Below are 217,919 nucleotides of genomic sequence, written 5' to 3' on the forward strand. Positions count from 1 at the left end.
CTCGATCCTGGGCCTTCTGCTCCAGATCGGCCTCGTGGTCCTGGTGGTCTCCCTCGCCATGAAATGGTTCCGCAACAGGCGGCAGCAGCCGGCCTATGCAGGCGCCGGCCAGGGCTATGCCCGCTCCATGGGCGGCAGCGTGCCTCCGACGGGCGGGCGCCCGATGAGCGGCGGCCTCGGCGGCTTGGGCGGTGGTCTCGGCGGGGCCTTGGGTGGCGCTCTGAGCGGCAAGTCGCAGCAGGCCCAGGCTCGTCCGGGCGTACGGGACGAGATCGGCATCGGCGAGAAGGACTACGCTGCCTTCGAGCGTGGCCTTGTGGAGATGCAGGACGCCTATTCGCGGGAAGACGTCGCCAAGCTCTGGACGCTGGCTACCCCCGAGATGGCCGGCTACATCCAGGAAGAGCTCAACGACAACGCCGCCCGCGGCGTCGTGAACAAGCTTTCCAACGTGCGCCTCAACCAAGGCGACCTCTCGGAAGCCTGGCGCGAGGGCACCACCGACTACGCCACCGTCGCCATGCGCTTCGGCATCACGGATGTGATGGTCGACAGGACGACGGGCCGCGTAGTGGAAGGCGATCCGAACAAGATCGAGGAAGCGACAGAGCTCTGGACGTTCAGTCGCGATCAGGGCGGTCCCTGGAAGATCTCCGCGATCCAGCAGGCTTAAACAGCGTCTGATGCTGATACGAAAGCGGCCGGTGAGAACCGGCCGCTTTTTAAATGTCCGATGCGACAGGGGTTATTCAGCGGCGTGGCGGCGGCCTGCATGGGAGCCCTCGCGCACCTCTTCGATGATCTTGCTCACGAAGGCATCTAGATCGCCGGGGTTGCGGCTGGTGATGAGGCCATGGTCGGTCACCACCGTCTCGTCACGCCATTGGCCGCCGGCATTGATCACGTCGGTCTTGATCGAATGGTAGGACGTGCATTTCCTTCCCTTGATCACGCCGGCCTCGATGAGGAGCCAGGGCGCATGGCAGATGGCGGCGATTGTCTTGCCCGAGGAATAGAAGGCACGGATGATCTCGATCGCTTTGGGCTCCACGCGCAGCTTGTCGGGATTGATCTGGCCGCCGGGGAGCACAAGCGCGTCGTAATCCGCCGGATTCACATCCTCGATGTCTTTGTCGACGGATACGGTCTTGCCCCAATCCGCCTTGTCCCAGCCATAGATCTTGCCGGACTTCATGCGCGATTTCGGCGCGGCGACTTCGACCGTTGCGCCCGCATCCGAGAGCTTCTCCTGCGGGACCGTCAGCTCCGATTCCTCGAAGCCGTCGGTGGCCATGATGAGGATCCTGGCCTGTTTGATGTCAGGCATCGTTCTCTCTCCGTCGTTATCAGAAAAATCAAGGTGAGAACGGACGGGGCGGGGAGGGGTTCCTGCGAGAGCGAAAGCGGAACCCTGGCGGCGCGCTCCTGTTGACCTGATCAAGCATGCAAAAAACTCGAGGAAGATACGATGGTCAATCCAGGAGTGCCGACGAACGATCCCGTGCCGGGCGGCAACATCCCGAGCGAGGTGCCGCCGGGCTCCGTTCCCGACGAGGAGCCGGATATCGGCCCGACCGGACCGCGCACGCCCTATCCCGTCAACGAGCCCGGGATCACGGATCCGAAAGGGCCCGGTTCCGAGCCCGATTACCTGCCGGGCAATCCGACCGATCCGGGCACGCGTTACTGAGCCTGCAACACGCGACACATCGCGAGCCGGCAACGCTTGTGAACCGGCTCAGACCTCGATGATGGCATAGGGTTTGCCGGTCGGCTTCTCGATATGCTTGGCGACATTGTAGACTGGCTGTCCGCCGGGTGTGCGGCCCTCGAAGCGGCCGCGATGGGCGTGGCCGTGCACGATGGCGTTCACCTTGAAGCGGTCGATGGTCTCGGCGAGCCGTGACGAGCCCAGGAAGGGATAGATCTCCAGCGGCTCGCTTTCGATCGTCTCGACGATCGGCGCATAATGAAGAATGACCATGGAACGCTTGGCGCGAACGTGGCGCATGGCGTTCTCCAGCCGCAGAGTCTCGTTCATGGTCTCGTTGACGAACTGCTTCATGGCCGGCTCGCCGAAATAGCCCAGCATGCGCCGCCCGAAACCGCCGGCGAAACCTTTGACGCCCACGAAGCCGACGCCGTCGATTTCGACCGATTGCCCGTCGAGCAGCTTCATGCCGGCATCGCGCAGGATCCGTCCGACCTCTTCGTGCGCGCCGCATTCGTAGTCGTGATTGCCGAGCACACCGACGACCGGAATCGAGCAGGCTTTCAGATCCTGCGCGAGAAGCTCCGCCTCCTTCGGCTTGCCGAGATCGGTCAGGTCGCCGGCGAGCACGAGCACATCCGCTTCCCTGGAGATTTCTCCAAAGAGATCGCGGTAGGATTCCGCATTGTCTTCGCGAACGTGAAGGTCGCCCATGGCAGCAACCTTCATCATCTGCTGTGGTTCGTCACTCATTCCGCCATTCACCTTCGCCGCCGACATCGGCGAAGCCCCATTGCTTGACATCGATCTCGTAATCGATGCGGGAGAACATCCGCCCGCGGCAGACCTTCATCTGCGGCGGCGGAAGATCAAGCTGCTTGGCGAGTCTGTCGAGAAGCTCGTCCATGACCCAGCGCGGAACCTTGTCGCGCTCGGACGGGTAGATCCAGCGGAAATTGAGCAGGTGCATGAGCAGCACCTCCCAATGCACTTCCATGTAGGCGAGCAGGGCGTGCCAGTCGATCTGGTCGTGCGCCTTGAGAATGGTGTGCGCCACGTCGGCGCCGTCGTAGCGGTGGCGCAGTTGGATGAAGCATTTCGACCAGACGAGCTCCGTCGGCCCGACGATGCGCACGGGCGAGCCGAAGACCTCGATCTGGCGGGCGCGCTCGAACCATTGGTCGCCGATCGGCATGGTGCCGTTCGACGAGGCGAAGATCACGTCGAAGAAATACTGGCCCTTGAAGACCTTGCCGAGCCAGCGGTCGTCCTCGATCTCGACGGAATAGCCGATGCTTTTGAAATGCGACAGAACCCGCGTGTAGTCGCCGGCCTTGCAGAAGATGTCGAGATCCTTGGTCGGCCGCGTGATGCCCGTATAGGCGGAGAGCGCGTAGGTGCCGGCGAGCAGGAACGGCAGGCCGAGATGGTTGAGCTCCCTCAGCGCCTCGGCATAGAACGCTTCGGATTCCGGGTATTTGAGGGTCGGCTCCGCCTTGGCGTCCATCATGGGAACGCCCGGATGGGCACTGGAAACGAGATCTGGATCGTGAACTGCCATGGCCTTGTCCAAGCGCGGCCAAGAACGCCCCGCGTTCGACAACAGAATGGCCGTAATGAAGTTCCGGACCGGCCCAGCTTAAAGCGAAACGGACGCGGTTCAGCCCCGCCCGGACCTAGTGATCCCCGTGCGAGACCCGGACGTCCCTCGGAGAGTTGAGGATCTCCAGCAGGCTGTTGGCGATGTGGCGGGCTTCGTCGTCCTTCAGGCGCAGCAGGAAGGGCGGCATCAGGCCGGCCTGGAGGGCCACCACGGCCATGCCGTGTTCGTCCATGCCGACGTCGATGGTCTGGGACGTCACGTCGACCAGTTCTTCCGGCGTCTCGTCCCCGTCCTCGGCGGTCTCGCCGATGGCGGCAAGCAACTGGCTCACGGCCCTCACCAGCGAACGGGCGGCGTGGGGATCCATGACCACGGCGGTCGATTGCTCCCCCTTCTGGAATGCCAGCTGGATGTTGTCGCCTTCGAGCGTGACGGAAATTCCTGCCATAAGCGTCCTCGTCTTTCCCATCCCCATATGGGGAGTGTGTGCGTCGGGGGAAAGGCAAAGGCCTTGGTACGACAGATGCGCCCCGTGCCCAAGGGGAGAAGCGCATCCTGGTAAACCGGCGGTTGGGACGACGGTCAAATCCCGCCGCCCGAGGACCCGCCGCCGGGCCGCCGGGTCGATCCGACCGTTCCGGCGCCGGCGGTTTCCGGAAGGCCGGCGCTGCCGGCCCCTGCGGCGCCGGCACCGGACGTCATGGTGCCGGCAATGCCTGCATCCGCCTGTTGCTGGATGCGCAGGTTGTTCTGCACATGGGTGACGCCGGAGACGGACTCGGCCAGATCCTCGGCATGCCGCTTTTCGAAGCGGCTGTTCACGGTGCCGGTGAGCGTGACCTCCCGGCCCTCCACCCGCACCTCGATCTCCGAGGCGTCGAGATGCGGATCCTCCGTGAGACGATCGTTCACATCCTCCAGGATGCGGGCGTCGGAGCGCTGATAGCCCTTCGGCCCGCGACCGCGATGCTGGCCGGCTTCGCGCATGTCCCGGTCGCGGCGGCGCTCCGCGTCGTCGTCGCCGAACCAGGACCGGACCTCGTCTCCGGCCCGCTCGAGGAAGCCGCGATCCTCGTTGTAGTCCCGCGAGCCGCGCCCGAAGCTCTCCGAACTGCTGCGGTCCCGGCCGTAGCGGTCCTGCCCGAACTGATCCGGATCGCGGCGGCGGTCGGTGCCGAAGAAGGGCCGCTCGTACCCGCCCCGGTCCTCGCCGACCACGTCGCGCCAGTCGAGGGCCGAGCCGCCGGTGCCGTAGCCCGCCGAATCCCCGAAATCCCGCTCCCGGCGCCCGCCGTAATCATCGTCCGAGCGGGATCCGCGGTCGTACCCGGCGCTGCGGTTGCCGAAGCCGCGGCGGGCGATGTAGCCGTCGTCCTCGCGGTCGCGCCGGTCGAAATCTGAAGTGCCGTAGCGGCGTTCATTGGCCATGGGAGCGCTCCTCGTCGTGGTTGGTTCAGGGTCACCGAGGTGGTATCGCGCAACCAACGTGAAGGCGCAGGCGAGTGTTCCTGCGGTCCTGATCGGGCGGTGCGCGCGGTTTTTTGAACGCTGCGCTTGAACGGGCGGGCCGGCTTTGCATTGACCGGAACGGAATCGACGAGAGAACCGAGGTTGACCATGGCGGATCTGTCCGGATTGAGCGACGAGGCGCTGGCTGTTTTCGCCTTCGCGGCCTATCACGAACTGTCGAGCGGTCAGCGGGTCCGCAGCGTGGTCCAGAAGGACGGCGCCGGCCACAGGGCGAGTGACGCCGCCGTGGACGAGCTCGACGGGCGCGGCCTCATCAAGGCGGACGGTCACGAGATCGTCTTCACGCCGGCCGGCGAGGAGGCCCTGCAGCACGTCGTGTCCGGCATCCGCGGAAACCGATAGGGCGGGCCGAAACGCCTGAAATCCCAACGCGGTCCGTTTACCGTCCTTGTGGGGGCTTTGCCTTGTAATTGCCCCATCCGTGCCTTAGGTACGGGCCATCGACATTTGGCCGGACGACTGGGCTTCCCGCTTTGGCACTGCCGGGCGCACGTTCCTTCTCTCTACCATCTATCGACTAGCGGGTGACTGGCCCCAGGCCCTCATCCACGTGCAAACGACAGTGAAAGGATTTCCCATGGAACAGGGAACCGTGAAGTGGTACAACGAAACCAAGGGTTATGGTTTCATCCAGCCCGACAACGGCGGCAAGGACGTGTTCGTTCATGCCACGGCGCTTGAGCGTGCCGGCATGCGCGGCTTGCGCGAAGGCCAGAAGATCTCTTACGAGCTTCAGACCGACCAGCGCACCGGCCGCCAGTCTGCAGTGAACCTGCAGAACGCGTAAGGTTTGATGCCGGAGGACGTGCCTGCACGTCCTCTTGCATATGGCCGTTCCGGTTCAGGGGCGGCTTTTTTGTTATGAGGGAAGGCTTTGCATGGCAAAGGAAGAATTGATTACCTTTGAAGGACTTGTGACCGAAATTCTGCCCGATGCGCGCTACCGCGTGCAGCTCGACAACGGGCACGAGGTGATCGCGTACACGGCCGGCAAGATGAAGAAGAACCGCATCAAGACCCTCGCCGGCGACCGGGTGACCGTCGAGATGTCGCCCTACGACCTCGAAAAGGGCCGCCTCATCTTCCGCCACAAGGATTCGGGTGCCTCTTCCGGCCCGCGCCCGCCGCAGCGCGGCAACCAGCAGTTCCGGCGTCGCTAAAAACCACAGGCGCCCATTCCGGAGCGCCTGTCGGTCGAGAGCTTCTTGGCCGTCTCAAGGCCTGTCACGCGACCGCGTGCATCACCGAGAGGGTGACGCGGTCCGGGCCGAGATCCTCCTCCATGTCGGTGAAGTGCATCAGCTCGGCCAGCCGGTTGCGAGCCCGGTTGACGCGGCTCTTGATGGTGCCGACCGCGCAGCCGCAGATCTCCGCCGCCTGCTCGTAGGAAAAGCCGGAGGCGCCCACCAGCAACAGCGCCTCGCGCTGGTCGTGGGGCAGGCGGGCGAGAGCTTTCTGCAGATCCTCGAAATCGAGATGGGGAAGCTGGTCCGGCTGCACCGAGAGGGCGGCCGCATACTTGCCGTCCGCATCTTCCACCTCGCGGCGGCGCTTGCGGTATTCGGAATGGAACAGGTTGCGCAGGATGGTGAAGAGCCAGGCCTGCATGTTCGTCCCGGGCTGGAAGCGGTCGATATTGGCGATCGCCCGCATCAGGGTTTCCTGCACGAGGTCGTCGGCGCGGTCCACGTTGTTCGTGAGCGAGATGGCGAAGGCGCGCAGGTTCGGCGTGGCCTTGAGCATGGAGTCGCGCAAATCGGCATCGATACTCATGATTGCTGCTTCTCCACCTTCACGCCGTCGAGCCGGTTGATGATTTCGATGAAGCGGTCCGGCACCGGCTGCTCGCCCAGCGCCAGGGCATCGTAGAACTGGCGCAGCCTTTGGCCGATCTGGGTCTGGACCGAGCGGCTGAGGGCGGGGGAGTCGGAATTGCGGAGGCCAGGAATCGGCTCTGGATCGTCGTGGGGCATCACGCTCGGATTCTTCTTCTGCATTGGGCTGTCCTGGTCCATCGAGGGAAGCGACCTCCCGCAGGGGTCGCACTGAATGGCGGCACCCAATCGCCGAGGGAGTAACGTCAAGCCAGGGTGATCGTTCCGCCGTCGGGCCTACCCCCTCGGGACTCATCCACAGGGAAAACAGGCGGGAACTTTTTCTCCTACGGCCAAGTTTCCCTGGATGAATGCCGCCCCGTCGAGGCGGCGCCACTGGAGGGAGAATTCTCTATGGGACTCAGCACCATCCTGCTCATCCTCGTCATCCTGCTGCTCATCGGCGCCGTGCCGGCCTGGCCCTACAGCCGCGGCTGGGGCTATGGCCCGAGCGGCCTTCTCGGCGTGGTCCTGCTCATCCTCATCATCCTGCTGCTGATGGGACGGCTCTGACCGCCTCGGCAGCGTGAGACGGCGAGGGCGGCCTTCGGGCCGCCCTTCGCGTTTCGGGCGAGGCGGGCGCCAGGATCGTCACGACGACCGGAGCCTCGCCTGCCGGCGCTGCCTGCCCCAATAGGCCCGGTAATCGTCGAGCTCGCAGCGCACCGCATCGGCGAAGAGGTGGCGCTGCTGCAGGTAGCACGGCGGTCCGAAGCCGCCCTGGCAGCTTTCGTTCCGCCGGCAGCTGCGCTGGCGGCAGAGCCGGTGCGCCCTGAGCAGATTGGACAGGCGCTGCAGGGTGTCGTCGAAATCGGGCATGTCGAACAGGGGAATGTCGTCGTCGTCGATCATCATGGACATCTCCGGGCAATGAATGGCTTGAAAAGGCTGGGAAGAAAGGCACGGGTCTTCGCCCCCAGGGCCGGAAAGGCCCCGGGGTTGAAGCAATCGAGGGAGGCGCGATGGGCAGCTCGGCTCGATGGGTGATGGTAGGAAGCGAGAGCCGAACTGCTCGTCGCGCGCGGTTCTTTTAGGCGGACCTCCTGCGCGTTCTGCCCAGGGTCGGCCTCCCGCGATCACAGGTTTGCGAAACCTGCGGCGGGACCGCTCCCGACCCCACATCTGCGACGCCTCGCGAACGCGCCCCCGTTGGGCCGGGATAGGCAATGATATAACTCAGGTTAGGAAGCTTGTCAAGAACAAAATGAGAACATCGGCGCCGGGCTCGAGGCACCCTCCGATCCTGGCACCCTCCCCGTCATCACCCTCCCCGTCATCACCGGGCTCGTCCCGGTGATCCCGATCGGAGAAGCGCGGCGCCTTTCTGATCGAGATGGCCGGCACAAGGCTGGCCATGACGAGGAGGGTGTTGGAAGCGGGATGGCCGGAACGGATCCCCGGATCGGGCTCGGGGCCATGACGGTGGAGGAGAACCAAGGGATCGCCTCCCTAAGCCGGCCTTCCGAGCCCGTCCACCGTCTCAGCCCGGCGCGGCGCGAGGCCTGCCCGAACTGCTCAACAGGTCGTAGACCCGCAGCCAGAACCGCACGGCGGCCGGGTTCCGGTCCCGCTCCTCCAGGAACGCCCGCAGCAGCACCTCGGCCCCGGCGCCCTCGCCATAAGACCCCGCCATGACGCGGCTCGCCTCGCCGGGATCGAGCCGGCGCCAGAGATCGGCTTTGTGGGAGCGTTTCCAGGAGGTGGGCATAACCACAGCGTGTAACAGAATTAGCTAAAACAGCAAATAGCTATTTTGGCTAATTTGCTGAAACGGCATATTTCGACTGCCCGTCACTCTGGGCCGGGCATGCAGAAATCCATCCACACAAAACGCCAGGAGCGCATTCGCGCCCTGCTGAAGGCCGCACGCAAGAAGGCGGGCCTGACGCAGGACGAACTCGCCGAGCGGATCGGAGCCTACAAGACCTTCGTCAGCAAGTACGAGCGCGGCGAACGACAGGTCGACGTGGTCGAGTTCATCGCTTTAGCCGAGGCGTTGGGGTTGGATCCGAAGGCGCTGATTGATCAGGTGATGGGGGAGTAGGGCGGGCCATCTTTCGCTTTCACCATTCCTAATGATCCCCATCACCTTGTTTCTGCTGAGACAACATTGAAGAGCTAAGGCTCATAGGAAACGTCAAAAGGGCCACCCTCAGGTCGCCCATCTGATATCACAATGGTGCGAAAGCTTAAGGAATGTTGTCGTAGCTGAGTTTCATTGTACAGACTAATCCATCTAGTGGAGAAGAGCCCGTTTCAATTCACAAGCCCAAGACGATTCGTCTATTCCTTCTCAGAACTTACAGGAAAGTTCCTTCCACGAACGTATCCTGTCTTATTCAGCGGTCTGTCAGGTATACGTTCAATCAAGCCAGCATCCATCATTTTCTGAAAAATCCGCTTCATTGTGTTTTCAGAGCCAATAAAGCAAATATTTCGGGCAGTTGAGTTGTTGATTTCATCATTTTTTCGAAGATACCCGACAATAATTTGTTCAGGTGTTCCAAGTTTTTCGTGTCTTAGGGAGACGAGAACAGAGTTCTCCCTTTGTACAATGACCGGATCTCGGAATTTCAGCTTCCTCATTGCTTCGAAGGTTGTATTTAGACCTTCGCCAACATCTTTATTCGGCGGGTTTTTAAACTTATTAAGAAGTCTTACAATTTTCGGATTTCTCGCAAAGCGTTCGTCTAAGATATTAGCAACAGTAACGTGTCCTGGTAGCCCCCCTGGACTTTGCACTTCTATCCTATTGTCGAAGATCCGAACGTGAATGTCATCGTTAATGCTGTAGTCGCGATGAATTACAGCATTTGTAATCACTTCATGTATCGCTTCCGTTGGGTATTGAAACTCCTCAAGCCCGCTTTCGCCTAAGACTGGTATGTTCTCTGTGAGTTCCTTTGTTTTCTGGACCGCAGTGTAAATCTGAGAGTAGAGGTGACCCTCGATCGTAATTGGGTCTTCAGCAAGTGTGTCTCGTGTTCCCGCTGGATCACGCGTCTTATAACGATAAATTTTGATTGCTGCCTTCGGCAAGTCTGTTTGAGGTTCCTCTGAGAATAGAAGAACACCACCAACTGTAGGTCGGCTATTGACAATCAACCTTTGCTTTCGAAGCCATGCTTCTGGCTGCGCAGCAGGTACAATGTCCGCAGCAAACTCCATAAGTGGAGCAGAGTCAGTGATCAGATCTATATCATTATTAACTAGATGATCTTCATAACTCACGATGCCCTTGCTGAACTTCAAACGCTCAAGTTGCGATGGGTCCGTCTGAGGTAGGTTTTGTGCGCCTCGCCTAAGATAGGCCACTCCATCAGAAGCAGATCTCACATCAGCTGTCTTATCGATTTCACAAAACAGCACTAGGCCTGTTTCATTTTCGTTAGTTAGAAACTCATACCTGAAATTCGTCCCAAGCGGGAAATAATTCTCAATAACCTGAAGGTGGCCATTAGCGTCTTCTACCCTTTCAAAGCCACTCCATGCATAGCTTCCCTTAGAAATCTCTGCGATTCCTATGTATAGCTCTCCGCCATCTGCGTTTGCGAATGCGGAAAGTGATTTTGTTATCTTTGCGGGTTTAATTTCTTTCGCTTTGAAATCGGAAAAGTGCCCTTCTCCCTTCTCGTAAACCCTTTGTAATTGCTGGCGAGTGATAGGTGAGATAGCAATCGTCATGTAGGCTCTATTCAAACGTTATAACAGTAATTAGCTACTATAGATTACGCAATGTCACAGCGCTATTGCAACTTCAAGTGAGCCTCATCCACAACAATCCTTCTGGACCGACAGCTTTCGGGTCTTAGGGTCGCGCGCTCCGCTCGGAAACCCAGGCGAAACCTCCTCGTCAACTAACCATCACTTCTGAGTCCGCCGCCCGTACTCCTCATTCACCCGGCTCCCCGCCAGATGACCCGCCCATGACCCAGCCCGCCTGCCGCCGCGCCAGACCCATCGCCCCGCGCCGCCTTTTCCCCTACCCTCCGGCGTTGGCCTGGAGACCCGCATGACCCGTCCGCTTCCCCCTGCTCACGCCGCCTTCCTCGACCGCGCTCGCGGCATCCTGTCGGCCGATCCCCGCATCCAGGCCCTGCTGGCCGGCGGGTCCCTGGTGCATGGCGGCATGGATGCGTTCTCGGATCTCGACTTCGTGGTCGTGGTCGAGGAGGGCGCCTATGCGGAGGTGATGGCGTCCCGGATGGAGGTCGCCCGCCGTCTCGGGCCGCTGCTCAGCGCCTTCACGGGCGAGCATGTGGGGGAGCCCCGTCTCCTGATCTGCCTCTATGGGCCCGGGCTGCTCCACATCGACCTGAAGTTCGTCACGGTGGCGGACCTGGACCGGCTCGTCGAGCGTCCGGTCGTTCTCTGGGCGCGGGACGAGCGGGCCGTCGCGGAACGGCTGGACCGGGCGGAGATTTCCTGGCCGAACCGGGATCCGGACTGGTTCGAGGCCCGGGCCTGGATCTGGCTCCATTACGGGGCGGCCCGCGCCCTGCGGGGAGAGCTCTTCGAGGCGCTCGGCATGCTGGCCTTCTTCCGGGACCAGGTTCTGGGGCCCATGCTCCACCGCCGCGCGGGGCGCCCGCAGCGGGGCGTGAGGCGCATCGAGGCGTATGGGCTCGACGGCACGGGGCTGCTGGCAGCGTCCGTGGCGCGCCACGATCTCGGCTCGGTGAAGGCGGGCCTCGTTGCCGCCATCGAGCTTTATCTCGCGCTCCGGGCCGACGAGCCGCCGCGCACGGAGGTGAAAGGCATGCCCCAGGCCCTCTTCGAATTCTTAGGCTACGAGGCCGACACCGCAGCCCGGTCGTAGGCCGGGCGCCCAGCCCGCTCAATCCCGCTCGATCGGCTGATCCACGTGGAGGTAATCGGGCTTGTACTGCGCCTGGTGGCGGAGGCGCTCCAAGTCGTTGATGATCAGGGTCCTGCCGTGTGAGGTGATCAGCCCGTCCGTCCTGAGATCCTGGAGCATCCGGTTCACGTGGACGGTGCTGATGCCGAAGGCGTCGCCCAGCTCCTCCTGGGTGATCGGCAGCTCGAATTCGCCGTCCTTCGCCATGCCCACGGAGGCGAGCCGGTCGTGCAGCTCGCACATGAAATGCGCCAGGCGCTGGCGCGCTTCCATGCGCCCGAGGGTCGTGATCCACGCCCGGTGCACGGCCGCATCGATCAAGGTGCTGAACCAGAGGACCCGCGTCAGGTACGGGTAAGTCTTGGTGATCTCCTTCAGGTCGATGTGCTGCACGGTGGCCACCGTGCAGGTGGTGAGCGCCGCGACGCCGTCGTCGATCGGCCTGAGCAGGAAGCTGTGCAGGTCGGCAAAGTCGCCGGGGATGTGGAACGCCGTGATCTGCCGCCGGCCGTCCGGAGAATGATTGTTGCGGATGGCGAAGCCCGACAGGATCAGGCTGCTGTGGGAGGGCGTGCTGCCCTCCGGCACGATGTCCTCATGCGGCTGAAAGATCACCGTCCGGGCGGTGATCTGCCGGATGACCCGTTTTTCCTCCTCCGAGAGCGGGCCATGACGCTCCAGCTTCGTCAGCAGAGGGTTGAACATGGCGCCTCCCGACAGGCCTGCCGTTCCCGTGATCGCCCGTCCTCGGAAGAGATCATGGTTGGCCGTTCTTGTACAGGACGGCGCCAACCGTTGCGGGGACGGCGAACAAACCACGTCGGAGCAAGTTGACAGGCATCCTCGACGGGAGACGGATGTGCCTCAGTTCTATTTCGACGTGCGGGAAGGCGCACGCTTCACCCCGGACGAGGAGGGGCTCGAGCTCGACAGCCTGGACGCGGCCGAGCGCGAAGCCGCGGTGGCGGCGGCCGAGATCGGGCGTGATCGCCTGCCCAAGGGCGACAGCCGCGAGATCGCAATCGAGGTGCGTGACGAACACCGTCAGTGGGTGCTCACCGTCAGGGTTTCCCTCGAGGTCGACCGGGTGAGCCGCCCCCCCCCCCGAGGCCCTGAGGGCAGCGCTCCGCCCGGCTGAACCGGGCGGAGCCTTCTCGTCACGTTCACCTCACTCCGGAATCCGCCGCGCGTATTCCTCCTTCAGCCGGCTCCAGTTGTTCCAGAACGGCTCCGGTCCCGGCACCTGGCCGGCCGCGCGGGCGGCCAGGATGTCGAGATGGGCGTGCCAGCCGGCGCTGACGTTGAGCAGCATCGCGCGGTCGGGCACGCGGCGGTGGACCAGGGTGAGCAGCACCTCGGAGCCCTTCCGTTCCAGCTCGAAGGACACGCCGCCGGTGGAGCCCCAGGTGATGGCGAGCCGATGGGGCGGGTCAAGTTCGGTGATCCGGCTGTCCATCCGGTGCTCCTCGGAAAAGCCCGGCGGGCGCTCGCCGGGCGGGTCGGTGAGCTCGCTGTTGCGCCAGACGAATTCCACGGGCGCGCCGAGTTTCAGCTCCATCTGGCCCGCCGCGAGCCACTGGCGCCGCAGGTCGCTTTCGGTGAGATAGGCCCAGATGCGCTCGATGGGGCCGGGCAGCAGGCGCTGGATCGTCAGCGTGGCCGGATCGGTCAGCACGCCGTAGGGGCTGCGGGCCGCCAAGTCTGTGGTCGTCTGATCTGTGGTCGTCTGATCGGTGGTGGCAAGGTCGCTCATGCGTCGTCTCCTTCGGGGGTTTGGGACTTCCTGGCGTCCTCCTCGCGAAGGAGCCGTTCCAGCACATCCAGACGGTCGGTCCAGAAGCGTTCGTAGACGCCGAGCCACTCATGGGCGGTAGCCAACGGCCCGGGGTCGAGGCGGCAGACATGGGTGCGGCCGCGGATCTCGCGCCGCAGGAGGCCGGCATGCTCCAGCACCTTGATGTGCTTCGAGGCGGCCGCCAGCGAGATCGCGAAGGGTTCGGCCAGCTGGGTTACCGTGCGCTCGCCCTCCGCCAGATCGCGCAGCATCCGCCGCCGGGTGGAATCCCCGAGGGCGTGGAAGATGGTGTCGAGCTGGGGCGTGTGTAATTCAACCATGCGGTTGAATATAGGCGCAGGCGTTCAGATAGTCAACCGATTGGTTGAATGATTGTCGTTTTGCCCTCGACGTCATCACGGGCGCAAGGCAGGCCATGATGTCGAGGGTGCAGGACGATGTCCGGCTTCCAGCCGGGCCCTATACCTTACGTAAGGGAAGCAGGAGGACGCGATGCCGATATACCTGGACCGGCACGACCTGAAGGGCCTGACCGCCGCCGACATCGCCGAGGCGCACCGCAAGGATCTGGAGGTGCAGGGGCAATACGGGGTGCGGTTCCTGACCTATTGGTTCGACGACACCCGCGGCACCGCCTTCTGCCTGATCGAGGCGTCCGACATCGAGACCGCCATGCGGGTGCACGACGAGGCCCATGGAGAGATCGCCCGCGACGTGATCGAGGTCGATCTCTCGGCCGTCGAGGCCTTCCTCGGCCGCGTCTCCGATCCGGTGCCGGTGGGGGCGGGCGGGGGAGCGATCGATCCGGCCCTGCGCACCATCATGTTCACGGACATCGTCGATTCCACCGCCATGACCGAGCGCCTCGGCGATGCCCGCGCGGTCGAGATGGTGCGGGCTCACGACGCCATGGTCCGCCGCGCGCTGCACGACAAGGGCGGGCGCGAGGTCAAGCATACCGGCGACGGGATCATGGCGGCCTTCGACGACGCGGTCGCCGCCGTCGATGCGGCGCGCGCCATCCAGCGGGCCTTCGAGGCCTTCAACCTGGCGAGCCGCGAGAAGCTCAGGGTGCGCATCGGCCTCGACGCGGGCGAGCCGGTGGCCGACCACAACGACCTGTTCGGCGCGACCGTGCAGCTGGCCGCCCGCCTGTGCCAGAGCGCCGAGCCCGACACGATCCTGGTGTCGGAGGCGGTCTCCGGCGCGCTCCCCGGCCGCTTCTCGCTCGTGGACCTCGGGAGCCGGAACCTCAAAGGGTTCGGGCGGCCGGTGGAGACCTTCGCGGTCAGCTGGCGGTGACTTCCGCTCTTATTATTTCATGAAAATATGTTATGAGATATCATCCATGATCGACGTTGCCGTCTTGCACCGTCGCCATGCCCACTACCGTGTCGATGAAAACCGAGATCATGAAATCCATCAATCTTGCTGTCGCTGCCGCCATCTTCCTGCTGGGCGGTTGCGTGAGCGCTGCGCGAATTCCGGACGAGAAGAACCCCGCAATGTTCTATGGGGAAGCCTCGTATTTCGCATCGCGCTGTCCCAGGCTCCAGCAGCATAGATTCCTGGACACCGCATTCACCTACTGTCTTTCCAACAAGATCTACGCAGGCGGGTGCGATAAGAGCATGACCGAGAACTTCTTTGCCGACCAGGCGAGAGGCGAGGCACGCGCCAGGGGGGAATTCGCCAGCACAAGCGATGAGCAGGTCTGTCGTGTCGCGCAGGAGCGCTTCGGTCCGAATGGCTCCCGCTTCGCCAAGGTTTTGCTGCCGAGAAAGAAGTAGCAGGAACTTTCAAGCCCTGAACACAGACCCTCTCCCATATGTGAGAGAGGATACGTAATGCGCTGCGTCATCTCCGGCGCTGGGACGACAGGGGCGCGGTTCCAGGAGATCCACTCTTCCGGCGATCATGCAGAAATGCCCGGCGCGCGGTCGAGCATGACATGCGTTCGATCAAAGCAAGGGGGCTTACCGCCCTTTCCGTCCCTTGTATTTCGGCTTCTGCCCGGCGAAGCCTTGGGTCGAGCGCGCGGCCGGGCGTTCGCGGTAGTTCAGCGGGACCTCGCGGTCCGTGCCCGGGCCCATCTCGTCGAGGCCGGGCTTGCGGATGCGGGTGCCCTCGTCGGAGCGGCCCTTGCCGGTCGGGCCGTAGGCGTCGGAATCCTCGTCGCCTTTGCTCGCGCCTTCTGCCGATGGCGGCAGGCCCTTCGGCGGCAGGTTGGCGCTGCGGCCGTATTTGCGCGAGCCGCCGTACCGGCCGGCCTCGCGCTCCACGTCGCTCTGGCGCGCCATCGGATCGTCGCTGATGGCAAGCTCGGTGGCCTGCAGGCGCTTGAGCTCGTCGCGCAGGCGGGCGGCCTCCTCGAACTCCAGGTTCGCGGCGGCTTCGCGCATGCGCTTTTCCATGTCGGCGATGACGGCCTTGAGGTTGTGGCCCACCGTCCGGTCGGCGAGGCCCGTATCGACGGACACGTGGTCGCGCTCGTAGACGCTCTCCAGGATGTCGGCGATGTTCTTCTTCACCGATTGCGGCGTGATGCCGTGCTCGGCGTTGTAGGCGAGTTGCTTCTCGCGGCGGCGGTTGGTCTCGGCGATCGCGCGCTCCATGGAGCCGGTGATCTTGTCGGCGTAGAGGATAGCCTTGCCTTCCACGTTACGCGCCGCGCGGCCGATGGTCTGCACCAGCGAGGTCTCGGAGCGCAGGAAGCCTTCCTTGTCCGCATCGAGAATGGCGACGAGCGCGCATTCCGGAATGTCGAGGCCCTCGCGCAGCAGGTTGATGCCGATGAGCACGTCGAAGGCACCGAGCCTGAGATCCCGAATGATCTCGATGCGTTCCAGGGTGTCGATGTCCGAGTGCATGTAGCGCACGCGGATGCCGTTCTCGTGCATGTATTCCGTGAGATCCTCGGCCATGCGCTTGGTGAGCGTGGTCACGAGGGTGCGGTAGCCCTGGGCTGCAAGCTCCTTCACCTCGTGCACGAGATCGTCCACCTGGGAGCGCGCCGGGCGGATCTCCACGATGGGATCCACGAGGCCCGTGGGGCGGATGACCTGCTCGACGAACACGCCGCCGGTCTGCTCCATCTCCCACTTGGCGGGCGTCGCCGACACGTGGATCGATTGCGGGCGCATGGCGTCCCATTCCTCGAAGCGCAGGGGCCGGTTGTCGAGGCAGGAGGGGAGGCGGAAGCCGTATTCAGCGAGCGTCGCCTTGCGGCGGAAGTCGCCGCGATACATGCCGCCGATCTGCGGCACGGTCACGTGGCTCTCGTCGGTGAACACGAGGGCGTTGTCGGGCAGGTATTCGAACAGGGTCGGCGGCGGCTCGCCGGGCTTGCGGCCGGTGAGATAGCGTGAATAATTCTCGATGCCGTTGCACACGCCGGTGGCCTCGATCATCTCGAGATCGAACTGCGTGCGCTGCTCCAGGCGCTGTGCTTCGAGCAGCCGGCCCATGCGGGCGAGTTCCTGCAGGCGGTGCTGCAGCTCGTCCTGGATGCCTTTCACGGCCTGCTGCAGGGTCGGACGCGGCGTCACGTAGTGCGAGTTCGCGTAGACCTTCACGAATTGCAGGTCGTTGGTCTTCTTGCCGGTGAGCGGATCGAACTCGACGATGCTCTCGATCTCGTCACCGAACAGGCCGATGCGCCAGGCGCGGTCCTCCAAGTGGGCGGGGAAGAGCTCGATCACGTCGCCGCGCACGCGAAACGTGCCGCGGGCGAAGTCGCTCTGGATGCGCTTGTACTGCAGGGCCACGAGATCCGCGATGAGCTGGCGTTGCTCGATCTTCTCGCCGACCTTCACCGAGAACGTCATGGCCGTATAGGTCTCGACCGAGCCGATGCCGTAGATGCACGACACGGACGCCACGATGATCACGTCGTCGCGTTCGAGCAGCGCGCGGGTCGCCGAGTGGCGCATGCGGTCGATCTGCTCGTTGATGGAGCTTTCCTTCTCGATGAAGGTGTCCGAGCGCGGCACGTAGGCCTCGGGCTGGTAATAGTCGTAATACGAGACGAAATACTCGACCGCGTTGTCCGGGAAGAACGACTTGAACTCCCCGTAGAGCTGCGCAGCCAGCGTCTTGTTCGGCGCGAGGATGAGGGCGGGGCGTTGCGTCTCCTCGATCACCTTGGCCATGGTGAAGGTTTTGCCGGAGCCGGTGACGCCGAGCAGCACCTGGTCACGCTCATTGCGCCGCACGCCGTCCACCAGCTCGCGGATGGCGGTGGGCTGGTCGCCCGAGGGGGTGAAATCGGACTTGATCTTGAACGGGATGCCGCCTTCCGACTTCTCGGGTCGGGGCGGGCGGTGCGGCACCCAGGCCTTGCCGTCCTTGAAGCGCGGATCGCCCTCGGTCAGAAGCCTCGACAGGGCATCGACCGTGGCCGACACGCCGGAGCCCGGGGAGAGATCGCCCAGCTCCTCGGCCACGTCCGGTCCGTCGTCGGGTCCTTTCAGGCCGAGCTTCTTGGCCAGAGCCGGGTCGACATCGGTGATGTCCCCATGGATGAAGGTTTCCTGCGCCCGCTCGGCGAAACCCTCGGCCGCCTCCCGCTCCCGGTTGACCGCGGGATTGAGGAGATCGGCCAGATAGGGATCCAGCGGCTTGAGCTCAGGCTTGGACGCCTTCCCGGTGGAAAGCTTGGGCTTCTTGGGTGATTTGGCCATAGAACGAATATGGTACGAACGGCCGGGGAATGGAAGGGCGAAGGTGGTTATACCGTATGCTTCTCGGCCTTCCGGCCTCCGCCCCGCAGCGCCTTGATCAGCGGCACGGCGACGAAATGGATGAGCGGGATCAGGAGAGCGCCCAGCACCAGTCCGAAGATGCCGGAGGCCGCTGCGGAGACGAGCCACTCGAGGAAGCCGCCGAGTGCCGGAACGGCATGGGCGGCCGCCACAGCCACATCGTGGATGGCATGCCCCAGCCAGTCTAAGCCGTAGCCCTCCATCCCGTGAATGATGATGCCGCCGCCCACCCATACCATGGCAGCAGTGCCAATGATGGCAAGAAGCTTGAGCAGGACCGGCATGCCCTTCACGAGCCCCCGTCCGAGGGCCTGCGTCAGGGGGGCCATGGCCCGGTCGCCGCCGGAGGGGGACACGCCCGGCGCGGCACGACCCAGGAGGCGGGAGAGGGGGCGTCTGCTGGCCGCCATGGCGACGCCGGCATCGTCGGCCTTCACGATCAGGGCCACGGTGCCATAGACCGCTGCCGTGATGCCGATGCCGACGACCGCGAGCACCACGGCCTGCATCCAGATCGATCCCACCGGGATGCTCGCCAGCGTGATGGCCATGATCTCGGCCGAGAGGATGAAGTCGGTCTTGATCGCGCCGCTCACCTTCTCGTTCTCAAGGCTCTGCGCCGTCTGCGTGGCTTCGCTGACGGCAGCCTCGTGCTCGTGCGCCTTGTGCGGAAACAGCGCCTCGAACACCTTCTCCGAGCCCTCGTAGCAGAGATAGGCGCCGCCGATCATGAGCAGGGGCGTGATCGCCCAGGGGGCGAAGAGGCTCAGCAGCAGGGCCGCCGGCAGCAGGAAGATGAGCTTGTTCTTGAGGGAGCCCAGGGCGATCCTGCCGACGATGGGCAGTTCGCGCGCGGCGGAAAAGCCTACCACGTAGCGCGGGGTCACGGCGGCATCGTCGATCACCACGCCGGCCGCCTTCGCGCCCGCTTTTGCGGCCTGCAGCCCCACATCGTCGAGCGAGGCGGCGGCCACCTTGGCGAGTCCCGCAATGTCGTCCAGCAAGGCGATGAGGCCGATGCTCATGAAGGCTCCTGTCGAAAGTGTCCAAGCGTGACTGCCGCTCGATGGGCAACAGCTATCGTTCGCATTCGGTTTCGACAACGCCCGACGGAGGGATTTGGTGCAAAAGGGCTCAGTTTCCCCATCGGCCCCAATTGTCATCGGCCTGTCATGGGCGGAGCGCATGAGGATCCGGCTAACCTTGACCGTCTTGCGGGGGATCCCATGCACCGTTCCTTCATCATCGGCTCGCTCGCAGCCGCACTCCTGTCCGGCACGGCGCTCGGCGCCTCCGCGGCGGAGTATTTCGACCGCATCGCGAGCTTCCCCATCACGGCGAATCTGCCGAAGGACGCCGATCAGAAGGCCGACACCGTGGCCGAGATCATTGCGGCGAGCGAGGACGGCAAGCTGCTGATCTACACCGACAGCCCGCGCAAGGCGCTCGGCTTCATCGACATCACCGATCCGGCCAATCCCAAGGCCGGCGGATCGCTCGCCGTCGGCGGCGAGCCCACCTCCGTGAAGGTCGTGGGCGGCAAGGCCTATGTGGCCGTCAACACCTCCGAGAGCTTCACCAGCCCGAGCGGCAAACTCGTCACCGTGACCCTCGCCGACCGCAAGATCACGGCGGAATGCACGCTGCCGGGCCAGCCCGACTCCGTGGCCGCCAATGCCGGCGTTCTCGCCATCGCCATCGAGAACGAGCGCAACGAGGAAGTCAACGAGGGCGCGCTTCCGCAATTGCCGGCCGGTTCGCTTGTGGTGGCTTCCCTCAACGGCGATCAGGTCGATTGCGCGGGGCTCAAGACTGTGAGCCTGACGGGTCTCGCGGCGGTGGCCGGCGAGGATCCGGAGCCCGAATACGTGGACGTGTCCGATGAGGGCAAGGTCGTCGTGACCCTGCAGGAGAACAACCACATCGCCGTGGTCGACGGCAAGACCGGCGCGGTCGAGGCGCATTTCTCCGCCGGCAGCGTGGATCTCAAGGCCATCGACACCAAGAAGGACGGAAAGATCGAGCTCACCGGCTCCATGGAGAAGGTCGTGCGCGAGCCCGACGCCGTGCACTGGATCGATAACAATCGCTTCGTGACGGCCAACGAAGGCGACTGGAAGGGCGGCTCGCGCGGCTTCACCATCTTCAACAGGAACGGCAGCGTCGCCTATGAATCCGGCGCGAGCCTGGAGCACGAGATCGTCGCGCTCGGCCATTATCCGGACAAGCGCAACAAGAAGGGCGCCGAGATCGAAGGGGTCGAGACGGGGCGCTTCGGCAGCGACAACCTGATCTTCGTCGGCTCCGAGCGCGCGTCGGTCGTGGCCGTCTATCGCGACACCGGCACCGCGCCGGAACTCCTGCAGGTGCTGCCCACCGGCATCGGACCGGAAGGGCTGATCGCCATCCCGTCGCGCAACCTCTTCGTGGCCACCAGCGAAACGGATCTGCACGGTGAAGGCGGGGCCGCGCCGCACGTGATGATCTACCAGCGCGCCGAACGTCCCGCGCCCGCCTACCCGACAATCCGTTCTTCGAAGAACGCTGACGGCCTGCCTGTCGGCTGGGGCGCGCTCTCAGGGCTCGCGGCGGATAAAACACAGGCCGGCAGGCTCTACGCGGTGACGGACAGCGTCTATGGCGGCGCGCCGCGCATCCTCACCATCGACGCCGCGAAGAAGCCCGCGCTGATCACCGCCGAAGCGCTCGTAACGCGCAACGGCGCGGCGGCGGAAAAGCTCGATCTCGAAGGCATTGCGACGGCTGGCGACGGCTTCTGGCTCGCCTCCGAAGGCAATCTGGACAAGGGCGTGAAGAACCTGCTCGTCCGGGTCGATGCCAAGGGCGCGATCCAGGAGGAGATCGCCGTTCCGGCGGAACTCGAAAAGGGCGCGAAGAACTACGGCTTCGAGGGCGTCACGGTCACCGGCTCCGGTGCTGACGAGACCGTGTGGCTCGCGGTTCAGCGCGAATGGGCGGACGACGGCAAGAACGCCGTGAAGCTCCTCGCCTACAAGCCGTCGGACAAGAGCTGGAGCGCCGTGCGCTATCCGCTCGACAGCACCCAGGTGGGCTGGATCGGCCTGTCCGAGATCACCGCTACGGGCGATCGCGTCATCATCATCGAGCGCGACAACCAGATCGCCGAGAAGGCGACGATGAAGAAGCTCTATGCGGTGTCTCTCGCGGACATGAAGCCCGTGAAGCTCGGTGGCGAACTCCCGCTCGTGCAGAAAACCCTGGTGCGCGATCTTCTGCCCGATCTGAAAGCCGCCAAGGGCTACGTGCTCGACAAGGTCGAGGGCTTCGCCGTCGATGCGGCGGGCGATGCCTACATCGTCACCGACAACGACGGCGTCGACGATTCCTCCGGCGAGACGCAGTTCCTCAAGCTCGGCAAGCTGTGAGCGTTTGCGACGAATCTGATTGAAGGAAAGGGCCGCTCGGATGCGGCCCTTTTCGTTTCGCACAGCCCTGCGACGTGAGGGAGGTGAGGGTCCACGCGATCCTTGGCCCGATAACCATGAGCATAGTTCGGAGGAACTGTATTGAAAGGCAGTTGCTCCGAGGGCTCATTTGCGACGTCAGAGCAGCTGATGTCAGCTCATAGGAATATCGTCATGTGCGGTTCTTAAGGAAGCTTCGACCTTGATGTACGGTATGAACTGTGTCACCTAGTAGTAGATAGGTTCTATATCAATAAACTTATACGTGTATAGAGGAAAATGGAACCGTTCGGCTACCACAACCGCACGTCGCTAGACGATGAGAGTATCTTAAGTGGTCAGTTCTGGGGTGAATTGCGGGTCTTCCTCGCAGTTGCGAAGGCGAAGTCATTCAACCGTGCCGCGGAAATCCTCAACACGAGTCAGCCTACAGTCAGTCGCCAAGTCAAAAGGCTGCAGGACCAGATGGGGTCTCAGCTCTTCGTTTCGACGAAGCACGGGGTCAAGCTAACCGTAAAAGGGCAGGCATTGGCTCAGGCTTTGAGCCGGCTTGATCACTCGTTGTATGCTCTGACGACCGATCTGAAAGCCGAAACCAAGGATGCGGAGGGGATCGTCCGGATCAGCATCACGGACGGCCTGAACACCTTCTTTGTGGCGCCTGCAATCCCCTCGTTCTCCGTGGACCATCCGAAGATCCAATTGCATCTCAAGAGCCCGATGAATGTCGTCAATCTGCGCGAGAATCAGACCGACATGATGATCGGGTTCAGCCCCGTTGATGCGACGGATGTCTCGGTGCGGCAGCTTGGCTATCTGCACTTCATTCCAATCGTCGCAAAATCGTACATTCATCAATTCGGAATACCGACGGGTTCAAACCTTTCGAAACATACCTTCCTGCAGTCCGAGCTTTACAGCAATAAAGCCAGACTGTGGGAGGCATGGAACCACGTCGTGAGCCAAGGAAGGGTCGTTCACGCTTGCGACAACTCAATGGCTTACGGAATGCTCGTGAAGGCAGGCCTCGGTATCGGGCTTCTCGGAAGCTATGTGGTTCTGGAGCCCAATGCCGTTCCCCTGAGCTTGGATGTGAAGATCGACATTCCTCTGTATGCTCTGGCCCTGACGGAGCGCTTGGATTCACGGCCAGTCAAGATCGTCTTCGACTGGCTTTGCGAGATCTTCAGCGAGACCAATCCTTGGTTCAGCTCTGACTTTCGCCTGCGTCATCCGGCAAACCAATTCGACGACGGGATCAAGAAGCTCTTCAACATCTAGGTACGTCGAGAAAGGTACTCGTTGCTGATTTTTTCCGAGAAGTTCAGATAGGTATTCGCGACATCTTCGAAAAGCTCCGCGAGTTCCAAGGGTAGCTCTTGCCCTTCAAAAAGCAATTTGTCGAACATCATCGTATGAAGGGTCACAGCCTCCTGCAGCTGAGAGCGAAAATATTCAGTCGGAGTTGCCGAACTTTGGGCGGGGAAATCAGGAAATGCGGGTCGAGATTGGGGCTTCATGGTTCGATGGCCTCAAATTTCGAAGGGGTATCCCACGAGCCCTCGATGCGAGTGAGAACAGCGGCATCAGTTTCGACGGATATGGCATCGGATGGAGGGATTAGCTCTTTGATGAGCTCAATGTAGGGCGCCTCATGAGCCTCAAAGAGCAAAGGCTTCTTGCCGCTCGCGTGCTTGAAGCCCAGCATTGTTCGCCATAACCGTGCAAGCTTTGGATTGGCATGGGTAATGACATGCCGATAGCCTTTGCGTGCGATATGTTCAAAAATGAATTCTGCCGCTCTCTTGATAATTCGAGGATCTCTCCACGCCTTTCGGAAGCTCGTACGCTCCATTTTGGCGAAGTCCTTGAACCATCTGATCCGGGCTGCTCCAATCGGCTCGTCACCCGCATAAACAACGACATGAGTTGCTTGGTAGTCATTGCCATCATAAGCTTGCCTCGCAGGCATGCCGGTCTCTTCCATGAAGCAGATTGCCCGAATTGCATAGGCATGTAGAAGTTGTTCAGGAGTAGTAACGATCTCGACGCGAATCGAATTGTCATGATTGAAAGAGTAGGGGGTGGTTTCTTGCATGAACCGACCTTCTGGTGCGTACGGAGGAACGATCGCAATGAACACTGCACAGAGTGCTGCTTGAAGCCCCAAAGATGTATCGCGGTTCTACATCTATGTTGAACAGATATTGCCAATGACCAAACGCAATAGTCGTAGGCACATAAGCCTAGCCAAATTATGTCAGGAGGCAGTTGATCGCTTTGGAAGTGATTGGCCGAAGATCAACGATTACGTTGCGGAAAGAATACGGACGATGTCAGCTGCCGATCGACAGAGGGTCGCTCTTGAAATCAAGCGCACGACTAATTTTTACGTTCCGCCGTATTCGAAGGATGTGCACTGAGAGCAGACAGTGAGTAAGGCGCAGAGATCACCCAGTGACGTTGACCGGTATATCGGCTGTCAAATTCGGCTCAGGCGTATGGCAGTCGGAATGAGTCAGGAGAAGCTCGGCGAATCCATCGGAATCACGTTTCAGCAGGTGCAAAAATACGAGAGGGGGATGAACCGGGTAGGGGCGGCTCGCCTTCAGAGCATTGCTCATGTTTTAGGATTGTCCATCGATTGCTTCTACCCAAACTCCGGGACCCAGCCCCAGCCTTCCGAAAATATGAAAACGCTGTTCAAGGTTGCTGACGATGAAGACGCGACCAAACTGCTCGAGGCATTTGCGAGCATCAAAAAGAAAGGCTTGAAGAAAAATATCCTTGAACTGGTGGAACGTATAAGCAGGCTGTAACCCACCTTCCGTATTCCTTTCCGTCGTACGAGCCTGGTGCTTTCGGGACTGATCCGATGCTTCCTCTTTGAATGAGATCATCATGCGGAAAACCGGGTCCACTTTTCGCTGACGCGGCCCTCTGGGTCCGCACGATGCTCTAAAGCTCGCGGCACGAACAACACCGCAGAGGGCTGTTCGACAACAGCCCTCTGCGTGCATTCTGACGATGACGATCAACCCGGCAGCAGAACGGTATCGACCACGTGGATCACGCCGTTGGATTGCATCACGTCGGCGATGCTCACCGTGGACTTGCCGCCCTTCTTGTCGGTGATGGTGAGCGTGTTGCCGGACGGCGTGACGGTCAGCATCTCGCCCTGCACCGTCTTCAGCATGGCCTTGCCGCCGCCTTCCTTCACTTTCGCGACGAGATCCTGGGCCGTCATCTTGCCTGCCACCACGTGATAGGTGAGCACGCCCGTGAGCTGCGCCTTGTTCTCGGGCTTCAGGAGCGTATCGACCGTGCCGGCGGGCAGCTTGGAGAAGGCCGTGTTGGTCGGCGCGAAGACCGTGAACGGACCTTGGCCCTGAAGGGTCTCGACGAGCCCCGCCGCTTTGACGGCGGCCACCAGCGTCGTGTGGTCCTTCGAATTGACGGCATTCTCGACGATGTTCTTCGACGCATACATCGGGGCGCCGCCGACGGTCTTGGTCTGCTCCTGCGCCGTCACGGGCAGTGACAGCACGAGAGCCGAAGCCGAGAGCGCAAGGGCGGCGGTCATGCAGGCGATGCGAATGTTCATGGATCGTGTCCCTGAATTGGTTGGAGGAGGATCCCGGCGTCTGGGCCGGAGACCGAAGGCTCAACCTTCAGGGCGGCTACCCCGCATGATGGCGTTTGGATGCGGGATCGCGATTGTGTGAAGAGAAATTTTTCGGGGTCAGGCGGTGAACGCCGTCGGACCCCTCAGATATGCCTCGATGCGGTCGATCTCGACCTCGGTTTCATCCGAAGGCTTGGCCTGCTGCGTCTCCGTGACGGGCTGAACCTCGGCGGGATCGTTGATGGGAGTGATCTCGTTGAGAGCAGCGTTGACGGCCTGCAGAAGCTCGCTCTGCTCGTCGTCGTCCGGACTCTCCGGCGGCTGGCGCGGAATCATGGGATCCTCCTTTGGGATTAGCCGAAAGTATCAACTTGATCCGTGTCACAAATAGGGCGCCGTCACAGGGCCGTCGATGCTGTTCCCTTCATGACGACGGGGCCGGTGGGCTGTCCCGTGGGCGAGCCGGCCAGGGGTTCGACCGATATCGCAAAGAGTTGATCGGAATGCGGCTGCGGCAGGTTCTGGAGGTTCAGGAGCACCGTCTTGGCCGTGTGGACGACGCCCACCGAGACCGGTGCGCCCGCCGGGTCGGGGAAGGTCCAGACCTGGATCGAATGGTTGTGCGGGATCTGCATGTCGCCGAGCGGGGTGAGTTCCGCGCGGCCGTCGGCGAAGGTACGCAGCACCGCGCCCGGCTGGTTGGTCTCGCTCATGAGCACCGCCACCAGGACGGGCTGACGGGAGGCCTTGACGGCGAAGAAGCCCAGGCCCGCCGCAAGCAGGAGGGCCGCCATCGCGCCGGCGAGCCCGAAGCTGCGCCAGAAGCGCAGGCTGGTCCAGAGACCCTGCAGGAGACCCGGCGATTGCACGGCCCGGACGGGCGCCGGGCGACCGGCCGCGGCCGCCGGTTGCGTCTCGATCCCCGCCTCGATGCGCTGCCAGAGGGGCTCGCCCGGCGGCAGGTCGGCTGCGGTGTCGTCCCATTCGGCGAAGCGCTGGCGCCATTGCTCGACGAGGACCTGGAAGGCGACGTTCGTGGCCAGAAGGCGCTCGGCCTCACCGCGCTCTTCGCCCTCCAGGAGGCCGAGGACATGTTCGGCGGCCATGCGGTCCTGATCGTCGCGCGTCATGCCATGCACTCCCGCAGCGAGATTAGAGCACGGCGGATCCATGACTTAATCGTGCCGAGCGGCACGCCGAGACGTCCGGCGAGCTCCCCGTGGCTGAGGCCGTGGATATAGGCCAAGGTGATCGCCTGGCGCCGTGCGGGCTCCAGGCGCTCCAGGCAGCGCTTGAGGCTCCCGGTATCCGACAGGCGCAGCATCACGGCCTCGGCGTTCTCCTCTCCGCTCACGAGCCCCATGGGCTCGAAATCCTCCACCAGATCCGTTCGGTTTTCGCCGCGCAGGATGTTGAGCGCACGGTTGCGCAGGATCGCGTAGAGCCAGGAGCGCGCTTCGCCCCGGTCCGGATCGAAGCCGTCCGCCTTGCGCCAGACTTGAAGAAACGTGTCGTGCACGGCTTCCTCGGCCAAGGCCCTGCGCCGCAGCAGGCGCATGGCGACACCCAGCATCCGCGGCGCTTCGCTGTCATAGATGGCGCGCAAGGCCCGGCGGTCGCCCTTCGCACATTGGCCGAGGGCGTTGTTCAGGTCCAAGGCCGGGGAGGCCATCTCCCCCAGCACTGCCTTCACGCGAGATCTCCGTTTCCACCTGCCGGCAATACACCGGCTCCCGGCGTCTGGATGCAGAACCGCCGAAATAATTCACGCCCCCTGCATCCATAGAGGATCGCGGCGGGTATGCGCAATGCCGGTCGCGACCGACCGGCGCTCTCAGCCGGAGGAAATTCATCATGAAGTTCACACCATGGGCCGCGGCTCTCGTCGGGTCGGCTCTGCTGGCAGGTGCCGCTCACGCACAAAGCGTCGCCGCCCTTGTCGGGGACGACACGATCGCCATCGTCGATGTGGCGGGCAAGAAGGTCGACAGGTCGATCAAGATTTCCGGTCTCTCCGGCACGCTCATCGGCATCGACGTTCGCCCGGCCGACGGGATGCTCTATGGCGTCGTCGCTGACGGAACGGTGGTGACGGTCGATCCGGCGACCGGCAAGGCGACGATGAAGTCCAAGCTCGACACCATGCTGTCGCCGGGCACCATGGCCACCGTCGATTTCAACCCCGTGGCGGACAGGCTGCGGATCATCGGCTCGGACGGCATGAACCTTCGCGCCAACGTGGAGGACGGCAAGGTCACCAAGGACGGCCAGCTGAAGTTTGCCGAAACCGACATGCACAAGGGCAAGATGCCCAAGGTCGTGGCCGGGGCTTATACCAATTCCATGAAGGGAGCCAAGGAAACGACACTATACGACGTCGAGGCCAACGGCGTGCTGGTCAAGCAAGCGCCGCCCAATGACGGCGTGCTCAACTCCGTCGGCATGCTGGGAGTGGAAGCGGGCGCCATTGCCTTCGACATCGTGTCCACAGACGCCATGAACGAGGGTTGGCTGATGAACGGCAAGACCCTCTACAAAGTCGATCTCACAACCGGAAAAGCCTCTGAGGTCGGAATGATCTCCGGCGTCAACGGAACCGTTCGGGACATTGCCGCGATGCCGAAGTCCATGTGATCGAGCAGCGCCAAGGGAGCTTCAATGGGAACTTGGCGCGATCTCGGCCTCAGGCGCAGCTGCGCCCCATGGCGTTGAGGCCCTCGTCCAGCAGGTCGGCAAGGTTCGGGATGCCGATGAGCCAGTCGGCGGTCGAGAGCGAGCTCGATTCCTCGCGCTCCCGGGCGAGGCGCACGGCGGCGCCCCATTCCTCGGGCTCCATGTCGCCGCGGCCGATATAGACCAGCGCGATCAGGTCGGCGCGCTCGTCGTCGTTGAGGCCCGCGATCACGTCGCGAAGCTCGTCTTCCGTGGCGTCGTCCGGCGAGGAGGTGAGGGCGTCGATGCTGCCGTCGTCGATCGGGTTCGAGCCCGACGCCGGATCAGTGATGCCTTCCTTCACTTCAATGGCCCTGACCCGGAGAATGAGTTCGCAAACCTTGTCGAGCGCGATATCCATAAAACCCTCTTGGAATGAATCTTGACGGGACTGACAGGGAAACCCGGAAGAGGGGATTCGGTTCAGCACCGTGCGTAGGCCCCTGGCGCTGAAAGACTGTTGCGCATAGAGTAGACCGAGGTTGGGATGGTTTCATGCGTCGGTTGATCGCTTCCTGTGTGCTGGGGCTCCTCGTCGCCCTCAACGTGCCGGCCCAAACCTATGGCCAGACGGCTCGCAGGGCCGAGCCTGTCGGACTGGCGCCGCAGCGTCCGGGGCAAACCGACGTCTATGTTCTCTCCTTCGGTCTTTGGGGGCCGCAGAGCGTGTTCGAGAGCGAGGCCAAGGGGGCGGCGCGCATCCTCGAGACGCAGCTCGACGCGAAGGGACGCTCCATCGTCCGCTTCAACACGAAGCGCCGGGCCGGTGCGACGCCGCAAGCCCTGATGGCGGCCGCCACGGCTGCCGGGCAGGTTCTCGATCCGGCCGAGGACATCGTGGTGCTCGTCCTCACCTCCCATGGGGCGCCGGAGGGCATCGGTCTGGTGGCCGGGCGCGATGCCCGCCTCATGACGCCGGGCGACGTCAGGCAGCTGCTCGACCGAACCAGGGCGCAGCACCGGGTCGTGATCGTCTCGGCGTGTTATTCCGGCGTCTTCGCTCGGGAACTGGCCGATGCCCGGACCCTCGTCATCACGGCGGCAGCCGCCGACCGGCCGTCCTTCGGCTGCCGCGACGGAGCGACCTGGACCTATTTCGGCGATGCCTTCTTCAACAAGGCCCTGCGCGGGGAACGCCGCCTGGATGTGGCCTTCGAACGGGCCCGCGGTCTCGTCACCCAGCGCGAGCGGCGCGAGGGCTTCGATCCGTCCAACCCGCAGATCGCCGGAGGAGCGCAGGTGCTGGAGCGTCTCGGCGCCCGGTAGCGTCGCGCCCATCCGGCAACTTGACACTTCGGCGCGAAGGAATAGGGCAGGGCGCAGCTTTCTCCTCTTCCTGCCTCCTCTCTCCTCCGGTCCTTCCCATGAATCCCCACACCGCGCCCGTCCTGATGCTGATCGCATCGAACGTCTTCATGACCTTCGCCTGGTACGGGCATCTGAAGTTCAAGACGTCGCCCCTCTGGATCGCCGTCATCGCCAGCTGGGCCATCGCCTTCGTCGAGTACTGGTTCGCCGTTCCGGCCAACCGCATCGGCTCGGCGGTCTATTCGGCGGCGGAACTGAAGACCATGCAGGAGGTCATCACCCTGGTGGTCTTCGCGATCTTCTCGGTGCTCTACCTGAAGGAGCCGCTCGGCTGGAACCACCTCGTCGGCTTCGGCCTCATCGCCGCGGGCGCGGCCTTCATCTTCCAGGGACGTTGATCCGAGGCCATGGCGTTCCTCGTCTATGCGGGCGCGGCGCTGGCCGAGATCGCCGGGTGCTTCTCGTTCTGGGCCTGGCTGCGGCTCGACAGGTCGCCCCTGTGGCTCGTGCCCGGCATGGGAGCGCTTGCTCTCTTCGCCTTCCTGCTGACGCTGGTTCCGGCCGACGCCGCCGGCCGAGCCTATGCGGCCTATGGCGGCGTCTACATCGTCGCGTCGATCCTGTGGCTCTGGATCGCCGAAGGGGCGCGGCCCGACCGCTGGGACATCGCCGGCGCCGGGATCTGCGTCATCGGCGCGGCGCTCATCCTGTTCGGGCCGCGCGCCTGAAACCGCTCACGTCGCCGGCTTCATCCGCAGGATGCGGCCGTTACGGGAATCCGTCAGGAGATAGACGAAGCCGTCCGGTCCCTGGCGCACGTCGCGGATACGCTCGCCGAGCTGCTGCAGCATCCGCTCTTCGCCGGTGACCCGGTTGCCGTTGGTCTCGAGCCGGGACACGAGCTTGCCGGCGAGCGCCCCGACCAGGATGCTGCCGCGCCAGGCCGGGAACTTGTCGCCCGTGTAGAAGGCCATGCCCGAGGGGGCAATCGACGGGTCCCAATAATAGACCGGCTGCTCAAGGCCGGGCTTCTTCGTGCCCTCGCCGATCTTGGCGCCGGAATAATCGACCCCGTAGGAGATGACGGGCCAGCCGTAATTCCTGCCCTTCTGCGGGATGTTCACCTCGTCGCCGCCCCGCGCCCCGTGCTCCACGGTCCAGAGTTCCCCCGTCGTCGGATGGAGGGCGGCCGATTGCAGGTTGCGGTGGCCGAGGGACCAGATTTCCGGCCGGGCATCCTCCCGGTTCAGGAACGGGTTGCCCGGCGCGGCGCCGCCGTCGGGCTTGATGCGGACGATCTTGCCGATGTGGTTCGCCGGGTTCTGGGCCTGGTTTCGCAGGTCGAACCGGTCGCCCAGCGTCACGAAGAGATGGCCCTCGCGGTCGAAGACGAGGCGGGAGCCCCAGTGGTTGTTGCCCGTATGGGTCGGCTCTTGGCGGAAGACGACCTGGACGGCTTCGAGGGCCGTCCCGTCCACGTTGAGGCGCCCGCGCGCCACGCTGGTGCCGGCGCGGCCTTCGCCGCGATCCTCGGCATAGCTCAGATAGACGAGACGGTTCTGCGCGAAGTTCGGATCGACGGCGACGTCGAGAAGGCCGCCCTGGCCGCGCGCCGCAACACGCGGGACGCCCTGGACCGGTTGCGAGAGCTTGCCGTCGGCGTCGACGATGCGCAGGCGGCCGGGCCGTTCGGTCACCAGCATGCGATTGTCGGGCAGGAAGGCGAGACCCCAGGGATTTTCGAGATTGCGTGCGGCCGTCTCGACGATCACCTCGACCTTGTCGGTGCGAAAGCGCTGGGTGTCCTGGGCCAGGGCGGAAGGAATGGCGCCGAGTGCAAGGGCGCAGGCCAGGGCGATACGGGGGCTCAGCATCTGGGAATCTCTCCGTCGTTCCGATGCCGGAGAGCTAAACTTCCAGGAGAGGCGGTCAACCGTGCCGCCGTTCACTCACGCGTTATCGCGGTGAATAGACGTGGATGGCTTTCGTGTCCTGAGCCGAGAGGGTCTGTGTGGTGGCCATGACGGAGAGCGTGGCAAGGCCCAGCAGCATGACCAGGGCCAGCGAGCAGCGGCTTTCCTGGCGCGGATCGAGCCGGTGGACGCGGGAGGAAACGTGATAGGCGTTTCTTGGTCGTATGGTCTTCATGGGTCCGATCCCCTGCAACCGAAGGGTGCTTGCAGGAAAAACCTGTGTGATTCAAGAAAGTTCCCGCCCTGTCCGAAAGTGTCGCATCGGGATTTCGGGCTAAGTATCGGCGTTAACGAATCATTAACCATTGTGGCAGGCTAGACCCGCGCTTTCGGGGTGACGACCACCGACTCCGCCGACCGCTCCGCCGGCCCGTGATGGACCGCCTCGATGTTGTGCCCGTCCGGGTCGAAAGCGAACGCGGCGTAGTAGCCTGGATGATAGGACCGTTCTCCCGGCCCGCCGTTGTCGCGCCCGCCCGCGCCGAGGGCCGCCGCATGGAAGGCGTGGACCGCTTCCCTGTCCCGTGCCTGGAAGGCGATATGGACGCGCGAGCCCGGCCCGTCCGCCCGGTCCACCCACAATTCGTCGCAGGCGAAATGCTCCGGGCTCTCGGAGGTGAACGCGCGGCCGAGGGCCTCCAGGACGGCACGGTAGAAGCGCCGGCTCGCCTCGAGGTCCGAGACCCGCAGGTGAACGTGGTCGATGAGGCGGCCTTGGTGGAACGGCATGTGGTCTTCTCCAACAGGTTCGCGAGGGTGTCATCCCCGGCGATCCGCAGGATCGGGAAGGGGATCTATGGCATAGCGTGTGCGGGTGGATTCCCTTCCCCTCCGCCGCGCTCCGGCCGGGAATGACACCTGGCAGATTCACTCGGCCCTGATGCCGGCCGCCTTGATGATCTCGGCCCAGGTCTGGATTTCCTTGGCCAGATAAGGCTTGAAGGCCTCCGGGTCGCGCACGTTCAGGGTGAAGCCGAGCTTGGTGATGCGCTCCTTCACGTCGGGCCTGTTGAGGATCGCGATGATCGTGCCCGACAGCTTGTCGAGGACAGGCTTGGGCGTGTTCACCGGGGCGAAGAAGGCAGCCCAGGATTCCGCATCCGCATCGGTGATGCCCTGCTCGCGCAGGGTGGGCACGTCCGGCGCCTGCGGGTTGCGCTGCGGGCTCGCGATGCCGATGGCGCGCATCTGGCTGGCCTGGAACTGGGACAGAACGCTCGGCAGGGTGGAGTTCGACACGTCGATGCGGCCTCCCATGAGCTCCGTCACCAGGGGAGCGGCGCCCCGGAACGGCACATGGGTCATCTTGATGCCCGTGCGGGCCATGAAGAGCTCGGTCGCCAGATGCGAGCCGGAGCCGACGCCCGTCGAGCCGTAATTGAGCTTGCCTGGGTCCTTCTTGGCGATCTCGATCAGTTCGGGAATGGTCTTGGCCGGAAGGTCGTTCTTGACCACGAAGACGTGCTCGAAGGCGCCCGCACCGGCCAGCGGCGCGAAGTCCTTCACCGCGTCGTAGCCCGGCTCTTTGAGCAGGAACATGTTGTTCCCGTGGGTCTGGTTGTTGCCGAACACGATGGTGTAGCCGTCGGGCTCCGCCTTGGCGACCGTCCGGGTGCCGACCGCGCCGGAAGCGCCGGCCAGGTTCTCGACGATCACGTTCTGCCCGAGGGACTTGCCCATCTCCTCCGCCACGATGCGGGCGATCACGTCGGTCGGCCCGCCGGCCGGGTAGGGCACCACCATCTTGATGACGCGGTTCGGGAAGTCCTGCGCGGAGGCTACGCCGGCGAAGAGGGCCGCGCCGGCAACGAGGCCGAGCGCGAGGCGGCGGGTGACGGATGTGCTCATCGGAAAAGGCGTCTCCTGGAAAAACCCGTTTGAGGCAGGCTGTTTTGCTTGCTTGGGCGGCTTGGCCGCATTAGGGTCCGCCGCCGTCACGGTCCCTTTCTAACGCCCCGCTCGGAGGATTCCCATGGGCTTTTTGTCTGACGCCCTTTCCCGCATCAAGCCGTCTGCGACCATTGTCATCACGCAGAAAGCGCGGGACCTGAAAGCCCAGGGGCGGGACGTGATCAGCCTTTCCGTCGGCGAGCCGGATTTCGACACGCCCGACCACATCAAGGAAGCGGCCATTGCGGCCATCCGGCGCGGCGAGACCAAGTACACGCCGGTCTCCGGCATCGTGCCGCTGCGCGAGGCCATCGCCCGCAAGTTCAAGCGCGAGAACGGCCTCGACTACAAGCCCTCGCAGACCATCGTGTCCACCGGCGGCAAGCAGGTGATCTACAACGCGCTGCTCGCGACGCTCAATCCGGGCGACGAGGTCATCGTCCCGGCGCCCTACTGGGTGTCGTATCCCGAGATGGTGGGCCTGTGCGGCGGCACGCCGGTCTTCGTCGACTGCACCATGGAGCACAATTTCAAGCTCCAGCCCGAGCCGCTCGAGCGCGCCATCACGCCGAAGACCAAGTGGATCATCCTCAACTCGCCGTCGAACCCGACGGGCGCGGCCTATACGCGCGCCGAGATGAAGGCGATCACCGACGTGCTGATGCGCCATCCGCACGTGTGGGTGCTCACCGACGACATGTACGAGCACCTGACCTACGGCGATTTCGAGTTCGTCACCCCCGCGCAGGTCGAGCCGAACCTCTACGAGCGCACGCTCACCATGAACGGCGTGTCGAAGGCCTATGCCATGACGGGCTGGCGCATCGGCTACGCGGCGGGCCCCGAGCATCTCATCAAGGCCATGGACTTCGTGCAGGGCCAGCAGACCTCCGGCGCCACCTCGATCGCCCAATGGGCCGCCGTGGAAGCCCTCGATGGGCCGCAGGATCACCTGAAGGTCTTCAAGCAGGCGTTCCAGGAGCGCCGCGACCTCGTGGTCTCCATGCTCAATCAGTCGAAATACCTGAAGTGCCCGATGCCGGAAGGTGCCTTCTACGTCTATCCGTCCTGCGCCGAGGCCATCGGCAAGACCGCGCCGTCGGGCAAGGTGCTGGCGACGGACGAGGACTTCGTGTCCGAGCTCCTGGAAGCGGAAGGCGTCGCCGCCGTGCACGGCTCGGCCTTCGGTCTCGGCCCCAACTTCCGCATCTCCTACGCCACGTCGAACGCCGCGCTGGAAGACGCCTGCCACCGCATCCAGCGCTTCTGCGGATCGTTGCGATGATTGATCTGCCGCGGACCTTCCATCCGGATCCTGCGGCCGAGCCTTACCGGGCCAATCCCGCCTCCACGCACCGCGTGAAGTTCGACGCCCGCGTCGACTTCACCAATGGCGGCTACGTGGAGGCGAAGGACTTTCTCCTCGACATCGAGGGTGACCATGTCGCGCCCGAGCGCTTGGCCGAAATGATCGTCTCGGCTATGAATCTTCTTCGCGCCGGCCCCGTGACCATCACGGCCATGCGCATCGTGAAGCGCGGCGAGCATCAGGATGGGTGACGTTGCCCTCTCTCCAGGACGGAGAGGAGAAGGCCTGCGATCCGTTTCTCGTGAGCCACTGACGTCCATTCATCTCCCACGTCATGGCCGGCACAAGGCCGGCCATGACGTGGGAAGGATGATAGTGGCGGGCTTGTACGGGCGCGGCGCTTTCCATCAGCAGAATGGCCGACCCGTCTCCTACAGCACGAACCAGCCCTTCTGGAGGTCGAGCGCGCCCTTGAGCTTGATCACCGCTTCCGCGGACTTATCGTTGTCCGTGTTGAGATAAACGTACGTTGCGCTCTTCGTCTTCTCGACGCGCAGCTCGCCCGCCTTGCTGAAGCCCTTCGGGCCGATGAACGAGAACTTCTGGTCGCCGCTCTTTCGCGTGTTGGCATCGATCGCCTTGAGGTCGATCCGGTCGCTCTGCCGGCGCGAGAAATCGAGGATGTAGTCGGCCCGGCTCTTCGACGCGCTCGTGTCCCGGTCGTCGAAGGCGAACACGTCGCGCCCCGAGCCGCCGGTGAGATTGTCCTTGCCGAACCCGCCGATGATCCGGTCGTTGCCCACTCCGCCGGAGAGCCGGTCGGCGCCCGCATTGCCGGTGAGGATGTTGGCGAGCGCATTTCCCGTGAGCGTCACGCCGGCAGCACCGTTTGCGGCGGTGAGGTTCTCCACCTCGGCGAAGGCAGCCAGCGAGAAGCTGCTGCTTGCCAGGATGCTGTCGATGCCGCCGCCGGCGGCTTCGACGATCGTGTCCGCTCCATCGGCGACATAGGTGTCGTCGCCATTGCCGCCGTTCATCACGTCGGCGCCAGCGCCGCCGTCGAGCCTATCGTTGCCGCCTGCACCGTTGAGGATGTTGCGGAAGGCATCGCCGGTGAGGACGTCGCTGCCCTGGCCGCCCGTGAGCGTGTCGGCGAGGTTCGTGTTGCGCACGATCGTGCCAGTTGCGAGATCGACGGTGTGCGCCACGTTCCAGGTCAGGGCGCCTTCGACCAGGGTGACGACGGCATTCTTGGCGCCGGTGGTTGCATAGGCGTGGTGCAGGCTGACCTTGCCGGCGACAGGCGCCTGGGTGGTGCTGGTGCCGTCGCCCCAATTGATGCTGACGCTCGACGCGTTGCCGACGCCCAGCGTCGTCTCGATGAAGCGTCCGTCCAGGATGGCCACCGCGTTGGCCTTGTACAGCAGGTTGACCAGGAAGAGGTCCGCTTGGTTGTTGCTGTCGGCGGGAGCGAGATTGGAGGCCTCGTTGGAGAACACCACGAAGCGCCCATCCGGACTGAACTGAGCCGTATAACTAGCGGCGTTAGCCTGAGCTCCGTCTACTGCTGCGGAGAGGAGTGTGACGGAGCCGGTGGTCAGATCCTTGACGAAGATGTGGTCATTTCCGTTGGTGCCGCCGGCAACGAGATTGGAGGCGCCGCTTGTGAACACCACATAGCGCCCGTCCGGGCTGAGCCGAGCATTATTGCTGGTATCGTCTGCTTGAGTCCCATCCGCCGCGGTCGAGAGGCGGGTGATCTCGCCGGTTGTCAGGTCTTTAAGAAAGATATCGGCGCGATCGTTGGTGTCGCCGGCAACGAGATTGGAGGCGCTGCTCTCAAACACCACATACCGCCCGTCCGAGCTGACCTGAGCGTTAGTGCTACCGTTGTTCGCCTGCGTTCCATCTGCGGCAGTGGAGACTCGGGTAATAGCCTGAGTGTCCAGGTTCTTGAGGAAGATGTCGGTGCGATTGTTGGTATCGCCGGCAACTAGGTCGGACGCGGTGCTTTCAAACACCACAAAGCGCCCGTCCTGGCTGATTGCAGGGTTGGAACTATAGCCTGTTGCCTGTGCGCCATCGACTGCGGTGGACAGGCGAGTGATGGCCTGGGTGTCAAGGTTCTTGCGGAAGATGTCGCGTTGCCCGTTGGTGTCGCCAGCGACCAAGTTGGACGCGTCGCTCGAGAATATGACGTAATGTCCGTCTGGGCTGAATTGCGCCTGGTAGCTGCCGTCGTTCGCCTCTTCATCTTGCTCCGTTAGGGAGAGGCGGGTGATCTCGCCGGTTGTCAGATCCTTGCGGAGGATGTCGAAGCGATTGTTGGTGTCACCCGCAACCAGATTGGAAGCACCGGTCATGAACGTCACGTACTGTCCGTCCGGGCTGAACCGAGGGGCGTAGCTACTGTCGTTTGCCTGTGTGTTGCCTGCGGTCGAAAGGCGGGTGATCTCGCCGGTTGTCAGGTCTTTAAGAAAGATATCGGCATAATTGTTGGTGTCGCCGGCAACCAAGTTATTGGCGTCACTCTCAAACACCACATAGCGTCCATCTAGACTGAACTGGGGAGCACGACTTTCGGCATTTCCTCCCGTGCCATCGGCTTTGGTTGAGATCCAGCTCTGAATCAGGTCGCTCGTCGGCTTGAAGACGGATTGCACGGACAGGAACATGGTCGGCCTCTCAATCAACAAAAAAGCGGCCCCCCAGCCGCCTCTTAATGTTACGTTGTATAGAGGCAAGTCTTCCCTTGGGCTACTCTCCGAAAAGAGAGGCCGACAGCGTCATTGCCGTCGCAGGCCGGACGGAGGTCCGAGGCTGGCTCGTCGATCTCGCCCTCAATCTGACGGGATGGCTCAAAATGTCCTGTGCTGCTCCTCCCTCGTCATCACCGGCCTCGTGCCGGTGATCCCGATTGGAGAAGCGCGGCGCTTCAATTCATCGGGATGGCCGGGACAAGCCCGGCCATGACGGCCGAGAAGGACGACACTGAGCCACGATCCAAAGTCCCTGTCCGCCGTATGGAACGCCGCCGCGGCTTGGCCGTTGACCGCTAAGCTTGACCACGCTCCAGGAGATCCCCATGCGCCGCGCCGCTCTGTCCGTTGCCGCTCTTGCCATACTTGCTTCGCTCGGGGCCACCGAGGCCCAGGCGCAGAACCGGGGGCGGGTCGGGGTCCTGTCCTGCAGCGTGTCGGGCGGGATCGGGCTCATCGTCACCTCGCAGAGAACAACCCTGTGCACGTTCAATCCGCGGCGCGGGCCGAACGAGCGCTATGTGGGGTCGATCCGCCGGTTCGGCCTCGACATCGGGGCGACCCGTGGCGGTATCCTCACCTGGGCGGTGTTCTCCCGCGGCAGCGTGGCGCCCGGATCGCTCGCCGGCAGCTATGTGGGCGGGGCCGCCGAGGCGACCGCCGGAGCCGGCGTCGGGGCCAATGTGCTGGTCGGCGGCTCGAACCGGAGCATCTCGCTCCAGCCCGTCTCGGTGGGCGGCCAGACCGGCTTCAACTTCGCCCTCGGCGTCGCCGATTTCGAGCTGCGCCGGGCCAGGTAGGGACGGCGGGTCTCACCACCTTCATCACGGGGCCTTCTCAGACCTGCCACGTCATGGCCGGCCTTGTGCCGGCCATCCCGCTTGCTTGCGGCGCGGCGCTTCTCCAATCGGGATCACCGGCACAAGGTCGGTGATGACGTCGCGGGTATCATAACGCGAGAGGGTGCCATGCATGGTCGTGCAGAGCGGCCGAACGCAAGCGCGGCTGCTTTCGCTTGCGCGGGTGCCCCGAAATGACCTCTTGCCAACTCACCACCGGAGGCAGAGCATTCACGGTAACGCGTCCGTGAAGAGCGCGCTGAGAAGTGGGGGCAGGGAGGATACGTCCTATGGCACCCAACGGCAGACTAGGTTCGGGCCCGCGATGCATCGCAATCGTCGGCCCGTTTCAGAGCGGCAAGACCACGCTCCTGGAAGCGATCCTGGAGCGCACCGGAGCGATCTCGCGGGCAGGCCGCGTGTCCAACGGGGACAGCGTCGGCGATGCGAGCGCGGAAGCCCGCGCCCACGCCATGAGCATCGAGCCCAACGTGGCGACGGTCGATTTCCTCGGAGAAAGCATGACCTTCGTGGACTGCCCCGGCTCGACGGAATTCCTGCACGAGATGCGCAACGTCACGCCGGTCTGTGACGCGGCGATCGTCGTCTGCGAGGCGGACGAGCGCAAGATCCCGGCGCTCGAGATCATCCTTCGGGAGCTTGAGGAGGCGGACATCCCGCGCTTCCTCTTCATCAACAAGATCGACACGGCGACCCAGCGCATCCGCGACACCCTGGCGCTGCTGCAGCAGGCCTCGCGCACGCCGCTGCTCCTGCGCCAGATCCCGCTCTGGAAGGACGGCATCGCGGTCGGCTTCATCGATCTCGCGCTCGAGCGCGCCTTCATCTATCGCGAGCATGCGCCGAGCGAGATCGTGGACCTGCCCGAAGGCGAACTGCCGCGGGAGAAAGAAGCGCGCTTCGCCATGCTTGAGCGCCTGGCCGATTACGACGACGCGCTCATGGAGGAGCTGATCTCCGAGATCGAGCCGCCGCGCGACCAGATCTTCGACGATCTCTCGAAGGAGCTGAGGGAGCGGCACGTGGTGCCGGCCCTGATCGGCTCGGCCGAGCGCGGCAACGGCATCACGCGGCTGCTGAAAGCGCTCCGCCACGAGGCGCCCGGCCTGGCGCAGACCCGGGCCCGCCTGGGCCTGTCCGAGGAAGGCGCGCCGCTCGCTCAGGCCATGAAGACCCTGCACATGGGCCAGGGCGGCAAGCTCACGCTGGCCCGCGTCATGCGCGGCACCTTCCGCGAGGGCGACACGGTGGTCGGCTCCCGCGGGGCGGAGGCGCGGATCGGCAGCCTCTCCACGCTTGTGGGCAGCACGATGAACCGCCGAGGGGAGGCCGTGGCCGGCGATACGGTGGGGTTCGGGCGCCTGGAAGGAATCGCGACCGGCGATGCCTTTGCGGCAGGCAAGGCGCGGCCCGAGGCCATCGTGTCGCCCGTGCCGCCCGAGCCCGTCTACGTGCTGGCCCTCAAGGTGAAGGATCGCAAGGACGACGTGCGCCTCTCGAGCGCGCTCGCCAAGATCACCGAGGAGGATCCGTCGCTGGTGGTCGAGAACCGGCCCGAGATGGGCGAGATCCGTCTCCACGGCCAGGGCGAGATGCATCTGCGCGTCGCCGTGGAGAAGCTCGCCTCCCGGTTCCAGGTCGGCGTCGAGACGGCCAAGCCCAGGGTGGCCTATTGCGAGACGATCAAGCTGCCGGCCTCCGCCCGGGGGCGGCACCGCAAGCAGACCGGCGGCCACGGCCAGTTCGGCGACGTGATGATCGAGATCAGGCCGCTGCCGCGCGGAGAGGGGTTCGCGTTCCAGGACCAGATCACCGGCGGCGTGGTGCCGCGCCAGTATATCCCGTCCGTCGAAACCGGCGTCCGGGATGCGCTCAAGAGCGGGCCTCTCGGCTTCCCGGTGGTGGATCTGGCGGTGACGCTCACGGACGGCTCCTACCACACGGTGGATTCCTCGGATGCGGCATTCCAGGCTGCCGCCCGGCTGGCGCTCGCGGAGGCGTTGCCGAAGGCGAAGCCCGTGCTGCTGGAGCCGGTTCTGTCGGTCGAGATCACCATCCCGTCCGAGGCCTTGTCCAAGGCGACGGCCCTGGTGACCGGGCGGCGCGGGCAGATCCTGGGCTACGATGAGCGCCCCGGCTGGTCGGGCTGGCAGGTGCTCAGCGCCACCATCCCCGAATCGGAGATCGGCGATCTCATCGTCGAGCTGCGCTCGGCGACCGCCGGCGTCGGGACCTTCTCGACCCGGTTCGACCACATGGCGGAGCTGAGCGGCCGCCCGGCCGAGATGGTCCTGCAGAAGGCCCATTGAGGAGATCGAGGGGGGAGCATCGGCCGTGCCGACACCCGTTCCCGTCATGGCCGGGCTCGTCCCGGCCATCCCGATGTGGTGAGGCGCGTCGCTCCTCGGATCGGGATCACCGGCACAAGGCCGGTGATGACGGGAGGGGTGAATATTCAGACAGCATCATACGATCGTTCAGCTCTAAACTATTTCCATCGACAAATGGACCGGTCCACGCCAAGTTAAGCTTTGATGGAGACGCCATCTCCCATGAAGTATACCTCGCCGCGAAGCGGAGGATGATGATGAATGCCACGACCCAGGCGCCGGCACCGGCAGGCGCTCAGGATCTTCTGACGACCCGCCCCTGGCTCAGGTCCTACCCCGCGCAGGTTCCCCACACCATCGATGAAGCCGGCATCGGCACGCTCAACGACATGTTCCGCAGGGCCGTGGCCGATTACCCGAACCGGCCCGCGGTCGAGAGCTTCGGCAAGCGGATGACCTATGCGGCGCTCGGGCGCGAGGCCGATGCGGTGGCGTCCTGGCTGCAGGGACAAGGGCTGAGGAAGGGCGACCGGGTGGCGATCATGCTGCCGAACGTGATGGCCTTCCCGGCGATCCTGTTCGGGATCCTGCTGGCCGGCGGCACGGTGGTCAACGTCAACCCGCTCTACACCCCACGGGAGCTGACCTATCAGCTCAAGGATTCCGGCTCGCGGTTCCTGTTCGTGCTCGAAAACTTCGCCGCGACAGTCCAAGAAGCCCTGCCGGATCTGACCTTGGATCGCGTGGTTCTCGTCACGCCGGGCGACCTGCTCGGCCTGAAGGGGGCCATCGTCAACCTGGTCTCGCGCCATGTGAAGAAGGCGGTCAGGCCCTTCAGCCTGCCGCAGGCCGTCGCCTTCAAGTCCGTCGTGGCCGAGGGCGCCAAGCGGAAAGCCCAGGCTGTCGCCATTTCGTCCGACGACATCGCCTTCCTGCAATATACGGGCGGCACGACAGGTATCGCCAAGGGCGCGACCCTGCTCCATCGCAACGTGGCGGCCAACGTGCTCCAGTGCGAAGCTTGGATGCTGCCGTTCTTCGGCGACCGCGAGGATCACGTGATGGTCACGGCCCTGCCGCTCTATCACATCTTTGCCCTCACGGTCTGCGCGCTGCTGATGACGAGGATCGGCGGGTGCCAGCTTCTGATCGCCAATCCGCGCGACGTTCCGGGCTTCGTGAAGACGCTGCAGAAGAGCCGCATCACGCTCATGTCCGGCCTCAACACGCTTTACAATGCGCTCGCCAACGCGCCGGGCATCGAGAAGGTCGATTTCTCGCAGATGGTCTTCGCCGTCTCCGGCGGCATGGCGACCCAGGAGGCCGTGGCGAAGAAGTGGAAGGACGTGACCGGCCAGCCCATCGTCGAGGGCTACGGCCTGTCCGAGACCTCGCCCGTCGTCTGCGCCAACCGGCTCGACATCGAGGAGTTCACCGGCACCATCGGCTATCCGCTGCCGTCGACGGACGTCTCCGTCCGGGCCAACGACGGGACGATGCTTCCGGCCGGCGAGCGGGGAGAGCTCTGCGTGAAGGGACCGCAGGTGATGGCGGGCTACTGGCAGCGTCCGGATGAGACCGCGAAGGTCATGACACCGGACGGGTGGTTCCGCACCGGCGATGTGGCGGTGATCCTACCGGACGGTCAGGTCAAGATCGTCGACCGGATGAAGGACATGGTCCTCGTGTCCGGCTTCAACGTCTACCCGAACGAAGTGGAAGAGGTGATCGTCAAGCATCCAGGCGTGATGGAAGCCGCTGTCATCGGCCTGCCGGACGAACATTCGGGAGAGGTGGTGGTGGCCTATGTGGTCCGGAAGGATCAGGCTCTCAGCGTGGACGAGCTGCGCGAGTTCTGCCGGGAGAACCTGACCGGCTACAAGGTACCGCGCCGGATCGAGTTCCGGGACACCCTGCCGAAAACCAATGTGGGCAAGGTCCTGCGCCGCGCGCTCAAGGAGGAGGTTGAGCAGGGCCAGCCCCGCTGACGGATTCTTCAACCCTGAAAAAGAAAAAAGCCGGGCTCGAAGCCCGGCTAAAGTAGAGGTCCGACAAAAGTCAAAACCTTCCAGAGGGAACGGCCGACACGGCAGCGCCGGGAGGAAGAAAGCGGTGCCGCGTTGAAATCAGCCACAGGTGATATCGGCCGCACGGCGCTCATTTGCAATGCAGCATGCCTCATAAAAGGGCTGCGCCTGGTGCATGGCTTCCGTCATCGGGGAGACAAAATCCCAGCAGCCATCGAGCTTGGCAGAGGATTCGGCGGTTAGAACGTCCAGCGCTGCGCCTTCGAGATCAGGAAATCCCGAAAGGCCTGGACGCGGGCGACCGAGCGCATTTCCTCGGCATACACGAGATAGCTGTCGAGGGACGGCATTTCGACGTCGCGCAGGATCTGGATCAGGTCCGGATTGCCGACCACCGCATAATCCGGCAGCACCGCGATGCCGGCTCCCGTCTCGACCGCCAGCTTCAGGGCCGTGATGTTGTTGACGACGTAGTGGTATTGGCGCGGCTCGCCCCCCTCGCGTCCAGCGGTCGAGAGCCAGTGTACGGCCATGAGATAGGACGGTTGGTCGCCGCCGAACGAGACGATCCGGTGCTCGTCCAAATCCGCCAGGGTCTTGGGCTCGCCGAACCGCTTCAGGTAGTCCGCCGAGGCATAGACGTGGAAGTGCACCGTGAAGAGACGGCGCTGGATCAGGTCGGGCTGCGCGGGACGGCGCAGGCGGATGGCCACGTCGGCCTCGCGCATGGCGAGGTCCAGTTCCTCGTTGGACAGGATCAACTCGACCCGGACATCGGGATAGAGATCCAGGAACTCGGCGATGCGCTGAGCGAGCCAGATCGAGCCGAGGCCGACCGTCGTCGTCACCTTCAGGTCGCCTGAAGGCCGTTCGCTGGTCTCGACAAGGCGCGCCTTGGTGGTTTCCAGCCGCATGCGCATGTCGCGGGCGGCCCTGAACAGCAGGTCGCCCTGCTCGGTGAGGATCAGGCCGCGGGCATGCCGGTGGAAGAGGGGGGCCTTCAATTCTCGTTCGAGAGCGCTGATCTGGCGGCTCACGGCGGATTGGCTCAATCCGAGATCGTCTCCGGCTCGCGTGAAGCTTCCCGCTTCGGCGACCGTATAGAAAATCCGGATTTTATCCCAGTCCACGGCATTCCCCTCATGCCCCACATGCTCCTGACGCAAGGCAATCCTTATCTCTTATGAGCCGCGGGTTCGGCGCAACAGGAAATCGGCCTGAAGCCTAACCAATTGTGAATAAACTCTATTCAGCGGCTTCCTGGGTCGCCTCCACGGCCGCCAGATAGCGCTCCGCGTCCAGAGCCGCCATGCAGCCCATACCTGCCGAGGTGACGGCCTGCCGGTAGATGTCGTCCGTTACGTCTCCAGCTGCGAAGACGCCCGGAATGTTGGTTTCGGTGGAGCCGGGCTTCGTGACCAGATAGCCGCCGGACTTCATGTCGAGCTGACCGGTGAAGAGCTCCGTCGCGGGCTTGTGGCCGATGGCGATGAAGACGCCGTCGGTCTTGAAGTCCGACGTTTCGCCCGAAACGATGTTCTTAAGCCGCACATGGGTGACCGAGGAGGGGTTCTCGCTGCCGCAGATCTCCTCGACGGCCGAGTTCCAGATCACTTCAATCTTGGGGTGCTTGAACAGGCGGTCCTGCAGGATCCGTTCGGCCCGCAGGGAATCCCGGCGATGGACCAGTGTGACTTTGGACGCGAGATTGGCGAGGTAGAGCGCCTCCTCGACGGCGGTATTGCCGCCGCCGACCACCACGACCTCTTTTCCGCGATAGAAGAAGCCGTCGCAGGTCGCACAGGCCGAGACGCCGAAGCCCTGGAACTGGCCTTCGGACGGCAGGCCGAGCCACTTGGCCTGCGCACCGGTGGCGACGATCAGCGCGTCGCAGGTATAGGTCTGGCCGGAATCGCCCTCCAGCCGGAAGGGGCGCTGCTTCAGGTCCACCTTGGTGATGTGGTCGGAGACCATGTGGGTGCCCACATGCTCGGCCTGCATCCGCATCTGCTCCATGAGCCACGGGCCCTGGATCACGTCGGCGAAGCCCGGATAGTTCTCCACGTCCGTGGTGATCATGAGCTGCCCGCCGGGCTGGAAACCGGAGATCATCACAGGTTCGAGCAGGGCGCGCGCCGCGTAGATCGCCGCCGTGTAGCCCGCCGGCCCTGAGCCGATGATGATGAGCTTGGCGTGAGAATGGGCCATCAGGGGGTCTCCAGTGACAAGGCAATATCCGGCAGGCCAAGAGCGCGGCGGTGGCGGCTCAAACCCTCGGCTATGGCCTCCGCGACCTTGGGTGTTGAATTTAGTGGTTCATAGGGCCGTCCTTCAAGACGACCCTCGAAGGGATGCACAACTCCATGGGCTTTAAGGGCCTGCATGTAAACATCCAGTTTCGGATGGCCCCCTGAGGGCTCGAACACCAGAATCGGCCGGCCGGTCACGGCGGCCTCGCCGATCATGTTGAAGGAATCCGCTGTCGCGACGACGAAATCCGCCAGGGCGAGAAGGCCCACATAGGGGTTCTCGCCTTCGCCATCCCAAAAAAAACCCCCGTGCTCTGCGGCAAGGCCCCTCAGAGCCTCTCGCAGGGCCGGCGGCGTGCGGCGCGAGGCCGTGACCATCAGACCGGCTCCGGTCTCGGCCACGGCCGTCAGATGCTGGACGAAGCGGGAAACGTCCCTGTCGGTGAATCGATGATGACGGCTGTCGCCACCGGCCAGCACGGCGACGCGCGGATGGGAGAGATGGACCAGACGCGGATCGGGATGGGACCGCGCCTCCTCGATCCGCTTGGCCGAGACCCGGTGGGGCGGGGTCAGGGTGTTGAGAACGTTCGGCCCCCGCAGACGGTCGTAGCTCGGAGACCAGATGAAGTCGGCCGTCTCCGGACCGGTACGGGGATCCTTGAGGAAGACCGTATAAGCTCGCCCGCCGGTCGCCCGCTTCACGTGGCGGAGATAGGCCACCGCCCGGCGGCCAGAAGCGACGAGAAGGTCGGGAAAGGGGGGCGCTAGGGGACTGTTCGGGGAGCCAGGCCGCTCGCGAGGGTCGATGGGTCCCCAGGGCATGACCCAGCTGAAGGGAGGCTTCGGCTTGATCCGGCGGATCTCCGCGGCGAGGCCGAGGGCTTCGGTCACGCTCAGGGCCTGCAGCTCGTCCCCGACCTTGCCATCGGTCAGCACCCAGGTAATAAGGCCGGTATCCTTGCGCAACATTCGATCAACGAGCCTGTGGAGTTCATGAAGTTCGTTGCGACTTAATCGCCGGTCCTTCTTGTGCAGACCCTCTACACGGTCTACTCAGCCAAGACGAGATTTTTTGACCAGATGCCGCATGATCAGGGCGACCGGTCGGTTCCCATTGCCTGATCCTGCCTGAGCGGAGTTACCGTGCGCGGACGCCTCGATTCCATCGACTGGGCCATCCTGAAAGAACTGCAGGCCGACGGCAGCATCACCAATGTGGAGCTCGCCCGTCGGGTCGGCTTGTCGGCCCCGCCATGCCTGCGTCGGGTGCGGGCGCTGGAAAGCGCCGGGATCATCAAGGCCTATAGGGCCATTCTCGATCCGAAGAATCTCGGCTTCGAGATCGTCTGCTTCGCCATGGTGCAGCTCGACATCCAGGGCAAGAAGGAGCTGCAGGAATTCGAGCAGCGGGTAAAGGATTGGTCCATGGTCCGCGAGTGCTGGACCCTCTCGGGCGATATCGACTTCATCCTGAAATGCGTGGCCCCGAATCTCGCCTCCTTCCAAGGCCTCGTGTCCGAGCTCACCTCCCTGCCGAACGTGCGCAACGTCCGCACGGCGCTCACCCTCGACCTGATCAAGGACGAGCCGCTGGTGCCGATCGAGGATGTCGTAGAAGCCGAGGGCTGAGGCTGTCTGCGTCCACCCGCCGATCGGAGCCCGGTCCGCAGCGGCCATGACAGGTGTGGATGCTGATTTCATCTGCTGCGTGTGTGATGTCACAGGGCAATCCCTTGGAGCCAGCACCTTGGGGCCCGCAGCTTACGCTGCGAGCCTTGCGGTGGATCGAGGGTGGCGCGAGAGGCGGCCCGGCTCGATGCTGATGGTGGGAGATGGAAGAGCCGGACGGCACCTCGCGCACGGTTCTTTTCAGGCGGACCAGCTGGGACGACACCCAAGGTCGGCCTCCTGCGCTCCCAGGCGTGCGAGGCCTGCCGCAGGACCGTGCCGGCTCCCGTCACTGCGACGCCTCGCGAGCGCGCCCCTCGCAGGAACCGATCTGCACAAGAGTATAGCTCAGATGCAACCCTGTGTCAAGAACAAAGTGAGAACATAGCGTTGCATCACAGCAGTGCCACCCCGCTCCCACCCTCCCCGTCATCACCGGCCTTGTGCCGGTGATCCCGCTCGGAAAAGCGCGATGCTTCATAGGATCGGGATGGCCGGGACTGATCCCCGGATCAAGTCCGGGGACGACCATGACGAGGAGATTATGAGCCCGGTTGGAGCCGCCACGAGGCAACCTCGTGAACCCCGTCCTGGTCCCCCGAGCCGCTTGGTTGGTACCTGCGCTGTCTCTCCCGAGAGGCGAGCGACAGGAAAGCGCGTGCGGATCAGATCTGCCGCCTGAGCCAGCGCACGTAATGCTGTGCCACTGCTACGGCGCGGCCCTGCTCGTTCGGGGTCAGGGTGCTGGTGTTCACGTCGCGCACCGCCAGCATCGGATGGCTGGCCAGGACCTCGCCCCTGCGGCCGACGGCTAGGGCCTCGCCCTCCACGGAGTCGTGCCCGCTGCCGCCGCCCCGGCCCTTGTATCCGATCCCGCCGTCAGGCGACGTCGTGAGAAAGATGCTCGTCAGGCGCAGGACGAGACGCGGACCTCGCGGGTCGATCCGGTCGGCAAAGGAGCGCTGCAATTCGTCGAACGCGGCGGCACCGACGAGGTCGGCAAAGGGGCCGAGGCCCTTGTCCTTGAGGACGCTCACATCGACCGAGAAGGACGAGAAGGCCTGCGGGAAGCTCTGGGCGCCGGCAGGCATGGCGAAGCCTGCGCCGGCGAGACCGGCACAGGCAAAGGCTTTCAGGAGGGAGCGGCGGGAGTAAAGGGACATCATCGGATTGCTCATCGTTTCTGCCCCCTCGTTACCAATCAGGCGCTGAACTGGACGCCGACGACCTCGTAGGACTTGCCGCCCCCGGGGGTCGACACCTCCACCGTGTCGCCGATGGTCTTGCCCATCAGGGCGCGGGCGATGGGGGAGGCCACCGAAACCCGGCCCGAGCGGACATCCGCTTCGGGCTCCCCGACGATCTGGTAGGTTTTCTCTTCCTCGGTGTCCTCGTCAACGAGCTTCACCGTGGCGCCGAACTTGATCCGGTCACCGGAGAGCTTCGCAATATCGATGACTTCGGCGCGCGAGATCAGGCTTTCGAGCTCAAGGATCCGGCCTTCGTTGAGGGATTGGGCTTCCTTGGCGGCATGGTATTCGGCGTTTTCCGACAGGTCGCCAAGCGCGCGGGCTTCCGCGATCGCCTGGATGATCCGGGGGCGTTCCACCTGCTGCCGGTGCTTGAGTTCTTCCTCGAGCGCCGCAAAACCCTTGATCGTCAGAGGGACCTTGTCCATCGTTTGTCTCGTCCAAAAAGAGGTACGAGGCCGCTGTCGCCAGCGCCCTCGCATGTCAACGAAAACTTACCAGAAGCTTCGCAGTTCCAATGTGAGGCCGGATGCCTCAGGCAAAGTATTCCTGAAGTGCCCGGACTTCGAGATCGCCGCTGAGGTATGCTTTGATGCCCTCGGCTGCGGCGACCGCTCCTGCAAGAGTGGTGTAGTAAGGTATCTTATGCAAGAGGGCAGCTTGTCGTAGTGAACGGGAATCCGAGAGGGCACCCGCTCCTTCGGTGGTATTGAAGACGAGCTGGATATCGCCGTTCTTCATGGCGTCGACCACGTGGGGGCGGCCTTCCAGGACCTTGTTGATCCGCTTGGCCTTCACACCCTGCGCTTCAAGGAACTTCTGGGTTCCGGCCGTCGCCAGAACCTGGAATCCGACCTCTTCCAGCATCCGTACGGCCGGCAGAATGCGCTCCTTGTCGGAGTCGCGCACGGAGACGAACAGGGTTCCGGTCTTGGGAAGCTGGCTGCCGGCGCCGAGCTGGCTCTTGGCGAAGGCGACGCCGAAGCTGCGGTCGAGACCGATGACCTCGCCCGTCGATCGCATCTCAGGGCCGAGCAGGACGTCGACGCCTGGGAAGCGGTTGAAGGGGAACACGGCCTCCTTCACGCCGATATGCGGCAGCTCCTTCGGGGTCAGGCCGAACTTGGCCAGGCTCTCGCCCGCCATGATTCGGGCGGCGATCTTGGCGATGGGCTCGCCGATGACCTTGGCCACGAAGGGCACGGTGCGGGACGCGCGAGGGTTCACCTCCAGCACGTAGATCGTGCCGTCCTTGATGGCGTATTGCACGTTCATCAGGCCGCCGACCTCGAGCGCGAGGGCAAGAGCCCTCGTCTGACGCTCCAGTTCGGCGATGATCTCCGGCGAGAGCGACCGCGGCGGCAGCGAGCAGGCGGAATCGCCCGAATGGATGCCGGCCTCCTCGATATGCTCCATGATGCCGGCGATGAAGCTGTCCCGGCCGTCGCACAGGCAATCCACGTCCACCTCGATCGCGTCCGAGAGGTAGCGGTCGAAGAGCAGCGGGTTCTTGCCCAGGACCGTGTTGATCTGGCCCGTCTTGTCGTTGGGGTAGCGAGCCTTGATGTCGGAGGGGATCAGGCTCGGCAGGGTGCCGAGCAGGTAGTCCTCGAACTGGGCCTCGTCGCGGATGATCGCCATGGCCCGGCCACCGAGCACGTAGGACGGGCGCACCACGAAGGGCAGGCCGAGATCGGCCGCGATGAGGCGCGCCTGTTCCACCGAATAGGCAATGCCGTTCTTCGGCTGCTTCAGGTGCAGCTTGTCGAGCAGGCGCTTGAACCGGTCCCGATCCTCGGCGAGATCGATGGCGTCCGGCGAGGTGCCGAGGATCGGCACGTCGGCCTCCTCCAGGGCGCGGGCGAGCTTGAGCGGGGTCTGGCCGCCGAACTGCACGATGACGCCATGGAGCGCGCCTTTGGAGCGCTCGGTCTCGATGATCTCCAGCACGTCCTCCTGCGTCAGCGGCTCGAAATAGAGCCGGTCGGAGGTGTCGTAGTCGGTCGAGACCGTCTCCGGGTTGCAGTTGATCATGATGGTTTCATAGCCCGCGTCCTTGAGCGCGAAGCAGGCATGGCAGCAGCAATAATCGAACTCGATGCCCTGGCCGATGCGGTTCGGACCGCCGCCGAGAATGATGACCTTCTTGGCCCCGGACGGATTGGATTCGTCCGCGGGTTTGCCCGCGAAGGGAGCCGCATAGGTCGAGTACATGTAGGCGGTGGGGGAGGCGAACTCCGCCGCGCAGGTGTCGATGCGCTTGTAGACCGGACGCACGGAAAGCGAGCGGCGCAACTCGCGGACTTCCGCTTCGGACTTGTGGGCCAGTACGGCGAGGCGCGAATCCGAGAAGCCGAGGGCCTTCAACTGACGGAAGGCGCCGGGCGTCTGCGGCAGACCGTGAGCCTTCACCTTGGCCTCCATGTCGACGATGGCCTGAAGCTGCTCCAGGAACCAGCGGTCGATCTTGCAGGAGGCATAGACCTCGTCATGGCTGATGCCGAGGCGCAGGGCTTGGGCGACCTTCAGAATCCGGTCGGGAGTCGGCGTGCCGATAGCCGCCTTGATGGCGTTCTTGTCGTCGCCCTTGCCGAGGCCTTCGATCTCGATCTCGTCGAGGCCCGTGAGGCCGGTCTCAAGCGAGCGCAAGGCCTTCTGCAGCGATTCCGGGAAGGAGCGGCCGATGGCCATGGCCTCGCCTACGGACTTCATGGCGGTGGTCAGCGTCGGCTCGGCGCCGGGGAACTTCTCGAAGGCGAAGCGCGGGATCTTGGTGACCACGTAGTCGATGGTGGGCTCGAAGGAGGCGGGCGTCGCGCCGCCTGTGATGTCGTTGGCGATCTCGTCCAGGGTATAGCCGACGGCGAGCTTCGCCGCGACCTTGGCGATGGGAAAGCCCGTGGCCTTGGAGGCCAGCGCCGAGGAGCGCGATACGCGCGGGTTCATCTCGATCACGATCATGCGCCCGTTTTCCGGGTTGATCGCGAATTGCACGTTCGACCCGCCGGTCTCGACGCCGATCTCGCGCAGCACCGCCAGGGAGGCGTCGCGCATGATCTGGTATTCCTTGTCGGTGAGCGTCAGGGCCGGGGCCACGGTGATCGAGTCGCCGGTGTGCACGCCCATCGGATCGAAGTTCTCGATGGAGCAGATGATGATGCAGTTGTCCGCCTTGTCGCGGACGACCTCCATCTCGTACTCCTTCCAGCCGAGCACGCTCTCCTCGATCAGCACCTCGTTGGTGGGCGAGGCGTCGAGGCCCCGCTCCACGATGTCGAGGAACTCCTCGCGGTTGTAGGCGATGCCGCCGCCGGTGCCGCCCATGGTGAAGGAGGGGCGGATGATGGCCGGCAGGCCCACCTCGGACAGCGCGATCAGGGCCTCGCCCATGGCGTGTTCCTGGTAGCGCTTGCGCCGGTCGTTCTCGCCCGCGTCCCACTTGAGCTTGTAGCTGGCGATCACGCGCTTCTTGTCGCCCGGATGCATGTCGAGGGCTTCCAGGCGAGCCAGTTCGGCCAGATAGGCATCGCGGTCGGCCTTCTTGAGGGCCGAGGCGTTGGCAAGGCGCGATTTCGGGGTGTCGAGGCCGATCTTGGTCATGGCCTCGCGGAAGAGCTGCCGGTCCTCGGCCTTGTCGATGGCTTCCGCCGTGGCTCCGATCATCTCGACGTTGAACTTGTCGAGCACGCCCATCTTCTTCAGGGACAGGGCGCAGTTCAGCGCCGTCTGGCCGCCCATGGTGGGCAGGATCGCGTCCGGGCGCTCCTTCTCGATGATCTTGGCGACGATCTCGGGGGTGATCGGCTCCACGTAGGTGGCGTCCGCGAGATCGGGATCGGTCATGATCGTCGCGGGATTCGAATTCACCAGGACGATGCGGTAGCCTTCCTCCTTGAGGGCCTTCACGGCCTGGGTGCCCGAATAATCGAACTCCACGGCCTGACCGATGATGATCGGCCCTGCGCCGACGATGAGAATGGAGGAGATGTCTGTCCGCTTCGGCATTGGGCCACCCAGGCGTGTCCAGCCGCGCGGCCGTAAAGCTACGGCGCTTCGAGCGCAGCCGGGATGTGATCGGATTGTAGGTTGAGAGAGGCTCTTACACGGACCTTACGCAAATTCAAAGGCCTTAGAGCATCGGACCCAAAAGTGGGTCCACTTTTGGGTCCGATGCTCCAACTCATGGCTGGCGCATCGTTCTTCGCGGAAAACCGGATCCACTTTTCCGCACGATGCGCCAGCCATGATTTAGACAGCAAAGGGTCATGCGGTACGATCCCCGCGTGTCACTATGGAAGGGAGTTGGGACAGGATGGCCATGACCGAGGAGCTTCGCTGGACGTTGGTGACGGGGGCGTCCAGCGGGATCGGCGCGGAACTGGCCCGGACCTTCGCGGCGCGCGGATATCCCCTCGTCCTGACGGCCCGGCGGCATGAGCGGCTCGAGGCGCTGGGCGCCGAGATCCGCCGAACCCATGGCGTGCCGATCGAGATCATGGCAGTCGACCTCGAGGACAGGGAGGCGCCGCGGGATCTGCACGAGATGCTCCAGGAGCGGGGAATCGCCGTTCACACCCTGGTCAACAATGCCGGGTTCGGACTGCGAGGGTATTTCGCGTCCCTGCCGCACGAGAAGCAGCTCGCCATGATCGACCTCAACGTTATGGCGCTCACCTCCCTCAGCCGCCTCATGCTGCCGGGCATGATCGAGCGCAGGCGGGGAGGGATCCTGAACGTCGCCTCCCTGGCGGCCTTCCAGGCCGGGCCCTACATGGCCGTCTATTACGCGACGAAGGCCTTCGTCCTGTCCCTGTCCGAGGCCCTGCACGACGAGGCCAAGCCGCACGGGGTGACGGTCACCGCCCTGTGTCCGGGACCGACCGAGAGCGAGTTCTCCGAGACGGCCGGCTTGAAGGATTCTCGTCTCTTCCAGGCGGGCGTCATGTCCTCGGCGGAGGTCGCCCGCGTCGGGGTGGACGGCTACGAGGCCGGGCGGGCCATCGTCATTCCCGGCGCCAGGAACCGATTCGGGGCCGCTGGCTCGAAATTCGCACCCCGTTTCCTGTCCCGCAGGATCGCCGGGCTTCTGCAGGGAATGAGGTGACGGGTCCGTGGGAAGCAGCTATCGAGGAGGCGTGACCGCATCCCGTCCCTTTCATCGCCTGATCCGTCAGTTCACCGCCTTCTTCGGAGTGGGACTTGCGGCCGCCGTAGCCCATTACGGGCTCCTCGTCGCCCTCGTGGAGGGTGGCGGTATCCACCCGGTTCCGGCCACGCTGGCCGGCTACGTGGCGGGAGGGCTCATATCCTACCTGCTCAACCGCAAGCATACCTACGAGAGCGACCGGCCCCATCGCGAAGCCACGTGGCGCTTTGCCCTCGTGGCCCTCGTCGGCTTCCTCGTGACCTGGTTTTTGATGCACGCCTTCACGGTTTGGCTCGACGGACCCTACCTGCCGTCGCAGATCATCACGACCGGTGTGGTCATGCTGTGGAGCTTCATGGCGCATAAAAAGTGGACATTTGCATAAGTCTTCGGCCGCTTTGAACGGCATCGGCCATGTTCCAGTCTTCCAGTGCAGCCCTGGCCTGCGTTCCGGCAGGTCCCGCGAATCTTATTGCGATGCAATATGGACGTCATCGGAGCTGTCTGACGGCCTCCGTCGCTTCATCCATCACCGCACCGACCGACACGCTGGGGGCTTCATGTCCGATATGGCCTTGACCGAGGAAGCCTGTCCGGCGCGGGACAAGGCTCCCGCCGTTCCGCATTCCCGCCTGGCCGTCGCCCTGATCGAGCTGGCGCTCGCAGTCGGCAGCTTCGGCATCGGCACTGGCGAGTTCGCCATCATGGGGCTCCTGCCCAACGTCGCTCAGGAATTCAACGTCACGACGCCCGAGGCCGGCTACGCGATCAGCGCCTATGCCCTCGGGGTCGTGGTCGGTGCTCCCATCATCGCCGTGATGGCAGCCAAGCTTGCGCGTCAGACGCTGCTCCTTCTGCTGATGGCCATCTTCGCCGTCGGCAATGCCGTCAGTGCCGTCGCGCCGACCTTCGAATCGTTCGTGCTCCTGCGCTTTCTCACCGGTCTGCCGCACGGCGCGTATTTCGGCGTGGCCGCCCTTGTGGCGGCCTCCCTGGTTCCGCCGAGCAAGCGCACCCAGGCGGTGGCCCGTGTCATGATGGGCCTGACGGTGGCGACCCTGCTCGGCACGCCCGTCGCCACCTGGTTCGGGCAGATCCTGACTTGGCGCATCGCCTTCGGGGCCGTCGGCTTCATGGGAGCCCTGACCGTGCTGCTGATCTGGCTCTTCCTGCCGAAGGACAAGGTCCAGGAAGGGGCGAGCCCGATGCGGGAACTCGGAGCCTTCACGCGCAAGCAGGTCTGGTTCACCCTCGGCATCGGCGCCGTGGGCTTCGGCGGCCTGTTCTCGGTCTTCTCCTACATCGCATCGACGGCAACCGAGGTGGCAGGGATGCCCGAGAGCGCCGTACCGGTGATGATGGCCCTGTTCGGCTCCGGCATGATCGTCGGCAATCTGGTCGGGGCCTGGTTTGCCGACCGGAACCTGATGGCCACCATCGGCGGCGTGCTCGCCTCCAGCGCGGTGGTCATGACCGTGCTCTGGCTGACGGCGGAGAACCCCTACATGCTCTCGGCCTGCGTCTTCCTCGTCGGCTGCAGCGTCGCCATCGGACCCGCGCTCCAGACCCGCCTGATGGACGTGGCGGCCGATGCGCAGACCCTGGCGGCCGCCCTCAACCATTCGGCCTTCAACATCGCCAATGCGCTCGGCGCCTGGCTCGGCGGTCTGGCGATCGCGGCAGGCTACGGCTTTGCCTCGACGGGTTGGGTCGGCGCGGCTCTGGCCGTCGCGGGCCTTGCTGTGTTCGGGTTGTCCTTGGCGAGCGATCAGCGCTCGGCGAAGTCGTCCGTATCGCGGGCCTGAGCCGGTCGCGCCACAAAGGTCATGCGAGCTTGGTTGTGTCCGAGGTTCCGCTCGGACCGCCTGGGCTCGAATCCGGCATCTTCGAGGAGATCCAGGATTTCCTCCTCGCTGTACTGCGCCAGGCCGACCTCCTCGCGGATCCTGCGGTATTCCGAGAAGGCCGTGCGGGCGAGGCCGCTGACGGCCGATCGCAGGAAGCCACCCTGCCAGGCAAAGGAGATCAGCGCCTTCGCGTCCGTGAGGGGGCTGAGATCAGGTGGGAGAACGTCCCCCAGGACTAGCGTGCCGTCGGCCTTCAGCTTTTCGTGCATGAGCTTCAGCAAGGCGCGGAACTCGTCGAGGGAGAGATACTGGACGAGCGAGTTCACCACGATCAGATCGAGCGACGCATCCGCAAGGTCGGTGACATTGTCGGTCGACAGGATGGTGATGCGCCCGTTGTCCTGAAATCGCTCATTCAGGCGCTCCCGCACCAGCGGTGCGGCATCGCTCAAGTATAGCTGTCTGCATTTGGCCGCGACCTTGTCGGCGAACAGCGCCTCGCCGCAGCCGTAATCCAACACGACCGCCTCAGGGGAGGGGATGAGGCCGATGATATCGTTGGCAATCAGGCGGTAATGCAGCAGCTTGTGCCGCTCGCTCGTATAGATCGGCGTGTCCTGATTCCAGTAGTCGCGCCAGTTCATCGGAAAGGGTCTCTCCCCTGAATTCAGGATGTCGCCGAAGGTGCCGCCGAGTCATGGAGCCTGCCGCGCAGTTTCGCAACCTCCTGGGTCAAGGCCCTGACCTCGTCGAAGGACAGGCCCAGCACGCAGCCGACCTGCTTGGGGATTTCCTCGGCCTTCTTCCGGAGAGACCGGCCGGTCTCGGTGAGGGAAACCCTGACCTGCCGCTCGTCCTTCCTGTCGCGGGTGCGGCGGACATAGCCGGCCGATTCGAGACGCTTCAGCAGGGGGGTAAGGGTGCCGGAATCGAGAAACAGCCGATCCCCTATCTCTTTCACGGTGAGATCGTCCTGCTCCCAGAGCACCAGCAGAACCACATATTGCGGATATGTGAGGCGGAGCGGGTCTAGGAACTGACGATAGGCCCGGCTGAAGGCGTGAGAGGCGGAATAGAAGGCAAAGCACAGCTGGTTATCAAGCGCCAACATTTCCGGTTTCTTCGTCATCGTCACCTCCACCCGGGACAACCTGCGAAAAATAGGTTGCACACAATCGAATTCAGGTCTATGTCTATAAATAGATCGAGCGCAATTGAATTGCTTACATGTGATCTAGCCGTCAAGACTTCCAGTCCGGACACATCAAGGAACTCTTCCATGACCCCGCTCTACACAGCCCATGCTTCAGCCCGCGGCGGACGCGAAGGCGTCGCCGCTTCCAACGATGGCAAGTTGGAGCTTCGTCTCTCTACGCCGAAGGAGCTCGGCGGCGCGGGCGGCGAGGGGACCAATCCGGAGCAGCTCTTCGCGGCCGGCTACTCGGCCTGCTTCCTGGGCGCGCTGAAATTCGTCGCCTCGCAGAACAAGATCACGCTCCCGGCCGATGCCCATGTGGAGGCCAAGGTCGGCATCGGCAAGCGCGATGACGGCGCGGGCTTCGGCCTGGTGGTGGAGCTGAAGGCAAACTTGCCCGGTCTGTCTCAGGAGCAGGCGACCGATCTGGTGCAGAAGGCCGATGTGGTCTGCCCTTATTCCCACGCGATCCGGGGTAACGTGCAGGTCACGCTGTCGGTCTGAAGAACAGCAATAAGCCGTAGGGGCAAGGGCCTCCTGCCTTTCGAGGCAGGGGGCCTTCAATGTTTAGGTCCACAGCTTCATGAGCGCTCCGTCGGGCCCGTCGACCGGGTCGGCATCCGGCAGCGGCACTTGCGCAATGCGCTGCTGCGACATCGCGAGAGCGGTTGGATCGTCCCGGATGGTTTCGTAATCAGCGCCATTCGGATAGGCTCCGACCACGGCGAAGTCATCGCTCGCGTTGATGCGCGCATGGGCGACGCCTGCCGGGATGATCAAGACGTCACCAGCGCTCAGTGTGATGAGTTCGCCGTCCTCGCCGCCGAAGCGGACCTGGGCCGAACCCGAGACGATGCCGAGCACCTCGTGGGTGTTCGGATGGTAGTGGTGGTAGTCGTGGATGCCGTCGAGCCAAGCGTTCGTCCAGCCGTTCCTGGCGAAGGTGGCCTTGAAGGATTTGGCGGGATCCTGGGGGGAGGGCGAGATCGCCCCACGGCGGATCACCAGCGGCAGGGAAGGATTGTTGGGAACGATCCCATTGCTCTGGAAGACGACCGCTTCCGCTCCGTGAGGCGCGTCAGAACGAGCCGCGCCAGCTCCTGTCGGTTGAACCATGCGTGCCTCCTTGGGTCGGGAGAGAACGCATGGTGCCGACGAAAGGTCGAGCGCGACCGTTGATTCTGTCGCCTTACATGCCGATGAGCATGGCCGCGACGGCGCGGTCGATGGACAGGTAGAACATCGCAAAGGCCACGGCCGCCGCGACGGCGAACTCGATGATCTGGTTCTTGAAGATCCGGAACTGGGCGAAAAGGTTCTGGCCGAAGATCGAGACCAGCCAGGCCGCCGTGAGCACCACCGGGAAGATGAAGAGATAGGACCAGGTGCTCTCCACCGTACCCACATTGGTGGGATCGATCAGGGGGCGGATGTTGCGCACCCAGGGAGCGTAGAGAGCGGCATAGAGCGACGTCAGCCAGGAGAGCGTGACGGCGATGCCGAGGTGAAACGTGAACAGGTTGTGCAATCGGCCGAACTCGCCGGCATCGTCATCGAAATCCATTTGAAAACCCCCAAAACAAGGCCCGGAATCATTTTATTTTTATGGTTAATGATCGGTTACCGTGATTTGGGCGGCTGGCGCAACCGACGCGTTTGTCGCGGCGCCAGCCTTCACGAAGTCGTTAGGCCTTCGCCTTCTTCTGCTCCATCAGCTCGACGAAGCGGTCGAACAGGTAATGGCTGTCCTGCGGGCCGGGCGAGGCTTCCGGATGGTACTGCACCGAGAAGGCCGGGCGGTCGGTGAGCGAGATGCCGCAATTGGAGCCGTCGAACAGGGACACGTGGGTCTCCACGGCGTTCTGCGGCAGGGTCTCTGGATCCACCGCGAAGCCGTGGTTCATGGAGGTGATCTCGACCTTGCCGGTGGTCTTGTCCTTCACCGGATGGTTCGCCCCGTGATGGCCCTGGTGCATCTTCTTGGTCTTGGCGCCCACGGCCAGGCTCAGCATCTGGTGGCCGAGACAGATGCCGAAGGTCGGGATCTTCTCGTCGAGCACCTTGCGGATCACCGGCACGGCATATTCGCCCGTCGCCGCCGGATCGCCGGGGCCGTTGGAGAGGAACACGCCGTCCGGCTTCAGGGCGAGCACGTCCTCCGCCGAGGCGGTGGCGGGAACCACCGTCACCTTGCACCCGGCGCGGGCCAGGAGCCGCAGGATGTTGCGCTTCACGCCGTAATCGATGGCGACCACGTGGTGCTTCGGGGCGCCGTCCTGATGGCCGTAGCCTTCCCCGCGCGTCCAGGTGGTCTCGTCCCAGTCGAAGCGCTGGGCGCTGGTCACGAGGGGCACGAGGTCTTGGCCGTCCATGGAGGGCAGGGCGGCGGCCCTGGCCTTCAGAGCCTCCATGTCGAACCGGCCTTCCGGATCGTGGGCGATGACCGCGTTCGGCATGCCCTTGTCGCGGATGAGCGCGGTGAGCGCCCTCGTGTCGATGCCCGAGAGGCCGACGATGCTGCGGGCTTTCAGCCAGGCGTCCAGGTCGCGGGAGGCGCGCCAGTTGGACGGCTCGGTGATGGTCGCCGCCAGCACGACGCCGCGCACGCCCGAGGACGAGGCGGCGTTGACGCTCTCGATGTCCTCTTCGTTGGTGCCCACATTGCCGATATGCGGGAACGTGAAGGTGATGATCTGGCCCGCATAGGACGGGTCGGTCAGGATCTCCTGGTAGCCCGTCATGGCGGTGTTGAAGCAGACCTCGCCGGTCGCCTCGCCGACGGCCCCGATGCCGAAGCCTTCGAGAACCGTTCCGTCCTGGAGCACGAGAACCGCGGTCGCGCGCGGCTCGGCCCAGCCACCCGAGAGGGACCCGGTGGTGTCTTTGTCTTGCAGCATCGTCATGATCTCTTGTAAGTCCGGGGCCAACAGGCCGTGCTTGAGCAGGCCGTAACCCGGGCCGCCCTTGAACTACCCCCGTGACTTAAGGGGCCGTTCGCGTTCCGTCAACGCTCAAGCGTCTTAAAACCAAGGAGAACTCCATGCTGCGCGAACGTTTCACCACCGAAATGAAGGAGGCCATGAAGGCCGGCGACAAGGGCAGGCTTGGTGCCATCCGGCTGATCCAGGCGGCCCTCAAGGACAAGGACATCGAAGCCCGCGGCAACGGCAAGGAGCCCCTGTCCGACGAGGAGATCCTGGCTCTCCTGCAGAAGATGGTGAAGCAGCGCCAGGAATCGATCACCATGTACGAGCAGGGCGGCCGCACGGAGCTCGCCCAGCAGGAGAAGGACGAGGTCGCGGTGATCTCCTCCTACCTGCCGCAGCAGATGGACGAGGCCGAGACCAGGGCCGCCATCGAAGCCGCCATCGCCGAGACCGGCGCCGCCTCCATGAAGGACATGGGCAAGGTCGTGGGCGCTTTGCGAGCCAAGTATGCCGGCCGCATGGACTTCGCCAAGGCGAGCGGCCTCGTGAAGGACATGCTGCCCAAGGGGTGAGACGAGGCTCGTCTCGGAGGCTGCGCTTCGGGTCATCCCTCGTCGTCAGCGGTGATGGATCCCGGGCTCTGCTGCGCAGCCCCGGAATGATATCCTTTCCCGTCATCCCCGTTTCCGAGTTTGTCCCGGGGATCACGATCCGAAGAGCGCGGCGCTTTTCAGCATCGGGATGGCCGGCACAAGGCCGGCCATGACGCGAGGGTGGGCGGCAACCGTACCGGCCTGCGGCCGCCGGGTACGACATTCCGTTCGGCATTTCCAGCCGGTGTGCTAAGCATGAACCCAGCTGTTCGCATCCGACGATGCGCCCTACGAACGAGCATCGGTGCCCCATGAGCCTCGAACTCTGGCTGATCTATCTGGTCGCTGCGATCGGCCTCTCGCTGACGCCGGGGCCGAATGGCCTGCTGTCGCTGACGCATGGCGTCTGCTACGGCTTCCGTCCCACGATCTATACGGTGCTGGGCGGCGCGCTCGGATTCTTCATCCTCATCGCGGCCTCGCTCGCCGGCATGGGGGCACTGCTCGCCGCCTCGGAGCGGGCCTTCACGATCGCCAAGTGGATCGGCGCCGCTTACCTCGTCTATCTCGGCATCCGCATCTGGCGCTCGCCCGCTTCCATCATCGATGTTGCAGAGCAGGACGGGGGATCGCGCCGGGCGCGGCCGCTGTGGATGTTCAATCAGGGTTTCCTCGTGGCGGTGTCGAACCCGAAGGCGCTGATCTTCTTTGCGGCCTTCCTGCCGCAATTCATGGTCCCGGGCGTCTCCTTTCCGGTCCAGCTGGCGCTGTTCGGCGGCACCTTCGTGGTGGTGGAGATCGTCTACGAGCTTCTTCTCGCCGTCATGGCGCAGCGCGTGGCTCCGTGGCTGACCCGCCATGGGCGCTGGTTCAACCGTGCCGCAGGCACAACCTTCGTGGGCATCGGCGTCGCGCTCACGACCGCCAGCCGCTGACCGGCGCTCGCACTCCATCGCCCCGCCATTCTCTTCACGGTCGCCCGTCCGTGAACTGAACCAGATCCCACAGATTGCCGTACAGATCCTCGAACACGGCCACGATGCCGTAGGAGGCCTGCTTCGGCTCGCGGATGAAGGTGATCCCGGCCTCGACCATGGCGGCATGGTCGCGGTAGAAATCGTCGGTGCGCAGGAACAGGAAGACCCGGCCGCCGGCCTGGTTGCCGATGAAGGTTTCCTGATGGGCCGAGGATGCACGGGCCAGCAGCAGGGACGTGCTCCCGTCGCCCCGCGGCCGGACCACGACCCAACGCTTGTCCTGCTCCGCTTGGTAGGTGTCCTCGACAAGCTCGAACCGGAGCTTGTTGACGTAGAAATCGATCGCCTCGTCGTAATCGCGAACGACGAGAGCGATATGGGCGATGCTTTGATTCACGGGTGTCCACCTCTCACGCCGTGAGAATGGAGTGCCCGCGTTTCCGGAAGAAGAGCGAAGGTCGCCTTGTCCACTTGAAACGGCGCCTCGCCATGGAGCGCGACCGAGCCCTATCTTGCCCGGATCATCAGAGGCGCTCACATGTGCGGCGAGCGATCGATGCAGTCGTCGTCCAGGAGGTCGTGGAAGCTGATCCGGACCCGGCTCAAATGGTCCGCCGATCCGGCCGCCGCCCCGAGGCCCACGAGCGCGTTCATCCCGCCCACGAGGCACTCGTCGGCGCCGGCCGGCCTGATGCGGACCTGGCGATGCCGCACCCGCGCTTCGAAATCGTTGAGGAGGAACAGGGTCCCAGGATCGATGTCGATATCGACGCGGGCGTAGCGTTTCCCGTCCTCATGGGCGACCACCTGGATTCCTCCCAGAAGATGCTGGAGCTCCTTCGGCCATTCCACGATGGGATTCTGGGTGAGCGGCATCGGTTGACCCCGATTCTTGGCAATCCTTCGACGAGAACGCCTTCCATCGATTCAAGCGAAGGCCACGCTTGCTGGTTCCATTCCGAGGTCTCTCCCCTTCCGCTCCCTTAAGAATAGGGCCGTCGGAAGCGGGATGCAGCGGACCGTCCGGGTGGCCCGCTGCATCCCATTTCCTGACCGGTCAGAGGTAGAAATCCGTCGTCTTCATCGAAGCGACGCCGAGGAGGCCGATCTGGAAATCCGCCGCCTTGTCGCCGTTGACGTCGCCGGACAGGATCCCGCCGCTGAAGTTCAGCTGACCGGCCTTGCCGGTGAACGCGGTGCTCCCGATGAAGGAAAACGCCTGGTTGCCCGAGAGCCTGGTGTTGGCGTCGATGCCGCGCAGGTCGATCCTGTCGACGCCGGACGTGAAGTCCTGGATCGTGTCGCCCGCCGCAGGCCCGGTGTCGCCGGCCGCCTTGAACAGGAAGAGGTCGCCGTTCGCGCCGCCTGCCAGCATGTCGGCGCCGCCGCCGCCGTACAGGATGTCCTTGCCGCCCTGGCCGTACAGGGTATCGGCCGAGGAGCCGCCCTCGAGATAGTCGGCGCCGTCGCCCCCTTCGAGCCAGTCCGAGCCGCCACGACCGTACAGGGCGTCCGACCCGGCCCCGCCCAGGAGGGCGTTGGCCGCATCGTTGCCGCGCAGGAAATCCGCATGGCGGCTGCCGGTGAGGTTCTCGATGCCGACATAGCTGTCCCGGTAGGCGTCCCGGGTGTTCTTCGAGGCGGCCATCAGGTCGGCGACGACGCCCGCCGTTGCCGTCGCATAGCTTGCCGTGTCGGTTCCGGCTCCGCCATCCAGGACGTCCCGGCCCGATCCGCCGACGAGGACGTCGTTTCCCTCCAGGCCGTAGAGCGCATCGTTTCCGGCCCTGCCGTCGATCCGGTCGTTCCCGGCCGCTCCGTAGAGGTTGTCGGCCGCGCTCGTGCCGGTCAGAACGAGATCCTGGACGACCGGAGGCTCCTCCGTGACCGAGGGGTCGTCGGTGGCGGGCGGCTCGGGGGTGACCGGCTCCTCGACGGCGGTGAGTTCTGCCGCCGTATAGACCCGGTCGCTGAACTGATAGACTTCCGTGTTCCGGACGATGTCCGTGCCGTCCGATGCGCCCGTGCGCAGGTCCTGGACCTGCAGCGAGCCGTCGGCCAGGAGAGTCACGCCGTAATCGGAGCGCTGGCCGCCGAAGACCGCCATGTCGCTGCCGCTGCCGCCGTCGAGCAGATCGTCGCCTTGGGCGCCGGTCAGCTTGTCGTTGCCCGCATTTCCCGTGAGCGCGTTGGCCGCCTGGTTGCCGGTGATCGTGTCGGAGCCCGATCCGCCGACGGCATTCTCGATCAGGGAGCGGAGGTCGCCGTTGTGGAGCAGCGCATTGGCGATGTTGCCGGCCGCCAGGCGCCCGCCGTCGAAGCGCAGCTTGGCCAACTGGGCCGTCGCCGTCGTGGTCCAGCCGCCCGGCCGCAGATCGACCTTCAGGTTGGTGCCGTAGTTCGAAAAGTCGTAAGTATCGGTGCCGCCGCCGTCCCAGACCGTCAGCAGAATCCTGTTGCCGCCGGGGGCCGACTGGCCGATGCCGTCGATGAACATCTCGCCGGTGGCGGCACTCCAGGAATAGACGGTGTTGGAGCCGTTGGTGCCGTAATTGGCGCCGTACATGTGCTGCAGGGCGGCGATGTCGACCATCATCAGCGACTGCGCATAGCCCCAGGTCTCGTTCACGTAGCCCCAGGTGGTGGAGGCCCCGGGATACGACCGGTAGCTCATGACCGTGTATTCGAGGGAGTCGCGGTCGGACGGCATGCCGTTCGTGTGGGGATGTTCCAGGCCGAGGGCGTGCCCGATCTCGTGCAGGAAGGTCAGATGGGCGTAATTGCCCTTGACCGGGTTGCTGTAGGAGCCCCGCGATTGGTTGAACCAGGCATCGCCCCCTTCGGCCTCCGTGCTCGGGTAATAGGCCCATGCGGTCCTGGGCGCATCTGACAAGGCGAAGCGCAGGTCGGCGTGATCCGTCGCTGTTTCCGCGATCTCGCTGAAGGTGAGATCGGCCACTGAGGAATAAAGCGACAGGGCCGTGCGGACCGTCGCCTGCTGGAGCGTGTTGAGAGCACCGAAATTGGTGACGTTCTCTCCCTCGCCGTAGGACGCGCCGTAATGGGACCCGTCCGTTGGAAAGCTATAGCTGAAGCTGTCCGCCGCCCATTTGTATTCACCGAGAAGACCGTTGGTATAAGAATCGCCACTGGGATTGATTGTCGTAACAGCGGGCATGGCCCCAAACTCCAAGATTTCTTCTTGTTCTTGCAATGCTTCGACGTTGGCATGGGCCCGTTAACAAAGGTTCCCTTTGGGCAGCGGGAGCGGCGCAGGATTATGTTCCAAATCGTCGCAGGCGCGGTTTCGCGTGCCGGCGGACCCGAGCGGCGACCCTGGCCTGTGGATTGCGGGCACAGAAAAGCTTGGCTTCTGCGTTTTTAACTCGATGGAAGCCGCTCTAGTTTATGGAGCAGGTTTGGAGATCACCGCCTCGTGCGCTACCCGCCCCAAATCCTCGAAGAGATCCGCGCCCGGCTCCCGACCTCTGCGGTCGTCGGCAAGCGCGTGCGCCTGAAGAAGGCCGGGCGGGAATGGAAGGGGCTGTCGCCGTTCAACGCGGAGAAGACGCCGTCCTTCTACGTGAATGACCAGAAGCAGTTCTACCATTGCTTCTCGTCCGGTAAGCACGGCGACATCTTCACCTTCCTCATGGAAACGGAAGGGCTTTCCTTTCCCGAGGCCGTGGAGCGGCTGGCCGGCGAGGCCGGGGTGCCGTTGCCCAAGCTTTCCCGGGAGGATCGGCAGGAGGAGGTCAAGCGCAAGAACCTCCATGACATCATGGAACTGGCGGCCGAGTTCTTCGAGACTTCGCTTCAGGGACCCTCCGGCGCCAAGGCGCGGGACTATCTCGCCGGTCGTGCCTTGAGCCGGGACACGCAAGCCCGCTTCCGTATCGGCTATGCCCCGTCCGAGCGCTATGCCCTGCGCGACCACCTCGCCGGCAAGGGCGTTCCCGTCGAGATGATGGTGGAGGCGGGGCTCGTCCATGCGGGCGAGGAAGGAAAGATCCCGGCCGACCGTTTCCGCGACCGGGTCATGTTCCCGATCTGCGACGTGCGCGGCCGGGTCATCGCCTTCGGCGGCCGGGCCATGAGCGCCGACGTGCCGGCCAAGTACCTCAACTCGCCCGATACGCCGCTCTTCAACAAGGGGCGGCTCCTCTACAACTACCACCTCGCCCGCCAGCCCGCCCACGACCGGGGCACGGTGATTGCCGTGGAAGGCTATGTGGACGTGATCTCGCTCTCCGTCGCGGGCTTTCCCCATGCGGTCGCGCCGCTTGGCACGGCCCTGACGGAGGACCAGCTCGCGCTGCTCTGGCGCCTGGCGGAAGAACCGATTCTTTGCTTCGACGGCGACAAGGCCGGTCAGCGGGCGGCCTATCGGGCCCTCGACGTTGCCTTACCCAACCTGATGCCGGGCAAGTCCCTGCGTTTCGCCATGCTGCCCGAGGGGCAGGACCCGGACGATCTCGCCCGCGCGGGCGGAAGCGCCGCCGTGGAGCGGGTGCTCGCCTCAGCCAGGCCTCTCGTCGACGTGCTCTGGGCCCGGGAGCTGGAGGCCGGCCCGCTCGATACCCCCGAGCGTCGAGCCGCTCTGGAGCGGCGCCTGCGCGAATCACTGACACTGATTCGCGACGAAACACTCAAGAAATACTACCGGGAGGAGGTCGAAGGCCGCCTTGCGGCCCTCAATCCCGATTCCCGGGCCAACCGGTTCAACCGCCAGGGCGGGGGCTCGCGCCGGGACTTCCAGAAGCCCCAGCCCATGACGCCGAGCGCCCGGTTGAGCGTCTCGCCGCTGCTCGCCCGCAGCCCGCTTTTCGTCGGCGGAGCCGCCGAGAGTCCGCGCGAGGCGATGATCCTCTGCACCTTCCTGGTTCACCCGGAACTCGTTCAGAATCACGTGGAAACCCTTGCAGATCTTGAACTTGAGGGCCGGCCTGCCCAAATGGTGCGCAGTCTCCTGCTCGATGGAGCGGCGAGCGGCGAAGCTGCCGATCCGGCTGTCATGAGGGCCCGCCTCGAACGGGCCGGGCTGACCCAGGCGGCAGACAGGCTGACGGCCCTGGTCCGTCCCGGCGACCGGTGGATGCTGGATCCACATGCGGATCCCTTGCGGCTTGAGGACGCATTGAGGCAAGCCATCACCTTGCATCGCCGCGCACGCACGTTACATAGCGAACTTCGGGCTGCGGAGCGCGCCCTTGCCGAAGAGGACAACGAGGCCAATCTCGCCTGGCTGCGGGAGGTCCAGAACCAATTGTCCTCCGTCGAGGGTGCTGAGGCCGATATGGACAGCGGAGGGCTCTCGGGGAGCCACTGATGTCTCACACGATCGGGGGGCGGCAGGCGCGGCTGCGGCACTCTGGACAGGGGATGGTTAACGGTTAGTCAAGCGACTCACTGTTTAGAATTGGCAATGAATTTCAGGTGGCGGAGCCCTGGGCCTCGGCCACCCATTCGCGCATCGCAGGTCCTGTAGGGGGGACAAGCGGGGCGCTGGAGTTGAGCAAAGCATGGCGACGAAGACAACCGGCGGCGACGAAGGCGATACGACGACGACCGAGCAGCAGACCGATGGGCCCCTGCTCGACCTGAGCGATGCCGCCGTCAAGCGGATGATCAAGCTCGCGAAGAAGCGCGGGTACGTCACTTATGACGAATTGAACGAGGTCCTGCCTCCGGAGGAGTTCTCCTCGGAGCAGATCGAGGACGTTCTCGGCCAGCTCTCCGAGATGGGCATCAACGTCGTCGAGTCCGAGGAGACCGACGAGAACGCCCAGCCGGAGGCCGACGAGGAAGAGAGCGAGGGCGGCGATCTCGTCGAGGCCTCCCAGACCCGCGCGGTCGCGGTGCGCGAGACCACCAAGGAGCCGACCGACCGCACGGACGATCCGGTGCGCATGTACCTGCGCGAGATGGGCTCGGTGGAGCTTCTCTCCCGCGAGGGCGAAATCGCGATTGCCAAGCGCATCGAGGCCGGGCGCGAGGCCATGATCGCGGGCCTCTGCGAGAGCCCGCTGACCTTCCAGGCCATCATCATCTGGCGCGACGAGCTCGTCGAGGGCCGGGTGCTCCTGCGTGACATCATCGACCTCGAGGCCACCTATGCCGGCCCCGACGGCAAGGGTGCGCCCAAGGTGGATGCCCTGAGCGAGGGTGAGCCGGAGGAGGAGGCCGCCGAGACCGAAGAGGGCATGACCCCGCCCGAGGGCGAGCTCGACGACGACGACATGGAGAACAACGTGTCGCTTTCGGCCATGGAGGCCGAGCTGAAGCCGCGCGTTCTCGAGACCTTCGATTCCATCGCCGACAACTACAAGAAGCTGCGCCGTCTGCAGGTCGAGCATGTGGAACAGCGCATGCAGAACAAGCAGCTGACCCCGGCCCAGGAGCGCAAGTACAAGGAGCTCAAGGCGGATATCGTGGCGGCGGTGAAGTCCCTGTCACTGAACAATAACCGCATCGAAGCCTTGGTCGAGCAGCTCTACGACATCAACAAGCGCCTCATCTCCCATGAGGGCCGCCTGATGCGCTTGGCCGAAAGCCACGGGGTGGCCCGCGAGGAGTTCCTCAAGCACTACCAGGGCTGGGAACTCGACCCGAAATGGGTGCTGCGCGTCTCCAAGCTCGGCGGCAAGGGCTGGAAGGACTTCGTCGCCAAGGCGAAGGATAAGATCCACGACCTGCGCGAGAACATCCACACGCTCGCCAGCGAGACCGGCCTGGAGATCCAGGAGTTCCGCCGCATCGTCATGATGGTGCAGAAGGGCGAGCGCGAGGCCCGTCAGGCGAAGAAGGAAATGATCGAGGCGAACCTTCGCCTCGTGATCTCCATCGCCAAGAAGTACACGAACCGCGGCCTTCAGTTCCTGGACCTGATCCAGGAGGGCAATATCGGCCTCATGAAGGCGGTGGACAAGTTCGAGTACCGGCGCGGCTACAAGTTCTCGACCTACGCCACCTGGTGGATCCGGCAGGCGATCACCCGGTCGATCGCCGACCAGGCCCGCACGATCCGCATCCCGGTGCACATGATCGAGACGATCAACAAGATCGTCCGCACGTCGCGCCAGATGCTCCACGAGATCGGCCGCGAGCCGACCCCGGAGGAGCTGGCGGAAAAGCTCGCCATGCCGCTGGAGAAGGTGCGCAAGGTCCTTAAGATCGCCAAGGAACCGATCTCCCTCGAGACGCCCATCGGCGACGAGGAGGATTCACACCTCGGCGACTTCATCGAGGACAAGAACGCGATCCTGCCCATCGACGCGGCGATCCAGAGCAATCTTCGTGAGACCACGACGCGAGTGCTCGCGTCGTTGACCCCGCGCGAGGAAAGAGTGCTGCGCATGCGCTTCGGCATCGGCATGAACACCGACCACACCCTCGAGGAGGTCGGCCAGCAGTTCTCGGTGACCCGCGAGCGCATCCGCCAGATCGAGGCGAAGGCCCTGCGCAAGCTCAAGCATCCGAGCCGCAGCCGGAAGCTCCGGAGCTTCCTCGACAATTAAGCGAACTGACAAGGCGGGCTTCGGACCCGCCTTTTTCTTGGATCGGTCCCCATGGTCAGCCTGCCCCATGACGGATTGCGCATCCGTCCCGCGGTTCCCCACGATGTTGCGCCTCTGTGCGAGATCCTGAACGTCATCATCGGGATCGGCGGCACGACCGCCTACGAGACGCCGATGACCCATGCCGCGTTCGGCAGGATCTTCATCGATGGCGAGGACTGCATCGCCTGTCTCGTTGCCGAAGATGCGCGGACTGCGATGCCTCTGGGGTTCCAGGCGCTCAGCCGCTATCCCGGACTATCGGACGGCTGGGCGGATATCGGCACCTTCGCCCGGGCGAAGCCGAAGGTCCCTGGCGTCGGAACTGCCTTGTTCGAGCACACGAAAGCGAAAGCGGCAGAACTCGGGCTGATCGCCATCAATGCCGTGATCCGCGCGGACAACAAGGGCGGTCTGGCCTATTACGAGAAGATGGGCTTCGAGACCTACAAGGTCCATGAGGGAGTTCCCCTCCAGGATGGCACGCCCGTGGACCGCATCTTCAAGCGCTATCTTGTGAGACCAGCAACCGGCTCGCGATGATCATCAGCCTCACCGTCATTCTCCTGTGCCAGCTCCTGGGCGAGGTCGTCGCGCGTGGCCTCGGCTGGCCTTTGCCCGGCCCGGTGCTCGGCATGCTGTTCCTGCTGGCGTTCCTGATGCTGCGCGACAGGATCCAGTCAAGGGTACCGGAGTTCGGCCGCACCCTGGACACAACCGGCAAGGGGTTGCTCGCGCATCTCTCGCTGCTGTTCATCCCGGCGAGCGTCGGCGTCGTGCAAAGGCTCGACGTGCTGGCGGAATATGGCATCGGGCTCGTCGTCGCGCTCGTGGTCTCGACCTTCGTCACGCTCGTCGTGACGGTGGCGACCTTCGTCGTCGTGTCGCGCCTGAGCGGTTCGACCATGGAAGCGACGGACGATGCGCGGGCAGGGGAGAAGCCATGAGTGGCCAGGCTTTTTCGCTGTGGGTTTACCTTTCGCAGACGCCGCTGCTCTGGCTCGTGGTGACGCTCGGGGCTTACGTGATCGCCGACCGGATCTCCCAAGCCTGCAAGCGGCATCCTCTGTGCAATCCGGTCCTGATCTCCGTCTTGGCCGTCGCTCTCGTGCTGTGGGCGACGCGCACGTCCTACCCGGTCTATTTCGAGGGTGCGAAATTCGTGCACTTCCTGCTCGGGCCGGCCACCGTGGCGCTGGCTATTCCGCTCTATGAAAACAGGCGCATCGTCCTGCGCGCCATCGTGCCCATGATGGTGGCGCTGGTCGTAGGCTCCGTCACGGCGATCGTCTCGGCGGTGAGCGTCGCGCAGCTCTTCGGCATACCGATTCCGATCCTCGTCTCGCTTGCGCCGAAATCCGTCACCGCTCCCGTGGGCATGGGCATCACCGAAGCGTTAGGGGGAGATCCGGCCCTGACGGCCGTCCTGATCATGCTCACCGGCGTCGTCGGCTCGATCATGGTCACGCCGCTGATGAACGGCTTACGCATGACGGACTGGCGCGCCCGCGGCTTCGCGGTGGGGCTCGCCTCGCACGGCATCGGGACGGCCCGCGCGTTTCAGGTCAATTCGCTCGCGGGGACCTTTGCCGGCATCGCCATGGGCCTCAATGCGCTCGTCACCGCGCTGCTTCTGCCGCTGGTGCTGGGCCTGCTGCTGGATTAGGACTTGTTTACACAATAGAAGCAGGATGAAGGGCGTCAGCACGTCAGCACGTCAGCACGTCCGCACGTCAGCAATGGGGGCACCAATGACCGATCCTGCGCTCACTAGGACATCCGGGAAGCCTGCGAAGGTCGCAAAGACGACCGCGGAGCCGGCACTTCTCTCGGGCGGCAATCCTCAGATCGCGAAAGGCTACGGCGATGCTCCCGTGCAGGCCTATATCGCCGCGATGCCGGGCTGGAAGAGCGATGTGGGACGCCGCCTCGACGCGCTCATCACGCGCACCGTTCCCGGTGTGCACAAGGCCGTCAAATGGAACTCGCCGCTCTACGGCATCGAGGGACGGGGCTGGTTCCTCGGCATTCATTGCTTCGCGAAATACATCAAGATCGCCTTCTTCCGCGGCGCGCTGCTCAACCCCATTCCTCCTGAAGGGTCCAGACAAAAGGACGTGCGCTACTTCCATATCCACGAGAACGATCCCCTGGACGAAGCGCAGTTTGCAGCCTGGGTAGAGCAGGCCAGCCAACTGCCCGGCGAGACCATGTAAGCGGCAACCACAAGGACGAAAGCCATGACGACGGACGACGTGCAAGAGGCCGATGGAGAGCAATCGTCCTCTCGGCTGATCGATGCGAAGATCGAGGAACTGAGCGATTGGCGGGGCGAGATGCTCGCCCGGGTTCGCACTCTCATCAGAGAGGCCGATCCCGACGTGATCGAGGAGGTGAAGTGGCGAGGCGTCCCGGTCTGGTCGCACGACGGGATCATCTGCACGGGCGAGACCTACAAGAACGTCGTGAAGATGACCTTCGCCAAGGGGGCTTCGCTGGAGGATCCGTCACGCCTCTTCAATTCCAGCCTCGAAGGCAGTACCCGCCGTGCCATCGATCTCCGCGAGGGCGACAGGATCGACGAGGAGGCCCTGAAGGCGCTCATTCGCGCGGCTGTGGCATTGAACACGTCGAAGAAGGCGAGCGCTCGCTCGGTTCGCACGAAGAAGAGGCCGGGCATTTAGAGCCGCCTCTCGAACGACGGCCGACCGCCTGATCCCAGGCTGCCGGTCGTCTCGCCTGGCTTCGGCAGGAAGGCCGGCACGATGCCGTCCGCCACGAGGGCGTGAAGCTGTCCGATATAGTTGTCCTCGCGGGACGGTTCGGTCGCATCCGACGTCATGACGATGGACAGGCCGAGGCTGGGAATGACGTAGAGCATCTGGCCGCCGAAGCCCCAGGCGTAATGGGCCCTGTGCCCGCGCATCTCGCGCATGAACCAGCCATAGCCGTACGCATCGCCGGTGAAGGGTGATGATGTGCGCGGCGTCCAGGATTCCCTGATCCAGTTTTCCGAGACGACGCGCTTGCCGTCGATCATGCCGCCCTGGCGATACATCTCGCCGAAGCGCAGGAGCGCGCGGGGCGAGAGCGCCATCTCGTTGCCGCCGAGATAGATGCCCTGCGGATCGCGCGTCCAGGGCGCGATGGTGATGTCGAGCGGCTCCCCGAGCCAGTCGCGGGCCAGATCGAGCGTGCTGCGCTTCGAGGCCCGGGTCAGCGCCGCCGAGAGGAGATGCGTGCTGCCGGTCGAATAGAGCATGCGCCCGCCGGGCTCGTCCACGAAGGGGCGCGAGAGCGCGTAGCGGACCCAGTTGCCGCTGCTGATCCAGGCGCCGTAGTTGCGGCCCGAGGTGCGCTCCAGTCCGGCCTGCATGGAGAGCAGATGGCCGACGGTGACCTGCCGGATCCTCGGATCGGCGTCGGCGGGAATGCTCGGACCGAGGATCGACGCGACCGGCTGGTCGACGCTCTGCAGAACGCCGCGCTCGATGGCGATGCCGACCAGCGCCGACATGATGGTCTTCGACGCGGACTTGATGTTCGTCGGACGGTCGAGCCTTGCACCGCCGAAGGCCCGCTCGGTCAGGACGTTCCCGTTGTGGGACACGATCAGAGCGCGCAGGTTCGGGAGCTCCCTGCCACGCTCGACCGTGTCCTCGAACAGCTTGACATCGAGAGCCGAGGGAGGGGAGGCCGGCTGGGCGGAGGCGTTCATCGCGCCGGCGAACGTGAGGAGAAGAGCCAGTCCAGTTTGGCGTCGGTCTAGGCTTGAGAGGAGGCGCATGAATCGGTCTGGGGTCTTTTTGCTCGGACAACCCCGGAGATGGATGGCCATCCCAGAGGGGCAACAGGCTCACACGCCATTGTGAGGATGAGCCGCCCATGCGGCATCCCGCCCCCAGCCCTGCACAGGCGGCATTTGTGCTTTCTCCGGCCAGAGCTTATTTGCAGATGCATTCGTAAATACAAGGCGATCCACATGTTTAATTCGTGGTTTACACGACCGCTCTGGCAGCGCGTCGCCGTGGGCTTTGCCCTCGGCATTCTGGCGGGTGTGCTGGCCGGAGAGCAGGCGACCGCCTGGTTCAAGCCGCTCGGCGACCTCTACTTGAATCTGGTGCGGATGATCGTGATTCCGCTCGTGTTCTTCACGATCACGTCCAGTGTGGCGAAGCTCGCCGAGGCAGGCAACGTGGCGCGCTTGGGCCTGCGGACCCTGTTCTGGTTCGTCGCCACCTCGGCGATCGCCGTGCTGGTGGGCATCGCCTTCGGCCATCTCATCGATCCGGGCCTTGGCCTCTCCAACCTGCCGCTCGGCGAGGTGAAGCCGCGCACGATCCCGACGCCGCTCGAGGTGCTGATCGGCATCGTGCCGACGAACCCGATCAAGGCCATGGCCGACACCAACGTGCTGCAAGTGCTGTTCTTCGCCGGCATCGTCGGCGCGGCGCTCGTCTCGCTGGGCGAGAAGACCGCCGGCATCCGCAGCCTCGTCGATCAGGGCGCGACGCTGGTGTTCCGCATCACGCGCTGGGTGCTGCAGCTCACCCCCATCGGTACGTTCGGCCTGATCGCCTGGGTTGTCGGGCGCTACGGCCTGGCGTCGCTCTTGCCGCTCGGCAAGTTTATCGCCGCCATGTATCTCGCCTGTCTGTTCCACATCGTCGTGGTCTATGGCGGTCTCCTGAAGCTGCACGGCCTGAAGGTGGGTCGCTTCTTCCGCGGCGCCGCGCCGGCCATGCAGATGGCCTTCGCCACCTCGTCGAGCCTCGCCACGCTGCCCATGTCCCTGCGCGTGGCCGTCGAGAAGCTCGGCGTGCCGCAGAGCTATGCGAGCTTCGCCGTGCCGCTCGGCGCCAACGTGAAGATGGACGGGTGCGGGGCGATCTATCCCGCCATCGCGTCGATCTTCATCGCTCAGTATTTCGGCCTTGATCTCTCGCTGACGCAGTACGTGCTCATCGGCCTGACGGCGGTTCTGGGCTCGCTCGGCACCGCCGGCGTGCCCGGCACTTCCATCGTCATGCTCACGCTGACCTTGAGCACCGCGGGACTGCCGCTCGAAGGCATCGGCTACATCATCGCGATCGACCGCGTCGTCGACATGATGCGCACCATGACCAACGTGACGGGCCAGATCCTCGTGCCGGTGATCGTCGCCAAGGAGGAGCGCGTCCTCGACCGGGCCGTCTATGACGGCACCGTCGAGACGCATGTTCCGGCGGGAGAAACGGTCCTCGTCGCTGCCGAGTGACCGCAAGCCGCACCTGGCAAGAAAAAGGCGGGCTCTCGAGCCCGCCCTTTTGCTTTTGGAATGCGCCTGCGTCAGAACAGGAAGTCGGACGCACCGATCAGCGAGAGCTTCACGTTCAGTAGGGTGATCGACTGGCCGTCGCCCCTGATGATCACGTCGTCAGCCTTGCCGTCGCTGTCGGCATTGAACTGGCGGATGCCGAGCTCCCTGAAGCTCAGATCCGTGGCGCGCAGATCAATGCGGTCGCTGCCGTTCCTGAAATCGGTGATCTTGTCCTTGCCCCACTGACCCGAGAAGCGGAACGTGTCCGCATGCGTGCCGCCGGTCAGAATGTCGTTGCCGCTGCTGCCCGACAGGGTGTCCTTTCCGCTGTCGCCGTAAAGGCGATCGTTGCCGGCATTGCCCGTGAGGGCGTCGTTCCCGGTTCCACCATAGAGCTTGTCACTGCCGCCGTTGCCGAAGAGCTTGTCGTTGCCGCCATTGCCATTGATCGTGTCGGCCGCAGATGTGCCCCTGAGGGTGTTGCTGCCCGCGGTGCCGTCGAGGGGGCCAGTGGTCGGAGTGCCTCCGGTCGTCGGCGTGCCCGTTGCCGGGTCGATGAGGTCGAGCTTCACGTTGGCGCTGCCGATGGTCACCTGACTGGTCACGGGGGCGAAGCCGCCACCCGAGAAGGTGATTGTGTACGTGCCGGCAGCAAGCGCCAGGCTGTAGCCGCCGGCGGCATGCGTCGTGGTGCTGTACTGAGCGCCGCTCGCGCTCACGGCGGTCACGCTGAGGCCGCCGAGACCCTCGCCGATGTCGTAGAGGCGGTCGCCGTCCTTGTCGTCCATGCTGACGCCGGTGAGGAACACCGCCGTGCCGGACAGGGCGAAATTCTGCGTGACGAAGGCCCCGTCCCAGGTCTGGTACGAGCCTGTGTCGAATCCGATGCCGATTTCGCGGAAGGTTCCGTTGAGAATGTTGGCCTTGTGACCAGGGCTGTTCATCAGGTTCGCGTGCAGCAGCTCCACCTCGTCCTGGAGTCCCGCAGGAGCGCGGGCGCTGACCCAGGCGATGTTCTCCGCCGAGGTCCAAGAGCCTGCGAAGATATAGCCTGCATTGATCATTCGCTGGTGCGGAGAAGACCCGCCCGCACCCGCATGGTCGAACGTGTCGGTCGCGATCATCCAGCTGCTGTGAGAATCCGCCGATTCGTTGAGGTCGCCGTTGAGGGCAAGCGGCTGAGCGCCTGTTTTCGCCCGTTCGCGGTTCACCAGCTCGAGCATCAACTGCTCATAGGCCGTGGCTTGCGACATGAAACACCCCTTGGTCTTATCAATTCTTCAAATTGCCGAAGTCAAAGCTCGGAGCCCTGTGCATTAGAGAGGAAATGGGAAGAAGTTGTGACCTGCGTGATACCTTGTTTCTCGAAAGATCTCCGGGATTATCGGCAGGACAGGCAGGAAACTTAGCCTGCCTGCGCTGTAACCCTGCCCTGCAGGATGAGAGGGAGATCGGACGCGGATTCTGGTCTATAGCAGAGGCTGGAAACGCCTTAAGGCCGGGCTTGGCGGCAAGCTTGGCATCATCACGAAGAACAACGATGACCAACCAGACGCCTGCCCTGTCCGCTGCCCCGCAGCCCGTGCGAGTGGAGCGTGTCGCCGTTCCGATCCTGGCGGCCATCAGCGTTTCGCACATGCTGAACGACCTCATCCAGTCGCTGCTGCCGGCGATCTACCCGATCCTCAAAAGCAATTTTCACCTCGATTTCGGGCAGATCGGCCTGCTGACCCTGACGTTTCAGCTCACCGCATCGCTGCTCCAGCCCCTGATCGGCTCATTCACGGATCGCCGACCGCAGCCGTTCTCCCTCGTCGTCGGCATGGGCTTTACCCTCATCGGCCTGCTGACGCTCTCGCGGGCGGGCTCCTATCCGGTCCTGCTTCTGGCGGCGGCCCTCGTCGGCATGGGATCATCGGTCTTTCACCCGGAATCCTCCCGGGTCGCCCGTCTCGCCTCGGGCGGGCGGCACGGTTTGGCTCAGTCGGTGTTCCAGGTCGGGGGCAATGCGGGGACGGCCTTGGGCCCGCTGCTCGCCGCCTTCATCGTCGTGCCGTTCGGGCAGCCGAGCATCGCGTGGTTTTCCGCCGTGGCCCTGCTGGCGATGCTGATCCTGTTCGCCATCGGGCGCTGGTATCAGGCCAAGCTCGCGGATCTGCGCGCCAAGCCCCGTGCGCCTGAGAGCGGATCGCTGGTCTCCAAGAGGCGCATCGCCATCTCGCTCGCGATTCTGATCCTGCTGGTTTTCTCGAAGGACTTCTACGTCGCGAGCCTCACCAACTACTTCACCTTCTACCTGATCTCAAAGTTCCAGGTTTCGGTGCAGGACGCGCAGATCTATCTCTTCGTCTTCCTCGGCGCGCTTGCCGTCGGGACGGTTCTCGGCGGCGCCATCGGCGACAGGATCGGGCGGCGCTACGTGATCTGGATCTCGATTCTCGGCGTTCTGCCCTTCACGCTGGCGATGCCCTACGCCAACCTGTTCTGGACGGCGGTCCTGAGCGTCACCATCGGGCTCGTTCTGGCCTCGGCCTTCTCGTCGATTCTCGTCTACGCCACGGAACTCGTGCCCGGCCGTGTCGGCACCATCGCGGGCCTCTTCTTCGGCCTCTCCTTCGGCATGGCGGGCCTGGGTGCGGCGCTGCTGGGGCAACTGGCCGACATGACGAGCATCGAGACCGTCTACAGGGTCTGCTCGTTCCTGCCGGCCATTGGCCTCTTGGCGTACTTCCTGCCGAAGATCGAGAAGAAGCGCGCTTAAAAAAGCATCCGTCAGAGCAGGGCCGCGCGTGCGGCATCCTCAAGAGCCTTCATCGCCATGCGGTATGGGCCCGGCCCATGGCTGATGCGGGCGACGCCGAGCTCCGCGAGACGCGCGGCCGAAGGCGTCCTCGCGCCTGCCATGATGTTCACCGGAAGAGGCGAGCCTTCGACGACACGGGCGATCAGCCTCTCGTCGGCAAGGCCGGGGACGAAGAACCCGTCGGCCCCGGCATCGGCATAGGCGCGGGCCCGTTCCAGGGCGGCGGCGGCGAGGCTCTCGTGCTGATCTGCCGACGCGATCAGGAATACGTCCGTTCGCGCGTTCAGAAAGGCCGGAACCCCGAACCTGTCTGCCGCAGCCTTGGCGCCTTTGAGGCGCGCGGCTTGGTCCGATACCTCACGCAGCGTCGCTTCACGGAAGCCGTCCTCGATGTTGTAGCCGATGGCGCCGGCCTGCACCGCGCGGCCGATCGTGGCACCGACCGCCTCGGGATCGGCCCCGTAACCGCTCTCCAGATCGACGGTGACCGGCAAATGGGTTGCCGCCACGATGCGCTCCAGATTGGCGATGGCGAGATCGAATGGCATGTGCTCGCCGTCGTCGAAGCCGTGCGCGGCCGCGACCGACCAGCTCCCTGTGGCAACGGCCTTCGCGCCGCTCGCCGCAACGGCCTTGGCGCTGCCCGCATCCCAGGCGTTGAACAGGATGATCGGCCGTCCTGGAACGTGGAGATCCTTGAACGTCTTGGCTTTCGTGACTTGGTCCGTCATGCTTCTTACCCCTTGGAGAATGTCGCTGCGATGCGTCGCTCGTGTTCCAGCAGCCATTGCTTGCGCCAGATCTTGCCACCATAGCCGGTGAGCGACCCGTCGGCGCCGATCACGCGGTGACAGGGCACGATGATTGCCACCTGATTGGCGCCGTTCGCCCGTGCCACGGCACGCGGCGCATCGGGACGGTTGATGGAGCGGGCAATCTCGCCGTAGCTGCGCGTGGTGCCTGCCGGGATCTGCTGCAGGGCATTCCAGACCGTTGTCTCGAAGGGCGTCCCTTTCTGAACGACGGGCACGTCGAAGGACAGCGAGTGCCCGGCAAAGTATTGCTCCACCTGACGGGCTAATGTGTCGAGCATTGGATGTTGCCCGAAGCATATCGGCCCGACGCGGTTGCGCAAGCGTTCGATCTCGGTCGGAAGCGCCTTTCGCTCTGCGAATTCCAGCAGGTGCACGCCCGCATCGTCCGCCACGGCAAGCATGGCACCGATGGGTGTGTCGAGCCATTGCGCCGTCAGGATCTGATGCATCGGCGTGCGGATCGGAGCATCGCCGATAAGCCGGCTGATTGCATCGCGGAAGCCGCTGCCGGATTCGTAGCCAGCATCGAGCTGGGCATCCATCACGGAACCTCCCCGCTGCAATGTGTTCACCGCTAGGCCCAAACGCTGCGAGCGCGCATATTGCGCGAAGGTGATGCCGTATTCGCGCTGGAACGCTCGGCGCACGGTGGAGGGGTCGTATCCGAGAGCCTTCACGTCCTCGGCGCTCCAGCGTTTTTCCGGCTCGGACCTGATCTTGTCCCTCAAGGCATCGAGCGCGCCGCTCGCCGGTCGCTTGAGGTCGAGGGGCTTGCAGCGCAGGCAGGGGCGAAAGCCCGCATCCTGGGCCGCGTCCTTGCAGGAGAAGAACACCACGTTGTGGCGCTTCGGCTTCCTGGCCGGGCAGGTCAGGCGACAGAAGATGCCTGTCGTCTTCACGCCCACATAGGCAAATCCCTCATAGGAAGGATCGCGGGCGATGAGGGCGGCAAAAAGGGTGTCGTCGTCACGAAGCATTGGCATGACCCTGTTTTAGCGCAGCCGCCGGGGGCGTGTCGCCGGAAACGAGGCGTGTATTTTTCTTTTCCTCAGCGGGCCTGAGCGATTTCGACACTGAGGCGCATCTCCGGATGGATGCCGCAGATCACGTCGTAGTGGCCCGGCTGATCGAACCCGACGGTCACCGTGTCGCCCGGGTTCTGGGCATCGGAATTGAAGCTCTTGCCCGGCCCGTCGATGCGCACGTTATGCACGCGGGTGTCGTCGTTGAGGATCCGCAGGGCCTCGCCCACCTTCAGAATGATGGCGCCGGGCGTGAAGCGGCGGTCCTTCTGGCTGACGGTGGAGACGGGGATCGCCTGCGCATTCGTGCCCAAGACCATCGTCTTCGCCGGCAGGTTCGCGGGCCGGGGAGGATCGTCGCTCGACAGGGTGTTGAGGAACGCAACGAGCTGCGACCGCTCCTTGTCGTCGAGATCGAGCTTCCGTGGCAGGTCGGCCGAGAGGGTGGGGCGCTGCACCACCCGTTTGGCGTAGTGGTCGACGACGTCGTCGAACGTGTCCAGCGAGCCGTCATGCATATAGGGCGCCGACCAGACGCGCTCGCGCAGGCTCGGCGTCTTGAAGGCATGGTCGACCGCGCTCACCCCGAGAACGGGCCCGCGGCCCTTGTCCTGGCTCGGCAGGCCAATGTCGTGGAACGCCTCATCGGTGAAGCGCCAGCCCTGGTGGCACGCCACGCATCCGGCCTTGCCGACGAAAAGGGAGAGGCCGGCCAGCTCATCAGGCTCCAGCGCCTTGTCGTCGCCTTTCACCCAGCGGTCGAATCGACTTTCAGGTGAGACGAGCGTCCGTTGGAAGGCCGCAAGAGCCTTGGCCAGATTGGCTTGCGTGACGACAGGATCATCCGGGAAGGCGTCCGCGAATGCTTTGCGCATCTGCGCATCGGTGGACAGTGCGCGCAAGGCCGTCTGCAGGTTGCCGGCCATCTCGCGCTCGTTCTCGATGGGCACCATCGCCTGCGCTTCCAGGCTCGGAGCCCTGCCGTCCCAGAAGAAGGACAGGCCCCAGGCCAGATTCCAAAGAGGGGGCGTGCGACGGTCGAGGGGTTGTCCGTCATGGCCGACATGGCGGTCCACGCCGTCGGAGAAGGACAAGTCGGCCTGATGGCAGGTCGCGCATGCCATGTCGCCGGAACCCGAAAGGCGCGTGTCCTCGAACAGTTTCGCGCCGAGCGCCACCTTGTCCGGAGTGGCCGGATTGTCGGCGGGCGTCGGGGCATGGTCGGGACGCGCGAAGACCGTTCGCCAGTGCTCGACATCGAGCGGGGCGGGCTTGTCGGCCGCTCCGCCGACGAGGGCCGCGAGCACAAGGCTCGCGAGCACCCGGCCGGCTTTGGCGAGGCCTTCGCGCGGCATGGCGGTTACTGGAAGTTTCCGAGCTGCAGCTCGAACTTCGCGACGGTGCTCAGGAATTCGCCGGAATCCTTGACCGCCTGCTTCGGCGGCGTCACGGCCGGGAAGGTGGCCTTCAGGTCGCTGAGGCTCGCCTGCAGGGCCTTGGCCGCGTCCGCGTTCTTGGCAGAGGCTGCCGGCATGACGGTGCCGACGAGCCGATCGACCTCCAGCACGAAGCCGCGCGCATCCTGGTACTCGACCACGTTGGCGATGCGGTTCTTCTCGACGGCCTCTTCGTATTCGTCGGCGGCCTGCTGCAGGACTTCGAGAGCCGTTTCGAGGACGAAATAGGTGCCGTTCTCTTCCTTCGCCTTCACGGCCGTCTCGGCAGCGGTCAAACGCTCGTCGAGAGCCGCACGGGCGCGGACATAGGCCTCCTTGTTCTTGGCCTTCACGGTCTGGGACAGGGACTTCAGGGCCGCCTGGAAGGGGGCGATGTTGAAGCTCTTCAGCTGGTCGCGGATGCTGCCGTAGATCTCTTCCTCCGGATGCAGGAAGTGAGGCAGGGCGTCGGCCCAGCGGCCGCCCTCGATCAGCTCGGCGCCGACCAGAAGATGGCCCCGAATCATCTCGATACCACGATAGACGTGGATGGACGGCTGGAGCTGCGCGGCACCGCCGCCTTCACCCTCGCCCTCGCCGCCAGCCGTTGCGGCCGGTGCCGCATGACCCTGGTGCTGAGCGAGGTGGAGCAGGGTCTGGTCGGCCTTGGCTTCGATCCCGGCCTGAGGCTGGACGGGCAGGACCGTTCCTTGAGAAGCCGCGGGTGCCGCGACCAGGACGGCGGTGCCCAGGCCCGCCCAAATCTTCCGTTTCTTCATGATATCTCCCCTCGGCAGGAAAGGTCGCCGCGGTCAGTTTAGAAAAGATAAAAACTGCGTGCCTTTACAATGATTTAGCTACATCCTATGGGGGTTTCTGACAAGCCTGTAGGGTCTCTCCCATGCTGATCACCATCGCGGATGTCCTGCCTCGAGACGAACTTGACGAAGTCCGTGCCGTGCTGGGCTCCATGCGCTTCGAGGATGGCCGTGCGACGGCAGGATGGAGTGCCAAGCTGGTCAAGGACAACGAGCAGGCCCGCGAAGGCGCCGCGCTCACCTTGCTTCGGGAGAAGGTGTCGAAGGCCATCCTCGGCAACGAGGTCTTCGGCCTCGCCGTGCGCCCGAAGGTGCTGACGCCGCTGACCTTTGCCCGCTACGGCGAGGGCAAGGCTTATGGATCTCACGTGGACAATCCGCTGATGAACGGCGTCCGCACCGATGTGTCCTTCACGCTCTTCCTGGCCGATCCGGACTCCTATGATGGTGGAGAGCTGGTGATCGAATCAGTCTCCGGCGAAGAGGAGGTGAAGCTGCCGGCAGGGCACCTCGTCGCCTATGATTCCACGAGCCTGCACCGGGTGGCGGCGGTTACGCGGGGAGAGCGCGTCGTGGCGGTGGGCTGGGCGCAGAGCTACGTACGCGACAGCGCCAGACGCGAGCTTCTGTTCGACCTGGAGACGGCCAAGCGCACCCTGTTCGCCCGGTCCGGCAAGACGCCGGAATTCGACCTCCTGGCGAAGTCCAGCGCCAATCTCTTCCGGATGTGGGCCGAGGCTTAACGCCTGCTACTGCCAGGAGTAATTGAAGCTCACGCTGATGCGCTCGCTCTCGGCCTCGTTCAGGGGCACCTCGTGACGCAGCCAGCTTTCCCAGAGCAGCACCGTGCCGGGAACCGGCTTCATATAGGCGAATTGCCGGTTCTCTTGCCGTGCCTTGGCCTTGCGCGGCGGGGCCGCCATCATGAAGCCGAGACGCGGATCCTCGAGCTTGAGCGCACTCGCGCCTTCCGGGATAGTCACGTAATAGGTGCCGCTGATCACCGAATGCGGGTGAATGTGCGAGGTGTGGATGCCGCCGGGCGGAAGGATGTTGATCCACAGGCTGTCGAGCACGAGCTTGCGGCCCTGGAGGTCGAGTTCCAGCTCCTTGGCGAAGGCCGCCACATGCTTGTCGAGGTCCTTCAGGAGCTCGCCGAAAACGGGTACCCGCCAAGGGAGGTCGTTCAGGGAGGCATAGGACGTGTAGCCCGGATAGCCGTGCTTGGCACACCAGCGCTGGCCGGCCTCGTCGTCCTCGGCGATGGAGAGGCAGGCCGCCTCCAGCTCCCCGTTCCGGCGCTCGGCTTTGGCGCCCGTCAGCTCGGCGCGGTAGACTTTGGTGACGAAAAGCGTATCGATGCTTGCCATGGCTTGGCTCTATTCCGGCGGCCGGCTTCTGTCAAAGCCATTGCCCTTTCGAGACAGGCATCCCAGCTTTCATGATGGAAAGTTTCCCCATGGGTTGAAGGATCCATGGGGGCAACACACCTTGGCCTTATGATGTCACCCTCCCTTCCTTCGATCTCCTCGGACGATCTGTTGATCATGGCTCGCAGCCTCGATGCCGAGAGCCTCGCCCGCGTCATTGCCCTGCGTGACTGGCTGATCACGGTCGCAGGCCAGATGGAGGATTCGAACGAGGTTCTGGCAGGCTTTCTCAACCGTCTGATCGAGCTTGGCCTGCCCATCGACCGGGCCGTCTCGGCCATCGAGACGCTGCATTCGGAATATGCCGGCATCGGACGATTCTGGACCCGGGAGGAGGGGACCGTCGTGCGCTACCTTCCGCACGGGGATCGTCGCGAGACCGTTTATCAGATGAGCCCCTTCGCCCACGTGAATCGCACCGGCGAATGGCTCGTCCTCGACCTCACGAACACCCCCGACGACCTCTTCCCGATCGTTCCCGAACTGAAAGAGGCGGGCTATCGTCATTACGTCACGATTCCCATCCGCTTCACCAACGGGGCCGAGAACGCGATCTCGTTCGCGACGAGGTCGCCGCAAGGTTTCGGCACCCGCGAGCTCACGATCCTGCGCATGGTGATCCCGTCCTTCGCCCTCGTGACCGAGCTGCGCGCCACGAGCAACCGGCTCGACGAGGTGCTGCGCATCTACGTGGGGGACGATCCGCACAAGGCGATCCTGTCGGGTGCCATTCAACGCGGGCAGGTGACGCGGATCCGCTCGGCCATTCTGTTCGCCGACATGCGCGACTACACGCATATCTCCTCGACCTTGAGCCCTGAGAGCGCCGTCGATCTGTTGAACAACTATTTCGACTGCCTCGTGCCGCCCATCGAGGACGAGGGCGGCGAGGTGCTGAAATATCTCGGCGACGGACTTCTCGCCATCGTGCGCGACAAGGGCGACGACACGGGCGGTGCCGCGCAGTCGGCGCTCACCGCCGCCACGAAGGCTCTTCGGCGCATCGAGGCGGCCAACAACGAGGGCCGTTTCCCGGTGCCGATCAACGTGGGCTTCGCGCTCCATCACGGCGATGCGGCCTACGGCAATGTCGGCTCCGGCCAGCGGCTGGATTTCACGGTGATCGGGCGGGACGTGAATCTCGCAAGCCGCATCGCGGAGCTGAACAAGACACTGGGTGAGCCGCTGCTCATGTCGAAGCCCTTCGTCGAGCATCTCTGGGGCGATCCGTCGCCGCTCGGCGCTCACGAGGTCGAAGGCTTCGCCGAGGCCATCGAGGTCTACAAACCTTAGATACTGTCCCGTCCGTGAGGTGCATCGAGATCGAGCAGCGGTCCGAGCGGCACGATTCCGGTTGGATTGATGTGTCTGTGGCTCTCGTAGTAGTGCCCCTTGATATGATCCATGTCCACGGTCTCGGCGATGCCACCCGTCTGGTAGATGTCGCGCAGATAACCCGAGAGGTGCGGGTAATCCGCGATGCGGCGCAGGTTGCACTTGAAGTGGCCGACATAGACCGGATCGAAGCGCACCAGCGTGGTGAAGAGACGAATGTCGGCCTCGGTCATTCTGTCGCCGCAGAGATAGCGGCGTGAGGACAGGCTCTCGTCGAGAGAATCGAGCGTTTCGAAGAGCGGATGAACCGCCTCGTCATAAGCCTGCTGCGTGGTCGCGAAGCCTGCCTTGTAGACCCCGTTGTTGACGTTGTCGTAGATCCGCGCGTTGAGGCCGTCGATCTCGTCCTGCAGGTCCTGCGGACAGTAATCGCCGGGTCTGGCGCCGATCCCGTCGAAGGCAGCGTTCATCATGCGGATGATCTCGGCGGATTCGTTGCTCACGATGGTGCCGGTCGCCTTGTCCCAGAGCACCGGCACCGTCACACGGCCCGTGTAATCCGGCTGTGCCGCCGTGTAGATCTGATGGAGATATTGCGCCCGGTTGACAGGATCCGGGATGACGCCCGGACCGTCCTCGAAGGTCCAGCCGTGCTCCAGCATGCGCCAGTGCACGATGGAGACAGGGATCATCTCTTCGAGGCCTTTGAGCTTGCGCATGATCAGGGTGCGGTGAGCCCAGGGGCAGGCGACCGAGACATAGAGATGATACCGCCCCGGCTCCGCCTTGAAGCCGCCTTCTCCGGTGGGGCCCGGCGAGCCGTCGGCGGTGATCCAGTTCCGGAAGTCCGATGCCTTGCGGATGAAGCGCCCGCCGGTGCCCCTGGTATCGTACCATTGATCCTGCCAGACACCGTCGATCAGCAATCCCATCCCATCCTCCATGTCCGGTCTGGCCGGGAGACCCGATGCGACCGTGAATGCAGACAGATGGTCGAAGCCGGCAGGGGTCAAGAGGGGGCTTGGATCTCCGAGGCGTCGATGGCCATGCGACAGCCGGCCCGAGCGGGCAGGAGCGAAACCGGCTTGACGGATTTTGCAATGTATTACAGGAACATGACGTCCCGGCTCGCCCGGGGCCGATGCTCTCTTCCAGGTTCTGGGGCTTGGGAGGGCCGGGCCTTCCGCCATGCAAGGGGTGACGAAAGGCTTTCCTTCCGTTAGAGGTTCCCTTGCCTTCTCCGGAAGGGCCTGTAGCTCAATGGTTAGAGCCGGCCGCTCATAACGGTCTGGTTGCAGGTTCGAGTCCTGCCGGGCCCACCAATTCCCCTAACCAAGGGGCCAAATTCCTTAGCTCACAACGGTTTCAGCCCGCGCCGGGGCGTTGAACACCCCTCGATCTGATGAACATGGGCGAATTCGTGAGTGCCTCCACCAACCTGACCAAGCGCGGCTCGACCTACCAATTCGTGCTGTGCGTCCCCAAGGACCTCGTCGACGAGATCGGCAAGGCCATGATCCACTTCTCCCTCGGGGCCTCGTGGCCAAGAAGCCGGTCGCCGGCGCCCTGGACACCTCGGGCTGGACCTAGCCCGATTGGGAGTCCCTGGCCCGGGGGCTGGAGGCCGACCTGTTGCAGGCGGACTTGGAGGCCAGGCTCCAGGGCGCGACCGGGATCGCGCTCATCGATCCCTACGCAATCGAGGGGTTCGGGCCGCAGTGGCTGGCCCGGCGGTCGAGGCTCGCGCACACACTCGCCGACATGACGCTCGCCGAATTCATTGAGAGGCGCTGCGATCAGGTCCAACGCAACGTCGCGCCGCTTGGTGTCCGCATCGAAAAGGGCAGCCAATATTTCGACCGCTTCATGCGGGCGTGCTTCGCCGCGGAGCTGCGGGCCGCAGACAAGACGATTCTGCGCGAGACGAAGCGCGACGGCTTCGACCACCCGCACCCTGACGACATCCAAGGCCCGTGGCGCAAGGCCTCGCCGGCGGCGGAGCGGATCATCGTGCCGCCCGCAATGGCCTCCGTATCCCTCGCGGCGCAGCCCGCAGCAGGCCACACGCTCGCCGATTGCCTGGCGCAATGGAAGGCCAATCGCACGCTCGCGAAGAAGCCGATCAACGCCCACCTCACCGATGACATGGAGAACACGTTCGCGAGGTTCCGTGAGCACGCCGGCGTCGATGACATCGGGCAGATCACGCGCAAGCACGTCATCGCGTTCCGCGACGGCGGTAGCGGCGGATAGACTTGAGCCGTGCCTGCGTCGGCTCCCAGGATCACAACAGCAGCGAACATCAACCTGAAGCGTACCCTGAACCTCACGTGGTTCGGAAGAGCAACGCAACAGCCGCGCTCCAGTTCGGCCACTTGGCCAATGGTTGCCGACGCGGGGTGCAACGACACTGACCCGGCTGTGCCATGGTCTGCTCGCTAGGAAACTCTGCTCTCTCAGCGCTGGCCGCTGCGCTCGATCTCGACAGGCATGTCGTCACTCTCCAGCCTTCCGGTTTGTATCTTGAGCAACGATATAACTAGAAACGGCCGCGTCGATTGTGGGGAAGAACCGCGTCTCGCCGAACCAGGTCATTAGTCCGAACCTCTTCAGCTTATCCTTGACCGGATCCTTGAGCTCAGCAAAGGAAAATTGAATACCCTGTGCCTGCAAGGACTGATCGAGCTCGGTTAGAGCATCTGCCGCAGTTACGTCGATACTGGTGACAGGTGCCGCCGCGACCACGACACCCCGCACCGGAGTTGGGGATTCTGCCACTGCGGCGAGAACGCGCTCGCGAAACAGCTCCGCATTGGCGAAGAACAGCGGCGCGTCCCACCGGAACAGGACCAAGCCGGGAATCCGGCGAGCCTCGGGGTAGCGCGTGATGTCATGGTAGCCTTCGACCCCGGCAGGGCGGCCCAGGACCGTAGAGTAGGGACGCCAGCCGTCCCACAGGAATTCGATCACCGCAATCACGATTGCCAGACCGATCCCCGGAATGGCGCCGAACACCGCCACGCCGGCGAAGCAGGCGATTGACAGCCAGAATTCCCAGCGTTGGATTCGGTAGATCCGCTTGAGCTCGGTCACCTCGAATAGGCCAATGGCCGATGCAATGACGACGGCGGCCAGGGCCGCGGTTGGAAGGTTCCGCAGGAGGTTGGGGGCTACCAGCAGAAGCAGAACGATGGTGAGCGCGCCGACGATGCCGGTCAGCTGCGTACGGGCGCCCGCGGCCTCCGCGACAGGCGTGCGCGAGCTGCTGCTGCTGATCGGAAAGCCTTGGAAGAACCCGGTGGCGAGGTTGGCGGCTCCGAGGCCCACCATCTCCTGATTGGGATTGACCGTGGTGTGGGTCCGAGCAGCGTAGGCGCGCGAGAGCACACTGGTGTCGGCGAACGACACCATGGCGACAGCGCAGCCTCCGATCAGTACGGAAACAATGTCGGCAATCCCGATCCAAGGGAGCGTGAAACCGGGCAGTCCCTGGGGCAGGGAGCCGAGGGTCGAGACATCATGGCGCTCTGCCAAGTCGAACAGGCTGGCCAGGATGGTGGCACCCACAACGGCAACCAGGATGCCAGGCACGCGCTTGCTCCCCCGGAGTAAGAGGATCGCCGCCAAGGTCGCTGTCCCAACTGCGAAGGCAGCCCAGTTCATCCTGCCGGCCACAACGGCCCCGGCGATGGTCGACAGGTCGCGCAACGGTCCCGTGCTCTCGACTGAGAAGCCGAAGAGTTTGGGAAGTTGGCTGATTAGCACCGTCAAGGCGATGCCGTTCATGTAACCGTAGCGGATCGGCTTGGACAGGAGCTCGGTCACGAAGCCCAGGCGTGCCAACCCGGCCAGGATCAAGACCGCTCCCGACACGAGGGCCATCATGCCGCCCAGGGCGACGGCGCGCTGCGGATCCCCGCCAGACAAGGGGAGAACGACGCCGAGGATGACGGCCGCCAGGGCGGAATCCGGGCCGAGGACAAGAATTCGGCTCGGGCCAACCATGGCATAGACCAGCAACGGGATGATCGTGGCGTAGAGGCCGCAGATGCCCGGAAGGCCCGATGCCACGGCGTAGGCAATCCCGACTGGAACCAGCATTGTCGCCAGTACCAGTCCGGCCATGAGATCGTGGCCCAGCCATGCCGGCTCGTACTGGAGAAGAGTTCGCAACCCGGGCGCCCAGCGCAACCATGCGCCTCTATCGCTGGTCCTCCCTTGGCTTCGATGAGTGGTCGGGGCCGTCTCCCTTTGCTCCGGCAAAGTTCCTTCGTGGTCTTGTGCGGTCATCGTGTTCCACCTCCCGTGGTTCTGACCGCGCGGTGTTCAATATCGTGATGACACGATATGCGTTGCAGGCAGCCCGTCTTCGACTCCCTTAGGCCGCGGTTCCGCCTTCGGCACCTTCGGCAGCTCGACCTTGACCTTCTTGTAGGGGATCTGGCCGAGCATGTGCGCGATCAGGTTCAGCCGCGCCCGGCGCTTATCGTCCGACGGGACGATGTGCCATGGGCAGGCCGGCGTGTCGGTGGCCCGCAGCATGTCTTGATAGGCCAGCGTGTAGTCCCACCAGCGCCGCACCGACTCGGTGTCCATCGGGCTGAGCTTCCAATGCTTGATTGGTTCCTCGATCCGGTCCGCGAACCGCCGGCGCTGTTCGTCCTGGCTGACGTCGAGAAAGTACTTGAGCAGAATGATGCCATTGTCGACGATCTCCTGCTCAAACGACGGCACGAGACGCATGAAGCGCTCGTATTCGTCGTCTGTGCAGAAGCCCATTACCCGCTCGACGCCGGCTCGGTTGTACCATGAGCGGTCGAATAGGATGATCTCGCCGGCGGCCGGGAAGTGGGCGATGTAGCGCTGGATGTAGAGCTGGCTCTTCTCGCGCTCGGTGGGAGCGGGCAGGGCGACATGCCGGAACACCCTCGGGCTCACCCGCTGTGTAATGCGGCTGATCACCCCGCCTTTGCCGGCGGTGTCACGTCCTTCGAATATCACGATGATCCGGGTGCCCGTGGCCTTGACCCAGGTTTGCAGGCGTACGAGCTCGACCTGGAGTTTCCTCAGCTCGCCCTCAAACTCTTTCCGCTTCATTGGCGGAGGAGCGAAGTCCGAATGATCGTCTGCAGTCTTGTTCGTCCTCCGGACATCCTGTCGGCTCATCCTCGTGCTCCTTTCCCATTGCTCTCTACGACCATATCGACGCCCATCATTGTGCTCTCGCCTGATCATCCGGCCGCACCGCTAGCGATGGACCCCGTCGCCACCACAGGGCGAGTAGGAACGACCCGAGCAGTTGAACGAGCCCATATGCCAGCACCGCCGTCATCGCGGACGGGCCGGCGAACCCGCCGGCTGCGATCACCAAGCCAAGGCCGACGTTGCGGATCGAGGTTGTGAGGGCCACCGCCTTGCGGTCCCCGCTCCACCGACCGCCGGCACCCCACCCGACCCCAAGGCTGACGCCCAGCAGGGTCAGCATGGCCAGGATGCCACCGGGCCGGAGGTCGAGCAGCTGCGGACCATGCGTGATGAGGATCACCGCGAAGGTCGCCGCGTTGAGGACCTTGCCGGCCGCAACTGCCGGAGTGAGGAGCCTCGCGGCCAGATCGGGCCGCCAGTGATTGACGGCAAGCCCCACGCACAAGGGGAGGAGTTGGGTCGCCAATATGGCCCTGAGCATTCCGGGAGCATCCACATGCAGGTCCATACCCCGCGAGGTGAGGGGCAGAACGAGGAACAGGAGCAGGGGGGCCATCAGCACCGACGAGCCCGCCAGGATGATCATCAGCCCCACCGAGATCGCGGTTTTGCCTCTGGCGAGGGCCGTCAGGGGCGGGCCATAGGGGGCGCCCGGGCATACGGCGAGGATCAGGATCCCGGCGGCGGCCATGGGATCGGCATTCGCCAGAAGGAGGAGGATAACGGCGGCGAAGGGGACAGCCACGTAATTGGCCAAGCCGGCACCGAGGAGCAGCCGCCCGTCTCGCGCCACGCCGATGGCGTCCATGACCCGAACACCAAGACCGGTAGCAAGCATCATCTCGGTCAGCGTGACGGCAAGGAGAAGGTTGATCAGCTGGTCCAGGCTCATCGGCAGCCTTTCCGGGCTTCGCCCCTGTCCAGACCGCCATGCCGGACTGGGCGGAGCCAATCATCATTGCGCTGATCGGTCCGACGGGCTTGACGGTTTGGGACAGGCCCTTGACCGGTTCGGACATTGGAAGGGCAAGCTTCCTGAAAATAGCCCCAATCGACGGTTAAGTCGGGTGAATACCCATGACGGCTTGGTGCCGATCCAAGTCTTTGTTCCCGACGACGTGTTCGATTACGCCGACCGTGCGATTTCGCACCGTGCTGATGCGCCAGACCCTTTAGCTTTTGAATTGCGCTTCAGAACTCAGCGAGGAGGCCATGTCGATGGTCAAAAGCATCGTGCCTCCGTCCACGAGTACCGGCCGGGAGAACTCCACAGCGATCCCGCCAAGGGTTCTGGCGGGACCCGGGCGGACGCTGCCGCCCGGCCATATCCACCTCGGGGTCGCCAAGGAGATCGTTCCGACCCTTCGCGATTTCAGCATCGATCCCGATCCCGTCATCCAAGAGGCGGGTCTCGATCCGCGTCTCTTCGACGACGGGGCGAATGTCATCCCACATGCCGCTCTGGGCCGGCTGCTCACCCTGAGCGTGGCCCGTACCAACTGCCCCCACTTTGGGCTGCTGGTCGGCCGACGCGCCACGATCCTGTCGCTCGGCATGGTCGGGCGCCTGATGCAGCATTCGGAGACGGTGGGCGACGCCATGCGCGCCCTGGTGTCGAACCTGAGCATCCAGAACCGGGGCGCCGTGCCGTCGCTGACCCTCATCGGCGACACCGCGATCTTCACCTTCTCGGTCTACCAGCCGAAAGCCGAGAGCGCGGACCAGATCTCGGACGGATCCATTGCGGTTGCGGTCAACGCCCTGCGTGCCCTGTGCGGTCCCGATTGGACCCCGACCGAGGTGCTGCTGCCCCGGGTCGGCCCGGTGGAGCAGACACCGTACCGGCGCCATTTCCGGGCGCCGGTGAGGTTCGATCAGGAAAGCGCTTCCATCGTCTTCCCGACTCAAGACCTGCAGTCGCGCGTGGCCGGTGCCGATCCCATGATGCGGGCCATGCTGGAGGAGCGGATCGAGCACCTGATGGGTGCCGGGGGCTCGCAGTTCTCGGACGACATCCGGCGGTTGCTGCGCACCCGGCTGACCGGTAACCGCTGTTCGGCGGACGACATCGCCCATGTGTTGGCGATGCACCGCCGCACCCTGAGCCGCCGTCTGAAGGAAACCGGCATGGGCTACCGGGCGATTGCCAGTGAAATTAGGTTCGAGATCGCCCGGCAACTGCTGGCAGACACCCACGTGCCGCTGGCCCAGATCGCGGTGGCGCTGGGCTATTCGGAGGCCAGCGCCTTCACCCGCGCCTTCCGGCGCTGGTCGGGCCAGACACCAACGGCTTGGCGCGACGGAACCCATCAAGGGTGACGCGAAGCGTGGCGCGCCACGGCTTCAACTCAGCAGGACCTGAACGGCGATGATCTTGACGATGGTCATGCTCGGGAAGCAGATGGCATAGCCAATGTCCGTCCTCTCTGTCGGCGCAAGACGGCCTGCTGCTACGACGATTGCGGGATTGCCGGTCGAGCCGGCACAGACGCCGAGTAGGTCATCGAAGGGAATGCGCAGCAAATACCCGCCGGCGAGGACTGTCAGGACCAGGGTGAGCAGGACGGCGGCCCCGCCGAGGAGGATCTGAATGCCGTTGGATGCCACGGTCTGCACGAACGGCCCGCCGGCGCCAATCGCAACCGATCCGATGAAGATGGCTAGACCGAGGTTCCGCAGGACCAGGTTCGCCACCACCGGCATGCCCCAGCCGATGGGACCTGTGCGGCCAAGCCGGCCGAGGATCAGAGCCATGACGAGCGGGCCGCCGGCGACACCTAGGCTGAAGGTGCCTCCCCCGGGCAGGGGGACGGGCACCATCCCGAGCAGCAGTCCGAGCGCAATCCCGACGCCGATGGAGACGAACGACAGTTCGGCGTTGCCCTTGATGCTGTCGCCGAAATAGCGTTGGACCTCGGCTTTCCGGCCCGTCGGAACGGCCGCCACTAGGAGATCGCCGAACTCGATGGTCAGGTCGGAGGTCGCGATCAACTCTACGTCGCCCCGGCGCACGTGCGAAATCATGACGGGAAAGTTGGGAAGAGCGATGTCCCGAAGAGGCTTGCCAACAAAGGCTGCTTTTGAGACGTACACGCGCACGACATCAAAGTTCGCGCGATCCCGGCTCAGGCGTCCGGGGTCCTCCCGCCCGATGAAACTCTTCGCCTGATCAATGCTCCCTGGGCTGCCGACGAGCAGCAAACCGTCGCCCTCGTGCAACTTGGTCCCGGCAGCGGGCGGTGCGTTCACGTGATGCTGGCGCACTGCGACGATCTTCACATCCGCTGGCAGGATCTGGGAGATCTCGTCCACAGTCCGGTCCTCGCAGTTGGTGTCAAGGGTGAGCTCGGCAAGCCGAACGTTCTGTTTCGGTGCGTCGAACTTGGGCTTGAGCAAAGCCGCCATGAGGGTCATCAGAATGATTGGCCCCATCACCCCGAAGGGATACGAGACAGAATATCCGATGGCCGGATCCTGGTTGCCCGCCGCGGTCAGCGCCGCCTGCAGGGTCGGCGTGCTGGTGCCGGAACCTGCGAACAACCCGGCCGCGGTCGCAAGCGTGATACCAAGCGGCTCGGCAAGCAGCATCGCGACGAGAAGAGAGGCAACGACCGCAACGGTTGCAAGAGCAATGTATTTCGGGCCAGGACCGCGGATGTTGGCGAAGAACTGCGGTCCGTACTGGATGCCGACCCCGTAGACGAACATCACGAGGCCCATCGTGCCGACCAGCCCGGGGGGCGCCGCCTTCGGGGCAATGGCGCCAATGATCAAGCCGCTGAACAAGACCGCGCCGGCGCCAAACGACACGCCAGCAACCGAGATCTGTCCGAGCGCATAGCCGGCCGCTATGGCGAGAAACAGCGCCAGCAAGGGCGAGGACTCAAGCAGGGTCCGAATAAGGTTCATCATCGCCTCCGCTCATCTCGCACGGCAGCCTGCCTCACGGAACTGTCCGATCACCCGCGCCACCAGATCAGGGGAGGGTGATGGCGTATCGGGCAACTCGTAGTTCAACCCCATGGCCTTCCACTTGAAGGCGCCCATCTGATGGAACGGGAGGACCTCGACCCACTCCACGTTGCGCATCGGCGCGACGAAGCGGGCGATGCCCTCGACATTGGCAGGATCATCGGTCAGCCCCGGAACCAGCACGAACCGCACCCACACCGGTTTCTCAATCGCTGCCAAGCGCTCCGCGAATTGGATGGTCGGACGGATATCCTGCCCCACGGCGCGGCGGTAGGTCTCCGGATCCCAGGACTTGATGTCGAGCAGCACGAGATCAACCTGGCGCAGGTACTCGTCATCTGCGCGTGCGCCGAGGAAGCCCGATGTGTCCAAAGCCGTATGGAGGCCCATTCCCTTGGCGGCTGCGAAGAGACGCTTCGTGAAGTGCACCTGAACCAGTGGCTCTCCGCCCGAGATCGTCAGGCCGCCGTCCAGCGCTCGTAGCGGTGCGGCGTAAGCCTGAAGCGCGGCTCTGGCCCTCTCAAACGGAATCTGGGTGCCGTCCTTGAGATGCCAAGTGTCCGGGTTGTGGCAGTAGAGGCAGCGCAGCAGGCAGCCGCTCATGAACACGACGACCCTGATGCCCGGTCCGTCTAGGGTGGACCCGGTCTCGTAGGAGTGGATCCAGCCAAAATCGCCCCTGGGATCATTGAAGTCGGCCGTCTCAGGAGCGTCCGGGGATCGTGCCTGTTGCAGGTCGTACCGGCTGTGGGCCCAGGGTTCGTCGGCCATGCTTCTCACCCATCGCCATGGAAGGTGCGGCTGATCACATCCATCTGCTGCTCCCGCGTCAGGCGCACGAAATTGACCGCATAGCCCGAGACCCGGATCGTCAGCTGCGGGTACTTGTCCGGATGCTCCATCGCGTCGATCAGGGTGTCGCGGTTGAGGACGTTGAGATTCATGTGGAACCCGCCCTGCCCACAGTACGTGTCCATGACCTTCACGGCCTGGGCAATCTTCTCGCCCTGGTCCAGGCGATTGAGGCTTGGCGTGATCGATACGGTGTAGCTGATGCCGTCCTGCGCGTCCGCATAGGGCAGCTTGGCGACCGACAGGCACGATGCCAGCCAGCCGTGGCTGTCGCGGCCGTGCATCGGATTGGCGCCGGGAGCAAAGGGCTCGCCGCTCTTTCGTCCGTCCGGTGTGTCGCCCGTATGCTTGCCGTAGACGACGTTGCTGGTGATGGTCAGCACCGACTGCGTGTGAACGGCGTTCCGGTAGGTCGGGTGCTTGCGGATCTTCTTCATGAAGGTGGAGACGAGATCGGCCGCAATGCTGTCGACACGGTCGTCATTGTTGCCGTATTGCGGGAAGTCGCCGTTGGTCTCGTAGCCGACGATCAGGCCATCATCGCGGCGGACCGGCCTGACCTCCGCATGCTTGATGGCTGACAGGCTGTCGGCCACCACGGACAGGCCGGCAATGCCGAAGGCCATCGTGCGCAGGATCTGCTGGTCGTGCAGCGCCATTTCCAGGCGCTCGTAGTAGTACTTGTCATGCATGTAGTGAATGCAGTTCATGGCGTGGACGTAGGTCCGGGCCAGCCACTCCATCATGGCATCGAACTTCGTCATGACGTCATCGTAATCCAGGACATCGCCGATTACAGGTGTCGATGCCGGGCCGATCTGCTCGCCGCTGACCTCGTCCCGCCCGCCATTGATCGCGTAGAGCAGGCACTTGGCGAGGTTCACCCGCGCGCCGAAGAACTGCATCTGGTTGCCGATGCGCATGGCCGAGACGCAGCAGGCGATGCCGTAATCGTCGCCCCAGTAAGGGCGCATGAGGTCGTCGTTCTCGTACTGGATCGACGACGTCTCGGCCGAGACCTTGATGCAGTAGCGCTTGAACCCATCCGGAAGCTGCTTCGACCACAGCACTGTCATGTTGGGCTCCGGGGCCGGACCGAGGTTCGTCAGCGTGTGCAGCATGCGGAAGCTCGTGCGGGTGACCAGGGGCCGTCCGTTGAGATCCATGCCGCCGACGCATTCGGTTGCCCAGTAGGGGTCGCCCGAGAACAGGGCGTCGTAGTCGGGCGTGCGCAGGAAGCGGACGATGCGCAGCTTCTGGACGAGTTGGTCGATGAGCTCCTGGGCACCCGCTTCATCGAGCGCGCCGCTCTTCAAATCGCGCTCGATGTAGATGTCGAGGAAGGACGAGATGCGGCCGATGGACATGGCCGCGCCGTTGGCCTCCTTGATAGCGCCGAGATAGCCGAAATAGGTCCATTGCACGGCCTCGCGGGCATCCGCGGCGGGCTGCGTGATGTCGCAGCCGTAGCCTTTCGCCATGGTCGCGAGGTCAGCCAGAGCCCGCATCTGCTCGGCCAGTTCCTCGCGCTCGCGGATCACGTCGTCGGTCGGCCACTTGGCATCGAGCAGCGCCCGCTCGCCGCGTTTGGCCGCCAGTAATTTGTCCGTGCCGTACAGCGCGACCCGGCGATAGTCACCGATGATCCGGCCCCGGCCATAGGAGTCGGGCAGGCCGGTGACGATGTGGCTCCGCCGGCAGGCCATGATCTCCGGCGTGTAGGCATCGAAGACCCCGTCGTTGTGGGTCTTGCGATACTTGGTGAAGGCCTCGTGCACGATGGGATCCGGCTCGAAGCCTGCCGCCTTCAGCCCGGCCTCGACCATGCGCAATCCGCCATACGGCATGATGGCCCGTTTGAACGGCGCATCGGTCTGCAATCCGACGATCACCTCGTTGTCGCGGTCGATGTAGCCAGGCGCATGAGCGGTCATCGAGGAAGGCGTCTTGGCATCGACGTCCAGGACGCCCTTGCGGATCTCCTCTTGGAAGTAGGGTTGCAACTTGGCCCAGACAGCCTTCGTTCGCTCGCTCGGCTCCGCCAGAAAGGCCTCGTCGCCGTCATAGGGCGTGACGTTGCGCTGGATGAAGTCGCGGACGTCGACGGTGCTCTGCCAGCGCCCGGGCGAGAAGCCCGCCCATTCGCTCACCGAAGACGGGGCGTGGGATGCGCCAGCCCGGCGCCCCTGGGTCGGCTGCTTTCCTGGAGGTTGCTTCAGTGTATCGGCAGATCCATGCGCAGCAATGGCTTCATCGGGCATGACGGTCTCCTCCCACGACGCCTATGGGATCGTCGTTCAGTACGCTCACGGCGGCTCGCATGCGGCGGCGGTTGCCTCAGCAGAGCACCAGGTTCTGGGCCAGCCCAGCCTCGCTCGTTTCCTTGTATTTCGGGTTCATGTCCTTGGCGGTGTCCGACAGTGTCTTGATCGTCGTGTCGAGATCGACCCGGTGCCGGCTCGCGATCTCGTTGGTGGCGATCATGGCGGCGGCCCAGGCCTTCACGGCCCCGAAGGCGCAGCGCTCGATGCACGGGACCTGCACATAGCCGGCGACCGGATCGCAGGTCATGCCCAGGTGATGCTCCAGGGCTGACTCAGCTGCGTTCTCGATCACGCGCGGCGGCTGGTTCAGGACCTGCGTGATCAACGCGGCGGCCATCGCGGAGGCGACGCCGATCTCGGCCTGGCATCCGCCTTCCGCCGCGGCCAGAGTGGCGTTGTGCTTGCACAGGTAGCCGACGGCCAGGCCAGCCAGCAGCCCTTCCCGGATCTTGTCCATCGGCACCGCGCGGCCGCTCTGGGTCAGGGCGTAGACGACGGCCGGCATCACCCCCGCCGAGCCGCCCGTCGGCGCGGTGATCACCAAGTGGCCGCGGGCATTCTCCTCGGAGGCGGCGAGGGCGAAGGCCGACACCAGTCCGATGGCGCGGTCGCTCATGTAGGTGTCATCCATCGCCCGCTCATAGACCGTGGCGGCCTTGGAGTGGAGCTTGATCGGCCCAGGCAGGACGTCATCCTTGTAGGAAAGGCCGGTCTTCACCGTGGCGATCATCGCGTTGGCGATCTTGTCCAGGAACGCGTTGATCTGCTCCTCATTCTTTCCGGACACGGCCAATTCATTCGCCATCACGACATCGGCAACCGAGATGTTGTTGGCCTCCGCGTGCTGCCGCAGTTCCTTCATGGTCGCGTAGGGATATTTCGGCTGCCCCTTCTTGGGCGGCTCGTAGCCCTTCCACTCGATGAACCCGCCACCGACCGAATAGTACTCCTGCTCGTAGAGGACCTTTTCCCCGGCCATGAGGCGGGCCGTCATGGTGTTCGGATGCGGGAAATCACCCTTCGGTGCGTCGTAGACGATATCCGCCAGGGACAGATTGAACGTCTTGCTTCCGAGCTGCACCGGGTAGGTCTGCTGCGGCTTGGCGATCATCTCGTCGAGGAACCGCGGATCCACGGTGGCCGGTTCCTTGCCGACGAGGCCAGCAAGGGCGGCGCGTTCGGTGCCATGACCCTTGCCTGTCGCACTGAGGCTGCCGAAGAGGTGGACCTTGAGGCCGGTGGCCTGCGCCAGTTGGCCCGCGGGCAGCTTCGTGCAGCGCTGGTAGAAATCGTACGTTATGCGCATGGGCCCGATGGTGTGCGAGCTGGAGGGGCCGGGGCCGACCTTGTAGAACTCGTCGGCCACCGTCATGACCGGACCTTTCGATGATTTGACAACATCGAGATCGGGCGAAAGGGCCGAGCTCATCTTGAGGCCGGCATCGCCGCCCGCAGCTTCCCTCTTGGCCTGTTGCGCGGCCGCCTCCGTAGCGGCCTGCTGCGCACGGGTCTCCGCAGACCATGTCGTACCGGTCATCACTGCCGCCGCGCCGATGGCGGCGTGGCGCAAGAAGAACGTCCGCCGGTTGATGCCTGACGGAAGGCTGATCGGTTCGGGAAGTGCCGGAAACAATTCGTCGTCCTTGCTGGAGCGGGTCATGCGCGCGTCCTCCTGCTCGGGATCCGGAGGCGCGTCATGACTTCAGCGGCTCCGCCCTGCTCTCAACGGAAGAATTTCGTCTTCCCTTTGGCGTTACCTTAGATCGATTGGGAGGACGTGCTTGATCGAAGGAGACAATCTCTTGACAGTTTTGGCCGCTCCCTCCGCTTCGATTTGTGGGGCAGAAAGGCTATGGCCTGCTGGGGCATGACCTAATGGGGTGGAATGAGTGCTCCCGGCCAAGGCATACCGCTTTGGCCGGTGCTTCGCACCCGCCTTCACCTGGTGGTCCTGAGCCCACACGAACGACACAGCGAACCTCCGCGCCGACCAGAACCGTCCCCGGGATGTCGTCCACGCTCCATGAATCCTGCTCGGTGGGGCGAGCCTGTGGGGCGAAGCCCCGAAATGACACGCAGACGGCCCAAACTGTCAGAAGATTGTCCCCACCGGTCAAGCACGCCGCCGTGGCTGGCCTAAGGTGATCCCATCGGCTGTCGATCCAAGTGGGCGAAGCGCGCCTGCTCGCGCTGGTTCTCGCCGCCGGACAGTCCAGGGAGGATCACGCAATGAGACGAGGGACCTGTTCACGTTCGGGCGCGGCGCTCAGAAAGTCCGGGCTGGGCCTTCTCGCTGCCATCGCCCTCACGGGTGCGCCCGCGGCATGGGCGGCGGAGGGGGAGGCGCAGATCATCCTGAAACTCATGGCCGACTACGTCAGCCGCCAGGAGAACCTGTCACTCAAATATGATGCCGATGTCGAGGTGGTGACCCCGGCTGTCGAGAAGATCCAGTTCAGCGCCTCGGGGGACATCGCCTTGAGCCGTCCGAACAGGTTCCGGGTGAGCCGAACCGGCGGCTACGCCGATGTCGAGCTCATCTCGGATGGATCCAACGTGACGGTCTTTGACCGGGGCGGCAACCGGTTCGCCCAAGTGCCAGCCGCCAGCTCGTTCGACGAGGTCGTCGACCGGCTCCGGACCGAGGCCCCGCTTGAACTTCCGGGTGCGGATCTCCTGTTGTCGAAGCCCTACGAGGAGCTGATGGCCGGGGTGCTGGAGGCCAAGCATATCGGCCGCGGCGTCGTCGAGGGCGTCGAGTGCGAGCATCTCGCCTTCCGCAACCTCGACACCGATTGGCAGATCTGGGTTGAGGTTGGCGAGCGACCGGTGCCGCGCAAGTACGTCATCACCAGCAAGGCGGTCGGCGGCGCCCCCCAGTACACCCTGCGACTCCGGGACTGGAAGACCGGTGTCAGTCCGGCATCGGACGCGTTCGCGTTCAAGCCGCCGGTAGGCGCCAACGGCGTCGCGATCACTCTGCTCCAAGACATCGACGACATTCCCGCAGGGGTTGTCCCCGGAGGTGCGAAATGAACACGTCAGGCCTGAGAATGTTGTCCCGCACCTTGCTCGCCCTGTTGGCCGGCGGCGCGGCCCTGCTCTGGAACGGTGATGGCCCCGTCCCCCCCGGTTCGCTCGTCAGCCAGGCGGAGGCGAGGGTCGGGCGGCCGGCGACGCCCATGAGCTATGCCGGCGTTGCCCGCCGGACCACCCGCAGGTCGGTCGCCTATGGGGCGGCCGCTGGAGCTGCGGCGGCTGGGACCTACTATTACGCAGCCCCGGGCTGCCGGCAGGTCGTGAACTCCTATGGCCAGATCGTCTATCGCTGTCCGTAACCGGTCTGGACGGGAGCAGGTCGTGAATGCAAGACCTCAGGGCAAGATCCCGTACGGGCAGCTCGGGGCGGTGGAGAACATGAGCCGCGACTGGGTCATCGACAAGGTGACCATCAACGTCACCTACGACACCGATCTCGACAAAGCGAAGAAGGTTATCAAGCCGGTTGGCAAGGAGCTGGCGGCGGACCCGGTGTTCGCATCCAACCTCATCGAGCCGCTCAAGATGCAGGGCGTGGAGCAGTTCGGTGAGTTCGCCATCCAGCTGCGCATGAAGATGACGACGCGCCCGGGCGAGCAGTTCGTGATCCGGCGCAGGGCCTACGCCATGCTCAAGACGGCCTTCGACGAGAACGGGATCAGGTTCGCGTCCCCGACCGTGCAGGTGACGGGCCGCGGGGAGGCCGAGCCGGCTCCGGCCGCCCGACAGGCTCTCAAGCTCGTCAAGGGGACCCCGCCCGAGGAGGGCGCCTAGCCGGTCCCCCTGTCTGCCTAACCCAACTGTCAAGAGGAAGTCTCATGGTGTCAAGCAAGCGGATGGGGAGAGGCTAAGATGGGCTCGTCCGGCGAGCAGCGGGCCGCCAGAGAGGGGGAAGGAACCGTGGAAACGCCATTCACCCACAGGGCAGACGGGCCGACCTCACTCCATGATGCCGGCCCCCTCACCGAGGATCTGCGTCGTGTGCTGCGGACCGAGTTGCTCCGCGACTCCTGTTCCGCCGCCATGATTGCCCAGCTGTTCTCGATGCACCGCCGCACCATGAGCCGTCACCTGCGCATGGAAGGCCTCGCGTTCCGGCAGGTCGCCAACGAGGTTCGCTTCGAGATCGCGTGCGAGCTGTTGGAGAACACCGACATGGCGCTGAGCCAGGTGGCGGCTGCCCTGAAGTACTCTGAATTGAGCGCGTTCACGCGCGCCTTTCGGCGCTGGTCGGGGCAAACCCCATCGGCGTGGCGCCGCAGTCACCCTCGGATCAGGAAACCGCGGTTTCGCAAACCGCGCCGTCTCCGCCCAGGTCCCGGCGGCCGTTCAAACGGATCGAACGATCTTTCCTGACAGGGTCATCCTGCCGATGGGAGAAATGGGCCATGAGGCTTCTCCAGGACGGACTGGACGGTGCTCCCGCTCACTTCTCGCGCGGCAGTCCAAAACTGTCAATGCGATGGCCCAACAGGTCAAGCAGCCGGGGTGGAAGGGGCCATACTCGCTCCTGCAAACAAGCCGGGCGGCTGCGGACCTGGACTTGAGCCTCGCTTCCGCACGCTCCTCGCAACCCCGGCGGCTCCTCCGGGCGGTCCACTGCGGCTGTCCATCGGGAGCAGAGCATGGAGGCCAGCATGACGGTTGCGGTGAAAGCCCAAGGTGGGTCTCAGGGTGAGCGGCGACACGACAAGTACGACCGGCTGGTGTTGGCTGCGCAGTCTCTTCCGAAGTTGAAGGTGGCCGTGGCGCACCCGTGCGATGCGGCCTCCTTAAGCGCGGTGTTCGAGGCAGCCGGGCTCAGCCTGATCGAGCCGATCCTTGTCGGGCCGCAGGCCAAGATCACGGCCGCCGCGGAGGCGCTCGGCAAGGATGTCTCCACGATGCGCATCGTGGATGCCCCGCACAGCCATGCGGCGGCGGAGGCGGCCGTTGAGCTTGTGAAGTCCGGCCAGGCCGAGGCGCTGATGAAGGGGAGCCTGCACACGGACGAGCTCATGGGCGCAATCGTTCGTCGCGAGGGGGGGCTGCGCACCGCCCGCCGGATCAGCCACTGCTTCGTCATGGACGTACCCGGCCATGACACCGCGCTCATCATCACGGATGCGGCCGTGAACATCGCGCCGACGCTGGAGGACAAGGTCCACATCGTCCAGAACGCCATCGACCTTGCCCGTGCGTTGCGGGTCGATCCAGTGCGGGTGGCGATCCTGTCGGCAATGGAGACCGTCAACCCGAAGGTGCCCTCGACCATCGAGGCCGCGGCTTTGTGCAAGATGGCCGACCGCGGCCAGATCACGGGCGGCATCCTCGACGGTCCGCTTGCCCTCGATAATGCCATCGATCTCGGCGCGGCCAAGATCAAGAAGATCCATTCGCCGGTGGCCGGACAGGCCAACGTCCTCGTGGTTCCGGATCTCGAAGCTGGCAACATGCTGGCCAAGAGCCTGACCTTTCTGGCCGACGCCGATGCCGCTGGCATCGTGCTCGGGGCCCGCGTGCCGATCATCCTCACCAGCCGGGCCGACTCGACGATCACCCGGCTCGCCTCCTGCGCCGTGGCCTCGCTCGCCGCCGACGCGCAGCGCAGGCAGCTCTCTGTCCCGGAGGTCTGAGCCATGATCCCCGTCCTCATCGTCCTCAACGCGGGCTCATCGAGCCTCAAGTTCCAGGTCTTCGATATCGAGGGAGATACCGAGCCGCGGCTGGTCTGGAAGGGTCTTTACGAAGGTCTGGGGGGCGCCGCTCATTTCATCGTCAGGCACGCCGGGGGCGCGAACCTCGACGAGATGTCGTGGACGTCCGGTGAGGAGTTCGGGCACGAGGCGGCGTTGATGCACCTGATCTCCTGGTTGCGGCAGCATCAGGAGGGGCGCACGCTTGCCGCCATCGGACACCGGGTGGTTCATGGCGGACAGGCCTTCTCTGCTCCGGTGCTTGTCGACGACAACGTCGTCCAAGTGCTCGAAAAACTGGTGCCGCTCGCGCCCTTGCATCAGCCGCACAACCTGGAGCCGATCCGGATCGTGCGCCGCCGCCTGCCGGGGATCCCGCAGGTTGCCTGCTTCGACACGGGCTTCCACCACACGCAGTCCGACATCGCGACCCTGTTCGCTCTGCCGCGTGAGATGCGCGAACGCGGCGTACAGCGTTACGGCTTCCACGGGCTATCCTATGATTACGTTTCGTCCGTACTGAAGGACTACGACCCGCGCCTCGCTGAGGGGAGGGTGATTGTAGCCCATCTCGGCAACGGGGCGAGCCTATGCGCCCTCAAAGGTGGTGTTAGCGTCGCGACGACCATGGGCTTCTCCGCCCTCGACGGTCTGCCGATGGGAACCCGCTGCGGCGCCGTCGATGCGGGCGTTATCTTCTACATGCTCCGGGAAATGAAGCTTACGCCGGAGGCTGCCGAGCGCGTGCTCTACACCAAGTCTGGGCTGCTTGGGGTGTCCGGGATCTCGAACGACATGCGCGTTCTGCGCTCAAAGGCGGCGACGGATGTGGACGCCAAGCGGGCCATCGATCTGTTCGTCTATCGGATCACGCGCGAAATCGGCTCCCTCATGGCCGCTCTCGGCGGGATTGACGGGCTCGTCTTCACGGCCGGCATTGGCGAGAACGACACCGCGACGCGGGCCGAGGTGATGGCCGGCCTCGCTTGGGCGGGTCTCGCCCTCGATGACGCCGCGAACCGCACCGGCGGCCCATGCATCTCTTCCGGAACCGGGCCCACGGCGTGGGTCATCCCCACCAATGAGGAACTGGTGATCGCCCGGCAGACGCGCAGTGTGCTCGGCGCCATGCAGGCGCGGCTCGCATCCTGAACAGGAGGATTGATGTCATGGAAACGCTGAAGACCAAGCCGGACGAAAAGGCCCAACAGCAGCTCGCGGACGAGACGTTCATGTCGGCCGCCGACCTGCGCAACTACATGACCGAGATGCAGATGGCGAAAGCCATGAAGTCGGTCGATGGCATGGATCGGGCGGAAAAGGCCCGCCACGACTTGATCAAGCGGATGGCCGAGCCCATTGACCTGACGCCCGAGCGTTTGCAGGAGATCCTGCAGCCGCTTAAGTCAAAGCTTCGCTCCGCCGCAGAGCGCGGCGAGACCGAGCTGATGGTCATGCGGTTTCCCAACAGCCTGTGCTTGGACAAGGGCCGCGCCATCAACAACGCGGATCCGACGTGGCCGGACACCCTGACCGGGCGCCCGCGCCAGGCCTATGAGCTGTGGCGCGACCAGCTCCGGCCCGCGGGCTTCAGGCTGAGCGCCCAGATTATCGAGTGGCCGGGCGGCTTCCCTGGAGATGTCGGCTTCTTCCTCAAATGGGGCGAGGCCAAAAAGTGATTCCTTCTGAAACCCTCCTTTGTGAGGACGAGAGCAATGCCACGAGTCGAAGCCGGGACTGAGCAAGACAAGAATGGCGCAAGCAACAATGGTCCTGGAGCACGGCTGACGGAGGTCGCCCGCGCGCAGGCGAAGTTCACCGAGGTCTACCAGGAGCGGTGCACGGGCGCGGCTCAGCGCTACGTCGATGCGGTGAAAGCCGCGAGCGAGCCACTGCTGGAGCGGCCCGCCCGCCCGGTGACGCCTTTCGACTTCTGGCGCGATGCCAGCGACTACTGGCTCGACTTCACACAGCGCTCGATCCTGTACTGGGACACGCTGCGCCAGCGCGGCAACAACTGGATCGAGCACGAGAAAGCCGGCAAGCCGCCGCTGCTCGACTTCGACTGGGAGATGATCGCGGACGCCCGCACCTTCGAGCGGCCCGCCAACTATGCCCTTGTGCGCATCCTCCCGCCGGACGGCATCAAGACCGACCCGGAGCGCCGCCCCTTCGTCGTCATCGATCCCCGGGCCGGCCATGGACCCGGCATCGGCGGGTTCAAGCAGGACTCGCAGGTCGGGGTGGCGCTCAAGGCAGGGCACCCGGTCTACTGCGTGATCTTCTTCCCTGAGCCGATGCCCGGCCAGACCCTCGCGGATGTCTCGCGCGCCGAGGCCGAGTTCCTGCGCATTGTCGGCGAGCGCCATCCGAAGACCCGCAAGCCGGTCGTGATCGGCAACTGCCAGGGCGGCTGGGCCTCCATGCTCATCGGCGCCCTCGAACCCGATCTCGTTGGCCCCATCGTGATCAACGGCGCTCCAATGTCGTACTGGGCCGGCAACGACGGCGAGAACCCGATGCGCTACGCGGGCGGCATGCTCGGCGGCACCTGGCCTGCGCTGCTGGCGAGCGATCTCGGCGCCGGCACGTTCGACGGCGCCTACCTTGTCGACAACTTCGAGTCTCTCAACCCGGCGAACACCTATTTCGACAAGTACTACAACCTGTTCTCGAAGATCGACACCGAACCCGAGCGGTTCCTGGAATTCGAGCGCTGGTGGGGCGGCTTCTTCCTGATGGACCGGCGGGAGATCAAATGGATCGTCGAGAACCTGTTCGTCGGCAACAATCTGGCTGATGGTGACGCCGAGTGGTCCGAGGGGCGCGCCTTCGACCTGCGGGCGATCAAATCGCCGATCATCCTGTTCGCGTCGCTCGGCGACAACATCACGCCGCCGCAGCAGGCCTTCAACTGGGTCGCCGACCTCTATCCGACCACAGAGGCCCTCAAGGCGAACGGGCAGGTGATCGTCGGCCTGATGCACAAGAGCGTCGGCCATCTCGGCATCTTCGTCTCGGGCGCGGTCGCCAAGCGCGAGCACACCCAGATCGTCGACCTGATCGAGTACATCGAGCATCTGCCGCCGGGCCTCTATGGCATGCAGGTCGAGGAGCAGAAGACGAACGGGAGCGTGCGCTACGACGTGCTGCTGACCGAGCGCCGGATCGAGGACCTCCAGGTTCTGCAGAAATACGGCCGTAAGGACGAGGGGCCGTTCAAGGCGGTCGAGAAAACGTCGGAGGCACTCGCTTCCGCTTATGAGTCCTTCGTGCATCCATTTGTGGCCCCGATGGTCACCCCGGCGGCTGCAAAAGCCGCCAGAGCCCTCAATCCGCAGCGGGCGCAACGCTGGGCGGTTTCAGACCTCAATCCTTTCCTGTGGCCGCTCAAGGGCATGGCCGACATCGTGCGTGCGAACCGGGCGCCGCGCGACAACGAAGGCCCGATGGCCGCGATGGAGCATTGGATGGCCGCCGTCACCTCTGCCTCGTGGGATCTCTATCGCGACCTGCGCGACGCCTCGGTGGAGAACACCTTCTTCCGCATCTACGGCTCGGCCAGCATCGGCATGGCCGCGGAGGACAAGGAAGCCGGTGCGGAGCAACCCATCGACGTGCGGAGCGCTCCTCTGGTGAAGGAGGCGCTGACGCATATTGAGGACGGGGACCGGACGAAGGGGATGGTCCGGGCGGCGCTCCTGCTGATGAAGGCCGGCACCGGGCGCCGGCGGCTCTCGGCCATGAAGCGGGCCCGAGACCTCGTTGGCAAGGAGATCGGGCTGATCGACATGCCGGCGGAGGCCGCGCGTGAGATCATCCGCGAGCAGTCCTACATCGTCGACTTCGAGCCGGTGAAGGCGCTCCTGGCGCTTCCCAAGCTCCTGGAGACGCCCGAGGACCGGCGTGGGCTGCTCGATCTGCTCGACCGCGTGGAAGGCCGCATCGAGGCCAATGACAAGCAGGTCACATTGCTGGGCGAGATCCGGCGCCTCCTCTCCGAGAGCGGGACCCAAGGCAAGGCAATGGCTGAACCGGTCACAGTGCCACTGGTGCAGAACCAGGCCCAAGCCCACCCGGGGGCAACGGCAAAGCCGGCCTCCCACCGACGACCGCGTGACCATCGACGCACGAGGGCAACTCCATGAACGATCAACCAACCAACCTGACCAAAGCCGCCATCCAGTCCAAGATCCTGCACGGCAAGCGGGCTCTCGTCATCGGCATCGCCAACGAGCATTCGATTGCCTACGGCTGTGCCCGGATCTTCCGCGAGCTCGGGGCCGACCTCGCGGTGACCTATCTCAACGAGAAGGCGAAGCCCTACGTCGAGCCGCTGGCCAAGGAACTCGGGGCCTCGGTCTTCGCACCGTGCGACGTGGCTCAAAGCGGCCAGCTTGAGGCTGTCTTCGAGCAGATCCGCGAGACCTGGGGCAGCCTCGACATCGCGCTCCATTCCATCGCCTTCGCCCCGAAGGAGGACCTGCAGGGGCGGCTCGTCGACAGCTCCGACGAGGGGTTCAAGGTGGCGATGGACATCTCCTGCCATTCGTTCATCCGCATGGCGCGGCTTGCCGAGCCGCTGATGCCAGAGGGCGGAACGCTCCTGGCAATGAGCTATCATGGTGCCAACAAGGTGGTGCCGAACTACAACCTGATGGGACCCGTGAAGGCGGCGCTGGAGAGTGCTGTCCGCTATCTCGCGTACGAGCTGGGCGACAAGCACATCCGGGTGCATGCCGTCTCGCCCGGCCCGCTGAAAACTCGGGCGGCCTCCGGCCTGAAGGACTTCGATGTCCTTCTCACCGAGGCCATCGAGCGGGCGCCCATCGGCGAGCTCGTGGACATCGACGATGTCGGCCTGACGGCTGCCTACCTCACAACGCCGTTTGCCCGGCGGCTCACCGGGACGACCACCTACGTCGATGGCGGGCTCAGCATCATGGCGTGACGCTTGTGCCACGCTTGAACACGCCAACAAGAGGAGGTCCTGATGGCTTCCATTCCCTTGTCGTTGAGCAGACTCACCGCTCTTGCAGGCCCAGCACTCCTTTGGGTCGGAACGGCCGTGGCGCAGGTGCCGGACCAGCAATCTTCGCCTGATCGGCCTACGCTCCGGCAGCCGACCTTGTCGTCCGTTCAGCAGCAGGAAGGCCTGCAGGCGGGTGCGGACAAAAGCAGGTCGGAGGCCAACAAAAAGATGCGCGAGATGGACCGGCGCCTGAACCGCACCCTGCGCAGCGTCTGCAGCGGCTGTTAGCGGTCGGACTGACCAGGAGGAAATCGTGCGCTCTGTGGATCCACGTAACGCCATGCATACCTGGGAGCAATCCGCGTCCCAGGAGGCGTCCTACGTCGAGAAGGCGCTCGGGCTCATGCTGCTCCTGGTTCTGGCCGTCGGCTGCATCCTGGTGCTCAAGCCGTTCCTGGCCTTCCTGGCGGACCTCACGCCGACGCCAGAGCTGGCCCAAGCGCGTGGGGTGAAGCTTGTCCCAGGGAGTGCCTCAACCCCCGCATTGGGAGAAACAATATGAGCCCGTCAGTTAACCCGGCAGCCCCCCATCACCTGCCGGTCTTCATCACCACGCCCGGCGGAACCGATGTTCTGATGGTGGTCGTGGCGGTGTTCCTGGTGCTCGCCGTGCTGGCGGTGGGCCTGCTGTTCCTGCGCCTGCACACCCTGCCGGAGCGGATCGCCCACAGAGGGCACAAGCTGCAGTTCGAGATCGTCGCGATCCTGGGACTTCTAGCGCTGTTCACGCACGTGCACCTGTTCTGGGTGGCCGGGCTGCTGCTCGCCCTGATCGACATTCCCGACTTTGGCAATCCGCTGCGTCGCATCGCCGGATCGCTGGAGAAGATCGCCGGCATCCCGCCGGGCGAAGGCGCGGGCGAGGCTCCGGACGAGATCGGCACCATCGGCCCACCCGCGGAAGGACCGGGTGAAGGGCCAGTCGAAGTGCCGAAGACCATCACTTTGCCCCGTATGCCGAAGGAGCGGACCCATGCTTGAGCTTCTTCTCTGCTCTCTGCTGACGATCCTGCCGGACTATCTCTACCGCCGCTATGGCCAGGGCAAGCGCATCGGCAAGGAGATCACCTTCTACTCGGTGTGGTTCGAGCTGCGTTGGGGCATCGTGTCGTGCCTGATGCTCACCATCGGGCTGATCACGGTGGTCTTCTACAACCACCCGGCGACCACGAACGCCACCGCATATTTCCGTACCATCCCGGTCCTGCCCGAAACCAACGGGCGTGTGGCTGAGATCTATGTCGACGGAGTGAGCGGGGAGGTCAGGCAAGGTGCGCCGCTCTTCCGGCTCGACAGCGCCAAGCAGGAGGCGGCCGCGGAGACCGCCCGCCGCAAGATCGCCGAGACCGACGCCGCCATGGTGGTCGCCCGCGCCGACATCCAGGCCGCCGAAGGCAAGATCGTGGAGACCCGGAGCTCCTACCAGCAGGCGGTGGATGAGCTGGAGACCAAGCAGGAGATCTACCGGCGCAATCCAGGCGCCGTCGCCACTCGCGACATCGAGAAGCTGCAGGTTGCCGTACAGGGACGCCAGGGCAGTATCGATGCCGCCACTGCCGCCAAACAACAGGCCGAGGCGCAACTCTCCACCCTGCTCCCCGCCCAAAAGGCCAGCGCCGAGGCCGAGTTGGCCCAAGCGGAGGTGGACCTGTCGAAGACTGTCGTCCGGGCCGGCGTTGATGGGCGGGTCGAGCAGTTCACGCTGCGGGTGGGCGACATTGTCAACCCGCTGATGCGCCCGGCCGGGGTTCTGATCCCGGCAGGCGCTGGCCGGGGACGCCTGCAGGCCGGCTTCGGGCAGGTCGAAGCACAGGTGATGAAGGTCGGGATGGTGGCCGAGGCGACCTGCGCGTCGAAGCCCTGGACGATCATCCCGATGGTGGTGACCGGGGTGCAGGACTATATCGCCGCGGGCCAGATCCGCAGCGGCGAGCAGTTGCTCGATGCGCAGCAGGTGACGCGGCCGGGAACCGTCCTGGCCTTCCTGGAGCCTCTCTACGAGGGCGGGTTCGACGGCGTCACACCCGGCAGCAGCTGCATCGTCAATGCCTATAGCAGCCACCACGAGGAAATCATCGCGCCTGAAACCGGCACGATGCGAGGGTTCGTTCTCCACGCGGTGGATGCGGTCGGGCTCGTGCATGCCATGATCCTGCGCATCCAGGCGCTGCTGTATCCGATCCAGACCCTCGTGCTCGGTGGGCACTGACGGCAAGACGGGCGGCGGCTTCACCCTCTGCCGCCTGGAGCAGGTGAGGGGCGCCCCTTCAGGCTGAAGAAGGATTCCACTCAAGGAGGACGATCCATGGCCACTATGTCAAAAAACTCAGGAACATCGGATACGCTGCGAAGCGGTGCCGTCTTTGCTGTGTCGGACGACAGGGCTCGCGCCCTGGCCAATGCCACGGAAACGTGGCTCGCCGCGGCCACCGAATGTCAGCGCGAGATGATGAGCTTCGTGTCCATGCGCCTTGAGAAGGACGCTGAGACCACCCGCGAGATGGTGGGATGCAAGAACCTCGCGGATGTGACGGCCATCCAATCCCGCTGGATGGAGGAGACCCTGCGCGACTACAATTCCGAGATGGGCAAGCTGATGACCATCTACACCAGGTCCCTGAATGGCGAAGGCCGGGCCAGATGATGATGGATTCCTGCCGTGACACTTGGCCCCGGCAAGCCGACCGCATCTAGGCCATGGCATCCCGGGCTGTGCTGCGGCCCAGATATTTGGCCCGCGCCGGGGTCAATGTTTGTCCAGTCCAGCGGCGGAAGGCACGGGTGAAGGCACTGACCTCCAGAGACCCGAGCAGCCACGCGATGCGCGAGATCGAGAAGCGGGCGTCGGTCCCGAAATGCCGAGCCGATGTCCTCAAGTGTCAAGCACCCTGAGGGTCCATGGCCTAAGGTTTGCGAGATCCGGAAGGCGCGCCCGATCGCGCATCCGGGCGACGGGCCTTCCGTCGCAGGCCGAGCGCTCGACAGGTTCAGGGTTCGCGTCTGCCCGTGCGAGCGTGAGACGAGGGAGAGATCCATGCTCACAGTCCATCATGCTCTTCGTTCCGGCCTGGTTGCCCTTGCGGTGACGTTCGCGCCAGGGCTGGCGGCACCAGGATGGGCCGCGACCGGCACGGTCTACGTCGAGATCGCCAAGGCGGGGTTCATCGTCGGCATCGGCGGCGGCAGGGGAACGCTGGTTTTTCAAGGACGGCGATATCCGCTGAGTGTTGGCGGCTTGAGCTTCGGCGCGATGATTGGGGCCTCAAAGGCCGACCTGGTTGGGCGCGCCTACAACCTGCGCCGGGCCACCGACATCGTCGGCACCTATACGGCCGTTGGCGTGGGAGCCGCCGCCGGCGGGGGCGTGTCGAGCATTCGCCTGCAGAATGCGAGGGGCGTCGTTCTCGACCTGCGCGGCCGCAACATCGGCCTGGAGTTGAACGCCAATGTGAGCGGAATCGAGGTCGGCCTGCGGTGAGCCGCAGGCCGCCTCAGCGACCTGAAGCCGCCTCCCTGACGTGGACCAGCCTATTGAGCTTCTGTTGGTCCACACCGAGTTCTCCCGCCCATTCGCTCAGGGCGGAGCTGTAGAGCAGCGCGAGGAACCGGGTCGGGTTCTCCGCGCCGCCCTTCAACCTGACAAGTTCGCTCAGGGCCTGCCTCAGCATCGTACGGTCCACCGCCATGGCCTCACCTCTTGCCCGGTTTCCGGAGCAGGCAAATCTGCGGTTTGGAAGCCCATGCCGTCAAAGGTTCAAAAGGCTTACGAGCTGCCTCCGATCCACGTCTGGCTGGAATGGCCTGAAGCCCAACAACTGGGCACACATGGCGAGAGCGACGGCACCGGTGAGGGGCCTCGCATGGTCGTTGATCTCAAAATGCCAAGTGCTTGTTCTGGGCGATCAAGTACGCCCTCTGGAAGCGATCACAATCTGTCTCACTCCAGACAGCCCGCCTTGATCCATGTCCGGCCATCGGGCTCGGTGATCGTGCGCCCTGTCCGAGGCCGTGGGTGCCCAGGTGAGCCGTTACGCCGGTTGGGTTTCCTCCTGGGGGTCCGGCGGATTGCGGGCTTGGTCCGCCTCCGGATCGATCAGGGCCACCCCGACCACAGCCCCCAGGATGGCCAGCCCTCCCGCGATCAGGAGGGCTGTGCGGACCCCGTCCGCAGGGTGGGAGCCGACGTCAAGCACCAGCCCCGTGACCACCGGGGCAAGCGGACCGGCCAGCGTCGTGATCGCGTTGGTGACGCCGAGGACCGCCCCGCGCCGCTCGACCGGCGTGACCTCGGCGACCAGGACGGGCCCAAGCACGAACATCACGTTGCAGAGGGAGAAGGCGACCACGGTGCACACGATGATCGGCAGGGACCCCTCGGATCGCGCCAACAGGATGATGATCAGGCCGGCGGCGAGGGTGCTGGCGCACGCCACCGATCCGCACGCCAGCCGGCTTGGGACGCCGCGCCGCTTCAGACCGTCGGACAGGGTCGCCACCGCGGGCAGGAGCACGATCTGACCCAGGGACACCAGCATCATGATCCAACCGGCTTGAGCTGGCGTGTAGCCGAAGGCCTGGATCAGGAACGCCGGCAGCCAGACGACCGCCAGCGTCAGCAGCCAGTAGGCGCAGAAGCCGACCACCTGGACGCCGACGACCGTCCGACACCTGAATAGGCGGCGGTACGACAGGCGCGCCGTGGTCCCGCCGGAGCTGACGCGATCCGGGGTGATCGGACCCTCGCGGGCCACCAACAGCCATACGGCGCACCAGACCAGGCCGATGAATCCGAGAAAGCCGAAAGCGGCGTGCCAGGACCACGCTGCGACGATGGCGACGATCACCGGCGCCGCGATCCCGTTGCCCGCCAAGGCGCCGATGGCGATGAGGCTGGTTGGGACGGCGCGGCGTTCGTTCGCGAACCATTGGTAGGCGGCATGCAGGGCAATCGGGTAGGCGGGCCCTTCGCTGAAGCCGAGGGCGATCCGGTTCACAACCAGGGCAGCCACCGAAACCGACAGCAGCATGGGCAACTGGCATAGGGACCAGATCAGCGCCAGCGCAGCCAGCACCCACTTGCTGGCGACACGGTTCACCAGGAACCCGCCGATCACACCTCCTACCGAGAAGAGGGTGAAGAAGCTCGTTGCAATGAGCCCGAACTCCGTGTGGCTCAGGCCCAGCTCCTGCATGATCGGAACGGCCGCGAGACCAAGCACCGCCCGGTCGGCGAAATTGATGAGCATGAACAGGAACAGCAAGCCCACGACGATCCAGGCGTGTGTCCGATCCGCTGCTCCAGCAGCGAGCGAGGTCTGCGGGCGCACCTGCTCCATGCCCTAGCGCCTTCGTTGTTGGAGCATGAGAATTTGCCACAACGGCGCCATTGGCGCCATGGCCAAGGCTCCACGTTCGGGCAAGATCGTTTGCCCGAGCCAGGGAGCAGGGGACGTCAGGCCCACCGCAGGAAGATCTCGATGGCACCGATGCCCAATAGGCAGGACACGATGGTCAGGCTCAACAGGCCAAAACCCAGGAGCGCCCATCGCGCCATGTGCCGTGACGGCCGGTCACCGAATCCTGTGGATCGGCTTGGAGCATTGTCGTTGGCGGGACGCTGCCTGGGGCGTGTGAGCTGCCGCATCGTGGCTTTTTGCATGGTGTGCCTCCCGATCCGCGGCTTGGCCTAGGCGAACACATGCGGCGCAGGCTCCACGACCGTGGCGCGCAGCCGTGCCACTCCCCAATCCGGCTCACGAAAGCCGGAGCACGACATGGGTGGCATCCGGCTCCCGCCGGGTCCTGAGGCCGAGCCCGCTCGCCGCGAACACCTTCAGCATCGCGGTGTTGTCTGGCATGACATCCGCGGCCAGCTCCTTGAGCCCGGCCCGACGGGCAATCAGTGCCAAGTGGCGCATCAGGGCCGCGCCGATGCCCCGCCCTTGGTGGGCATCGTCCACGGCGAAGGCGATCTCGGCCTGGTCGGGCTGTCCCACGATGTAGCGTGCCCCGCCGACGATCACCGGCTGTCCATCCTCCTCCAGCGTCGCGACGAGGGCGACGTGGCTGACGAAGTCGACCTTGAGGTAGAAGTCGACCTCCTGGTCGGTGAAGCCTCGCTTGAAGGCGAAGAAGCGCCGGTAGAGGGACCGGTCACTGATCCGGCCGACGGCGGCAAGCAGACTGGCCCGGTCCTCAGGCCGGAGGGCGCGGACCACAATCCAGCATCCGTCACGCAGGGGTTCGGTGGCCGAGTAGTCCCTCGCTTGCATCACCGCCTCCTGGCCACTGGACCCGCGCTAACGCACGGCACAGCTTTACCAGTAACGGCGGTGGGCCACGCGAGGTCCGAAGTAGCGTGGACCGTAGTGGCCCCGGTACGCGCCATAGTAGCGGGGTCCGTAATAACGGGGTCCATAGTAGACGCGTCGCGGGTAGTAGCGCGGTCCGTAATAGACCGGGCGCGGATAATGGTAGCGCGGAGCGTAGTAGACCGGCCGCGGATAGTAGTAGGCGGAGTAGCCCGGCCAGGGGCCATAGGCAGGATACCCATAGCCATAACCATAGGCCGGATACCCGTACCCATAGGCGGGGGTTGTTGCGGCTGCGGTGATCAGGCCCCCGAGGATCGCCCCACCGATCAACCCAGCCGCGACGGCACCACCGCCTCCCCAGCCGCCGTGCCGGTAATATCCGCCGTGGTAGCCCCGCCAGTACTGCGCGTCCGCGGTTTGAACACTGCCGGTCACGATAAGAGCGGCAGCGGCGAGAGTTGCGAGTTTCCTCATGTCAGCCTCCACAGGCTTGGTGTCCGCCCCCTTCCGCCTTTTTACATCGCGTGCCATGACCCTCGAGGCTACCGTCCCAGCCGCGACTTCTGCACCGAGCCGGGGTTGCCACTGTCTCCGGGCGCGGTGTTGAGGCACAGCCGGACCTGATTGTCGTCGTTATCGCGCATGGTCAGGCAGACCTCGGCCTCTTCCAGGCAGTCAGCTGGATTGCCATAGCGCGCGCACAGCTCCTCGCTCTGGGTCCGGATGGTGTTGATGATCCCGTAGACGAAATTGCCGGCCCCGTCGGCCTTGCGCGTCGGCCCCGGCGCGGGGGGCCTTGCGGGCCCTGACCGTTTTGTAGGCGCTCCCGCCGACTTCGAGCCGACGTCCTGCGCCCGCCCGGCTGTCGCGTCGCGTGCCAGAGTCGCATCTGCCGAGAGGGACAGGCCGAAACAAGCCGCCGCGAACAGGACCTGCCGGCTTCCGGACGCTCCCAGGAATGTCACCATCGCTTTCCCCTGCGGTTCTCCGGGTGATGGTTCGTGTGAGCGGACCTCTTCTGGTTGAGACCGGTCAATCACTGCGACCGAGCTTTGCAACTGGGTCGCGGGTTCTCAGGATCTCCGTCGTCCGCTCCGAGCCAAGATACTCGGACCGGGCAGCCCTGCTTGATCAAATGGGACAGAGCGTTGACAGTTTTGGCTATGGGCCTGCCTCTGCACGGGGCTCAGGACCATGATGCGGCAGGTGCCGGATGGGATTGACGGATCGCAACCCGACCGCGGTGACGGGAGCGGCCTTGCCTGTTCGGAGGGCAATATCTCCAGCGGACCTCCGGTATGGGTCAGCGGGACGCGCATCGCCTGGGGTGCCGGCGGCCGTTCGCGGCTCAATCGTTGGTACCCGGTTGGACTTGGCGTAATGCCTGCAGTTCGCGGGCGAGGGGAAGGTGAAGGTCCATTACTCGCTGGAGCTGCTGGAGGCGATCAACGACATCTTCAACCGGATGCGCGACAACAGGATCGACGGGCGCGTCGTCATGAGGATCCAGTGACTTGGAAGAGGGGGCGCCTCATTCTGATCACTGCACCGGTCGGTACGGCGGCCCCCAAATAATCAGTCTCATTTCGACATGAGTTTGCGCGCGAGCGTCACCGCCGCGGCATCGGTGGAATCGCCCCGGGCCGTTGGCATCAGGTTTCCGGCCTTGAGCATAAGCTCGGTCATCACGCTGAGGATGCGCGCGTCTGACTCAGCCACGCCCGCGGCATCGAAGTCCTTGCGGATCGTGCTTAACACATCGCTGCGCCCGGGTTCGACCGTGCCTCGGGCGAGCGCGTCCGAATAGACCTCCGCGTCGCGTCCGGTGAGCCCCAGTTTCTCGGCGGCCCAACGGCCAAGGAGCTTGTTGCGGAGAATGGTCTTCTGCACATCGTCGGAGCAGGTCATTCGAGTTCTCCGATTGCCGGCTGTTGAATGCGCCCTCCCGTCAGCGGGCTCCGTGGTCGGCGTGAGTTGCGCTACTGAAAGATGAAAATCAACTAACTCCTGAGTTCGGGCTTGGTCTTCAATTCATGGCGCAGGTACCGACGCCATCCCTCGCGCCTGCGGGCCGCCACCGGCGTGTCATATTCGCTCGGGAGCATGACGGGCACGAAGAGGCAGACGCTCTGGGTCGGCAAGACCTCGCGCCATTGGGAGAGAAGCTTCTTGAAGGCTTCCCCGACGGGACGGATGTTGCGGTCGAGATCGTACAATCCCCGCGGGTTCACCCGGCCGCGCTGCTCGCGGAGGGCAACGTCCCAATCGATTTGGTCGGTGAGCGAGTACCAGGTGAAGCCGACGATGGGCACACGGTTGTTGCGCACCCGCAGGACGTTGGCCCACTGCTTCCAGAGCCAGTCGACGGCCTCGTCACCCTCGTGACCCTGGTCGAAGTTGGTCTCGGTGTGCATGACCGGTAGACCGTAGCGGTCATGATACTGGCGCGTGATCTCGTCATAGCCGAACACCTCGCCGGCCGGGTGGATCTCGCCGCCTGCGCCAACCCGGTGCTCGTTGCTATGGTAGAAGTCGTTACCCATGATGCAGTGGTGGCGCAGGGTGTTGTCCAGGAAGAAGTGGTACTCGTCGCGCGTCATGCCGTTGTCGAGCAGGTACTCGTGCATATGCGAGTTGACCGGGTATCCGTAGTTCAGGTCAAGCGAGAGGAAACGCCGGGCGTTGTAGAACTCCGCAGACTTGATCGCCTTAGGGTTGTCGGCATGGAAGTACTCGGTCGACTCGCTCTGGATGAAGATCGCGTCGGGCCGCTCTTCCAGGATCGCGTACATTGCAAGCACGTTCGCCTTGGCCATGTGCTTGAGGGCGGTGACGAAGGCCCGGTCGCTCTTTAGTTGCTCGTTCCACCAGCCGAAGGCGGCCGAGAACTGGGCGCAGATGAACATCTCGTTGACGGGGGTGTAGAACTGAACCCAGGGGAAGCGATGGGCAAAGGCTCGGGCGTATTCGGCGAAGAGCGCCGGGAAGTCCGGGTTCTGGAAGTCGCCGATCCAGTCCGGCACCCCGAAGTGGCACAGGTCGACGATGGGGATGACGTCGTGTTCCTTCAGCCAGGTGAATGTCAGGTCCGTGAACTCCCAGTCGTAGCGGCCCTGGCCGAGGAAGGTCTTGTGCAGAGGGGGGCCGTACCGCAGGAAGCGGATGTTCAGGTCCTCCAGGAGCTCGAAGTCACGCTGCCACTGCCGGTAGTGGCCGCATTCCTCCATCTGGTCCCGGCGCACGCGGCCGTCCCGGATCGTGGGATAGCTGTTCTCGATGCCGGTCGCGAACAGGAAGAGGGTGACGCGGGCTGGTTGGCGGTCAGCGCCATTGTCGTGCGAACGATCAGTCATGGCGCCCCTCGTGCACATCGGCGCTGAGACAAGCAGGGAACGTGTCGCTGGGTTAGCCATGTCCCCGGGAGACGCGTGCCAGATGGTCTTGGCATGACAGTCCCTTGGCTGCCTTCAGTATCACGCCCGGCGGGCGGCGTGCTTGACCGTTTTGGTCAGGTAATTGGCAGTTTGGGACACATCCCGCGGTTCAGGTCCGAAGAGGGCTGGGATCGTCACCCAAAGGTCGGCAGACCCGGTGTCTTCCATGGCCCGATCCCTTGATATGGGGAGCTGCTCAGAAATCACGCTGGATGCGGAGGCGACCTTCCCAGGTGTCGTCCGATCCAGCCGACCTGAAGCCTCCCGTCGGCTCGCCGGAGGCATCCGTGAGCGGAACGGCCACGCGGCCGCGGGGATCGACCCGGATGTAGAGCGCCTCGACGCCGATCAGGAAGCCTTCCACCGGCGTCCAGATCACGTTGGCGCCCGCACGGTATTCGTTGAAGTCGACCAGCCCGGTGGTTGTGCCGGCGGTTCCGGAGGCTATCGTCGCCGCACTTGCCGGCACCACGTACTGGGCGATCCCAGGGGCATCGAAGCGCATCCAGGACCCGAAAACGTTTGTCTGGATGGTTGGCGTCCAGTTGTGATTGATGCCACCCGCGATGCCATAGGCCTTGTTGGTCTTGAAGTCGCCCGTGAGCGGATCGACGAAGGCATCGGCAAAGGGCTGGGCGATCCGGCCGGCGCCGATGAAGCCATCGCTGATGGAGCCCGCCTGGCCGGCATTGATGTAGCCGACGGCTCCGTCCGTGTAGGTGGCGGAGATCCAGCCCGTGTCCCCCGCCCCGAGGAACGGCAGGTTGGCGTAGGCATGCGCCGCGAGCGCGAAACCGTAATCCGTGTTCGCGTAGGCAGGATAGGGCAGGCCGGTGACCGGGTTGATGACGGGGACGGTCACGCCATCGACAGTGGTGACGCCGAAAGCCACGTCGCGGATCTGATGCAGGGCGCCGGACAGCTGCGCGCCGCCCCAGGTGCCGGTGTAGCGGAGGTTGGCGACAACGTCGGGCATGCGCTCGCCGCCATAATCGAACGGGATCGGGGCCAGGACCGGAGCCGGGCTACCCACTCCGAACAGGGGGAAATCCAGCTCGTTGTTGACCCGGCGCTCCGTGCCGTCTTCCAGCGACAGGGTGGCCGAGAAGCCATTGCCGAACGAGAAGGTGTAAGCCAGCAGGTTCACCTCAGCGTTCGAAGGATCGTCGAAGCGCAGATCGCCGAAATTCGGAGCCGGCAAGTCGGGGTGGGTGAAGAAGGAAACTGCGCGACCGGCTGTCAGCCCCCCGAACTGGATGAAGGCCTGGGAAATCTCGGGGCTTGTGGAGCTGAACTCGTAAGCACCGGTATTCCGGGTCATCTCCATACGGATGTAGGTGCGCAGCATTCCGTAGGCAGTGGCGGTCCGGGCGTCGAGGTTGATGCGGCCGCGGGCACGGAAGCCGATCGTGTCCTGCGAACGATCAGTCGGTTCGAGATACAGATACTCGGCCCGCACGCGGCCGCTGACGCGCAGGCAGGTTTCCGTGCCAGGAATGTAGAAGAAGCCGGTGCCATGGGTGGAGCAGATCCGGACATAATCGACGGGCGCCGCGGTTTTCGCCGGCAGATCGGCCGCCTGAACCGCGGTGCCCGCAATCGCCACGGATCCAAGCAAAAGGGTTCGAACAGGGATCATCGCATAAGCTCCGAGGCTGGCCCATTGCCGCAACGACAGATCTTGTGCCCACCACAGGAGAACCGTCAAGCCTGCTCAAAGCTGATCTGCCCGCTCCCGACAGGATCTGCCGGCACTTGGCAGGTTGCGGCGACGGCATCCCATCGCAAAGGATTCGGCGCGCCGAACCGGACGAAAGGTGACAGGCGAAGCGCGACGTGAAGCTCCGCAAACACTCCCTGGCGACTAAGCCCCGGTGAGAGGCTCATGGCCACAAATGCCAAGCGCTTGTCCCAAAGGATCAAGCACGATCTTCCGACGTGATCAAAATATGTTCTCTTCAAAGCCTGCTCTGCGCGGAGCTGTACGCCGGGCAGCAAAGGGAGGATGCCGATGAACAGGATTCTCTTGGTTCTGGGCGCGCTTGTGGCGGGCGCTCTCTTGATCCCGGACGTTGCCGAGGCCCAACGCGGCGGCCGCGGCGGAGGTGGTGCCCGCATCGGCGGGGGTGGAGGCGGGTTCGGTGGGGGCGGTGGGTTCCGCGGTGGCGGCAGCTTCCGCGGCGGTGGTTTCGGCGGAGGCTCCAGGATGTACATCCCGCGCGGCGGCATGGGCGGTCCCCGGGTCGGGATGGGCGGCAGCTTCCGTGGCAGTGCGGTTGCCGCCCGGCCGGGGCGCGGGGATATTCGCCAGGCGGCGATAAGCAACCCTGGCCGCTTCGACAACCGTGGTGAGTGGCGCGGACGATATCCGTACTATGGCGGGCGCTATCCCAATTACGGCCGCTACTACGGACGGTACCCATACTATGGCAACTATTACGGTGGCTGGGGGTGGGGCGCGGCCGGTCTGGCTACGGGGGCGGTGATCGGGGCGGCGGCCACGTACCCGTACTACAACTATCCGTACGCCACGTATCAGACACCAGTGGCATCGGCCAACGGCGGATATTGTGTGACCGCCGTTCGAACTTGCGCTTTGACCAATGCGGCGCCGATTGGGACCGGATGCTCCTGCCGCGTCCAAGGTGGCCGGGCCCGCGGTACCGTGCAGTGACCTCCTTGTGCCGGTGAGTGGCAGCCGGGCTGGGTGTTCGTTCGATCCGTCCGAGGCCGCCAGCGCCTCAGACCGGAGTGACCTCCCGGTATCGGGAACTTCCCGATACCGGGCATTGCAGGAGTGACCTCTGATGCGCCAGGTCATCGCGCTCGCGCTCATCCCGATCATTGCCACATCACCGGCGCTCGCCGCTCCGGGCGTCACCACGACCAGCGTCAACCTCCGTGCCGGACCCGGCACGAGCCATCCGACCATCCGCACGCTGCCGGCCGGCACCGCCGTCGACATGGGCGACTGCGAGGACTCCGGCAGCTGGTGCGCCGTAACGGTCGATGGGCAAAGCGGCTTCGTCAGCGGGCGCTATCTGGAGGAGAGCCACGAGCGCGAGGGCTGGCCCCGCACCTATGAGGTCGGCACAGGCCGCATGGTGCTCTTCCAACCGCAGTTCACCGAATGGGCCGATTTCAAGACCATCGAGGCTCTGGTGGCGGCCCAGTACCTGAGGACGCCCGACGGCAACCCGGTCTTCGGTGTGATCGGGCTCAAGGGCACGACCTCATACGACGAGGATGCGGGCGAGATCGTCATCACTGGTGTCACCGTCACCGAGCTGAACTTCTCCGGCCTCGGCCGCGACGACCTGAAGGCGCTGGCAGTGGAAACGGGTAAGCTCCTGCCGACCGGTCCGATCACCGTGGCCGAGGCGCGTGTGACCGCAAGCCTCGCCGAGCAGAAGCGCATGACCGATGTGGCGGGACTCAAGGCCGATCCCCCGCGAATCTTGGTGTCAACGACGCCGGCGATCCTGGTGCAGACCGACGGCGCGGCGGCCTTTGCGCCCGTGAAGGGCAAGGCAGGCCTGTCCTTCGTGGTCAACACCAACTGGGATCTTTTCCGGGTGGACGAGGGCGGTGCCCTCTACCTGCGGGACGATACCCATTGGCTGACGGCGAGCACGATCAGCGGCCCCTGGACGCCTGTCACCGAGTTGCCGGCGCCGCTGAAGGAGTTGCCCGACGATGCCAACTGGGCCGATGCCCGCGCCGCCATGCCGCCCGAGCCCTACGGCGATGGTGCGGTCCCGAAGGTGATCACCACGGATGCTCCTGCGGAGATGATCCTGTTCGACGGCGAGCCCAAGCTCCAGGACGTACCCAGGACCTCGCTCCAGTGGGCATCCAACACCGAGGCCGACGTGTTCTTCGACAAGGCTGGAAAGCAATGGTACGTGCTCCTGGCGGGACGGTGGTTCCGCGCAGCCTCACTGGAGGGCCCGTGGACCTTCGCCACGCCCGACCTGCCCGCCGACTTCCTGAACCTTTCCGAGGACGCGCCATATTTCGCCGTACGCTCCTCCGTGCCCGGCACGTCGGAGGCCGCCGAGGCGCGGCTCAAGGCCAGCATCCCGACCACGGCCCGGGTCGAGGCGGGTTCTATCACGCCGACGGTGGCCTATGCAGGCGACGCCCAATTCGCGCCCGTCGAGACAACCGATCTGTCCTACGCGACCAATACGACCGATACCGTGATCAGGGTCGGGGAGCAGTACTTCCTGCTCCAGGACGGCGTCTGGTTCGTGTCCGACAGCCCGAATGGGCCGTGGCAGCTCGCCCGTGCGGTGCCTGACGCCATCTATGGCATCCCGCCGTCCTCGCCGGTCTACAACGCCACCTATGTGCGCGTGTACGACACCGAGCCCAATGCGGTCTGGTACGGCTACACCATGGGCTACCTGTACGGGTACCCGGCCTGGGGCACCTACGTCTACGGCACCGGCTGGTCCTATCCGCCATACTGGTACAGCTGGCCCGGCTATGCCTACCCGATCTACTATCCGCGGCCGGTCACGTGGGGTCTCGCGGCCTACTACAACCCGATCTGGGGCATGTATGGCCGTTATGGCTATGCATACGGGCCCTATCGTGGCATCGCGGGGGTACGGTCCTGGAACCCGGCGAGCGGCACCTATGGCCGCGCGGCTGCGGCCTGGGGTCCGCGTGGCTCGGCCGGCTTCGTCGGAGCCTACAATCCGCGCACGGACGGAGCAGGGTACGTCGCGGGCGGACGCAACGTCTATGGCGCGTGGAAGTCGGCTGGCGTGAAGCGCGGATCCGAATGGGCGCGCGTGGCGGCTCGCGACAATGCCGCCGGCGGCTCGTCCCTGCGCTGGAACACGTCAAACGGGCAGGGCTTCATTCGCGAAGGGCGCCGCGGCGACATCTATGCGGGGCGGGATGGCAACGTCTACCGCAACGCTGGTGACGGATGGCAGCGTTGGGACGGCGGCTGGCAGGACGTCGCCCGACCCGAACCACGGGAGCTTCTCCAACGCGGCGAGGGGCGCGAAGGCCTTGCGCCGGAGGCGCGCGAGCGGCTGCAGGAGCGGGCTGGCGGGGACGGGCCTCAAAGGCTCGCGGGAGCGGGCACGGCTGGTGCGGCCGGAGCCGCGCTCGGCCAGCGGTTGACGGAGGGAAGTGATCGGACCGGCTCGGACCGCATCGGAGGCGGGGCGGGTCGGGAACGGACGCAGGAGCGGGCGGCGCAACGTCCGGCCGGCGAGCGTCAGGCGCAGCAACGCCTCCCAGCCCATCAGCGTCCCACGGCAGGATCCCGCGCGCTAGGGCAGGAGCGGACGGCGGTCCAAGAACGACCAGCGTCACAGCAACGTCCCGTTCAGCAACGACCGGCGGCACAGGACCGTCAGGTGGCGCAGCAACGACCGGCCTCACAGCAGCGTTCGGCTCAACAACGTACAACGGCAAGGGAGCGCCAAGTGGTGCAGCAGCGCCCCGCGGCACAACCCCGTCCCGTGGCGCAGAAACCCGCGCAGCGTCCGGCAACCAGGCAGCCGCTGCCATCGAACCTGACGCGGGACGTTCAGGCCCGGCACCTCGGAAACCAGCGCCAGATCGCCAGCCGGCAGGCTTATCGGCCGCCATCGGCGCAATTCTCACGTTCGCCGGCGTCCTTCGCGCCCCAGCGCAGTTTCGCGCCGCGAGGCGGGTTCGGCGGCGGGGGCTTCCGCGGCGGCGGACGCCGCTAGGCGTGATGCGGCCATCCATCGCTTAAGCCGCCGGTGCCGTCATCGCGAGCAGCGCTGGTACGCGGTGCCGGTGGTGTCCTGCTCGTTGAAGTAGCGCTTGAGCGAGCCGTCCGGCTGCGTTGCCATCAGAACCCTCACCTCGTTGCCCGCCACGGCGTTGGCGCAGTCGAGAACGAGACGCTGCCGGTCTCCGACCGGCCTGACCGATTTGATCCGGCACGACGCCTGGGGCGTCCTCAGCCGGTTGCCGGAGACGATGAAGGCGGGCGCGAAGATGTCGACCGGCCTCTTGAACGAGGTGCCTTTCCCGGCGGAGGAGTAGACCTCGGCACAGTCCGCGCCTCCGGACAGCCAGGCCCCTTGGTATCCCGAGAGGCCTCCCTGCGCCATCGCGCCCGACACGCAAAGGCCCAGGCCAAGCCCAGCGGCGCGGACAAGTCCTGCCACTCGCATTGTGTCCTCCTCCCAGCAAGACATCCGTCCAAGACCGTGCCAGGTGCGACCCAGCAAGCCATGACGGATCACTGTAAGCAGGACGGGGCGTCCCGCTTGACCGGCGAGGACAATCTCTTGACAGTTTGGGCCACCGGCCCCGGACCAAAGGGTTCCGTTCGGCTCCGAGATATCCTGTTGACAATGTGCACGCCCAGCACAGGCGCCGACGAACATGCCGCCAATCACATCGACGGTGGCGGTCACTCCGGCGAGAAAGTCGGCATCTGGGATGCTCCAGCCCTCTGCGGCAGCGTTTCTCTCGTCAACGGACCGAAGGCCGTCCTGAGTGGCGCGCTGACGGCCAAAACTGTCAAGAGATTGTCCCCTCGGATCAAGCACGGTGTTCCGCATCGGCTAAGGTGCCGTCGAAAGGCAGAGAAGCCATGAAGCCCCTTCTGGTGTCCGTCGCCATTGCAGGCTTTGCCACAGGATCCCTTGCACAGTCAGGCCCCACGACCCTTGGCATGACCTGTGCCCAGGCCAGGGGGATCGTCGCCTCGCGGGGTGCGGCCGTGCTGCGCACCGGACCGGCGACCTACGACCGCTATGTGCGCGATGGGAGCTTCTGCGCGCTCCAGGAAACCGCACGGCCGGCGTGGGTGAGGACGGCCGATGTCGCGCAATGTCCAGTCGGTGGAGTTTGCCGCTCCGTCGACATCGATAACGGGCGGTGAGGGGAAACGACCAAGCCTGCCAAGGAAGGGGAGAAGGTCATGACGGACAAGCCGTATTCCAACGCACGCCCGGTGACCGAGGCACCCCTGCTCAGGGCCTTCCCGCTCAGGCCCTCTCTTCTATGGCTCCTGGTCCTCGCACCCGTCGCAGCCTTGTTCGACCGCGCCGGCACCGTCCCGGCTGGCGTGCTCTTCTTCTGCGCCGCCCTGGCCATCGTGCCGTTTGCCAAGCTCATCGTTCAAGGCACCGAGCAGGTCGCCGCCCATACGGGCTCCACGGTTGGAGGCCTCCTCAACGCCACCTTCGGCAACCTGCCGGAGCTGATCATCGCCATGGCGGCCCTGCGGGCCGGCCTGCTGGAGATGGTGCGCGCCTCCATCGTCGGGGCGCTGCTCGCCAACCTGCTGGTGGCCCTCGGCGTGTCCTTCCTGCTCGGCGGCCTGCGCCACCACAGTCAGGAGTACAACCCGAACGCGGTTCGGATCTACTCGTCGACCATGGTGTTGGCCTGGATCAGCCTGGCGCTGCCGAGCGCCTTCCACCGTGCTCTGGAGTCGGAGCCTCACCTTGGCGCGCATGCCACCCTGGATCTCGTCGTGGCGGTCGTGCTGCTGGGCCTGTATGGGCTCTTCCTGTTGTATTCCCTGAGAACCCACCCGGAGACCTTCGCCGAGCTGAACGCGCCTTCGTCGGAGGAGATCGAGGAACGCCCAAGCCTCAGGTGGGGTATCGCGACCCTGCTGGTCGCCTCTCTCGGCGCGGCCTGGATGAGCGAGATCCTCGTCGGTGCCGCCGAACAGGCCGGGCACGCGCTGGGCATGTCGCAGATGTTCATGGGCGTGATCGTGCTCGCGCTCGTTGGCGGTGCGGCGGAGTCCGGCTCGGCCATCGCCATGGGCCGTGCCAACCGTCCCGATCTCAGCATCGGCATCGCCCTGGGAAGCTGCGTGCAGATCGCCCTGTTCGTGGCGCCGATCCTGGTGCTGGTGGCGCCGGCCATGGGACAGCCGCAGTTCCGGCTGGTGTTCTCGCAGGCCGAGATGTGGATGCTGTTCGGGGCGGTGCTGCTCGGGGCGACCGTGACCACCACAGGCCAGTCCAACTGGTTCAAGGGTGCGCAGCTGCTGGCCCTCTACCTGATCATCGCGGCCATCCTGTACCTGATCCCGGCCGCCGCGCCGTAGGACTGGGACCATGTTGCGACAGCTTCTCCTCGGCGGGGTCGTCAGCCTGGGCAACATCGCCATCCATGCGGTCGTAATGGCCACCGTCGTGGGCACCGCCCGCCGGGCGTTGAAATGGGAGCGCCGCTGGCCCCAGGTCTGGCTCGCCGCCGCCATGGTCGCAACTGTCGGTATCCTGATGGTCGCGCATGTCGCCGAGGTCGGAGTGTGGGCGCTTGCCTACGCGATCCTGGATGTCGCTCCTCCCGGTGCCGATGTGCTGTACTTCGCGTTCGTCAACTATGCGACACTCGGCTATGGCGACGTCGTGCCGGTGGAGCGCTGGCGCCTGCTCGGCCCGATGGCGGCGATGAACGGTGTGCTGCTGTTCGGCTGGTCGACGGCGGTCATCTTCGAGGTGTTGCGGCAGGCCATGCGCAGCCGTGATCAGAAGGGCTAGCGGTGCCGGCATAGAAAGGCGCGGATACCGTCATGTCCAACATGAATGCCAACGGCCACTTCTGGCACGAGGCGGACATTCCTGAAATTCCCGCTTTGGTACCGAATTCGGTCGTTCACGTGAACGCCTATGTTCCTTCGATTAGGGTAATGGCCTCATGTAAGTCCGTGACTGTCCACAAGACGAACGGAAATGATCTTTTGGGGTGTTGAACAACGTTGAACACTGCGTGTAACACTAATGGCGCGACGGCGCTGAAACCCTTGTGGCGTAAGGATTTGAAAATCCGGCATCGCTTCCTGCCGGGCTCACCAAATCCCCCTTCTGGCGTTAACCAAGGGACATTCTTCCTTAGCTCACAACGGTTTCAGCACGCGTCGGGGCGTTGAACACCCCCCGATCTGTTGAACATACTGTTGAACATGAGCGACCAAGTGACAGCATCCACCAACCTCACCCGCCGCGGCCAAGTCTGGCAGTTCGTGCTGCGCGTGCCTAAGGACCTCGTGCGTTAGCACGACGCCTGTTTAGGAGGCTTAGAGAACTTGACTCAGGTCCCCGGCGACCATGCTAAGGTACTCGCAGGCACCTGCGGTCTCACACCAGAACGCCGTCTGCACGATAGCTTCGGCCTGCCCCGTCGCCGCAATACGTTCCATGACAGCGCGACCCTTGACAATCCCGACACCGATCCCGTCAGACTGAGAAGGATCTTCCCAGATGCCGAATGCGATGTCCGCCCGTTGAATGCCTTCGCGGACCTCCCAACCCTCCACGCGCGGGTCTGCGAGCACGGCTAGCGTTTGGCGGGTGCTGTCCGCAATAGCACGGAGCTCGGCGTTCTGCTCGCTCTCTCATGTCTGCTGAACTTGTCTCCTCTTACCCATGACATGTTACCCATGTCATGGCTCCATCAGATTGCTGGAGATCATGCTGCGCTAACTTCGATTACTTGGCGAGTCGCGCATTGCCTCATAGTAAATCCACCTTAACCATCATGTTCGGGCGGCTTTCGCTATCAGCTCCAAATTGGGACCGGTAACCGCATAGGTACTCTCGTAACCGTGTTTAGTTGTCTATAGGTGGCCTGCAGCATACACATTTTATAGGCCGGGTTAGCTCACCGACGGGCGTGTTGTGCGCGCCTTCGAGTTCCCTTCCCACGCGCACCTGGTGGCTCTGCACCCTGATGTGCTGTCGCATTCGAGCCCGCTGGAGCGCTGCGTCAGTGAGACCCTCGCTCGTGGCTTCCAAGCCCTTCTCCGGGAACTCGACATGATCAGGATCAGCGATGTCGCCGATCAAATCCATTCGTCATGGCGCTTGCGCACCACTGATCCGGCGAGGTGCACCGGACCGCCTGCGAAGCCTGATAATCACGTCGACCCTTTTGATCTCATAACCTGCGGGCGCCGCAGGCAGATCTGTCACGGTCAGGGGGGCTGACGTATGCGGTGCGTCGATGAGCTCGCCCTCACCATCAACAAGGAAGTGGTGGTGGTCCGTCACGTCTGTGTCGAAGTAGGCCTTGCGTCCTTCGACCGCGATCTGCCGCAGGAGGCCCGCGTCCGTGAACTGCTTCAGCGTGTTGTAGACGGTCGCCAGGGTCAAAGGCACACGGGCCCGCTGAGCCTCATCGAACAGCGTGTCGGCGGTGATATGCCTGTCGCCCTTTCCGAAGAGGAGCCACCCGAGGCAGATGCGCTGGCGGGTCGGGCGTAGACCCGCCCGCCGCAGCTTGTCCTTGACCTGCGACACGGGACAACCGGGGCGAGCTTGCCCCGCGGTGCGCAGGTCTGGTCCTGTCTCCATCATGGCTGCCGTCCCTCCCGTGAGCTCCGATGTGCTTCTGCGCGTAGGAATCGGAGCCGATCAGCAACGGGTTCAGCTCCTGCGGGTTGGGGCACGCTCCAGAAAGATGATGCGCTCTATGAGCCGGTCGGCGTGCTCCCTCTCCTCGGTGGATTTCCCGTGCCACTTCCTGGCCAAGTCGTTGTGATCCCAATCGGCCAGGGGCCGTGTGCTGCCGGAACTGGTTGACGACCGTCAGCTCATGTCGGAACCCCTGGTTCAGGCACTCGATCACTCTGGTGTCAGCGTTCATGGCCAACCCTGTGCCCGGAGCCGTTGAGAGTAGCTCGTCGGCGCCATCTCTCAAGCTTCGGCGGCTCGTTGGAGTTGGCCTGACGGGTCAGCGGGCAGTCCGTTTCACAGGCGGCCGTGCAGGCGTGCTTTCGGGCTAGCTCCTGATCCATGATCGAGCGGATCGTGGTGGCGCAACGCCCGCACTGGGGACCGCAGCCGAGATTCCGGTAGATCTGGGCTGGGGTGCGCGGGCAGTCCGAGCCCGGATTGAGGCAGGAGCGCACCTCGCCGTCTGAGAAGACGTTGCATGAGCACACGATCATGGGAACACCGCAGTTTAGAGCAATTTTAAAAGCGAACGCTATCAACAACTTAGATCAGCTCGTCTCCTCTCGGCCACTCCGGGATTTCCCGGAGTGGCCGACGATGCCGCGGTCCTGCATGACAGGGTGTATGCCTCAGCCGGAGCGCTTGGGGTGGCCTTGATGAAGAGACGGGACCGCTCAACCGCGTGCACTTTGCTTCAGGACAATGAGCGTGTCGCGCTACCTGCTATCGAGCGAGAGACAGCTGTGCCGGCCGGAGGGCCTCGCCTATGCCATGAGGCGAGACCTCCGGCGCTCCATGATATCGCACTAGAGTCTTTCGACATACGATGAACGAAGTCCGAGGCGTACGCAGCAAGTTCACTTCCACCAAGATCCAAGACGTCGGGATCTAGCGGCCCACTGCAATTTTCAGTCTTGGTACAGCAAGTCCCTGTGAAGCTGAACCCGGCTGCAGTGCCCATCAGGGGTGGCGTCCATCAGGCGTGCCGTCAGCCAGCTATCGTTGCCCAGGCGGCGTGGCTTCGCAGGGAAGGGGAGCACGATCTAGGCCATGTAACGGATCGACGACTGTGCCGACGCAACATCATTGATCCAGCACAAATATCCTTGGTCGGGTCTGAGGTAGGTTCCAGGAAAACAGGGAGGGAAGGGTGATCGTGTTTGAGCGATTCTTCCGCGGCACGAGGTTCGTTCCCCGCAAGGCAGTGTGCAGCGCAGAATATGCGGTCGCGGCGCCAGACAGCGCAGACGAGGAAACCCGGCCAACAAAGAGCCTGATCATGATCCACTCCGACGAGGAGCTCCTCTACTACTTGCAGCGTGGCTACTCCGTGCGGATGGTCTCCGAGGACGGCGCCAATGAACATCTCACAAAGGCCGAGGACGTCGCTGTGCGCTTTGTGCCGCCGTACCGCTGAGGCGGCTGTGCACGGGGCCAGCTCCCGGCCGTTCGGGTCTTGCTTTGCGCTTTTACTCGGGGGAGGGACGCACCGGGACCATTAGGGAAAAGGCTCTCACCTCCACCCCACCTCGGTCTGTCGAAGGCCTTAGCCGAGAGGAAGCACCTTGCCTCGTTATCTTCCTCCAGGATGAGCCAAGCGCGGTCTTCCGCCCTCGGCTATCACCTGTGGCCGGCTTCGAGAGACACCACAGCCAAGTGGACACCGAAGCCTTGTCAAGCGTTTATCTCATCCCGGGACGCCGCGGCCACTCAGAGTCCTCTTTGCGCTGCAACCGCTTTCTCAGCTTCGGCCGAATGCCCTGCAGGCTGATCATGCAAACGCGCCTGGCTGCGGACGCCCCAATCTTTGTGCTGCATCAATGTGGCGAATCCCACGGGGGGATAGCTTACCGCGCATGTGGCCAGGCCTCATAGGCGACCGGCCGTTCCTTGGCGGACGTGATGAAGATTGAAATAAACAAAGGGACGCGCGTCGACTTGTTCCGGAGCCTCGCCGATGATGTGACCGCCGAGCTGATGCAGCAAGCTCAGACGCGCACGATTGCTCCGGGCGTCCTGATCTTCGGTGCTGGCTCACCAGGGCGTGTTCTGCACGTGCTTACCTCAGGTTGCGTCAAGATCATGCAGACCACGCCCCGAGGCGAGCGGGTAATCACGCGCTATGTCAAACCGGGTGAGGCCTTCGGAATGTCCGCCGTGTTGGGTGAACCCTACCGTGCCGACGCCGTGGCCGTGACAAGCTGCATCGGTCTGCAATGGCCGTCGAACCTGATCAGGGACACCATCCTCAGGCAGCCCGGCGCGGCACTCGATGCGATGCGCAGCCTCGACGCTCGCCTCGGCGAAATGGAAGCGCGACTGCTGGGCCTTTCCAGCGGCCGCGTCGAGCAGCGCATCGCCCATGCGCTTGCCGCACTGGCCGAAAAGTTTGGTCGTTCCGGCCCACACGGGATCGAGATCTCGATCCCCCTCAGGCATCAGGATCTTGCCGACCTGGCAGGTACGACGCTTCACACCGTCAGCCGGACGCTTGGGAAGTTGGAGAGCCAGTGCCAAATCAGGCGCGGCCGGTGCCGCATCGTCATCACAAACCTGGCAGGATTGCTGCGGCTTGCTGCGGCATCGACGTCATCGGATTCCCGCCCCCGCCGTGGTCACCGTCGAGTGGGAGGCCGCTCAAGGTAGCACAGGCCGCATGATGACGCGTGCTTCGCACTCCAAGGGGAATCATCCCAAACGGAAAGCCGCTACGCTCTGCCTTCGACGGCTCCGTCACGTAATGCGTAAGTGGAGAAAAGCAGGCACCCCGGCCGATGGTTGATCTAGCGCAAAGACAGCGTCCCCCTGTTCTGATATGATTCGTTTTGGGAAGGAACTGCCATCAAGAGTTCAAGGTTTGCGTAGTGTTGCGAAGTATTGGCGTGCATGGGAACATCTTGCCTGTATGTCTTGTTAAGCAACAGCTGCTGACAACGATCTGAGTGGGGCACAATGCAGTCAGGAACATTGGAAGCTGGCAAGAAAAGGCGTGAGGCGGTCACTTTCCTCATTCTTGCAGTGTTGATCTGGCCCTTCATCGCCGTCGGCGTCGTCGCGGGCTGGGGCTTCGTCGTCTGGATGTATTACATGTTCACCGGGCCGCCCGGTCCAGTGTAGGGAGCTCTGGCGATGTCGGAAGCCTCAACTCCCAACCGCCGAAACTTCCTGCTCGGTCGGTTCACTGCGGCAGAGCCCGTGGTCGAGCTTCCCATTGCGGTCATCACCCCAGCCTGTCTCGCCCTGCAAGGCGTTGCCTGCATGAGCTGCCGGGATGCCTGCCCGACCGGCGCCGTGCGCTTCGGGCTTGCCGTCGGCGGTGCGCGCCCTTGGATCGAGGCGGATGCCTGCACCGGCTGCCGCGAGTGCGCTCCGGCGTGCCCCGTCGATGCCATCCACCTCCCTGCTGCGAAGGCGACCACATGAGCCGGGAATGCCACATCTCCAGCCTGGTGGTTCACAGCCGCCCCGAACGGGTCCAGGCGATCTCGGAGCGCATCGGCCTGATCGAAGGCGCCGCGGTTCACGGCGGCGCCGAGGCTGGCAAACTGATCGTCACCCTCGAAACGGACACCGAGAGCCAGGTTGTCGAGCGCATCAACGCGATCCAGCTTCTCGACGGCGTCCTCGCCGCGACCCTCGTCTTCCACCACTTCGAGCCTGTCCAAGAGCGGGAGTAAACCCATGGACCTCACGCGCCGCACCCTCCTCAAGACCCAGGCCGCAGCCGCAGCTGCCGCCGCCGCGAACGTGACGCTTCCGGCCAGCGCGCAGAACATCCTGACGGGCGAGGACCTCCAGCTTCAGTGGTCGAAGGCGCCCTGCCGGTTCTGCGGCACCGGCTGCGGCGTGATGGTAGCGGTCAAGGACGGCAAGGTCGTCGCCACCCACGGCGACATGCAGGCGGAGGTCAACCGCGGCCTCAACTGCGTCAAGGGCTACTTCCTGTCCAAGATCATGTATGGCACCGACCGGCTCACCCAGCCGCTCCTGCGCATGAAGAACGGCCAGTTCGCCAAGGATGGCGAGTTCCAGCCGGTCTCCTGGGACCGCGCCTTCGATGAGATGGCCCGGCAGTTCAAGCGCGTGCTCAAGGAGAAAGGTCCCGAGGCGGTCGGCATGTTCGGCTCCGGCCAATGGACCATCTGGGAAGGCTACGCTGCGTCCAAGCTGATGCGGGCGGGGTTCCGCACCAACAATCTCGACCCCAACGCCCGCCATTGCATGGCCTCGGCGGCCGTCACCTTCATCCGCACCTTCGGCATGGACGAGCCGATGGGCTGCTACGACGACTTCGAGCACGCCGACGCCTTCGTGCTCTGGGGCTCGAACATGGCCGAGATGCATCCGATCCTGTGGACCCGGGTCACCGACCGGCGCCTCAGTCATCCGCATGTGAGGATCGCGACGCTCTCCACCTATGAGCACCGCACGACGGACCTCTCCGACATGGCCTTGATCTTCAAGCCCAACTCGGACCTCGCGATCATGAACTACATCGCGAACTACATCATCCAGAACGGTGCGGTGAACCGCGAGTTCGTCGAGAAGCACTGCAACTTCCGGCTGGCGAACACCGACATTGGCTACGGCCTGCGGCCCGATAACGTCTTGGAGCAGCGGGCGCAGCACGCCAACGATGCGCAGGTTTCCCACCCGGCGAGCTTCGAGGACTACGCGAAGCTCATGAGCCAGTACACGGTCGAGAAGGCGTCGGAACTGTCGGGAGTCCCGAAGGAGAGGCTGGAGGCCCTCGCCAAGCTCTATGCCGATCCGAAGGTCAAGGTGATGTCGCTCTGGACCATGGGGTTCAACCAGCACGTTCGCGGCGTCTGGGCCAACCATATGGTCTACAACCTGCACCTGCTCACAGGAAAGATCTCGGAGCCGGGCAACTCTCCCTTCTCGCTGACCGGGCAGCCCTCGGCCTGCGGCACGGCGCGCGAGGTCGGCACCTTCAGCCACCGCCTACCCGCAGACATGCAGGTCAACAACCCCGAGCACCGCAAGCATGCGGAGGAGCTCTGGAAGCTGCCGCATGGGCTGCTGCCGGAGAAGGTCGGCTACCACGCCGTGCAGCAGGACCGGATGCTGAAGGACGGCAAGCTCAACGCCTACTGGATCATGTGCAACAACAACCTCCAGACGGCACCGAACACCAACAACGAGACCTATCCCGGCTACCGGAACCCAGCAAACTTCGTAGTGGTCTCGGATGCCTATCCGACGGTCACCGCCATGGCGGCCGATCTGATCCTGCCGGCGGCCATGTGGGTGGAAAAGGAAGGGGCTTATGGCAATGCCGAGCGGCGCACCCATTTCTGGCATCAGCTCGTCAATGCACCCGGCGAGGCCCGGTCCGACCTCTGGCAGCTCGTCGAATTCTCGAAGCGATTCACCACCGACGAGGTCTGGCCTGCCGCGATCCTCGATGCTCATCCGGAGTACAAGGGCAAGAGCCTCTTCGATGTGCTTTTTGCCAACGGCGAGGTAAATAAGTTCCCTGTGTCCGAACTCGATCCGGCCTATGAGAACCGTGAGGCGAAGGCCTTCGGCTTCTACGTTCAGAAAGGCCTGTTCGAGGAGTACGCCGCCTTCGGTCGCGGCCATGGCCACGATCTTGCGCCATTCGATACCTATCACCAGGTCCGCGGACTGCGCTGGCCAGTGGTCAACGGCCAGGAGACGCGCTGGCGCTACCGGGAGGGCTACGATCCCTATGTGGAAAAGGGCAGCGGGGTGCAGTTCTATGGCAACCCCGACAAGAAGGCCAACATCATGGGGGCTCCTTACGAGCCGCCGGCCGAGTCCCCGGATGCAGAGTATGATCTCTGGCTCGTGACGGGCCGCGTCCTGGAGCATTGGCACTCCGGCTCCATGACCCTGCGCGTGCCTGAGCTCTACAAGGCGTTCTCGGGCGCGGTGCTGTTCATGCATCCGGACGATGCCGCCAAGCGCAACCTGCGGCGTGGCCAAGAGGTGCGGATCGTTTCCCGGCGGGGCGAGATCCGCAGCCGGGTCGAGACCCGCGGGCGCAACAAGATGCCGCCGGGCCTTGTCTTCGTTCCGTTCTTCGATGCCAGTCAGCTCATCAACAAGGTCACCCTCGACGCAACGGACCCGATCTCCAAGCAGACGGACTTCAAGAAATGCGCCGTCAAGGTCGTCTCGGCGACGGCCGATGCGGGAGGCGTGCAATGAGGAGGAGCGTCTTCTTGTGCCTGGTCAGCATCGTGCCGTGCCTGGCCGCAGGGGCGATCCTTGCGCAGGATGCCCCACGCCTGCGCGGCCCCGAGCCGTTCACGAAGGAGATCCCGGCCCCGCCGATGCAGCGGCAGGTCACGGACGACGTGCGCGTGCGCCGCAACTATCCCGACCAGCCTCCCGTGATCCCGCATTCCATTGAAGGCTACGCAATGGACCTGAACGCGAACAAGTGCATGTCGTGCCATGCGCGAAAGTTCACGGACCAGAGCCAAGCCCCGATGATCAGCGTGACGCACTACCAGGACCGGGAAGGGAACACCCTTGGTGGCCTGGCGCCGCGTCGCTACGTCTGCGTCTCCTGCCATGTGCCGCAGACCAATGCGAAGCCCCTGGTGGATAACGTCTTCACCGACATGGATGCCCTTGCCGAGCCAGAGCGGCAGCCAGAGCGGGGGCGGCACTGATGGCAGCGGGGATCTCACGCGCATGGGGCTGGTTCCGTGGCAACCCGTGGGTCAGGACAGCACTGAGTCCGCCGGGCTATCTCAGTTTGGCTTTCCTCACGCTTGGCGGCTTCGTGGCCGGCGTGATCTTCTGGGGCGGGTTCAACACCGCGCTCGAATACACCAACACGGAGAAGTTCTGCGTGGGCTGCCACGAGATGCAGGCCAATGTGTTCGAGGAGCTGAAGGGCACGATCCACTTCACCAACCGCTCTGGCGTGCGCGCCACGTGCCCCGATTGCCACGTCCCGCACGAGTGGACCAACAAGATCGCCCGAAAGATGCAGGCGTCGAAGGAGGTCTGGGGGCACATCTTCGGCTCCATCGACACGCGGGACAAGTTCCTGGCCATGCGCAAGCACCTGGCCGAGCGGGAATGGGAGCGCATGAAGGCGAACGATTCGCTGGAATGCCGCAACTGCCACAGTTCGGAGTCCATGGACCTGACGAAGCAGAACCCGCGGGCGGCATCGGCGCACGAGCGCTTCCTGTTCTCCGGGGAGAGGACCTGCATCGATTGCCACAAGGGTATCGCGCATCGTCTGCCCGACATGTCGGGCGTTCCAGGATGGCAGTAAGACCATGCAAATCGTAAGACTGCTCCTGTTGGCCTCCTTTGCGGGAACTGTGCTCTGGGGCGGGACTCTCGGCGCCCCGGCACAAGGGCAGGGAACGCCAGGTGCCCAGACCCGTCCCATTGAGCCGCAGGAGTTTCTGCGGCTCGCCTACAGCTCCGCGACGCTCCAGGGCCAGGCCGCACAACTGGCCGCCAGCCGCGACACTCGGCCAGAGGTCAAGAGCTACGCCGCCGCCGCGGCCGACTTCCGCCTCGGGCTTCTGCGGCGGATCGAGGCTTTCGCCAAGGAGCGCAACCTCCCCCTTCCTTCCGTGAAGGAGTTCGAGCATCAGGTCATCATCGAGAACTTGGAGCCGCTCGACTACCTCGCCCTGAGCCGGCGCTACGCGGAGATCGAGCAGCAAGCCCTGGAACAGGAGATCGGCATCTATGAGGCTGCGCGCCGGAGTGGATCCGAAGAGATCAAGGTCTTCGCCGAGCAAGTCCTGCCGGAACTGCAGCAGCGGCGCGCGGGCGCGCAGAAGATGTATGAGAGTGTCAAGCCGTGAGCGGCATGGCATGAGCGCGCGGAGTTCTTTTTAGAGACCATCCCGGCGGCTCGTCTTGAGTCCACGGGCGGCGATGCGGCGATCCCCGCGACGACGGGCTGCATGGATCCCGTTTGACGCCGCGCTGGTTCTCGCGATGGAAGCTTTCACGAAGCTTGGAAAAGCGAGAATTCAACCACTTCTCGCACGTGGCACGTGTCGACGCGTGAGATGATAACTCTTCGGACCGGACCACCAGCAAGCATTTCTGACGAGGCCTGGTCCAGGCTTGCCGTTGTGACGGACAAAGGAAGCTTTCCATCCAGAGATCACCCGTTGCGGTAAGATCTCTGGATGACACATCACGCAGGATGCGGCTCACTTCAGGGTCAGCGCGTATTTGTCCTCTCAGAAGGATTCAACGGCGACAAGGCAACGATCTCCGCTGTCCTCGAAGACAAAGACATGAACCTCATCGTTGGCGACGCTTGAGCGGCAGAACACATTGTTCTGCGCCACGGGCGAAGGGCATGAGTTGAGGTCCAGATGGGGAACGGCCGCTTCGAACTTCTCATAGGGCATAGGACATGCCGCCGCGCTGACCACTTGCGAAACCAGTGCAATAACCGAAAACGCCACATGCCAAGGGGATAAACTAGCCATTGCTTACTCCATTGAGTGTCAAACATAGACTGAATAGCACAAAGAAAATCTAAGCAGCGATATATGTGAATATTATAGAAATTCTAAGTTTATGCTTTTATATCAGAGATGATGATCCCATCGCAGCACAAGGAAACTTTAATAAGAGTTTTGGATGCTCCGGGCCGGTTCGTCACAGACAGCATCGGCGACGGTGTCTGAGCGCATGAAGGCGCCTCCGGAGCATGCCGGCAAAGGGCTCCCGGAGACGGTATGCTTGAGGCGCAATCGCTCACCCGGCGCCTTCTCGACTGACGCCTGTGTAACGACCGGGCCTGTGATTTGTCGCGAGCACGAGATTGAGAACCAGGGTCCCAAGGAATGACAGAGCAAGTTGATTGACCTCAAGGACGAACAGGGACCCGAGAAGGATCAGCACATCCACGGCCAGCTGGACATATCCAGCCTGCACCTTGAGCCGCTCCTGCAGGTAGAGAGCGAAGATATTGATGCCACCCAGGCTCGCTCGGTGACGGAAAAGGATCAGCATCCCGATCCCGGTGAGCGCTCCACCGGAAATGGCAGCGAACAGCGGGTTGAGATGGCTGATGCTGAGTGACGAAGTTGCCAGCTTCGAGAACATGGACACGAGGATGACGGCCAGGAAGGTTTTGACCGCGAACCACCAGCCCATCCTCTTTATGGCGAGGTAATAGAATGGGAGATTGATCGAAAAAAAGACGATCCCGAACTCGAACCCAGTCGTTCGCCCGAGGAGAAGGGCAAGACCTGCCGTGCCTCCGGTCAGAAGGATTGCGTTGTTAAAGAAGGTCACTCCGAGGGCGACCAGCAAGGCGCCCGTGAGTATCGCGGCGACATCCTCATAGGGACGATGCGCGCTCGTGATGGCCTGCTCCGTCACGGTCGCTCCCTCAGACGTGCGCGGGTCGGCGTTCGCATGACTTGAAGGCTGCTGCGGCACTCCTGAAGGCCACCGTCGGTTGTTAGTGCGGATCGCCAGGCAATGATTGTGATGATTTGCCAAGCCACCATCCGCAGCATCATCCCACCAATCGTGTGGGCTTCGTAGGGCCTTCCCAGGAGGATATGGACACCGAATGCGCCAAAGACCATGATCGTCGACAGGGCGATGATCGTTGCGAGCCAGACCGCCCACGGCTTCCCCGTAAGCAGTCCGCCGCCGGCCAAAACATAGGCGAAGCCGGCGCCGAAGTTGAACCAATGGACGAAAGGCACCGCCTCCCCGGCGGCTGCTGGTGGCCCGAGCAGGATCCTTCCATCGGAGAGGACCGTCAGGACACCAAACATGATCGCCGCAGCCGAGGCGCCGCGAAGTCCCCAGCCGTCACTGAAATCCCGCACCTTCTGATCCTCCCGTCCCGGCTGTGGGCAGTCTGGTGCCGCGTGGTGTCCGCGCCTGGTTGAGAAAGGGGGCGTTCGGACAGAAGGACGGCGGAGCATCAGCGCCCCGCTTTCCAGCCACCGCCGGCAGTCGACCGATGCCGAGCACGCCAGGCAACGGCGGCATACGGCCGCGAAGCCGCCATCGAACCGCTCCCGCACGGTGGTGGCCGGATCCACCCCCACCCGCTGCATCATGTCTCCGAACAAGCGGCCTGCCGTTCGACCCAACGAGTCATGGGCCACGTCCGCGCCCGTGCTTTCGATCTTCCAGGCACTCCCGATTTCATCGGCATGGCCTCCAGGTTGAACCGTGACGAGAGGATGACGCACCTCGTCGCGATGCTCTTTGTTCTGGATCAAGGAGTGCTGACAATTGACGGCGGCAAGCCATACCCGAGCAGCCGTCTGGAGGCCGGGTCAGGGCGTGTAGTTATGGATGGCAGCGTCATGTGCCGCATCCAGTAAGGCATGCACCTGTGAGGTGCGCAAACCGGGTTCAAGTGATCGGTTGGGGCTGACCCTCGTCCGACAGGATCCTGCCCGACACGGCCATCCGGGCTGATCCTTTCAGGAGCGGTAACGTCGTGCCGACTGCGGCGACCCTGGATCGACCATCGGCCAGACGGAAAAGCCCGGACCTGAGGTCCGAGCTTCAGTCGCATGATTTCTGCGGTGATTAATGGCCGCCGGTCGACTGGGCCGACTTCTGCGGATTGTAGTCCTTGAAGATCGTCTCATTCTGCGGGCCCTCGACCTGAAGGATGCCAGCCAGTCCACGCTCGACCCTGCTCAGGGCATGGTCGACGAGGATGTAGTTGCCGGGAACTTCGACCTTGAAGTCCACCACGCTCGCCCCGCCGGGAGGAGTGGTGATCGTCTGGACGTCCTTCAACGGCGAGCTGAGGGCGGCAAAGGGATAGGCCTTGTCGAAGATCTCTCCGATCACGTGGAATGACGAGGTGTAGTTTGGTCCGCCCACGCCGAAGTAGATCCGCACCGTCTCACCGACCTTCGCCTTGAGCGGATTCTTCTTCAGGGCATCGGTGCTGCCGTTGAAGATGAAGTACTCCGGGCGCTCGCTCAGGAGCTTGTCGATGCTCTCATCGGCATGGCCCTTCGTGCCGTAGGCCTGCTCGGTGTAGATCTCGCCCTGCATGACATAGAACTCGTGGTCGACCTTTGGCAGACCTTCTTCCGGCTCGACCAGGATCAGGCCGTACATGCCGTTGGCGATGTGCTGGGCTACCGTCGGTGTAGCGCAGTGATAGACATACAGGCCGGGGTTCAAGGCCTTGAACTCGAAGCCGCGGGTCTCGCCCGGAGCCGCTTCCGTCGCCTTGGCACCGCCACCGGGGCCGGTGACCGCATGGAAGTCGACGTTGTGCATCATCGCGCTGCCGTCGTCGTTCTTCAGCTTGACCTCGACGGTGTCGCCGACGCGGACGCGGACGAAGGGCCCCGGAACCTTGTTGTTGAAGGTCCAGTAATGATAGGTGGTGCCGTCCGCGAGCTGTCCAGTCACCTCTGTGGTTTCGAAGTCGACCTTGACCCGCTGAGGAGCCCGCTTCCCGACGGGGCCAGGAAGATCGGTGGGGAGGCGCACTACGTTCACCGGCGCAGCGGCATCGGCCTTGCTCGGGGCGCTGTGCGGGTGCGGAGTGGCGGCGGCAACCTTCTCACCTGCATCGGCTGCGAGCGGGGCGCCGAGCCACGCCGCGGTGGCAAGGGCAAAAACAGCAGCGGTCGCAAGCAGCGGCCGGCGTCCCGGGATCTTCATGGCCTTCATCATCATCTCCTCTATGGGACCGCCTGGCGGATCGTCGTGGTCCGTCATCGGATGAACGCTTTGTAAGCTCCAGCTTCCGGACCTTATTTGTTGCAGCGCAAATATCCTTCCGAATGTGGGTAAAGAGGCATGATTTCGGCGGGGCCTCAAAGGTTTGATCCAGGTCAATTCCACAGGGACAAGTGGCTTGAACACCATCGAGGCCAGTTGAGCGAGCGCAAGGAGCGCAGGTGCGATTTGCTGTAAGCATCACTGCATGAAGGGCGGACGGCCTCTTGGCGGCTGATCCGTCGCAGATGAGGGTTTGGAGCATGAAAGACGACCTGAGGGCGCGCTACGGTGAGGAGCGATTGCCCCGTTACACGAGCTATCCGACCGCGCCGCAGTTCTCGGACACCATCGGGCACGAGGCCTACGGGAACTGGCTGGCGTCCCTTCCGGCAGGGACGAGCACCTCCCTTTATCTTCACGTGCCGTTCTGCCGTTCCATGTGCTGGTACTGCGGCTGTCACACGACCATCACTCAGCGCGATGCGCCGATTGTCGACTACCTTGAGGTTCTCCGCCGGGAGATCGGTCTGGCCGCGGACCGCCTGAGCAACCCGCTTCCGGTCCGCCACGTGCATTTCGGCGGCGGGACGCCAACCATCATGCAGCCCGCCGAGTTCCTGGACCTTGTTGGTCTGATGCAGCAGCGCTTTCTTCTCGATACGGCGACCGAAATCGCCGTCGAGATCGACCCACGCACGCTCACCCGCGCCATGACAGCCGCTCTCGGGGAGGCAGGCGTCACCCGCGCCAGCCTCGGCGTGCAAAGCTTCGATCCCGTGGTGCAGCGTGCAATCAACCGGATCCAGAGCTTCGATCAGACGGCCCGCGCAACAGAGGGTTTGAGGACCGCAGGCGTACGTGGCGTCAACTTTGACCTGATCTACGGGCTCCCCCACCAGACGGTGGCGTCTTGCGTTGAGACGGTGCAGCAGAGCATCGCACTCCGCCCCGAGCGCTTCTCCGTCTTCGGCTACGCGCACATTCCGACATTCAAGAAGCACCAGCGCAAGATCGACGAGGCCGCGCTGCCGGATGGCGCCGCGCGCTACGAGCAGGCGGAGGCCATCGCCGAAGCGTTGGTTGGAGCCGGGTACTGCCGGATCGGGCTCGACCACTATGCCCTGCCCGAGGATTCGATGGTGCAGGCTCAGGTCGATGGCGTCCTGCACCGCAACTTCCAGGGCTACACAACCGATCCGAGCGACGTGCTGATCGGCTTTGGCGCCTCCGCCATTGGTCGGCTGACGCAGGGCTACGCCCAGAACGAGGTCGTGCTGGGCCGCTATGCCGAGCGCATCCAGCGCGGCGAACTCGCCACCGCGAAGGGCTACGCGCTGACAGCGGACGACCGCCTCCGCGCCGATCTGATCGAGCGGGTGATGTGCGACTTCCAGGTCGACGTGGCGCAGGTGTGTGGCCGTCATGGCGTGGCGCCCGAGACCATCCTGCAATCGATCCCGCGGCTCCGGATGCTAGAGGGCGACGGCATCATCCGACTCGACGGTAGCGTGCTGTCGGTGAACGATGACACCCGCTTCTTGGTGCGGAGCGTGGCGTCCGCGTTTGACGCCTATCTCGGCCAGTCGGGCAGGACCCATAGCCGGGCGGTGTGACCGGTGTCAGAGGCAGCCACAAAGGTCGAGCGCAGGCTCGCCTCCGTGGGTCTGAAGGAGTCGCCCCTGCGATGGTGGCTCAATCCGCCGCCGACGAACCCGTCAGGCGCAGGACCGCACCTGATAGACATCACCGGTCTTGGCATTCCGCTCCTCGTGAACCGGGCATTCGTGCCAGCTGCGATAGCGGGGCGTCTGGCTTGTCTTTTCGCGATGACAGGATACCGGAACGGTGACGTACTCGTCGGTCAGGTGGTTATACGCGTTCCGATAGACGCACTCGGCGGAGGCCGGTGCTGCCGAAAGCAGGAGCACGGTGGTGAGGATGGCCTTCATCGACATGTCTATCACTTCCTTCCATTGGGCGTGTTGATCCTAAACAGTGGCGGAAAGCACCCGCTGGCTGCCGACGCCGACGCCGATGCCGAGGCGCTGGCGGAGTGCGAGGCGCGGGGCGACCAGATCGGCCAGCGTCACTTCATCGAGCGAGGCAAAGAAGGCCTCCGTGGCGCGCTTCATGGAGCGCGTGAGAAGGCAAGCGCCGTTCAGAACACATGTCGGAGTTCCGTCGCCTAGGCACTCCACCAAGCGGGTGTTGTCCTCCAAGGCACGGACGACTTCCCCCATCCGTATCCTGGAGGCAGGCTGCGCGAGCTTCAGGCCACCGGCGCGCCCGCGGACGCCGGTGACGAAACCATGGCTGACCAGGGTCTGCACAACCTTCATCAGGTGGTTGCGGGATAGCTTGTGCCGTGTCGCGAGCTCCTCGATGGTGACGAGACGCTCTTCAATGACGGCAAGGCTCATCAACAAGCGCAGCGCAAAGTCGGTGTGAGATGTCAGCCTCATTGGGATTCCTAAAAGAGGTATCAAATATACATCTTTTTTGATGTATGCAAAGACAACTCCAGAAGGTTGCTCCCCTCGTGCTCAGCGATCACAATAGCCGTTGATCGGGCCGACAGGGGAGCCGCCGAGGACTGAATCCGACTCCTCGCGGAAACGTTTACGCCCGTGTGCCGCAGAACGGACAGCTCGGGCCGCTCTTCAGCCGCTCTCGCGACCAATCCAGGACAGGCGTTTGGCGGTCCCCGTCGATCTTCAATCGTCCATAGCCCCTCCGACGGGCCTATGGCAGGGTGAGCCGCGATAGGCCGCAGGGGCATGGCACACGTGGATGGTAACTTCGCACGGATACCGGCTTGCGCTGTTAAAGATAGCCGCGCGTGAGGTCTGTATGACTGATGTCGCGGAGTCCTTCACGAACCGCGCGTAGCGCACCCCTTGTCATGCACGAGATGTTGGAGGAACGGCAAGGGAATTAGCTCTATTCGCGCCGATGAGCGAGCCAGCGTGGCGTTCTCAGGATTAGACTGGCTCGAGTTCGTTCGGGAGACCAGCACGACGTTCGCGATGCGCCACGAGATGAGCGCAATCACCCGGGATAAGGGCCACCTTGCGCCCTGATCCGCGGACCTGCGTCCAAGGAGGAACGGTCGAAAGGTCGTGCACCGGTGCAGCCGCGGTGCTGCGAACGCGTTCGCGCCTGGACTAGAGTTTGTATGGCGGGATGGAGACCTATCGCACGAGCTGGCGATAGATCGCCGGAAGGGCCGAGGGCAGCTTTGCCACCTGGCCGACGATAGCATAGCCGCCGCGCCCGAACAGGTGCGGGAAGTACGATTGCGCCTCACGATCCACCGTCACACCGAAAACAGTGACGCCTGCTCGGCGGGCCTCCATCACCGCGCGTCGTGTATCCTCGATGCCGAAGCGGCCCTCGTAATGGTCGATGTCGTTCGGCTTGCCATCGGTGAGCACCAGAAGGAGCTTCTGCCGGTTCGGACGCTCCGCCAGTTTGGCCGTCGCGTGGCGGATGCCCGTCCCGATGCGGGTGTAGTAGCCGGGCTTCAGCGCCGAGATGCGCCGGGCCACCGTCTGGCTCATGGGTTCGTCGAAGTCCTTCACGGTCTCCACGCGCACCCAGGAACGTCGACGTGAGGTGAAGGTCAGGATGGAGTGGGAATCGCCGCACGCGGCCATTCCGTGCGCCAGCACCAGCAGCGCCTCCTTCTCCACGTCGAGCACACGCCTGTTGTCGATCCATGCATCTGTCGAGAGCGACACGTCGACCAGGAGGGTCACGGCGAGATCGTGGGCTTGGCGCTTGCTGGCGAGGTGAACGCGCTCCGAGCCGGATCCTCCCGAAAGCAGGTCGCTGCGGGCGCGGACGAGGGCATCGATGTCGAGTTCCTCGCCATCAGGCTGCGCGCGAAGGATCTCATGCTTTGGCCGCAGCGCCTCGAACTGCCGGCGCACGCGCCGGATGAGTCGGCGGGCCTCATCGTCAGCCTCCCAGGTTTCGCCCTGGTCCGAGGCGCGCGTTGCCAGCACGCGGCAGTGATTCGGCAGGTAGGCCTTTCGGGTGTAATCCCACTCCGGGTAGGTCAGATCAGCCATCAGAGCCGTCGTGCCCACGGCCTCCGGCGGCAGGTCGAGATCGAACTTGAGCTTGCTCGCCGGCTTGCCCTTGTGCTTGGAGAGGGGAACCTCCTCCATTTCGTCCAGGGCCTTTTCGGCGTTCTCGTCTTCGTCATTGTCGGACGGGCGATTGACGTTGACCATCTCCGCCATCGCCAGGATTTTCTCGAAGCGGTTGAGGATGAACGGATCGCTGCGCCGGGCCTGGTCCGCCTCGCGCCGCGCGGCGAAGCGCCTGCGCGTGTCCGACGCGGCAAGATCGCTCGGACCCGCGGGTTCGTCGCTGTTGCGGTTCGCCGCTCCGGGCTCGCGAATCCAGGTGTCACCCCAGAGTGGGACGGGAAGAAAAGGTTGGTAGCCCGCGCCAGCAGAGCTGCTGATGACTGCCGTTGGTTCGCCCAAATCCCACAGCGGAGGCGGTGCTGCGCTCTTGTCTCCCAGGAGCGACAGCACGATCTGCTCAATCCTGCCTTCCGCAGCCGGCAGCGGGCGCTTCGGCCGCGCGTCGCGCATGGCGGCGCAGAGTTCCCCGTACATCGTGGTCAGGCCGGGACATTCCGCCAGCACCGTGGCGACGGTCTCCTGCACCCGCCGGAGGATCAGGATATCTCGGCGCACTGGATCGGCTTCAAGGATCGGCTCTGTGGGTACATGGGCGAAATAGGCTGCGAGCCAGAGGTACAGCGCCCGGTTCAATGTCGCCGAGGGAAACAGATCGATGTTTGGTGGCAGAAACACGGTGGCCGTGTCGCGCCCCGGCTGCTCCAGCCGCTCCTCGGTGACGCCGAGTCGCTGAAGGAAGTTCAGCCGGTGGGAGGATGCACGGGCCGCCGTGCCGGCCAGCTGGACCCCGGGCTCGCCGCCGAGGCCGCGGAAGAACACCGCGAGCGGCCCGCGGACCTCGTCGAGGGAGACGCCAAGCTCGGGATACCGTGGGTAGCTGACCGCACGGCCGACGAGCCGGTGCCAGAACTGGCCGACGGTTTCTTCAAGCTCCAGAAAGTCGAGCATGGCGCATGTCCTCGTCAGTTCAGGGTCGCGCGGGCGACTTCGATCAGGGCCTTCTTGACGTCGAGATCGTCGGTCAGCGGTTCGATCATTGCCGCCGTGACTGCTTCCTCCGCCGGTACTCCTGCGGCGACGAGGGAGGCGCAGTAGACCAGCAATCGTGTCGAGACGCCTTCCTCCAGGTCCTGGCCCTTCAGCGCCCGCAGGCGGCGAGCCAGCAGCAGGAAAGGGCGAACGCGATCTTGCGACAGACCGCTCTCAGCCGCGACGACGGCGACCTCGTGGTCGAAGGGCAGGAAGTCGAACTCGATGGCCACGAACCGCTGGCGCGTCGATGGCTTCAGCGACTTGAGCAGGGTCTGGTAGCCGGGATTGTACGACACGACCAGCATGAAGGAGCCCGGGGCCTGGAGCTCCTCGCCCGTGCGGTCGAGCGGCAGGATGCGCCGGTCGTCGGTGAGAGGGTGCAGCACGACCGTCACGTCCTTGCGTGCTTCCACGATCTCGTCGAGATAGCAGATCCCGCCCTCGCGTACGGCGCGGGTCAAGGGACCGTCAGCCCACACGGTGTCGCCGCCCTTGAGCAGGTACCGGCCGGTGAGATCGGCGGCGGTGAGATCGTCATGGCAGGAGACGGTGTGCAGGGGCAGGCCGAGTTTCGCAGCCATGTGGGCGACGAACCGGGTCTTGCCGCATCCCGTCGGGCCCTTGAGAAGCAGCGGCAGGCGCTTGTGCCAAGCGAGCTCGAAGAGATCGCATTCGTTCCCGGCCGGAACGTAATAGGGGAGGTCGATAGCCGGTTGCGGCACGGCATGGAGAAGAGGTTTCATTGGAGAGATCCTTCGAAGCGGAGTTGCTGGGGAGACGGGGCGGTCGGATGGGACCGCCCCGACAGGCTCATTCAGCAGGCTGGAGGCCTTGCGCCAGCCGGAGGGGCTTCTCACGTCCCGGAACGAAGACCGCGTAGACGAACATCAGCGCCGAGATCAGCACGAACACGCCCGAGCCGAGGCGAATCCAATAGAACAGCGCGAGCTGGTCCTGGACGTCCATGTACGACTGGCCGAGCACGCGCTGCAGGTGGACCTGGATGACGCCCGCGAAGGTGAGCGCGAAGGTCATCACGGACATCGCCGTGCACATGATCCAGAAGCTGACGATGCTGAGCATCTGGTTGTACGGGGCGCGGCCGCGGATCTGCGGCATGGCATAGGCCATGACGGCGAGGTTCAGCATCACGTAGGCGCCGAAGAAGGCGAGGTGCCCATGGGCGGCGGTGACCTGCGTGCCGTGGGTGTAGTAGTTCACCGATGACAGGGTGTGCAGGAAGCCCCAGACGCCTGCGCCGAAGAACGCCATCACCGAGCAGCCGATGGACCACAGCAGCGCGGCGCGGTTCGGGTGCTTGCGGCCGGCTTTCCAAGTCATCTGGACGGTGAAGACGACCATGGTGAAGAAGGGCGCGACCTCAAGGGTGGAGAACAGCGAGCCGATCCACTGCCAGTAGCCAGGAGCGCCGATCCAGTAGAAGTGGTGCCCCGTGCCGAGGATGCCGGAGAACAGCGCCATTCCCACAATAACGTAGAGCCACTTCTCCACGACCTCGCGGTCGATGCCGTTGAGCTTGATCATCAGGAAGGCGAGCACCGAGGCCATGATCAGCTCCCACACGCCCTCGACCCACAGGTGCACCACGTACCACCAGTACATCTTGTCCACGGCGAGGTTGGACGGGTTGTAGAAGGAGAACAGGAAGAAGATCGCGACGCCCCACAGCCCAAAGAGCAGGATGTTGGTGACGACGGTCTTGCGTCCCTTCAGAGCCGTCATGGTGATGTTGAACAGGAACATCAGGCACACGACGACGATGCCGACCTTGATGATGAAGGGCTGCTCGAGGAATTCGCGGCCCTCATGGATCTTGAACAGGTATCCCACCACCGCGATTCCCGCCGCGATGAAGAACATCCAGAACTGGAGCTTGGCGAGGAACGGGCTGAAGAGCTCGTTCTCGGTCTCCTCCGGGATGAGATAGTAGGTTGCGCCCATGAACCCGATCAGCAGCCACACGATCAGGGCGTTGGTGTGGATCATCCGGACGACGTTGAACGGCAGCAGTTCGGAAAGGGTGTTGGGCAGGACGTAGATCGTGCCGGCGAGAACGCCGAACAGGACCTGGGCGATGAACAGGGCCAGCGCTCCGTAGAAGTAGAGCAGGGCCACCTTTTGCGTTTGGTACTTCATGATAATCCCTCCTAGCCGGCCTTGTTCGGGGGCCAGTTCTGGGTCTTGATGCGATTGGTCCATTCCAGGAAGTCGGCGAGGTCGTCGAGTTCCTGGTCGGTCAGGTTGAATTGCGGCATCTGGCGCCGGCCCTCGATGCCCGTGGGCTGGGCGGCCATCCAGGCCTTCAGCGTCTCGCGGGCTCCGGCCGGATCCTCCTTTCCGCCCCAGCGGTCCCAGACGTTGCCGAGCTCCGGCGCGAAGTAGGCACCTTCACCGAGAATGGAGTGGCAGTTGATGCAGGAGTTCTTCTCCCACACGTGCTTGCCGCGCGCGACGGAGGACGAGAGCGTCGACGTGTCTGTCGACGTGGTGTTCATGTAGTAGTGGCTGTGGGCGGTCAGGCCCACGAAGATGGCGAAGAAGAAGAACGAGCCCCCGTAGAACACGTTTCTTGCCGCCGATTTGGTGAGGACTTCAGCCATCACGCGATCCTTTGTGTTGAGGCAGTAAGTGATAGGTGCGGCTCGCGCCGCGGGTGCAGGCCTGTCGTGGCGGGCTCCGCGAGCGGATGGCTGAGTGATCGGAGCTGGACATTCTAAGGGGCCTTGGGCTTTGACAGGCACGCGATGGTGCGCACCATCTCTGATGGCAGGAGCGCCGGGATCGCTCTTTGCTCTGGAGCAAGCCTGTCAAAGAAAGGCCATCTCAGCCGCGCAGCAACGCAAGGGCGGCCGTGGCCCAGGGGATCACGGTGACCAGCCCGAGCCAGCAGAGGAACAGGGCCCGCCAGCCGGGCTGCACGCCGCGGAGCTTGAGGAAATCCATCAGCACCCACCGTCCCTTGGCGAAGGCCGCGGCCAGGATCAACGCGTTTGACGCATGTCCCGTCCACCCGACATGGCTCGCGGCAAGACTCAGGAGGGTGAGCAGGGCAAGGAGCCCCCAGACACGGGTGACCTGACGTGCGGCAATCCGAGGCATGGCGTCATCCAACCAGGTAGATCAGCGGGTACATTACGACCCAGACGAGATCGACCATGTGCCAGAAGGCGGTGCCGGTCTTCAGGTTCTCCGCGCTGTCGTACCCTGCGACGGCCGCGAGGATGACCACACCCAGCACGACGTGGAGGAGGTGAAAGCCAGTCAGGAGGAAGTAGAGCGTAAAGAATGTGTCGGTCTCCAAGCCGATTCCTGCCTTGGCCTTGGCCGTATATTCCGCGATCTTGATGGCGATGAAGACGCAGCCCAGGGCCGCAGCTCCCGCAAGCAGCAGACGCGCTGCCGTCCGGCGTTCGATCATGCGGGCCTCGACGGCCAAAGCCGCCAGCCATCCGCTGGTGATCAGCACGAGTGTGTTCACGCCGCCCAGGACTGGATCGAGCTGGGCCCGGCCCGCCGCAAAGAGATCGGGCTTAACGGCTCCCGCGACGGTGAAGGTCACGAAGAGAAGGCCGAAGGTCACGACCTCGGTGAGGATGAGCACCCACATCATCGGGTGTCCCGGCAGGTCCGACAGCGCCCCCCAGGGTCTTTCTTCTCGCGTAACGTCCATCTGTCACTGTCGTCCTGTATGTGCCGATACCGCTCCATACGGCTCCCATCAGGCATTCTCGTTGCGCTGCCTCAAACAAGTCCTTGGCATTCCAGTCCATAGAGGGATGGAACGTGGAAACAGGAGAAGCGAGTTATGAGCGATGCACAGGTCGGACTGGTGATGGCGACGCCCCTCATCGTCATCTTTGCGGTGATGCTTCACTGGATGGGGGTGCTGCGCCTGAGCGGCACCGTCGCTGCCGTGACCATGTCGGTGATCATCGCAGCCACTCTCTTCCTGACACAATAGTGAGGCCTCCGCCGAGCCGGCGACGCCTACCGCATCGCGAGAAAACCCTCGAGGGGGTCGGGTCCGATGAGAAGGGCATGTCCCTGGAGCACGAACCAGGCATAGCCGATGGTCGCGACCACCAGAGGAGCGATCAGAAGGCGCAGCGAGCTCGCCGGCGCCCGTCCCGACAGAAGCGCTGTGAAAGGAATGATCGAGGTCCTGGCGCTCAAGGCCTGCCAGCGCTCCCGGCCCAGGCGCTTGCGCGCCTTGAGGTCAAGCAGGATGAAGCCCAAGATCGAGAACACGGCCATCCCGCCAAAGAGAAGAAACGCCACGAGGGTTCCGTTCGGGGGAATGTGCGACACCGACCAGATCAGAAACGCCCAAAGGACAGGGTGCCGTGTGATGGCGACGATGGCGCCGGGGTCCGGGCCATTGCGCAGCGAGATGGAGAGGGGATTGGGAGAGACGAGGCCGACGACCAGCAAGAATGCGGCCAACGGCATTGCGGCGAAGGGTACATGCCACTGCCACGGGGCCGCATCCCAGAGCAGGATCGTGTCGGCCCGCTGGGCCGCCAGGATGAGCCAGACAAGCAGCCCGAGTGACAGAATCGAATAGGCCGTGAGATAACCGGTCCTGCCCATGGAGGGGACCAGACGGGCGCGCAGCCCGGAACTGGCCGGTATCAGGTGAGCCGCCAGAAAGACGGCCAAGGCAACGAGGAATTCGATCACGTCAGACGCATCCTCCACATGCCCTCGGGTCGGGCAAAGGAGATCCTGTCGGATGGCGGAGACATGTCCAGGACGCCAGAAGCCAAGCGGAGCCATACATGGCTCCGCCTTTCGCCACAGGCCGGTGCGCTTCAGGCGGCACGGCTGATGCGGACCCGCCAAAGGTCAGGACCTTCCTCCTGGTAGTCCCACCCGAACTCGCCCGGGCGCTCGACATTGAATTGGTAGAACAGAGGCCTCGGATCATGGTCGTTGACGAGCAGGAAGGCCTCTCCAGGGCCGAGCTGGTCAAAGGTCTGGAAGATCAGGGGATGGCGCATCCGCGGCATGATCTGGCGGACGTCGATGGTGGTCTCTGAGACATTGCAAGTGCACATCAGAAGGTGCTCCTTCGCGTGTGGCCAAGAAGTTCCTGGCCGCGGGCAGTGATGAAGTCTGGATTCCAGGCAGGATCCCAGACCAAGCGGACATCGATGCGAGAAGCGTCCTGAAACCGGTGGGCGAGGCGCTCCCGCGCCTCCTCAACGATCATCTCACCCAGAGGACAGGCCCGGGTGGTCAGGGTCAGTGCCACCTCCACGGCCTCGGACGCCCGGCTGGCTTGGTAGACCAAGCCGAGGTCGACCACGCTGAGGCCGATCTCCGGATCCAGGACGTCGGCCAGGCAGGCCAGGACATCCGGATCGAGGGTGTGCTGTCGCTTGGGATTGATGCCCATCGTTGATCCTCGCTTCGACGGCGTGACCTTGAGCGGTCGGAGCCTGGCCTTCTTTGCCCTGCCTCAAACAAAACGGCGATTGTCCGGTCGCGCCCCTCCATCTCCTTGTCGCCGCGCAAAGAGCGGCTCGGAGAACCCTGTAGGTTGGAGCCTGAAGCACACCAATTCCCCCGGAGGCATCCATGCCTGTTGAAGCCACCCACCTTGTCGATGACGTTATGCGACGATGCCCCGCGACGATCCGTGTCTTTCTGAAGCATGGCATGCGCTGCGTCGGCTGCCCGATTGGCTGCTTCCACACCGTCGACGACGCTTGTCGCGAGCATGGGGTCGATCGCACAAAATTCATGGCGGAGTTGCGCACGGCCATCGACAAGGCGTCCGATGGCGAGCCAGCGACCGGGACCGAGGTTGTCACCGCCCGGTGGCCGGCGATTCCATGACCGGCTACCGCCTCCTGGCACGATGCCGGGAGGCTCCAGGGCCGCTCAACGCTCGGCGAGGATGAACAGCTTGTGAGGATCGCGCACCGTGATCTTTTGGCGTCCGCTCTCGACGAGGCCCTGTTCCTCCCAGGCGCTCAGGATGCGGCTGACCGTGTGAAGCGTTGTTCCCGTCATCTCCGCGATGTCCTGGCGGGAGATCGGAAAATTGATCTGCACGCCCTGCTCGACCTTCCGGCCCGCTTGCTGCGCCAAGCGCAGCAGCGCGTGCGCGACGCGCTTTTCGACCTGCTCCGTTGAGATCTCGACGACGCGGGTGTGGGCGTCCTGAAGCCGGCTCCCTACCGTCTGCAGCGTGTTGACCGCCAGCGCCGGGTGCTTCGCGACCAGGCGGGGCCAGATGGCCGCCGGCCAAACGAGCGCGATGCTGTCCACGACGGCCAAGGCCGTCGCCGGATAGGTGGTGCGTCCCATGGCCATGGCGATCCCGAAGATCTCGCCAGGAGTCACGAAGCGGACCACGACCTGCTGTCCATCCGGCGTGACCTTCACGACGCGTAGATGGCCATGGAGAAGGACGTAGAAGGAGCCGGCCACCTCGTCCTGCTGAAAAACGGCGGTTCCCTTCGGATAACGAATCGATTGCGCCTCCCGCAGGATCTCGTCGAGGTCGTCCGCGGGGAGCCCGGCGAACATGGGCAGATCGGCGACAAGGGACTTGTCCAAACTCGGCATCGGGCGATTCCGTCTTCGTTTCAGCGGCGGCCAGGGATCGTATCAAGGGCGCCCGGGCAGAGACACCCTGGCGCCCCTTGAATCGCAGGTTTGCGGCGTCGGCTCAACAAAAAGTCTTGGCATTGATGTTTGCGCCCGTCCGCTCGCGAGAGAGCTCCGGGCTGTTCGGGCGCGAGCCGGCCTGATCAGGGCGACGGCAGGTCGCAGCCAACGCCATCCGGGCGAACACGGTGGCCTTCACCCGTGGCGGCAAGGCAGGCGGGAGGGCGAGGCTCTTGGCCGAGACGGCCTGCAGCATGCCAACCGCCAATCTCTTTGTTCCAGATCAAACCCGCGCCGGCCGATGAGGCGTATGAACTTTCCGCAAGGGCCGTTCCTGAGGCCCGTCATCTTTGCATCCAAAAGGAGAAGGATCATGCGGAAGGTTATTGTACTTGGCGCTATCGTGGCCGCCCTCGGATTTGCCGGTGCGGCCGGTGCGGCCGAGGTCGAGGTGAAGATGCTCAACAAGGGCACCGAGGGCGTCATGGTGTTCGAGCCGGCGTTCGTGAAGATCAGCCCCGGTGATACTGTGAAGTTCGTCGCTACCGACAAGGGCCACAACGTCGAGACAGTAGACGGTATGGTGCCCGAGGGCGCGCAGAAGTTCGTCGGCAAGATGAACGAGGAAGTGACGGTCACCTTCGACAAGCCGGGCGTGTATGGCTACAAGTGCAAGCCACATTACGGCATGGGCATGGTCGGCATGGTCGTCGTCGGCGAGCCGACGAACGCGGACCAGGCCAAGGCCGCCACGCATCCCGGCAAGGCCAAGCAGACCTTCGCCACCCTGTTCGACAAACTCGCTGCGGCCAAGACTGCCGCCAAGTAACGGCCCGCTTCGCGCACATGCGCTGTCGCAATGGTCCTGTTGCGACGGCGCCAACATCTTCGGCGTCCGATGGTCACCCTCGACATCAGCTTCAAGCCGGAACGCGCCCATCTGCGCAAGCCGAAGCGCGGCGTGATCAACGAGAAGGTGGTTCCACAATCCGTCACCGGCCGTTATCGCCGGCTGAAATGGGCGGCGCTTATCGTTTGCCTGTCCGTGTATTACGTCCTGCCTTTCATCCGCTGGGCACGTGGGCCGGGCCAGCCTGACCAGGCCGTGCTCTTCGACTTCGAACGCGGACGCCTCTACTTTTTCGTTGTCGAGATCTGGCCGCAGGAGGTCTACTACCTCACGGGTCTCCTGATCCTGGCGACCCTGGCCCTCATCTGGCTCAACGCCGTCGCAGGCAGGGTCTGGTGCGGCTACTTCTGCCCGCAGACGGTCTGGACCGACCTGTTCCTGCTCGTCGAGCGCTGGATTGAGGGCGATCGACGCGAGCGCCTGAAGAAGCAGGGCGCTCCACTGGGCGCCAAGCGCCTGTTGGAGATCAGCGTCAAGCACGCGGTCTGGATCGTGATCGCGATGCTGACTGGCGGCGCGTTCGTGCTCTATTTCGCCAACGCCCCGACGCTGCTCGCCGAACTGGTGACGGGACAGGCGTCGATCCTCTCCTACGCCTGGGTCGGCATCCTGACCTCCACCACCTACACCCTGGCCGGCTTCGCGCGCGATCAGGTCTGCACCTGGATGTGCCCGTGGCCGCGTCTTCAGGGCGCGATCTGGGATCCGGAGGCGCTGATCGTCAACTACCGCGACTACCGCGGCGAGCCGCGCGGATCGGCCAAGAAGGCAGCCGAACTGAGGGCCAAGGGCGAGCCCGCCGGCGACTGCGTCGATTGCCTGCAGTGCGTGAACGTCTGCCCCATCGGCATCGACATCCGCGAGGGCCCTAACTTCGCCTGCATCAACTGCGGCCTGTGCGTCGACGCCTGCGACAGCGTCATGGCGAAGCTCGCCCGTCCACGTGGGCTGATCGACTACGAGGCCTGGACGAACATCGAGCGCGGCCATCGGAAGGAGCCGCCCCGTCGCCGGGTCGTCCGTCCCAAGACGGTGGGGCTGGGCCTGTCCATCGTCGCGCTGGCGGGCGTGATGGGCGTGAGCCTCTCGATGCGCAGCGATGCCAAGATCACAGTGATCCACGACCGCAATCCCGTCGCCGTGCGGCTGTCCGACGGCCGGATCCGGAACGGCTATACGGTCCGGCTCTACAACAAGGCCGACGGCGAGCGGGATTTCCAGCTCGCGGTGACCGAGTTGCCGGAGGCCTCCGTCGAGGTGGTCGGCGACGACGCGGTTGTGGGCGTCGCTCCCGACACCACGCGCGAACTCCGTGTCCTGGTCTCCGCCTCCGTCAATGACCGGCAGGCCATTGCCTTCACCGCAACGGACGTGGCGTCCGGATCGGCGGTGGTGGCGCATGACACTTTCGTTCCAATCGAAGGAGGCCGATGATGGCTCCAATCCCTCGCCTGCGGGACTATAGGGGACCCGCGCTCCTCTCCTATGGCTTTCGGCCGTTCTTTCTCTTCGGCTCCCTGTACGCGGGGCTGGCCATTTTGGCGTGGCTCCCGATGTTCTATGGCGAGCTTGCACTATCAACGGCTTTCGCGCCGCGCGACTGGCACGTCCATGAGATGCTCTACGGCTACCTCCCGGCGGTGATCACCGGCTTCCTGCTGACGGCGGTCCCGAACTGGACCGGGCGCATGCCGCTCCAAGGACGGCCGCTGCTTGTGCTCGTCCTTGTGTGGGCCGTCGGCCGCGTCGCCGTCACCACCTCGGCTTGGATCGGTTGGGAGGCCGCCGCCGTCATCGACAACGCCTTCCTGCTGCTCGTCGCGGCGGCCATTGGCCGTGAGATCGTCAAGGGCAAGAACTGGCGCAACCTCAAGGTCCTCATCGTGCTCGGCGTCCTCGCCGCTGGCAACATTCTGTTCCACATCGAAGCGCACCTTCTCGGTGCTGCGGATTACGGCATCCGCTTCGGGATCGCCGCCACCATGATGCTGATCATGCTGATCGGCGGCCGCATCATCCCGAGCTTCACTCGCAACTGGCTTGCGCGCGAGAACCCCGGCCGTTTGCCGGCACCGTTCGGTCGCTTCGACATGGTCACCATGGTGGCTGCCGGTGCCGCGCTGCTGGCTTGGACCGCCGCGCCCGGGTGGCGGGCGACCGGGGCAGCCCTGATCGCGGCCGGCGTGCTCCAGACGCTGCGGCTGGCGCGCTGGGCCGGGGAGCGCACTTGGCGTGACCGGCTCGTCCTGATCCTGCACGTCGCCTATGCGTTCGTGCCGCTCGGCTTCGTGTTGACCGGGCTGGCCTCCCTGGGCCTTCTGTCCAGCGCAGCAGGAATCCACGCCTGGACCGGCGGGGCCATGGGCGTCATGACATTGGCCGTGATGTCCCGGGCGAGCCTCGGGCATACCGGTCGGGCGCTTGCAGCCTCGGCGTCAATGCAGGGGCTCTACCTCCTGCTTGTCATCGGCGTCGTGGCGCGGGTGTGCGCGGCGCTCCACCCGGATTGGAGCGACGCGTTGCTGCATGTCGCGGGCCTGTCATGGACCGGCGCTTTCGTCGGCTTCGCACTCGCGTACTGGAATGTGTTCACCCGCCCGCGGGTGTTCTCCTGAACCAGCCAGCGCGGCCAAAACCTATACTGCCCTCGCAGGGATCCCGCCTCGCAGGGATCCCGCCTGCCGCGGGCTGAACATGGCTGCAGGCTGGAAACTCGGGATGAATCCCGGCGTACAGCGTATCGGACGCTTCATCAGGGAGCCTGCAGCCGCAAAAGATCCTGGGTGCATATGTATTTCTCCGGACGACCTGCTGTGTCGTGGAGATCCTCAGTGCAGGTGGTTCAAGAGGCGAGGGTCTTCAGCACATCATGCCTTTCTCGAACGACACCATGCCGATGTCGGGCATGAGTGCCAGTTCATGGCGGGACTATGTGCGAAGGTCGGCCATTGTCGCAGCGCAGGGGCATCCGGTTTAGCGCCGAACCGGGAGAGCTTGAAGGGAATCAATCAGCCAATGATCTATCCCAGCCCGCCCCATGGTTCCGCCAGGGCTGCGATGTCCAGGCCGAGCAGATCGATGGCCCGGCGCGCCGTGTGATCGACGATGTCCATGACCGATTGCGGCCGGCGGTAAAACGCGGGCACCGGAGGCGCGACGATGGCGCCCATCTCGGTCACCGCCGCCATCATGCGGATGTGTCCTAGGTGCAGCGGGGTCTCGCGCGCCAGCAGCACCAGCCGGCGCCTCTCCTTCAAGTGGACATCGGCCGCGCGCACGAGAAGATTGTCAGCCGCGCTCGTCGCGATAGCGGACAGCGTCCGCATCGAGCAGGGAGCCACGATCATTCCCGCGGTGCGGAACGAGCCGCTTGCGATCGTCGCCCCCACGTCTTCGATGGGGTGGTGTTGGAACGCGAGGGACTCGACGTGGCGCAGCGCGTCGGAACCCGCCTCGTGGCCAATCGTGCGTTCCCCGCTCCGAGAAACGACCAGATGGGTTTCGCAGCCGGCCGCGGCGAGGAGTTCGACGATCCTGATCCCGAGCATGGCGCCTGACGCGCCGCTGATGCCGACCACGATGCGGGGCTTAGTCCTCACGCGACGCTCCCAAGCGGGGCTTGGCCGAGCCCGAGCCTGTTCCAGATCGTGTCGACCCGGGCCATGACGGCGGGATCCATCTTGAGCACCTCGCCCCATTCGCGGTCCGTCTCGGCTCCGATCTTGTTCGTGGCATCGATGCCAAGCTTGCCACCCAAGCCGGTTCGGGGCGAGGCGAAGTCCAGATAGTCGATGGGCGTGTCGCTGATCGTGACGAGGTCCCGGGAGGGGTCCGAGCGGGTCGCCACTGCCCACATCACGTCATTCCACGAGCGCACGTCGATGTCCTCGTCGACCAGGATGAGGAGCTTCGTGTAGGTGAACTGGGGCAGGAGCGACCATAGGCCGAGCATCACCCGACGCGCCTGTCCGGCATAGCGCTTCGCGATGGACACGACCGCGATCCGGTAGGAGCAGGCTTCCGGCGGCAGCCAGGCATCCCTGACTTCCGGAAATTGGCGCTTCAGGATTGGAACGAACAGCTCGTTGAGCGCCTCGCCGATGCGGGATGGCTCGTCTGGCGCTCGACCGGTGAAGGTCGATAGATAGATCGGGTTCGACCGCATGGTGATCGCCATCACCCGCATGATGGGAAATTGCTCGACGGCGTTGTAGTAGCCCGTGTGGTCCCCGAACGGCCCTTCGGGTGCTGTCTCGTGCGCGGACACGAATCCCTCGATGACGATCTCTGCCTCGGCTGGCACGACGAGGGGGATGCTGGCGCAGGGCATGAGCCTGGGGCGCCGGCCCCGAAGGAGGCCCGAGAAGCGCAGCTCAGACAGGGTCTCCGGAAGCGGCAGCACGGCCGAGAGGATGGTGGCCGGGTCCGCGCCGATCACAACCGCCACTGGCATGGCCTCGCCGATGCTTTTCCAGCGGTGATGGTGGCGGGCGCCGCCACGGTGCGCGAGCCAGCGCATGATCGCCTGGTCGCGCCCGAGCACCTGCATGCGATATACCCCGACATTGTAGTCGTCCACGCCCGTGCTGTCTGGTGGGCGCGTGATCACAAGCGGCCAGGTGATGAGCGGCGCCGGTTCCCCCGGCCAGCAGATCTGGATCGGGAGTCGGCCCAGGTCGACCGCGCCGCCTGTCACGACGGTCCGCCTTCCCGCACTGGTTTCCCTCGGGCGCATCGAAAGGGCTGCTCGCGCTAGGGGAAGCTTGCTCCAAGCATCCACGAGGGTCTGGGGCGGGCGCGGCTCGCGCAAAGCGGCGAGCGCCTCACCCAGGCCCCGTAATCCATCTGGGTCCACGCCCAGGCCCCAGGCGACGCGCTCCACGGTCCCGAACAGGTTCACCAGGACCGGCATCTCCGCCAGCCGTCCATCCGGCTGGACGGCCTGCTCGAACAGCAGGGCCGGTCCATGATGCCGCAACACCCGCCGATGGATTTCGGTGATCTCATGAGCCACCGAGACCCGCTCCCGAACGCGCACGAGCTGCTCCTTTGCCTCCAGGAAGGCAAGGAAGTCCCGGAGGTCCGAGAAAAAGGGCAGATCACGACACGGCATGGGGATTCTCGACAGGGGAGGCCCTCGTAGCAGCAGGGGAGTGCGACTGTCTTTGCTCCAGCGCAAACATGAGCTTGGCAGTTTCGGGTAAGGCAGTCTCAAGGATGACCACATGACGCCATCGCATAACCCCGCCACAGCCTTTCCACCCTTTGTCTCCACCGCCCTGCGGCCTCTTCCGCTGGGACCGTTGCAGCTGTTCCTATCTGCCGTGCTGCGCCGGATCGTGCGCCAACACCCACGCATGTTCGAGCGCCTCGGATCCTATGCCGGGAAACGCTACGGGCTGGCCCCATCCGATCTGCCGTTCGCCTTCGTCCTCGACACTGTGCCGCGCGCGCCGGGGATCGTGGTCGTGCGTTCGCTACCCGACCAGCTCGATGCCAGGATCTCCGGTCCGCTCCGCGCCCTGGTGGGCATGGCGGACGGCTCCTACGATGGCGATGCGTTATTTTTTTCCCGGACCATCGTGGTCGAGGGCGATATGGAGGCCGTGCTCGCGCTCCGGAATGCCGTCGACGATGCGGGGGTGGACGTGTTGCGCGAGGGGGCCGCCCTGCTCGGCCCGCTGGGTCATTTCGGCGAAGCGCTGCTCCGGCACTGGCGAACCCACAGTGCCGCTATGCGCCGTGGCAGCGCGCAGCCAGGATCAGGGGAGGGTTCGTCATGGAATTAATCTGCCCCGCCGGCACACCGTCCTCGCTGCGCACGGCGGTCGACGCCGGCGCCGATGCGGTCTATTGCGGTTTCCGCAACGAGACCAACGCCCGCAACTTCCCTGGGTTGAACTTCAGTCCACCGGAACTCGCGGAGGGGGTGGCGTATGCGCACCGGCACGGCGCGAAGGTGCTGGTGGCCATCAACACGTTTCCCCGTGCCGGCGCCATCGGCCTGTGGCATCAGGCGGTCGACGACGCGGTCGCGGCGGGCGCTGATGCGCTGATCCTTTGCGATATCGGATTGATGGCCTACACAGTGGAGCGCCATCCCAACACGCGCCTGCATGTCTCCGTGCAGGCGGCGGCCGCCAATGTCGACGCGATCCGCTTCTATGTGGAGCGCTTCAATGCAAAGCGCGTGGTGCTGCCGCGCGTCCTGAGCGTGCCGGAGATCGCCGCAATCACGCGCGGGACCACCTGCGAGGTCGAGGTGTTCGTCTTCGGGGGGCTGTGCGTGATGGCGGAGGGGCGCTGCTCGCTCTCGTCCTATGCCACGGGCCTGTCGCCGAACATGAACGGGGTATGTTCCCCCGCCAGCCACGTGGCCTACGAGGAGATGGAAGGCACGGTCACGTCCCGGCTCGGTGGCTTCACGATCAACAAGTTCGGGGCAGGCGAGCCGGCGGCCTATCCGACGCTGTGCAAGGGACGCTTCAGGACCGAGCTTTCCACCGGCTACATCTTCGAGGATCCTGTCAGCCTTGATGCGGCCACGCTCCTGCCGGGCCTGCGGGACGCGGGTGTCACGGCGCTGAAGATCGAGGGACGGCAGCGCAGCCGCGCCTACATCGAAAACGTGGTGCGGTCCTTCCGCGAGGCCTTGTCCGCCCTTGATGCCGGACGGTCGATCCCAACCGGCGCGCTGCGGCCGATGAGCGAAGGGCAGAGCAACACCCTGGGCGCGTACCGCAAGACCTGGCGCTGACCCGGCAAGGAGAAACACCATGAAGCTGAGACTCGGGCCGGTCCTGTACAACTGGGACCCGGAGGCCTGGCGGGATTTCTATTTCAGGATCGCCGACGAGGCTCCGGTCGACACGGTTTGTGTCGGCGAGGTCGTCTGCTCAAAGCGACTCCCCTTCGTTCAGGACTTGGTGCCGGAAGTGGTGGAACGCCTCACGGCCGCCGGGAAAGCGGTGGTGTTGAGTTCGCTGGCGCTCGTCACCCTGGAAAGGGAGCGCCGTCAGACGGCTTCCCTGATGCGCGACGGGGATCTCCTCGTCGAGGCGAACGACGTGACCGGCCTTGTCCATCTCGCAGGGCGCCCGCACGCGGTCGGCCCCTATGTCAACGTTTACAACGAGGCGACCCTGGCTTGGCTGGCACGCAACGGCGCCCGGCTGGTCTGCCTGCCTCCCGAACTGCCTGCGGCCTCCATCGCGGCGCTGGCGAGCGCGTGCCCCGATGTGGATTTGGAGATTTGGTCGTTCGGGCGTGTGCCGTTGGCCATCTCCGCACGCTGCTATCATGCTCGCCTGCACAAGCTGACCAAGGACAATTGCCAGTTCGTCTGCGGCAAGGATCCGGACGGCTTGGCGGCCGATACCCTGGATGGGCAAGCGTTCCTGTCCGTGAATGGCGTTCAGACGCTCTCGTCGACCTACGCCAATCTGATCGGGAGCCTTGCCGAGCTCGCATCCATGGGCGTCACCTCCTGCCGCCTCTCGCCTCAGACCTGCGACATGGTCGCCGTCGCCAATGCCTTCCGCGGGGTCGCGGACGGGGCGCTCGATCCTGCGGAGGGTCAGCATGCGCTGGCCCGGATCTGCGGCGGCATCTCCTTCTCCAACGGGTTCTTGAGCGGCGACGCAGGTGTTCGGTATCAGGCGGATGCCATTGATCGGATCACCGGCGGTCCGCCAGAGGCGATCCATGGCGCCGGCCTGGTCGGTGGATGAAGTCGCCACGAGGTTTATGGCGCATCGCAGGCAGGCCCTTCAAGCGCGCCGGGGCGTTTTCGAAGCACCTCTTGGGGAAGCGATGCCCGGGCAGGCGTTCCGGTTCGAATCTGGGAGGATAACGCTTGGGACGCGAGCGGAGTGCAGACACCGCAGGCCCCCGTGGCGGCCAAACATTCCGGGCCGCCTTCGTGCTTGCCTGCCTGTCAGCCATCAAGGCGATGGTGTCCGCCACAGGCTACGAAGCCATCCATGCCCGGGAATTGCTCGTCGGCTTCGTCCCGATCCTTCTGATTGGCTTTTTGTCCGTGGCGCTTCCACGCTGGACGAAGCGCACCCTTGAACCTCGCGGAAGTTTGGAGGTCCTGCTCGGCTGCCATATGGTGGCATTTGTCCTGGAGTGCTTCGACCCGCGGGCTGGCCTCCTCCTGCATGCCTTGGCTGCCCTTGTGGCAGCTGCGGTCGTGGCACATCACGTGATAGCCGCAAGGGCCTACAGCGCGGCATACGTGGCCGCGCTGGTTCTGGTCCATTCAACAGCCGGAACCATCGTTGCGGGAGCGACCGCCCCAGACCATGCATGGCTCCGGCTCTGCCTCGCCGCCGTCGTATTGCTTTGCCTTGAGTTGGGCCACAGGATCGCACGGGCGCTCATCGCCGCCGCCAGTGAGCGTCATCGGGTGGCGCCGCTGAAGCCTGAGATGTCCAGCCTTGCGCCGGGTCAGCGCCTGTCTGCTGTCGCCGCACTCGCGCTGTGGTCGCTTGGACTTCCATGCGCGCTTCCAGCGTGCATCGCCGGCTCCCTAGGATTCATCCGGATGTTCCTGCTTCAGCCATGGAGAGTTCATCCCATGGCGGGCATTGCCGCTGTACTCGCAGGGGTGATTTGGCTCAACATTGGCTTCATGGGGCTGGCGATCATGCCAACGACAGGATACCTGATGCCCGACGTGGCCATCATTCACATGTGGTCGGTCGGGGGGCTTGGAACGACCGCCACCGCGGTCATGACGAGCATCACGCGCAAGCGTGACCGGACTTCCTTCCGACCAGCACTCCTGGCGAACTTGGCCTACGCTTCAATTGGTTTCTCCGTAGGCATGCGGCTTCTGGCCTTCGCCATGGTCGAGAGCAGCCAGACGGTTCTGCATGCAGCAAGGCTTGGATGGATATCGGCTTTCTCCTGTTGTCTGGTCTTTGTCGGAATCGGCTCGCGCGGCGGCACGTGGAGAGCAGCGATTGGGCGAGCAGATCGCTTGTGGAAAGCCGCGGCAGGCAGCCCCCATGCGCCGGCTTGCATCCCGGACCGGGACACCTCCGATCAGGCCTGCCTTACGGCCGCTGCCGTATGCCTGAAAGAGCAACCGGACTCATGCGTCGTCTGTGGTTCAATCCTTCCAGACGTGCATGGAGGCTGGACGATCAGCTCCCCGTTTGAAGTCAATACCGGTTGCGAATTTGCGCTGGATCAAAGTCGCTTGGAAAAGGCCTGTCAACATGATCATGCATCATGGAGGCTTCCCCATGGGTTTGATGACGACACTCACACGTTGGCGTTCCAGCAGACAAGCGGGGCAGGAGCTGACCTCCCTCGATGCGGGCGAGCTCGCCGCGCTTGCCCGGGACGTCGGCCTTTCCCTTGATCAATTCATCCGCGTGACGGCGCGCGGCGCCAGGGCCGGGGAGGAGCTGCCACGCCTTCTCGATGCCTCCGGCTTGGTTCCGCAATGGCTGGAGCATACTCGTCCGGACGTCATGCGTGACATGAGCGTCGTCTGCGCCGGTTGCGGGGTCGCCAAGAGCTGCCGGCGCGATCTCGACCGTGGGTGGGCGCACGCGGTGCGGCGTTACTGCCCGAACGTCGAGACGATCACCGCTTTGCTGGCGGAGAGGGGCCGCACCTTCACCCTAGGCGACCGTTGTCGGACGCGGCCGCAGGCTTAGCGTTGCACTGCGAGCCATAGCATCATTCTGTTGGCTTTGGCCTGATCCTGCGGTCCCTTTGTGCGGCTTGCGGAGCGCTGGCTTGCCCTCTTACCCGGAGCCAGGCCAGCGGTTCCAAGGCCGTTGCGGCGCTGCGTCCTCGCAACCCTTCCGATAAGGGAACCCCGTCGCCTCTTGCTGGTCCTCTGCAGACCGTGCGCCTGGTGCTGCCATGGCGTGCGCCGAGGACCCGCGGCGCAGCCTCTGAATCTCATTCCGGCGGCCTTGATGAGTGCCGCGTTCCAACTAGCCACGCACCTCGGACCAGGACTGGCATGACCCACGGTGCAAGGCAGTCTCCGGTGCGACTGAATGCCCGCCCTCCATGGCACCCAGACGGCCATGACCGGGACGAGCTTGCGCTTGGTCAAATCGGGACCGCGGCACCGATGCTACAAGAGGGCGCGACTGCAAGCCCGGAAACAAGAGAATGCCCCGTAAGCAACGACGCCTGACCCTGATCGGAACCGGACTGGCCATGATCGTCCTGGCGCTTGGCCTGGTGTCCTTTGCCATGCGTGACACCATCGTGTTCTTCCACACGCCCAGCGAAGTCCATGCCCGGGGCGTTGCCCCCGGTACGCGTTTCCGCCTCGGCGGCCTTGTGCAGGAGGCGTCGCTCCAACGAGGCGACAACCAGATCATCGCCTTCAGGATCATGGATGCGAACGGGGCGGTGAGCGTGCAATACCGAGGCCTCCTGCCCGACCTCTTCCGCGAAGGCCAAGGCGTCGTGGCCGAAGGCGTGCTCGATCCGGCCGGCGTCTTCAGGGCCGACACGGTGCTGGCCAAGCATGACGAGAATTACATGCCGCGCGAGGTGGCGAATGCGCTCCGCGACCAAGGCCACTGGCAGGGTAGGGAGCCGGCCGCGACTGGATCGCCCTGACAGGGCCGGGAAGGTCATCCCAGACGCAACGAGCTGTCCAGAACCGCCAGCCATGGTGACGGATCGGGGCGCACGATCTGAATCCCTTACCGAGGACATGTCATGAGTTCGCAGCCTATTCAAGTCAGCCGCAACCGCCGCCCAGCCTTGGCTTTCGTGGTGATCACGGTCGCCCTCGACCTGCTGGCCTTCGGCATCATCATCCCGATCCTTCCGCGTCTGGTTCAAGATTTCCTCGGAGGCGAAACCGTCGGCGCCGCGCAGATCTACGGCCTTTTCGGACTGACCTGGGCCGTGGCCCAGTTCGTCGGAGCGCCTGTGCTCGGCGCGCTGTCGGATGCTGTCGGACGCCGCCCCGTCATCCTGCTGTCCAATCTGGCGCTCGGCCTTGATTACCTGCTCATGGCCGCTGCTCCTGGGATCGGCTGGCTCCTGGTCGGTCGCGCCGCCAGCGGTCTGGCGTCATCCAGCTTCACCAGCGCCTTCGCCTACGTTGCCGACATCACGGATGCGGACCGCCGCGCCGCCGGGTTCGGGGTGATCGGCGCGGCCTTTGCCTTCGGGTTCATCGTCGGGCCAGCTCTTGGCGGGCTGCTCGGAGCCATCGACCTGCGCCTCCCGTTCTGGATCGCGGCCGGGCTGTGCTTGGCCAACACCCTGTACGGCATCTTCGTCCTGCCGGAGTCCCTGCCGCAGGAGCGGCGGACCCCGTTCGCCTGGCACAGGGCAAACCCCTTGGCCGCCTTGCGCCTGTTGCGATCGCACCCAGAGGTGTCCCGGGTCTCCGCAGTCCTGTTCCTTTCCAATCTCGCCCACGAGGTGTTCCCGGCCGTGTTCGTGCTGTACGCCGGCCAGCGCTATGGGTGGGACCACGTCACCATCGGCTTCGCCTTGGCAGCCGTCGGGATCGCCTCGGCTGCCGTGCAGGGCGGGCTCGTGCGCCGCATCGTGCCGCGTCTTGGCGAGCGCCCGACTATGGTGACGGGCCTCGTCTGTGGCGGGGTCGGATCGCTCATGTTCGGCCTTGCCCCGAACGGCGCCTGGATCTGGCTCGCCATTCCCGTGGCGGCGCTGTGGGGCCTGTTCGGCCCGGCGGCACAGAGCCTCATGACCCAGAGGATCGCGCCCTCCGAGCAGGGTCGGCTGCAGGGTGCGCTCAACAGCCTGCGGGGGGTGAGCGGCCTAGTCGGCCCGATCCTGTTCACTACAACCTTCGCCGCAGGCGTCTCGTGGTCCGACCCATCCATCGCTTGGGGCGCCCCATTCTTCGTGGCCGCGGCCCTTCTCCTGCTGGCGCTCGTCGCCATTGCGCCCGGCACCTTGGATCGAGGCTTCTCGCACCGGAAGGCGGCTTCGCGTGCGATGCGCCGTATCGCCAGGAGGCCGCAGCTCGTTCGGCATCATCCGTGAACTGGCTTTTTGTTTGCTGTGCCGCAAAGCGGCGGCCCGCGGCGCTGCGATAACAGCACCCTGCTTGTCCGGAGCCCATCGATGACCGTCCTATCCTCTTGGCACCTTCTCCATCGCCTCGGCCATGGTTTGACCATAGCGGCGCTGCTGGCTGGCATGTCCCTGGTGGCCTTCGCCGCCGGCCTCGCCTTCCTGGGTGCTTTGGCCGCGCTTCCCATCGCAGTCGGCTTCAGCGCGGCCCTGCAATGCCTTCGAGGCACCTTCGGGGCTCCGGCAGTAGGTCCCATGTGCCTTGCTCCGCGCCCGACGCGGCCATGATCACTGCCCGGCTCCGCGCGGTGAACAGCGGCGCCCCTTTTCTTTCCTATCAGACGCCTGCCATGAGCAATCAGCCACAGCCAGACTGGAACCCACGGTCCGAAGCCGTGCTCGACGACCAGATCGCCGCCTATGACCGCATGCGCGGGCGATGTCCGGTGGCGTACAGCGACTACCTCCATTGGTCTATCTTCCGTCACGCCGACGTGGTGCGTGTGCTGGCCGACCACGACACCTTCAGCAACGTCGTCTCCCGCCACGTCTCCGTGCCCAACGGCATGGACCCGCCGGAACACACGGCATACCGGGCGCTCGTCGAGCCGTATTTCGCGCCCGAGCGGGTGCTGGCCTTCGAGCCCGAATGCAGGAGCGTCGCCGTCGAGTTGGTGACCCGTCTGCCGTGGGGCGGCGAAGTCGAGCTGATGGGCGAATTCGCCCAGGACTTCGCGCTGCGGATCCAATGCGCCTTCATGGGCTGGCCGCCAGACCTGCGGGAGCCGCTGCGGCGATGGACGCGCCGGAACCGTGACGCGACCCTGACAGGTGATCCGGCCGCCGCCGCCGCTGTCGCGCTGGAGTTCGACGGCTACGTCAGAAGCTTGCTGAATGTGCGCCGGAAGATCGGCGGCGCGGCGCCCGACGATCTCACCACCCGCCTGCTGGGGGAGCGGATTGGGGACAGGAGGCTGACGGACGAAGAGATCGTCAGCATCGTGCGGAACTGGACCGTGGGCGAGCTCGGCACCATCGCTGCCAGCGTTGGCATTCTGGTGCATTACCTCGCGGCGTACCCGGATCTGCAGCAGCGCCTCCGCGAGGACGTCTCACGACTGCCGGTCGCGATCGACGAGATCCTGCGCCTCCATGCTCCTCTGATCGCCAACCGTCGGGTTGTTAGGCGGGCGGTGGAGATCGGCGGCCGCCGACTGGAGGCGGGCGCACGCATCAGCCTGATCTGGGCCTCGGCCAACCGCGACGAGACCGTCTTCGGCGATCCGGATGAGTTCCGGCTTGATCGGGATCCGACACTGAACCTTCTCTACGGCGCCGGGATCCACCTCTGTCCGGGGGCGGCCCTGGCCCGGCTGGAGCTGCGCGTCGTGATGGAGGAGCTCCTGGCCCACACCCGAGGCATCGTGCTGGTCCCCGGGAGACCGCCTGTGCGGGCAGCCTATCCGGCGAGTGGGTTTTCGTCGCTGCCTGTGTGGACCTACCGATGCTCGTGAGCGTACGATCCGGTGACGAACCATCGCCGCCGTTCGGCGATACGCCTGCATCGCCTGGAACTGGCATTGAGCACGGACCCAATCGGATGGCTGAGAGCGCAGCAGCGATAGGCCTGCTTCAAGGCCTTGATCCGAAGGCTGCCGCCGACCTGCTGGAGCAGGCGCAGCGCCGGACGATCGGTGCCGACGAGGAGCTTTTCACCGCTGGTCGCCCCGCCCGCTCGGTGCATGTGCTCGCCTCTGGGGCAGCCAAGCTGATGCAGACCACGCCCAGCGGGGCGCGGATCATCGTCAAATACATCAGGCCCGGTGAGATTTTCGGCAGCCCGGCCCTGCTGGACCGGTTTTATCCCACCGATGCAGTGGCCGTGACCGACTGCGTCGAGCTGCAATGGCCATCGGAGCTCATCAGAACCGTCATCGACCGGCATCCGCGTGTGGCGCTCAATGTTATCGGGGACCTGGAGGCGCGCCTGCGCGAGATGGAGGGCCGGCTGCGCGACCTCTCGAACGAGCCGGTGGAACACCGCTTGGCGCGCGCGATCCTCAAGCTCGTCGACACGTTCGGCCAGCAGACCGGCGAAGGCGTCGAAGTTCCATTCCCGGTCAGCCGCCAGGACCTTGCCGATCTCATCGGCAGCACACTGCCGACGGTGAGCCGGACGCTTCGCGCCTGGGAGACGCAGCGGCAGATCCAGCGCTACCGGCGCCGCTTGGTGATCGCCGATGTGGAGGCCGTGGCCAGGATCCTGTACCAGGAGGCTGCCCCGGTGCCGAAGCCCAGGCGTAGCCATCGTCGGGCGGCGGGGCGATAGCGTGCTTGCCGATGCTCGCGGGTGAGCAGGAGCACCGATCCGCCACTACCCGGTGATGACGCGATTTCCCCTTGCGCCGTGATCTATCGAACTTCACCCCTTCCGAAGTTCTTGTTGGCGGGCGAGTAGTTGTAGCCCTCGACCGTTCCCGGCTTGCGGCCGAAGAGGCCGTTGAGTACGGGGCCAACAGCGTTCTTGGCTGTGGGTCCCACCTGGTGACAGGCGAGGCACTGCGCGAAGACCTTCTCGCCATTGGCGGCATCCTGGGCCTGCGCGAGTGACGAGCCTAAGACCAGGATGAGGGGGATGACGAGAGCAACACGCATGGACGGCTCCTTGCTGGCTTATCGGACGCTGGATCAATGCGAGGAATTCCGGGTCGGCTCCGAAGGTTGCTCCGGCCCGGGAGAGGAACAGGGATCAGTCGGATTTCTTTTTCGGGTCGGTGACCGTGCCTGTCGAGGTCGGCTGCCCGTTCGGTGATGCGCTGGCGGATTGGAGGATCCGTTGGGCCTCCGAGAGCTGGGACTTCATCTCGGGCACGGCCGAGGAGGCGAGCTCGCTGAGCTGGCCCTGCTGCCCCAGCTTCTCCAAGTCGCTGATCGCCTGAGGATAGGATTGCGCCACCCACTGCGCGACATTGACCCCGAACTGCGTCTCGTCGGCGTCGCGGGCCAGGCTGTCGAAGGTGCCGCGCTCCTTGTCCGGGTTTCACACGTCGCTCAGATCCGGGGCAGCCGCGGTCAGGGCCCGGCTGATCCGGCTGTTCGTGAGCACCATCCAGTCGCCGAGGTCGTGCACTGCGCCGCTCGAGTGGCGCTTGGAGGCCAAGTTGCCGTATTGCTGCGCAGTGACCGCGTTGCGGGCGAGGCTCTCTCTGCGGTTGGCTTCAGGTCGGCCGGCAGGGGCGCGGCTGCGTTGATCTGGGGCGCATGGACCGTGCCGCCATGGCTTTCCGGCCGGCCGCCGTCCTTGTGCGGATCAACCATCGGGTTGCTTGTCGGGTTCTGCTCGGCCCGCCAGGGCGTGGTCGAGCGGGGCTGTTCCTGTTGGGCCGCTGCGGGTAGGGCCACGAGCAGGGCGCAGAGGGCGGTTGCCGCGAGGTGTGCCTTCATCGTCAGATCTCCTGCCTTCGGAATGGGAGGTCAATGATCCGTGCCAGGGGCGGTTCCTGTGCCCTTTCCGTGGCTGCACTCATGCATAAAGGGTCAGCCTTTCGCCCGAGGCCGTCACTAGACGGACTTGGCCCGTTCCAATCCGATGAAGCGTGCCTGCGACGTCCGCGGCCGGCATCAGGCTGAAGGCGGTCGACAGAGCATCCGCTGCCGCAGCCGTCGGCATGACGGCTGCGGCGCTCCGGTATAGATGCGCCGAGGTGCCCGTGCGCGGATCGAGCAGGTGGTTGAAGCGACCCTCCGAATCGAAGCGGAAGCCGTATCCCCCGGAGGTGGCTACCGCCTGATCGACCGCTTCCAGCGTGTCGTGGATCTGATCCGGATGATCGGGATCGAAAATGCCGATGCGCCACGGATCGCCCGAGGGGCGGGTGCCCATGGCCCGCGGCTCGCCCATGTCGACCAGGCTGCTTTCGATGCCGCCTTTGCGCAGGATGTCCACGATCCGGTCGGTGACGTAGCCTTGGGCGATGCCGTTCAGGGTTAATCCCATACCCCGCTGGGGCAGGACGATCCGGTTCGCGTCGAATCTCACTTGACCGAAGCCGACCCGCTCCAGGGTATCGCGGATCATGGCTTGCGGAGGCCCCTGCGGTTCCGCATCGCGCTTGGAGAAGTGATCCTGGTACAGAGACCACAGGACCTGCACCGTCGGGTCAAAGGCGCCTCCGGTTATCTCCCAGAAGCGGTGGCATTCGGCGAGCGCCGTGACCAGGTCGGAGGGCGGAGCGACCAGGACACCCTGTCGGTTCAGTGCAACCAGGGCGGAATCCGTGCGGTAAAGGCTGAACACCGTCTCGAGGCGACGAACCTCGGCGAGCGAATGTTCGACCAGACGCTCGGCGACGGCTCGGTCGTGATGATGCACCTGCAGGGTCGCCACCGCGCCCATAGTTTGGCCCTGCCATGCCACGAGGTGAGCTTCGGCCCCTGCCGAATGTCCGAACGGCACGAGGCCGAGGCCCGCCGCGGCGGCAGTGACCCCGATGAAGCGCCTGCGGGAAAGGTGGGGGGACATGGTGGTCTCCTAATGAGCGTGACCGTCCTTCGGCGCGGCGGCGCCGCGATGGCCGTCAGGCTGCCCATACAAACCTGGGTTCTCCCCGACGGCGCCCGTCATCTCTGCGGTGGCGCCCAGGACATAGTCCTTCGGCACGTCCGCGAAGGCGACGACCCGGCCACCGTTCTCGGCCGCGAACTTCTCGGCAGCTCCCTTGTCGGAGAACGGCACCGCCTCGTCACCGCCCATGCCGCCCTTCATGCGGCTGCCGATCACGAACGAGGCCTGCTTGGCGTCGACCCAGTTCGTCGTGCCGGGCTCGGCCCAATTCGACGCCTTGGCCATGTCGGACACATAGATCGCGCGGATGTCCTTCGGCTCCTCCGGCAGCATCGTGAACGAGATTGCGTCTCGGGCCGAGGAGAACCACACGGGCTGCTTGCGGCTCTTTAGGATGATCTGCGCCTTCGGCCCGGGATGCTCCACCACGTTCATGCCGCAGTAATGGCCGATGGCGGAGGCGGTCATCTCCTGTGGCGGCGGCGGGGCTTCGGCCGTCTTCTGGTCGTTGCATCCGGCGAGCGCGAGAGCACACGCGAAAGCGGCGAGGAGGAGGGTCTTTCTCATAGTTCTCTCCTGGAGAAGGCCAGTGCCGCGAGCGCGAGCGGCACGAGGGCCCAGGCGGCGAGTGCAGCGAGGAGGGCGGATGGGCTTAGGGTGGCGTTCTGTGCCACCCCGGCCATGCCGGAGAACGCGCTGATGCCGACGGAGCCCGTCAGGTTGAACAGCCGGTAGGCGTCGGCGGGGTTGAGCAGGAGAAGGGCGTTGAGGAAGCTGCCCGAGAGGATCTGCCCTTGGTCGACCACGAGCAGGCCGAGCAGGGCCATGTCGTAGATCAGCACGAACACGAGCCAGATGCCGATGGCGATGCCGCCCGCCGTGCCGCGTTCCCGCACCAGCGCGCTAACCAGGTAGCCCACGGCGATGAATGCGGCGCCGAGCAAGATCGAGGAGCCAATCATGGTGGCGAAGGCGATCCAACTCTCCGTATCGATCTCCGCACCCGTCGCCGCCAATGCGCCAGCGGCTGCGCCGTAGCCCAGCAGCGTCGCGAAGGCCAGGATGGCCAAGTGCCCGACGAACTTGCCGAGCAGAACCTGCCAGCGCCCAACCGGATAGCTCAGCAGCAGCAGCATGGTGCCTCGCTCCATCTCGCCCACGATGGCGTCGTGCGAGATCAGCAGCGCGATCAGCGGCAGAAGGAAGATGGTGAGGCTGGACAGACTCACGACCACCACGTCCAACGCTCGCACGCCGACTGTGCCGGTGGGGGCGCTGCCGAGGAAGGTGAGCGAGAGGGCGAGGCCCGCAAGCAGCAGGGTCGTCGCAAGGACCCAGCGGTTGCGCAACCCCTCCTGGATCTCCTTGCGCGCGACGATCAGGATGTTTCTCATCGCGTGGCCTCCTGCGAGAGAAGGAAATGGGCGTAGAGCTCATCGAGGGTCGGTGGCACCACGTCGAGGTCCTCCACAGGAGCTCCCTCGTCCGTCGCTCGCCGCAGCACCTCGATCTTACGTTCGGGCGAGGCGTCGATCTCGACCATGTGGCCGTTGATCCGGCGCCAGCCCTCGACCGGACCGAGCCAGTTCGGCACGTTGGCCAGCCCGACATCGGTGACCTTGAGGCGGATGCGGGTCGGCAGGCGGGCAATACGACGGAGTTCGTCAAGCGTGCCGTCCGCGACCTTCACCCCGCGGTTCATGATGATCACGCGTCCGGCGCGCTCCTCCAGTTCGGTCAGGGCGTGCGAAGACAACAGGACCGTGGCCCCGCGCCCGCGCAGCTCCTCGACGATCTCGTAGAAGCTCTGGCGCAGGGCTGGGTCGAGGCCCGTCGTCGGCTCGTCAAGCAGGAGCACCCGCGGTTCGCCGAGCAGCGCCTGGGCGAGCCCAAGGCGCTGGCGCATGCCCTTGGAGTAGGTGCCGACGCGCCGGTTGGCCGCATGGGTGAGGCCGACACGTTCAAGGAGCGGCGGGACGGACTTGTTCGGCTCACGCTTAAGACGCGCGTAGAACGCCAGCGTCTCATGACCTGTCAACGCGGCATTGAACGAGACGCTCTCCGGCAGGTACCCCAGCCGTCGGCGGGCCTCGAACTGCCCTGCAGCCGGGTCGTCGCCCAGCACCGCGATGCTGCCGCTCGTGGGCCGGATCAGGCCCAGCATGAGCTTCATCAGGGTCGTCTTGCCGGCGCCGTTGTGACCGACGAGCGCCACCGTCTCGCCCTCGGGAAGGCTGAACGAGACGTCGCGCACCGCCTCGACCTTGCCGAAGCGCTTGACGACGTTCCTGATCTCGACCGTACCGGTCATGGCCTTGCTCCTTCGGCAAGCTTCGGACGCGCGGGCGGCGCCATGAGAGGCTTGCTGTCGACGACGCCGCCCGGCAGCAGTGCCGGGAACTGCGCCTGCGCCCAGCGGATCACCTGCACGGCCGGGCTGTTCATCAGCACCTTGGCCTGCGGCGCGGTCCAGAGCACCTTGTCGACGAGGTCGTTGGGACGATAGGCGCTGTCGCCTAGCCCGTCGCCGTTGAGGTCGAAAGCCGGATTATCGCTCCAGTAGTTGCCGCGTCCGTCCTTGGACCAGTCGAGATAGCGCGTGCTGACGTACTTCACCTGGTTGCGGTTCCTGATAAAGGCATTGCCGACCATCTCGTTGCGCTCGGATCCTGCGGTGAAGTGGATGCCGATCTCGCAGCCCTCGAACCAGTTGTCGCGGAAGCGGTTCTGGTTGGCATTGTAGATGAACACGCACTTCGTCGGGCCAGGGCGGACATCGGCGCCCTGCACCACCTCGCTCGCATCCGGCGTCGGCAGGTCATGGTCCTTGTCGTCCTTGCCGCGCGATCCCGCGTTGTTCCAACGCTCGGTGGGCTGGAGCCGCCCCAGCACGGTGTTGCCGGTGATCTGGGAGCCGTTGGCGTAGTTGAACAGGAAGCCATGGTCGCGGTCGCCATCCGAAACGTTTCCGCTGATCTTCAGTCGGCTGGAGAACATCATCGCAAAGCCAACCGCGTTGTTGACGGAGACATTGTCGGCGATTTCGCTGTCGTTGGTATACATGTAGTGGATGGCAAAACGCAGGTCGCGGAAGCGGTTGCCCGAGAACACGTTGCGCCTGCTGGTGATCACGAAGATGCCGTCACGGCCGAAGCGGACATCATTGTCGAGCACCTTGGCGCCGCTGGCGTTCCAGACCGAGATGCCATTCCCGGCCTCGTTCAGGCGACCCTCCTTGATCCCGACAATAGTGTTCCTGCGCGCGATGGAGTTCTCCGCCCCGTGCAGGTAGATACCGTACAGGTTGCCCTCGATGCGGTTGTCCTCGACCACGGCGCCCGTCGCCGTTTTCTCGACGAACACCCCTGCATCCATTTTTTCCAGGTCCTTTCCGGAGCCACGGATGGTCAGCCCGCGCACGACAGCCTCCGGGACTGCGACGGTGACGACGCTGCCCCGGCTCGGCCCGATCAGGATCGCGCCAGGCTCGCCCTCGACCGTCACCTTGCGGGTGATCCGGACTGGTCCGTGATGCTCGCCGCGCTTGAGGACGACGATATCGCCGTCCGCGGCCGTGTCGACGACGTCCTGAGCATGCGCGCTTGGGTCGACCGCGATCCGCTCCGCGCGGACGGGCAGGGCGAGACTGGCGGCGAAGGCCGCCCCCAGTCCCATGCGTACCAGTGTACGACGTCTTACCATGGCGTTAGGTCGCCCGCGGCTCGACGAACATGCGGCCCTTCATCTCCATGTGCATCGCATGGCAGAACCAGGTGCAGAAGTACCAGTACACACCGGGCCGGTCGGCTGTGAACGTCACGGATGCCGTGGCCTGGGGCGCTACCTCCATGCTGATGCCGTAGTTGATGAGGCCGAACCCGTGTGTCAGGTCCTCGACCTCGTCGACGTTGGTTACGTAGACCGTGACTTCGTCGCCCTGCTTCACCTGGAAGCTCTCCAGGCCGTACGCCGGCGCGGCGGAGGTCATGTAGACACGCACTTTGTTGCCGTCGCGGATTACCTTCGAGTCGACCTCCAAGGTGACTCCATCGGCCTTGGCCTGCTGCACCGCGTCGGCGAAGAACGGGTCGTCGCGCTTCCACGTGTGCAGCGGGTTGATCTTGGAGCGGTGGACGAGGGTCGCGTCATGCGGCTCGGCGAAGCTCGGGCTGTCGTGCACGAGCACCATGCGGTCGCCGGAGATGTCGATGAGCTGGTCGTTCTCGGGCTTCAAGGGGCCGACGTTGAGGTAGCGGTCCTTCGAGAACTTGTTCAGTGACAGCAGCCACTTGCCATCGGCCTCCTTGGTCTGGCCCATGGAGGTATGGTTGTGGCCCGGCTGGTAGTGCACATCGAGCTTCTGGATGACCGGGTTGACCTTCTCGCCCTTGAACGCCCGCTTGGCCAGGTCGATGTTCCACTTGCACACCTGGCTATCGAGGAACAGGGTGGTGTAGGCGTTGCCCTTGCCGTCATAGGCGGTGTGCAACGGCCCGAGGCCCAGTTCCGGCTCGGCCACGACGACGTCGCGCGGCTGGATCTTGTCGTCGAATAGGTCGTCGAGCTTGCGCGCGTCGAAGACCGTCACCGTCGGCGAGAGCTTGCCGTTGGCGACGAAGTGGATGCCGTCCGGCGCGGTGTTGATGCCGTGCGGGCTGTTCGCTACCGGGATGTAGCGCGTGTACGGCGACCCCTTACGGCCGTCGAGAACGGGCACGCCGCCGATCATCTCGGCCTTGCCGGCCTTCACCGCCTCCTCGATGCGCTTGAGGTTGAAGACCACGACCCAGTCCTGCTCCTTGGCCATCATCTCGGCAAGCGTCACGCCTTCCTCCGAGTTGTAGCAGGTCGCCCAGGAGTACTTGCCCTGGTAGTCCGCGTCGGTGTTGTCGAGGTTGCCGTCGACCCTGATCTGCCAGGCGACCTTCATCGTGTCGCCGTCGACCGCCGTGTAGATCGAGGAGTACTGCTTCGGATCGTCGAGCACCTTGCCGTCGTTCGGAATCGGAACCCGATCCTCGCCGTTGCAGAACACGTAGCCCGTGCGCGGATACTTCTGCACGCGCAGGCCGTGCACCGTGTGCTGGTTAGGGAGCTGAAGGATCTTGTCGCACTTCATCACATCGAGCCGGATGCGCGCGACGCGGGTGTTCAGCTTGTCGTTCACGAAGAGATAGCGCCCGTCATAGGTGCCGTCAGTGAAGGACGGGTGCGGATGGTGGAGGTCGCCGGCGGTGTAGATCCCGCCCTTGTCCTTCAGGAACTCGCGGCTTTCGGGCGTCAGGCCCTCGGTGAGGATCTTGCGGCTCTCGTTGGTCTGGCCCCAGCCGGTCGCGCTGTCGCGGTTGAACACGGGAATGCGCATCAGCTCGCGCATGGACGGGCAACCGACGATGCGGACCTCGCCGGTCTGGCCACTGGAAAAGAACACGTAGTACTCGTCGAGTTCGCCGGGCTTGACCTCGTACTTGTTGGCGACAGCGGGTCGCGCCGCCGGAGCGGCAGGGGCCGTCTGGGCTTCAGCGGGCGTGATGATGCCGGCATCCTTCAGGGACACACCACCGGCGACGCCTGCCGCTCCGGCGGCAGCCGCGGCGGCCGTCGTTCCGAGTAACTGGCGCCGGCTGAGACCGTTCTTATTTTCTTCCTGTGACACGTGAGCCTCCTTGCTCATGAAGCGGTTGTCGGAACATCCGCCGTGGTCGGCGCGTCCGTTGGTGTGCCGACCACCTTTCCCTTGTGGGTGATGATCGGTTTAGCAGGCCCCGTGCCGCCGTCTTTGATCTGGCGCATGGACGGGGACGAAAGGGCCTCGCGCTTTTCGCGCTTGAGGCGCACCTGGATCATGTGCGGGCAGCGCTGGTCGTCGTGGTAGAGCTCCTGGCAATGCATGCAGTAGATGCACTCATTGACGTTGATGAAGCCCTCGGGATGGATCGACTGCACCGGGCATTCCTTGGCGCAGCGCTGGCAGGGCGAGCCGCATTCCGGCCAGCGCTTGAGCCACTCGAACATGCGGATCTTGCCGGGTATGGCGAGCGCCGCGCCGAGCGGGCAGAGATAGCGGCAGAAGAAGCGCTCGATGAACAGGCCGACCGAGAGCAGCGTCAGGGCGTAGATGACGAAGGGCCAGTCGCGAACGAACTTCAGGATGATCGCGGTCTTGAACGGCTCGACCTCGGCGAAGACCTCGGCCAGGGCAACGGAGTAGAACGAGAGACCGAACAGGCCCAGGAAGATGACGTATTTGATCGGCCAGAGGCGTTCGTGCAGGCCCCACGGGACGGTGATCTGCGGCACCTTGAGCCACTGGGCGATGTTGTTGGTCAGCTCCTGCAATGCGCCGAACGGGCAGAGCCAGCCGCAGAAGGGACCGCGGCCCCAGAACAGCAGCGCCGCCGCAACCGCCGCCCACAGGATGAAGATCAGCGGGGCGGCGAGGAAGAACTCCCAGTTGAAATCCGTGATGAGGGAGTTCGTGAAGGTGAGGACGTTGACGACCGAGAGCTGCGCGTTGGCGTACCAGCCGAGCCAGATCAGCGTAAACGTCAGGTAGGCGCGCCGCACCCAGACATAGACCTTGGGTCGGCGGACCAAGGCATCCTGGAAGAAGAAGATGGCGGTGAGGACTAGGAGCGCCACCGCCGCGATGCCGATGGAGATGATGTTTGTCTTCCAGATCTTGAGCCAGAGCGGCTCCTCGATTGCCCCGGCCGCGAGCGCGTCCGCGTCGTTGAGAGACGGCTCCGCGGGTGCGGCAGGCGCAAGGGCCTGCGCCTGGCCTTGGGCCTGCTGTGGCGGTTGAGCTGGCGCAGGGGGCTGCTCAATGCGTAGGTAATGGTCAGGCAGCGTGTATTCGATGTCGTAGGTGAGGAAGGCCCTGTCCCGGGCACCTACGTTGCGCTGGACGAGCAACTGCACCTGCCACGATTCCGTGAGATCAAGCTTGAAGTCCTCGGGCACCACGAACAGGGCGATCTCGCGCAGGGCCGGCGCGCCCTCGGCCGCGAGATCGCCGAGGCGGGTGTGGTTGCGGTCGCGGAAGCGGATGCCCTGTCCGCCCTGCAGCAGCTCGATGCGGTCGAAGATGCCGCCACGGACATAGCCGGACCCCTTGAAGGAATAGGCCCCGTCGCCGGCCACTACGATGGCCTGCTGGTCGGGCTTCAGCCGTGCCCTGAGTTGCTCGTAAGCCCTCTCGCCGAGCAGGTTGCGCCCGATAGTGGGCACGCTCACGGGCGCGAGGAACAGGTCGATGAACGTGTCTGCGGGATCAGCCGTCTCCGCGTTGCCCGCCGCCTCCTGGTTGCCAGCCTTGGCATAGGCCTCGTTGACCTCGCCGACGGACAGCGACAGGCGCCGGACCGATCCGTCTCCGAGGAGGGTCTGCCAATCGCGGACCTCGCTCTTGGTCAGGTCGAGGGTCTTCACGGCGGGGGGAGCCGCGGCCGCAGGAGCGCCTGGGGCGGCGCCGAGGCGGCCGCTGCGGATGAGCCGCACGGCCGAGCGCACGACGCTGTCGCCCATCACGAGGACCGTCACGGTCGCGCCGCTGACGATGTCGACCTGAGGCGGGCGCTCAGCCCCCGTCGCGACCAGCTTCATGTCCTTGCCGACGAGCGTGTTCACCGCATTGACAATGCGCCGTTCGGGGATGCCGATGAGGACGATGGGTTCCTTGTGGTCGACCAGCTTGATCCCGGTGACGACGCCGTTCGGATCGATGCCGACCAGGAGGTTGATCGGCTTGCCGGAGTAGCCCACCGCGCCGGTGAAATCGGAGTTCAGGTAGACGTAGCCGAGCAGGCGGTCACCTTGGTAGGCGGGGACGAGCGGCGGATCGCCCTGGACTGGCCCGAACCGGTCGGCTCCTGGGAAGAACTCCGCGGGCTGCGCCTTGGGGAGGAACTCCTGAACGCGCCCAGCCGCCATGCCGGGACCCGTCCAGAGGAGGAGCATCATCGCCCCGAGCAGCGCCGCAATCCGAAGAAGCTGGAGGCCAACATTCGAAAGAGATCGCGTGTGATCGGGCGAGAGCGCTTTTGCCAACAGGGGACCGTCCAGAGTTGCGTCTGTGCTTCTGAACAGAAAAACGCTGACGGCCCTCAACCCAATTGGTTCCGATGGAAGGTCGCGATCTTTCCGGGGCCGTTGAAATCAATCTCACGAGGCCCAGAACCATCATGCTGCCGGGTATTCGGACGAACATTGATCTGCATCAAACTGTCCGAAGAGAAGATGCGCTTTCAGTCTTTCATGCCGATGTCCTGCATGGTGCGGAGAGTACCCTATGTCGCTTCTGAAATCCGAGCTGGCCGATCCTGTAAAGTCCCTGGAGGAACTATTCGCCATCGCCGCCGCGATGGAGCAGGAGGCGGCGACCCGCTATGCCGAGATCGCCGCGCGCATGCGGCAGGAAGGCAATCCCGCGCTGGCCGAGGTTTTTGAGCATCTGTCGGCAGATGAGCAAGGCCATCTCGACAGCGTCATGGACTGGTCGCAGAGAACCAGAGGTCAAGCTCCGAATCCCGCCCGCATTCGTTGGACGCTGCCAGAGACCTTCAACGACGAAGGTGCGGCAACGACCGATCCTAAACTGGTGAGCGCCTACCGGGCCCTCTCCATGGCGGTGCGCAACGAGGAGCGCGCCTTTGCCTTCTGGAGCTATGTCGCCGCCCATGCGGAAACGCCCGAGATCCGAGCCGCGGCCGAGGCCATGGCCCATGAGGAACTGGGACATGTGGCGACGTTGCGGCGCGAGCGCCGTCAAGCGTTCCACGCTGAGCGCAGGCATTTGGAAGCGTCCGGTGATGAAAAGCAACCAAATCTCGCGGCCCTGGAAGGGCGGCTGGCCGCGTTGCTTGAACCACTGGCGGCCGAGGTCCCGCCATACGAGCGTGCACGTCTCACGGAGTTCGCCGCGGAGGCGAGGCGGCACGCCAAGGAGCTTGAGCAATCTCCTATCCCTGTCGGGAGGGGCGCGCCTGTACCTGGTTTCCCGGATGATCCGGTCGCACTGGCGGAGCTTCTGGCCGACCGCTACCTCGCTGCGGGAGACGCTTCGCACGATGAAGCGACGCTGGAGCGGATCCAAGGCTTGGCCGGGCGAGCCATCGGCCGTCTGGCTTGGCTGAGGGCCGATCTGCCGGAGCTGCGGGAGGCCTGATGCGGAGCTACGTCCCGAAGGAGCTTCCCTGCGCCGGAGGAGGCCGCAGGGCCAAGCGTCTCACGGCCGCAGCGTGATGTCTCCTTCAAGGTCAGCCTTCTCGAAGTCATTGACAAGGATCCCGATCTTGACCTGCCAAGTCCCCGCCACTGGCAGAACCAAGCCGTCGACCTCCCAGGCGTTTCGGCCACCCTTCCGGGCCTGTCGTTCAAGAGGTTCGATGCCGGCGTCGGGCTTGACCACGATGAGCGTCACCTCCTTGGGATTCACCGGCTCGGATCCGCCGGAGGCGACCATGATCCGGGCCCGGGTGGCTCCGACGGAGCCCGGCGACAGTGTAACCTGCGCCATGAGGTTCGGCGTGTGCAGATGGACGCTGGCCGGGGCAGCGGCAGCGGCGGAGAGCGACCGGGGCGGCGGGGTGAAGCGCCACACGCCGACCAGCGCCAGAATGGCTGTAGCCAGCACGAGTTCGGCTGCGACGGACCGGATGAGCCATTTGCCGCCAGATCCGTCGAGGCGTGCCAGGCCCAGGGTCAGCCAACGTCGATTCACCGCGGCGAGGCCGAGGAGGCCTGCGACGAGTGCCGTCTTGATAAGCAGGATCCGGCCGTAGCTGGTTCCGATCAGGTTCGTGGGCGTCTCCACCTGGACCGCCGCCAGGATGAGGCCAGCCACGGTCAAAGCCGCAACGGCTGCCAGGGCGCCGGTCGAGAACCGGCGGACAACCGGGAAAGCCTGGGCAGGCGCTTGGCGGATCACGAACACCAGCGGAAAGAGCGCCCCAATCCAATACGCGACCCCCACGGCATGCAGGAACACCGCGGGCCGGGTGATCCACTGCGGCTGTGCCGAGCTGGCATGGCCGCTCAGCGCCAAGGACAATCCGACGCCGGCCAGGGCGACGAGGCTGCCACAACGGTTCTGCCATGCCACTGGCGCGCGCAGGCTGAGCCATGTGAAGAACAGGGCCGCACATGCGGCGGCTACGGTGGGACCGAACGAGGTCCGCCACCCGGTGGCCCATGTATGGGGGTCTTCAAGCGCCGCGAGGGAGGTCCCGAGTGCATCGACACCCTGGAGCCCTAGAGAAAGCACCGCCGCGATGGCGCCCAGCCCAAGAACGGCGGTCAGCGCCCACCTGATCTTGCCCAGCGGAAAGCCCGGGGCGACCCAGGCCAGGAAAAACGACCCTCCGGCCCCCACGAACAGGCTCAGGTAGAGGCTGATCCGCGCCAACCAAAGCAAGGGTTGGACTGGCGCCTCCCCCGACGCGGCTGGGCGAGTCCCGGGCTCGGATGAGGTGCCTATTGAGAAGATCAGGGAGCCGCTGATCGGATGTCCGTCTCCGGACGTCACACGATAGCTGAGGATCTGGCTGCCCTGCGGCAGATCCGGGGGCACGGCGATGGCCAGGGTCGCGTCGTGGGCGGTCACCGTCAGGTGCCGGTGCGTTCGCCCCTTCGCATCGGTCAGGCTGACGACCAAGAGCGACACAGGCTCATTGAAGCGCAGGTGCACCGTTGACGGCGCCTGACGGAGCACCGCGCCATCCATTGGGGCGGACTCGACCAGCGCCGCATGCGCAAGGGCGCCGCTGCTGCCGCACAGAGCGGCAAGAGTCAGCCAGAGGAGTGTGAGGACGAGGCGCATCGCAGATTGGCGGGAGCCGCCGACGGGCGGCTCCCGCTCCCTGTCAGTGGGTGGCCTTGGGCGGCAGAAGCTTCAGCCCCGGTGCCGGATACCGGTAGTCGTCCGCGCTCTTGCCCGCGGCCGGGATCTCGATCCAGCGGTCGGCCTTGCCGCCTTCGCATTCCTGAACCGCGGGGATGTAGAGCATGGTATCTGGCCTGAGGCTGTCTGTCAGGTAGGCCCGGAAGACGAACTCGTCGTAGTGCTCGTCGAGCAACCTGCCCGTCCACACGATCTCCCGGACGCCCTCGGACAGCGCGGTGCCATAGTAGTCGTAGGTCTTGCCGTAGGGCGCCTTGACGGTCTCCATCTCCCAGCCTGGTTTGGGCATTGGCTTCACGTTGATGACGCCATCCGGAATGCGCACGCGCAGCTTCAGCGTCGGCGCACCCTCGCAGCCGTGGCCGACGCGCAGCACCGCCTTGTAGGTGGAGGCGACGGGAGCCTGCTGGGTCTCCAATGTGGTGTGTGCGAGAGCCGGAAGGGCGAGCGCGATGAAGGCGGAGGCGCCAAGCGCCCCGCGGAAAAATGTCGAAGTCATCTGTTTGTCCTATCTGAATGAATTGAAGGAAGGCAATCAGACCGGCACGGGCGGTGCCCGGGCTCTGACAGGAGAGAACCGCGCGAGGCTCGGCGCCGACGTTGGCACGACCCGCCGATAGACCAGCACGGTTGCCTCAGGGCGAGGCCGGACCATCAGCGTGTGGTCGGTCGGCGGCGCGGGCAATCCGGGACAGACGCTCAGGATGCAGCATGGAGGCACGTGCTCGGCACGACCCTCGGGCACGTCCGGCGCATGCTCAGCCGCGGTATGGTGGGCATGGTCCAGCGCCTGCGCACTGCCAGTTACGACGTCAGGCAGGGGACCGGCGCCGGCCGCCATCGCCCCGATGTGGAACAGCAGGGCAAGGGCCGAGACAAGCGCAACCGCTTGGTGAATCCATTCTGCGCGATGCAGCCTCTGCCTCATCGCGGAGTACCTAGACGTGCGGCTCGTCGGATCAACGGTCATGGGCCAAGCCTCGCCGAACGTGCTGCGCGCCGGCGCCGGGCGACCATGACCAGGCAGCCGATGAAGGTGGCAATGGCCAGGAGCGTCAGCAGACCGCTTCCTTTCCGAGCGGCCTCCCAACCGGCGAGCCCTGCGCCCGCCCGAAGGGCCAGCGATGTATGCAGAAGGAGCAGCGGTGCGTAGAGGCTTGGGACATAGGCTACCCTGATCCGAGCGACAGCCGGCAGGATGATGAGCGCATGGCCGTACACCATCGACAGGACAAATCCGATCAGGACCGCGTGCAGGGCGATGTCATAGCCGAAGCGGTGTTCGCCCGGCGAGAACACGATCAGCCCAGCACCAGCCACTCCCAGCCATGCGTAGCCGCCAAGCATGCAAGCTGCCATGAAACGGGTTTGTCCCGTCCGACGGATGTTCTCGCGGGCTATGTCGTGCCGCACGAGCCACAGGGTCGTGACGATGAGCGCCAATCCGAACAGGACAGCGCCGTTCTCGGTCATGAGCCCATTCTGGGCCCCGGTGACAAGCAATCCCACGGCGAACAGGAACAAGGCTTCGCCGCCCCTGCGTTGTGGCATCAGGCGACTGAGTTCCAGACGCTCGCCTGCGATGGTTAGGATGAGGAAGGCCAACCACCAGCCCACCAGATCCGGCACCGGCTGGCCCAAGAACCAAAGGGCGTTCCCGCCGAACCACGCCAGGGCACCGAAGAGGAGGGTGCCCGTGAACACAGCGGGTTGCTGGACCGTGATCCTGAGCGAAGCGCCAGTCAATACGGCCGCGGCAGCCGCGTAGGCACCGGCTCCCAACCCCTCCGGCGCACCCGCCACAAGGAACAGTGTTCCCAGCCCGGAGAATGCCGGCGCGGCATAGCTCCATCTCTGATTCAACGCGACTGCCCGCTCCAAGCTGATCAATGTCCCAAACAGGCCGGATATCATCAAAGGTCCATGGAAGGTCGCGAGCGAAGAGCCGGAAGGTAGCATCCATCCAAGCCGTTCAATCGCGCCCCAAAGTCCCGTCAGCAGAGCCACGGCTCCGAGAGCCAGGAGCACAAGCCGCATCCACGTGCGCGACTGCGGGAGGCTTTCCTCCGGCGGAAGTGCGGTCGGTGTGAACACGTCAAGCATTCAACGTTTCCTATCAAGGACTACCCCAGATATCGCTCACAGAGGATCGGATTTCTTTGACCCTGCGCAAACACGGCTGAAATCCTTCAGACGGGCTATCCGGACTTTAGGCTGCACGATGTCATCACCCCATCTGCGCCAGAACGCTGCCAAGCCGCATGAGCTGGCCTGTGCGGATCGCCTGTCATATCAAAGGCCAAGCAGTTGCTGGCGCGGGCGCGCCCACGTCTACCCGGCAACCGTCCACAAGCCGGTTCATCGACCGTGCGGCGGAATCCAGGCTCCAGCAGAGCCGGCTGAAGACAGTTCCAGGCTCGAAGGAGGGTGGGCCGGCTTTCGTGCACGTGAGCGAGGTCCGGCAGATGGCGCTCGCGCTCATCGAGTTGAAGCACCGCGGCGCAAACATCCCCGATGCGCTCACGCAGCGGCGGGCTGCGATTTAGGGAGAAGCGCTTCGACAACCGCACCTGGCCCGAGGGCTAGTTGCCACTGTCTCTCCGGCAGGTCGCGCTACGGTGCACCCGATCGCAATACCGAGAAGCTGCCGTTCAGGACGCCGCGGTCATGGGCGCGGCACGCCTCGCGGCTTGTTGGGCAGCAGCGGCTCGATAACGCGTCACTCGAAGTCGGTCAGATCGTATCGGCTCATGCCGATGCTGAATCAGGGCTCCACTCGATGGGCAAGACCGACAGCCTAATGACCGCACTTGCCTTGACGTTGTGGCCCTCACGCCACATGCTCACTGTTATTCAAATGGCTCGAGAGAGGAAGGCAATGCGGACATCACTCTACGACCTCAGCGTGCCGACCTTCCTGCAAACCGTAAGATCCGTCGGAGGCTTTCTCGACCGTGCGGCTACCCACTTTTCAAACACCGGTGTCGATCCCGATAATTTCGTAAACACCCGCCTCTTCGACGACATGGCACCATTTCATTTTCAGATCGAAGCGGCATCGCATCATTCCGTGTGGGGGGTCGAGGCTCTCAAGACCGGCGCGTTCACCCCACCCGCGTTGGTCGGACCTGTTCCCTTCACTGACCTGCAGGTGATGATCGGCAAGGCAGAAACGGCGCTGGAGGCATTCGTCCCCGAAGAGATTAACGACTGCGCGGGCAAACACCTAGACCTCCAGATTGGCCCGCGACGGCTTGCTTTCACGTCGGAGGCCTTCATTCTTTCTTTCTCTCTGCCAAACTTCCATTTCCACGCGGTCACCGCATACAACATCCTGCGCTCGCGGGGCGTGCCACTCGGTAAACGAGACTACGAGGGTCGGCTGCGCACCAGTTCATTCTGAGCCGAAATTTGGCCTCCGGCAAAGAGACCGTTGCCACTCGAACACCGCGACCACCCGCCTTTTATGAGTTCACAGCCTAGTCCATGACCTAGAGGATGGAGCAGGCTGGATGATATGATGTCCACCCAGCCTGTGTGGGCTCTGTCATCGATCCTTGTCGAGCCCGCCGATATGCTTTTGGGCGTAGAGCTCGATGCCGACCTGCTCGACGAGGTTGATCTGGGTCTCGAGGAAGTCGATATGGCCTTCCTCATCGGCCATCAGTTCCTCGAACAGGTTCTTCGACACCCGGTCGCCGATGCTGTCGCAATAGGCGGCGGCCTCGCCGTAGAGATTGCGGGCGTCGTACTCCGCCGCCAGGTCGGATTCGAGGATTTCCTGGATGTTCTGGCCGATGCGCAGGGGATCGAGCACCTGCAGGTTGGCGAAGCCCTCGAGGAAGATGATGCGCTCGATGAAGCGATCCGCGTGGTGCATCTCCTCGATGGATTCCTTGCGCCAGGTTTTCGCAAGCTCCTTGTAGCCCCAATCGTCCAGCAGCCGGTAATGCAGCCAGTATTGGTTAACCGCCGTCAGCTCGCTGCGCAGGCCGCGATTGAGATACTCGATTACCTTGGGATCACCCTTCATGACCAATTCTCCTTGGGCATGGATTGCTGAGAATAGACTATGGCAACCATCCCATAAGCTTCCGTAACGCACTGGCGTGATAGGTCATTGTGCAGTCGACTGTGCATCCCGCCTCTCAATGGCTATCGTGTGCCGGCACATGAGGTCGCCTAATGGAGGCGCCTGTCGCAAGCATTCAGGCTGATCGAAAACAGGATGGTCCCTGTCGCGTCCGTTGCTTCCAAAGCCCAGCCTGCCCAGATGTTGGCAGCTTCCTCTTCCCATAAATCATGGATTGCCTCCAGCGCCGTCCTGTAGGCGGACTCTGCGTTTCCGACCTGAATGCCAGTGGCGTCGCGGAGACTGTCAGTAGCACTGACTAGGTGAAAGTAGCATTTCATCTCGGGCACTCGCTTGTTTCTGTCCGGCTCGCGGTGATCTGGAACGCTTTGATGTTGCGCCCGAGTATCCTTGCAACTGCGGATCCGACTCACGTGCTGTTCGAGCAGAGACATCTCACCCTCGCGACGTGCGCTCTTTGCGCCGGATCAACTTTCTTGAAGAATATCAGGTGCGGATAAGGGCCGGCACTCCAACCGGGGCCAAGGTTCTCGAGCGGTCGAGCAAGGGGTCTCCTGCATGGTGATCCAGGCGGCTTTTTGGAGCTGACATGGGGTTGTGCAACAAGGGGAGGGCGAGCTCACTAGGATCCCCACGAGTTTCCATGCCGGCAAATTGGGCAACTGCAGTGTGTCCCAATAGCCATCGAGGGAAAATCAAAGGTCGCACCAAGCCTCATGAAAGGCTGTTGTTCGGTTGGTTGATTGAATTGGGACAAAGAACCCGCCGGGCCTGCTTAAGAATGGATCTGCCCGTTAGGAGAGACAGCGTGAGCAATGCCACTCGCCGTACCACATCGACATGAGTCGATGCCCTCAGGCGACTCTCGAAGCTGCCCACGCGGCAGCATCCGAGATTATGCCGCACCGATGCCGGCATTGGCATACCCGGGAACGCTGGGAATTGCAGCTTTGGGAATTGACCTTGAACTGTTCTGCGATCCCTGTGTTTTTAAGAGTAAGGATCGTCCGAGCTGTCCCTTCATTATCCAACTGTCCATCCGCATGAAGCGCGGAACATGCCACCAAGACAGCGCGGTCGCTTGATACGTTGCGCTGGATCAAAGCATCCTGCCTGGGTCAGCCCGATAATGGCCGAGTGTGGTGCTCTGGCGACATCCTTTCTCGCCGGGCAGATAACGGGAGTGGGCGATGGTCAAGGACATCATGGTGCATTTGGACGGAGGCCTCGAGGACGAGATCCGGCTCGGATACGGGCAAGCCATTGCGTCTGCCGAGCGCGCGCACCTGATCGGCATCTTCACCAATCCCCTGCCTGATCTTTCGATTGCCATGCCTTTCGATGGAGGTGCCGCTGCCGTCGTTCACGTCGTGTCCGAATTTGAAGAGCAGGCTCGCAAGGAGGGCGATGCCACGGCAAAGCGCCTGACCGAGAGGCTTGCCAGGTTGCAGGTCCCAACCGAGTTGCGCCGCTTCGACGGGACCTCCGGCGCCTTGCCGATCAGGACGGCGGAGCAGGCCCGCTATGCTGATCTCTTTGTGACCACGCGCCCCTACGGCGCAGGAGACGAGCCTGTCTGGCTGAATCTGGTCGAGACCGTTCTTTTCGGCAGCGGACGCGGTCTCTTGATCGTCCCCCCGGGTTATGCTCGGAAGGGGCCGGGTGAGACGGTCCTCGTCGCCTGGAACGGCAGCCGTGAGGCCGCAAGGGCGCTGCGCGAGGGACTGAGCTTCATCGAGAGGGCAGCCCGCGTCGTTGTCCTCCTAGTCGATCCTCGGACGGGCTTGGAAGCCGGATCGGAGATCAGGGCCCACCTTACCCGTCATGGTTTGACGCCCGAAATCATCACGATTGCAAGCCAAGGCCGTCGGGTTGCAGACGTTATTCTCGAAGAAGCCAACCGTGTCTCCGCTGATCTCGTCGTCATGGGCGGTTACGGTCACACCCGCTTGCGTGAACAGATCTTCGGCGGTGCGACCCTCGACATGCTGACGATCTCGGATCGTCCCGTGTTGCTGGCACATTAGCTCCTAAGCTACTCGTCGAAGGAGCCGGCATGACCCGGATCGTTATCATCCAAGGCCATCCGTCCACCGACAGCCGACACTTCTGCCATGCCGTGGCGGCCGCTTACGTACGGGGCGCAGGGGAAGGAGGGCACGAGGTTCGCGTTATTCCGGTTGCGGAGATTGGCTGAGACCAACCCGGACTTGGTGCAGGCGTTCCGGCTTGCGTGAAGTCCTTAGAAAAGACCCCTCCGGAGGTTTGCCTTGTCCGAAACCAGAAGCATCTGCATCGTCGTCTACGACCGAAGCAAACGCCCCGATTCTATGTTGCGTCATACGGCCCAGCGGTTACGGGCGATGGGCCTGCACGTGGGCGGCCTTCTGCAGGACGGGAAGCCCGGCGACATCTCTTCGTGTGCGACCCTGGTCCTCGAAGACATCGGCACCGGGCGCCGTATCCAGGTCTTCGAGAGGCGGGGAGCAGAAGCCCTGGGATGCCGCCTTGACCCGTCGGGCTTAGCCGAGGCAGCCGGCTGGGTGCGCGAGGCCCTAGCGACAAGCCCAGATGTTCTCTTCATCAACAGATTTGGCCATCTGGAAGCCGAAGGCCGGGGCATTCTGCATGAGATCGGTGCCGCGGCCACGGCCGGAATTCCGATGGTGATCGCGGTCAGTCAACTGCTTCTGCCTCAGTGGCACATCTTTGCAGGACACGTCGCCTTCTTCGCGACCACATCCGAGCAGATCGAGTCCTGGTCCCTTGCACAGGCTGCAGCGGCGTCATGACGGGCAGGGCAAGTGGGCCCGTCAGAGGTTGAACTTGGACGTGACTGATGCATCCCTGGATATCCAGGAGATGTCGCATGGCCGTGTCAGTTTGATCCTTGTCTGGTGCAGCGCGGGCGTGCTGGGACTATTATTTGTTCCTATAAGGGCTGCAGAGGAGCTGAGCCTGAACGGAATAGGTCTCCTGTGCCTGCAGTCGCGCCGTTAGACGTTGACGATACCGGCTCCAGGCTCGTGTCCCGCCTCCGCTTTCCGTCGGTGACGTGAATAGCCTTAGATCGAGTGCCAAAACGGCGCTGCAGCGATTGTACATACAGCAGGCTACAACTTGCTGCGGCGCTGGCATCGCCTGATCGGACAGGATAAAGCGGATCGTCGTCGTGCGGCGCCCGCACTGGGGATTGCAGCCAAGGCAACGGCAAGCCTGCGCGGGGAGCTGTGGCCGGGCGACAGGCATGGCTTGATGTCACCGCCAGAGAAGACGCTATACAAACCGCTGATCCTGATGGGGACACAGCCAGCGAGGGGCGGCTGTTTAAGCGTTGAGACGCTGCAAGGCGGCTTTGTCGTTCAGCGCGATGGCTCGCCGGTGGGCCGACAACTCAATGATGCCCTGCCGCTCAAGATGCGTGAGGGTGCGTGACACAGTCTCAATAGTAAGGCCCAGATAGTCAGCGATATCAATCCTCGCCATGGGAAGAGCGATGTGCCCGTGGTCAAGTTCACGCTCCGCCAGATCGAGCAGGAACGCAGCGATCTTCTCCTGAGCGCTCTTGCGCCCGAGAAGCAGCATGTGAGCCTGGGCGCATTCGAGCGCCCGCATCACGGCTGTCATGAACTCCTGAGACAGTGCCTCCCCACCCGAGACGACGTCCAGGCCACGTCGTCGATAGATGATCACTTTTGTATCCCCAAGGGCCTCGGCGGTAAACCGGTGCTCCTGACCGGCTTCGATGCCGAAGAAGTCACCAGGCAGATGGAAGGCCGCGATCTGGCGGCGCCCGTCGTTGAGAAGCTTGCAAGTCCGCACCCCACCGGACACGACTTTGTACACGAAGATGGCCTTGTCACCTTCCATGAAGATTTCCTCATCCTTCGTGAAGGCGCGGATTGTTCTGAGTATGGGGACCTCCCGCTCCGGCCGGAGCAGAGTCGAAACCGGGAGGAGGGCAGGGGCCGGGGCGGGCAGAAAGGTGTCGGTTCTAACGGCGGTCTGCATGGGCCCATTCCTCATCGATGTCTGACGTAGGCTTATCAGTACGGCCTGCGCAGGGTCCCTGAAATTCAGATCCTTCCCTTAAGGTGTTCTACGGAGTTTCGCCTCAGACCAAGCGGGCTGGTCTCACCGTGCCCGCCAGGGCGCTGTGGATGCCGTCCAGGAGAGACTCGTCTTCGAGGGGCTTCTCCAGAATCTGCTGGAAACCTGCCTGCAGGGCGAGTTCGCGCAGCCATGGAGCCGCCTTGGAGGTGATCAGGATGGCAGGCAGCTCAATGTGGCGGCCGCGCAGCCGCCTGATGAGATCGATGCCGTCGATGTCGGGCATGTGGTAGTCGATGACAAGGCAGCCCTGGGACGGCAGGTCCCTGTCTGCCAGCAGCCGCCCGCCGTCCTCGTAGAGGCGTACACTCAAGCCTTCAAGCTCAAGCGCGAACTTCAATGACTTCCGGACGGCCGCATCGTCCTCGACGACAAGGACCAGTCCTGGGACTGCAGGCATGACAGGATCCTGATCTGGGCGCCGACCGGTATATCCCCTTCGCGGGCCTCATGGCTTGATATGTGTCAACCGCCTGCGAAGATCCTATTCAGGAATTGTCCGTAGAGACTAGGCTCAAGCTGCTCAAGCTCCGATCATGAGCGTCAGGCGGACGAGCTCCGACAGGCAGCCGGCCTGCATCTTGGCCATGACGTTCGCCCGGTAGCATCTCGACCGTGCGGGGCTGATGCCGAGGTCATAGCCGATGACCTTATTGGATTTTGATGCCGTCAATGGGCTGGGCATGGAGCAGAAACGCAGCTCGTTTCATGGCGTGACGATCAGCATCGGTATCGCCACAGCCCGGCCCACGAAAGGCGATGAACACGAGGGCCACTTGGCGGCTTCCGACGCGGCGCTCTACAACGCCAAGAGGTCCGGCCGGGGTCGCGTCTGCGTTGAGCAATGGACCGAGACACCCCACGATCAGGCGGCGCCCGAACCTGCTCTTCATCCCTGAGAGGCCGGAACATCGTTGGTCACGATCCGGAGGGCCGCGTCGGCGAATAACCGGATCCATATGTCCGGACGATGCGCTGTCCGCGTCGGATGCGTGTCATATCTTGGCGGGCACTCAACAAAAGGCGGTACTCGATCCAAGATCCGGTCAGCCGCCCGGAGGCGAGGTCGGCATCCCTCGCCGTCAATCCTGGCCGATGTTGGGAGCCCTGATCGAACCTCACCGCTCAAGGCTTCCGGCTCGGACCATGTCCTCGGCCCCGCGGGCCGCTGCCGCACTGATGTCTTCGAACAGAAGCGCGATTTCGGTGAAGACGCTGAGGTCGGGCTCATCCATCGTGATCGTATCGAGTTCGCCAACGAGTTCGAGCAGAGCGGCGATGCGTTCCGCCTGATGGCGGGCATCCAAGATTAGTCCGCGCAGCTGACGACGGGTCTCCAGCGTCTCAAACCGCTCCAGCGCGGCATCGACCTTGCCGCGGCATCTGCAGTCCAGGTCGAGGGCTCCCATGACCGTGCGGATCCGAGTGAGGAGACGGGACGGTCTGGTCTCCGGCATCTGAGTGTCAGCGCCGATCTCGGCCGACACCTGTTTCATCGACGCCCCTCCGCTCGCCGGCGCAGATAGACACGCCAATGGTCCGGCCCCAGGCACTCGGCTGCGCTATCGTAGTCCCGGCCCTCAAGGAGGCGCCGCAGAGGCTGTGGATGCAAGGTGAAGTCGACAACCAGCACAACGGCATCTGGCGCGTCCTCAACGAAGTCGAGCAGGTCTGGCAGCGGTTCGTGCCCGGCCTCAAGGAGCGGACGGGCATCGAAGCGGGCGTGCGCCTCACCGGCTCCCTCTGCCCAGGCCGGGCGGCCCTCGGCAGGAAGCGAGGCTCTGGACTGTCCGTGTGGATCTGGCGCGCCTGCCGTGCCGCAGGCTGCGGCAAGCACCGCGGCGGGTGTGATCCCGCCCAGGTGGGCGATGTCGACGAGCGAGAGACGCGTTGCCGTGTCCTCCCGCATGAGCACGCCCGCGAAGCGGCGATAGACGGGATAGGCCACAACAAGCCGGTCAAAGCCGGCTTCGTCGATGGAGAGCGCGTCGATCAGGGGAGTTAGCTCGGACAGGGGCTGCATCATAGGCTTCTTAGGCTCCTTGCAGCTCAGAAAACACAGCGCTGCCGGGGCTTCGTTGCCCTGGCGCAAAGATCCGGCAAACAGCTACCGACGTGCGCTGCTGCTGTCCGGCGCTATTCCGGGCACGTCTGATGTTCCAGCTTTCCGGTCTTGCGGTTGCCGCCGGAGCGCGACTGTCATGGCCTGAGGGCGGCCCATCCCGCCTGGGACCTGGTTCAAGCGGAGTCAGCCCGGGCTGCAGCGGCGGAAGTGACCACGGCCCGACACCGCGGCACTGGTGGCGGCAAGGCGCCTCCTGTGTCGAGATTCGATGGCCTCCAGCACCGGCGCGATTGGCGGGCGTCAAGGGGCGCCGCATGGATGATCCGCTGGCCTACCGCCAATCCCGGCCTGTCCCGGATCCGGCCTGACCTGCGCGCGATGGCCTGATCGGCGATGCTGTAGGGCTCGGGTTTAGGTGCCATGCGGTTCACGCCATCGTATGTCCCGCCAGAGCGGGTGGCAGTGGCCGCACCAACTTCTTCACCCTCATTGAGCCAGAGCAACGAGCAAGGCGCAGGATCACGGTAGTGGGAAGCCATGAGTGATCCGGTGAACTTGATGAGATATCCAAGCTTCTTCGACGAGGCCCCCCGCCTCACGGTATACGAGCCTCTGGGCGCATTTCTCGGCGCCTCGGAGGATGGCTTGGTCGAGTACTGCTACCTCGATGCCGTCAAGCTCACCGGGCATTCGTGCCCACCGTGGCTGGCGCCTATCTAATGACGCTGCGATCACTCAGGTGGCTGTACGGAGATGCGTTCCCCGTACGGGGCGACGTCGACATCAGGCTCGGCCAGGATGCTGCGACAGGAGTGACGGGCGTGATCGCCGCGGTGGCTGCCCTCCTCACGGGGGCAGCGGGGGCGGGCGGGTTCAAGGGCATTGCAGGACGTTTCGAACGACGCGACCGGCTGAGCTATGGGGCTGACATCGATGGGGAGATCCAGTTCACCCGTCGCGACACGGGCCTTGCCGTGGTGGCAAGCTTGAACGCTGCCGCGGTGCCTCTTCATGCGGATGCGCGCTCTCTGTTTCAGAGGATCGTGAGAGAGGAGGTCTCGCCGGGGGAGGCGCGGGAGTTTCAGCGGCTGTGGCAGGAGCGCGTTCGGCAACTGTTGATCGACCACGCGAATGACACCGACGTGATCCTGCTGAGGCGCATGGCGTAGATTTGGCAAGGAATTGGTGGCCTGCCGTGCGCTTGTCACCGATCTGACTATTCCTCAGAGAGGCGGTTATGCCCGAGATAATGATCGGCGATGGGACGATCCAGATCGACGCCTCGATCCTTGCCCAAGGTCTAGGGCTCGGGCCCCTCGAAGTCCTGGACCTGCTGCGCTGCGGCGACATCACCAGCAGGTGCGAGCGCGGCATCGGCGAGGACGAAGGTCGCTTCAGGCTCACGTTCTTTCATGCCCAACGGCGCCTCCGTGTTATCGTCGATGGGACGGGGCGCGTGCTGCAGCGCTCCAGCGTCGACTTCGGAAGCCAGCCGTTGCCGACCACCCTCCGCAGGCCGGGATCATGATCGTCTGCCATTCGGCCTGAACGGCGCTTCAGGGCGATGGACGCCTGCCGAGAGGGCGGAGATGTGACGTCGCGCGCTCCGCCAGCGTGGCACGATGGCCATCTGGACCAAGTTACGGGCTCGTTGTTTGCCGCCGCCCATCGTGATCCGAGCGACGGCTGCGTTCATCGATTTGATCCAGGAAAGCCCAGCAATGGTGGCTCCTTGGCGATGCCGAAGAGACGGATTTCCGCATCACCGCGTAAGCAGCGAGCGACCGGGCCAGGAACGCGGGGCCGACCGGGGATAAATCGCCAGAGCCCGCAAGGCTCTTTGCGCCACAACAAAGAGCGAATGGTCCAACTGTGGTCCCTTCCCTCTATCCGGACTGGAACGAGGCGCGCGCCGTGGACGTCTTGCCATCGCGTGCAAAGCCCCGGCGTGCCCAACGATGGGTCTTATCAGCGATAAGAAATTTGCATTACCAAATTAATTCCAAAATAAAATCTGACGTCAGCGAAAATAAGCTTGAATATTTGACCGCTTCTACATGCCAGCGGACGATTTTTTATTATGATAAAATTTGCAAGTACGTAGTTTTTAATTCCAATAATCATCTCGACAACTGCAGTGTTGGCGCTGGTTGCCGCTGCGCTCGCGAGCCGCAAAATCTTCGCGAAAGGCTCAGGAGGCCTACGCCCGCTTGAAGTCGTTCCGAGCCTGGGTGGATGATGGCTTGGCGAAGCGGCTCTTGGAACGGCCCAAGGACTTGGTTCAGAACGCCGCTCCGACGGTGACAGGACTTATCGACGAGGTGAGGGCCACGAGCACATCACTTGAAGTTCTGATGCCGCCTTCGGACACCCGAATAGACCAACTGATCCAGGTTCGGGCCCGTGCCTCGGACATGGCAGAGCGCGGGACGTGAACGGGCTCTGGTGGCCGGCTGGATCGGCTCCGGAAAGGTTGTGGGCAGTGAGGGAATGCGTGTCCAGGCGCGCCTTGTTGGTCACATCGAAGCGGCATGGACCGGCATCAAGCCACTGGTGCTGCGGCCTGATCTGCCCCCGTCACTGCTGCGGGCGATCCGCACGGTTGACGAGCGCTATCTCGGTAGCTTCCGGACCCTGAGACGACATTCCAAAGGGCATAAGCGAAAGACATGATCAGTGTGGTCAGACGGGCGGCTCACGCCTTTCGGGGAGTGTGCTTCAATTCTGGCGACGGGGAACAACGAACCCACCCAAAGCAACAATGTCGGAGGGGCCGGCGAACTCTTCGAGGCACGAGGCGAGTGCCATTGCGCTTCAGTTCGCGCACGTCGCATTTCCCGGTCGCGACAACCAGATTGATTATGTCATGGACAGCCTCTTCCCGATGCTTGTGCGCCGGCCTTGCCCCTTACACAGCGAAGACTACGGAGGCGTTCACGCCTCCAAATCCGAAACCATTGGACATGGCGTAGCGCACTCGTTGCGCTCGGGTGGCTTGCGCTATGAGATCGAGCCCTTCGGCTGCCGGATCAGGATTATAAAGGTTCAGGGTCGGCGGCAGCATCCCCGTGCGAAGCGCCTGGATCGTGAAGACTGCCTCCACTGCGCCTGCAGCTCCAAGCAGGTGACCTGTTGCGGATTTGGTGGACGTGATGGCCGGACCCTGTCCGTTACCGAACACTGCCTTCATTGCCGCGAGTTCCCCCGCATCCCCGACCGGCGTCGATGTGGCGTGGGCGTTGAGATGGCCCACCTGACCGGGGCGGAGTTGAGCCTGCGCGAGTGCCGTGCGCATCGACCGTTGTGCTCCCGCCCCGTCCTCCGGGGCCGCCGTGATGTGGTGGGCATCGGAACTCGTGCCATACCCGACCAATTCGGCCAGGATGGTGGCGCCGCGGGCCATGGCATGGTCCCGGCTTTCAAGAACCAGGGACGCGGCTCCTTCGCCCATGACGAAGCCATCACGGTCGCTGTCGAAGGGGCGCGATGCGGCTGCCGGACTGTCGTTGAAGCTGGTAGACAAGGCTCTCGCGGCTGCAAAGCTGCCCAGGCTTACGCGATCGATGCACGCCTCGGATCCGCCGGCCAGGACGACGTCCGCTTCGCCCGCGCGGATCAGCCTCGCACCATCCCCAATCGCCTGGACGCTGGCAGCGCAGGCGGTCACGGGAGCTCCGAGCGGACCCTTGAAGTGATGGCGGATCGAGACCTGGCCAGCGGCAAGGTTGGCCAGGAAGGAGGGCACGGTAAAGGGCGATAGGCGCCGAACGCCTTGTGTCTCTGTCGTCCGCGCGGCATTGATGATGGTTTGGAAGCCGCCAATGCCGGAGGCAATGACAGTCGCGGTCCGTTCCTGTTGCTCTTCTGTTTCGGGTTTCCACCCTGCCTGTGAGAGGGCTTCGTCGCTTGCGGTAACGGCGAACTGGATGAAGCGGTCCATCCGCTTCTGGTCGCGGCTTGTAATGTAACGGTCCGGGTCGAAGCCAGCTTCCGGGTCTTCGTTGATCGACGGCACCACACCGGCCACTTTGTTTGGCACGTCGAAGACGACCTCGTCCGGGAGGCGTCGTATCCCTGACTGGCCTGCGACCAGTCGCTTCCAGACGATTTCTGTTCCACAGCCAAGGGGTGAGACGATGCCCATTCCAGTTACGACGATGCGCATTACGGTATATTCCATCTTGATGGCAGATAATGCTGCATATACATGATTAATTGCAGATGACAAACCATGGATACTGAAACTCTATTGCTTAGAGCTATGAACGAGTGCCTTGGCTACCAAGCGCTCCGGACGGCCCGGATCTTGAGCCGCTACTTCAACGATGCTTTCAAGGCGGTCGGATTGCAGGGGACGCAGTTCTCCCTGTTGGTGACGATCCGGTCAAACCCCGGCACATCTGTCGCGACGCTCGCCGAGCTGCTGGCGACCGATGCCTCGACCCTTGTGCGCAATATCGCAGTGCTGCGTGCCCGTGGCTTAGTGCATGAGGACGCGACGCGGGGCCGTGCCGGGAAGCGCCTCAGAACGACGCCGGAAGGCGACCGGCTGCTGGACCAGGCTCTGCCAATCTGGAATACGGCCTTCGAGCAACTCAAGGCGAGGCTTGGGGACGAGTCCGCAGTGAAGACCCTTGAAGCGTTGAGGACTTTGGAGAGAGCTGCCGACCGGACTTCACCCGCAGGGTGACGATCGCTTTGCCGCTTTTGTGCCGAATTCGGTCGTTCACGCGATCGCCGACGTTGCTTTGGTTGGGACGATGGCCCCATGTAAAGTCCACGACTGTCCACAAGAACGATGGATAGGATCTTTTGGGGTGTTGAACACTGTTGAACACGACGTTTAACACTGGGGTCGCGTCGTCGCTGAAACCGTTGCTATGCAAGGATCCTGAAGACCGGCATCCTCTCTCGCCGGGCCCATCACTCCTTCAACTCGATGACTTAAGTAGGGATAGCGTCATCAGCGACGGTTCGTGGAGGATGTTTTGCGGACGGTCAATGCACTGCCCGAGATTCATCCAGAGGCTCCCTTGAGGGTATGTGGGGGAGGTTCAAACCATGGACGGAGATCGAGAGAACCTGAGGCCAATTCGCTTCGGCTTTCTGGTCTTGCCGGGATTTTCCCTTATGGCGCTCAGCGCCGCGAGTGAGCCCCTGCGTGCGGCCAACCGCCTCGCGGCGCGCAGCCTTTATGAATGGCATCTGATCAGCCCTTCGGGAGAACCCGTTCCTTCGAGCAGCGGATTTCGGCTTCAACCAGATGGTGGCTTGGACATGACGGTTCGATTCGATGCCGTCGTCGTGGTCGCGAGTCTCAATGTGGCGGAATATCGCGAAACTGCAGTGTTCAGATGGCTGCGGCAACAGGAGCACCGCGGATGTGACATTGGGGCGGTGAGCACCGCGAGCCTTTTGCTTGCTCGGGCTGGGCTTCTCAAGGGGTATCGGTTTACAGTCCATTGGGAGATGGCCCAGGATCTCACGGAAGAGTTCCCTGACCTCAAGCCCAGCCGGACGCTGTTCGTCATCGACCGTAAGCGGTTCACCTGCGGCGGAGGGATTGCCGGTCTCGACATGATGCTTGCTCTCATCGCGCGTCAATTCGGTTCGTCGCTGGCCGCCGGGGTCGCGGAACAGTTTCTGCATACTCATATTCGCTCAGCCGAGGACACCCAGCGTACCGACATCATTGGACGCTACGGAACGACCAGCCCGGCTCTCGTAACGGCACTGACCCTCATGGAGAACTGCATCGGACAGCCAATTCCGATCAACCTGATCGCTGCCCGATCCGGTGTCACAGAACGGCACTTGGAACGGCTTTTCGTCAGCCACCTCCAAGCGACCCCAGCCCGCTTCTACCAGGACCTTCGGCTACGGGAGGCCAAGCGCCTCCTGAGCGAGACCGACACACCGTTGACCGAAGTCGCCTTGCGCTGCGGCTTTACCAGTCTCTCTCATTTCGGACGCTGCTTTCGACGGGCGTTTCAGCAAACGCCCCGACAGGCACGCCGTCATATGTCGATTTCAGGCAAATAACGGGCGGTTTTAGGAGAGTTTTGTCCATCAACCTGTGCCACCTTAGAACAGAGCGCAAAAATGCGCCGAGGGTTCAGGGGATGGAAACGCTGTCTTTCATGCGCGAGAATGCGCAGACCATTCTGTTCTTGACAGGACAGCACGTGTCCATCGTCGGCGTGGCAGTGGGTCTCGCGGTTCTAACGGGCGTGCCGATCGGGATTGGCATCACGCAGAGTAAGCGGGCTGCCGATATCGTCCTCTACATTGCAGCGATTGTGATGACGATCCCGTCCATTGCGCTCTTCGGCATCCTGATCCCCATTCTGTCGCTGATCGGTCAGGGAATCGGCTACTTGCCCGCCGTGATTGCCGTCCTGCTCTATTCGCAGCTGCCGATCATTCGCAACACCTACACAGCCATCAACAATGTGGACCCCGCCCTGCGCGAAGCTGCCCGCGGCATGGGCATGACTGCCTTGGAGCGGTTGCGCAAGGTGGAATTGCCGATCGCCGTGCCGGTCATCATGGCTGGCATAAGGGTCGCGGTTGTCATCAACATCGGCGTGACCGCCATTGCGACCTATATCGGAGCCGGGGGGTTGGGATCCCTGATCAGCCGCGGCATCTCGCAGACCGACAGCCGGCAACTCATTGCGGGTGCCGTGTGCGTCAGCTTGCTGGCGATCATCGCCGATTACGGCCTCCAATGGGTTCAGCGCTGTCTCACGCCCGCGGGCCTGCGTGTGTGAGGGAGAGAAGCTTATGATCAGACTTGAAGATCTCACAAAGAAATTCGGATCCGTCATCGCGGCTGATAGGATCAACATGGAAGTCGCGACCGGCGAGATCTGCATTCTTCTCGGTCCCTCCGGATGCGGGAAAACCACCACCTTGAAGATGGTCAACCGCCTCATCGAGAAGACGTCGGGCAAGATCATCGTCGGAGGGCGCGATACGGATACGATGGACCCTGTCGAGGTCCGGCGTGGCATGGGCTATGTGATTCAGCAAATCGGCCTGTTCCCAAACATGACAGTAGAGGAAAACATCTGTGTCATCCCGCGGCTGCTCAAATGGGACGACGCGAAGGCCAAACGGCGCGCCGCAGAACTCTTGGATCTCGTAGCCCTTGACCCGGCAACGTTCCTGCATCGCTTCCCGCGCGAGCTCTCAGGCGGCCAGCAGCAGCGCGTGGGCGTCGCCCGCGCCCTGGCGGCCGATCCTCCGATCATGATCATGGACGAGCCGTTCGGCGCCATCGATCCAATCAACCGCGAGATCATCCAGGACGAGTTCTTGCGCATGCAGAAGACTCTGCGCAAGACGATCCTGTTCGTCAGTCATGACATCGACGAGGCTGTGAAGATGGGAGATAAAATCGCCATCTTCCGAGCGGGAAAGCTCGAGCAATTCGATACGCCCAACAATATCCTGGCCCACCCGGCCAATTCCTTCATTGCCGACTTCGTCGGCCAGGACCGCACCCTCAAGCGTCTTCGGCTTGTAAGGGTCGAGCAGGCCAGCGATCGAGATGCTCCTTCAGTCCGCGAGACCGATGAACTCGGGCGTGCGCATGCCCTCATGCGCGAACACAGAAGCGACAGCATCGTGGTCCTGAGCGCCGCCGGCACTCCAAGCGGCTGGCTCCACGAAGAGGATTCAAGCGGCCGTATGGGACTCGTGTCCTCGAAGGCAAGGCCGCTCCCGGCCGTGATCCCTGCAGATGCCGACCTGCGAACTGCCGTATCGCTCATGTTCACGCACGGCATGGCATGGCTTGCCTGTGTGGACCGGGACGGCCGCTTCATCGGCCAGGTGACTCAGGCGAGTATCATGCGCCGGCTGGGCGAGACCTATCACGAGCTGGATGGCGCCAGCGCTGTGCCGATCCAGCACGGAGCCGTCGCATGACCAAGGAGATGGGGGCCGCCATCGCAATCGGCCGGCTTTCGAAAGTCCGGCTGCCGGTCAGGGGACTGATGATCGCAGCGGGGCTGGTCGTTGCGGTGCTGGCGGCCCAGGCCATGGACCTCCTGGACGATATCGCCAAGCGATGGGATGATATCGCCTTCCTGTCCGTCCAACATATAGAACTGGCGGCCGTCTCCGGCGGCCTGGCCATCCTGATTGGTGTGGCTCTCGGCGTCGTTCTGAGCCGCAAAGCCTTTCGCGGGATTGCGGAACCCGTCATGCAGACCCTGAATGTCGGCACGACCATCCCGACCCTCGCGGTTCTGGCCCTGTCGATGAGCGTCCTCGGAATCGGAGCCCCGCCCGCGATCTTCGCCCTTTGGCTCATGACGCTTCTCCCCATCGTGCGCAACACGTATGTTGGCCTTCTCGAAGTGCCGGCCCACCTTGTCGAAGCCGCGACCGGCATGGGCATGACGCCTTGGCAGATTCTCTGGCGCGTTGAACTGCCGAATGCCCTCTACGTGATCTTCGCCGGCATCCGAACCGCAGTGACTGTCAATGTCGGGACCGTGCCGCTTGCCTTTCTGATCGGCGGAGGCGGTCTTGGCGAGCTGATCTTTACCGGCATCGATCTCAGCGAACCCGGCATGATGCTCGCCGGCGCGATTCCGACGGCGATGCTCGCCGTCACCACCGACTTCGTCATCGCTCTCGTCACGCGGCTTGTGGTGCCGCGGGGCGTGATGCCGGAGACATAAGGCCAGGAGATCGATCCTTCGGCCATTTCAAAGGGAGAAAACAACATGAAATATCTTAATCGTCGCCTCGCTCTGGCGGCCGGAACGCTCGCTGTGCTGGGCCTCAATTCCGCTTTTGCCCAAACGCCTGTCGTCGTCGGCGGGAAGAACTTCACGGAGCAGCAGATCATGGCCGAAATGACGGCCCAGCTCCTGAACGCAAAGGGCTTCAAGGCTGACAAGCGCGCCGGGATGGGAAGCGCGGTTCTTCGGCAAGCTCAGGAGAGTGGTCAGGTCGACGTCTACTGGGAGTATACCGGTACGTCGCTCATCACCTACAACAAGGTCAACGACAAGCTCTCGTCGGAGGAAACCTACAAGCGCGTCAAGGAATTGGATACGCAGAAGGGACTCGTTTGGCTCAATCCGTCCCGCGCCAACAACACTTACGCGCTTGTCATGAACCGGGATGCCGCTGAAAAGAACGGTATCATGTCGGTCAGCGATCTGGCTGGAAAGGTGAACGGAGGCGCCAAGTTGACGTTCGCCAGCAACGCCGAGTTCGCGGAACGCCCCGATGGGCTCAAGCCGCTCGAGGAAGCCTACAAGTTCAGCTTCGGCCGGGCAAACGTAAAGCGCATGGACTCGGGGCTCACCTATTCGGCCCTGAAGGAGCGTCAAGTCGACGTCGCTCTGGCGTTCGCGACCGACGGGCGAATTCCGGCCTTCAACTTCGTGGTATTGAAGGACGACAAGAATTTCTTTCCATCCTATGCACTCACGCCCGTCGTGCGTAAGCAGGCATTGGACGGCAGCCCGAAGCTAGCCGAGTTGCTGAACGGCCTGTCCGCGAAACTCGATGACAACACAATGGCAAAGCTCAACGCCAGCGTCGATGTCGACAAGAAGTCCATCGAGGAAGTCTCTACGAACTTTTTGAAGGCCAGCGGCCTCATCTGACGTCGAGAGGCTGGAGCGGCGGGGCTCCAGCCTCTCATCCTTTGACGCTCCGCACGCGGCACCCATGCTCAAAATCGCAGCTGCTCAGATTGAAACACCTCTCGGGGATCTCGATGCGAACCGTCGCAAGCACCTCTCCGTGATTGACGATGCGCGTGCCGCCGGCGTTCAGATCCTGCTCTTCCCGGAACTATCCTTGGTCGGCCACTCGGGAGGACGCGAGGCGCCGCGCCTTGCGATGACAGCAGACCACGCAATCCTCCGCGAGTTGAGCATGGCGAGTGGCGACATGTTCACGATCGTTGGCGCCGTCGAGGAGGCACCAGGGGCGTTGTTCTTCAACAGCGCTTTTGGATTATCGCACGGTCAGGTCAGGCTTCTCCATCGGAAGATCAATCTCGCCACCTATGGACAGTTGGAAGATGGAAAGTTCTTCGGCATCGGGCAGAGCCTCAAAGTACACCCCCTAAGGACGCCCTGGCAGGCAGCGGTGATGATTTGCGCCGACCTGTGGAATCCGGCCCTGGTCCATTTGGCCGCCATGAGCGGTGCGAGCCTGCTTCTTGCGCCTGTCAGTTCCGCCCGGGAGGCCGTCGGGGAATTTTTCGACAACAGCGAGGGCTGGACGGTCAATACGCGGTTTCATGCGATGACCTATGGGTTTCCACTCGTTCTCGCCAACCGCGTCGGGCGCGAGGGCAGTCTGACATTCTGGGGTGGATCACGCATTCTCGATCCGACGGGGCATGCGATCGCTCAGGCCGGTGACGAAGAGGCCATGATCACAGCCACGATCGATTACGACAGCGTGCGTCAGGCGCGCTTCCTGCTCCCAACAGTGAGGGATGGAGCCGCTTCCTTCCTGGCTCGCGCCTTTACCCATCTTGCTGACGGAACAGCTTCATGAGTGGCATCCAGGATTTTATTCTCGACGATGAGGATCGTTGGTTCCGCGCTGAAGTGCGCGCCTTCCTGATGCGTGAACTTGAGCCTCGGGCATTCGCCATCGAGAGCGACGACAGTTGGGACGCCGTCAAGGCCGTCGTGCGTTCGTTGGGAGAGGCCGGCTACCTCGCCTTGATGTTCCAGGACTTGTATCGTGGATGGCTGCGAAATCCCGGTCTGACCCATGCCACGATCCTGTCCGAAGAGGCGGCAGCGATCAACTACGCATTCGAAACTACCATCGGCACTGCCTTGAGCTGCGCCTATCCGCTCCATCGATATGCCACACCAGAGATACGAGAGCGCTATCTTGGTGAGATCATCAATGGGAAGGCCGTCGGCGCGATAGGCGTCACCGAGCCGACGGCTGGGTCCGACACATCCCGCCTGCAGACCCGCATTGTCTACGATGAAACGTCACAGGAGTGGGTCATCAACGGTCTCAAGCGTTACATCTCCAACGCGAGCGTAGCGGATGTCTACATCATGTACGGAGTCACCGATCCCGATGCAGCGGCCGGCAAGGGCCTTTCGGCTGTGGTCGTGCCGGCCGGAACGCCGGGATTGAGCTTTCCACGGCGGTACACCTTCATGGGGCGGCGCGGATGCGTTGTCGGCGAGGTGGAAATGACGAATGTGCGCGTGCCGCGCGACCATCTGCTCGGAGAGCCCGGGCAGGGCACCCGCATCATGGTGAGCATGTTCAATTTCGAACGCGCAATCCTCGGCGGGTCAGGGCTCGGCGTGGCGCGAGCCGCCTTCAAGATCGCTCAGGATCATGCGCAAACCCGCGAAGCCTTCGGCCAGAAACTTGGATCCAAGCAGTTGATTTGGAGCACGATCGCCGAAATGAGCTGGCGAATCGATGCAGCTGAACTCCTGACCTATCGTGCCGCCAAGCTTTATGATGCCGGGATCACCGGCAAGGATCTTGCCAAGCCGGCTGCGATGGCGAAGCTCGTCTCTACGGAAACGGCTGTGTACTGTGCCGACAAGGCCGTGCAGATCCTCGGCGGCGACGGCATCACAAAAGAGTATGGCCGTGCCGAGCAGCTTTACCGCGATGCGCGTGCCCTTCCGATCGTCGGCGGCACCTCCGAGATGGCGCGCTATCTCATCGCCTCAAGCGATCTCCCCACCTTAAAGCCCAACCTTTGAAGCGACCAGCATGTCCACGATCGCAAATCTCTTTCTCCAGAGCGTCGAGAAATATCCTGAGCGGATGGCCTTGGTCCATGGCGACCGGCGCTGGTCGTACCAGGCCTGGTATGAGCGCGTCGTTCGTCTCGCCGGCGCTTTGGCCGACATGGGAGTGCGTCCGTCCGATCGCGTCGCCTATTTCCTCAATACCTCCGAGGCCTCTGCGACGACATACTTCGCGTGCCAGCTACTTGGCGCGGTGGCCGTGCCGATGAATTTCCGTCTTGCCTCGGGCGAGGTGGCCTACATTCTCCGGGATTCCGGTGCGCGGGTTTTGGTTTACGGTCGCAATCTCCAGGATGCTGTGCTTCGGGTCGCCGAAAGCGTGAGCAGCGTGCATGCCTATATCGCTTACGGTGGCGATCCCTCCGATCGACCGCCAAGCCACTACCACTTCGATACCTTGGCCGAGCAGCATGCGCCGCTTTCATCCAATCGCCTGGACATCCGCCCGGAACAGCTCTCGGCTTTGGTCTACACATCTGGAACCACGGGCAAACCAAAAGGCGTCATGCATTCGCACGCCAACGACGTGGCGATCGCGCAGAACTGCACGATGGAATACAAGCTGTCGCATCAGGACGTTGCCCTCCACATCGCACCGCTTTATCATGTCGGCGGGATGCAGGCCTACTTCAATCCCCACATGATGGTGGGCGGTGCGAACGTCATTTTGGAGCGGTATGAGGCGTTCAAGACGCTCGAGGCCATCCAGACAGAGCGGATTACGACGCTTTTTGCGGTCCCGACGCAGATCCAGGAAATGCTGGTCCATCCACGTTTTGCGGAATTCGATGTTTCGTCCCTGCGCATGATTACGACCGGTGGTGCTGCGATCGCGAGCTCCACGATGCAACAGGTTATCGAGCGGTTCTGCCCAAATATCTATAATGGTTATGGTATGACGGAGGCGAGCCTCACGTTGCTGCTGCATCCGAACGACGCGTTGAGCCATCTCGGTTCCTGTGGCAAGCCTACCCTGATCACGAACTGCCGTATCGCACGTGTGGGGGCGAATGGAGATTGCGATCCTGACGATTTGGTGGATCCGGGTGAAGTTGGCCAACTCCTCGTGCGCGGGCCGCAGATGATGACGGGATACTGGAACAATCCACTTGAGACGTCGAAAAAGCTGCGCAACGGCTGGCTGATGACGGGCGATATGTTCAGCCGTGATGTCGAAGGCTTTTATACGTTCCGGGGCAGGGCTGACGATATGATCGTCTCCGGTGGCGAGAACATCTACCCGCGAGAGATCGAAGATATCCTGTACCGGTGCCCAGGCGTACAGGAGGCCGCCGTCGTCGGCATTCCCGATCCGAAATGGGGCAGCGTGGTAACCGCTTTCATCATCAAGGGAAGCCCGGACCTGACGGCGGAAACCATCGAACAGTACTGCCGCGCCAGCCAGGAACTTGCGCCGTTCAAGCGCCCGAGGCGCATCGTGTTTGTTAACGAGTTGCCGATTAATCCCAGCGGCAAGGTTCTCAAGCGCGAGTTGGTTGCCCGTTATTCGCAGGAGGCGGCCTGATGATCGACGCCGTCCTTTAACAGCAGCAGGGTTCAGCAGCAGCATGGCGACGAAGCCTTCTCCTTTGCGCCCCGCCGCTGTGCAGCGGTTTCGATGGGCGATGGCATAAGACTTCAGGTTGTTCCTTATGACCCGGTTGATGATGTCAGCAGAGTTCAAGCCTTCACGCAGTCGCGATCTTCCGTGTCACATATCGCTGAAATGCCGGAGCATTCTCTCCGCATTTGCCTGTAGGCCGGTGAAGAGCTGGAACGCGCCGGCGGCCTGGAAGACGGCCATGCCGCCGCCGGACAGGGTGCTGCAGCCGCGGGCACGGGCTTGGCGCAGCAATTCCGTTTCCAGCGGGAAATAGACGATATCGGCAACCCACAGGTCGGGACGAAGCAGTTCGGCGGGAATGACCATGCCGGGGTATTTTGCCATGCCGAGCGGCGTCGTGTTGACCATACCGTCGGCTGACGCCAGTGCCTCTGAGGGCGAACTGCCGGAAGAGGCACGGCCTTCGCCGAACCGTGCGCGCAAGGCCGCGGCGAGGTCTCTGGCACGATGTGCATCCGTGTCGATAATGACGACTTCGCCCGCCCCGAGCGTAAGGAGGGCATGCGCGACCGCAGCACCTGCGCCACCGGCGCCGAACTGGACGACCCGGTCGCGACACACGTCGGGCAGCTCACGCCGGAAGCTCTCAGCAAATCCCCACCAGTCGGTGTTGTGTCCGACGCGCCGGCCGTTTCTCAGGACGACCGTGTTCACGGCCCCGAGCGCCGTCGCGTCAGGCGACAGCTCGTCGAGAAGAGGGATCACGGTCTGCTTGCAGGGATGTGTGATGTTGAGGCCGGCAAATCCGAAGCGCTGGGCGGCCGTGAGGATCTCCGGGAGCATGCCCGCATCAAGACCGAGAGCCTCCAGGTCGATCAATTTGTAGATATAGCGCAAGCCCTGCTCGGCACCCTCCTTCTCGTGGAGAGCCGGCGTCCGGGAGGCTTGAATCCCAGTGCCCACCAAGCCAACGAGGACGGATGGATGGCGCCATGTGCCTGAGGCGTCACCGGTCCGAGAATGCAGCTCGGATGAGGGGGCGCTTGCCATTGATGTCACGCCTTCGCCAGCCGCGGGCCGATCATCTCGACCATGGCGCCCACGGCCACCGGATATCCTTTGGTGCCGAGACCCGCAATCACAGCCGTCGCGACCAGGGATACATAGGATTTGTGATAGATCGGCTCGCGCTTGTGGATATTCGAGATGTGCAACTCGATGATTGGTCCTGAAAACATCTTCAGGGCATCCATGATCGCCATAGAGGTGAAGGTGAAGGCGGCGGGATTGATGATGATGCCGCTGCTGCCCTCTTCGATCGCCTCATGCACCCAATCGATAATCTCATATTCGCGGTTCGACTGCCTGAACACGATTGCGTGTCCGGATGCCGCCTCCCGACACATGACTTCCACCTCGGCCAGAGTCGTATGACCGTAGATCTCCGGTTCCCGAGTTCCGAGCCGATTGAGGTTGGGCCCGTTGAGAATATAGATCGGCTTGCTCATGGATGGCTTCTCTGCATGGGGTAAGATTATCCCTGGTAGCCGAAGAGACGAGGCAGCCAGAGCACGGTTTCGGGCACGAAGGTCATAATGGCGAGGGCGACAACCATCGCGAAGAGGAACGGCAGTGAGTCGCGTACGATGTCACGCAAAGGCTCGCTGGAAATGTTCGCCATGATGAAGAGGAGCAGCCCGTAGGGTGGCGTGACCAAGCCGATCATGATGTTGACCACGACCACGATACCGAAATGCACGAGGTCGATGCCTAGAGCCTGTGCGGTCGGAATGAAGACCGGCACGACGATGAGCAGGATGGCCGTTCCTTCGAGCACGCAGCCGAGGAGCAGAAGCAGGATGTTGACGAAGATCAGGAAGCCGACCGGTGAGAGATTCCAGCCGGCGAGCAATGCCTTCACGCCCTCCGGAATATTCTCGACGGTGATGACATAGTTGAACACGAGAGCGCCGGCGATCAGCATGCCGATGGAGGCGGTTGTCCGCGCGCTGACGGCAAGCGCATTGTAGAAGTCGCGCCAGCTTACGCTGCGGTAAAGCCCGGCCGAGATGAGAAGAGCATAACCGGCTGCGACGGCCGCCGCTTCGGTGGGAGTCATCACGCCGCTGTAGATGCCGCCGAGCAGGACGACAGGCATCATAAGGGATGGAAAAGCCTCCCATGTGATCCGCGGCAGCTTGCGCAGCGGCACAGGCTTCTCGACGGGAAAGTTCCTGGCGCGCGCCGTGGTAGCGACGATGATCATCTGACTCAGGGCCATCAGCAGGCCCGGTACGACGCCGCCGAGGAAGAGAAAGCCGATGGAGGCATCGGACACCAGGGCATAGAGAACCATCGGGATCGATGGCGGGATGATCGGGCCGATCACCGATGAGACAGCCGTAAGAGCGGCCGCATAGCTTCCCGGATACCGTCCGTCACGGGTCATCATGGCTTGCATCATGCGGCCGGTGCCGGCGGCATCTGCGATGGCCGAGCCGGACATTCCGGCGAAGATGATGCTCTGGAGGATGTTCACCTGGGCGAGGCCGCCGCGGAAGCGGCCGACCAGAGCGTTGCAGAACGCCATGAGACGGTCCGTCATGCTACCGATGTTCATGAATTCCGCGGCGAGAATGAACAGTGGCACCGACAGGATGACGTAGTTGGAGTACATGCCGTTGAGCAGCTGCTCGGCGGCTGTTCCCATATCAAGTCCGGCCAGGAGTAGGTACAGGATCGAGCCCGCGATCATCGCATGGCCGATCGGCAGGCCGAGGAAGGCGAGGGCGGTGATCGCAACGAGCGAGATCGAGAAGGGGCTTGCCAGGTTCATACGCCGGAACTCGCTTTGGTGGGATCGAACTCATCCGGCGCTACGCCGCGCACGGCCTGCCAGGCGATCCAGATATATCGAATGATGGTGGCAACCGCGAAGACGATATAGATCGAAAACAGCCAGTCGAAGCGGATCTTGAGGTAGCTGGACCTCTCCACCTTCATGAAGGTGACGTAGTCGACGACAGCCGGAAGCGAGATGGTGTAGAGCGTGATCACGGCGAATGAGCTGATGAGCGCCATCACCCGACGCGATCCAGGGCCGACGGCCCCGTAAATGATGTCGAAGCGGATTTCTTCACGCTCGCTGACGACGAAGGCTGCGCCCCACAGGACGAGCCAGAGCCAGAGGACGACGCTGATCTCATGCGTCCATCCGATGGGCAACCCCAGAAGATACCGGAAGGCGATCTGCAGGAGGAAGGCCGCGAATATCGTGGCCAGCATGGCGGCGGCAATGTTCTCTGCGCGCCGTTCCAGCCATGAGCCCATGGCCCGCAAGGATGAGTTCATGAAAGCTGTTCCCTTCATGAGAAGGCACTGAACACTTGTGAAAAGGCCGCCGCGGCGTCGCCTCCGGCGGCCGAGAAAGCTTTACATGGCGTTGATCTTGTCGAGCATGCCCGCCGGCCAGCTCTTCGCGAGATCGGAAGCCAGGTACTTCTTCTGGGCGAACTCGCGGAAGGCCTTCAGGTCGGGCGTGTAGACTTCGAGGCCCTTCTCCTTGAAGAAGGTGGCGAGCTCCGCCTCCTTCTTCAGATGCTCCTGCGTGCTCCACTCGATGGCCTTGTCGGCAGCAGCCTGGAAGGCGGCCTGCTTCTCAGGTGACATGGCATTCCAGACCTTGTTGGACACGGCCAACAAATCGAAGCCGACGAGATGCGAGGTCAGCGCGACCTGGGACATCACCTCGTAGAATTTCATGTTCTGCACGTTCGGCAGCGGGTTGTCCTGACCGTCGATGGCACCGGTCTGCAGTCCGGTATAAACCTCGGCATAAGCCATCGGCGTGGGGTTGGCCCCTAAGGACTGCCCCAGGAACTGCCAAGCATCGCCGCCGGGCATGCGCAGCTTGATACCGGCGAGGTCTTCGGGCTTGTTGATCTTCTTGTTGGGCTTCAGTCCCACATGCCGGGCACCGAAATAGGTCGGCCCGAGGATATGAATGCCCAGCTTGTCCGAGGCCATCTTCTTGAGCTCTCGGCCGACATCGCTCGCGAACACCTTCTTCAGGTGGTCGGCATCACGGAACAGATAGGCGGATGTGACGATGGACCACTCCGGAACCTGATTGGAGATGTCTTGCGGTGCGATGTTGCCCATCTCGAGGTTGCCGCGCTGCATGGCAACGAGTTCGGTGCCCTGCTTGAACAGGGTGCCGCCGTAATAGGGCTGAAGGGTGAACCCCTGAGCCTTCACCTCCTCGCCGAAGCGCTTCATCATCTCGGCCCGGATGTCCTGCTCCGAGAAGACGGCGGAAAATCTCAAGTTCGTCGGTGTCTGGGCGGCGGCCGGCCCAGTCACGCCCCAAGCCAGAAGCGCCGCACCTGCAGCCATCAGGACGCGCCGATTGATCTCAAATCCCATGATTTCCTCTCCTTCATATTTCGGCGCATTGATCTGCGTCTTGACTGGACTATCCGCTCAGAGGATTGCAAAATCAATAGGCATTTTGCAAATCATCTGATATTTTGGGATTTAACCTATTCAAGCATCTGCCTCCTTGGAGGCGGAGCAACTCCGGGACAAGCGGTTGATACTAGGAGATGAACCAAGGGTGCACGAATGAGCATCGAGTTGCTGGCGACATCCATTGCGGATCGCGCCTATGATCGGATTCGGACTGATATCGTGTTCGGGCGCCTGAGCCCCGGAACTCGCCTCCGGCTGGACCGATTGGCAGATACTTACGGAGCGAGCGTCAGCACCCTGCGGGAGATCCTGAGCCGGCTCTCGTCGGAGGGTCTGGTCATCGCGGAAGGACAGCGCGGTTTCCGGGTCGCTCCGGTCTCTCCCGCCGGCTTCGAGGATGTTGCGGCCATGCGGCTGCTCCTGGAAATTTACGCGCTGCCCCTGTCCTTCGCGACAGGCGATCTCGAATGGGAGAGCCGCGTCGTGGCCGCCCATCACAAACTCGCCTTCATGGAGCGGCGGATGATGGCTGGTGACCAGGAAGGGACGGAGCTCTGGAAGCGCTACGACCGCGAGTTCCATCAGGCCCTGATTGAGGCCTGCGGTTCCCAGACCCTGCTCGATCTCTATGGCGGCGTCTTCGATCAATACCTTCGCTATCAAATGGTGGCGGTGGTCTTCCGCGGAGAGATTGCGGCTGAGGAGCATAGGCAGTTGCTGGATTGCGCTCTCACCCGCAATGGCGAGAGGGCGTGCGCGGTTCTTACCCAGCATGTGAATGGATGCGTGGCTTATACGCTGGAAAATGGGGCGCTGACATGAGCGATGATGTGCACGTCATGCCACAGCCTTCCACGGTAGGCGAAAGCGCCTATCAGAGGATCCGGTCCGACATCGTGTTCGGGCGGCTTCCGCCGTGCAAGAAGCTCAAGCTCGACCGCCTGAAGGCGGATTACGGTGCCAGCGTCAGCACGCTTCGCGAAATCCTGAACCGTCTGCACTCCGAACGGCTCGTCGTCGCCGAGGGGCAGAAGGGGTTCGAAGTGGCGCCTGTCTCCATCGCGAATCTGCGCGAGATCGCGGCGCTTCGACAGCTACTCGAATGTCGTGCGCTGGAGCAGTCGTTCCGGACCGGCGACATGGAGTGGGAAGGCCGCGTAGTCGCCGCCCATCACCGGCTCGCCAGAATGGAGGAGCGCATGGCTGCAGGAGACAGAAACCATACGGAGGAGTGGAAGCGCTATGACTGGCAGTTCCATCAGGCTCTCATCTCCGCCTGCGGGTCGAAGATGCTGATCGACAACCATGCAGCAGTCTTCGACAAGTACCTGCGCTATCAGATGATCGCCCTGAGCTATCGCGGCGAGATCGCCGCCGCCGAACATGCCGAGCTTCTGGAATGCGCGCTCAAGCGCGATTCAGCGCGCGCCTGCGAGGTACTGACACGCCACGTCGCCGGCGGCGTCGAGCATGCGCTCGCCACCGGAACCATCAGCTGACGACAGAAGGAGCGGGCTGAGCCGTCAACACGCTCCCATACACGCGAGAAGAAATGGATCGACGAGCATGCGCAAAGCCATCGCTACCGTCTGCCTGAGCGGCACCCTGACTGAAAAGATCGAAGCCATCGCGGCCGCGCAGTTCAAGGGTGTGGAGATCTTCGAAAACGATCTTCTTTCCTTTAACGGTACACCCGCCGAAGTGCGTCGTATGATCGAAGGCCTGGGCCTTCAGACCATTACCCTTCAGCCGTTCCGCGATTTCGAAGGGATGCTAGAGCCGCAGCGGTCGAAAGTGTTCGCCCGGGCCGAGCGCAAGTTCGACGTGATGGAAGAGCTCGGCTGCGATCTCCTGATGGTGTGCAGCAATGTCTCGCCGGACTCGCTCGGCGGAATCGAGCGGGCGGCAGCGGATTTCCATGAACTTGGCGAGCGTGCCGCCAAACGCGGCATGCGGGTGGCCTTCGAGGCCCTCTCCTGGGGGCGGCATATCCACGATTATCGCGATGCCTGGGAGGTGGTGCGCCGCGCGAACCATCCGGCGGTCGGGCTGGTGCTCGATTCCTTCCATGTGCTGGCGCGCGGAACGGATCTATCAGCGATCCGAGCCATACCGTCCGACAAGATCTTCCTCGTGCAAATGGCTGATGCGCCGAGGCTCGACATGGATTACTTGTCCTGGAGCCGGCACTACCGTTGCTTCCCGGGGCAGGGCGACCTGCCCATCGACGATTTCACGGATGCGCTCCACGCGACGGGATTTGACGGGCTCCTCTCCCTTGAGATCTTCAACGACCGCTTCCGGGCCGGCTCCGCACGCAGCGTCGCGATCGACGGGCAGAGATCCCTGCTCGTTATGCTGGACGAGCTGCGTCGGCGTACGGGCGCGGCACATTCCGATCAGGACGCCCTCCCGCCCAAGGCTCTCTGTTCAGGCGTTGAGTTCGTCGAGTTCGCCGTCGATGAACGAGGTGCCGTCGAGTTCGAGAAGATCCTGGACGGGCTGGGTTTCCGAAAGGCCGGCATGCACCGCTCGAAGGACGTGACCCACTGGCGGCAGGGCGACATCAACATCGTGGTGAATGCAGACAAGGAGGGCTTCGCCCATTCCTTCAATATAAACCATGGCACGTCGGTCTGCGCCCTGGCATTGCGCGTGGACGATGGGCCGGGCGCCGTCGAGCGTGCCATCACCCTCCTGGATCAGCCCTTCCAGCAGCCGGTCGGGCCTGGAGAGATGAACATCCCGGCGGTTCGCGGGCTTGGTGGAAGCATTTTGTATTTCGTGGATCACAAGACCGGGCTGGATCGCCTCTGGGACGTCGATTTCGAGCCTGCCGCGGCGGGCGATTTTGCCGGGGTTGGCCTGAGATCCGTCGATCACGTTTCTCAATCGATGCATTATGAGGAGATGCTCACATGGCTCCTGTTCTACGCATTGCTTCTCGATGTACGCAAAACGCCAGTTCAGACCGTGATTGATCCAGGCGGTGTGGTTCAGAGCCAGGCAATAGAGACCCATGACGGCTTGCTTCGCTTGATTCTAAATTCTTCTCAGAGCCAGCGCACGTTGTCGTCGCGGTTCTTGAACGAACTCTACGGGTCCGGCGTCCAGCACATTGCGCTTGCGACCGATGATATCTTCGCAACCGTCGAGCGCCTCAAAGCCAACGGGGTGGGTCTTCTGCCGATCCCGGAAAATTACTACGATGATCTTGAGGTTCGAACGGATCTCTCCGCAGAGGATGTGAAGCGTCTGCGATCCGGCAGCATCCTTTATGACCGCGAGGGACCGGCTGAGTATTTTCAAGCCTACACCCGGACACTCGCGGGCGGCTTCTTCTTCGAGATTGTTGAGCGGCGCAACTATCAGGGCTACGGCGCCGTCAACGCTCCCATTCGCCTTGCATCCCAGACACATCTGGCATTGGACGAGTTGCCACCGGGTCTCTGACTACATGGCGAGCCAAGAGCGGTGTGGCGCGCTGGCCAGGGCCTATAACGACCAAGGCTCTACCTTGCCTTGCATCTGACTTGCCCAACCCGGCTCAAGACCTCGCGTGAAATGCCATAATCCTTCACCACAGCCTCCCAGTTCCGAAACCCGCACATCTCCCGCTGAATCATGAAGGCCCAAACCCGGTCTGCGGCATCGTCCAACAAGGCACGACGGCGATCGCCTCGCTCTGGTCCTTTCACCCCAGCATCGAACGCCCGCAATGCAGCGAGAGCTTGCTCGACTTGACCGCTCAAGGTTCCCAGCGCCTGTGCCTTCTGCTCGCGGAGTTCGTAATCGAGCACGCTCCAGCCCGTTTCCGCTTCGAGGCCGGTTGATAAGCTCTGGGGTAGCCGAACAGCCACGTTAGGTCTCCGAAAGGTGTGACAATCCGACAGAAGATGGTGCCCCATCCGCCGCCTAGGAACCGACACCCTGGCGCAAGCTCGAACAGCAGCGGATCTTGGCTCTCTTGCAAGCAAGGGAATTCCCCTGAAGAGCACAGGCCACCGGATGGACCTTGCCGATGATTTTGATGACGGAATAGTCTTACAGGGAAAATTGGCCTCTATGAGCCGACTAAGGCGCGAGGTTGAACGCCTGTTTGATGCCAAGGACGATGCCGTTCACAGCCACGCTGGCGAGAATAAGCCCCATGACCCGGCTGATGACGCTGGCACCCGCATCGCCGATGATCTTGATGATTCGGGAAGCCATCAGCATGAGCACTAGGGTGACGAGCAGGACGAACGCCATTTGAGCGACGGTCTCCGCCTGTTGTGAGATGCTGAACTTAGTGTTGTCCGTGAGTGAGACAACGGGCCAGCATGGCGCCCGGACTTGCGATGGAAGGAATAGCCAACGGGTAGATCGATCGGTCGACATCCGACGTTGCAATCTCCTTCTCTTCGGACTGGGCCTTTGGCTCTCCAAAGATCATCGTCAGCGCGAACAGGAAAAGAACAATGCTGCCGGCAATCTGGAAGGCATCGAGATCGATTTCCATCGCCTGAAGCAGAGCCTGACCTGCGACGACGAAAAACAGGAGGACGACGAAGGAGGCCGCTGTTGCCCTGAGTGCCGTTCGCCGCGCTGCCGCAGCCCCCATGCCCGCCGTGACGGCCAGAAACACCGGAAGCGTTCCGATTGGGTCGATGACGACCCACAGGGTGATCAGATCGGTGAAATATTGGCTCATCGACGATAGTCCTCGTCTCTCCGTCACCAGTAAAACGTGCCTCCCGCGCAATGCCAAGCTTAAACGAGACGCCCAAGGAATCGGGTGATCGCGGTTCCCGCCGTCTTCAGAGCGCAACGTCACGACTTGCGCTTCCGAGCTCTCCTCATGGTAATCTGCTCGGGAAAGGGAGCGCGGAATGACTGGTCGAGCGGAACGCCGTAAAAGCCCTGTGCGGGGTCTGAAATGTCCCAATGCCGATAAAACCGTGTCGCTGGCACTCCAGGGTGGAGGGGCCCATGGCGCCTTCACCTGGGGCGTGCTCGATCACCTCCTCGAGGACGGGCGGCTCACCATTGAGGCGATTACGGGCGCGAGCGCCGGTTCAATGAACGCGGTCGTTCTCTTCGAGGGCTGGCTCGAAGGCGGTCGGGACGGCGCGCGCGAGCAACTCCGAAAATTCTGGAAGCGGGTGAGCCTCGACGGTGTGCTCTCACCCCTCCAGCGGTCCCTGTTCGATCGCCTGTTGAGCTATTGGAGCATGAATGGATCCTCACATCTCTGGTTCGACGCATGGTCCCGGGTCGCGAGCCCCTATGATCTAAACCCGCTCGACATCAATCCCCTGCGCGATGCCCTCAACAGCCTGATCGATTTCGAGCGGGTGAGGGCCTGCAAGGATGCAAAGCTGTTCATTGCGGCGACCAATGTCTGGTCCGGCAAGATCCGGATTTTCACGGGACCCGAGTTGACCGTCGACCACGTCCTCGCTTCGGCCTGCCTGCCGATGCTATTCAGGGCGGTCGAAATCGATGGAGAGCCTTACTGGGATGGTGGCTATACAGGTAATCCGGCGCTTTTCCCGCTTTTCTACGAAACGCAGTCGGACGATATCCTGCTCATCCAGATCAACCCGATCGAGCGCCGCTCGACACCGCGGAGCGTGCAGGAGATCCAGAATCGGATGACCGAGATCACGTTCAATGCCAACCTGCTGCAGCAGTTCAGATCCATCGAGTTCGTGACGCGGCTTATCGACGAGGGTAAGCTCTCGACCAGCGATTACAAGAGGGTGTACATGCACCGGATCCATGGAGGAGAAAACCTTGATGAGTTCACCGCTGCGTCCCGACTCAGCGCTCAATGGAGCTTCTTCAAGCAACTGAAGGATCTCGGCCGGAACGCTGCCCGCACGTGGCTTGCCGACAACTACCAATCCATCGGGCGGAAAAGCACTCTCGATCTTCGCGACGCTTACACCTGAACACCTAGCCAACCGGCCAGGTTTCCATCGACAGGCGACATCCCATCCTTAAGGGGCGGCCCCCTTTTCGATCAGATCTCATGAACATGTTGCCGGCTCCATCAAAACAGACAATTCCCGCGTCTGGCGTATCAATGTTGCGTATCTTGTCAGAAGCTCAGCAATGCGTAGTATTGCGTCGCAACAATGAAAGCTCTTCCGCGTGCCTCTGCGCACAGGGCCACAAGCTGAAATTTGGAAGTATGGTGCTGCGTTGGTGATGCCGATCAGGAGGTTACGCATGCGCTTTCCTCGGTCCGTGTTCGTTTTTAGTGTTCTGTTCTCATGGATGGCGTCGGCAAGCCTGGCCTTGGCGCAGGGCAGTCCTGCGCCACCGCCGCCGGTGACTGTCGCGAAACCCGTCGTTAAGGACATCGTCGAGCGGACCGACTTCATCGGGCGCTTCGAGGCGCTTGATCAGGTTGACGTCAGAGCGCGAGTCTCGGGCTATCTCGACAAGGTCCATTTCCAGGACGGCACCTTCGTCAAGGCGGGGGACCTCCTCTTCACCATCGATCCGCGGCCCTATCGCAACGCGCTTGAGCAAGCCCAATCGGCCGTCACATCCTCGCAGGTTCGCCTTGAATTTGCGCAGAGTGACCTCGACCGTGCCGAGCAGCTCCGTCGGACCGGTAACATCACCGACCAGCTCTACGACCAGCGACGGCAGGCGTTCCTGACTGCCAAAGCCGAGTTGGATCGCGCTCAGGCAGCCCTGCGGCAGGCACAGCTCGACGTGGAGTTTACGCAGATCAAGTCACCTCTGTCAGGGCGCATCTCGCGCAAGCTCGTCTCGGAAGGCAACTTGATCAACGCCAACGAGACAATCCTGACGAATGTTCTCTCGCTCGACCCAATCCAATTTTACTTCGACGTCGACGAGCGTTCTTATCTCGCCTATTCGCGCCAGGCCAAAGGTGGGACCAAAACTTCCGCCAATGGCGAGACGAATGAAGTTCTGCTCACCCTGACGGACGAGCGTCTCGGGCAGCGCAAGGGATTGCTTGACTTCGTAGATAACCGGCTCGATGCGGCCAGTGGTACGATCCGTCTGCGTGCCGTGTTCGAGAACAAGGACCTGTTCCTGACCCCTGGGCTGTTTGGCCGTGTGACGATCGGCGCCTCGGACCCCTATCAGGGTATTCTTCTCCCCGACGAAGCCATTGGCAGCGATCAGGATCGACGGGTCGTCTACGTGGTGGGCGACAACAACATCGTCAATCTCAAGCCTGTGCGCATCGGTCCGCGGATCGACGGTTACAGGGTTATCCGCGACGGACTGACCGGCAACGAGACAGTGGTCGTGAACGGCCTCGTCCGGGTCCGGCCCGGAGCGTCAGTCACACCGCAAATGACCACGCTTCCGCCCGTGCGGGAGCGAAACGGCAGCTGATTTCACGCGAGGAGGGCGCTTCGATGCGCTTTGCCCATTTCTTCGTTGATCGTCCCATCTTCGCGACGGTTCTGTCGGCGCTCTTCCTGATCATCGGCGGGATCGCATACACCACTCTGCCGGTCGCCCAGTATCCGGAGATCGCGCCGCCCACCGTCGTCGTCAGGGCAAGCTATCCAGGAGCCGATGCGCAGACGGTTGCTGCGACGGTTGCTACGCCGCTGGAGCAGCAGATCAACGGTGTGGAGGACATGCTGTACATGTCGTCCTACTCCACGGGCGATGGCGCCATGGCGTTGACCATTACGTTCAAGCTCGGTACTGATCTCGACAAGGCACAGGTGCTCGTTCAGAACCGGGTGGCGATCGCAACTCCGCGCCTGCCGGAGGAGGTGCGGCGTCTCGGCGTGACGACGCTCAAGAGCTCGCCCGACCTGATGATGGTCGTGCACATGCTCTCCCCGGATCGATCCTACGACCAGCTGTACGTTTCGAACTATGCCCGCAACTACGTGCGCGACATCCTGCTGCGGCTCGATGGTGTTGGCGATCTCATCATCTTCGGCGAGCGGCAGTACTCCCTGCGTATTTGGCTCGACCCGGAGAAGCTCGCCTCCTACAGCCTGACGTCGAGCGAGGTGGTGCGTGCGATTCAGGAGCAGAACGTCCAAGTCTCAGGTGGCGCCTTGGGTCAGGAGCCGACACCGACGGACGCGGCGTTCCAGCTGACGGTGACGACACAGGGGCGGTTCGAGGATCCACGTCAGTTCCGGCAGATCATCGTCCAAGCTACGCCACAGGGGCGTCTCGTGCGGCTGCAGGATGTAGCGCGCATCGAGCTCGGTGCCCAGGATTACGTGACGAATTCCTATCTCAACGGCAATCCTGCCGTTGCTCTTGGAATTTTCCAGCGGCCCGGTACCAATGCGCTCGCCGCATCGGAACAAATTATACGGACCATGGAGGAGCTCAAAAGCAATTTCCCGCCAGGAATTGGCTATGAGATCGTCTACAATCCCACAGAATTCATCGCCGAGAGCGTGAACGAGGTCTACAAGACCTTGTTCGAGGCCACGGCGCTCGTCGTGATCGTGGTGTTCGTATTCCTGCAGAGCTGGCGCACGGCGATCATTCCCATCGTGGCGATTCCGGTCTCGCTGATCGGCACCTTCGCCTTCATGGCGGCCCTTGGATTCTCGATCAACACGTTGACCCTGTTCGGCATGGTGCTCGCCATCGGTATCGTGGTCGACGATGCTATCGTGGTGGTGGAGAACGTGGAGCGCAACATCGCGCTCGGCATGTCGCCGCGGGATGCCGCGCATACGACCATGGACGAGGTGGGCACAGCGCTTGTGGCCATCGCGCTGGTTCTCGTGGCCGTCTTCGTACCGACAGCCTTCATTCCTGGCATTACCGGCCAGTTCTACCGGCAGTTTGCCTTGACGATTGCCGTGTCGACCGTCATTTCGGCCTTCAACTCCCTGACACTGTCGCCGGCACTCGCGGCATTCCTGCTGAAGCCGCACAGCCATGAACATTCCAGGAATCCATTTTCCCGATTTGGACGGACGTTGGCCAACGGCTTCAATCGAGGTTTCGATTCCACGTCCAACGGCTATGCCAGAGCGGTCGGATCCCTGGCACGGCACAAGCTGATCGTGTTGCCGATTTATGTCGGTCTCCTGGCCGGAACCGTATGGATCGCCAATCACGTGCCGCGCGGGTTCATTCCGATGCTGGACCAGGGGTATGCCATCGTCGTGATCCAGCTGCCGGACGGTTCGTCCCTGTCACGAACCGATGCGGTGGTCCAAAGAGCTTCCAAGATCATCCAGGAAACGCCGGGCGTGCAGAACGCCGTCGCCTTCGCGGGCTTTTCAGGCGCCACTTTCACCAACGCGACCAACGCTGCGGCGATCTTCGCCGCGTTCAAGCCCTTCAATGAGCGCATCGAGGCAGGCGACTCCGGGACCAAGATCATCGGCGATCTCTTTGCCCGCATGCAGCAGATCGAGGAGGCCTTCATCATTGCCATCCCGCCTCCGCCCGTGCGCGGTCTCGGCAATTCAGGCGGGTTCAAGGTACAGATCCAGAACCGGACGGGCGACGACGTACGCGGGGTTCTCGCAACAGCCTACCAGTTGATGGGGCAGGCGCGGCAGAACCCGAATCTCGCCGGCGTCTTCACGACCTTCTCGGCCAATTCGCCCCAGGTCTATCTGGAGATCGACCGGCAGAAGGCGAGCATCCTGAACGTGCCGATCCCGAACATCTTCGAGACGCTCCGCATCAACCTTGGCACGGCTTACGTCAACGACTTCAATGCATTCGGCCGTGTTTATCAGGTGCGCGCCCAGGCTGACCAGCGCTTCCGGATCGACCAGGAGGATATCAACCGGCTGCGTGTGCGTTCTTCGACGGGTGCGCTCGTGCCTCTCGGCACGCTGGTCGAGATGCGGGAGGTGTCGGGGCCTGACCTGATCCAACGCTACAATATGTTCACGTCCGTAGCCCTGCAGGGCGATGCGGCACCAGGTGTCTCCTCAGGTGACGCACTCGATGCCATGGAGGCGCTGGTCCGGCAGAATCTCTCGTCCGGCATGGGCTTCGAGTGGACGGAACTGGCGTTTCAGGAGCGGCAGACCGGAAACACGGCGGTGTTCATCTTCGCCCTGTCGGTGCTGTTCGTGTTCCTCGTGCTAGCGGCCCAATACGAGAGTTGGTCCCTGCCCATCGCCATCATCCTAATTGTGCCGATGAGCGTGCTTTCCGCGTTGATCGGCGTGATGATTCGCGGACAGGATAACAATATCCTGACGCAGATCGGACTCGTGGTTCTTGTCGGCCTCGCCGCAAAGAATGCAATCCTGATCGTCGAGTTTGCACGGCAGGCGGAATTTGACGGCAAGACGCCGGTGGAAGCGGTCGTCGAAGCCTGCCGGCTGCGCTTGCGCCCGATCCTGATGACCGCTTTCGCCTTCATTCTCGGCGTGCTGCCGCTTGCCATCGCGACCGGGCCCGGAGCCGAGATGCGTCAGGCACTCGGCACTGCCGTGTTCGCCGGCATGCTTGGCGTGACAGTGTTCGGCCTGTTCCTGACGCCGGTCTTTTACGTGGCCGTGCGGCTCGTCATCCTGCGGATGGTCAAGCGCCGGACCTCCAAGCGATCCGGAGCGACGGGAGTTCACCCTTCGCCCGCCGAATAGGTGGAGGGTGGCACATCACGTCATCGACGTTGAGCTTTGATCAGCCGCCCGCGGTGCTGTCATGGATGGCTGACAGAATCGTCGTGAAGAGAATCCTATGGACGCAGCCCGCGCAGCAAGCATCGCGAAATGGGTCACCGAGGCCGGATTGACCGGTCTGTCGGAACTGGAACTCCTGCATGGCTTCTGTGATCGCCTGATTACAGAAGGCTTGCCTGTTTCGCGGGTGAATATCGTCATCGACACGCTACATCCGATCCATGAGGGACGGGTCTTCCGCTGGCGTCGCGATGACCAAGAGAGCCTCGAACCGATTGTCGAGTACGGTCGCACCAACGTGGAAGGGCAGGCCGCCGAGAACTGGCGCCGGAGCACCTATTATCACCTCCTGCTCAGCGGAGAGGATTTCCTTCGGCGCCGGATCGGCCCTGGTCATCCTGAGGATTTCTCTATCCTCAAGGATCTGCGCGCCGAGGGACAGACAGATTATCTTGTTCTGATCCATCGTTTCGAGGCAGAGGGCGCCATAGGCGAAATGGATTCGTTCTATTCGTCCTGGATGTCGGACGCACCTGCCGGCTTCAGCGACGAGGAGATCGCACTCCTGCGCGAGCTGGCATCGCCTCTGATGCTTGCCTTGAAGTGCGCCTCGCTCGCGCGCATCGCTAAAACGCTTGTCGAGACCTATCTCGGTCGCGATGCGGGACGCCTGGTCCTCGATGGGCGAATTGCCCGCGGCGTGACCGATCGGATTCAAGCCGTCCTGTGGTTCAGTGATCTGCACGGCTTTACCCATATTACCGAGACGGCGGAGCCCGAGCAGATCATTCCATTCCTGAACGATTATGCGGAGGCGATCATCTCGTCGATCTACGAAGCGGGAGGCGACGTCCTGAAGCTGATTGGGGACGGAGCACTTGCGATCTTCAAGGAAGAGGATCCGAGTGAGGCCTGCCGGTGTGCGCTCAAAGCCGAGCGGCTGATGCGGACACGGATCCGGGCGCTGAACCAGGAGCGACTGTCGTGCAATCTGCCGGTCACGAGCGCATATCTCGGCCTTCATATCGGCGAGGTCTTTTACGGCAATATCGGCAGCCAGGCTCGCCTTGATTTCACCGTGGTGGGACCGGCCGTGAACGAGGTAAGCCGGATCGGTGCCTTGTGCCGTTCCGTCGAGCGCGACGTCCTCGTGTCGTCAGCCTTCTTCTCGGCTGTCCCGAAGGACAGCCGCGATGGCCTCGTGTCGGTCGGCCGCTATGCGCTGCGAGGGGTCGCCCGA

Annotated in this window: 230 protein-coding genes, 1 tRNA gene and 4 pseudogenes (2 of these 235 cut by a window edge); 115 read left to right on the forward strand and 120 right to left on the reverse strand. The window is 63.8% G+C overall.

The features are described 5' to 3' along the window. A protein-coding gene (locus VB672_RS00305) for a Tim44 domain-containing protein (RefSeq protein ID WP_329782167.1) crosses the window boundary here: on the forward strand, nt 1-673 show its 3' portion. The gene continues 362 nt to the left of window position 1, outside the view; the window shows 673 of its 1,035 coding nt (coding positions 363-1,035); its start codon lies beyond the left edge, outside the window; it ends in the stop codon at nt 671-673. A gap of 72 nt (nt 674-745) precedes the next feature. On the opposite strand, the gene VB672_RS00310 is transcribed toward VB672_RS00305, so the two are convergent. Further along, complete coding sequence (locus VB672_RS00310) at nt 746-1,327, reverse strand: type 1 glutamine amidotransferase domain-containing protein (protein WP_329782168.1); 582 nt, start codon at nt 1,325-1,327, stop codon at nt 746-748. A 141-nt stretch (nt 1,328-1,468) separates the two neighbouring features. On the opposite strand from VB672_RS00310, the gene VB672_RS00315 reads away from it, so the two are divergent. Continuing rightward, nucleotides 1,469-1,690 carry a hypothetical protein gene (locus tag VB672_RS00315; RefSeq protein WP_329782169.1) on the forward strand — a complete coding sequence of 74 codons (222 nt, stop codon included), beginning with the start codon at nt 1,469-1,471 and terminating at the stop codon, nt 1,688-1,690. A 48-nt stretch (nt 1,691-1,738) separates the two neighbouring features. On the opposite strand, the gene VB672_RS00320 is transcribed toward VB672_RS00315, so the two are convergent. The 4 genes from VB672_RS00320 to VB672_RS00335 form a co-directional block, all read right to left on the reverse strand. Further along, nucleotides 1,739-2,464 carry a metallophosphoesterase family protein gene (locus VB672_RS00320; RefSeq protein WP_329782170.1) on the reverse strand — a complete coding sequence of 242 codons (726 nt, stop codon included), beginning with the start codon at nt 2,462-2,464 and terminating at the stop codon, nt 1,739-1,741. Next, nucleotides 2,457-3,272 carry a nucleotidyltransferase family protein gene (locus VB672_RS00325; protein ID WP_329782171.1) on the reverse strand — a complete coding sequence of 272 codons (816 nt, stop codon included), beginning with the start codon at nt 3,270-3,272 and terminating at the stop codon, nt 2,457-2,459. Before VB672_RS00325 ends, VB672_RS00320 begins: the two co-directional genes overlap by 8 nt. 115 nt (nt 3,273-3,387) lie before the next feature. Further along, a complete protein-coding gene (locus tag VB672_RS00330) occupies nt 3,388-3,762 on the reverse strand; it encodes a hypothetical protein (protein WP_329782172.1) in 375 nt (124 codons plus the stop codon). A 134-nt stretch (nt 3,763-3,896) separates the two neighbouring features. Beyond that, nucleotides 3,897-4,742 carry a BON domain-containing protein gene (locus tag VB672_RS00335; RefSeq protein ID WP_329782173.1) on the reverse strand — a complete coding sequence of 282 codons (846 nt, stop codon included), beginning with the start codon at nt 4,740-4,742 and terminating at the stop codon, nt 3,897-3,899. Between the two features lie 189 nt (nt 4,743-4,931). Between VB672_RS00335 and VB672_RS00340 the strand changes: the two genes are divergently transcribed. From VB672_RS00340 to infA, 3 genes are all read left to right on the forward strand, one after another. Continuing rightward, nucleotides 4,932-5,186: a hypothetical protein gene (locus VB672_RS00340; RefSeq protein WP_329782174.1), complete on the forward strand. Its 255-nt coding sequence runs from the start codon at nt 4,932-4,934 to the stop codon at nt 5,184-5,186. Between the two features lie 235 nt (nt 5,187-5,421). Continuing rightward, complete coding sequence (locus VB672_RS00345) at nt 5,422-5,631, forward strand: cold-shock protein (protein WP_009494616.1); 210 nt, start codon at nt 5,422-5,424, stop codon at nt 5,629-5,631. A 91-nt stretch (nt 5,632-5,722) separates the two neighbouring features. Next, nucleotides 5,723-6,004: a translation initiation factor IF-1 gene (gene infA / locus VB672_RS00350; RefSeq protein ID WP_009494617.1), complete on the forward strand. Its 282-nt coding sequence runs from the start codon at nt 5,723-5,725 to the stop codon at nt 6,002-6,004. A 64-nt stretch (nt 6,005-6,068) separates the two neighbouring features. On the opposite strand, the gene VB672_RS00355 is transcribed toward infA, so the two are convergent. Continuing rightward, complete coding sequence (locus tag VB672_RS00355; RefSeq protein ID WP_329782175.1) at nt 6,069-6,617, reverse strand: sigma-70 family RNA polymerase sigma factor; 549 nt, start codon at nt 6,615-6,617, stop codon at nt 6,069-6,071. Continuing rightward, nucleotides 6,614-6,841, reverse strand: coding sequence for a NepR family anti-sigma factor (locus tag VB672_RS00360; protein ID WP_329782176.1), 228 nt, complete (start codon nt 6,839-6,841; stop codon nt 6,614-6,616). The genes VB672_RS00355 and VB672_RS00360 overlap by 4 nt, the downstream gene beginning before the upstream one ends. Nucleotides 6,842-7,072: 231 nt before the next feature. Between VB672_RS00360 and VB672_RS00365 the strand changes: the two genes are divergently transcribed. Next, the gene (locus VB672_RS00365; protein ID WP_329782177.1) at nt 7,073-7,231 is read left to right on the forward strand and encodes a DUF3309 family protein; all 159 of its coding nucleotides are present in this window, start codon (nt 7,073-7,075) and stop codon (nt 7,229-7,231) included. 78 nt (nt 7,232-7,309) lie between these two features. On the opposite strand, the gene VB672_RS00370 is transcribed toward VB672_RS00365, so the two are convergent. Both VB672_RS00370 and VB672_RS00375 read right to left on the reverse strand, forming a co-directional pair. Next, nucleotides 7,310-7,573, reverse strand: coding sequence for a hypothetical protein (locus tag VB672_RS00370; protein WP_329782178.1), 264 nt, complete (start codon nt 7,571-7,573; stop codon nt 7,310-7,312). A gap of 625 nt (nt 7,574-8,198) precedes the next feature. Next, the gene (locus VB672_RS00375; protein WP_329782179.1) at nt 8,199-8,426 is read right to left on the reverse strand and encodes a hypothetical protein; all 228 of its coding nucleotides are present in this window, start codon (nt 8,424-8,426) and stop codon (nt 8,199-8,201) included. Nucleotides 8,427-8,525: 99 nt separating this feature from the next. Here VB672_RS00375 and VB672_RS00380 point away from each other — a divergent pair, with 99 nt between their 5' ends. Further along, on the forward strand, nt 8,526-8,762 hold the full coding sequence (locus VB672_RS00380) for a helix-turn-helix domain-containing protein (RefSeq protein ID WP_329782180.1): 237 nt from the start codon (nt 8,526-8,528) through the stop codon (nt 8,760-8,762). 239 nt (nt 8,763-9,001) lie between these two features. Here VB672_RS00380 and VB672_RS00385 read toward each other — a convergent pair whose 3' ends face one another. Continuing rightward, nucleotides 9,002-10,402, reverse strand: coding sequence for an ATP-binding protein (locus VB672_RS00385; protein ID WP_329782181.1), 1,401 nt, complete (start codon nt 10,400-10,402; stop codon nt 9,002-9,004). 328 nt (nt 10,403-10,730) lie between these two features. On the opposite strand from VB672_RS00385, the gene VB672_RS00390 reads away from it, so the two are divergent. Further along, nucleotides 10,731-11,537, forward strand: a complete 807-nt coding sequence (locus VB672_RS00390; RefSeq protein WP_329782182.1) for a hypothetical protein — start codon at nt 10,731-10,733, stop codon at nt 11,535-11,537. An 18-nt stretch (nt 11,538-11,555) separates the two neighbouring features. On the opposite strand, the gene VB672_RS00395 is transcribed toward VB672_RS00390, so the two are convergent. Next, nucleotides 11,556-12,281, reverse strand: a complete 726-nt coding sequence (locus VB672_RS00395; RefSeq protein WP_329782183.1) for a Crp/Fnr family transcriptional regulator — start codon at nt 12,279-12,281, stop codon at nt 11,556-11,558. Nucleotides 12,282-12,435: 154 nt separating this feature from the next. On the opposite strand from VB672_RS00395, the gene VB672_RS00400 reads away from it, so the two are divergent. Beyond that, nucleotides 12,436-12,714 (forward strand): DUF6894 family protein, encoded by a 279-nt coding sequence (locus VB672_RS00400; RefSeq protein ID WP_329782184.1) that lies wholly within the window; start codon nt 12,436-12,438, stop codon nt 12,712-12,714. A gap of 30 nt (nt 12,715-12,744) precedes the next feature. On the opposite strand, the gene VB672_RS00405 is transcribed toward VB672_RS00400, so the two are convergent. Both VB672_RS00405 and VB672_RS00410 read right to left on the reverse strand, forming a co-directional pair. Further along, nucleotides 12,745-13,329 (reverse strand): SRPBCC family protein, encoded by a 585-nt coding sequence (locus VB672_RS00405; RefSeq protein WP_329782185.1) that lies wholly within the window; start codon nt 13,327-13,329, stop codon nt 12,745-12,747. Continuing rightward, nucleotides 13,326-13,691, reverse strand: coding sequence for an ArsR/SmtB family transcription factor (locus VB672_RS00410; protein WP_329782186.1), 366 nt, complete (start codon nt 13,689-13,691; stop codon nt 13,326-13,328). Before VB672_RS00410 ends, VB672_RS00405 begins: the two co-directional genes overlap by 4 nt. Nucleotides 13,692-13,863: 172 nt before the next feature. Here VB672_RS00410 and VB672_RS00415 point away from each other — a divergent pair, with 172 nt between their 5' ends. Continuing rightward, nucleotides 13,864-14,673: a nickel-binding protein gene (locus VB672_RS00415; RefSeq protein ID WP_329782187.1), complete on the forward strand. Its 810-nt coding sequence runs from the start codon at nt 13,864-13,866 to the stop codon at nt 14,671-14,673. A gap of 110 nt (nt 14,674-14,783) precedes the next feature. Continuing rightward, nucleotides 14,784-15,161 carry a hypothetical protein gene (locus tag VB672_RS00420; RefSeq protein WP_329782188.1) on the forward strand — a complete coding sequence of 126 codons (378 nt, stop codon included), beginning with the start codon at nt 14,784-14,786 and terminating at the stop codon, nt 15,159-15,161. A gap of 186 nt (nt 15,162-15,347) precedes the next feature. Here the strand turns inward: VB672_RS00420 and uvrB are convergent, their stop codons facing one another. Continuing rightward, nucleotides 15,348-18,053 (reverse strand): excinuclease ABC subunit UvrB, encoded by a 2,706-nt coding sequence (uvrB, locus tag VB672_RS00425; protein ID WP_329782189.1) that lies wholly within the window; start codon nt 18,051-18,053, stop codon nt 15,348-15,350. A 47-nt stretch (nt 18,054-18,100) separates the two neighbouring features. Next, the gene (locus VB672_RS00430) at nt 18,101-19,159 is read right to left on the reverse strand and encodes a DUF808 domain-containing protein (protein ID WP_329782190.1); all 1,059 of its coding nucleotides are present in this window, start codon (nt 19,157-19,159) and stop codon (nt 18,101-18,103) included. A 201-nt stretch (nt 19,160-19,360) separates the two neighbouring features. Between VB672_RS00430 and VB672_RS00435 the strand changes: the two genes are divergently transcribed. Both VB672_RS00435 and VB672_RS00440 read left to right on the forward strand, forming a co-directional pair. Then, a complete protein-coding gene (locus tag VB672_RS00435) occupies nt 19,361-21,541 on the forward strand; it encodes an esterase-like activity of phytase family protein (RefSeq protein WP_329782191.1) in 2,181 nt (726 codons plus the stop codon). A 318-nt stretch (nt 21,542-21,859) separates the two neighbouring features. Beyond that, nucleotides 21,860-22,861, forward strand: coding sequence for a LysR family transcriptional regulator (locus tag VB672_RS00440; RefSeq protein ID WP_329782192.1), 1,002 nt, complete (start codon nt 21,860-21,862; stop codon nt 22,859-22,861). Here the strand turns inward: VB672_RS00440 and VB672_RS00445 are convergent. Beyond that, complete coding sequence (locus VB672_RS00445) at nt 22,858-23,100, reverse strand: hypothetical protein (protein ID WP_329782193.1); 243 nt, start codon at nt 23,098-23,100, stop codon at nt 22,858-22,860. The genes VB672_RS00440 and VB672_RS00445 overlap by 4 nt on opposite strands. Then, nucleotides 23,097-23,678: a hypothetical protein gene (locus VB672_RS00450; RefSeq protein WP_329782194.1), complete on the reverse strand. Its 582-nt coding sequence runs from the start codon at nt 23,676-23,678 to the stop codon at nt 23,097-23,099. The genes VB672_RS00445 and VB672_RS00450 overlap by 4 nt, the downstream gene beginning before the upstream one ends. 415 nt (nt 23,679-24,093) lie before the next feature. On the opposite strand from VB672_RS00450, the gene VB672_RS00455 reads away from it, so the two are divergent. Next, the gene (locus VB672_RS00455) at nt 24,094-24,399 is read left to right on the forward strand and encodes a helix-turn-helix domain-containing protein (protein ID WP_442931881.1); all 306 of its coding nucleotides are present in this window, start codon (nt 24,094-24,096) and stop codon (nt 24,397-24,399) included. A 215-nt stretch (nt 24,400-24,614) separates the two neighbouring features. Here the strand turns inward: VB672_RS00455 and VB672_RS00460 are convergent, their stop codons facing one another. From VB672_RS00460 to VB672_RS00475, 4 genes are all read right to left on the reverse strand, one after another. Next, complete coding sequence (locus VB672_RS00460; RefSeq protein WP_329782196.1) at nt 24,615-25,184, reverse strand: fasciclin domain-containing protein; 570 nt, start codon at nt 25,182-25,184, stop codon at nt 24,615-24,617. Between the two features lie 138 nt (nt 25,185-25,322). Beyond that, nucleotides 25,323-25,541 (reverse strand): hypothetical protein, encoded by a 219-nt coding sequence (locus VB672_RS00465; RefSeq protein WP_329782197.1) that lies wholly within the window; start codon nt 25,539-25,541, stop codon nt 25,323-25,325. A gap of 62 nt (nt 25,542-25,603) precedes the next feature. Beyond that, on the reverse strand, nt 25,604-26,335 hold the full coding sequence (locus tag VB672_RS00470; protein ID WP_329782198.1) for an anti-sigma factor: 732 nt from the start codon (nt 26,333-26,335) through the stop codon (nt 25,604-25,606). After that, nucleotides 26,332-26,877 carry a sigma-70 family RNA polymerase sigma factor gene (locus VB672_RS00475; protein ID WP_329782560.1) on the reverse strand — a complete coding sequence of 182 codons (546 nt, stop codon included), beginning with the start codon at nt 26,875-26,877 and terminating at the stop codon, nt 26,332-26,334. Before VB672_RS00475 ends, VB672_RS00470 begins: the two co-directional genes overlap by 4 nt. 182 nt (nt 26,878-27,059) lie before the next feature. Here VB672_RS00475 and VB672_RS00480 point away from each other — a divergent pair, with 182 nt between their 5' ends. Then, nucleotides 27,060-27,839, forward strand: a complete 780-nt coding sequence (locus VB672_RS00480) for a DUF4394 domain-containing protein (RefSeq protein WP_329782199.1) — start codon at nt 27,060-27,062, stop codon at nt 27,837-27,839. 49 nt (nt 27,840-27,888) lie between these two features. Here VB672_RS00480 and VB672_RS00485 read toward each other — a convergent pair whose 3' ends face one another. Beyond that, nucleotides 27,889-28,278 carry a DUF3775 domain-containing protein gene (locus tag VB672_RS00485; protein WP_329782200.1) on the reverse strand — a complete coding sequence of 130 codons (390 nt, stop codon included), beginning with the start codon at nt 28,276-28,278 and terminating at the stop codon, nt 27,889-27,891. Nucleotides 28,279-28,412: 134 nt separating this feature from the next. Between VB672_RS00485 and VB672_RS00490 the strand changes: the two genes are divergently transcribed. From VB672_RS00490 to VB672_RS00500, 3 genes are all read left to right on the forward strand, one after another. Further along, nucleotides 28,413-29,183, forward strand: a complete 771-nt coding sequence (locus VB672_RS00490; RefSeq protein ID WP_329782201.1) for a C13 family peptidase — start codon at nt 28,413-28,415, stop codon at nt 29,181-29,183. A 98-nt stretch (nt 29,184-29,281) separates the two neighbouring features. Next, the gene (locus VB672_RS00495; protein ID WP_329782202.1) at nt 29,282-29,623 is read left to right on the forward strand and encodes a DMT family protein; all 342 of its coding nucleotides are present in this window, start codon (nt 29,282-29,284) and stop codon (nt 29,621-29,623) included. 9 nt (nt 29,624-29,632) lie between these two features. Further along, nucleotides 29,633-29,953: a YnfA family protein gene (locus VB672_RS00500; RefSeq protein WP_329782203.1), complete on the forward strand. Its 321-nt coding sequence runs from the start codon at nt 29,633-29,635 to the stop codon at nt 29,951-29,953. A 6-nt stretch (nt 29,954-29,959) separates the two neighbouring features. Here VB672_RS00500 and VB672_RS00505 read toward each other — a convergent pair whose 3' ends face one another. The 4 genes from VB672_RS00505 to VB672_RS00520 all read right to left on the reverse strand — a co-directional run bounded on the left by VB672_RS00505 (nt 29,960) and on the right by VB672_RS00520 (nt 33,046). Continuing rightward, the gene (locus tag VB672_RS00505; protein ID WP_329782204.1) at nt 29,960-31,099 is read right to left on the reverse strand and encodes a PQQ-dependent sugar dehydrogenase; all 1,140 of its coding nucleotides are present in this window, start codon (nt 31,097-31,099) and stop codon (nt 29,960-29,962) included. A gap of 82 nt (nt 31,100-31,181) precedes the next feature. Next, nucleotides 31,182-31,373, reverse strand: coding sequence for a hypothetical protein (locus tag VB672_RS00510; protein WP_329782205.1), 192 nt, complete (start codon nt 31,371-31,373; stop codon nt 31,182-31,184). 140 nt (nt 31,374-31,513) lie between these two features. Continuing rightward, the gene (locus tag VB672_RS00515; RefSeq protein WP_329782206.1) at nt 31,514-31,927 is read right to left on the reverse strand and encodes a VOC family protein; all 414 of its coding nucleotides are present in this window, start codon (nt 31,925-31,927) and stop codon (nt 31,514-31,516) included. A gap of 138 nt (nt 31,928-32,065) precedes the next feature. Further along, nucleotides 32,066-33,046 carry a Bug family tripartite tricarboxylate transporter substrate binding protein gene (locus VB672_RS00520; RefSeq protein WP_329782207.1) on the reverse strand — a complete coding sequence of 327 codons (981 nt, stop codon included), beginning with the start codon at nt 33,044-33,046 and terminating at the stop codon, nt 32,066-32,068. A 124-nt stretch (nt 33,047-33,170) separates the two neighbouring features. Between VB672_RS00520 and VB672_RS00525 the strand changes: the two genes are divergently transcribed. Both VB672_RS00525 and VB672_RS00530 read left to right on the forward strand, forming a co-directional pair. Then, entirely contained in the window at nt 33,171-34,373 is a 1,203-nt protein-coding gene (locus VB672_RS00525) for a pyridoxal phosphate-dependent aminotransferase (RefSeq protein ID WP_329782208.1), read from the forward strand. Further along, nucleotides 34,370-34,648, forward strand: a complete 279-nt coding sequence (locus VB672_RS00530; RefSeq protein ID WP_329782209.1) for a hypothetical protein — start codon at nt 34,370-34,372, stop codon at nt 34,646-34,648. Before VB672_RS00525 ends, VB672_RS00530 begins: the two co-directional genes overlap by 4 nt. 180 nt (nt 34,649-34,828) lie before the next feature. Here the strand turns inward: VB672_RS00530 and VB672_RS00535 are convergent, their stop codons facing one another. Continuing rightward, nucleotides 34,829-37,072 carry a hypothetical protein gene (locus VB672_RS00535; protein WP_329782210.1) on the reverse strand — a complete coding sequence of 748 codons (2,244 nt, stop codon included), beginning with the start codon at nt 37,070-37,072 and terminating at the stop codon, nt 34,829-34,831. Between the two features lie 410 nt (nt 37,073-37,482). Here VB672_RS00535 and VB672_RS00540 point away from each other — a divergent pair, with 410 nt between their 5' ends. The 3 genes from VB672_RS00540 (at nt 37,483) to VB672_RS00550 (ending at nt 42,334) form a co-directional block, all read left to right on the forward strand. Further along, complete coding sequence (locus VB672_RS00540) at nt 37,483-37,956, forward strand: DUF992 domain-containing protein (protein WP_329782211.1); 474 nt, start codon at nt 37,483-37,485, stop codon at nt 37,954-37,956. Nucleotides 37,957-38,285: 329 nt separating this feature from the next. Next, nucleotides 38,286-40,325 carry an elongation factor G gene (locus VB672_RS00545; protein ID WP_329782212.1) on the forward strand — a complete coding sequence of 680 codons (2,040 nt, stop codon included), beginning with the start codon at nt 38,286-38,288 and terminating at the stop codon, nt 40,323-40,325. 278 nt (nt 40,326-40,603) lie between these two features. Next, nucleotides 40,604-42,334, forward strand: a complete 1,731-nt coding sequence (locus tag VB672_RS00550; RefSeq protein ID WP_329782213.1) for an AMP-binding protein — start codon at nt 40,604-40,606, stop codon at nt 42,332-42,334. Between the two features lie 278 nt (nt 42,335-42,612). Here VB672_RS00550 and VB672_RS00555 read toward each other — a convergent pair whose 3' ends face one another. From VB672_RS00555 to VB672_RS00565, 3 genes are all read right to left on the reverse strand, one after another. Then, nucleotides 42,613-43,503 carry a LysR family transcriptional regulator gene (locus VB672_RS00555; protein ID WP_329782214.1) on the reverse strand — a complete coding sequence of 297 codons (891 nt, stop codon included), beginning with the start codon at nt 43,501-43,503 and terminating at the stop codon, nt 42,613-42,615. A gap of 115 nt (nt 43,504-43,618) precedes the next feature. Then, complete coding sequence (gene trxB / locus VB672_RS00560) at nt 43,619-44,581, reverse strand: thioredoxin-disulfide reductase (protein ID WP_329782215.1); 963 nt, start codon at nt 44,579-44,581, stop codon at nt 43,619-43,621. Next, on the reverse strand, nt 44,581-45,594 hold the full coding sequence (locus tag VB672_RS00565; RefSeq protein ID WP_329782216.1) for a mitochondrial fission ELM1 family protein: 1,014 nt from the start codon (nt 45,592-45,594) through the stop codon (nt 44,581-44,583). The genes trxB and VB672_RS00565 overlap by 1 nt, the downstream gene beginning before the upstream one ends. A 174-nt stretch (nt 45,595-45,768) precedes the next feature. On the opposite strand from VB672_RS00565, the gene VB672_RS00570 reads away from it, so the two are divergent. Then, nucleotides 45,769-46,254: an Lrp/AsnC family transcriptional regulator gene (locus tag VB672_RS00570; RefSeq protein WP_329782217.1), complete on the forward strand. Its 486-nt coding sequence runs from the start codon at nt 45,769-45,771 to the stop codon at nt 46,252-46,254. A gap of 704 nt (nt 46,255-46,958) precedes the next feature. Here the strand turns inward: VB672_RS00570 and VB672_RS00575 are convergent. The 3 genes from VB672_RS00575 to carB all read right to left on the reverse strand — a co-directional run bounded on the left by VB672_RS00575 (nt 46,959) and on the right by carB (nt 51,548). Next, nucleotides 46,959-47,459, reverse strand: coding sequence for a hypothetical protein (locus VB672_RS00575; RefSeq protein ID WP_329782218.1), 501 nt, complete (start codon nt 47,457-47,459; stop codon nt 46,959-46,961). Between the two features lie 35 nt (nt 47,460-47,494). Further along, nucleotides 47,495-47,971, reverse strand: a complete 477-nt coding sequence (greA, locus tag VB672_RS00580; RefSeq protein ID WP_329782219.1) for a transcription elongation factor GreA — start codon at nt 47,969-47,971, stop codon at nt 47,495-47,497. Between the two features lie 106 nt (nt 47,972-48,077). Further along, nucleotides 48,078-51,548, reverse strand: coding sequence for a carbamoyl-phosphate synthase large subunit (gene carB, locus VB672_RS00585; protein WP_329782220.1), 3,471 nt, complete (start codon nt 51,546-51,548; stop codon nt 48,078-48,080). Between the two features lie 313 nt (nt 51,549-51,861). On the opposite strand from carB, the gene VB672_RS00590 reads away from it, so the two are divergent. From VB672_RS00590 to VB672_RS00600, 3 genes are all read left to right on the forward strand, one after another. Next, nucleotides 51,862-52,647, forward strand: coding sequence for an SDR family NAD(P)-dependent oxidoreductase (locus VB672_RS00590; protein WP_329782221.1), 786 nt, complete (start codon nt 51,862-51,864; stop codon nt 52,645-52,647). Between the two features lie 31 nt (nt 52,648-52,678). Beyond that, nucleotides 52,679-53,074, forward strand: a complete 396-nt coding sequence (locus VB672_RS00595) for a GtrA family protein (RefSeq protein WP_329782222.1) — start codon at nt 52,679-52,681, stop codon at nt 53,072-53,074. A 184-nt stretch (nt 53,075-53,258) separates the two neighbouring features. Beyond that, the gene (locus VB672_RS00600) at nt 53,259-54,494 is read left to right on the forward strand and encodes an MFS transporter (RefSeq protein WP_442931891.1); all 1,236 of its coding nucleotides are present in this window, start codon (nt 53,259-53,261) and stop codon (nt 54,492-54,494) included. On the opposite strand, the gene VB672_RS00605 is transcribed toward VB672_RS00600, so the two are convergent. Beyond that, complete coding sequence (locus VB672_RS00605; protein WP_329782224.1) at nt 54,458-55,180, reverse strand: class I SAM-dependent methyltransferase; 723 nt, start codon at nt 55,178-55,180, stop codon at nt 54,458-54,460. The genes VB672_RS00600 and VB672_RS00605 overlap by 37 nt on opposite strands. A 23-nt stretch (nt 55,181-55,203) precedes the next feature. Next, entirely contained in the window at nt 55,204-55,665 is a 462-nt protein-coding gene (locus VB672_RS00610; protein ID WP_329782225.1) for a MarR family winged helix-turn-helix transcriptional regulator, read from the reverse strand. Nucleotides 55,666-55,815: 150 nt separating this feature from the next. Between VB672_RS00610 and VB672_RS00615 the strand changes: the two genes are divergently transcribed. Then, nucleotides 55,816-56,235 carry an organic hydroperoxide resistance protein gene (locus VB672_RS00615; RefSeq protein WP_329782226.1) on the forward strand — a complete coding sequence of 140 codons (420 nt, stop codon included), beginning with the start codon at nt 55,816-55,818 and terminating at the stop codon, nt 56,233-56,235. 63 nt (nt 56,236-56,298) lie between these two features. Here VB672_RS00615 and VB672_RS00620 read toward each other — a convergent pair whose 3' ends face one another. The 3 genes from VB672_RS00620 to carA form a co-directional block, all read right to left on the reverse strand. Then, nucleotides 56,299-56,847, reverse strand: coding sequence for a cupin domain-containing protein (locus tag VB672_RS00620; RefSeq protein WP_329782227.1), 549 nt, complete (start codon nt 56,845-56,847; stop codon nt 56,299-56,301). A 73-nt stretch (nt 56,848-56,920) separates the two neighbouring features. After that, nucleotides 56,921-57,295 (reverse strand): hypothetical protein, encoded by a 375-nt coding sequence (locus VB672_RS00625; RefSeq protein WP_329782228.1) that lies wholly within the window; start codon nt 57,293-57,295, stop codon nt 56,921-56,923. A 121-nt stretch (nt 57,296-57,416) separates the two neighbouring features. Further along, entirely contained in the window at nt 57,417-58,628 is a 1,212-nt protein-coding gene (carA, locus tag VB672_RS00630) for a glutamine-hydrolyzing carbamoyl-phosphate synthase small subunit (RefSeq protein ID WP_329782229.1), read from the reverse strand. Nucleotides 58,629-58,771: 143 nt separating this feature from the next. Between carA and VB672_RS00635 the strand changes: the two genes are divergently transcribed. After that, nucleotides 58,772-59,230: a GatB/YqeY domain-containing protein gene (locus VB672_RS00635; protein ID WP_329782230.1), complete on the forward strand. Its 459-nt coding sequence runs from the start codon at nt 58,772-58,774 to the stop codon at nt 59,228-59,230. A 332-nt stretch (nt 59,231-59,562) separates the two neighbouring features. Continuing rightward, nucleotides 59,563-60,186 (forward strand): LysE family translocator, encoded by a 624-nt coding sequence (locus VB672_RS00640; protein ID WP_329782231.1) that lies wholly within the window; start codon nt 59,563-59,565, stop codon nt 60,184-60,186. 34 nt (nt 60,187-60,220) lie between these two features. Here VB672_RS00640 and VB672_RS00645 read toward each other — a convergent pair whose 3' ends face one another. The 3 genes from VB672_RS00645 to VB672_RS00655 form a co-directional block, all read right to left on the reverse strand. Continuing rightward, entirely contained in the window at nt 60,221-60,625 is a 405-nt protein-coding gene (locus VB672_RS00645; protein WP_329782232.1) for a VOC family protein, read from the reverse strand. A 137-nt stretch (nt 60,626-60,762) separates the two neighbouring features. Next, nucleotides 60,763-61,104 (reverse strand): hypothetical protein, encoded by a 342-nt coding sequence (locus VB672_RS00650; RefSeq protein ID WP_329782233.1) that lies wholly within the window; start codon nt 61,102-61,104, stop codon nt 60,763-60,765. Nucleotides 61,105-61,285: 181 nt separating this feature from the next. Beyond that, nucleotides 61,286-63,406, reverse strand: a complete 2,121-nt coding sequence (locus VB672_RS00655) for a M10 family metallopeptidase C-terminal domain-containing protein (protein ID WP_329782234.1) — start codon at nt 63,404-63,406, stop codon at nt 61,286-61,288. Nucleotides 63,407-63,664: 258 nt separating this feature from the next. On the opposite strand from VB672_RS00655, the gene dnaG reads away from it, so the two are divergent. From dnaG to VB672_RS00690, 7 genes are all read left to right on the forward strand, one after another. After that, nucleotides 63,665-65,557, forward strand: a complete 1,893-nt coding sequence (gene dnaG, locus VB672_RS00660; protein WP_329782235.1) for a DNA primase — start codon at nt 63,665-63,667, stop codon at nt 65,555-65,557. Nucleotides 65,558-65,750: 193 nt separating this feature from the next. Then, on the forward strand, nt 65,751-67,745 hold the full coding sequence (gene rpoD / locus VB672_RS00665) for an RNA polymerase sigma factor RpoD (RefSeq protein WP_329782236.1): 1,995 nt from the start codon (nt 65,751-65,753) through the stop codon (nt 67,743-67,745). Nucleotides 67,746-67,820: 75 nt separating this feature from the next. After that, the gene (locus VB672_RS00670; RefSeq protein ID WP_442931892.1) at nt 67,821-68,327 is read left to right on the forward strand and encodes a GNAT family N-acetyltransferase; all 507 of its coding nucleotides are present in this window, start codon (nt 67,821-67,823) and stop codon (nt 68,325-68,327) included. Then, on the forward strand, nt 68,324-68,731 hold the full coding sequence (locus tag VB672_RS00675) for a CidA/LrgA family protein (RefSeq protein WP_329782238.1): 408 nt from the start codon (nt 68,324-68,326) through the stop codon (nt 68,729-68,731). The genes VB672_RS00670 and VB672_RS00675 overlap by 4 nt, the downstream gene beginning before the upstream one ends. Then, a complete protein-coding gene (locus VB672_RS00680; RefSeq protein WP_329782239.1) occupies nt 68,728-69,450 on the forward strand; it encodes an LrgB family protein in 723 nt (240 codons plus the stop codon). Before VB672_RS00675 ends, VB672_RS00680 begins: the two co-directional genes overlap by 4 nt. Nucleotides 69,451-69,535: 85 nt before the next feature. Further along, nucleotides 69,536-70,000: a DUF1801 domain-containing protein gene (locus VB672_RS00685; protein ID WP_329782240.1), complete on the forward strand. Its 465-nt coding sequence runs from the start codon at nt 69,536-69,538 to the stop codon at nt 69,998-70,000. A 24-nt stretch (nt 70,001-70,024) separates the two neighbouring features. Continuing rightward, the gene (locus VB672_RS00690; protein ID WP_329782241.1) at nt 70,025-70,468 is read left to right on the forward strand and encodes a DUF1801 domain-containing protein; all 444 of its coding nucleotides are present in this window, start codon (nt 70,025-70,027) and stop codon (nt 70,466-70,468) included. On the opposite strand, the gene VB672_RS00695 is transcribed toward VB672_RS00690, so the two are convergent. Continuing rightward, nucleotides 70,465-71,571 carry a serine hydrolase domain-containing protein gene (locus tag VB672_RS00695; protein WP_329782242.1) on the reverse strand — a complete coding sequence of 369 codons (1,107 nt, stop codon included), beginning with the start codon at nt 71,569-71,571 and terminating at the stop codon, nt 70,465-70,467. The genes VB672_RS00690 and VB672_RS00695 overlap by 4 nt on opposite strands. 195 nt (nt 71,572-71,766) lie before the next feature. On the opposite strand from VB672_RS00695, the gene VB672_RS00700 reads away from it, so the two are divergent. Beyond that, the gene (locus VB672_RS00700; protein ID WP_329782243.1) at nt 71,767-73,041 is read left to right on the forward strand and encodes a dicarboxylate/amino acid:cation symporter; all 1,275 of its coding nucleotides are present in this window, start codon (nt 71,767-71,769) and stop codon (nt 73,039-73,041) included. A 71-nt stretch (nt 73,042-73,112) separates the two neighbouring features. Here the strand turns inward: VB672_RS00700 and VB672_RS00705 are convergent, their stop codons facing one another. Beyond that, nucleotides 73,113-74,336: a CAP domain-containing protein gene (locus VB672_RS00705; protein WP_329782244.1), complete on the reverse strand. Its 1,224-nt coding sequence runs from the start codon at nt 74,334-74,336 to the stop codon at nt 73,113-73,115. A 287-nt stretch (nt 74,337-74,623) separates the two neighbouring features. Between VB672_RS00705 and VB672_RS00710 the strand changes: the two genes are divergently transcribed. Beyond that, nucleotides 74,624-75,844 (forward strand): MFS transporter, encoded by a 1,221-nt coding sequence (locus tag VB672_RS00710; protein WP_329782245.1) that lies wholly within the window; start codon nt 74,624-74,626, stop codon nt 75,842-75,844. Nucleotides 75,845-75,855: 11 nt separating this feature from the next. Here VB672_RS00710 and VB672_RS00715 read toward each other — a convergent pair whose 3' ends face one another. From VB672_RS00715 to VB672_RS00730, 4 genes are all read right to left on the reverse strand, one after another. Then, complete coding sequence (locus VB672_RS00715) at nt 75,856-76,617, reverse strand: isocitrate lyase/PEP mutase family protein (protein ID WP_329782246.1); 762 nt, start codon at nt 76,615-76,617, stop codon at nt 75,856-75,858. A 5-nt stretch (nt 76,618-76,622) separates the two neighbouring features. Next, nucleotides 76,623-77,678 carry a bifunctional transcriptional activator/DNA repair enzyme AdaA gene (locus VB672_RS00720; protein WP_329782247.1) on the reverse strand — a complete coding sequence of 352 codons (1,056 nt, stop codon included), beginning with the start codon at nt 77,676-77,678 and terminating at the stop codon, nt 76,623-76,625. Nucleotides 77,679-77,749: 71 nt separating this feature from the next. Then, complete coding sequence (locus VB672_RS00725; protein ID WP_329782248.1) at nt 77,750-79,078, reverse strand: cytochrome c peroxidase; 1,329 nt, start codon at nt 79,076-79,078, stop codon at nt 77,750-77,752. Nucleotides 79,079-79,083: 5 nt separating this feature from the next. Next, on the reverse strand, nt 79,084-79,938 hold the full coding sequence (locus VB672_RS00730; protein ID WP_329782249.1) for a hypothetical protein: 855 nt from the start codon (nt 79,936-79,938) through the stop codon (nt 79,084-79,086). A gap of 122 nt (nt 79,939-80,060) precedes the next feature. Between VB672_RS00730 and VB672_RS00735 the strand changes: the two genes are divergently transcribed. Continuing rightward, a complete protein-coding gene (locus VB672_RS00735; protein ID WP_329782250.1) occupies nt 80,061-80,720 on the forward strand; it encodes a Fe2+-dependent dioxygenase in 660 nt (219 codons plus the stop codon). A gap of 6 nt (nt 80,721-80,726) precedes the next feature. Here the strand turns inward: VB672_RS00735 and VB672_RS00740 are convergent, their stop codons facing one another. Beyond that, nucleotides 80,727-81,347 (reverse strand): TIGR02466 family protein, encoded by a 621-nt coding sequence (locus VB672_RS00740; RefSeq protein ID WP_329782251.1) that lies wholly within the window; start codon nt 81,345-81,347, stop codon nt 80,727-80,729. A gap of 177 nt (nt 81,348-81,524) precedes the next feature. Here VB672_RS00740 and VB672_RS00745 point away from each other — a divergent pair, with 177 nt between their 5' ends. Beyond that, nucleotides 81,525-82,700: an adenylate/guanylate cyclase domain-containing protein gene (locus VB672_RS00745; protein WP_329782252.1), complete on the forward strand. Its 1,176-nt coding sequence runs from the start codon at nt 81,525-81,527 to the stop codon at nt 82,698-82,700. On the opposite strand, the gene VB672_RS00750 is transcribed toward VB672_RS00745, so the two are convergent. Continuing rightward, nucleotides 82,697-83,674, reverse strand: coding sequence for a glutathione S-transferase family protein (locus VB672_RS00750; RefSeq protein WP_329782253.1), 978 nt, complete (start codon nt 83,672-83,674; stop codon nt 82,697-82,699). The genes VB672_RS00745 and VB672_RS00750 overlap by 4 nt on opposite strands. A 314-nt stretch (nt 83,675-83,988) precedes the next feature. On the opposite strand from VB672_RS00750, the gene VB672_RS00755 reads away from it, so the two are divergent. Together VB672_RS00755 and VB672_RS00760 are read left to right on the forward strand one after the other, a co-directional pair. Then, a tRNA-Ile gene (locus VB672_RS00755) sits at nt 83,989-84,064 on the forward strand. 310 nt (nt 84,065-84,374) lie between these two features. After that, complete coding sequence (locus VB672_RS00760; protein ID WP_329782254.1) at nt 84,375-84,995, forward strand: hypothetical protein; 621 nt, start codon at nt 84,375-84,377, stop codon at nt 84,993-84,995. A gap of 243 nt (nt 84,996-85,238) precedes the next feature. On the opposite strand, the gene VB672_RS00765 is transcribed toward VB672_RS00760, so the two are convergent. The 3 genes from VB672_RS00765 to VB672_RS00775 form a co-directional block, all read right to left on the reverse strand. Then, entirely contained in the window at nt 85,239-87,032 is a 1,794-nt protein-coding gene (locus VB672_RS00765) for a SulP family inorganic anion transporter (RefSeq protein WP_329782255.1), read from the reverse strand. 36 nt (nt 87,033-87,068) lie between these two features. Then, nucleotides 87,069-87,839 (reverse strand): polyphosphate kinase 2, encoded by a 771-nt coding sequence (ppk2, locus tag VB672_RS00770; protein ID WP_329782561.1) that lies wholly within the window; start codon nt 87,837-87,839, stop codon nt 87,069-87,071. Between the two features lie 115 nt (nt 87,840-87,954). Continuing rightward, nucleotides 87,955-88,839, reverse strand: coding sequence for a bile acid:sodium symporter family protein (locus VB672_RS00775; protein ID WP_329782256.1), 885 nt, complete (start codon nt 88,837-88,839; stop codon nt 87,955-87,957). Nucleotides 88,840-89,165: 326 nt separating this feature from the next. Between VB672_RS00775 and VB672_RS00780 the strand changes: the two genes are divergently transcribed. Continuing rightward, entirely contained in the window at nt 89,166-90,266 is a 1,101-nt protein-coding gene (locus tag VB672_RS00780) for an AraC family transcriptional regulator (RefSeq protein WP_329782257.1), read from the forward strand. 24 nt (nt 90,267-90,290) lie between these two features. On the opposite strand, the gene VB672_RS00785 is transcribed toward VB672_RS00780, so the two are convergent. The 4 genes from VB672_RS00785 to VB672_RS00800 form a co-directional block, all read right to left on the reverse strand. Continuing rightward, complete coding sequence (locus VB672_RS00785) at nt 90,291-91,856, reverse strand: aspartate:alanine exchanger family transporter (protein ID WP_329782258.1); 1,566 nt, start codon at nt 91,854-91,856, stop codon at nt 90,291-90,293. Between the two features lie 12 nt (nt 91,857-91,868). Beyond that, the gene (pflA, locus tag VB672_RS00790; RefSeq protein ID WP_329782259.1) at nt 91,869-92,690 is read right to left on the reverse strand and encodes a pyruvate formate-lyase-activating protein; all 822 of its coding nucleotides are present in this window, start codon (nt 92,688-92,690) and stop codon (nt 91,869-91,871) included. 5 nt (nt 92,691-92,695) lie between these two features. Continuing rightward, nucleotides 92,696-95,032 carry a formate C-acetyltransferase gene (gene pflB / locus VB672_RS00795; RefSeq protein WP_329782260.1) on the reverse strand — a complete coding sequence of 779 codons (2,337 nt, stop codon included), beginning with the start codon at nt 95,030-95,032 and terminating at the stop codon, nt 92,696-92,698. Between the two features lie 76 nt (nt 95,033-95,108). After that, nucleotides 95,109-96,755, reverse strand: coding sequence for an L-serine ammonia-lyase (locus tag VB672_RS00800; protein ID WP_329782261.1), 1,647 nt, complete (start codon nt 96,753-96,755; stop codon nt 95,109-95,111). A gap of 569 nt (nt 96,756-97,324) precedes the next feature. On the opposite strand from VB672_RS00800, the gene VB672_RS00805 reads away from it, so the two are divergent. The 14 genes and pseudogenes from VB672_RS00805 to VB672_RS00870 all read left to right on the forward strand — a co-directional run bounded on the left by VB672_RS00805 (nt 97,325) and on the right by VB672_RS00870 (nt 108,485). After that, nucleotides 97,325-98,131: a DUF2092 domain-containing protein gene (locus tag VB672_RS00805; protein ID WP_329782262.1), complete on the forward strand. Its 807-nt coding sequence runs from the start codon at nt 97,325-97,327 to the stop codon at nt 98,129-98,131. Next, nucleotides 98,128-98,433: a hypothetical protein gene (locus tag VB672_RS00810; protein ID WP_329782263.1), complete on the forward strand. Its 306-nt coding sequence runs from the start codon at nt 98,128-98,130 to the stop codon at nt 98,431-98,433. The genes VB672_RS00805 and VB672_RS00810 overlap by 4 nt, the downstream gene beginning before the upstream one ends. Nucleotides 98,434-98,479: 46 nt before the next feature. After that, nucleotides 98,480-98,908: pseudogene (locus VB672_RS00815) on the forward strand (mechanosensitive ion channel family protein); the annotation flags it as partial. A gap of 78 nt (nt 98,909-98,986) precedes the next feature. Beyond that, the gene (locus tag VB672_RS00820) at nt 98,987-99,490 is read left to right on the forward strand and encodes a helix-turn-helix domain-containing protein (RefSeq protein ID WP_329782264.1); all 504 of its coding nucleotides are present in this window, start codon (nt 98,987-98,989) and stop codon (nt 99,488-99,490) included. A gap of 281 nt (nt 99,491-99,771) precedes the next feature. Continuing rightward, entirely contained in the window at nt 99,772-100,749 is a 978-nt protein-coding gene (locus tag VB672_RS00825; RefSeq protein WP_329782265.1) for a phosphate acetyltransferase, read from the forward strand. 3 nt (nt 100,750-100,752) lie between these two features. Further along, nucleotides 100,753-101,961, forward strand: coding sequence for an acetate/propionate family kinase (locus VB672_RS00830; protein ID WP_329782266.1), 1,209 nt, complete (start codon nt 100,753-100,755; stop codon nt 101,959-101,961). Nucleotides 101,962-101,978: 17 nt separating this feature from the next. Beyond that, nucleotides 101,979-102,488: a hypothetical protein gene (locus VB672_RS00835; RefSeq protein WP_329782267.1), complete on the forward strand. Its 510-nt coding sequence runs from the start codon at nt 101,979-101,981 to the stop codon at nt 102,486-102,488. Nucleotides 102,489-102,524: 36 nt separating this feature from the next. After that, nucleotides 102,525-104,957, forward strand: a complete 2,433-nt coding sequence (locus VB672_RS00840) for a DUF3141 domain-containing protein (RefSeq protein WP_329782268.1) — start codon at nt 102,525-102,527, stop codon at nt 104,955-104,957. Beyond that, nucleotides 104,954-105,760 (forward strand): enoyl-ACP reductase FabI, encoded by an 807-nt coding sequence (gene fabI, locus VB672_RS00845; protein ID WP_329782269.1) that lies wholly within the window; start codon nt 104,954-104,956, stop codon nt 105,758-105,760. Before VB672_RS00840 ends, fabI begins: the two co-directional genes overlap by 4 nt. A gap of 42 nt (nt 105,761-105,802) precedes the next feature. Continuing rightward, the gene (locus tag VB672_RS00850) at nt 105,803-106,069 is read left to right on the forward strand and encodes a hypothetical protein (protein WP_329782270.1); all 267 of its coding nucleotides are present in this window, start codon (nt 105,803-105,805) and stop codon (nt 106,067-106,069) included. A gap of 25 nt (nt 106,070-106,094) precedes the next feature. Continuing rightward, on the forward strand, nt 106,095-106,343 hold the full coding sequence (locus VB672_RS00855; RefSeq protein WP_329782271.1) for a hypothetical protein: 249 nt from the start codon (nt 106,095-106,097) through the stop codon (nt 106,341-106,343). Then, a complete protein-coding gene (locus VB672_RS00860; protein WP_329782272.1) occupies nt 106,340-106,822 on the forward strand; it encodes a hypothetical protein in 483 nt (160 codons plus the stop codon). The genes VB672_RS00855 and VB672_RS00860 overlap by 4 nt, the downstream gene beginning before the upstream one ends. Further along, nucleotides 106,815-108,050, forward strand: coding sequence for an HlyD family secretion protein (locus tag VB672_RS00865; RefSeq protein WP_329782273.1), 1,236 nt, complete (start codon nt 106,815-106,817; stop codon nt 108,048-108,050). Before VB672_RS00860 ends, VB672_RS00865 begins: the two co-directional genes overlap by 8 nt. A gap of 96 nt (nt 108,051-108,146) precedes the next feature. Continuing rightward, a complete protein-coding gene (locus VB672_RS00870) occupies nt 108,147-108,485 on the forward strand; it encodes a phasin family protein (protein ID WP_329782274.1) in 339 nt (112 codons plus the stop codon). A gap of 46 nt (nt 108,486-108,531) precedes the next feature. Here the strand turns inward: VB672_RS00870 and VB672_RS00875 are convergent, their stop codons facing one another. Next, complete coding sequence (locus tag VB672_RS00875; RefSeq protein WP_329782275.1) at nt 108,532-108,717, reverse strand: hypothetical protein; 186 nt, start codon at nt 108,715-108,717, stop codon at nt 108,532-108,534. 158 nt (nt 108,718-108,875) lie between these two features. Here VB672_RS00875 and VB672_RS00880 point away from each other — a divergent pair, with 158 nt between their 5' ends. Beyond that, on the forward strand, nt 108,876-109,319 hold the full coding sequence (locus VB672_RS00880; protein WP_329782276.1) for a hypothetical protein: 444 nt from the start codon (nt 108,876-108,878) through the stop codon (nt 109,317-109,319). Between the two features lie 13 nt (nt 109,320-109,332). On the opposite strand, the gene VB672_RS00885 is transcribed toward VB672_RS00880, so the two are convergent. The 6 genes from VB672_RS00885 to VB672_RS00910 form a co-directional block, all read right to left on the reverse strand. After that, nucleotides 109,333-109,527 carry a hypothetical protein gene (locus VB672_RS00885; protein WP_329782277.1) on the reverse strand — a complete coding sequence of 65 codons (195 nt, stop codon included), beginning with the start codon at nt 109,525-109,527 and terminating at the stop codon, nt 109,333-109,335. 342 nt (nt 109,528-109,869) lie between these two features. Beyond that, on the reverse strand, nt 109,870-111,177 hold the full coding sequence (locus tag VB672_RS00890; RefSeq protein WP_329782278.1) for an MFS transporter: 1,308 nt from the start codon (nt 111,175-111,177) through the stop codon (nt 109,870-109,872). Nucleotides 111,178-111,293: 116 nt separating this feature from the next. Next, nucleotides 111,294-111,500 (reverse strand): hypothetical protein, encoded by a 207-nt coding sequence (locus VB672_RS00895; RefSeq protein WP_329782279.1) that lies wholly within the window; start codon nt 111,498-111,500, stop codon nt 111,294-111,296. A gap of 94 nt (nt 111,501-111,594) precedes the next feature. After that, on the reverse strand, nt 111,595-112,113 hold the full coding sequence (locus VB672_RS00900) for a GNAT family N-acetyltransferase (RefSeq protein ID WP_329782280.1): 519 nt from the start codon (nt 112,111-112,113) through the stop codon (nt 111,595-111,597). Between the two features lie 45 nt (nt 112,114-112,158). Next, complete coding sequence (locus VB672_RS00905) at nt 112,159-112,629, reverse strand: hypothetical protein (protein WP_329782281.1); 471 nt, start codon at nt 112,627-112,629, stop codon at nt 112,159-112,161. 68 nt (nt 112,630-112,697) lie between these two features. Next, nucleotides 112,698-113,123: a hypothetical protein gene (locus VB672_RS00910; protein ID WP_329782282.1), complete on the reverse strand. Its 426-nt coding sequence runs from the start codon at nt 113,121-113,123 to the stop codon at nt 112,698-112,700. Nucleotides 113,124-113,494: 371 nt separating this feature from the next. Between VB672_RS00910 and VB672_RS00915 the strand changes: the two are divergent. Next, nucleotides 113,495-113,668: pseudogene (locus VB672_RS00915) on the forward strand (zinc-dependent alcohol dehydrogenase); the annotation flags it as partial. A gap of 68 nt (nt 113,669-113,736) precedes the next feature. Here VB672_RS00915 and VB672_RS00920 read toward each other — a convergent pair. The 3 genes from VB672_RS00920 to VB672_RS00930 all read right to left on the reverse strand — a co-directional run bounded on the left by VB672_RS00920 (nt 113,737) and on the right by VB672_RS00930 (nt 117,228). Beyond that, a complete protein-coding gene (locus VB672_RS00920) occupies nt 113,737-114,063 on the reverse strand; it encodes an ATPase inhibitor subunit zeta (protein WP_329782283.1) in 327 nt (108 codons plus the stop codon). Between the two features lie 92 nt (nt 114,064-114,155). Then, entirely contained in the window at nt 114,156-115,508 is a 1,353-nt protein-coding gene (locus VB672_RS00925) for a family 1 glycosylhydrolase (RefSeq protein WP_329782284.1), read from the reverse strand. 277 nt (nt 115,509-115,785) lie between these two features. Continuing rightward, nucleotides 115,786-117,228, reverse strand: a complete 1,443-nt coding sequence (locus tag VB672_RS00930; RefSeq protein WP_329782285.1) for a porin — start codon at nt 117,226-117,228, stop codon at nt 115,786-115,788. A gap of 1,168 nt (nt 117,229-118,396) precedes the next feature. On the opposite strand from VB672_RS00930, the gene VB672_RS00935 reads away from it, so the two are divergent. Further along, on the forward strand, nt 118,397-121,309 hold the full coding sequence (locus VB672_RS00935; RefSeq protein ID WP_329782286.1) for an SH3 domain-containing protein: 2,913 nt from the start codon (nt 118,397-118,399) through the stop codon (nt 121,307-121,309). A 39-nt stretch (nt 121,310-121,348) separates the two neighbouring features. Here the strand turns inward: VB672_RS00935 and VB672_RS00940 are convergent, their stop codons facing one another. Next, nucleotides 121,349-121,762, reverse strand: a complete 414-nt coding sequence (locus VB672_RS00940) for a hypothetical protein (RefSeq protein WP_329782287.1) — start codon at nt 121,760-121,762, stop codon at nt 121,349-121,351. 425 nt (nt 121,763-122,187) lie between these two features. On the opposite strand from VB672_RS00940, the gene VB672_RS00945 reads away from it, so the two are divergent. Genes VB672_RS00945 through VB672_RS00955 form a run of 3 tightly spaced genes read left to right on the forward strand, consistent with a single transcriptional unit; the run spans nt 122,188 to nt 124,102 of the window. After that, complete coding sequence (locus tag VB672_RS00945) at nt 122,188-122,478, forward strand: hypothetical protein (protein WP_329782288.1); 291 nt, start codon at nt 122,188-122,190, stop codon at nt 122,476-122,478. A gap of 39 nt (nt 122,479-122,517) precedes the next feature. Next, on the forward strand, nt 122,518-123,663 hold the full coding sequence (cax, locus tag VB672_RS00950; RefSeq protein ID WP_329782289.1) for a calcium/proton exchanger: 1,146 nt from the start codon (nt 122,518-122,520) through the stop codon (nt 123,661-123,663). 10 nt (nt 123,664-123,673) lie between these two features. Then, the gene (locus tag VB672_RS00955; protein WP_329782290.1) at nt 123,674-124,102 is read left to right on the forward strand and encodes a potassium channel family protein; all 429 of its coding nucleotides are present in this window, start codon (nt 123,674-123,676) and stop codon (nt 124,100-124,102) included. A gap of 1,314 nt (nt 124,103-125,416) precedes the next feature. Here VB672_RS00955 and irr read toward each other — a convergent pair. The 3 genes from irr to VB672_RS00965 all read right to left on the reverse strand — a co-directional run bounded on the left by irr (nt 125,417) and on the right by VB672_RS00965 (nt 126,510). Then, nucleotides 125,417-125,917, reverse strand: a complete 501-nt coding sequence (gene irr, locus VB672_RS00960; RefSeq protein WP_329782291.1) for a Fur family transcriptional regulator Irr — start codon at nt 125,915-125,917, stop codon at nt 125,417-125,419. Between the two features lie 69 nt (nt 125,918-125,986). Continuing rightward, the gene (locus tag VB672_RS22575; protein WP_442931893.1) at nt 125,987-126,115 is read right to left on the reverse strand and encodes a ferritin-like domain-containing protein; all 129 of its coding nucleotides are present in this window, start codon (nt 126,113-126,115) and stop codon (nt 125,987-125,989) included. An 80-nt stretch (nt 126,116-126,195) separates the two neighbouring features. Further along, on the reverse strand, nt 126,196-126,510 hold the full coding sequence (locus tag VB672_RS00965; protein WP_329782292.1) for a (2Fe-2S)-binding protein: 315 nt from the start codon (nt 126,508-126,510) through the stop codon (nt 126,196-126,198). Between the two features lie 656 nt (nt 126,511-127,166). Between VB672_RS00965 and VB672_RS00970 the strand changes: the two genes are divergently transcribed. From VB672_RS00970 to VB672_RS01010, 9 genes are all read left to right on the forward strand, one after another. Further along, nucleotides 127,167-127,433 (forward strand): hypothetical protein, encoded by a 267-nt coding sequence (locus tag VB672_RS00970; RefSeq protein WP_329782293.1) that lies wholly within the window; start codon nt 127,167-127,169, stop codon nt 127,431-127,433. A 485-nt stretch (nt 127,434-127,918) separates the two neighbouring features. Beyond that, entirely contained in the window at nt 127,919-128,662 is a 744-nt protein-coding gene (locus VB672_RS00975) for a Crp/Fnr family transcriptional regulator (protein ID WP_329782294.1), read from the forward strand. Between the two features lie 306 nt (nt 128,663-128,968). After that, entirely contained in the window at nt 128,969-129,133 is a 165-nt protein-coding gene (locus VB672_RS00980) for a periplasmic nitrate reductase, NapE protein (RefSeq protein WP_329782295.1), read from the forward strand. 12 nt (nt 129,134-129,145) lie between these two features. Beyond that, on the forward strand, nt 129,146-129,439 hold the full coding sequence (locus VB672_RS00985; RefSeq protein WP_329782296.1) for a 4Fe-4S binding protein: 294 nt from the start codon (nt 129,146-129,148) through the stop codon (nt 129,437-129,439). Continuing rightward, nucleotides 129,436-129,693, forward strand: coding sequence for a chaperone NapD (locus VB672_RS00990; RefSeq protein WP_329782297.1), 258 nt, complete (start codon nt 129,436-129,438; stop codon nt 129,691-129,693). Before VB672_RS00985 ends, VB672_RS00990 begins: the two co-directional genes overlap by 4 nt. Before the next feature lie 4 nt (nt 129,694-129,697). Next, on the forward strand, nt 129,698-132,214 hold the full coding sequence (napA, locus tag VB672_RS00995; protein ID WP_329782298.1) for a periplasmic nitrate reductase subunit alpha: 2,517 nt from the start codon (nt 129,698-129,700) through the stop codon (nt 132,212-132,214). After that, nucleotides 132,211-132,684: a nitrate reductase cytochrome c-type subunit gene (locus VB672_RS01000; RefSeq protein WP_329782299.1), complete on the forward strand. Its 474-nt coding sequence runs from the start codon at nt 132,211-132,213 to the stop codon at nt 132,682-132,684. Before napA ends, VB672_RS01000 begins: the two co-directional genes overlap by 4 nt. After that, the gene (locus VB672_RS01005; protein WP_329782300.1) at nt 132,684-133,301 is read left to right on the forward strand and encodes a NapC/NirT family cytochrome c; all 618 of its coding nucleotides are present in this window, start codon (nt 132,684-132,686) and stop codon (nt 133,299-133,301) included. The genes VB672_RS01000 and VB672_RS01005 overlap by 1 nt, the downstream gene beginning before the upstream one ends. 4 nt (nt 133,302-133,305) lie before the next feature. Further along, on the forward strand, nt 133,306-133,848 hold the full coding sequence (locus tag VB672_RS01010; protein ID WP_329782301.1) for a DUF4142 domain-containing protein: 543 nt from the start codon (nt 133,306-133,308) through the stop codon (nt 133,846-133,848). A gap of 387 nt (nt 133,849-134,235) precedes the next feature. On the opposite strand, the gene VB672_RS01015 is transcribed toward VB672_RS01010, so the two are convergent. From VB672_RS01015 to nirK, 4 genes are all read right to left on the reverse strand, one after another. Next, the gene (locus tag VB672_RS01015) at nt 134,236-134,490 is read right to left on the reverse strand and encodes a hypothetical protein (RefSeq protein WP_329782302.1); all 255 of its coding nucleotides are present in this window, start codon (nt 134,488-134,490) and stop codon (nt 134,236-134,238) included. Nucleotides 134,491-134,761: 271 nt separating this feature from the next. Then, on the reverse strand, nt 134,762-135,391 hold the full coding sequence (locus VB672_RS01020; RefSeq protein ID WP_329782303.1) for a YitT family protein: 630 nt from the start codon (nt 135,389-135,391) through the stop codon (nt 134,762-134,764). Next, on the reverse strand, nt 135,388-136,254 hold the full coding sequence (locus VB672_RS01025; protein ID WP_329782304.1) for a DUF6455 family protein: 867 nt from the start codon (nt 136,252-136,254) through the stop codon (nt 135,388-135,390). Before VB672_RS01025 ends, VB672_RS01020 begins: the two co-directional genes overlap by 4 nt. Nucleotides 136,255-136,570: 316 nt before the next feature. Next, on the reverse strand, nt 136,571-137,680 hold the full coding sequence (gene nirK, locus VB672_RS01030; RefSeq protein WP_329782305.1) for a copper-containing nitrite reductase: 1,110 nt from the start codon (nt 137,678-137,680) through the stop codon (nt 136,571-136,573). Nucleotides 137,681-137,991: 311 nt separating this feature from the next. Here nirK and hemN point away from each other — a divergent pair, with 311 nt between their 5' ends. Next, nucleotides 137,992-139,344: an oxygen-independent coproporphyrinogen III oxidase gene (hemN, locus tag VB672_RS01035; protein WP_329782306.1), complete on the forward strand. Its 1,353-nt coding sequence runs from the start codon at nt 137,992-137,994 to the stop codon at nt 139,342-139,344. 102 nt (nt 139,345-139,446) lie between these two features. On the opposite strand, the gene VB672_RS01040 is transcribed toward hemN, so the two are convergent. The 8 genes from VB672_RS01040 to VB672_RS01075 form a co-directional block, all read right to left on the reverse strand. After that, nucleotides 139,447-139,686 (reverse strand): hypothetical protein, encoded by a 240-nt coding sequence (locus tag VB672_RS01040; RefSeq protein WP_329782307.1) that lies wholly within the window; start codon nt 139,684-139,686, stop codon nt 139,447-139,449. A gap of 33 nt (nt 139,687-139,719) precedes the next feature. Then, entirely contained in the window at nt 139,720-140,193 is a 474-nt protein-coding gene (locus VB672_RS01045) for an RrF2 family transcriptional regulator (RefSeq protein WP_329782308.1), read from the reverse strand. Nucleotides 140,194-140,922: 729 nt separating this feature from the next. After that, nucleotides 140,923-142,836 carry a nitric oxide reductase activation protein NorD gene (locus VB672_RS01050; RefSeq protein ID WP_329782309.1) on the reverse strand — a complete coding sequence of 638 codons (1,914 nt, stop codon included), beginning with the start codon at nt 142,834-142,836 and terminating at the stop codon, nt 140,923-140,925. Nucleotides 142,837-142,850: 14 nt separating this feature from the next. Next, nucleotides 142,851-143,663, reverse strand: a complete 813-nt coding sequence (locus VB672_RS01055) for a CbbQ/NirQ/NorQ/GpvN family protein (RefSeq protein WP_329782310.1) — start codon at nt 143,661-143,663, stop codon at nt 142,851-142,853. Between the two features lie 67 nt (nt 143,664-143,730). Next, the gene (locus VB672_RS01060) at nt 143,731-145,077 is read right to left on the reverse strand and encodes a cbb3-type cytochrome c oxidase subunit I (protein WP_329782311.1); all 1,347 of its coding nucleotides are present in this window, start codon (nt 145,075-145,077) and stop codon (nt 143,731-143,733) included. An 11-nt stretch (nt 145,078-145,088) separates the two neighbouring features. Then, on the reverse strand, nt 145,089-145,541 hold the full coding sequence (locus VB672_RS01065; protein ID WP_329782312.1) for a c-type cytochrome: 453 nt from the start codon (nt 145,539-145,541) through the stop codon (nt 145,089-145,091). Between the two features lie 223 nt (nt 145,542-145,764). After that, nucleotides 145,765-146,040 carry a cytochrome C oxidase subunit IV family protein gene (locus tag VB672_RS01070; RefSeq protein ID WP_329782313.1) on the reverse strand — a complete coding sequence of 92 codons (276 nt, stop codon included), beginning with the start codon at nt 146,038-146,040 and terminating at the stop codon, nt 145,765-145,767. Nucleotides 146,041-146,044: 4 nt separating this feature from the next. Beyond that, nucleotides 146,045-146,611, reverse strand: a complete 567-nt coding sequence (locus VB672_RS01075; protein WP_329782314.1) for a cytochrome c oxidase subunit 3 family protein — start codon at nt 146,609-146,611, stop codon at nt 146,045-146,047. Between the two features lie 135 nt (nt 146,612-146,746). Here VB672_RS01075 and VB672_RS01080 point away from each other — a divergent pair, with 135 nt between their 5' ends. After that, nucleotides 146,747-146,902 (forward strand): hypothetical protein, encoded by a 156-nt coding sequence (locus VB672_RS01080; RefSeq protein WP_329782315.1) that lies wholly within the window; start codon nt 146,747-146,749, stop codon nt 146,900-146,902. 26 nt (nt 146,903-146,928) lie between these two features. Here the strand turns inward: VB672_RS01080 and VB672_RS01085 are convergent, their stop codons facing one another. The 3 genes from VB672_RS01085 to VB672_RS01095 are packed head-to-tail and all read right to left on the reverse strand — an operon-like array spanning nt 146,929 to nt 148,339. Next, nucleotides 146,929-147,717, reverse strand: coding sequence for an NnrU family protein (locus tag VB672_RS01085; protein WP_329782316.1), 789 nt, complete (start codon nt 147,715-147,717; stop codon nt 146,929-146,931). Nucleotides 147,718-147,752: 35 nt separating this feature from the next. Next, nucleotides 147,753-147,998, reverse strand: coding sequence for a DUF2249 domain-containing protein (locus VB672_RS01090; protein WP_329782317.1), 246 nt, complete (start codon nt 147,996-147,998; stop codon nt 147,753-147,755). Beyond that, nucleotides 147,998-148,339 (reverse strand): metal-sulfur cluster assembly factor, encoded by a 342-nt coding sequence (locus tag VB672_RS01095; RefSeq protein WP_329782318.1) that lies wholly within the window; start codon nt 148,337-148,339, stop codon nt 147,998-148,000. Before VB672_RS01095 ends, VB672_RS01090 begins: the two co-directional genes overlap by 1 nt. Before the next feature lie 182 nt (nt 148,340-148,521). Between VB672_RS01095 and VB672_RS01100 the strand changes: the two genes are divergently transcribed. Continuing rightward, complete coding sequence (locus VB672_RS01100) at nt 148,522-148,782, forward strand: DUF1858 domain-containing protein (RefSeq protein ID WP_329782319.1); 261 nt, start codon at nt 148,522-148,524, stop codon at nt 148,780-148,782. 45 nt (nt 148,783-148,827) lie between these two features. On the opposite strand, the gene VB672_RS01105 is transcribed toward VB672_RS01100, so the two are convergent. Together VB672_RS01105 and VB672_RS01110 are read right to left on the reverse strand one after the other, a co-directional pair. Continuing rightward, nucleotides 148,828-149,517, reverse strand: coding sequence for a Crp/Fnr family transcriptional regulator (locus VB672_RS01105; RefSeq protein ID WP_329782320.1), 690 nt, complete (start codon nt 149,515-149,517; stop codon nt 148,828-148,830). A 103-nt stretch (nt 149,518-149,620) separates the two neighbouring features. Continuing rightward, nucleotides 149,621-149,815, reverse strand: coding sequence for a hypothetical protein (locus VB672_RS01110; protein WP_329782321.1), 195 nt, complete (start codon nt 149,813-149,815; stop codon nt 149,621-149,623). A 117-nt stretch (nt 149,816-149,932) separates the two neighbouring features. On the opposite strand from VB672_RS01110, the gene VB672_RS01115 reads away from it, so the two are divergent. The 3 genes from VB672_RS01115 to VB672_RS01125 all read left to right on the forward strand — a co-directional run bounded on the left by VB672_RS01115 (nt 149,933) and on the right by VB672_RS01125 (nt 153,084). Beyond that, a complete protein-coding gene (locus tag VB672_RS01115) occupies nt 149,933-150,388 on the forward strand; it encodes a pseudoazurin (protein ID WP_329782322.1) in 456 nt (151 codons plus the stop codon). 69 nt (nt 150,389-150,457) lie between these two features. After that, nucleotides 150,458-151,903: a cytochrome c oxidase accessory protein CcoG gene (gene ccoG, locus VB672_RS01120; RefSeq protein WP_329782323.1), complete on the forward strand. Its 1,446-nt coding sequence runs from the start codon at nt 150,458-150,460 to the stop codon at nt 151,901-151,903. Then, entirely contained in the window at nt 151,903-153,084 is a 1,182-nt protein-coding gene (locus VB672_RS01125; RefSeq protein WP_329782324.1) for an NnrS family protein, read from the forward strand. The genes ccoG and VB672_RS01125 overlap by 1 nt, the downstream gene beginning before the upstream one ends. A gap of 405 nt (nt 153,085-153,489) precedes the next feature. Here VB672_RS01125 and VB672_RS01130 read toward each other — a convergent pair whose 3' ends face one another. Then, nucleotides 153,490-154,068, reverse strand: coding sequence for a UbiX family flavin prenyltransferase (locus tag VB672_RS01130; RefSeq protein ID WP_329782325.1), 579 nt, complete (start codon nt 154,066-154,068; stop codon nt 153,490-153,492). Continuing rightward, nucleotides 154,065-155,582, reverse strand: a complete 1,518-nt coding sequence (locus VB672_RS01135) for a UbiD family decarboxylase (RefSeq protein WP_329782326.1) — start codon at nt 155,580-155,582, stop codon at nt 154,065-154,067. Before VB672_RS01135 ends, VB672_RS01130 begins: the two co-directional genes overlap by 4 nt. Nucleotides 155,583-155,694: 112 nt before the next feature. On the opposite strand from VB672_RS01135, the gene ubiT reads away from it, so the two are divergent. From ubiT to VB672_RS01185, 10 genes are all read left to right on the forward strand, one after another. Beyond that, on the forward strand, nt 155,695-156,258 hold the full coding sequence (gene ubiT / locus VB672_RS01140; RefSeq protein ID WP_329782327.1) for a ubiquinone anaerobic biosynthesis accessory factor UbiT: 564 nt from the start codon (nt 155,695-155,697) through the stop codon (nt 156,256-156,258). Further along, a complete protein-coding gene (gene ubiU / locus VB672_RS01145; RefSeq protein ID WP_329782328.1) occupies nt 156,249-157,226 on the forward strand; it encodes a ubiquinone anaerobic biosynthesis protein UbiU in 978 nt (325 codons plus the stop codon). The genes ubiT and ubiU overlap by 10 nt, the downstream gene beginning before the upstream one ends. Before the next feature lie 19 nt (nt 157,227-157,245). Next, nucleotides 157,246-158,199 (forward strand): ubiquinone anaerobic biosynthesis protein UbiV, encoded by a 954-nt coding sequence (gene ubiV / locus VB672_RS01150; RefSeq protein WP_329782329.1) that lies wholly within the window; start codon nt 157,246-157,248, stop codon nt 158,197-158,199. A gap of 221 nt (nt 158,200-158,420) precedes the next feature. Next, nucleotides 158,421-159,842 (forward strand): NnrS family protein, encoded by a 1,422-nt coding sequence (locus tag VB672_RS22580; protein ID WP_442931894.1) that lies wholly within the window; start codon nt 158,421-158,423, stop codon nt 159,840-159,842. Continuing rightward, entirely contained in the window at nt 159,724-160,143 is a 420-nt protein-coding gene (locus tag VB672_RS01160; RefSeq protein ID WP_329782331.1) for a hypothetical protein, read from the forward strand. Before VB672_RS22580 ends, VB672_RS01160 begins: the two co-directional genes overlap by 119 nt. A 469-nt stretch (nt 160,144-160,612) precedes the next feature. Next, nucleotides 160,613-161,071 carry a cytochrome c maturation protein CcmE gene (gene ccmE, locus VB672_RS01165; RefSeq protein ID WP_329782332.1) on the forward strand — a complete coding sequence of 153 codons (459 nt, stop codon included), beginning with the start codon at nt 160,613-160,615 and terminating at the stop codon, nt 161,069-161,071. 102 nt (nt 161,072-161,173) lie between these two features. Next, a complete protein-coding gene (locus VB672_RS01170; RefSeq protein ID WP_329782333.1) occupies nt 161,174-162,481 on the forward strand; it encodes a TCR/Tet family MFS transporter in 1,308 nt (435 codons plus the stop codon). A gap of 81 nt (nt 162,482-162,562) precedes the next feature. Beyond that, complete coding sequence (locus tag VB672_RS01175; protein WP_329782334.1) at nt 162,563-162,799, forward strand: hypothetical protein; 237 nt, start codon at nt 162,563-162,565, stop codon at nt 162,797-162,799. 62 nt (nt 162,800-162,861) lie between these two features. Continuing rightward, complete coding sequence (locus tag VB672_RS01180) at nt 162,862-164,025, forward strand: cytochrome P450 (protein ID WP_329782562.1); 1,164 nt, start codon at nt 162,862-162,864, stop codon at nt 164,023-164,025. Nucleotides 164,026-164,111: 86 nt separating this feature from the next. Further along, nucleotides 164,112-164,840 (forward strand): Crp/Fnr family transcriptional regulator, encoded by a 729-nt coding sequence (locus tag VB672_RS01185; protein WP_329782335.1) that lies wholly within the window; start codon nt 164,112-164,114, stop codon nt 164,838-164,840. Between the two features lie 101 nt (nt 164,841-164,941). Here the strand turns inward: VB672_RS01185 and VB672_RS01190 are convergent. From VB672_RS01190 to VB672_RS01235, 10 genes and pseudogenes are all read right to left on the reverse strand, one after another. Further along, nucleotides 164,942-165,166 (reverse strand): annotated as a pseudogene (locus tag VB672_RS01190) (c-type cytochrome); the annotation flags it as partial. A gap of 94 nt (nt 165,167-165,260) precedes the next feature. Beyond that, nucleotides 165,261-165,467: a hypothetical protein gene (locus VB672_RS01195; protein ID WP_329782336.1), complete on the reverse strand. Its 207-nt coding sequence runs from the start codon at nt 165,465-165,467 to the stop codon at nt 165,261-165,263. Nucleotides 165,468-165,583: 116 nt separating this feature from the next. Further along, a complete protein-coding gene (locus VB672_RS01200) occupies nt 165,584-165,955 on the reverse strand; it encodes a hypothetical protein (protein ID WP_329782337.1) in 372 nt (123 codons plus the stop codon). A 79-nt stretch (nt 165,956-166,034) separates the two neighbouring features. After that, entirely contained in the window at nt 166,035-167,033 is a 999-nt protein-coding gene (locus VB672_RS01205) for an FAD:protein FMN transferase (protein ID WP_329782338.1), read from the reverse strand. A gap of 9 nt (nt 167,034-167,042) precedes the next feature. Then, nucleotides 167,043-167,642, reverse strand: a complete 600-nt coding sequence (locus tag VB672_RS01210) for a nitrous oxide reductase accessory protein NosL (protein ID WP_329782339.1) — start codon at nt 167,640-167,642, stop codon at nt 167,043-167,045. Then, nucleotides 167,639-168,469 (reverse strand): ABC transporter permease, encoded by an 831-nt coding sequence (locus VB672_RS01215; protein ID WP_329782340.1) that lies wholly within the window; start codon nt 168,467-168,469, stop codon nt 167,639-167,641. The genes VB672_RS01210 and VB672_RS01215 overlap by 4 nt, the downstream gene beginning before the upstream one ends. Beyond that, nucleotides 168,466-169,386 carry an ABC transporter ATP-binding protein gene (locus VB672_RS01220; RefSeq protein ID WP_329782341.1) on the reverse strand — a complete coding sequence of 307 codons (921 nt, stop codon included), beginning with the start codon at nt 169,384-169,386 and terminating at the stop codon, nt 168,466-168,468. The genes VB672_RS01215 and VB672_RS01220 overlap by 4 nt, the downstream gene beginning before the upstream one ends. Continuing rightward, entirely contained in the window at nt 169,383-170,777 is a 1,395-nt protein-coding gene (locus VB672_RS01225) for a nitrous oxide reductase family maturation protein NosD (protein WP_329782342.1), read from the reverse strand. Before VB672_RS01225 ends, VB672_RS01220 begins: the two co-directional genes overlap by 4 nt. A 4-nt stretch (nt 170,778-170,781) precedes the next feature. After that, nucleotides 170,782-172,731, reverse strand: coding sequence for a TAT-dependent nitrous-oxide reductase (gene nosZ, locus VB672_RS01230; RefSeq protein ID WP_329782343.1), 1,950 nt, complete (start codon nt 172,729-172,731; stop codon nt 170,782-170,784). 14 nt (nt 172,732-172,745) lie between these two features. Beyond that, nucleotides 172,746-175,034: a 4Fe-4S binding protein gene (locus VB672_RS01235; RefSeq protein ID WP_442931895.1), complete on the reverse strand. Its 2,289-nt coding sequence runs from the start codon at nt 175,032-175,034 to the stop codon at nt 172,746-172,748. A gap of 331 nt (nt 175,035-175,365) precedes the next feature. On the opposite strand from VB672_RS01235, the gene VB672_RS01240 reads away from it, so the two are divergent. Further along, complete coding sequence (locus tag VB672_RS01240) at nt 175,366-176,241, forward strand: ferritin-like domain-containing protein (protein WP_329782344.1); 876 nt, start codon at nt 175,366-175,368, stop codon at nt 176,239-176,241. Nucleotides 176,242-176,301: 60 nt separating this feature from the next. Here the strand turns inward: VB672_RS01240 and VB672_RS01245 are convergent, their stop codons facing one another. The 4 genes from VB672_RS01245 to VB672_RS01260 are packed head-to-tail and all read right to left on the reverse strand — an operon-like array spanning nt 176,302 to nt 180,078. Further along, nucleotides 176,302-177,894, reverse strand: coding sequence for a copper resistance CopC/CopD family protein (locus tag VB672_RS01245; protein WP_329782345.1), 1,593 nt, complete (start codon nt 177,892-177,894; stop codon nt 176,302-176,304). A gap of 43 nt (nt 177,895-177,937) precedes the next feature. Continuing rightward, nucleotides 177,938-178,474: a YcnI family copper-binding membrane protein gene (locus VB672_RS01250; protein ID WP_329782346.1), complete on the reverse strand. Its 537-nt coding sequence runs from the start codon at nt 178,472-178,474 to the stop codon at nt 177,938-177,940. A gap of 36 nt (nt 178,475-178,510) precedes the next feature. Continuing rightward, nucleotides 178,511-178,945: a hypothetical protein gene (locus VB672_RS01255; protein ID WP_329782347.1), complete on the reverse strand. Its 435-nt coding sequence runs from the start codon at nt 178,943-178,945 to the stop codon at nt 178,511-178,513. Next, nucleotides 178,942-180,078: a hypothetical protein gene (locus tag VB672_RS01260; protein WP_329782348.1), complete on the reverse strand. Its 1,137-nt coding sequence runs from the start codon at nt 180,076-180,078 to the stop codon at nt 178,942-178,944. The genes VB672_RS01255 and VB672_RS01260 overlap by 4 nt, the downstream gene beginning before the upstream one ends. Nucleotides 180,079-180,236: 158 nt before the next feature. Between VB672_RS01260 and VB672_RS01265 the strand changes: the two genes are divergently transcribed. Beyond that, on the forward strand, nt 180,237-180,521 hold the full coding sequence (locus VB672_RS01265) for an RRXRR domain-containing protein (protein ID WP_329782349.1): 285 nt from the start codon (nt 180,237-180,239) through the stop codon (nt 180,519-180,521). 70 nt (nt 180,522-180,591) lie between these two features. On the opposite strand, the pseudogene VB672_RS01270 reads toward VB672_RS01265, so the two are convergent. Continuing rightward, nucleotides 180,592-180,688 (reverse strand): annotated as a pseudogene (locus tag VB672_RS01270) (IS5/IS1182 family transposase); the annotation flags it as partial. A gap of 66 nt (nt 180,689-180,754) precedes the next feature. Between VB672_RS01270 and VB672_RS01275 the strand changes: the two are divergent. Continuing rightward, on the forward strand, nt 180,755-181,378 hold the full coding sequence (locus VB672_RS01275; RefSeq protein WP_329782564.1) for a DUF1993 domain-containing protein: 624 nt from the start codon (nt 180,755-180,757) through the stop codon (nt 181,376-181,378). Between the two features lie 144 nt (nt 181,379-181,522). On the opposite strand, the gene bfr is transcribed toward VB672_RS01275, so the two are convergent. Beyond that, entirely contained in the window at nt 181,523-182,008 is a 486-nt protein-coding gene (gene bfr / locus VB672_RS01280) for a bacterioferritin (RefSeq protein ID WP_329782350.1), read from the reverse strand. Nucleotides 182,009-182,157: 149 nt separating this feature from the next. Continuing rightward, entirely contained in the window at nt 182,158-182,502 is a 345-nt protein-coding gene (locus tag VB672_RS22585) for a DUF6894 family protein (RefSeq protein WP_442931882.1), read from the reverse strand. 756 nt (nt 182,503-183,258) lie between these two features. On the opposite strand from VB672_RS22585, the gene VB672_RS01285 reads away from it, so the two are divergent. The 3 genes from VB672_RS01285 to VB672_RS01295 all read left to right on the forward strand — a co-directional run bounded on the left by VB672_RS01285 (nt 183,259) and on the right by VB672_RS01295 (nt 184,860). After that, complete coding sequence (locus VB672_RS01285; RefSeq protein ID WP_329782351.1) at nt 183,259-184,095, forward strand: universal stress protein; 837 nt, start codon at nt 183,259-183,261, stop codon at nt 184,093-184,095. 29 nt (nt 184,096-184,124) lie between these two features. Then, on the forward strand, nt 184,125-184,265 hold the full coding sequence (locus VB672_RS01290; RefSeq protein ID WP_329782352.1) for a hypothetical protein: 141 nt from the start codon (nt 184,125-184,127) through the stop codon (nt 184,263-184,265). Between the two features lie 73 nt (nt 184,266-184,338). Next, nucleotides 184,339-184,860: a DUF2478 domain-containing protein gene (locus VB672_RS01295; RefSeq protein ID WP_329782353.1), complete on the forward strand. Its 522-nt coding sequence runs from the start codon at nt 184,339-184,341 to the stop codon at nt 184,858-184,860. Nucleotides 184,861-185,395: 535 nt separating this feature from the next. On the opposite strand, the gene VB672_RS01300 is transcribed toward VB672_RS01295, so the two are convergent. From VB672_RS01300 to VB672_RS22590, 3 genes are all read right to left on the reverse strand, one after another. Beyond that, the gene (locus VB672_RS01300; protein ID WP_329782354.1) at nt 185,396-186,094 is read right to left on the reverse strand and encodes a helix-turn-helix domain-containing protein; all 699 of its coding nucleotides are present in this window, start codon (nt 186,092-186,094) and stop codon (nt 185,396-185,398) included. A gap of 88 nt (nt 186,095-186,182) precedes the next feature. After that, nucleotides 186,183-186,578: a response regulator transcription factor gene (locus VB672_RS01305; RefSeq protein ID WP_329782355.1), complete on the reverse strand. Its 396-nt coding sequence runs from the start codon at nt 186,576-186,578 to the stop codon at nt 186,183-186,185. A gap of 123 nt (nt 186,579-186,701) precedes the next feature. Next, on the reverse strand, nt 186,702-186,863 hold the full coding sequence (locus tag VB672_RS22590; protein ID WP_442931883.1) for a LuxR C-terminal-related transcriptional regulator: 162 nt from the start codon (nt 186,861-186,863) through the stop codon (nt 186,702-186,704). On the opposite strand from VB672_RS22590, the gene VB672_RS01310 reads away from it, so the two are divergent. After that, entirely contained in the window at nt 186,823-187,077 is a 255-nt protein-coding gene (locus tag VB672_RS01310; RefSeq protein WP_329782356.1) for a GGDEF domain-containing protein, read from the forward strand. The two genes, VB672_RS22590 and VB672_RS01310, sit on opposite strands and share 41 nt — an antisense overlap. 219 nt (nt 187,078-187,296) lie before the next feature. Here the strand turns inward: VB672_RS01310 and VB672_RS01315 are convergent, their stop codons facing one another. Beyond that, a complete protein-coding gene (locus tag VB672_RS01315) occupies nt 187,297-187,674 on the reverse strand; it encodes a hypothetical protein (RefSeq protein WP_329782357.1) in 378 nt (125 codons plus the stop codon). Next, nucleotides 187,671-188,204, reverse strand: coding sequence for a hypothetical protein (locus VB672_RS01320; protein ID WP_329782358.1), 534 nt, complete (start codon nt 188,202-188,204; stop codon nt 187,671-187,673). Before VB672_RS01320 ends, VB672_RS01315 begins: the two co-directional genes overlap by 4 nt. A 597-nt stretch (nt 188,205-188,801) precedes the next feature. On the opposite strand from VB672_RS01320, the gene VB672_RS01325 reads away from it, so the two are divergent. From VB672_RS01325 to VB672_RS01335, 3 genes are all read left to right on the forward strand, one after another. After that, nucleotides 188,802-188,963 (forward strand): hypothetical protein, encoded by a 162-nt coding sequence (locus VB672_RS01325; protein WP_329782359.1) that lies wholly within the window; start codon nt 188,802-188,804, stop codon nt 188,961-188,963. Further along, nucleotides 188,963-189,412 carry a hypothetical protein gene (locus tag VB672_RS01330; protein WP_329782360.1) on the forward strand — a complete coding sequence of 150 codons (450 nt, stop codon included), beginning with the start codon at nt 188,963-188,965 and terminating at the stop codon, nt 189,410-189,412. Before VB672_RS01325 ends, VB672_RS01330 begins: the two co-directional genes overlap by 1 nt. A gap of 68 nt (nt 189,413-189,480) precedes the next feature. Then, nucleotides 189,481-189,771, forward strand: coding sequence for a DUF6522 family protein (locus VB672_RS01335; RefSeq protein ID WP_329782361.1), 291 nt, complete (start codon nt 189,481-189,483; stop codon nt 189,769-189,771). 1,380 nt (nt 189,772-191,151) lie between these two features. Here the strand turns inward: VB672_RS01335 and fabF are convergent. Continuing rightward, the gene (gene fabF / locus VB672_RS01340) at nt 191,152-192,408 is read right to left on the reverse strand and encodes a beta-ketoacyl-ACP synthase II (protein ID WP_329782362.1); all 1,257 of its coding nucleotides are present in this window, start codon (nt 192,406-192,408) and stop codon (nt 191,152-191,154) included. 96 nt (nt 192,409-192,504) lie between these two features. Here fabF and VB672_RS01345 point away from each other — a divergent pair, with 96 nt between their 5' ends. The 9 genes from VB672_RS01345 (at nt 192,505) to VB672_RS01385 (ending at nt 201,554) form a co-directional block, all read left to right on the forward strand. After that, complete coding sequence (locus VB672_RS01345; protein ID WP_329782363.1) at nt 192,505-192,933, forward strand: MarR family winged helix-turn-helix transcriptional regulator; 429 nt, start codon at nt 192,505-192,507, stop codon at nt 192,931-192,933. A gap of 371 nt (nt 192,934-193,304) precedes the next feature. Further along, nucleotides 193,305-194,285 carry a GlxA family transcriptional regulator gene (locus tag VB672_RS01350; protein WP_329782364.1) on the forward strand — a complete coding sequence of 327 codons (981 nt, stop codon included), beginning with the start codon at nt 193,305-193,307 and terminating at the stop codon, nt 194,283-194,285. 20 nt (nt 194,286-194,305) lie between these two features. After that, nucleotides 194,306-195,016: an ABC transporter permease gene (locus VB672_RS01355; RefSeq protein ID WP_329782365.1), complete on the forward strand. Its 711-nt coding sequence runs from the start codon at nt 194,306-194,308 to the stop codon at nt 195,014-195,016. A gap of 13 nt (nt 195,017-195,029) precedes the next feature. Further along, nucleotides 195,030-196,178 carry an ABC transporter ATP-binding protein gene (locus VB672_RS01360; protein ID WP_329782366.1) on the forward strand — a complete coding sequence of 383 codons (1,149 nt, stop codon included), beginning with the start codon at nt 195,030-195,032 and terminating at the stop codon, nt 196,176-196,178. After that, a complete protein-coding gene (locus VB672_RS01365) occupies nt 196,175-196,939 on the forward strand; it encodes an ABC transporter permease (protein ID WP_329782367.1) in 765 nt (254 codons plus the stop codon). Before VB672_RS01360 ends, VB672_RS01365 begins: the two co-directional genes overlap by 4 nt. Nucleotides 196,940-196,984: 45 nt before the next feature. Further along, nucleotides 196,985-197,878 carry a glycine betaine ABC transporter substrate-binding protein gene (locus VB672_RS01370; RefSeq protein ID WP_329782368.1) on the forward strand — a complete coding sequence of 298 codons (894 nt, stop codon included), beginning with the start codon at nt 196,985-196,987 and terminating at the stop codon, nt 197,876-197,878. Nucleotides 197,879-197,942: 64 nt separating this feature from the next. Continuing rightward, complete coding sequence (locus VB672_RS01375; protein ID WP_329782369.1) at nt 197,943-198,785, forward strand: nitrilase-related carbon-nitrogen hydrolase; 843 nt, start codon at nt 197,943-197,945, stop codon at nt 198,783-198,785. After that, nucleotides 198,782-199,981, forward strand: a complete 1,200-nt coding sequence (locus VB672_RS01380) for an acyl-CoA dehydrogenase family protein (RefSeq protein ID WP_329782370.1) — start codon at nt 198,782-198,784, stop codon at nt 199,979-199,981. Before VB672_RS01375 ends, VB672_RS01380 begins: the two co-directional genes overlap by 4 nt. Nucleotides 199,982-199,991: 10 nt before the next feature. Continuing rightward, on the forward strand, nt 199,992-201,554 hold the full coding sequence (locus tag VB672_RS01385; RefSeq protein WP_329782371.1) for a class I adenylate-forming enzyme family protein: 1,563 nt from the start codon (nt 199,992-199,994) through the stop codon (nt 201,552-201,554). Nucleotides 201,555-201,740: 186 nt separating this feature from the next. Here the strand turns inward: VB672_RS01385 and VB672_RS01390 are convergent, their stop codons facing one another. The 5 genes from VB672_RS01390 to VB672_RS01410 form a co-directional block, all read right to left on the reverse strand. Next, complete coding sequence (locus VB672_RS01390; protein ID WP_329782372.1) at nt 201,741-202,643, reverse strand: shikimate dehydrogenase; 903 nt, start codon at nt 202,641-202,643, stop codon at nt 201,741-201,743. A gap of 5 nt (nt 202,644-202,648) precedes the next feature. Further along, nucleotides 202,649-203,101 (reverse strand): type II 3-dehydroquinate dehydratase, encoded by a 453-nt coding sequence (locus tag VB672_RS01395; protein ID WP_329782373.1) that lies wholly within the window; start codon nt 203,099-203,101, stop codon nt 202,649-202,651. 26 nt (nt 203,102-203,127) lie between these two features. Continuing rightward, entirely contained in the window at nt 203,128-204,429 is a 1,302-nt protein-coding gene (locus tag VB672_RS01400; RefSeq protein WP_329782374.1) for a TRAP transporter large permease, read from the reverse strand. After that, nucleotides 204,426-204,944: a TRAP transporter small permease gene (locus tag VB672_RS01405; protein WP_329782375.1), complete on the reverse strand. Its 519-nt coding sequence runs from the start codon at nt 204,942-204,944 to the stop codon at nt 204,426-204,428. Before VB672_RS01405 ends, VB672_RS01400 begins: the two co-directional genes overlap by 4 nt. A gap of 81 nt (nt 204,945-205,025) precedes the next feature. Continuing rightward, nucleotides 205,026-206,018: a sialic acid TRAP transporter substrate-binding protein SiaP gene (locus VB672_RS01410; RefSeq protein ID WP_329782376.1), complete on the reverse strand. Its 993-nt coding sequence runs from the start codon at nt 206,016-206,018 to the stop codon at nt 205,026-205,028. 198 nt (nt 206,019-206,216) lie between these two features. On the opposite strand from VB672_RS01410, the gene VB672_RS01415 reads away from it, so the two are divergent. From VB672_RS01415 to VB672_RS01425, 3 genes are all read left to right on the forward strand, one after another. Continuing rightward, nucleotides 206,217-206,885 carry a GntR family transcriptional regulator gene (locus tag VB672_RS01415; RefSeq protein ID WP_329782377.1) on the forward strand — a complete coding sequence of 223 codons (669 nt, stop codon included), beginning with the start codon at nt 206,217-206,219 and terminating at the stop codon, nt 206,883-206,885. A 17-nt stretch (nt 206,886-206,902) separates the two neighbouring features. Continuing rightward, nucleotides 206,903-207,562: a GntR family transcriptional regulator gene (locus VB672_RS01420; RefSeq protein WP_329782378.1), complete on the forward strand. Its 660-nt coding sequence runs from the start codon at nt 206,903-206,905 to the stop codon at nt 207,560-207,562. A gap of 67 nt (nt 207,563-207,629) precedes the next feature. Beyond that, a complete protein-coding gene (locus VB672_RS01425) occupies nt 207,630-209,516 on the forward strand; it encodes a bifunctional sugar phosphate isomerase/epimerase/4-hydroxyphenylpyruvate dioxygenase family protein (protein ID WP_329782379.1) in 1,887 nt (628 codons plus the stop codon). 59 nt (nt 209,517-209,575) lie between these two features. Here the strand turns inward: VB672_RS01425 and VB672_RS01430 are convergent, their stop codons facing one another. From VB672_RS01430 to VB672_RS01440, 3 genes are all read right to left on the reverse strand, one after another. After that, entirely contained in the window at nt 209,576-209,971 is a 396-nt protein-coding gene (locus tag VB672_RS01430; RefSeq protein ID WP_329782380.1) for a DUF6665 family protein, read from the reverse strand. 166 nt (nt 209,972-210,137) lie between these two features. Then, the gene (locus VB672_RS01435) at nt 210,138-210,314 is read right to left on the reverse strand and encodes a MarC family protein (RefSeq protein WP_329782381.1); all 177 of its coding nucleotides are present in this window, start codon (nt 210,312-210,314) and stop codon (nt 210,138-210,140) included. 37 nt (nt 210,315-210,351) lie between these two features. Then, nucleotides 210,352-210,879 carry a MarC family protein gene (locus VB672_RS01440; RefSeq protein WP_329782382.1) on the reverse strand — a complete coding sequence of 176 codons (528 nt, stop codon included), beginning with the start codon at nt 210,877-210,879 and terminating at the stop codon, nt 210,352-210,354. Nucleotides 210,880-210,934: 55 nt separating this feature from the next. Here VB672_RS01440 and VB672_RS01445 point away from each other — a divergent pair, with 55 nt between their 5' ends. From VB672_RS01445 to VB672_RS01460, 4 genes are all read left to right on the forward strand, one after another. Then, complete coding sequence (locus tag VB672_RS01445; protein WP_329782383.1) at nt 210,935-211,999, forward strand: patatin-like phospholipase family protein; 1,065 nt, start codon at nt 210,935-210,937, stop codon at nt 211,997-211,999. A gap of 280 nt (nt 212,000-212,279) precedes the next feature. Beyond that, complete coding sequence (locus VB672_RS01450; RefSeq protein WP_329782384.1) at nt 212,280-213,431, forward strand: efflux RND transporter periplasmic adaptor subunit; 1,152 nt, start codon at nt 212,280-212,282, stop codon at nt 213,429-213,431. 23 nt (nt 213,432-213,454) lie between these two features. Beyond that, nucleotides 213,455-216,640: an efflux RND transporter permease subunit gene (locus tag VB672_RS01455; RefSeq protein WP_329782385.1), complete on the forward strand. Its 3,186-nt coding sequence runs from the start codon at nt 213,455-213,457 to the stop codon at nt 216,638-216,640. Nucleotides 216,641-216,737: 97 nt separating this feature from the next. Beyond that, nucleotides 216,738-217,919, forward strand: partial view of an adenylate/guanylate cyclase domain-containing protein gene (locus tag VB672_RS01460; RefSeq protein WP_329782386.1) — the 5' portion only. It continues 90 nt past the right edge of the window; 1,182 of the gene's 1,272 nt are visible here — the first part of the coding sequence; the start codon lies at nt 216,738-216,740; its stop codon lies off the right edge, out of view.

Source organism: Microvirga sp. CF3016 (genome assembly GCF_036314085.1).
Classification (GTDB): Bacteria; Pseudomonadota; Alphaproteobacteria; order Rhizobiales; family Beijerinckiaceae; genus Microvirga.

What these genes read in the sequence shown, in the direction of transcription:
- VB672_RS00345 (WP_009494616.1), top strand. Translation starts at nt 5,422, where the DNA reads ATGGAACAGGGAACCGTGAAGTGGTACAACGAAACCAAGGGTTATGGT.
- pflA (WP_329782259.1), bottom strand. Translation starts at nt 92,690, where the DNA reads ATGGCCGACGAACCCTGGGCCCACAGCCGGTACGACCTGCAACAGGCA.
- infA (WP_009494617.1), top strand. Translation starts at nt 5,723, where the DNA reads ATGGCAAAGGAAGAATTGATTACCTTTGAAGGACTTGTGACCGAAATT.
- ubiV (WP_329782329.1), top strand. Translation starts at nt 157,246, where the DNA reads ATGAAGCTGAGACTCGGGCCGGTCCTGTACAACTGGGACCCGGAGGCC.
- VB672_RS01265 (WP_329782349.1), top strand. Translation starts at nt 180,237, where the DNA reads ATGAGCTGGCCTGTGCGGATCGCCTGTCATATCAAAGGCCAAGCAGTT.
- ccmE (WP_329782332.1), top strand. Translation starts at nt 160,613, where the DNA reads ATGCCCCGTAAGCAACGACGCCTGACCCTGATCGGAACCGGACTGGCC.
- VB672_RS00650 (WP_329782233.1), bottom strand. Translation starts at nt 61,104, where the DNA reads ATGCCGCTCACCCAGAATCCCATCGTGGAATGGCCGAAGGAGCTCCAG.
- VB672_RS00530 (WP_329782209.1), top strand. Translation starts at nt 34,370, where the DNA reads ATGATTGATCTGCCGCGGACCTTCCATCCGGATCCTGCGGCCGAGCCT.
- VB672_RS01395 (WP_329782373.1), bottom strand. Translation starts at nt 203,101, where the DNA reads ATGAGCAAGCCGATCTATATTCTCAACGGGCCCAACCTCAATCGGCTC.
- VB672_RS00410 (WP_329782186.1), bottom strand. Translation starts at nt 13,691, where the DNA reads ATGGTTGAATTACACACGCCCCAGCTCGACACCATCTTCCACGCCCTC.
- trxB (WP_329782215.1), bottom strand. Translation starts at nt 44,581, where the DNA reads ATGGCCCATTCTCACGCCAAGCTCATCATCATCGGCTCAGGGCCGGCG.
- VB672_RS00750 (WP_329782253.1), bottom strand. Translation starts at nt 83,674, where the DNA reads ATGGGATTGCTGATCGACGGTGTCTGGCAGGATCAATGGTACGATACC.
- VB672_RS00700 (WP_329782243.1), top strand. Translation starts at nt 71,767, where the DNA reads ATGTTTAATTCGTGGTTTACACGACCGCTCTGGCAGCGCGTCGCCGTG.
- VB672_RS01090 (WP_329782317.1), bottom strand. Translation starts at nt 147,998, where the DNA reads ATGTGCACTTGCAATGTCTCAGAGACCACCATCGACGTCCGCCAGATC.
- VB672_RS01010 (WP_329782301.1), top strand. Translation starts at nt 133,306, where the DNA reads ATGCAAATCGTAAGACTGCTCCTGTTGGCCTCCTTTGCGGGAACTGTG.
- VB672_RS01425 (WP_329782379.1), top strand. Translation starts at nt 207,630, where the DNA reads ATGCGCAAAGCCATCGCTACCGTCTGCCTGAGCGGCACCCTGACTGAA.
- VB672_RS01285 (WP_329782351.1), top strand. Translation starts at nt 183,259, where the DNA reads ATGGTCAAGGACATCATGGTGCATTTGGACGGAGGCCTCGAGGACGAG.
- VB672_RS00730 (WP_329782249.1), bottom strand. Translation starts at nt 79,938, where the DNA reads ATGAAGAAACGGAAGATTTGGGCGGGCCTGGGCACCGCCGTCCTGGTC.
- VB672_RS00430 (WP_329782190.1), bottom strand. Translation starts at nt 19,159, where the DNA reads ATGAGCATCGGCCTCATCGCCTTGCTGGACGACATTGCGGGACTCGCC.
- VB672_RS01005 (WP_329782300.1), top strand. Translation starts at nt 132,684, where the DNA reads ATGGCAGCGGGGATCTCACGCGCATGGGGCTGGTTCCGTGGCAACCCG.
- VB672_RS00605 (WP_329782224.1), bottom strand. Translation starts at nt 55,180, where the DNA reads ATGAACTGGCGCGACTACTGGAATCAGGACACGCCGATCTATACGAGC.
- VB672_RS01335 (WP_329782361.1), top strand. Translation starts at nt 189,481, where the DNA reads ATGCCCGAGATAATGATCGGCGATGGGACGATCCAGATCGACGCCTCG.
- VB672_RS01320 (WP_329782358.1), bottom strand. Translation starts at nt 188,204, where the DNA reads ATGATGCAGCCCCTGTCCGAGCTAACTCCCCTGATCGACGCGCTCTCC.
- VB672_RS00710 (WP_329782245.1), top strand. Translation starts at nt 74,624, where the DNA reads ATGACCAACCAGACGCCTGCCCTGTCCGCTGCCCCGCAGCCCGTGCGA.
- VB672_RS00435 (WP_329782191.1), top strand. Translation starts at nt 19,361, where the DNA reads ATGCACCGTTCCTTCATCATCGGCTCGCTCGCAGCCGCACTCCTGTCC.
- VB672_RS22585 (WP_442931882.1), bottom strand. Translation starts at nt 182,502, where the DNA reads ATGTCTCTGCTCGAACAGCACGTGAGTCGGATCCGCAGTTGCAAGGAT.
- VB672_RS01415 (WP_329782377.1), top strand. Translation starts at nt 206,217, where the DNA reads ATGAGCATCGAGTTGCTGGCGACATCCATTGCGGATCGCGCCTATGAT.
- VB672_RS00385 (WP_329782181.1), bottom strand. Translation starts at nt 10,402, where the DNA reads ATGACGATTGCTATCTCACCTATCACTCGCCAGCAATTACAAAGGGTT.
- VB672_RS00340 (WP_329782174.1), top strand. Translation starts at nt 4,932, where the DNA reads ATGGCGGATCTGTCCGGATTGAGCGACGAGGCGCTGGCTGTTTTCGCC.
- VB672_RS01400 (WP_329782374.1), bottom strand. Translation starts at nt 204,429, where the DNA reads ATGAACCTGGCAAGCCCCTTCTCGATCTCGCTCGTTGCGATCACCGCC.
- VB672_RS00625 (WP_329782228.1), bottom strand. Translation starts at nt 57,295, where the DNA reads ATGGATTTCGATGACGATGCCGGCGAGTTCGGCCGATTGCACAACCTG.
- VB672_RS00780 (WP_329782257.1), top strand. Translation starts at nt 89,166, where the DNA reads ATGGTCAAAAGCATCGTGCCTCCGTCCACGAGTACCGGCCGGGAGAAC.
- VB672_RS01235 (WP_442931895.1), bottom strand. Translation starts at nt 175,034, where the DNA reads ATGCTCCTCCTCTGGACGGGTCCCGGCATGGCGGCTGGGCGCGTTCAG.
- VB672_RS00635 (WP_329782230.1), top strand. Translation starts at nt 58,772, where the DNA reads ATGCTGCGCGAACGTTTCACCACCGAAATGAAGGAGGCCATGAAGGCC.
- VB672_RS01185 (WP_329782335.1), top strand. Translation starts at nt 164,112, where the DNA reads ATGGCTGAGAGCGCAGCAGCGATAGGCCTGCTTCAAGGCCTTGATCCG.
- cax (WP_329782289.1), top strand. Translation starts at nt 122,518, where the DNA reads ATGACGGACAAGCCGTATTCCAACGCACGCCCGGTGACCGAGGCACCC.
- VB672_RS00695 (WP_329782242.1), bottom strand. Translation starts at nt 71,571, where the DNA reads ATGCGCCTCCTCTCAAGCCTAGACCGACGCCAAACTGGACTGGCTCTT.
- VB672_RS01095 (WP_329782318.1), bottom strand. Translation starts at nt 148,339, where the DNA reads ATGGGCATCAATCCCAAGCGACAGCACACCCTCGATCCGGATGTCCTG.
- VB672_RS00735 (WP_329782250.1), top strand. Translation starts at nt 80,061, where the DNA reads ATGCTGATCACCATCGCGGATGTCCTGCCTCGAGACGAACTTGACGAA.
- VB672_RS01455 (WP_329782385.1), top strand. Translation starts at nt 213,455, where the DNA reads ATGCGCTTTGCCCATTTCTTCGTTGATCGTCCCATCTTCGCGACGGTT.
- VB672_RS00975 (WP_329782294.1), top strand. Translation starts at nt 127,919, where the DNA reads ATGAAGATTGAAATAAACAAAGGGACGCGCGTCGACTTGTTCCGGAGC.
- VB672_RS01065 (WP_329782312.1), bottom strand. Translation starts at nt 145,541, where the DNA reads ATGGCTGAAGTCCTCACCAAATCGGCGGCAAGAAACGTGTTCTACGGG.
- VB672_RS00540 (WP_329782211.1), top strand. Translation starts at nt 37,483, where the DNA reads ATGCGCCGCGCCGCTCTGTCCGTTGCCGCTCTTGCCATACTTGCTTCG.
- VB672_RS01310 (WP_329782356.1), top strand. Translation starts at nt 186,823, where the DNA reads ATGACCTTATTGGATTTTGATGCCGTCAATGGGCTGGGCATGGAGCAG.
- VB672_RS01275 (WP_329782564.1), top strand. Translation starts at nt 180,755, where the DNA reads ATGGGCAAGACCGACAGCCTAATGACCGCACTTGCCTTGACGTTGTGG.
- VB672_RS00690 (WP_329782241.1), top strand. Translation starts at nt 70,025, where the DNA reads ATGACGACGGACGACGTGCAAGAGGCCGATGGAGAGCAATCGTCCTCT.
- VB672_RS00705 (WP_329782244.1), bottom strand. Translation starts at nt 74,336, where the DNA reads ATGTCGCAAGCCACGGCCTATGAGCAGTTGATGCTCGAGCTGGTGAAC.
- VB672_RS00850 (WP_329782270.1), top strand. Translation starts at nt 105,803, where the DNA reads ATGGCTTCCATTCCCTTGTCGTTGAGCAGACTCACCGCTCTTGCAGGC.
- VB672_RS01405 (WP_329782375.1), bottom strand. Translation starts at nt 204,944, where the DNA reads ATGAACTCATCCTTGCGGGCCATGGGCTCATGGCTGGAACGGCGCGCA.
- VB672_RS00310 (WP_329782168.1), bottom strand. Translation starts at nt 1,327, where the DNA reads ATGCCTGACATCAAACAGGCCAGGATCCTCATCATGGCCACCGACGGC.
- VB672_RS01175 (WP_329782334.1), top strand. Translation starts at nt 162,563, where the DNA reads ATGACCGTCCTATCCTCTTGGCACCTTCTCCATCGCCTCGGCCATGGT.
- VB672_RS00860 (WP_329782272.1), top strand. Translation starts at nt 106,340, where the DNA reads ATGAGCCCGTCAGTTAACCCGGCAGCCCCCCATCACCTGCCGGTCTTC.
- VB672_RS01365 (WP_329782367.1), top strand. Translation starts at nt 196,175, where the DNA reads ATGACCAAGGAGATGGGGGCCGCCATCGCAATCGGCCGGCTTTCGAAA.
- VB672_RS01260 (WP_329782348.1), bottom strand. Translation starts at nt 180,078, where the DNA reads ATGCTTGACGTGTTCACACCGACCGCACTTCCGCCGGAGGAAAGCCTC.
- VB672_RS01115 (WP_329782322.1), top strand. Translation starts at nt 149,933, where the DNA reads ATGCGGAAGGTTATTGTACTTGGCGCTATCGTGGCCGCCCTCGGATTT.
- greA (WP_329782219.1), bottom strand. Translation starts at nt 47,971, where the DNA reads ATGGACAAGGTCCCTCTGACGATCAAGGGTTTTGCGGCGCTCGAGGAA.
- ubiT (WP_329782327.1), top strand. Translation starts at nt 155,695, where the DNA reads ATGACGCCATCGCATAACCCCGCCACAGCCTTTCCACCCTTTGTCTCC.
- VB672_RS00840 (WP_329782268.1), top strand. Translation starts at nt 102,525, where the DNA reads ATGCCACGAGTCGAAGCCGGGACTGAGCAAGACAAGAATGGCGCAAGC.
- VB672_RS01380 (WP_329782370.1), top strand. Translation starts at nt 198,782, where the DNA reads ATGAGTGGCATCCAGGATTTTATTCTCGACGATGAGGATCGTTGGTTC.
- VB672_RS00500 (WP_329782203.1), top strand. Translation starts at nt 29,633, where the DNA reads ATGGCGTTCCTCGTCTATGCGGGCGCGGCGCTGGCCGAGATCGCCGGG.
- VB672_RS01305 (WP_329782355.1), bottom strand. Translation starts at nt 186,578, where the DNA reads ATGCCTGCAGTCCCAGGACTGGTCCTTGTCGTCGAGGACGATGCGGCC.
- VB672_RS00765 (WP_329782255.1), bottom strand. Translation starts at nt 87,032, where the DNA reads ATGACCGCACAAGACCACGAAGGAACTTTGCCGGAGCAAAGGGAGACG.
- VB672_RS01345 (WP_329782363.1), top strand. Translation starts at nt 192,505, where the DNA reads ATGAACGAGTGCCTTGGCTACCAAGCGCTCCGGACGGCCCGGATCTTG.
- VB672_RS00930 (WP_329782285.1), bottom strand. Translation starts at nt 117,228, where the DNA reads ATGATCCCTGTTCGAACCCTTTTGCTTGGATCCGTGGCGATTGCGGGC.
- VB672_RS01180 (WP_329782562.1), top strand. Translation starts at nt 162,862, where the DNA reads ATGAGCAATCAGCCACAGCCAGACTGGAACCCACGGTCCGAAGCCGTG.
- fabI (WP_329782269.1), top strand. Translation starts at nt 104,954, where the DNA reads ATGAACGATCAACCAACCAACCTGACCAAAGCCGCCATCCAGTCCAAG.
- VB672_RS01015 (WP_329782302.1), bottom strand. Translation starts at nt 134,490, where the DNA reads ATGGCTAGTTTATCCCCTTGGCATGTGGCGTTTTCGGTTATTGCACTG.
- VB672_RS01450 (WP_329782384.1), top strand. Translation starts at nt 212,280, where the DNA reads ATGCGCTTTCCTCGGTCCGTGTTCGTTTTTAGTGTTCTGTTCTCATGG.
- fabF (WP_329782362.1), bottom strand. Translation starts at nt 192,408, where the DNA reads ATGCGCATCGTCGTAACTGGAATGGGCATCGTCTCACCCCTTGGCTGT.
- rpoD (WP_329782236.1), top strand. Translation starts at nt 65,751, where the DNA reads ATGGCGACGAAGACAACCGGCGGCGACGAAGGCGATACGACGACGACC.
- VB672_RS00830 (WP_329782266.1), top strand. Translation starts at nt 100,753, where the DNA reads ATGATCCCCGTCCTCATCGTCCTCAACGCGGGCTCATCGAGCCTCAAG.
- VB672_RS00880 (WP_329782276.1), top strand. Translation starts at nt 108,876, where the DNA reads ATGCTCACAGTCCATCATGCTCTTCGTTCCGGCCTGGTTGCCCTTGCG.
- VB672_RS00485 (WP_329782200.1), bottom strand. Translation starts at nt 28,278, where the DNA reads ATGGATATCGCGCTCGACAAGGTTTGCGAACTCATTCTCCGGGTCAGG.
- VB672_RS00550 (WP_329782213.1), top strand. Translation starts at nt 40,604, where the DNA reads ATGAATGCCACGACCCAGGCGCCGGCACCGGCAGGCGCTCAGGATCTT.
- VB672_RS01125 (WP_329782324.1), top strand. Translation starts at nt 151,903, where the DNA reads ATGGCTCCAATCCCTCGCCTGCGGGACTATAGGGGACCCGCGCTCCTC.
- VB672_RS01410 (WP_329782376.1), bottom strand. Translation starts at nt 206,018, where the DNA reads ATGGGATTTGAGATCAATCGGCGCGTCCTGATGGCTGCAGGTGCGGCG.
- VB672_RS01385 (WP_329782371.1), top strand. Translation starts at nt 199,992, where the DNA reads ATGTCCACGATCGCAAATCTCTTTCTCCAGAGCGTCGAGAAATATCCT.
- VB672_RS01315 (WP_329782357.1), bottom strand. Translation starts at nt 187,674, where the DNA reads ATGAAACAGGTGTCGGCCGAGATCGGCGCTGACACTCAGATGCCGGAG.
- VB672_RS00715 (WP_329782246.1), bottom strand. Translation starts at nt 76,617, where the DNA reads ATGACGGACCAAGTCACGAAAGCCAAGACGTTCAAGGATCTCCACGTT.
- VB672_RS00805 (WP_329782262.1), top strand. Translation starts at nt 97,325, where the DNA reads ATGAGACGAGGGACCTGTTCACGTTCGGGCGCGGCGCTCAGAAAGTCC.
- carB (WP_329782220.1), bottom strand. Translation starts at nt 51,548, where the DNA reads ATGCCGAAGCGGACAGACATCTCCTCCATTCTCATCGTCGGCGCAGGG.
- VB672_RS00745 (WP_329782252.1), top strand. Translation starts at nt 81,525, where the DNA reads ATGGCTCGCAGCCTCGATGCCGAGAGCCTCGCCCGCGTCATTGCCCTG.
- VB672_RS00440 (WP_329782192.1), top strand. Translation starts at nt 21,860, where the DNA reads ATGGAACCGTTCGGCTACCACAACCGCACGTCGCTAGACGATGAGAGT.
- VB672_RS01160 (WP_329782331.1), top strand. Translation starts at nt 159,724, where the DNA reads ATGGGTTTGATGACGACACTCACACGTTGGCGTTCCAGCAGACAAGCG.
- VB672_RS00940 (WP_329782287.1), bottom strand. Translation starts at nt 121,762, where the DNA reads ATGCGAGTGGCAGGACTTGTCCGCGCCGCTGGGCTTGGCCTGGGCCTT.
- VB672_RS22580 (WP_442931894.1), top strand. Translation starts at nt 158,421, where the DNA reads ATGGTGTCCGCCACAGGCTACGAAGCCATCCATGCCCGGGAATTGCTC.
- VB672_RS00470 (WP_329782198.1), bottom strand. Translation starts at nt 26,335, where the DNA reads ATGACGCGCGACGATCAGGACCGCATGGCCGCCGAACATGTCCTCGGC.
- bfr (WP_329782350.1), bottom strand. Translation starts at nt 182,008, where the DNA reads ATGAAGGGTGATCCCAAGGTAATCGAGTATCTCAATCGCGGCCTGCGC.
- VB672_RS01330 (WP_329782360.1), top strand. Translation starts at nt 188,963, where the DNA reads ATGACGCTGCGATCACTCAGGTGGCTGTACGGAGATGCGTTCCCCGTA.
- VB672_RS00655 (WP_329782234.1), bottom strand. Translation starts at nt 63,406, where the DNA reads ATGCCCGCTGTTACGACAATCAATCCCAGTGGCGATTCTTATACCAAC.
- VB672_RS00370 (WP_329782178.1), bottom strand. Translation starts at nt 7,573, where the DNA reads ATGATGATCGACGACGACGACATTCCCCTGTTCGACATGCCCGATTTC.
- VB672_RS00945 (WP_329782288.1), top strand. Translation starts at nt 122,188, where the DNA reads ATGAAGCCCCTTCTGGTGTCCGTCGCCATTGCAGGCTTTGCCACAGGA.
- VB672_RS00490 (WP_329782201.1), top strand. Translation starts at nt 28,413, where the DNA reads ATGCGTCGGTTGATCGCTTCCTGTGTGCTGGGGCTCCTCGTCGCCCTC.
- hemN (WP_329782306.1), top strand. Translation starts at nt 137,992, where the DNA reads ATGAAAGACGACCTGAGGGCGCGCTACGGTGAGGAGCGATTGCCCCGT.
- VB672_RS00420 (WP_329782188.1), top strand. Translation starts at nt 14,784, where the DNA reads ATGAAATCCATCAATCTTGCTGTCGCTGCCGCCATCTTCCTGCTGGGC.
- VB672_RS00870 (WP_329782274.1), top strand. Translation starts at nt 108,147, where the DNA reads ATGGCCACTATGTCAAAAAACTCAGGAACATCGGATACGCTGCGAAGC.
- VB672_RS00395 (WP_329782183.1), bottom strand. Translation starts at nt 12,281, where the DNA reads ATGTTCAACCCTCTGCTGACGAAGCTGGAGCGTCATGGCCCGCTCTCG.
- napA (WP_329782298.1), top strand. Translation starts at nt 129,698, where the DNA reads ATGGACCTCACGCGCCGCACCCTCCTCAAGACCCAGGCCGCAGCCGCA.
- VB672_RS00455 (WP_442931881.1), top strand. Translation starts at nt 24,094, where the DNA reads ATGAGTCAGGAGAAGCTCGGCGAATCCATCGGAATCACGTTTCAGCAG.
- VB672_RS00375 (WP_329782179.1), bottom strand. Translation starts at nt 8,426, where the DNA reads ATGCCCACCTCCTGGAAACGCTCCCACAAAGCCGATCTCTGGCGCCGG.
- VB672_RS00415 (WP_329782187.1), top strand. Translation starts at nt 13,864, where the DNA reads ATGCCGATATACCTGGACCGGCACGACCTGAAGGGCCTGACCGCCGCC.
- VB672_RS01360 (WP_329782366.1), top strand. Translation starts at nt 195,030, where the DNA reads ATGATCAGACTTGAAGATCTCACAAAGAAATTCGGATCCGTCATCGCG.
- VB672_RS00720 (WP_329782247.1), bottom strand. Translation starts at nt 77,678, where the DNA reads ATGCTTCGTGACGACGACACCCTTTTTGCCGCCCTCATCGCCCGCGAT.
- VB672_RS00565 (WP_329782216.1), bottom strand. Translation starts at nt 45,594, where the DNA reads ATGTTGCGCAAGGATACCGGCCTTATTACCTGGGTGCTGACCGATGGC.
- VB672_RS01135 (WP_329782326.1), bottom strand. Translation starts at nt 155,582, where the DNA reads ATGCCGTGTCGTGATCTGCCCTTTTTCTCGGACCTCCGGGACTTCCTT.
- VB672_RS00685 (WP_329782240.1), top strand. Translation starts at nt 69,536, where the DNA reads ATGACCGATCCTGCGCTCACTAGGACATCCGGGAAGCCTGCGAAGGTC.
- VB672_RS00865 (WP_329782273.1), top strand. Translation starts at nt 106,815, where the DNA reads ATGCTTGAGCTTCTTCTCTGCTCTCTGCTGACGATCCTGCCGGACTAT.
- VB672_RS01110 (WP_329782321.1), bottom strand. Translation starts at nt 149,815, where the DNA reads ATGCTGCAGGCCGTCTCGGCCAAGAGCCTCGCCCTCCCGCCTGCCTTG.
- VB672_RS00325 (WP_329782171.1), bottom strand. Translation starts at nt 3,272, where the DNA reads ATGGCAGTTCACGATCCAGATCTCGTTTCCAGTGCCCATCCGGGCGTT.
- VB672_RS00320 (WP_329782170.1), bottom strand. Translation starts at nt 2,464, where the DNA reads ATGAGTGACGAACCACAGCAGATGATGAAGGTTGCTGCCATGGGCGAC.
- VB672_RS01350 (WP_329782364.1), top strand. Translation starts at nt 193,305, where the DNA reads ATGGACGGAGATCGAGAGAACCTGAGGCCAATTCGCTTCGGCTTTCTG.
- VB672_RS00495 (WP_329782202.1), top strand. Translation starts at nt 29,282, where the DNA reads ATGAATCCCCACACCGCGCCCGTCCTGATGCTGATCGCATCGAACGTC.
- VB672_RS00740 (WP_329782251.1), bottom strand. Translation starts at nt 81,347, where the DNA reads ATGGCAAGCATCGATACGCTTTTCGTCACCAAAGTCTACCGCGCCGAG.
- VB672_RS00335 (WP_329782173.1), bottom strand. Translation starts at nt 4,742, where the DNA reads ATGGCCAATGAACGCCGCTACGGCACTTCAGATTTCGACCGGCGCGAC.
- VB672_RS00365 (WP_329782177.1), top strand. Translation starts at nt 7,073, where the DNA reads ATGGGACTCAGCACCATCCTGCTCATCCTCGTCATCCTGCTGCTCATC.
- VB672_RS00405 (WP_329782185.1), bottom strand. Translation starts at nt 13,329, where the DNA reads ATGAGCGACCTTGCCACCACCGATCAGACGACCACAGATCAGACGACC.
- VB672_RS01435 (WP_329782381.1), bottom strand. Translation starts at nt 210,314, where the DNA reads ATGGCGTTCGTCCTGCTCGTCACCCTAGTGCTCATGCTGATGGCTTCC.
- VB672_RS00545 (WP_329782212.1), top strand. Translation starts at nt 38,286, where the DNA reads ATGGCACCCAACGGCAGACTAGGTTCGGGCCCGCGATGCATCGCAATC.
- VB672_RS01040 (WP_329782307.1), bottom strand. Translation starts at nt 139,686, where the DNA reads ATGTCGATGAAGGCCATCCTCACCACCGTGCTCCTGCTTTCGGCAGCA.
- VB672_RS00380 (WP_329782180.1), top strand. Translation starts at nt 8,526, where the DNA reads ATGCAGAAATCCATCCACACAAAACGCCAGGAGCGCATTCGCGCCCTG.
- VB672_RS00360 (WP_329782176.1), bottom strand. Translation starts at nt 6,841, where the DNA reads ATGCAGAAGAAGAATCCGAGCGTGATGCCCCACGACGATCCAGAGCCG.
- VB672_RS00590 (WP_329782221.1), top strand. Translation starts at nt 51,862, where the DNA reads ATGACCGAGGAGCTTCGCTGGACGTTGGTGACGGGGGCGTCCAGCGGG.
- VB672_RS00785 (WP_329782258.1), bottom strand. Translation starts at nt 91,856, where the DNA reads ATGAACCTTATTCGGACCCTGCTTGAGTCCTCGCCCTTGCTGGCGCTG.
- VB672_RS00465 (WP_329782197.1), bottom strand. Translation starts at nt 25,541, where the DNA reads ATGATTCCGCGCCAGCCGCCGGAGAGTCCGGACGACGACGAGCAGAGC.
- VB672_RS01075 (WP_329782314.1), bottom strand. Translation starts at nt 146,611, where the DNA reads ATGGACGTTACGCGAGAAGAAAGACCCTGGGGGGCGCTGTCGGACCTG.
- VB672_RS00610 (WP_329782225.1), bottom strand. Translation starts at nt 55,665, where the DNA reads ATGACGAAGAAACCGGAAATGTTGGCGCTTGATAACCAGCTGTGCTTT.
- VB672_RS00725 (WP_329782248.1), bottom strand. Translation starts at nt 79,078, where the DNA reads ATGCCGCGCGAAGGCCTCGCCAAAGCCGGCCGGGTGCTCGCGAGCCTT.
- VB672_RS00935 (WP_329782286.1), top strand. Translation starts at nt 118,397, where the DNA reads ATGCGCCAGGTCATCGCGCTCGCGCTCATCCCGATCATTGCCACATCA.
- VB672_RS00680 (WP_329782239.1), top strand. Translation starts at nt 68,728, where the DNA reads ATGAGTGGCCAGGCTTTTTCGCTGTGGGTTTACCTTTCGCAGACGCCG.
- VB672_RS00910 (WP_329782282.1), bottom strand. Translation starts at nt 113,123, where the DNA reads ATGGTGACATTCCTGGGAGCGTCCGGAAGCCGGCAGGTCCTGTTCGCG.
- VB672_RS00535 (WP_329782210.1), bottom strand. Translation starts at nt 37,072, where the DNA reads ATGTTCCTGTCCGTGCAATCCGTCTTCAAGCCGACGAGCGACCTGATT.
- VB672_RS01080 (WP_329782315.1), top strand. Translation starts at nt 146,747, where the DNA reads ATGAGCGATGCACAGGTCGGACTGGTGATGGCGACGCCCCTCATCGTC.
- VB672_RS01375 (WP_329782369.1), top strand. Translation starts at nt 197,943, where the DNA reads ATGCTCAAAATCGCAGCTGCTCAGATTGAAACACCTCTCGGGGATCTC.
- VB672_RS00885 (WP_329782277.1), bottom strand. Translation starts at nt 109,527, where the DNA reads ATGGCGGTGGACCGTACGATGCTGAGGCAGGCCCTGAGCGAACTTGTC.
- VB672_RS01290 (WP_329782352.1), top strand. Translation starts at nt 184,125, where the DNA reads ATGACCCGGATCGTTATCATCCAAGGCCATCCGTCCACCGACAGCCGA.
- VB672_RS00615 (WP_329782226.1), top strand. Translation starts at nt 55,816, where the DNA reads ATGACCCCGCTCTACACAGCCCATGCTTCAGCCCGCGGCGGACGCGAA.
- VB672_RS01240 (WP_329782344.1), top strand. Translation starts at nt 175,366, where the DNA reads ATGTCGCTTCTGAAATCCGAGCTGGCCGATCCTGTAAAGTCCCTGGAG.
- VB672_RS01000 (WP_329782299.1), top strand. Translation starts at nt 132,211, where the DNA reads ATGAGGAGGAGCGTCTTCTTGTGCCTGGTCAGCATCGTGCCGTGCCTG.
- VB672_RS00330 (WP_329782172.1), bottom strand. Translation starts at nt 3,762, where the DNA reads ATGGCAGGAATTTCCGTCACGCTCGAAGGCGACAACATCCAGCTGGCA.
- VB672_RS00460 (WP_329782196.1), bottom strand. Translation starts at nt 25,184, where the DNA reads ATGAACATTCGCATCGCCTGCATGACCGCCGCCCTTGCGCTCTCGGCT.
- VB672_RS00990 (WP_329782297.1), top strand. Translation starts at nt 129,436, where the DNA reads ATGAGCCGGGAATGCCACATCTCCAGCCTGGTGGTTCACAGCCGCCCC.
- VB672_RS01070 (WP_329782313.1), bottom strand. Translation starts at nt 146,040, where the DNA reads ATGCCTCGGATTGCCGCACGTCAGGTCACCCGTGTCTGGGGGCTCCTT.
- VB672_RS00775 (WP_329782256.1), bottom strand. Translation starts at nt 88,839, where the DNA reads ATGAGCCTGGACCAGCTGATCAACCTTCTCCTTGCCGTCACGCTGACC.
- uvrB (WP_329782189.1), bottom strand. Translation starts at nt 18,053, where the DNA reads ATGGCCAAATCACCCAAGAAGCCCAAGCTTTCCACCGGGAAGGCGTCC.
- VB672_RS01325 (WP_329782359.1), top strand. Translation starts at nt 188,802, where the DNA reads ATGAGATATCCAAGCTTCTTCGACGAGGCCCCCCGCCTCACGGTATAC.
- VB672_RS00515 (WP_329782206.1), bottom strand. Translation starts at nt 31,927, where the DNA reads ATGCCGTTCCACCAAGGCCGCCTCATCGACCACGTTCACCTGCGGGTC.
- VB672_RS00820 (WP_329782264.1), top strand. Translation starts at nt 98,987, where the DNA reads ATGGGCTCGTCCGGCGAGCAGCGGGCCGCCAGAGAGGGGGAAGGAACC.
- VB672_RS01050 (WP_329782309.1), bottom strand. Translation starts at nt 142,836, where the DNA reads ATGCTCGACTTTCTGGAGCTTGAAGAAACCGTCGGCCAGTTCTGGCAC.
- VB672_RS00890 (WP_329782278.1), bottom strand. Translation starts at nt 111,177, where the DNA reads ATGGAGCAGGTGCGCCCGCAGACCTCGCTCGCTGCTGGAGCAGCGGAT.
- VB672_RS01225 (WP_329782342.1), bottom strand. Translation starts at nt 170,777, where the DNA reads ATGGTAAGACGTCGTACACTGGTACGCATGGGACTGGGGGCGGCCTTC.
- VB672_RS01100 (WP_329782319.1), top strand. Translation starts at nt 148,522, where the DNA reads ATGCCTGTTGAAGCCACCCACCTTGTCGATGACGTTATGCGACGATGC.
- VB672_RS00315 (WP_329782169.1), top strand. Translation starts at nt 1,469, where the DNA reads ATGGTCAATCCAGGAGTGCCGACGAACGATCCCGTGCCGGGCGGCAAC.
- VB672_RS01215 (WP_329782340.1), bottom strand. Translation starts at nt 168,469, where the DNA reads ATGAGAAACATCCTGATCGTCGCGCGCAAGGAGATCCAGGAGGGGTTG.
- VB672_RS01200 (WP_329782337.1), bottom strand. Translation starts at nt 165,955, where the DNA reads ATGAAGGCACACCTCGCGGCAACCGCCCTCTGCGCCCTGCTCGTGGCC.
- VB672_RS00905 (WP_329782281.1), bottom strand. Translation starts at nt 112,629, where the DNA reads ATGAGGAAACTCGCAACTCTCGCCGCTGCCGCTCTTATCGTGACCGGC.
- VB672_RS01250 (WP_329782346.1), bottom strand. Translation starts at nt 178,474, where the DNA reads ATGACTTCGACATTTTTCCGCGGGGCGCTTGGCGCCTCCGCCTTCATC.
- VB672_RS00640 (WP_329782231.1), top strand. Translation starts at nt 59,563, where the DNA reads ATGAGCCTCGAACTCTGGCTGATCTATCTGGTCGCTGCGATCGGCCTC.
- VB672_RS01300 (WP_329782354.1), bottom strand. Translation starts at nt 186,094, where the DNA reads ATGAGGAATGGGCCCATGCAGACCGCCGTTAGAACCGACACCTTTCTG.
- VB672_RS00955 (WP_329782290.1), top strand. Translation starts at nt 123,674, where the DNA reads ATGTTGCGACAGCTTCTCCTCGGCGGGGTCGTCAGCCTGGGCAACATC.
- VB672_RS01370 (WP_329782368.1), top strand. Translation starts at nt 196,985, where the DNA reads ATGAAATATCTTAATCGTCGCCTCGCTCTGGCGGCCGGAACGCTCGCT.
- VB672_RS00390 (WP_329782182.1), top strand. Translation starts at nt 10,731, where the DNA reads ATGACCCGTCCGCTTCCCCCTGCTCACGCCGCCTTCCTCGACCGCGCT.
- VB672_RS22590 (WP_442931883.1), bottom strand. Translation starts at nt 186,863, where the DNA reads ATGCCCAGCCCATTGACGGCATCAAAATCCAATAAGGTCATCGGCTAT.
- nirK (WP_329782305.1), bottom strand. Translation starts at nt 137,680, where the DNA reads ATGAAGGCCATGAAGATCCCGGGACGCCGGCCGCTGCTTGCGACCGCT.
- VB672_RS00480 (WP_329782199.1), top strand. Translation starts at nt 27,060, where the DNA reads ATGAAGTTCACACCATGGGCCGCGGCTCTCGTCGGGTCGGCTCTGCTG.
- ubiU (WP_329782328.1), top strand. Translation starts at nt 156,249, where the DNA reads ATGGAATTAATCTGCCCCGCCGGCACACCGTCCTCGCTGCGCACGGCG.
- VB672_RS00525 (WP_329782208.1), top strand. Translation starts at nt 33,171, where the DNA reads ATGGGCTTTTTGTCTGACGCCCTTTCCCGCATCAAGCCGTCTGCGACC.
- VB672_RS00835 (WP_329782267.1), top strand. Translation starts at nt 101,979, where the DNA reads ATGGAAACGCTGAAGACCAAGCCGGACGAAAAGGCCCAACAGCAGCTC.
- VB672_RS01205 (WP_329782338.1), bottom strand. Translation starts at nt 167,033, where the DNA reads ATGTCCCCCCACCTTTCCCGCAGGCGCTTCATCGGGGTCACTGCCGCC.
- VB672_RS00900 (WP_329782280.1), bottom strand. Translation starts at nt 112,113, where the DNA reads ATGCAAGCGAGGGACTACTCGGCCACCGAACCCCTGCGTGACGGATGC.
- VB672_RS01245 (WP_329782345.1), bottom strand. Translation starts at nt 177,894, where the DNA reads ATGCGCCTCGTCCTCACACTCCTCTGGCTGACTCTTGCCGCTCTGTGC.
- VB672_RS00825 (WP_329782265.1), top strand. Translation starts at nt 99,772, where the DNA reads ATGACGGTTGCGGTGAAAGCCCAAGGTGGGTCTCAGGGTGAGCGGCGA.
- VB672_RS00965 (WP_329782292.1), bottom strand. Translation starts at nt 126,510, where the DNA reads ATGATCGTGTGCTCATGCAACGTCTTCTCAGACGGCGAGGTGCGCTCC.
- VB672_RS00925 (WP_329782284.1), bottom strand. Translation starts at nt 115,508, where the DNA reads ATGACTGATCGTTCGCACGACAATGGCGCTGACCGCCAACCAGCCCGC.
- VB672_RS00985 (WP_329782296.1), top strand. Translation starts at nt 129,146, where the DNA reads ATGTCGGAAGCCTCAACTCCCAACCGCCGAAACTTCCTGCTCGGTCGG.
- VB672_RS01085 (WP_329782316.1), bottom strand. Translation starts at nt 147,717, where the DNA reads ATGGCTCCGCTTGGCTTCTGGCGTCCTGGACATGTCTCCGCCATCCGA.
- VB672_RS01390 (WP_329782372.1), bottom strand. Translation starts at nt 202,643, where the DNA reads ATGGCAAGCGCCCCCTCATCCGAGCTGCATTCTCGGACCGGTGACGCC.
- VB672_RS01445 (WP_329782383.1), top strand. Translation starts at nt 210,935, where the DNA reads ATGACTGGTCGAGCGGAACGCCGTAAAAGCCCTGTGCGGGGTCTGAAA.
- VB672_RS00675 (WP_329782238.1), top strand. Translation starts at nt 68,324, where the DNA reads ATGATCATCAGCCTCACCGTCATTCTCCTGTGCCAGCTCCTGGGCGAG.
- ccoG (WP_329782323.1), top strand. Translation starts at nt 150,458, where the DNA reads ATGGTCACCCTCGACATCAGCTTCAAGCCGGAACGCGCCCATCTGCGC.
- irr (WP_329782291.1), bottom strand. Translation starts at nt 125,917, where the DNA reads ATGATGGAGACAGGACCAGACCTGCGCACCGCGGGGCAAGCTCGCCCC.
- VB672_RS00475 (WP_329782560.1), bottom strand. Translation starts at nt 26,877, where the DNA reads ATGGCCTCCCCGGCCTTGGACCTGAACAACGCCCTCGGCCAATGTGCG.
- VB672_RS01255 (WP_329782347.1), bottom strand. Translation starts at nt 178,945, where the DNA reads ATGACCGTTGATCCGACGAGCCGCACGTCTAGGTACTCCGCGATGAGG.
- VB672_RS00355 (WP_329782175.1), bottom strand. Translation starts at nt 6,617, where the DNA reads ATGAGTATCGATGCCGATTTGCGCGACTCCATGCTCAAGGCCACGCCG.
- ppk2 (WP_329782561.1), bottom strand. Translation starts at nt 87,839, where the DNA reads ATGAAGCGGAAAGAGTTTGAGGGCGAGCTGAGGAAACTCCAGGTCGAG.
- VB672_RS00575 (WP_329782218.1), bottom strand. Translation starts at nt 47,459, where the DNA reads ATGATGTCCCTTTACTCCCGCCGCTCCCTCCTGAAAGCCTTTGCCTGT.
- VB672_RS00520 (WP_329782207.1), bottom strand. Translation starts at nt 33,046, where the DNA reads ATGAGCACATCCGTCACCCGCCGCCTCGCGCTCGGCCTCGTTGCCGGC.
- VB672_RS00620 (WP_329782227.1), bottom strand. Translation starts at nt 56,847, where the DNA reads ATGGTTCAACCGACAGGAGCTGGCGCGGCTCGTTCTGACGCGCCTCAC.
- pflB (WP_329782260.1), bottom strand. Translation starts at nt 95,032, where the DNA reads ATGCCCGATGAAGCCATTGCTGCGCATGGATCTGCCGATACACTGAAG.
- VB672_RS00505 (WP_329782204.1), bottom strand. Translation starts at nt 31,099, where the DNA reads ATGCTGAGCCCCCGTATCGCCCTGGCCTGCGCCCTTGCACTCGGCGCC.
- VB672_RS01055 (WP_329782310.1), bottom strand. Translation starts at nt 143,663, where the DNA reads ATGAAACCTCTTCTCCATGCCGTGCCGCAACCGGCTATCGACCTCCCC.
- VB672_RS00895 (WP_329782279.1), bottom strand. Translation starts at nt 111,500, where the DNA reads ATGCAAAAAGCCACGATGCGGCAGCTCACACGCCCCAGGCAGCGTCCC.
- VB672_RS00445 (WP_329782193.1), bottom strand. Translation starts at nt 23,100, where the DNA reads ATGAAGCCCCAATCTCGACCCGCATTTCCTGATTTCCCCGCCCAAAGT.
- VB672_RS00800 (WP_329782261.1), bottom strand. Translation starts at nt 96,755, where the DNA reads ATGACCCGCTCCAGCAAGGACGACGAATTGTTTCCGGCACTTCCCGAA.
- VB672_RS00450 (WP_329782194.1), bottom strand. Translation starts at nt 23,678, where the DNA reads ATGCAAGAAACCACCCCCTACTCTTTCAATCATGACAATTCGATTCGC.
- VB672_RS00920 (WP_329782283.1), bottom strand. Translation starts at nt 114,063, where the DNA reads ATGACCTGCTCCGACGATGTGCAGAAGACCATTCTCCGCAACAAGCTC.
- VB672_RS01210 (WP_329782339.1), bottom strand. Translation starts at nt 167,642, where the DNA reads ATGAGAAAGACCCTCCTCCTCGCCGCTTTCGCGTGTGCTCTCGCGCTC.
- VB672_RS01220 (WP_329782341.1), bottom strand. Translation starts at nt 169,386, where the DNA reads ATGACCGGTACGGTCGAGATCAGGAACGTCGTCAAGCGCTTCGGCAAG.
- VB672_RS00600 (WP_442931891.1), top strand. Translation starts at nt 53,259, where the DNA reads ATGGCCTTGACCGAGGAAGCCTGTCCGGCGCGGGACAAGGCTCCCGCC.
- VB672_RS00810 (WP_329782263.1), top strand. Translation starts at nt 98,128, where the DNA reads ATGAACACGTCAGGCCTGAGAATGTTGTCCCGCACCTTGCTCGCCCTG.
- VB672_RS01060 (WP_329782311.1), bottom strand. Translation starts at nt 145,077, where the DNA reads ATGAAGTACCAAACGCAAAAGGTGGCCCTGCTCTACTTCTACGGAGCG.
- VB672_RS01430 (WP_329782380.1), bottom strand. Translation starts at nt 209,971, where the DNA reads ATGGGGCACCATCTTCTGTCGGATTGTCACACCTTTCGGAGACCTAAC.
- VB672_RS00510 (WP_329782205.1), bottom strand. Translation starts at nt 31,373, where the DNA reads ATGAAGACCATACGACCAAGAAACGCCTATCACGTTTCCTCCCGCGTC.
- VB672_RS01045 (WP_329782308.1), bottom strand. Translation starts at nt 140,193, where the DNA reads ATGAGGCTGACATCTCACACCGACTTTGCGCTGCGCTTGTTGATGAGC.
- carA (WP_329782229.1), bottom strand. Translation starts at nt 58,628, where the DNA reads ATGCTGCAAGACAAAGACACCACCGGGTCCCTCTCGGGTGGCTGGGCC.
- VB672_RS01420 (WP_329782378.1), top strand. Translation starts at nt 206,903, where the DNA reads ATGCCACAGCCTTCCACGGTAGGCGAAAGCGCCTATCAGAGGATCCGG.
- VB672_RS01105 (WP_329782320.1), bottom strand. Translation starts at nt 149,517, where the DNA reads ATGCCGAGTTTGGACAAGTCCCTTGTCGCCGATCTGCCCATGTTCGCC.
- VB672_RS00980 (WP_329782295.1), top strand. Translation starts at nt 128,969, where the DNA reads ATGCAGTCAGGAACATTGGAAGCTGGCAAGAAAAGGCGTGAGGCGGTC.
- VB672_RS01170 (WP_329782333.1), top strand. Translation starts at nt 161,174, where the DNA reads ATGAGTTCGCAGCCTATTCAAGTCAGCCGCAACCGCCGCCCAGCCTTG.